This window comes from secondary endosymbiont of Ctenarytaina eucalypti, assembly GCF_000287335.1.
GTDB lineage: Bacteria > Pseudomonadota > Gammaproteobacteria > Enterobacterales > Enterobacteriaceae.
In genome coordinates this window covers 1,095,761-1,326,446 of the sequence record NC_018419.1, presented here as the reverse complement: position 1 = coordinate 1,326,446, position 230,686 = coordinate 1,095,761, and the positions used below count along the sequence as shown (strand labels likewise).

121 protein-coding genes, 5 tRNA genes and 3 pseudogenes (1 of these 129 only partly in view) are annotated in these 230,686 nt (G+C 43.4%); 66 read left to right on the top strand and 63 right to left on the bottom strand.

Going from position 1 to position 230,686, the window contains the following annotated elements:
- Positions 1-1,581: 1,581 nt before the first annotated feature.
- The 6 genes from rapZ to kdsD form a co-directional block, all read right to left on the bottom strand.
- Complete coding sequence (gene rapZ / locus A359_RS03800) at positions 1,582-2,436, bottom strand: RNase adapter RapZ (protein WP_014888557.1); 855 nt, start codon at positions 2,434-2,436, stop codon at positions 1,582-1,584.
- 96 nt (positions 2,437-2,532) lie between these two features.
- Positions 2,533-3,012, bottom strand: a complete 480-nt coding sequence (ptsN, locus tag A359_RS03795; RefSeq protein ID WP_014888556.1) for a PTS IIA-like nitrogen regulatory protein PtsN — start codon at positions 3,010-3,012, stop codon at positions 2,533-2,535.
- 1,821 nt (positions 3,013-4,833) lie between these two features.
- A complete protein-coding gene (gene lptB / locus A359_RS03790; RefSeq protein WP_014888554.1) occupies positions 4,834-5,559 on the bottom strand; it encodes an LPS export ABC transporter ATP-binding protein in 726 nt (241 codons plus the stop codon).
- A gap of 17 nt (positions 5,560-5,576) precedes the next feature.
- Positions 5,577-6,119: a lipopolysaccharide ABC transporter substrate-binding protein LptA gene (gene lptA / locus A359_RS03785; RefSeq protein ID WP_014888553.1), complete on the bottom strand. Its 543-nt coding sequence runs from the start codon at positions 6,117-6,119 to the stop codon at positions 5,577-5,579.
- On the bottom strand, positions 6,088-6,666 hold the full coding sequence (lptC, locus tag A359_RS03780; protein WP_044104618.1) for an LPS export ABC transporter periplasmic protein LptC: 579 nt from the start codon (positions 6,664-6,666) through the stop codon (positions 6,088-6,090). The genes lptA and lptC overlap by 32 nt, the downstream gene beginning before the upstream one ends.
- Positions 6,667-8,105: 1,439 nt before the next feature.
- On the bottom strand, positions 8,106-9,092 hold the full coding sequence (gene kdsD / locus A359_RS03770) for an arabinose-5-phosphate isomerase KdsD (RefSeq protein WP_014888551.1): 987 nt from the start codon (positions 9,090-9,092) through the stop codon (positions 8,106-8,108).
- A gap of 2,278 nt (positions 9,093-11,370) precedes the next feature.
- Between kdsD and ibaG the strand changes: the two genes are divergently transcribed.
- The 10 genes from ibaG (at position 11,371) to hemE (ending at position 23,293) form a co-directional block, all read left to right on the top strand.
- Positions 11,371-11,625 carry a BolA family iron metabolism protein IbaG gene (ibaG, locus tag A359_RS03765; protein WP_014888549.1) on the top strand — a complete coding sequence of 85 codons (255 nt, stop codon included), beginning with the start codon at positions 11,371-11,373 and terminating at the stop codon, positions 11,623-11,625.
- Positions 11,626-11,677: 52 nt separating this feature from the next.
- Positions 11,678-12,937, top strand: coding sequence for a UDP-N-acetylglucosamine 1-carboxyvinyltransferase (gene murA / locus A359_RS03760; protein ID WP_014888548.1), 1,260 nt, complete (start codon positions 11,678-11,680; stop codon positions 12,935-12,937).
- 299 nt (positions 12,938-13,236) lie between these two features.
- Complete coding sequence (locus A359_RS04450; protein WP_160142736.1) at positions 13,237-13,386, top strand: hypothetical protein; 150 nt, start codon at positions 13,237-13,239, stop codon at positions 13,384-13,386.
- Between the two features lie 1,490 nt (positions 13,387-14,876).
- A complete protein-coding gene (gene ffh, locus A359_RS03755; RefSeq protein ID WP_014888546.1) occupies positions 14,877-16,238 on the top strand; it encodes a signal recognition particle protein in 1,362 nt (453 codons plus the stop codon).
- Positions 16,239-16,350: 112 nt separating this feature from the next.
- Positions 16,351-16,620 (top strand): 30S ribosomal protein S16, encoded by a 270-nt coding sequence (gene rpsP, locus A359_RS03750; protein WP_014888545.1) that lies wholly within the window; start codon positions 16,351-16,353, stop codon positions 16,618-16,620.
- A complete protein-coding gene (rimM, locus tag A359_RS03745; protein ID WP_044104769.1) occupies positions 16,617-17,165 on the top strand; it encodes a ribosome maturation factor RimM in 549 nt (182 codons plus the stop codon). Before rpsP ends, rimM begins: the two co-directional genes overlap by 4 nt.
- Before the next feature lie 38 nt (positions 17,166-17,203).
- Positions 17,204-17,947 carry a tRNA (guanosine(37)-N1)-methyltransferase TrmD gene (gene trmD, locus A359_RS03740; protein ID WP_044104767.1) on the top strand — a complete coding sequence of 248 codons (744 nt, stop codon included), beginning with the start codon at positions 17,204-17,206 and terminating at the stop codon, positions 17,945-17,947.
- 75 nt (positions 17,948-18,022) lie between these two features.
- Positions 18,023-18,370, top strand: a complete 348-nt coding sequence (gene rplS / locus A359_RS03735; RefSeq protein WP_014888542.1) for a 50S ribosomal protein L19 — start codon at positions 18,023-18,025, stop codon at positions 18,368-18,370.
- 1,694 nt (positions 18,371-20,064) lie between these two features.
- Positions 20,065-20,796 carry a phosphohydrolase gene (locus A359_RS03730; RefSeq protein WP_014888541.1) on the top strand — a complete coding sequence of 244 codons (732 nt, stop codon included), beginning with the start codon at positions 20,065-20,067 and terminating at the stop codon, positions 20,794-20,796.
- A 1,432-nt stretch (positions 20,797-22,228) separates the two neighbouring features.
- A complete protein-coding gene (gene hemE, locus A359_RS03725; RefSeq protein ID WP_014888540.1) occupies positions 22,229-23,293 on the top strand; it encodes a uroporphyrinogen decarboxylase in 1,065 nt (354 codons plus the stop codon).
- Positions 23,294-27,434: 4,141 nt separating this feature from the next.
- Here the strand turns inward: hemE and pepQ are convergent.
- Together pepQ and ubiD are read right to left on the bottom strand one after the other, a co-directional pair.
- On the bottom strand, positions 27,435-28,766 hold the full coding sequence (gene pepQ / locus A359_RS03715; RefSeq protein WP_014888538.1) for a Xaa-Pro dipeptidase: 1,332 nt from the start codon (positions 28,764-28,766) through the stop codon (positions 27,435-27,437).
- Positions 28,767-29,688: 922 nt separating this feature from the next.
- Complete coding sequence (ubiD, locus tag A359_RS03710; protein WP_014888536.1) at positions 29,689-31,176, bottom strand: 4-hydroxy-3-polyprenylbenzoate decarboxylase; 1,488 nt, start codon at positions 31,174-31,176, stop codon at positions 29,689-29,691.
- A gap of 1,635 nt (positions 31,177-32,811) precedes the next feature.
- Between ubiD and rmuC the strand changes: the two genes are divergently transcribed.
- From rmuC to ubiB, 4 genes are all read left to right on the top strand, one after another.
- Positions 32,812-34,380 (top strand): DNA recombination protein RmuC, encoded by a 1,569-nt coding sequence (gene rmuC / locus A359_RS03705; protein WP_014888534.1) that lies wholly within the window; start codon positions 32,812-32,814, stop codon positions 34,378-34,380.
- 71 nt (positions 34,381-34,451) lie between these two features.
- Positions 34,452-35,210, top strand: a complete 759-nt coding sequence (gene ubiE, locus A359_RS03700) for a bifunctional demethylmenaquinone methyltransferase/2-methoxy-6-polyprenyl-1,4-benzoquinol methylase UbiE (protein ID WP_014888533.1) — start codon at positions 34,452-34,454, stop codon at positions 35,208-35,210.
- 21 nt (positions 35,211-35,231) lie between these two features.
- On the top strand, positions 35,232-35,831 hold the full coding sequence (locus A359_RS03695; protein WP_230197409.1) for a ubiquinone biosynthesis accessory factor UbiJ: 600 nt from the start codon (positions 35,232-35,234) through the stop codon (positions 35,829-35,831).
- A complete protein-coding gene (gene ubiB / locus A359_RS03690; protein ID WP_014888531.1) occupies positions 35,828-37,462 on the top strand; it encodes a ubiquinone biosynthesis regulatory protein kinase UbiB in 1,635 nt (544 codons plus the stop codon). The genes A359_RS03695 and ubiB overlap by 4 nt, the downstream gene beginning before the upstream one ends.
- A gap of 1,179 nt (positions 37,463-38,641) precedes the next feature.
- Here the strand turns inward: ubiB and fabB are convergent.
- From fabB to prlC, 3 genes are all read right to left on the bottom strand, one after another.
- Complete coding sequence (fabB, locus tag A359_RS03685) at positions 38,642-39,853, bottom strand: beta-ketoacyl-ACP synthase I (protein WP_014888530.1); 1,212 nt, start codon at positions 39,851-39,853, stop codon at positions 38,642-38,644.
- A 3,707-nt stretch (positions 39,854-43,560) separates the two neighbouring features.
- Positions 43,561-44,313, bottom strand: coding sequence for a class I SAM-dependent methyltransferase (locus A359_RS03680; RefSeq protein ID WP_014888527.1), 753 nt, complete (start codon positions 44,311-44,313; stop codon positions 43,561-43,563).
- Entirely contained in the window at positions 44,310-46,361 is a 2,052-nt protein-coding gene (gene prlC / locus A359_RS03675; RefSeq protein WP_014888526.1) for an oligopeptidase A, read from the bottom strand. The genes A359_RS03680 and prlC overlap by 4 nt, the downstream gene beginning before the upstream one ends.
- Positions 46,362-48,210: 1,849 nt before the next feature.
- Here prlC and erpA point away from each other — a divergent pair.
- Positions 48,211-48,555, top strand: coding sequence for an iron-sulfur cluster insertion protein ErpA (gene erpA / locus A359_RS03670; RefSeq protein WP_014888525.1), 345 nt, complete (start codon positions 48,211-48,213; stop codon positions 48,553-48,555).
- Positions 48,556-50,616: 2,061 nt separating this feature from the next.
- A complete protein-coding gene (gene bamE / locus A359_RS03665) occupies positions 50,617-50,970 on the top strand; it encodes an outer membrane protein assembly factor BamE (RefSeq protein WP_044104762.1) in 354 nt (117 codons plus the stop codon).
- Between the two features lie 367 nt (positions 50,971-51,337).
- Here the strand turns inward: bamE and A359_RS03660 are convergent, their stop codons facing one another.
- Positions 51,338-51,796, bottom strand: coding sequence for a ubiquinone-binding protein (locus A359_RS03660; protein ID WP_014888522.1), 459 nt, complete (start codon positions 51,794-51,796; stop codon positions 51,338-51,340).
- 2,116 nt (positions 51,797-53,912) lie between these two features.
- Between A359_RS03660 and mutY the strand changes: the two genes are divergently transcribed.
- From mutY to der, 12 genes and pseudogenes are all read left to right on the top strand, one after another.
- Positions 53,913-55,001: an A/G-specific adenine glycosylase gene (gene mutY / locus A359_RS03655; protein ID WP_014888520.1), complete on the top strand. Its 1,089-nt coding sequence runs from the start codon at positions 53,913-53,915 to the stop codon at positions 54,999-55,001.
- A 2-nt stretch (positions 55,002-55,003) separates the two neighbouring features.
- Positions 55,004-55,252, top strand: a complete 249-nt coding sequence (locus A359_RS03650) for an oxidative damage protection protein (protein ID WP_044104761.1) — start codon at positions 55,004-55,006, stop codon at positions 55,250-55,252.
- Between the two features lie 1,032 nt (positions 55,253-56,284).
- Complete coding sequence (locus A359_RS03645; RefSeq protein ID WP_014888518.1) at positions 56,285-56,845, top strand: YggT family protein; 561 nt, start codon at positions 56,285-56,287, stop codon at positions 56,843-56,845.
- Positions 56,846-57,199: 354 nt separating this feature from the next.
- Complete coding sequence (rdgB, locus tag A359_RS03640; RefSeq protein WP_014888517.1) at positions 57,200-57,793, top strand: RdgB/HAM1 family non-canonical purine NTP pyrophosphatase; 594 nt, start codon at positions 57,200-57,202, stop codon at positions 57,791-57,793.
- Positions 57,786-58,916: a radical SAM family heme chaperone HemW gene (gene hemW, locus A359_RS03635; RefSeq protein WP_014888516.1), complete on the top strand. Its 1,131-nt coding sequence runs from the start codon at positions 57,786-57,788 to the stop codon at positions 58,914-58,916. The genes rdgB and hemW overlap by 8 nt, the downstream gene beginning before the upstream one ends.
- 3,790 nt (positions 58,917-62,706) lie before the next feature.
- Complete coding sequence (locus tag A359_RS04445) at positions 62,707-62,886, top strand: hypothetical protein (protein WP_160142735.1); 180 nt, start codon at positions 62,707-62,709, stop codon at positions 62,884-62,886.
- A 553-nt stretch (positions 62,887-63,439) separates the two neighbouring features.
- Positions 63,440-63,892 (top strand): annotated as a pseudogene (rodZ, locus tag A359_RS03620) (cytoskeleton protein RodZ); the annotation flags it as partial.
- Between the two features lie 83 nt (positions 63,893-63,975).
- Positions 63,976-64,122 (top strand): hypothetical protein, encoded by a 147-nt coding sequence (locus A359_RS04440; RefSeq protein ID WP_160142734.1) that lies wholly within the window; start codon positions 63,976-63,978, stop codon positions 64,120-64,122.
- 195 nt (positions 64,123-64,317) lie between these two features.
- Positions 64,318-65,439, top strand: coding sequence for a flavodoxin-dependent (E)-4-hydroxy-3-methylbut-2-enyl-diphosphate synthase (gene ispG / locus A359_RS03615; protein WP_014888512.1), 1,122 nt, complete (start codon positions 64,318-64,320; stop codon positions 65,437-65,439).
- Between the two features lie 18 nt (positions 65,440-65,457).
- A complete protein-coding gene (hisS, locus tag A359_RS03610) occupies positions 65,458-66,735 on the top strand; it encodes a histidine--tRNA ligase (protein WP_014888511.1) in 1,278 nt (425 codons plus the stop codon).
- A 628-nt stretch (positions 66,736-67,363) separates the two neighbouring features.
- On the top strand, positions 67,364-68,545 hold the full coding sequence (gene bamB, locus A359_RS03605; RefSeq protein ID WP_014888510.1) for an outer membrane protein assembly factor BamB: 1,182 nt from the start codon (positions 67,364-67,366) through the stop codon (positions 68,543-68,545).
- Between the two features lie 161 nt (positions 68,546-68,706).
- Positions 68,707-70,185 carry a ribosome biogenesis GTPase Der gene (gene der / locus A359_RS03600; RefSeq protein ID WP_014888509.1) on the top strand — a complete coding sequence of 493 codons (1,479 nt, stop codon included), beginning with the start codon at positions 68,707-68,709 and terminating at the stop codon, positions 70,183-70,185.
- A gap of 571 nt (positions 70,186-70,756) precedes the next feature.
- Here der and cysQ read toward each other — a convergent pair.
- Positions 70,757-71,503: a 3'(2'),5'-bisphosphate nucleotidase CysQ gene (gene cysQ / locus A359_RS03595; protein ID WP_014888508.1), complete on the bottom strand. Its 747-nt coding sequence runs from the start codon at positions 71,501-71,503 to the stop codon at positions 70,757-70,759.
- A gap of 2,540 nt (positions 71,504-74,043) precedes the next feature.
- Positions 74,044-75,243, bottom strand: a complete 1,200-nt coding sequence (locus A359_RS03590; RefSeq protein ID WP_014888507.1) for an IscS subfamily cysteine desulfurase — start codon at positions 75,241-75,243, stop codon at positions 74,044-74,046.
- 1,522 nt (positions 75,244-76,765) lie between these two features.
- Between A359_RS03590 and suhB the strand changes: the two genes are divergently transcribed.
- On the top strand, positions 76,766-77,563 hold the full coding sequence (gene suhB, locus A359_RS03580; protein WP_014888505.1) for an inositol-1-monophosphatase: 798 nt from the start codon (positions 76,766-76,768) through the stop codon (positions 77,561-77,563).
- Positions 77,564-78,914: 1,351 nt separating this feature from the next.
- Here the strand turns inward: suhB and rluC are convergent.
- Positions 78,915-79,871, bottom strand: coding sequence for a 23S rRNA pseudouridine(955/2504/2580) synthase RluC (rluC, locus tag A359_RS03575; protein ID WP_014888501.1), 957 nt, complete (start codon positions 79,869-79,871; stop codon positions 78,915-78,917).
- A 1,418-nt stretch (positions 79,872-81,289) separates the two neighbouring features.
- Here rluC and ppa point away from each other — a divergent pair.
- Entirely contained in the window at positions 81,290-81,820 is a 531-nt protein-coding gene (ppa, locus tag A359_RS03570; RefSeq protein ID WP_014888500.1) for an inorganic diphosphatase, read from the top strand.
- Positions 81,821-82,224: 404 nt separating this feature from the next.
- Here ppa and tamB read toward each other — a convergent pair whose 3' ends face one another.
- From tamB to A359_RS04525, 4 genes are all read right to left on the bottom strand, one after another.
- The gene (tamB, locus tag A359_RS03565; protein WP_014888499.1) at positions 82,225-86,034 is read right to left on the bottom strand and encodes an autotransporter assembly complex protein TamB; all 3,810 of its coding nucleotides are present in this window, start codon (positions 86,032-86,034) and stop codon (positions 82,225-82,227) included.
- Positions 86,031-87,728, bottom strand: a complete 1,698-nt coding sequence (gene tamA, locus A359_RS03560; protein ID WP_052306314.1) for an autotransporter assembly complex protein TamA — start codon at positions 87,726-87,728, stop codon at positions 86,031-86,033. Before tamA ends, tamB begins: the two co-directional genes overlap by 4 nt.
- A 1,239-nt stretch (positions 87,729-88,967) precedes the next feature.
- Positions 88,968-89,141, bottom strand: coding sequence for a hypothetical protein (locus tag A359_RS04510; protein ID WP_230197408.1), 174 nt, complete (start codon positions 89,139-89,141; stop codon positions 88,968-88,970).
- A 1,223-nt stretch (positions 89,142-90,364) separates the two neighbouring features.
- A complete protein-coding gene (locus A359_RS04525) occupies positions 90,365-90,490 on the bottom strand; it encodes a hypothetical protein (RefSeq protein WP_268257758.1) in 126 nt (41 codons plus the stop codon).
- 2,111 nt (positions 90,491-92,601) lie between these two features.
- Between A359_RS04525 and rpmF the strand changes: the two genes are divergently transcribed.
- The 5 genes from rpmF (at position 92,602) to acpP (ending at position 96,848) form a co-directional block, all read left to right on the top strand.
- Entirely contained in the window at positions 92,602-92,772 is a 171-nt protein-coding gene (rpmF, locus tag A359_RS03555; protein WP_014888495.1) for a 50S ribosomal protein L32, read from the top strand.
- A gap of 1,029 nt (positions 92,773-93,801) precedes the next feature.
- Positions 93,802-94,755, top strand: coding sequence for a beta-ketoacyl-ACP synthase III (locus A359_RS03550; RefSeq protein WP_014888494.1), 954 nt, complete (start codon positions 93,802-93,804; stop codon positions 94,753-94,755).
- Between the two features lie 18 nt (positions 94,756-94,773).
- Positions 94,774-95,703, top strand: coding sequence for an ACP S-malonyltransferase (gene fabD / locus A359_RS03545; RefSeq protein ID WP_014888493.1), 930 nt, complete (start codon positions 94,774-94,776; stop codon positions 95,701-95,703).
- A 14-nt stretch (positions 95,704-95,717) separates the two neighbouring features.
- Positions 95,718-96,452 (top strand): 3-oxoacyl-ACP reductase FabG, encoded by a 735-nt coding sequence (fabG, locus tag A359_RS03540; protein WP_014888492.1) that lies wholly within the window; start codon positions 95,718-95,720, stop codon positions 96,450-96,452.
- Positions 96,453-96,605: 153 nt separating this feature from the next.
- Positions 96,606-96,848: an acyl carrier protein gene (gene acpP / locus A359_RS03535; RefSeq protein ID WP_014888491.1), complete on the top strand. Its 243-nt coding sequence runs from the start codon at positions 96,606-96,608 to the stop codon at positions 96,846-96,848.
- A 2,195-nt stretch (positions 96,849-99,043) separates the two neighbouring features.
- On the opposite strand, the gene A359_RS03525 is transcribed toward acpP, so the two are convergent.
- Entirely contained in the window at positions 99,044-99,355 is a 312-nt protein-coding gene (locus A359_RS03525; protein WP_160142733.1) for a hypothetical protein, read from the bottom strand.
- A gap of 444 nt (positions 99,356-99,799) precedes the next feature.
- Between A359_RS03525 and tmk the strand changes: the two genes are divergently transcribed.
- From tmk to A359_RS03495, 6 genes are all read left to right on the top strand, one after another.
- Complete coding sequence (gene tmk / locus A359_RS03520) at positions 99,800-100,441, top strand: dTMP kinase (RefSeq protein ID WP_014888488.1); 642 nt, start codon at positions 99,800-99,802, stop codon at positions 100,439-100,441.
- Positions 100,438-101,445, top strand: coding sequence for a DNA polymerase III subunit delta' C-terminal domain-containing protein (locus tag A359_RS03515; protein ID WP_014888487.1), 1,008 nt, complete (start codon positions 100,438-100,440; stop codon positions 101,443-101,445). The genes tmk and A359_RS03515 overlap by 4 nt, the downstream gene beginning before the upstream one ends.
- A gap of 3 nt (positions 101,446-101,448) precedes the next feature.
- Entirely contained in the window at positions 101,449-102,246 is a 798-nt protein-coding gene (locus A359_RS03510; protein WP_014888486.1) for a metal-dependent hydrolase, read from the top strand.
- A gap of 2,548 nt (positions 102,247-104,794) precedes the next feature.
- The gene (locus A359_RS03505; protein WP_014888484.1) at positions 104,795-105,142 is read left to right on the top strand and encodes an HIT domain-containing protein; all 348 of its coding nucleotides are present in this window, start codon (positions 104,795-104,797) and stop codon (positions 105,140-105,142) included.
- A 416-nt stretch (positions 105,143-105,558) separates the two neighbouring features.
- Positions 105,559-106,119 (top strand): penicillin-binding protein activator LpoB, encoded by a 561-nt coding sequence (gene lpoB, locus A359_RS03500; protein WP_014888482.1) that lies wholly within the window; start codon positions 105,559-105,561, stop codon positions 106,117-106,119.
- On the top strand, positions 106,100-106,963 hold the full coding sequence (locus A359_RS03495) for a phosphotransferase (RefSeq protein ID WP_014888481.1): 864 nt from the start codon (positions 106,100-106,102) through the stop codon (positions 106,961-106,963). The genes lpoB and A359_RS03495 overlap by 20 nt, the downstream gene beginning before the upstream one ends.
- A 1,653-nt stretch (positions 106,964-108,616) precedes the next feature.
- Here the strand turns inward: A359_RS03495 and A359_RS03490 are convergent.
- Positions 108,617-109,057: a phage GP46 family protein gene (locus tag A359_RS03490; RefSeq protein ID WP_014888479.1), complete on the bottom strand. Its 441-nt coding sequence runs from the start codon at positions 109,055-109,057 to the stop codon at positions 108,617-108,619.
- Positions 109,058-111,086: 2,029 nt separating this feature from the next.
- Between A359_RS03490 and queF the strand changes: the two genes are divergently transcribed.
- A complete protein-coding gene (gene queF / locus A359_RS03485) occupies positions 111,087-111,938 on the top strand; it encodes an NADPH-dependent 7-cyano-7-deazaguanine reductase QueF (protein WP_044104755.1) in 852 nt (283 codons plus the stop codon).
- Between the two features lie 1,177 nt (positions 111,939-113,115).
- Here queF and rpsI read toward each other — a convergent pair.
- The 5 genes from rpsI to A359_RS03455 all read right to left on the bottom strand — a co-directional run bounded on the left by rpsI (position 113,116) and on the right by A359_RS03455 (position 118,057).
- Positions 113,116-113,508 (bottom strand): 30S ribosomal protein S9, encoded by a 393-nt coding sequence (gene rpsI / locus A359_RS03475; RefSeq protein WP_014888476.1) that lies wholly within the window; start codon positions 113,506-113,508, stop codon positions 113,116-113,118.
- Positions 113,509-113,523: 15 nt separating this feature from the next.
- A complete protein-coding gene (gene rplM, locus A359_RS03470) occupies positions 113,524-113,952 on the bottom strand; it encodes a 50S ribosomal protein L13 (protein WP_014888475.1) in 429 nt (142 codons plus the stop codon).
- Between the two features lie 1,636 nt (positions 113,953-115,588).
- A complete protein-coding gene (locus tag A359_RS03465; protein WP_014888473.1) occupies positions 115,589-116,467 on the bottom strand; it encodes a metal ABC transporter solute-binding protein, Zn/Mn family in 879 nt (292 codons plus the stop codon).
- Positions 116,464-117,351, bottom strand: a complete 888-nt coding sequence (locus A359_RS03460) for a metal ABC transporter permease (RefSeq protein WP_044104602.1) — start codon at positions 117,349-117,351, stop codon at positions 116,464-116,466. The genes A359_RS03465 and A359_RS03460 overlap by 4 nt, the downstream gene beginning before the upstream one ends.
- On the bottom strand, positions 117,326-118,057 hold the full coding sequence (locus A359_RS03455; RefSeq protein WP_014888471.1) for a metal ABC transporter ATP-binding protein: 732 nt from the start codon (positions 118,055-118,057) through the stop codon (positions 117,326-117,328). The genes A359_RS03460 and A359_RS03455 overlap by 26 nt, the downstream gene beginning before the upstream one ends.
- A 2,525-nt stretch (positions 118,058-120,582) precedes the next feature.
- On the opposite strand from A359_RS03455, the gene A359_RS03450 reads away from it, so the two are divergent.
- Entirely contained in the window at positions 120,583-121,737 is a 1,155-nt protein-coding gene (locus A359_RS03450; protein ID WP_195909930.1) for a bifunctional tRNA (adenosine(37)-C2)-methyltransferase TrmG/ribosomal RNA large subunit methyltransferase RlmN, read from the top strand.
- An 869-nt stretch (positions 121,738-122,606) separates the two neighbouring features.
- Here the strand turns inward: A359_RS03450 and A359_RS03445 are convergent.
- Together A359_RS03445 and A359_RS03440 are read right to left on the bottom strand one after the other, a co-directional pair.
- Positions 122,607-122,682 (bottom strand) — tRNA-Lys (locus A359_RS03445).
- Between the two features lie 19 nt (positions 122,683-122,701).
- Positions 122,702-122,777 (bottom strand) — tRNA-Val (locus tag A359_RS03440).
- A 1,812-nt stretch (positions 122,778-124,589) separates the two neighbouring features.
- Between A359_RS03440 and gltX the strand changes: the two genes are divergently transcribed.
- Together gltX and A359_RS03430 are read left to right on the top strand one after the other, a co-directional pair.
- Positions 124,590-126,026 (top strand): glutamate--tRNA ligase, encoded by a 1,437-nt coding sequence (gene gltX, locus A359_RS03435; RefSeq protein WP_044104753.1) that lies wholly within the window; start codon positions 124,590-124,592, stop codon positions 126,024-126,026.
- 108 nt (positions 126,027-126,134) lie between these two features.
- Positions 126,135-126,207, top strand: a tRNA-Ala gene (locus tag A359_RS03430).
- Positions 126,208-126,363: 156 nt separating this feature from the next.
- Here the strand turns inward: A359_RS03430 and A359_RS03425 are convergent.
- A complete protein-coding gene (locus A359_RS03425) occupies positions 126,364-127,548 on the bottom strand; it encodes a NupC/NupG family nucleoside CNT transporter (protein WP_014888466.1) in 1,185 nt (394 codons plus the stop codon).
- Between the two features lie 376 nt (positions 127,549-127,924).
- On the opposite strand from A359_RS03425, the gene A359_RS03420 reads away from it, so the two are divergent.
- A complete protein-coding gene (locus A359_RS03420; RefSeq protein ID WP_014888465.1) occupies positions 127,925-129,163 on the top strand; it encodes an Nramp family divalent metal transporter in 1,239 nt (412 codons plus the stop codon).
- An 838-nt stretch (positions 129,164-130,001) separates the two neighbouring features.
- Here A359_RS03420 and guaA read toward each other — a convergent pair.
- The 3 genes from guaA to rpmE all read right to left on the bottom strand — a co-directional run bounded on the left by guaA (position 130,002) and on the right by rpmE (position 135,004).
- Positions 130,002-131,576 (bottom strand): glutamine-hydrolyzing GMP synthase, encoded by a 1,575-nt coding sequence (gene guaA / locus A359_RS03415; RefSeq protein ID WP_014888464.1) that lies wholly within the window; start codon positions 131,574-131,576, stop codon positions 130,002-130,004.
- Between the two features lie 107 nt (positions 131,577-131,683).
- Positions 131,684-133,147: an IMP dehydrogenase gene (guaB, locus tag A359_RS03410; RefSeq protein WP_014888462.1), complete on the bottom strand. Its 1,464-nt coding sequence runs from the start codon at positions 133,145-133,147 to the stop codon at positions 131,684-131,686.
- Positions 133,148-134,788: 1,641 nt separating this feature from the next.
- Positions 134,789-135,004, bottom strand: coding sequence for a 50S ribosomal protein L31 (rpmE, locus tag A359_RS03400; RefSeq protein ID WP_014888461.1), 216 nt, complete (start codon positions 135,002-135,004; stop codon positions 134,789-134,791).
- Positions 135,005-135,209: 205 nt separating this feature from the next.
- On the opposite strand from rpmE, the gene priA reads away from it, so the two are divergent.
- Positions 135,210-137,405, top strand: a complete 2,196-nt coding sequence (gene priA / locus A359_RS03395; RefSeq protein ID WP_014888460.1) for a primosomal protein N' — start codon at positions 135,210-135,212, stop codon at positions 137,403-137,405.
- Positions 137,406-138,130: 725 nt separating this feature from the next.
- Here priA and gpt read toward each other — a convergent pair.
- Positions 138,131-138,589: a xanthine phosphoribosyltransferase gene (gene gpt / locus A359_RS03390; protein WP_014888458.1), complete on the bottom strand. Its 459-nt coding sequence runs from the start codon at positions 138,587-138,589 to the stop codon at positions 138,131-138,133.
- A gap of 1,692 nt (positions 138,590-140,281) precedes the next feature.
- Positions 140,282-140,903: pseudogene (gene nudE, locus A359_RS04270) on the bottom strand (ADP compounds hydrolase NudE).
- Positions 140,904-143,956: 3,053 nt separating this feature from the next.
- Between nudE and rne the strand changes: the two are divergent.
- A complete protein-coding gene (rne, locus tag A359_RS03380; protein WP_014888455.1) occupies positions 143,957-147,070 on the top strand; it encodes a ribonuclease E in 3,114 nt (1,037 codons plus the stop codon).
- Between the two features lie 598 nt (positions 147,071-147,668).
- On the top strand, positions 147,669-148,724 hold the full coding sequence (gene pyrC / locus A359_RS03375) for a dihydroorotase (RefSeq protein ID WP_014888454.1): 1,056 nt from the start codon (positions 147,669-147,671) through the stop codon (positions 148,722-148,724).
- A 1,948-nt stretch (positions 148,725-150,672) separates the two neighbouring features.
- Here pyrC and zwf read toward each other — a convergent pair.
- On the bottom strand, positions 150,673-152,148 hold the full coding sequence (gene zwf, locus A359_RS03370) for a glucose-6-phosphate dehydrogenase (RefSeq protein WP_014888452.1): 1,476 nt from the start codon (positions 152,146-152,148) through the stop codon (positions 150,673-150,675).
- A 1,444-nt stretch (positions 152,149-153,592) separates the two neighbouring features.
- On the opposite strand from zwf, the gene pyk reads away from it, so the two are divergent.
- The 3 genes from pyk (at position 153,593) to ppx (ending at position 161,103) form a co-directional block, all read left to right on the top strand.
- Entirely contained in the window at positions 153,593-155,041 is a 1,449-nt protein-coding gene (pyk, locus tag A359_RS03365) for a pyruvate kinase (RefSeq protein WP_014888451.1), read from the top strand.
- Between the two features lie 2,438 nt (positions 155,042-157,479).
- Positions 157,480-159,549, top strand: coding sequence for a polyphosphate kinase 1 (ppk1, locus tag A359_RS03360; RefSeq protein ID WP_014888450.1), 2,070 nt, complete (start codon positions 157,480-157,482; stop codon positions 159,547-159,549).
- 3 nt (positions 159,550-159,552) lie between these two features.
- Positions 159,553-161,103 (top strand): exopolyphosphatase, encoded by a 1,551-nt coding sequence (ppx, locus tag A359_RS03355; protein WP_014888449.1) that lies wholly within the window; start codon positions 159,553-159,555, stop codon positions 161,101-161,103.
- 93 nt (positions 161,104-161,196) lie between these two features.
- Here the strand turns inward: ppx and A359_RS03350 are convergent, their stop codons facing one another.
- Positions 161,197-161,382 (bottom strand): hypothetical protein, encoded by a 186-nt coding sequence (locus A359_RS03350; protein ID WP_044104597.1) that lies wholly within the window; start codon positions 161,380-161,382, stop codon positions 161,197-161,199.
- 1,333 nt (positions 161,383-162,715) lie between these two features.
- On the opposite strand from A359_RS03350, the gene zapG reads away from it, so the two are divergent.
- Both zapG and degQ read left to right on the top strand, forming a co-directional pair.
- The gene (gene zapG, locus A359_RS03340; RefSeq protein WP_014888448.1) at positions 162,716-163,120 is read left to right on the top strand and encodes a Z-ring associated protein ZapG; all 405 of its coding nucleotides are present in this window, start codon (positions 162,716-162,718) and stop codon (positions 163,118-163,120) included.
- A 153-nt stretch (positions 163,121-163,273) separates the two neighbouring features.
- On the top strand, positions 163,274-164,644 hold the full coding sequence (degQ, locus tag A359_RS03335; protein WP_014888447.1) for a serine endoprotease DegQ: 1,371 nt from the start codon (positions 163,274-163,276) through the stop codon (positions 164,642-164,644).
- Between the two features lie 1,154 nt (positions 164,645-165,798).
- Here the strand turns inward: degQ and acpS are convergent.
- The 12 genes from acpS to aroK all read right to left on the bottom strand — a co-directional run bounded on the left by acpS (position 165,799) and on the right by aroK (position 185,135).
- Complete coding sequence (gene acpS / locus A359_RS03325) at positions 165,799-166,179, bottom strand: holo-ACP synthase (protein WP_014888445.1); 381 nt, start codon at positions 166,177-166,179, stop codon at positions 165,799-165,801.
- A complete protein-coding gene (pdxJ, locus tag A359_RS03320) occupies positions 166,179-166,910 on the bottom strand; it encodes a pyridoxine 5'-phosphate synthase (RefSeq protein ID WP_014888444.1) in 732 nt (243 codons plus the stop codon). Before pdxJ ends, acpS begins: the two co-directional genes overlap by 1 nt.
- A gap of 672 nt (positions 166,911-167,582) precedes the next feature.
- Positions 167,583-168,482, bottom strand: coding sequence for a GTPase Era (era, locus tag A359_RS03315; RefSeq protein WP_014888443.1), 900 nt, complete (start codon positions 168,480-168,482; stop codon positions 167,583-167,585).
- Positions 168,479-169,159, bottom strand: a complete 681-nt coding sequence (gene rnc / locus A359_RS03310) for a ribonuclease III (protein ID WP_014888442.1) — start codon at positions 169,157-169,159, stop codon at positions 168,479-168,481. The genes era and rnc overlap by 4 nt, the downstream gene beginning before the upstream one ends.
- 182 nt (positions 169,160-169,341) lie before the next feature.
- Positions 169,342-170,316: a signal peptidase I gene (gene lepB, locus A359_RS03305; RefSeq protein WP_014888441.1), complete on the bottom strand. Its 975-nt coding sequence runs from the start codon at positions 170,314-170,316 to the stop codon at positions 169,342-169,344.
- Positions 170,317-170,331: 15 nt separating this feature from the next.
- Entirely contained in the window at positions 170,332-172,131 is a 1,800-nt protein-coding gene (lepA, locus tag A359_RS03300; protein ID WP_014888440.1) for a translation elongation factor 4, read from the bottom strand.
- 1,156 nt (positions 172,132-173,287) lie between these two features.
- On the bottom strand, positions 173,288-174,145 hold the full coding sequence (gene rpoH / locus A359_RS03295; RefSeq protein WP_014888439.1) for an RNA polymerase sigma factor RpoH: 858 nt from the start codon (positions 174,143-174,145) through the stop codon (positions 173,288-173,290).
- A gap of 1,409 nt (positions 174,146-175,554) precedes the next feature.
- On the bottom strand, positions 175,555-176,964 hold the full coding sequence (gene ftsY, locus A359_RS03290; RefSeq protein WP_014888438.1) for a signal recognition particle-docking protein FtsY: 1,410 nt from the start codon (positions 176,962-176,964) through the stop codon (positions 175,555-175,557).
- 2,080 nt (positions 176,965-179,044) lie between these two features.
- Complete coding sequence (gene trpS, locus A359_RS03285; RefSeq protein WP_014888437.1) at positions 179,045-180,097, bottom strand: tryptophan--tRNA ligase; 1,053 nt, start codon at positions 180,095-180,097, stop codon at positions 179,045-179,047.
- Positions 180,098-180,782: 685 nt separating this feature from the next.
- Positions 180,783-181,463, bottom strand: a complete 681-nt coding sequence (gene rpe / locus A359_RS03280) for a ribulose-phosphate 3-epimerase (protein ID WP_014888436.1) — start codon at positions 181,461-181,463, stop codon at positions 180,783-180,785.
- Positions 181,464-181,514: 51 nt separating this feature from the next.
- The gene (dam, locus tag A359_RS03275) at positions 181,515-182,327 is read right to left on the bottom strand and encodes an adenine-specific DNA-methyltransferase (protein WP_014888435.1); all 813 of its coding nucleotides are present in this window, start codon (positions 182,325-182,327) and stop codon (positions 181,515-181,517) included.
- A 2,286-nt stretch (positions 182,328-184,613) separates the two neighbouring features.
- Positions 184,614-185,135, bottom strand: a complete 522-nt coding sequence (gene aroK / locus A359_RS03265; RefSeq protein ID WP_014888434.1) for a shikimate kinase AroK — start codon at positions 185,133-185,135, stop codon at positions 184,614-184,616.
- Positions 185,136-189,179: 4,044 nt separating this feature from the next.
- Here aroK and cpdA point away from each other — a divergent pair.
- The 4 genes and pseudogenes from cpdA to A359_RS03240 all read left to right on the top strand — a co-directional run.
- Positions 189,180-189,972 (top strand): annotated as a pseudogene (gene cpdA / locus A359_RS04265) (3',5'-cyclic-AMP phosphodiesterase); the annotation flags it as partial.
- A 48-nt stretch (positions 189,973-190,020) separates the two neighbouring features.
- A complete protein-coding gene (locus A359_RS04475; RefSeq protein ID WP_195909931.1) occupies positions 190,021-190,203 on the top strand; it encodes a hypothetical protein in 183 nt (60 codons plus the stop codon).
- A 359-nt stretch (positions 190,204-190,562) separates the two neighbouring features.
- Entirely contained in the window at positions 190,563-192,458 is a 1,896-nt protein-coding gene (gene parE, locus A359_RS03250) for a DNA topoisomerase IV subunit B (RefSeq protein ID WP_044104586.1), read from the top strand.
- A 412-nt stretch (positions 192,459-192,870) separates the two neighbouring features.
- Positions 192,871-192,943, top strand: a tRNA-Ile gene (locus A359_RS03240).
- Between the two features lie 532 nt (positions 192,944-193,475).
- Here the strand turns inward: A359_RS03240 and A359_RS03235 are convergent.
- The 13 genes from A359_RS03235 to arnB all read right to left on the bottom strand — a co-directional run bounded on the left by A359_RS03235 (position 193,476) and on the right by arnB (position 210,349).
- A complete protein-coding gene (locus A359_RS03235; protein ID WP_014888427.1) occupies positions 193,476-193,934 on the bottom strand; it encodes a single-stranded DNA-binding protein in 459 nt (152 codons plus the stop codon).
- 1,704 nt (positions 193,935-195,638) lie between these two features.
- Positions 195,639-196,445, bottom strand: coding sequence for a tryptophan synthase subunit alpha (gene trpA / locus A359_RS03230; protein WP_014888426.1), 807 nt, complete (start codon positions 196,443-196,445; stop codon positions 195,639-195,641).
- A gap of 1 nt (position 196,446) precedes the next feature.
- Positions 196,447-197,637: a tryptophan synthase subunit beta gene (trpB, locus tag A359_RS03225; protein ID WP_014888425.1), complete on the bottom strand. Its 1,191-nt coding sequence runs from the start codon at positions 197,635-197,637 to the stop codon at positions 196,447-196,449.
- Positions 197,638-197,670: 33 nt separating this feature from the next.
- A complete protein-coding gene (gene trpCF, locus A359_RS03220; RefSeq protein WP_014888424.1) occupies positions 197,671-199,029 on the bottom strand; it encodes a bifunctional indole-3-glycerol-phosphate synthase TrpC/phosphoribosylanthranilate isomerase TrpF in 1,359 nt (452 codons plus the stop codon).
- 6 nt (positions 199,030-199,035) lie between these two features.
- Positions 199,036-200,034 carry an anthranilate phosphoribosyltransferase gene (trpD, locus tag A359_RS03215; protein WP_014888423.1) on the bottom strand — a complete coding sequence of 333 codons (999 nt, stop codon included), beginning with the start codon at positions 200,032-200,034 and terminating at the stop codon, positions 199,036-199,038.
- An 886-nt stretch (positions 200,035-200,920) separates the two neighbouring features.
- On the bottom strand, positions 200,921-201,160 hold the full coding sequence (locus tag A359_RS03200) for a hypothetical protein (RefSeq protein WP_014888420.1): 240 nt from the start codon (positions 201,158-201,160) through the stop codon (positions 200,921-200,923).
- 1,825 nt (positions 201,161-202,985) lie between these two features.
- A complete protein-coding gene (arnF, locus tag A359_RS03190) occupies positions 202,986-203,366 on the bottom strand; it encodes a 4-amino-4-deoxy-L-arabinose-phosphoundecaprenol flippase subunit ArnF (RefSeq protein ID WP_014888419.1) in 381 nt (126 codons plus the stop codon).
- Positions 203,366-203,701, bottom strand: a complete 336-nt coding sequence (locus A359_RS03185; RefSeq protein ID WP_014888418.1) for a DMT family transporter — start codon at positions 203,699-203,701, stop codon at positions 203,366-203,368. The genes arnF and A359_RS03185 overlap by 1 nt, the downstream gene beginning before the upstream one ends.
- Positions 203,698-205,350, bottom strand: coding sequence for a lipid IV(A) 4-amino-4-deoxy-L-arabinosyltransferase (arnT, locus tag A359_RS03180; RefSeq protein ID WP_014888417.1), 1,653 nt, complete (start codon positions 205,348-205,350; stop codon positions 203,698-203,700). Before arnT ends, A359_RS03185 begins: the two co-directional genes overlap by 4 nt.
- Before the next feature lie 7 nt (positions 205,351-205,357).
- Positions 205,358-206,251 (bottom strand): 4-deoxy-4-formamido-L-arabinose-phosphoundecaprenol deformylase, encoded by an 894-nt coding sequence (gene arnD / locus A359_RS03175; protein ID WP_044104749.1) that lies wholly within the window; start codon positions 206,249-206,251, stop codon positions 205,358-205,360.
- Positions 206,248-208,230 carry a bifunctional UDP-4-amino-4-deoxy-L-arabinose formyltransferase/UDP-glucuronic acid oxidase ArnA gene (arnA, locus tag A359_RS03170; protein ID WP_014888415.1) on the bottom strand — a complete coding sequence of 661 codons (1,983 nt, stop codon included), beginning with the start codon at positions 208,228-208,230 and terminating at the stop codon, positions 206,248-206,250. The genes arnD and arnA overlap by 4 nt, the downstream gene beginning before the upstream one ends.
- Positions 208,227-209,207, bottom strand: a complete 981-nt coding sequence (gene arnC, locus A359_RS03165) for an undecaprenyl-phosphate 4-deoxy-4-formamido-L-arabinose transferase (RefSeq protein ID WP_014888414.1) — start codon at positions 209,205-209,207, stop codon at positions 208,227-208,229. Before arnC ends, arnA begins: the two co-directional genes overlap by 4 nt.
- On the bottom strand, positions 209,204-210,349 hold the full coding sequence (gene arnB / locus A359_RS03160) for a UDP-4-amino-4-deoxy-L-arabinose aminotransferase (RefSeq protein ID WP_014888413.1): 1,146 nt from the start codon (positions 210,347-210,349) through the stop codon (positions 209,204-209,206). The genes arnC and arnB overlap by 4 nt, the downstream gene beginning before the upstream one ends.
- A gap of 2,209 nt (positions 210,350-212,558) precedes the next feature.
- Between arnB and A359_RS03155 the strand changes: the two genes are divergently transcribed.
- From A359_RS03155 to rfaC, 4 genes are all read left to right on the top strand, one after another.
- Positions 212,559-212,635: transfer RNA gene (locus A359_RS03155), tRNA-Met, on the top strand.
- 754 nt (positions 212,636-213,389) lie between these two features.
- Positions 213,390-214,322: an ADP-glyceromanno-heptose 6-epimerase gene (rfaD, locus tag A359_RS03150; RefSeq protein WP_044104747.1), complete on the top strand. Its 933-nt coding sequence runs from the start codon at positions 213,390-213,392 to the stop codon at positions 214,320-214,322.
- Between the two features lie 31 nt (positions 214,323-214,353).
- Positions 214,354-215,388 carry a lipopolysaccharide heptosyltransferase II gene (gene waaF, locus A359_RS03145; protein ID WP_014888410.1) on the top strand — a complete coding sequence of 345 codons (1,035 nt, stop codon included), beginning with the start codon at positions 214,354-214,356 and terminating at the stop codon, positions 215,386-215,388.
- A 10-nt stretch (positions 215,389-215,398) separates the two neighbouring features.
- On the top strand, positions 215,399-216,373 hold the full coding sequence (rfaC, locus tag A359_RS03140; protein WP_014888409.1) for a lipopolysaccharide heptosyltransferase RfaC: 975 nt from the start codon (positions 215,399-215,401) through the stop codon (positions 216,371-216,373).
- Positions 216,374-218,447: 2,074 nt separating this feature from the next.
- On the opposite strand, the gene A359_RS03135 is transcribed toward rfaC, so the two are convergent.
- Together A359_RS03135 and A359_RS03130 are read right to left on the bottom strand one after the other, a co-directional pair.
- Positions 218,448-221,306, bottom strand: a complete 2,859-nt coding sequence (locus tag A359_RS03135) for a valine--tRNA ligase (RefSeq protein WP_014888407.1) — start codon at positions 221,304-221,306, stop codon at positions 218,448-218,450.
- On the bottom strand, positions 221,299-221,769 hold the full coding sequence (locus A359_RS03130) for a DNA polymerase III subunit chi (protein WP_014888406.1): 471 nt from the start codon (positions 221,767-221,769) through the stop codon (positions 221,299-221,301). Before A359_RS03130 ends, A359_RS03135 begins: the two co-directional genes overlap by 8 nt.
- A 1,850-nt stretch (positions 221,770-223,619) precedes the next feature.
- Between A359_RS03130 and argF the strand changes: the two genes are divergently transcribed.
- The 4 genes from argF to deoD form a co-directional block, all read left to right on the top strand.
- A complete protein-coding gene (gene argF / locus A359_RS03115) occupies positions 223,620-224,621 on the top strand; it encodes an ornithine carbamoyltransferase (RefSeq protein WP_014888404.1) in 1,002 nt (333 codons plus the stop codon).
- Between the two features lie 1,878 nt (positions 224,622-226,499).
- Positions 226,500-227,183 (top strand): MarC family NAAT transporter, encoded by a 684-nt coding sequence (locus A359_RS03110; protein WP_014888403.1) that lies wholly within the window; start codon positions 226,500-226,502, stop codon positions 227,181-227,183.
- A gap of 1,550 nt (positions 227,184-228,733) precedes the next feature.
- Positions 228,734-229,957: a phosphopentomutase gene (locus A359_RS03105; RefSeq protein ID WP_014888402.1), complete on the top strand. Its 1,224-nt coding sequence runs from the start codon at positions 228,734-228,736 to the stop codon at positions 229,955-229,957.
- Positions 229,958-230,038: 81 nt separating this feature from the next.
- Positions 230,039-230,686, top strand: the 5' portion of a protein-coding gene (gene deoD / locus A359_RS03100) for a purine-nucleoside phosphorylase (protein WP_014888401.1). It continues 72 nt past the right edge of the window; the window shows 648 of its 720 coding nt (coding positions 1-648); the start codon lies at positions 230,039-230,041; the stop codon falls past the right edge of the window.

Genomic DNA, 230,686 nt, shown 5'->3' with positions numbered 1-230,686 from the left:
AGTGTCATTTTAGAAGCTTTACCTACTGTTCCGTCTGTTATAGCATTTTATGAATCTCAGGTTTTCGGGCACACCGTGCTCAAATGCGTTTAGCCTCATCTTAAGAGATAGTGCACCGAACTCGAGGAGGGGTGACTATTGGGCCTATTTCTTGAAGAGCGTTTTCAAAACTTCAGGAGTTTCAGATTTTTTTAACATGATGCGTGCCCTATCGGTCGGTAATGAAAATACGGGTGGTGAATGACGTTATAGCTCAGAGTGCTTTGAGAAGCAAATGAGGTCATCCCTGATATTTATCAATTATAGTCCATGACCATAGAAATAAATTATAGCGTAGATTAACGTGATTATTGGTTGTGTTAAAATTACTAGAGTTTTCGGGCATTGACTACTTAAGCATGTATTATCACGCGATACGGACAGTGTTAAGTCTTGCCAAATGAATTATTTATTTGAGCGCTAATACCAAAGCACTGGTGTCTCCTATCTCTGCGTATCATAGTTATACAAACTTACACGAGTAATTAGAGGCGTGTTGAACCGTAATATGCGCGTTGTTCTGCTAATCACCCTATCGGAATGACCGCCCATTTTCTTTTGTCAGCTATCATCACTACAACTAAGACGCTTATCTTAGACGATATCATTAAGTGCATCACATCAGATTACGTAATATTATGCACCTTGGCTTCGGGGTGAAATCAGCTGCTGTATTTTTCCTAAAAAAAGCAGAGCATTCTGCCAGAAACGCATGTCACCATTGCTGTCGGTTGACATTTTAATCATTCGTCGGCACGACACTACTGGATTTTTTATGCCCCTGCATGAATACATTAAAGTATTTTGTATCATTCACGAAATGAATAATTTTACCGCATGTTGACATTTTATGATGATATGCACTCTATTTTCTTTCTCGCTAAGTACGGAACAGTCCGGGAATCTAAACGGAATTCTACAAGTTTTTATATTGAGCGCATGAAAATCTTTACCACTACTATTAACCCAAGTTACATCAGCACGGTTCAAAAATAGCATTATACTAATATAAACAGCCCCTGAGTAGGGAGAAAGTAATACCTCATCCCCGATAAGATGCCTACTCTTGTTTTCATGCAGTAATTACTAATTTATTTACAAAATCAAAAAGTGATAATACTTTCAGGTTGTGTTAACAGTAGATTAGATAGTAACTTAAAAATATTTTTACAATATAGACTGTTTTGATCATACATGTAGTGAGCTGTGCACAACGGCATAAAATTCATTTATTCAATAAAAATGCTTCTAAGGAGCGGGAGGAAAAGCACAGAGATCAGCAATCAAGCATCATCAGCTCATCGATGACACAAGAACCGATCATGGTAACTAAACTCTCGTTATCCAGCCAGTCTCGACCGTTATCATCGGCTTTTAGGACTGCCTAAGTAGACGCAATAAATGACACCGATTCCTTTAGCTTCACACCGCTATGGTTATAGAGCGATCAACATGCATCAACACACTCTACATATTCAAACAGCCGCATTACCGTCGGGGAATACATCAACAGACGTTTTTATCTCTATCATTTTTTAATTTTCATAATATTTGTTTTTCCAAAGAGCGGTGGCGGGACTGAATATTCTTACCACGAGAGCGAAAATAGTCCGCTAGGTGTTCGGCGATATAAACCGATCGGTGCTTCCCCCCGCTACAACCTATCGCGACCGTTAGATAACTACGGTTGTTGGTTTCGAGCATTGGTAGCCAGAGTTCCAGATAGTTCCGAGTCTGATAGATGAAATTATGCACTTCGGTATATCGACCTAAAAATATCGCTACCGGGCGATCCAAGCCAGTCATGGGTCTAAGCTTGAGATCCCAGTGAGGGTTGGGCAAAAAACGCACGTCGAACACGTAATCGGCATCAATAGGAATACCATGCTTATAGCCAAAAGACTCAAAGACTATCCTCAGTTCCCTCTCGCGCTTACCTAACAGCCGGGTGCGAAGCATCGCAGCCAACTCGTGTACTGACATCTCGGTAGTGTCAATCACCAAATCTGCGCGTAAGCGCAGCGGCTCAAGCAGCGCATCCTCTTCATCGAGAGCGCCTTCCAACGATAAATTACGGGAAGAGAGGGGGTGCAGCCGGCGAGTGTCACTATAGCGACGGATGAGAGTATTCCGATCGGCATCTAGAAATAGCAACTGCGTGGAAAAAATCTGCGGTAGATTATTCATGGCCTGTTCAAAAATTTCTGGCGAATCAGGCATATTACGAATATCGATACTCACGGCGGCGGGTATCTTGCTCGCTGCTAGCGTACTAACAAGCTTTCGTAAAAGGATCACCGGCAGATTATCGACGCAATAAAAGCCCATGTCCTCTAGTGCACGGAGTGCAACAGATTTACCTGAGCCAGATCGACCACTGACTATCATCAGCACCATGGCGCTAAACACCTCTCTGCCTTACTTATTTCATTCCTTGGTGATGCGGCCATGATTTTCTTCATGCCATTCCAAATGCAGGAGGGCGCGGCGGCATCAGTCGTTATCTTCCCTCTGAGTCATAATCTGATATAGCTCTTCGTCGCTTTGTGCAGCTCGTAAACGGCGGCAAATGGTTTTATCCGCCAGTCGCTTAGCCACTAGCGAGAGGGTGTGTAGATGGACTTTGCACTGCTCTGTCGGCACTAGCAGCGCAAAGAGCAAATCCACAGGCTGATTATCGATGGCATCAAAAGCGATAGGTTGTTCAAGACGGATTAATACACCTAGCGCGCATAGCGTGTCCTCTTCCAACTTGCCGTGCGGCATCGCAATGCCATTGCCGATACCGGTGCTGCCCATGCGTTCGCGCGTCAAGACGGCGTCGAACACAATTTTTGGCGATAGATTTAGCGACTTCGCCGCTAGTTCACTGATAATTTCTAACGCTCTTTTCTTGCTTTGGCAGTGAATGTCACTGCGAGTACATTCAATATTCAACACTGAATCAATTTGGATGGCCGTATTGTTAGTCATTGCGGATCACTTAAACACTGGTTAACCTTTAAGACTCTTCGGCCGGATTCCCTAGAGATCACGCGCCAATGCAAGGTTTAGGTAGCGTTGCTGGCTACGGGTTAAATTAATGCTGTTTCAGCATATATAATATGCTTATACAACTGCTGGTTGAGTGCATCCCTCAACAGCACTATCGCGACGTACCTATTATAAAATGCCGTAATGCATTCAGATCACTAGCCTTAAGATACCTAGTCGCTTTGAAAATTTCCTATGTTCTCTCTACTAGTAAGACAATATCGACCTGATTGATACGCTTGAAATGCTGATCTTTCTTTAAGTATTGTGTTGTTATAGCTTTCAGTAAGGCACATGTTGATCCCAACATACTGCTCGGTAATGTTCCGCTGCATACTATCTTCCTTCTCTCTAGAGAGTACATGAATTCTTTGCGCTGTTTCAATGACGGGCTGGATTAAAACGCTCGGCGCTTTGCTACTGTGCGCTGCAAAACTATGATACGCCGCTTATAACGCTGCCAGGTGAGGGCACTTACCGCTTAGCAGCTTCCCCGTATTTTTTCGGTGATGATTTTCTTCACTAAAGTGCCAATAGTCGCTTAGGATACTGAACATCCTCCGACGGTCTTGACGTAGCTAAAGGAAAACAGTATCATTCAAAGATACTACTTGAGCTATAAAAATATCGTTAAGCGGTGAAGAGCAATATTTTAAAATATAACTTATCACCACACAGATCATGCGCATTGGTATGCAATTTAGCCTCATAAATTCGTCTTTTTATTAGCGTTGCTGAATAAAAAGATTTTTACTATCGGCTCAGTGAGCCGATTAGCACCTTCCAGGTAACTGCAGGAAGTTAAAGCTTGTGAGGTAATGGTATACCTCATATAATAAGCATTATCTACTAAAACTATGCATCAGCACAGCACAACCCTCTATTAATTCATCAACCCTTGTTCAAACAATACTTTCTACTGCTTGATAATATAAACTGCCCCTTCGCCAGTATTTGATTGCAGCGTTTTAAGTTTTTAATCAGCTGCCGATCTTCTTAAAAGGTGCACTAATACCAGGAACCGTTTCTGCGCAGCCTGCTATCCTTGGTTGCGTTGTTCTGCGGCTTTATACGCAGAACCGGGATATACTCGCCAGTAACTGCCAGTTAAAACTATTTTGAGTTTGCATGCCAAAACACTTAAAATGAGTTGAAGCGCTAATCATTCCTAACCGCTTTTCTCTTTTTTTCTTGTGGCTTATACGAACACATGCAGAGTGCGAAAAGTATGGCTATACAGTTAAATATTAACATAATTACTGACGATCAGGAGTAGATATCTTACGATAGGAAAATCAACTCAACAAGAAGGGCGGCCTCTCGAATTCAGGCCGCTCCGGGGCGGCACGCCAACAAGATTAAGATCTCGCCTGCGTTTTAGTCGCCAACGCTATTGCGTATATCCTCCGGTAGACTTTTACCCTGCACGGTATAGTCCACACTGTCAGCTATCGCGGTGGTGATAGCATTTTTCGATACAGGGAGACAGACGTGAGCGCCACTTTCTACATGAGCATATCCTATACGATCTTGGTACTATCTGAGCCTCCCATATGTTATATACATTCGCTTATTTAAAAATAGTGATTTTCTAGCACGATCTGAACTTTCAGCTATCAGGCAAGAATAGACCATTACAACAAAAAATTAATTTTTTCAACGCCGTAGTGAAAGCCAATTGCTAACTCATGCTGAGTTGTAAATCTTTCTGCATATTAAGGCGTTAGTGTCATCAAAAATAAAATCAGTCGTATTACATTATCAGAGGCGGAACTCTTCGCCTAAATAAACCCGTTTGACCTGTTCGTCGCTCAGAATATCGGCAGGTGAACCGTAAGCGATAAGCTCACCCTGGCTAACAATATAGGCCCGTTCACATACATCGAGTGTCTCACGGACGTTGTGGTCGGTAATCAACACGCCAAGACCACTATTGCGCAAATGCTTAATAATTTTTTTGATGTCAATGACTGAAATCGGATCAACGCCAGCAAAAGGTTCGTCAAGTAGGATAAATTTAGGATTAGCAGCCAGGGCTCGCGCGATCTCCACGCGGCGCCTTTCGCCACCAGATAGCGACTGGCCGAGGTTGTCCCGAAGATGGTTGATATGAAACTCTTCCATCAATTCTTGCGCGCGGTAGTTGCGCTGTTCTCTAGTAAGATCCCGGCGGATTTGCAGTACCGCCATCAGATTTTCGAACACGCTCAGACGTCGAAAAATCGAAGCTTCCTGTGGAAGATAACCTATACCTCGGCGAGCACGGGTATGCAGCGGCAGTAGACTTATATCGTCTTCGTCGATCATAATACGACCGGTATCGCGGGGAATAATACCTACTACCATATAAAACATGGTAGTCTTACCTGCCCCGTTTGGTCCCAGCAATCCAACAATTTCACTAGAGTTTATCTTAAGACTGACATTTTTTACTACACAGCGACCTTTATAGGCTTTAACCAAATTTTCTGCGATTAATGTTGCCATAGAGATCCTATACCCAATTATTTTACAGGTGCTTTAGCTCTGTTTTTATCCCGCAATTGAGCTGGAACAAGCACAGTATTGACCCGTTTCCCTTTATCACTGAACGCCTCCATTTTTTGTTTCTTGAGGAGATAGGTAATACAATCTCCCGCGACGTTGCTGTCTAACTGATCCAGATAGGCGTTACCCATCAGAATCACTACATCATTAGCGCCTTCATAACGCACTTTCTGCGCATGACCACGCACCGGCTTACCATCATCTTGCAGATGATAAAAGGTCACGGGATTTCCGTAGCCTTCTATGATTTCGTTGCCGTTTTTGCCCGTAGAACGGCTGATCACCATCCTGTTGGCCCGAATATTAATAGAGCCACGCTTAACCACTACATAACCGGTCAGAGTCACAGTGTTGGTCGTCATATCTACCGACTGCTGCGTAGAGTAGATATGAATCGGCTGCTGATTGTCACTCGCAAGCGCCTGTACCTGCGCGCTAACGAGGATTAAAGATCCGCCAAGCAGCAGGCTAAGAGGTACGTTCTGCATTCTCAATTGCATAAGAGGTCTTAACCTTTTCAAGTAACTCAGCCGTCTTATTACGCAGATTACCGCGCATCTTCATACCGGTGGAGTTAAAATTGGCACCATATACGATAACCTCATCATCCGAGGAGATCTCCTGTGTGAAAAGGTCAATCAGTGCGTTAGCTGTTGTAATATGCTTCAGCTTCGAGGCCTCAGTCAGGCTATCCGCTTGCACATGACCATACAAGTAAAGCATTCTATCTTGAATCAACTTGGCCCTATCAGCCTTCACGGTCCAGGTTGGAACTTTGTCATCATCGATGATGGTGGCAACCGGCCGAGTCAACCAGGTTATTTTCCCCTCAGAGAAATACTGAACATGATCGGCCGAGAGCGTATAGTGAAGGCTACCTGCTGAGTTATAGGCCAAAGTAGTAATATATTCACTCTGATACGTTGGCTCACCAGATTTTACTGGCTCCTGCACTTGAATCGAGTCGGTGGCCATCATATTCCAGATGATCAGCGCCAGAATTAATAATCCCAGCAGCGCCGTAATCCAATGCATTATCTTGCTCATACTAAGTGTATTTTTCTAATCTCCAGCTTTTTAGTTTTAGTAGGTCAAAAACTGCTAGAAAATCAGTGTTTTGTGATCCTTATCTGCACGCATAACGTCATCGTGGCGCTAGCGGGGAGGACACATCCATCACCTTTACATTCATGAATTTATTTCACCCGTGATTAGGAGATGCATCAGGTAATTTACCTAACATACAATCTATTTCATCCTGCATGTCAGTGAATTCGGAAGTGCTTTAAAGAGTCGGTCATATCCCAAAAAGCATCATTCCTACCTAGAAAAGAGCGCTTCCAATCGCCCAATTGAACCGATTATGTAATGATACAAACATCACTTCCTTGATGTCAGCACGCAGTAAATGCTATCTCGGATATTAGGTCGTGAATTATAGGTGGTGATAGTGGTAGAAAGTCATATATCATTCAAGACTTTTGAAATCCAGTCTGTTGCATGTTGAAAATATTTTTTAAAAAATAACACTTCATACTGTGCGCTATGAAGTCTTAGTAGGAGATGCTGTTCATCTTCGCGGTACTCTGCACACAGGAGATCGAATTGTATGATGTTTTTACAGAGAGCAATCAACTCACAGAGCCTGAAGCACAACATATATTGATATGCTTTTGTTCTTTTCTCTAGGTTCTTTTAAAAGCACAGAGCGTGATAAATAAATCTGAATCAAAACTTATCAAAGAATATTACTAGACTGACACAAATAAAGTACATTACCTAACACTAACTAAGAGCCCTCTTCATTAAAAGCTGTTTTTCAAGCGGCATTGTTTCATTTTTTCTTTAGGCGAGATGCATATGCACCAGGCTCTTAGATTTAAGACCAAGTATTATACGTGCATCTCACGATTTTTAATGCACTCTCCCACCACAAACCCAAGGAGAAAACTATCTGCCTTAGCAGGACGCTATTTGCGTCCTGCGATAAATTCCACTTCCCTGCTCAGCTATTTATCAAGGCGCAGGAGATAACGAATTCTGGGTTATTCATTTACTGTACTGCTGGCATAAGTAATACGCTGCTCTGGAAAGGATACGCTTCCTGATACCCTGGCTCGTTGCCCCCGGGATTGTCTATCAGAAACACCATGAGCGATGCTATTTATTAGAGAAGGGGACTTGCACTTCAGGTCAGAAAATGCACTGAGATCTATCTAAAAATATTATCGTAGAGATGCAGAAAATAGTACTTTTTTCGACAGACTCAATTTGCGAGTTACTTCTCCCACAGGCAGGGAATCTCAGATATGCAGAATAATGTCAGTGACATAAACTACATCGCTTTAAAATTTATCGAAGACCCGTGATGAGTTTTGAATATTTGATTAACTTTTTTCACTCACTTTCGAAAAAGTCTTGTGGAGTCTTTTCATCCCATCCCCATGTTTTTTTAAAAGAAAGATTATCATTGAGCCATGTAAAATTCATATCACCCCGGCACGAAGCATATCATGCATATGCACAACGCCGATTAAGTAGTCGCCTTGCGCTATCAACAGTGACGTGATATTGCGCGCCTGCATCAGATTCAGGGCTTCTACCGCTAACATGTCCGGAGCCACACGCACGCCCCCGGGGGTCATAACATCAGCTATGCGAGCCCGGTTAAAGTCAATCCCCATATCAAAAACCCGCCTAAGATCACCGTCCGTAAAAATACCGGCAATGACGTTTTGCGCATCGCAAATCACGGTCATGCCCAGATTTTTACGAGTAATTTCCAGCAGCGCCTCGCGCAGCGAAGCGCTGCGCGAGGTGAGCGGAATATCTTTTCCATTGTGCATAATATCGCTCACGCGCAACAGAAGTTTACGTCCTAACTCCCCTCCTGGATGGGATAGGGCGAAATCTGCAACCGTGAACCCGCGCGCCCGTAGAAGGGCTACGGCTAAAGCATCCCCCATAACCAGCGCAGCAGTCGTGCTAGCGGTTGGCGCTAGGCCGAGGGGGCAAGCCTCTTCCGGGACATGCACGCAAAGATGGATTTCCGCTGCTTTCCCCATAGTGCTATCCGGTTTTCCGGTCATAAAAATAAACGGGATGCGTAGACGTTTAAGCACCGGAATCAGTGCCAGCACCTCTCGAGATTCCCCGGAATTCGATAGCGCGATAACGATATCTTGTGACGACACCATACCTAGATCGCCATGACTCGCCTCACCAGGATGAACAAAAAACGCTGGAGTGCCAGTGCTAGCAAAAGTGGCGGCCAGCTTTCGGCCAATATGGCCGGATTTTCCCATGCCCATTACTACTACTTTTCCATTGCAGTGAAATAGCGCCTCGCAAGAGCGGTGAAAATCGTCGTTGATATATTGGTCTAGCTGCGCGAGACCCTCTCGCTCAATAGCGAGAACCTGTTTACCGACGGCAATAAAATCAAAGGAAGTTGATAATTTATTCTGCGACATAAAACGTACCCTGATGGTTTGCGGTTCAGAAGACGAGATCCAATCGCTTACGCAAGCATAGTCGATGAACGAACAAACTAGTACATCCCCCCCTAAACTCTTGATTTAGGGCTTTTTCCTAAGTAACCGGGAGAGTTTTAACTCTCGTTGTTACTACACCACAATAAAGCGTGAATAGCTCTGGCGGGATTATACGGATCAGTATAGGGAGCGCTGTGAAGTGATCAACACAATAACATTATTTGATATAGTGGAGCTAATGAGATTTTATAAACATTATTAATTATCTTTACTATATCCTTTATTAGCGAGAAGAGTATCAGTCGATTAATACTATAATAATTCTCCCTCGGATTTAGGTAGATTATTACATAATCAGGGTACGCAACATAGGTTAATTAAGAATACTGTAAGCGTTCAAAAAATAAAACATGGCATCTACCTATATTGTTGCACAAATTAGCATTTGTGACAACAGTAGTGATATTAAACAGCTAGGGTAGGTGACTGGTTAGCTACGAGTAAATATATTATTATTCGATTCGAACGGCGCGTGTTATAATTAACAACGTAATCACGTTAAGTGATTGAATTACGATCATGGTTTCCGCCTACCCATGCCTAATAATCATGCAGCGTCGGAAAATCCCCCAGAAATATTTTCAGCCGACATCAAACCTTGTCAGCTAGGAGAGGTGACTGTAATAACCTACCGCTCCCAGAGATCATGATTTCCCCTCAGACGCTGCTTTCAACCGATTAGTTAAGTTAATTCAAAAATTATAGCCAATGCCAACTCGCTAAAAATCCCGGTACGATTATTGTCTTAATTGACAGAGCATCATGCCGGTAACGTCTATGGTCAAATGAGTCACTCTCAGCTACCGTGGGAATCCCAAGATAGGTCGGCGTTATTAGATTCCATCGACCCTCTATGAGATGGTTTGTGAAATAAAAAAACCTTATGGTAAGCATTAGCTTAGCCAACGACCCTCATTATCAAGTAATGCGATCTATAGCAAAAAATTTTGAAATGAGCAACTAACTCACCCAAAAGAAGACTTTTCAGGCAACGTGATGCTATGACAGCGTAGATCGCTGCGTCATCCACTCCTGTATAGGCAGTGACAACTGCTCTCTGGACCCATTGATTAATCACTGTTGCACTTAGATGCAGCGATTCAATACGAGTCTGAAACGAAATGTTTTTTCGCCGAAGGTTGTAGATGGTTTGTATTGACTTAAGCGTTAAACTTATAGAGCTTTTGGCAAAATGCGTGCGCTCTTCATATACTTCAGTAAGTACTTATATCCAGTACATATTAGAATACAAACATCAACAAGCGATCAAAACATTTTTTGGTCATGCAATCGCATCAGTCTTAAAGTGTATCGTGAGTCAATCATAAAATATTCGGCAGTATATTGCCTAAATATACAGAGTTATGGCCTATCACCCCTAATACGGAGTATATAATTACCCATAAATTCATTTATCTGTAGCGCTGTATCTTATCAGTAGCGCTGATCCTTCAGAGAGTCTGCCAAATTTAATAAAGCCAGCCTACAGGCAATCTTCGCAGCACCGGTTAATGACGATTGTGATAAATTACTATCATGCTCATTTTGAGAGAGAACATTACACCGATAATCCGTGGACGCAGGATAGGAGATCCTAGCTGATAGCGTAATAAGAAAGTTAAGAGGTAATTTTTAATCAGCTCCTTAACAAAAGCCAAGGTGCTTGGGAGGGGCTTCAGATTCTCTCCATCATCAATCAAAGTGATCCCAGCGGTCACCAACCTCACCGATAAACCGAACAAGCTTACACCTGAATTATAGCAGACACAGGCGGCTTCCTGCCTTAATGCTCGTCCGAAAGTTTTTCACCTATCATCCCGGAAACGTTTTTTTATACTACCGAAGCATCAGCCGCATAACCAATTTGTTGCAAAACCCTTCAATAATACTCGTCTATTATTGAAGTTGTAGTTTACAATATTCGTAATCTCAAGGGCGCCGTTTTCTAATGCAGGAACATCATCATGCTTTCAGCTTGCAGACTGTCTATCAGATTACTTAATCAAGAAAGTAAAAGATATTGTTTCCAAAAATGCATGAGGCCTGGTATAGATCCGCCTATCAATTTGATAAACCGGCGATTTTCTTCTGACCTAGCAATTAACAAAATCATGGTTAATCTTTTCCCTTCTTTTCGATCATGATCGTTTCCTCTAAAATGGGTATTTAATTCTACAACTTTAAAGTAAGACTTAATATGGAAACAAGCGAAATTAAATCAATCCTCATGAAAACGTTAGTGCTGGATGAAGTCTACGTAAGCGGTGATGGTAGCTATTTTCAGGTTATTGCGATTGGTGCGCAGTTTGCCGGGATGAGCAGGGTAAAAAAACAGCAGACGATTTATGCTCCGCTGATGAAATATATTTCAGACAACCGCATACATGCCTTATTGATCAAAACCTATACCCCAGAAGAGTGGCAATGCGATCGCAAGCTAAGCGGTGCTTAAATGTTAATTTTATCTGGATACAGTTTTTTGTTAAATATAGAGAAGTGTTGTAATGGATAAATTTCGTATCCATGGTCCTACCCGGTTAAGCGGCCAGGTCACCATTTCTGGTGCCAAAAATGCTGCTTTACCGATTTTATTTGCTGCGTTACTGGCGGAAGAGCCAGTAGAGATCCAAAATGTTCCTAGACTGCAAGATATCGACACCACCATTAAATTGTTAGACCAACTGGGCGCTTGCGTTAAACGAAATGGTTCAGTGCATGTAGACTCCAGCGGGGTTAACGTTTATTGTGCACCCTATGATCTAGTGAAAACTATGCGGGCGTCTATTTGGGCTCTCTGGCCGCTGGTAACGCGTTTCGGCCGGGGTCAAGTATCACTACCGGGTGGTTGCGATATCGGAGCGCGGCCCGTAGATCTGCATATCAGCGGACTGGAGCAACTTGGCGCCACCATTACTCTGGAAGCAGGCTACATCAAGGCAGCCGTGAATGGGCGTCTGCGAGGTACGCGTATTGTCATGAATAAAGTTAGTGTTGGCGCCACGGTAACGATTATGAGTGCTGCGACTTTGGCGATCGGTCGCACCATTATTGAAAATGCTGCCCGCGAGCCAGAGATTGTCGATACTGCTAATTTCTTTATCACGTTGGGCGCGAAAATCAGGGGTGCCGGTACTGATCAAATTACTGTAGAAGGAGTTGATCGCCTCGGCGGCGGTGTCTATCGTATACTGCCAGATCGCATTGAAACTGGCACTTTCCTGGTAGCCGCAGCCATCTCCCGAGGTCGTGTAATATGTCACGCAACCCGTCCAGATACGCTGGATGCTGTACTGGAAAAGTTGCGTGAAGCAGGTGCAGATATTGTCGTAGGCAATGACTGGATTAGTTTGGATATGCATGGAAAACGCCCGAAAGCAGTTACGGTGCGGACTGCCCCATATCCTGGTTTCCCCACTGATATGCAGGCACAATTCAGTCTGCTAAATTTAGTGGCTGAAGGCACGGGCATTATTACTGAAAGCATTTTTGAAAACCGGTTCATGCACATACCGGAACTGATTCGGATGGGGGCGCAGGCGGAAATCGAAAGCAGCAGCGTGATCTGCCACGGAGTGGAGACGCTCTCCGGCGCACAGGTCATGGCAACAGATTTGCGCGCTTCAGCCAGTCTGGTACTAGCCGGCTGCATCGCGGAGGGCGTGACGGTAGTGGATCGTATTGATCATATCGATCGTGGGTATGACTGTATCGAGGATAAACTACGGCACATGGGCGCGCATATTCAACGACTCAGCGGTAAATAAATTCATGCAAACTATATTGTTTGCTAACTGACCGCATTTCATTAGAAATCTTGCGCGTTTACATATCTTTATCTGCGCTTCTATCTCTCTGGTGAACATAACAAAGCCGCCTATCCTTCATGAGATAATGTCTTTATGACTCTTTTCTGATGCTACGATTGCGTCATAACAAAGAAAGCACAAACATGACAACTGTATAGTTAGAGGCTGGATATGCTGACCTTAATAATAATCTCTACATATATGAATCGCCATAGCTAATGTTTTACCCGTGAGATAGACCTCTTCTGGAATAGCCAATGAAGGCAGAATCTCTTCTAGCTGAGCCCGTCTTTCAGTCATCAAGAAATTATGTTGAATTACTAAAATTTACACTAACGACGCGCAACATCCGTAAGAGCGTCATCTGGGTCAAGGCTTCGATCATTGACGCCCGCTGCTATCTATAACATTATCGCTATGCAGACCCCGAAAACCAACAAGAAGTATAGTCAACTAACAAATAGTCATTAGAAATAGTGAACGCTGCTAATACACAAACCCCTCATAAAAAGAGCATTACTATGACTCAAATGCATATTTGCAGCTATAAGGTTAGTGCTGTTCATAATGTCTCCGGGCACTTAACATTAGCCATCCCGCCACGGGTGGATTAGGGCTTCTCTGATCCTCATAAACTGAGAATCATGGTAGTAACCGGTATCCTCAAAGACATCAGCCAACGCTTACTAAATTTTTCGGTGAGTGTACGGGATTAAAATCGGATGAGTCGATACGGCGGTAATCACTGCCGTAAATAACTTAGCAGAAATGAATGTCATGTCTCACATAGGTCGCTACTAGATGACGCGTACGCTAAGCTCTAAATTTATTAATACTTTTCAGCCGGACATTGTCTCATTCTTCTTGACTAAATATCTTCAGATCGGTACTGGCAATCAGTGCAGCATTACTGTAAAGGGTTTCTTGACATTTTAATCCTCATATGACATGTCTTTCCTCGCGCGCTGCATACAGAATAGTAAAAGCATCTTCTCCTTAGAATCATAACTTTAAAACTCAAATAAACGCATTCCTGTACAGCCCTCAGAAAAATGCTACGAACTCATTTTATAATCAGCACTCTCTCGCTAACACTATAAATAGAAAAACACTCGGCCATAATATCGTAGTGCGCTCTATCCATGCAGAAAATATAGATGACACAGGTAGTTATGGCGCTAGAAACCTTCTCTTCCTAAGAGCCTTAGTTGTACGTGATCCAGTTGATAACTGTAAACTCTTGCTTTACTATATAAACCATAAATAACATGAGGCTACTGCAATGTGCCAGTGATCTCCTGAAGGCTAGACAGATTCAGGAAAATTAATAATACATATTACTACAGCTATCAAGGGTTGTCTGGTCTGCATAAAAAAGGTTTTTCTACTGAATGATAAATAACATTTGCAGAGATAGACGATACGCTATTTACAATCTGCGTGGCACCATTTTTTAAATTCATCTGAAATAGTATTCAAGGTGACAGTGAATACTCAAGATCCATGCAATATCCTGCATATGAGAAGACTTTATTATACTATCAAGGATAGTTGCATGTACCTGTAGCTACAGGCCTCGATAACGCACATAGAGGGGGAACTCTTTCACATATAGATTATCGTCGTGGCTTGAAGAGCATAGATCTCAAATACCTGCTCTAGCAAAATCGCGCCACTCACTACAGCGAGTAAAAGATACTATAAATGTCGTTCATGACATATGCTTACGATTGCGATTTTTCAGGCCTCCATGCCGCTCAGTCAGTAGAAGTATCCAGCTAAAATATGCGCGCTCTCGGGTGGTTCTCTAAATTGAGACGGCAATATGGTCCTGCTTCGTGTTATACTTTCAAACAGTATTATGAAAGCGGCAAAACGCCAGGTTGAGTAAAAAACAATGTTTGACAATTTATCTGATAAATTATCGCGAACCTTTCGCAACATCAGTGGAAGAGGCCGCCTGACTGAGAGCAATATACAAGATACCCTGCGTGAAGTACGCAGGGCGCTACTGGAAGCTGATGTGGCCCTCTCAGTAGTGCGAGATTTTATCAGCGGGGTCAAAGAATGCGCACTTGGGATGGAAGTCAATAAAAATCTGACGCCGGGACAAACATTTATCAAGATCGTTCGGGCCGAGCTAGTTCGCGTGATGGGTGACGAAAAAAGCGCCTTAAATCTATCAGATGAGCCCCCAGCAGTGCTGTTAATAGCGGGCGCTCAAGGTACTGGAAAAACCACAAGCACCGGAAAGCTGGGAAAATATCTGCGTGAAAAACAGAAGAAAAAAGTACTACTGGTGTCTGCCGACATTTATCGCCCAGCGGCGATCAAGCAGCTTGCAATATTAGCGGATACGGTAGGTGTTGATTTTTACCCATCTGACGTTACGCAAACGCCGATAAATATCGTCACTCGAGCTCTGAATCATGCTAAAATTAATTTTTATGATGCGCTACTAGTGGACACCGCGGGCTGCCTGCATGTAGATGAAAAAATGATGGCAGAAATAATTGCTATCCACACTGCAATCCGCCCGGCAGAAACGCTATTTGTGGTGGATGCTATGACCGGACAAGACGCTGCCCATACCGCTAAGTCTTTTGACCAAGCACTACCGCTAACTGGGGTGATACTAACAAAAGTCGATGGTGATGCACGTGGCGGCGCGGCGCTTTCTATGCGTCATCTCACCGGAAAACCTATTAAATTTATAGGGACCGGAGAAAACACCGATGCGCTGGAGGAGTTTTATCCAGCGCGTCTAGCTCGGCGCATACTCGGCATGAGTGATGTATTATCCTTTATCGAGGATATCGAACGCAAAGTCGGTGTCATCACGCCAAAAAAATTAAGCAGCACTTTTAACACAGACGACGTTTTCGATTTAAACGACTTTCTTTCTCAAATCAAGCAGATGCGAAAGATGGGTGGCATATCAAGCATGATAAGCAAACTACCTGGGGGCAGCCGCTTACCAGATAACGTCAAATCGCAGATGAACGATCAAGCCCTAGTAAACATGGAATCTATCATCAACTCCATGACAGCTAAAGAGCGCGCTGCGCCTAATATCATAAAAGCCTCACGTAAACGCCGTATTGCCGGCGGCTCCGGCATGCAGGTTCAGGACGTCAATCGCTTGCTGACACAGTTCAACGACATGCAGCGCATGATTAATAAACTGAAAAAGGGAGGTGTGGCGAAAATGATACGCACTATGAAGGGCATCATACCGCCCGGCTTTTCTAGTCATTAACTAGAGGATTGATTTTTACCTTGAAATGAGTAAAATTTTGTAGTTTTTCTCACAGCAACCAAGCCCCGCCCACTAAAAGGTTCGGTTGTTTTATTGACTCAATGAGGATGTTATGGTAACAATTCGTCTAGCACGTGGCGGTGCTAAAAAACGTCCATTCTATCACATCGTCGTAGCCGACAGCCGTAATGCACGCGACGGGCGCTTTATTGAACGTATTGGTTTTTTCAATCCGATCGCGGCTGGAAAGGCTGAAACTCTGCGTTTAGATCTTGAGCGTATTCAATATTGGTCTAACAAAGGCGCAACCGTTTCTAAACGTCTTTCCGCGCTAATTAAAAATGCGAAACAAACAGCGTCATGCCTTCTGATCGGAAAATAAGTAAAAAACTCTCTATCAGAGGACCCTGTGACCCAATGGTCGTTGGTTTAGTGGGTTCCTCGTATGGTATTCATGGCTGGCTCAGAATCTTTTCTTTCACTGAAAAAGCTAGTAATATTTTTTCTTACCATCCCTGGTTCATTAAAAGATCAGGAAAGTGGGTGCCTATTAGAGTAGAGAATTGGAAGCAACACCATCATAACCTGCTCATCAAGGTCAGGGGCATAGAAAATCCGCAAACAGCGACGCTTTTAACCAATTGCGAAATTGTTGTCGATGCGACGCAATTTCCGGACCCAGGAAAAGACGTATACTATTGGAAAGATCTGCTTGGCAGCCAGGTCATCACAATTAGCAGTTATCAAATGGGCGAAGTCGTTGATTTATTCGCCACAGGATCGAACGATATTCTGGTAGTAAAAGCTAACCTGAAAGATGTTTTTGGCATTCAAGAGCGATTGATTCCTTTCCTCGAGGGAAAGGTAATTCAGACGGTCGATCTTAAAGCTCATATCATTGCCGTTGACTGGGACCCAAACTTTTGACGCCTCATTTGCAAGATTGTGCTCCCAGCTGTGTTGGCATATGGATTGGTATAATTAGCCTGTTTCCAGAGATGTTCAAGGCTATTACCGATTATGGAGTGACCGGTCGAGCAGTGAAGCAGGGCCTACTAAGAATACAAGGCTGGAGCCCGCGTGAATTTACTCACGACCAGAATCGTACAATAGATGCGCCTCCTTACGGGGGAGGTCCGGGCATGCTCATGATGTTTCAGCCTTTGCAAGATGCTATTCATGCCGCAAAAAATAAGGCAGGAAAAGAGACTAAGGTTATTTATCTCTCTCCTCAGGGCCGTAAGCTCGATCAGAAAGGCGTAAGTGAACTAGCTAGCAACCTAAAGATGATTTTAGTATGTGGCCGTTATGAAGGGATTGATGAGCGCTTAATTTCTACTGAGATTGATGAAGAATGGTCAATAGGTGATTATGTTCTCACTGGGGGGGAGTTAGCAGCGATGGCATTAATTGACTCGGTTTCCCGGTTGATCCCGGGCGTACTAGGGCATCATGCTTCTGCTGCGGGGGACTCCTTCGCAGACGGGCTGCTGGATTGGCCGCATTATACCCGTCCTCAGGCGCTGGACGGCATGAACGTTCCGCCAGTGCTGCTATCCGGCAATCATACCGCGATTCGTCGCTGGCGTCTGCAACAATCTTTAGGTCGTACCTGGCTGAGAAGACCTTCGCTTCTTAAACGCCTTACCCTCACTGACGAGCAAACATTGTTGCTAACTGAATTCCAGCGGAACCATCAGGCGATGTAAAAAGAATAATCACAGGTATCAATTTACAGTCCTATGAGCCTGAAATGTTAGTTCACCGAGTGAAAGAGAGTCATGATGAGCAAAACCATAGAAGATATTGAAAAAAAACAGATGAAGCAAGACCTACCATCCTTCCGCCCAGGCGACTCGGTAGAAGTTAAGGTATGGGTTGTTGAAGGCAGCAAAAAACGTCTGCAGACTTTTGAGGGCGTGGTTATTGCTATTCGTAACCGAGGTTTGCATTCTGCATTCACTGTTCGAAAAACCGCCAAAGGCGAAGGCCTTGAGCGTGTGTTCCAGATGCATTCTCCAATTATCGACAGTATGTCTGTAAAACGCCGGGGCGCTGTTCGAAAAGCTAAGCTTTATTACCTACGTTCACGCACCGGTAAAGCAGCGCGCATTAAAGAGCGGCTGCACTAAGTGTCACTTCCCTATGATCGAGCATCTTGAAGATATACTTCCTTACCGCGACGCATAGAAGAATATACTACTACGTTCTCCGTAATGATTGACTATGTCACCCAACACACCTAAGAGCACATACCTTAAAAGTAAAGTTTTCTCTCATGATGCGAGAATTTTCGTACTCTTCAGACTCACATGAGTCTGCACGTTATGAGATGCTAAACACTCAGAAGATGGGGCGTACCGGATTAACGAGCCGAGAGAGAAGCGCCATCATTATCGCCGTAAAAATGATATGCTTCAAGCAGCTTCAGCGTGTTTTTTCAGGCGATATTCATTTGATTAAATAAATAGATTTTCTTATCAGTCCATGAACTAGGTAACTCTGTTAAATATAAGATTAAATTTGTTGAATGCATGATATTATGTAGTGCTCTTACCACGAGGTGACCGTAGTAGCAGGACGAGTCTTTTTCTTAATAAGCACGTTGCTTCTTCTAGCAACGTGTATCATCAGCGCCGTAAGCCGACGCTGTCCTGATTATTTTTCGTGCAGTTGCTGTATGACATCCGGTAGAGCCGATATGTTTCTGGGGTTGCTATCTATGCACAGTAACTCTGCAAAGATAGCTGTATGTATTCCGCTCTTTGCTCCTAGATGACCCCTACTCAACTCTCTTCACGTATTGATACTATCCCTTCTCCGAAAGAGTCTCCCTACCCTTTTTGCTTAATACTGTTATCCCAGCACTCTCAATGAAGCAATCAGTCATTGTCAGGTTTTTAAAGAAAGGCTTAATACTTTTGTTATGCTCAGCTCGTGGTGATGACGCTATATAAATAAAAACGCACTCAATTAGGCACCTAATCCGCTCATCCTCCCAAGAGGAATATTCTCTTTTTATGCGCTCATCAATGACTCATGCGTTTATCTTATCAGAAAACCACGCCGCCTATAGGAACATGTTATGAGTCAGTTAGGTGGTGATATGAACCATTCATCGTGCTATAGAAACTGTCTATTTCCACTGCAGGCAGTGCGCTCAACCGATAATAAACTAAACTTATCTTTTTTAATCAATTTATTAAAATCATTATAGTGATAAAGCATAATCAATAGTTAGACACTCACTGCCAAGCATTGTCCGCTCTTCCGTCATAGCAAAACAGTACAGCTCTATCGTTATGCCAATTAGTCGTTCTCAGGAAGACAATAACGCCTCTTATCCCGAAGAAGAATGTGAAAGATTGGTTATCCTAATGCCATGAGAGGTGCAACCTCAAAGTTAAACATCAGGCTCTTTGGATTCGTCATAATCCATGGCAAAAGAAAGAAAATTATCTTTACGGTCACAGGGTGAAATAAATTATTTTCGGGCTTAAAAACACTTTAGCATGCTCCCCGGGGTCATGACTTTGATGATCAAAAACAGGCAAGGCGAGACTAATGGTTAAAGTCTTAAAGCAGTTGATGCTACGAGAAGTGCTCAATACGATCAGGATCGCGTAACGGTAGCGCTACCGACGTACAACGCCTCATAAATTATACTTAGCTAATAAAGCCGGTATGAGCTGCAATATTTTTATTCGTTTGGTTAACAAATAATTACTCTTTCCCTCTAACATCGACGGCGATGCCATCGATTTTCTGTAATATCTAATAACATTCATAATGCGACCACAATTCATAGCACGTAGAGGTTGGGAGTATGACTTTAGAAAAATGGGAGATTATGTTTCAGAAATATTTAGAGCGGTATTTTCCTCAAAATGACAAAGCGCATGATATTTCTCATTTTAGTCGGGTGTGGAAAACTGCCCGTCGAATCATGCAGTTTACCGACGCAGACGGCATGATCATATTAGCTGCTTCCTATTTCCATGACGTGGTGAATTTACCAAAAAATCACTCCCAACGTCATCTAGCATCACAGCAGGCTGCTCTACGTACACAAGAAATTCTCGCTCACCACTTTCCGACATTCCCAGCCCCGCTCTACAGCGGAGTAGCGCATGCAATAGAGGCTCATAGCTTCAGCGCCGGTATCACACCAGAAACATTAGAAGCAAAAATTGTACAGGATGCCGATCGGCTAGAATCTTTAGGAGCCATAGGAATAGCAAGGGTGTTCCATGTGGCTGGGCAATTAGGTCGGGGGTTATTTCATGCGTCTGACCCGCTTGCCTTATACCGGCAGCTGGATGATGTCAATTATACTTTTGATCACTTTCAAACCAAATTACTGACCTTAGCTGACAGCATGCAAACCGACCTGGGGAAAAAAATGGCTCGATATAATATCGAATACCTAGTGACCTTTATGAGTAAATTATGTGCAGAACTAAAAGGAGAACATTACCAACTAGATCAAGAAACATTAGAGCGTTTTAATATAAACCATAAAGTGATGGAAAGTTTAGAAAAAAAGCACGGGCATTGAAGGATCTTTTATTTTTACTAAAAATACATGCAGTTTATAACATATCACCTGCTATCCTAAGTTTTTACCCCACCCAACAAACATTCTACACTCCGTGTATGACTGATGCTCTATTAATACAAAAAGAAAAATCATATATGAATGTTTGTCCATAAAACTGAGATATGGTTCTTTTTTTCAAAAAAATTCAATATTAAAAAATTGCTCTTAATTATATGTAGATTAACTTTTTTAATACAGCACATGTATAGAGGAAATTATTACGTTAGTTCACTAAATTCATTTTAATCAATACCCTTTATTGCCATCCTAAATCTCATAATAACTAATGCTTTACTTACAAATACAGACTTCAAGATAGCGCAGTGATCTGAAAATATGGATGAACGACTTGGCCCTTGCTTCATAAATAGAGAAACGTTCTATTGAAGAATGTACACAACGACTCGTCTACTTAGAACCTAAGATCACTGAGGTACTGATTATGAAATAGGCGTTTTTCTTTCGCTGAGGGAAAAAGATGAGCTGTATTGAGTTACTTTTAATACCGCTTAATCTTCTGCTAAAGCGTTTAAACGGTTCTTACGCTCCGCACTAGAGAGCCACCAGCGGGGGTTAGTCAGTATAAAAACGTCAACACGTGATAAAAGTACCTATTTAGTGATTGATCGGACGGGACTAAATTTTTTTGGTGAATGACAGTCACCAATAGCCCGGAATTATCGCATGAGAATACTCAAAGTACAGCTCACTCAGGCCTATCGCAGTCGACAACTCGAGATGTACAATGATCGGTGCCGATTGATCGCATAGCAGTAGTAGTATTGCTGCACTAGCTCTATTTTATTTGATAAAAGCAAAAAATATAGTAATATTCAATTGGCTTCATCTAAAAACCTTTTTCATACACCCAACCATCATAGCGACAGAGTGAGGCAAAGAAAATAACACCTCTCATCCTGCCTACAGTGTGGCATGTCATATGTCATCCTACCTTATCAGTGTGAGTTTTATAAACCCCTCTGTTAAAATAAGCGCTTGAGCAGCACAGCTAGTTGACCTAGAGAAAATAGAAAAACAACATTATCACACTAGTGCTTTTTGACTAAAATATCCCCATTCAAGAGCACGGGAATGTACTCATCAATGATCTAGTCTACCTAACTATATAGATTTACCATTAATCGAGAGGATCAAAGCAGTCAACATTTTGTACAGGATTACGATGTTAGTAATGTGCAAAGCACACTATTCGCGTAAAGCATCAATAGCACTGATAGCGGTAAGCCCCCTTTACAATATTTAGTGCATTTAACACGTCTGTTGATACCTGCGGCTCTCCAATGACTTAAAAAAAGATGCTCGTTACTGCTTGCATCGGTAAAACTTGCTGCTCATGATAGAATTCACTTATCACACCAAGGATACCTTCATGAGCACATTGAAAAACGATCGCTACCTTCGCGCCCTACTTCGGCAACCGGTCGACGTAACGCCAGTCTGGATGATGCGCCAAGCCGGCCGTTATTTACCGGAATACAAAATAACACGAGCAAAGGCTGGCAATTTTATGTCACTTTGTCGAAACACCGATCTATCCTCTGAAGTCACTCTACAGCCACTACGTCGCTATCCACTAGATGCTGCGATTTTATTTTCTGACATTCTCACTATCCCAGACGCCATGGGACTAGGATTATGGTTTGAGTATGGAGAAGGCCCTCGTTTTTTACACCCTATAAAAAGCCGACGTGACGTAGAAAAACTTCCGATCCCCGATCCTGAGCAGGATCTTGGCTATGTAATGAACACGGTACGTGCTATTCGCGGACACCTTCGGGGGTCCGTACCATTAATCGGATTCTCCGGAAGCCCCTGGACACTCGCCACGTACATGGTAGAAGGAAGCAGCAGCAAGGTCTTCAGTAAAATTAAACAATTGCTATATACCGAACCAGAAACATTACATTTGCTACTGGACAAATTAGCAGACAGCGTGGTCTTGTATCTTAACGGCCAAATCAGCGCAGGTGCTCAGTCGGTTATGCTATTTGACACTTGGGGAGGCGTGCTAACCGGCGCTGATTATCGAGAATTTTCTCTATACTATATGCATAAAATTGTTGATGGTCTCTTACGTGAACACGACAGTCGCCGGGTTCCAGTGACGCTATTTACCAAAGGAGGAGGCCAATGGCTCGAATCGATAGCCGCCACCGGCTGCGATGCGCTAGGCCTTGACTGGAGCACCGACATTGCCGACGCCCGGCGTCGGGTTGGTCAAAAAGTAGCATTGCAGGGCAATATGGACCCCTCGGTGCTCTACGGCTCACCAAAGCGCATCGAGCGTGAAGTAATGTCTATTCTAGACGGTTTTGGCCCGGGCGCAGGGCATATCTTCAACCTCGGGCACGGAATGCATCAAAATGTGCCCCCGGCACATGCGGGGCATTTCGTTGAGGCAGTACATCGGCTATCAAAACCCTATCATTATTAGCATATAAGAGCGTTATAAGGATCTACAGGACTACGTGATAAACAATTCTCTTAAAAAATTTCATATATTCACTCTATTTCATGATACAGCTTCATATTATCAAAATAGATACTTATCTAAGTATCTAAACGCATCAATAAATATACAGCACTACTAAGGTCACGCATGTTAAAGGACAGCTTCAAGATCTAGCGTTAATCGCCTAAATGAACATGATTATTAAATCTAATCTTATTAGCCGCACTATAATGCATAGAGAGCATGTCACTCTTTTCCATAATGCATTCTAAAAATCAGAGAGCGTTCCTTACCAATAAAGCTATACCGCGAGACAAAAAGATGCCAATGGCAATCATGCCTCATCTTAGGGACGATAATTACCCCCTGGCTTTCTCGAATTTGAGCACGGCATGAGGTCAAGATAGCGGCCATGATTTTACTTAACTTTTCCCAGTAGAAGAAAATTTCCAGCATGTACATTGATGAGCATCATCGTTAAAATGTCTTATATGTCTAACTGTTTCGTTTTCCCAATATTTAAAGGCATAAAATCTTAGATGTATATTAAAAAACATAGATTAGTCGACGCGTTAATCGCTAGCATCGCTGTTCTTACGAAAAAGAATGGCATTAAAGCCTTCCTACGAACAGCGTAGGTTATTTTACGGATTTGATGATTCCCATCATATCCCCTGCGGTGCATCGTTTTTATTTAGACTTGCATCAGAAAATAGCATGATGGATTGAAAAAGAACAGAACTGTTCTAGTCGTTATCTTTCGGTGATAACTCATATTCTTTTTTAGACCCTCTAACTACAGTCAAGCTCCTGATTGCTCAATACTCGGTGTCACACTCATAATATACACTTCTCAATCTTGATTCTTCTTCTAGTACCAGAGCAAAAGGCTTGTGTTTTTTCTATATTCCACAGCAAATAGCAGTAAGGTGCATGCTAAGCTCCGTCACCTAAGGCAGGCGTGATGTGCAAGTGGATATGTTTTATGCAATCCTTCAGCATCGTTGCATCAGAAATATTGCTGTGTGATTATTTGCAATAAATCAATGAATATTTTAGCCGCATACTACTAGATAGCGCATATACCGTACTCTGCTTGTTTTAAGGACTCCACTATCAGACGCTCTACTCTACTTCATCAACATCTTGAAGGCTGGAGATACAAAACAGACATGAATGTAATCAATACGCCTTGATGTGTTTATATTCATAACCACTTTTTTTATTAACCACCTAAGTGCATCATAGGCCTGACGCCTTCGTAGGGGGTGCCCGTATCATCGATTAAGTTACAACAGCACGTCAACGCAGCTAGTTAATCGCTCAGCATAAAGCGAAATAGCCGTTTCAGTATCGTGATTGATAGCGGGATTAAAGTAGGATCAGTACTCAGCCCTTCCCTTCAAGATAAGTGTTCTCTGTAAAATCCTCACAGTAACTGACTGATATATTTACGTTATCATCGAATTGGGCTGATTAATTCCATGGTTTTAAGTCAGCTAGTTGCTTCTCGGTTTCTGTACGTGCACAGCCATTTCAGAACCATTTCAATATCCTGCTTATCAACTTAACTAGCTGGCCCGTCTTTGCTCAATACTTTCTGCCAATAAAGAACAGCGATCGCCTGACTTGATTGTGGCTCAGCAACCAGTACTAAAAACACTGTTTATTCTCACCAGGAATTTCCGTGGGACTCCTGTCAAAAGATGCAACTTTGCATACGTAAAGTACAGATTACCAGGGCAGGATTGCTAAACTAATATGCTTGGTATCGCACTTCATAACTATTTGGTCCTTGAGAAAACAGAGGCATAAATCACACTCCTCCCCCCGCCGAAATGTGGCCTAAAACGCACTTTTTCTTAATTTAGCATTAAGATAAAACAATGCGAAACAAGATGTTACGTGGTTTGATATATGCTCAGCGAGCATACTAAAAAAATTACTTTTATGCCGGCTCTCTAAAACGCATTTATCTTAACGACTAACTACTTTTTCTGAACACTACTATTAGCGATACAATACTTTTGTAGCGCACCCTGAATCTCGTCTGCAAGACCGAGCATCTTAAAAGATGCTAAAGTGAGTGTAAGATTTCAGATTTACAGGCCTGAAGCAGCGATTGTATTAGCTAATAATGCTCATTATTACGGCCTTTATCCTGCACTAGATGCCTATGTCGCCTTTAAATACACCCCCTACTTCTTGCGTGATCAGACAGTGCGTCTGTACATGCTGTCAGCATAATGCATTGCTGGTTATTTCGCAGCAAGAGAAAATGCAATAGGATGTTAACTATGTCTTGGCTGACAGAAAAGCACGCGAGATAGAGTTAATAAAAACACTGAGTACCACGCTCTTTTTAGTTAGAAGTAGCAATGTTTCTATAAGTTTTAGCAATAAAATAGACAGCCTTAATTAAACACCCGTTGTGCTTATGCATCAAAACTGCATAGAAACACTTTATCTAATCTACAGGTGGTGGGTGAACCATTCCTATCAGGGGGTCTGTATGTAGGAACGTCCTGTCAATCTGCATCTCCCTTGAACTCGATGCTGACGTAGCGAAAAACTAATTGTCAGGCTAACATATAAATAAGACGAAACTAATTGATGTAATTTCTAATAAAGTTCATCTTTTCTAAAGCACATGCGAAGTGCGTTCTGTAATCTACTGTGGCAGAAATTAGCAAATCCCTTAAAAAGAGGATATAGTAAAATTAGTTGGTTGTGGCGCTTTTAAAAATTCACGATCGCAGCACATACACTGGGAAAGTTCTAAAAACCGACAAAGAAAGAACAATCGCAGCTATCAATTTTCCTGATTGCGTTTTTGGTCGATCTTTAAAAGATAAACTTAAATAAAAAAGCGTTTGGATTCAAAAAAGCAACCAGAGGGGAAGCATGCCTTCTTTCGTCTATATAACTTTTGGTTGGATAGAGGTTCATTGCGCGTATACTGAAGGAATGTCAAGGTTTTAAATTGAGCCCTTTTACCTCAATACGCTGATATCTATAGTTGATGAATTTAAACTTGCACCTTTATCGTCTAGAAAAGGTCATCTATCCTGCACGATAGAGGCCTCGTTTATTTTCGCTCATATAGCGCGAAAGAAGGTATTTATTGGCTCTAAAAACACTTTTCATGAACAGAAGAAGCGGCAGTTTTTTATATCTGTTGATATATTTGATGCATTATTTTCTATAATTGTTTTATCAGGCTCATCTTTAAGGTGTGTGTTGGTAGATAATGCAATGAACTACACATCAAAAATTTAGCTATTTTATCACGATATCTACTCGTTTTCTATACTGAAAGAAGACGATATTATCCCTTGATTAGCTCAACTTACGATATTCATTGCAGCAGATAATCTCTATAGTAAAATTTAAAATTTGACACTAATCTACTGGCTAAAAGGCCCTAAAGCCCCCTCGACTAATCTGACGGTATATATAGAGCTTATCTCAATAAACAAGACTGAGTTATGAGCGGAAGACTAAGCAGGGCGAGTAGTTGAATAATGTGGAGGTCTACAGAATTTTTAATAGAGCAATCTGCTGATTTAGTGCCTGACCCATCAGCATTGCCGGGTCTTCTCTTTCTGCTCACTCAAAGGCTATCTACCAGATTGAAACATTATTAAGTAATCACACTGAGTCTGTATAACGATTACACAACGATACGAAAGATACTAAAAGTAACGAAAGTGATGGAATGCGTGCCAGGACGTGCCTACTATTATTGAAGTTGCTAAGCACTTCTGCCGTAGGTTTTAACCAAACTTCTGTCCCGCAAGAGAAAACCTCTATATTATCATTATGGGCATTTTTTCCAAGACAGATTCTATCTACTCTGGATCGGAAAAACATTCGGTTACCGGCGATTCCTGAGCGCTCATGATCATTGGAGCTTTTGCTAGACCAGTGCTTAAAAATGGGTTTAGCAATACTCCCCCAACCGACCATGCATGGTCGCAGGATGTAGCGTGGCCGTTAACATTATAGAATCCAGACTTTAACCCACATCGGTTTCCCGAATTAGGAAAAGCGCTGTGATCAAAAAGTTTTTTATTTCTACCGTTACCGTTACTTATAGCTGACAGAGCGACTCATGATCGTATCAAGATAACTTTAATACACGCGTCATGTTTTCGATGTGGTTAGCGTGAATAATGATATTATCCTCAATACGGATACCGCCATAAGGCTTAAATCTCTCAATGCGAGACCAGTTGAAATACCGGCTGAAAGGGGTAGTGCGCCAGGGCGCTAAGAGCGTTTCAATAAAATAAAGACCGGGCTTAATCGTCAATACCATCCGAGGTTGCACCAGACGAGTACAGAGTAAATGAGGATAGCGTAACGGTGGAGGCGGACTAGAGGTACCGCGATCGTCTTGCATAAAGCCGGCAACATCGTATACCTGCAAACCTAACTGGTGACCGAGGCCATGCGGCAGGAACGAAACGGTAATGCCCTCATCTACCATGGCGTCTTCGCTCAAATCTCTGATAATCTCAAACTGCCGTAACAATTTAGCAATTCTACCATGCATTTGAACATGATAATCAATGTAATTGATGCCAGTTTCGATAGTCGAGGTCAGCGCTAGCTGCTCCTGATTCATGGCCGTAATTAGCGCAGAAAAGTCGCTGTCTTTTTGAACTGCGTATGTGCGACTCAGTTTGGCTGAATAACCGTTGTATTCAGTGCCTGCATCGATCAAAAAACTTTGAACGTGGTCCGGCGTTTGATGATCAAGGTGGGTATACTGTAATACTGCTGCATGCTCATTCAGAGCGACAATGTTGTCATAAGGGACATCAGTATCACGGTGGCCGCAGGCGCTAAGATAGGCGATATTAATATCGAATTCAGACATATCGGACAAAAAAGCTTCTTTTGCCGCACGATGCCCATTTACCGCTGATTTTTGCGCCTCACGCATGCAAGCAAGCTCATAGTCGGTTTTATATGCACGGTGAAAATGTAAATAATCAAGAACCGGCTGCGGGTTGATATATTCATTCTCAATCCCAAGCCGGCTGGCCCGCTGCAGTGCTGATCCCAGGTAGGCGCAAGTACCAAGTGGTGGTAATAACGTGGTGATTTCATCCGGCTCTGCAAACGGCACAATGTTTACATGTGGGGTCCAAAAACTATCCGGCACAGGCTCCACCAGATGCCAATAGTCCAGCGGTAGATAATACCAAAGTGTCGGCTTATTTACCCCGTCCACCCATAGCCAGCAGTGCGGCACACGAGTCACCGGTAGCCAAGCTTTGAATTGGGGATTAACTTTAAAGGGGTAGTCATGATTATCAAGAAAGCGGTTTATCGGCTCTCCGGAATGAATCAGCAGCCCATTCAGCCGATGGCGCTGTAATACCTCTTGAGTGCGCTGTTGGAGTATGGCTAGATGATCCTTGTATAATGAAAAAAGTGATTCCATGTTGGGCTCTCAAACGTAACAGTTTGACGTTAGACTTCATGAGACAATTATCATCTGCGTGATGATAAGCACTTTCTATTAAACTATCATAGCGGAATAGAATGCTTTCTCATCATTCAACAACACTAGGATAAAAATGAAATTGCTCTGGCTCAGATGACACCGCATTAATCAAGGGGGAGTCCTCATCAAAAAGATGATTACCCTCTGCACTACATGTAGAGTAAAAACGTTCGCGAGTGATTTGTGCTATTTCAAATCGCCTGGCGATATAGCTCTCATGGGGTCCAGAGAGCTATAGTTTTTCATGACTTTTATCAAAAACGTACGAGAATAACCATTTCATGCGTCGTTTTTCCGTTCGACTATCAACTAGATACCTCACAGACAATGTCGGACATTGTAAGGTCAATGACGCCCGATTCTCGAAGTCATATAAATGATCTCGCTCATGACGCCTGAATATAACACCATTTATTTCTTTCACAGATTCGCCAAAACCAGTCGATAAATTTAAGATTACGTAGCAGCAGTACCGATAGCAAGAAGCATGACGCACCCGTCGGTATCAGTATGGCAGTTACGCTGCACGCTATGAGACTTAGACGGTAATTTCTTTCCTGTGCAAAAGGGAAGCACGTGAAGACTCTCCTAATCCTACATAGTTGGGACGTACTGATATCCAGACAGGGATAATTCACCATGGAACAAACCTTAATGCTAAGGATAAATATTTTTTATCATGTGCACTTATCAGCATCCTTAGACACTGCCCAGCTCGATAATTGAATAACACTTCGGATGACAACGTAGTATGCGATACAAGGTATCAGCAATAGCTTGCACCAAAGAGACCTAAGAAGCCACTCTTGACGCGCGGTCGCTCTATCGGATGATTAAGTGATTTACCACGCAGGATGTGTTAATTAAGACAGCTGGCTATTTTCAAAATAGCCAGCTGGTCCCAAATAGCGTCAATATGCCTGCACACGTCTGGATCCATTACAATTGGGACACCCCATGTTCGCTGTGTTTCTCCCGGCCATTTGTTGGTTGCATCCATGCCCATTTTTGATCCTAGGCCGGAAACTGGCGAAGCGAAATCAAGATAATCTATCGGTGTATTGTCCATCAAGAGAGTATCTCTCACAGGATCCATACGCGTTGTCAGCGCCCATATCACATCTTTCCAATTGCGCGCATTGATATCATCATCGCATACGATGATAAATTTCGTATACATGAATTGACGCAGAAAAGACCAAACACCCATCATGACGCGCTTGGGATGACCAGCGTATTGCTTTTTGATCGTCACTACCGCTATGCGGTAGGAGCATCCCTCTGGCGGTAAGTAAAAATCTATGATTTCCGGAAACTGTTTTTGCAATATAGGAACAAAGACTTCATTCAGAGCTTGACCTAATACTGCAGGTTCATCAGGTGGGCGTCCGGTATAAGTTGAGAGGTACAGTGCATCATGCCGCTTAGTGATATGGGTTATAGTAAAAACTGGAAAAGTAGCTGTTTCATTATAATATCCAGTATGATCGCCATGCGGCCCCTCAGTTGCCATTTCCCCTACCTTCAGGTACCCTTCCAAAACAATCTCCGCGCTAGCTGGTACCTCTAAATCACAAGAAACACACTTTACTACTTCGGTTTTGTGCCCGCGGAGCAAGCCCGCGAAAGCGTATTCAGATAGCACATCAGGCACCGGTATCACCGCGGCTAGGATTGTCGCCGGATCAGCACCGAGGGCGACTGCGATGGGAAAACGTTTACCAGGCGTGTGTTTCGTCCATTCCTGAAAGTCGATCGCGCCGCCACGATGAGAGAGCCAGCGCATAATTACCTTATTCCTATCCACCACCTGCTGACGGTAAATACCTAGGTTTTGCCGTTCTTTGTGCGGCCCGCGCGTAACGGTCAGACCCCAGGTGATAAGTGGCGCGGCGTCGCCTGGCCAGCAGTGCATGATAGGAATACGGCCAAGATCCACATCCTCCCCTTGCCAGATCTCCTCTTGGCACGATGCATGACTTACCCGTTTAATGGACATATGTAGCATTTGACGGAAATGGGGGGCTTTCGCTACTAGATCTCGAAAACCTTTTGGCAGCTCAGGTTCTTTCAAAAAAGCTAGAAATTTACCTACATCGCGTAGTGCACTGACGCTCTCTCTTCCCATACCAAGCGCTACGCGCTCTTGGGTCCCAAATAGATTGCACAGCACCGGCATCGTATACCCTTTTGGGTTTTCAAACAGCAGAGCAGGACCGTCTGCACGCAACGTGCGGTCAGCGATTATTGTCATTTCCAAATAGGGATCGATGGGTAAGCTAATGCGCTTCAATTCCCCCCTCCGCTCTAATAGAGCCAGGAAGGCTCGCAAGTCACGGTATTTCATAGCATCATCCCGTGGATATTTAGCCTATATTATAAGATCTCTTTATTAGTTTTGCTGGTATTTTATTCAAAAAAGATAAAATAAACCGTCCGAACATATACCGTAGCAGCTACGTTTTCTCCTATATACCTACATTAGTCCTGAGAGAGGAGCGGCAATGTTATAAACATATAGGTTTCTAATGAAACCCAAAAACATTACGCTTCCGATCCCCGTGATGAGGATGTTATATCTAGTACTGGGCGCTCAGCATTGAAGATAGATGAAAGTATATTTATTGATAAAAATAGATTTTTTTGCTGTTGGTTCAGTGCCTCAATTAATCTCAAGAAGTTAAAATCATGACGTTCAACCTTATGAAAATACGACATACCCATGATGCACATCAGTTCTAGTAAAGATTGACAGTAGACTAGCATGCTGCTTTGCATATTCACCTAAGAGGATGCGTAGTGTAAAATGACAGTATGTAATAAGATTACGTGGCATCCGAACAGGTCGTGATCAGGCTAACTTAGCCGGGAAGTGAAGTGCCCTTACGGCAACAGCAACAGCTTTCAATAGCATGGTTAAATCAATGAGCTTTTCATGGTAATTCGCTGCTAGTAGAGTTACTTCCACACGATACGGGTGCGCTCTGTCATGTCTAAGATGGATAATTTAGTTACGCATTTTGCCTATTATGTGCGCATTTCTGCGCTTCATGATTATGAAGATACAGCAAAACACCTAGAAGTGTTGTAGACTGAAAATCATTACTTTAGCTGCTAAAAGCCGATAGGCTGGTTGCTTTTCCAAAGCTTCTTACTACTGATATTCAGTGCTTATTTTTAAACGCCTAGATACATATATAATATGGCGCAGCTAGCTAAGAGCTTTCGCACTTAGACCTCGGAGAGATACAAACGAGCGTTATTTTCTTCCTCAACAGAGTTTAATAACAGTATTAGATATTTTTAGCAGCGGCAACTAGCCCTACCAGATGTTCCGGTAGAGCAGTTATCAATCCCGGCAGAGCCGGTGAACTAGTAAGACCTTCTGACGATAAAGTATAGATTTTTTGATGTATTGTGCTCTCTATTGTCAGATGACGGTTACGTCATTCTCTGAATTTAGTGACATTATTGTGTCAGACTGTAAATTCTATTTTAGACTCTTTGTTCTGCTGCACCCCTAACTATAATATCTTTTCCTGTTGATGACCGCATCAATCATGATACTAAGTGTTAACAGGTGAATGTTGATCAACATTGTCTGTTCTCGCTGTCTAAGTAAAGAGATAATCTGCTTATCTTAATGAGAGTTTCATCAGTTTATAAATCTAGTAAAAATCACGCGGCATGCCTGTAGCGCTACCCCGCATTAGGGCGCTTGTCGGCCTGCTGTATCCGGCCATGTTAGGCTCACTGTGAGTGGATTGTCCTACTACTGCAACCTGAGGGGCTTCTATGAAGTATCATCGCCTCAGGTTGCAGTTAGTAAATCTTGTATCTGAAGCGCTAGTAGCATTTAGCAGGCATGCTCCCGGTATTTGAATTGCATTAGATTAGGCGTTTTAGCTATTACTCAAAGGATATGGGCATATACAAGGTTCCCTTTTAACGTCATTATTAGACGTGGTTTTTCGGAGAAAAGATGGATTACGGCCTATTGTATAGTGGTATAGGCGGCGCTCTGATTGGCGCCTTGCTAGGTTGGCTGATCGACGCGCTCCGCCTGCATCCACAGCATTTAGCACAGGAAGCCGAACGAATAAGTCTCGAGCAAAAGCTTCTGGCAGCACAGAAAGCCTTACTCTATGAGCAAAATGCCCGGCAGCAAGGCGAGGCCTCACTGCGCGCTGGTGAGCAAAGGCAGCGCGAACAATATGGCAGGCTAGTAGCTGCCGAGGAACGGTTGAGCTCCCTTTCGCACGTTCGCCTGGAGTGCGAACAGCTCAATCAAGAACTGCGGGGGCAACTAGAACTAAATAGACGCCAGGAGGCAGACCTGCGAGAGGTCGCTATACGTTTAGAAGAAACACGGCTCGCGACGGAAGAAAAACAGCGTTTGTTAATCGACAGTGAGCGGCGTTTGTCAGCGCAGTTTGAAAATCTAGCGAACCGCATCTTTGAACATAGTGGACGGAAGGTAGACGAACAAAATCGTCAAAGTCTGAATCAGATGCTGATGCCCCTGCGCGAGCAATTAGACGGCTTTCGCCAGCAGGCGCAAGAAAGCTTTAATCAAGAAGCGCGTGAGCGTCATACGCTCCGTCATGAAATTCAGAACTTGCAGAAACTTAATGTTCAGATGGCTCAAGAGGCCGTCAATCTTACTCGCGCGCTCAAAGGCGACAAAAAAGCACAGGGCACTTGGGGTGAAGTGGTGCTCAGCAAGATACTTGAAGCATCTGGATTGCGCGCAGGTAATGAATTTGAAACTCAGATCAGTATTCAGAAAGGAGATGGTCGTCGTGTACAGCCTGATGTCGTGGTTCGCCTACCACAGGGAAAAGATGTAATTATCGATGCAAAAATTTCGCTGGTAGCCTATGAACGTTATTTCAATAGCGACAATGATGTTGAGCGGCAACAGGCGCTAAGCGAATATGTAAATGCGCTGCGTGCTCACATAAAATTACTAAGCAATAAAGATTATGAAAAAATACCAAGCTTACGCTCGCTCGATTACGTCTTGATGTTTGTCCCGATTGAGCCAGCCTTTATAGTGGCAATCGACCGACAGCCGGAGCTGATAAATGAAGCGATGGCGCATAATATTATACTGGTGAGCCCTAGCACGCTTCTAGTTGCGCTACGCACCATACATAATCTTTGGAGCTACGAGCATCAAAGCCGTAACGCGCAACATATCGCTGATCGTGCTGCACGCCTCTATGATAAATTACGATTATTTGTTAGTGATATGGACGCGATTGGTCAAAGCCTTGAGAAAGCGCAAGCCAGTTATCGGCTAGCGCAAAATAAATTGCGCTATGGGCGTGGTAATATTATCAGTCAGGCTGAAGAATTCCGAGCCCTCGGTGTGGACATGAAGCGACCCATCCCCCCTACTTCAAGCATAAATAGCCCCATTACGGATAGATCTGGTGAGGATGCTCCGGTATCAGAAGAATGCTTATGCGATGAGACTTACGAACCGAAAGTAAATAGGATAAAGGATGTGACTAACCTGCCACCACGTAAGCGATACAAGAAGTAACGTGGTGCCGTAGGGGTTTCAGCTTTCATCTGTTACACTGGCCTAAACATTGATCGATCAGGAAAACAAGTATGACAGATGAAGACAGGAGTGCAACCACCCATTTTGGTTTCCTGACGGTTTCGAAGGCGCAGAAAGCATTAATGGTAGCCGATGTCTTTCACTCTATTGCTGAAAAATACGATCTCATGAATGATCTAATGTCATTCGGCATTCACCGTCTTTGGAAACGGTTCGCTATCCAGTGCAGTGGCGTACGCCGCGGGCAAAAAGTCCTAGATCTGGCGGGAGGCACCGGCGATTTAACCGCTACCTTTTCCCGGATTGTAGGTGAAAAAGGGGACGTAGTGCTAGCAGATATTAACGAATCTATGCTGAAGATGGGTCGGGAGAAGTTGCGCAACCGCGGTATTCTAGGCAATGTCAGCTATGTCCAGGCTAACGCAGAAGCGCTACCGTTTTCACATAATATCTTTGATTGCATTATTATGTCTTTTGGACTGCGTAATGTGACCGAAAAAGATCAGGCGCTGAAGTCGATGTATCTAGCACTGAAACCCGGAGGTAGACTGTTGATTCTTGAGTTTTCCACCCCTCGATGCAAACTACTGAAGAAAGCGTATGATCTATATTCCTTCCACGTACTGCCGTGTATTGGTAATATAGTAGCCCAAGACGCCCGAAGTTATCGGTATCTTGCGGAATCCATCCGCATGCATCCGGATCAAGAAATGCTAAAATCGATGATACTGGCAGCCGGATTCAACAAGGCTGAATATTTTAATATGAGCGGCGGCATCGTCGCCCTGCACCGTAGTTATAAATTCTGATTGGAATATGACATGTTGCTCATGCCATTGATAAGCGCAATATTAGAAGTTGTACTTCAACATCTCTTTTATCAAGATCGTGCCATGTCTTCTGCCCGTGAGCGTCTAAAAGGTCAAGTGTTCCGATTTGAATTAGATGCATGTACGCTCCCCGTCATTCTAGTATTCAGCGATCGCCGGCTTGATGTGCTTAACGCTTGGGATAATACCGCAGATTGCACGGTGCGCACCAGTATCACGCAACTTCTGTTACTGCTAAGCGGTCAGAATCTGAAGCAGCTTATCAAGCAGGATTCTTTTGATGTGGAAGGAGAGCTACAGTACTTACAACAATTCGTGACTCTGCTAGATATGGCTGAATTTGATGTAGCAGAGCTATTCTCGCCGTGGATCGGCGATATTGCTGCTGAAAGTGTCGTACAAACGGGAGGTCAGCAGCTGAATGCCGTAAGGAGTTTTTTTCGCACCAGCCAGGAGTGGATGGCGAGGGCGATTACGGACGAATGGCAAGTAGCGATTGGGGCCTTGGAACTTGAGTGGTTCTCCCGTGCAGTACAAGATATAACCCAGGCGGGTCACAATCTATCGATCCGCCTGAATAAACTAGAGGGAAGAAGATGATATTCAGCGAGATCAGGCGCTTTTATCTGATTATTCGAGTAATCCTTAACTACGGATTAGATGAGTGCATCCCAAAAACGCAGCGAACACTACCGATCAGGCTGGGCCGCACTTTGCTTTTCTGGATACCGAATAACCATGGAGACCGCATATTAGGAGAACGTTTACGCCTGGCGTTGCAGGATTTAGGGCCAGTATGGATTAAGTTGGGCCAAATGCTCTCGACACGCCGCGATCTTTTCTCGAAAACCATTTCCGATCAATTGGTTATGCTTCAGGATAAGGTACAACCCTTTGATGGCTCCCTCGCGCGCATACATATCGAACGCTCGATGGAGCAGCCGCTAGAAAGCTGGTTCGACGATTTTCAGCAGAACCCGCTAGCTTCAGCCTCCATTGCGCAAGTACATGCTGCTCGACTCAAAAACGGCAAAGAAGTGGTAATTAAAGTAATCCGACCGGATGTTTTGCCGATGATTCAAGCTGATATGCGACTCATGTACCTGTTAGCACGCTGGATCCCGCGTTTGTTACCGGCCTGCCGCCGTTTGCGACCAGTAACAGTTTTGCTGGAATATAAAAAAACGTTGCTCAATGAGCTTAATTTGCTGCGCGAAGCGGCAAATGCCATTCAGCTGAGACGTAATTTTGTAAATAGCCCCATGCTGTATATTCCAGAGATCTATACGGATTATTGCAGCGAAACCATGATGGTAATGGAGCGTATCTATGGCGTGCCGGTCAGCGATGTGGCTGCTCTTGAGCAGCAGGGCACCAATATGCAGCTGCTAGCAGAGCGGGGTGTGCAAGTCTTTTTTACCCAGATTTTTCGTGATGGCTTTTTCCATGGCGATATGCATCCCGGCAATATTTTCGTCAGTTTTGAACACCCAGACAATCCCTATTATATAGGGATTGACTATGGTATTGTGGGCTCGCTAAATAAAGAAGATCAGCGCTATCTAGCAGAAAATTTACTCGCCTTCCTGAACCGCAATTATCGTAAAGTAGCCGAGCTACACGTGGACTCGGGCTGGGTACCAATGGATACTGACGTTGCAGATTTTGAGTTCGCTATTCGCACTGTCTGCGAACCGATTTTTGAAAAGCCACTCGCACAGATTTCATTTGGTCACCTGCTGTTAAATCTCTTTAACACTGCGCGGCGCTTTAATATGGAAGTACAACCTCAGCTGGTTTTACTGCAAAAAACACTATTGTATATTGAAGGTGTCGGACGACAGCTGTATCCTCAGCTGGATTTATGGACAACAGCTAAACCTTTTCTGGAGCACTGGCTTAGAGAGCAGGTAAGCCTACCAGCCATCCTACGCAGGCTGAAAGAGAAAACGCCTTACTGGGCGGAGAAATTACCTGAATTACCAGAACTTGTCTATGATAGTTTTAAGCAGCATCGTCTATTGCGGCAAAGCATAGATCACATGTCAGAGGATATGCGGATTCATTATGTGCGGCAAAGCCAATCACGTTTTTTGTTTGGTGTTGGTACTACACTGCTGCTCAGTGGCACTTTCTTAACATCACAAAGCACTCATGGGGGATCTCTAGCGACCTGGCTGATGACCGCTGGCATCATAAGCTGGATGATCGGTTTGAGACGAACCGCGTAGCTATCTTTCAACCTATGAATGAATGTCATCAGTAATTATTAATTATTGCAGCTATCTTGGATCTATTCTTATGTACGCAATATTTTAACGACCTGAGATCAGCGTTAGCTGGGATACGTTAAACACAATAGCATTGTTAAAGAATTAGACTTAGTAAAGATACTATCTTGCAATGCGATAGGTGTCTAGCACACCATGATACTAATCTGACCCTCCATGTCTACAATAGACATGGAGGGTCAGATTAGTATCATGGTGGTATTTTACACGAAAATTGCGTCAAGTTTAGCATGGATAACCTATTGCAATCCGGATTTTCAACCGCACACTTTCTCTGTTAGTTATAGAGAACCCCAGAGGTAAGAGTAGAAAAACGTTATGCAGAAAAAACCCACGATGCAGACGTGGTAGTGCAGCTCACGGGGTCCAGGGCCGGAGACTAGCTAGGTTCCTCGGCGACTACCTTGCTGCCCTAACCGCAAGGTAGTCTCGTAAATTGCAGGCAGAAAGCAGTGCCACTATAATTGTATGCTGCCTGGTGGGGGACTGCTGATAACTGCATCGAGGTTATCAGAAAGCATAGAGATAACATACATTATTTTCAACATGTATTGGCTTATGAAAGGAATTATAGTTTTAATAAAATTATGGTACTGCCTGCAATGCTGCTGAGGTGTATTATGACATATTTGTTGAAACAAGCTTAATCCTTTTCCTGGCGGGTCAGTGTCATTTAAAAACAAATCATGACTTAAGTAGTTTTAATACATCACATATCGGATCGCCGATTATAGCAACGCTGCCGAGATATTTTTAATAAATAGAGCATCATGCTTTTACTGTACCGGTTTAGTAGGGAATGCATCTCTTTCTAAGAGATGCTATCTTCCGCATCGTCTCTCACGTCATCAGCTGACATCGCAGAATGCACTTCCATTCATTTTGGAGCCGACATCAAAAAGGAGGTAGGGCCTTATGTACTTGGTTGAGTATACAAATTGCAGCTTAATACCGACAGTCGTGATGCAGAAGGCGCATAAGCACTACTTTTCTCTATCGGGACTCTTATGATCTAGATGAAAATGTTTTTAAGCATACGATGCTTGCCTTTTCTTACTATAAAGCGGCAGTGAATACCTCCGTTATTCTACCGGAGCGAGACTGCATCTAATAACGCGATCAGGAATATTTCCGCATGACAAGCGTTGCGTTGGTGCCGCCAAAACCAAAGCTGTTGCTCATGACGGTAGTCAGTCTACACTGGGTCGGCTCGGTTATAAGATTCATCCCCTTTGCCTCTGGATCAAGTGTTTCAATATTAATGTTTGGAGCGATGAAACCATGCTCAAGCATCAGAAGGGAAAAAATCGTTTCATGTACCCCCGCCGCTCCCAGCGAGTGGCCTGTCATCGCTTTGGTAGAGGAGAATAGCGGATGCTGGTCGCCAAAAGTTTTACGAATCGCCCATAACTCTTTCACGTCCCCGATGGGCGTCGAGGTACCGTGAACGTTCAGATAATCTACTTTTCCATCAACATCTTTTAGTGCCATCTTCATACAGCGGATGGCTCCTTCTCCAGACGGCACAACCATATCCGAGCCGTCGGAGGTCGCTCCATAGCCAATGATTTCAGCATAGATATGAGCACCACGAGCTAGGGCATGCTCCAGCCCTTCTAAGACAACAATCCCGCCGCCACCGGCGATAACAAATCCATCTCGATTAACATCATAAGTACGCGATGCTTTCTCCGGAGTTTTGTTGTAGCGGGTGGACAACGCCCCCATAGCATCAAATTCACAAGCCATTTCCCAACATAACTCTTCACCGCCGCCAGCAAAGATGACGTCTTGTTTCCCGAGCTCTATTATTTCTAACGCATTACCGATACAATGTGCAGAGGTCGCACAAGCAGAACTGATAGAATAATTAATACCGCGAATTTTAAAAGAGGTTGCTAGGCATGCTGAGACGCCTGAGGCCATCGCTTTAGTGACCATATAGGGGCCGACACCGCGTAGACCTCGGGCCCTCATGCGGTCGGATCCAGCAACCTGATTGCGGGGTGAGCCCCCACCGGAACCTACGATGAGGCCAGTCCGATCATTGGATACTAAGGCCGGTGTTAATCCGGAATCTGCAATCGCCTGCTCCATAGACAGAAAGGCATAGACAGAAGCATTACTCATAAAACGCGCTATTTTGCGATCAATTAGCCCGTTAGTATCAAGTTTCACATTGCCCCATACATGGCTGCGCATCCCAGAATCTTTAAATTCCTGAGAAAAGCTAATCCCGGAGCTGCCTTGTTGCAACGAGACCAAAACTTCTTTTTGGTCGTTACCGATACTTGATAAAATACCCAGGCCGGTAATCACAGCACGTTTCATTTAATACCTCTTGTAATAATCTTTTAGTTTCAGCGGTTCACTTTAGCTTACAGATGTAAGCTGAACAAGTCTGTTCAAACGATGTTAACAAAATTGGCAATAAAAAACCCGACTGCTGAAAATCGCGAGGGAAACATAACACGTCATAGTCTAATTCTAAAGAAATTTTCTCTTTTATAATCAGAGCGCTCCATCCTCTTGCTCTAGGTTACTACAGATGCCGAATAAATCCCGAATTGATTAAAACGTCATGTTAGCAACACTGCATTGATGTTCTGTTACGAATTAAAAAGCATAATAGTTTTTATTATTACTCTCAGTAAGGGGATGTAATCTCGCAATTTCAGTAGTCTTTTTTTCTTATGTCATTTATCTTATTATAGATTGATAAACTGGATTGCTATTCGTTTTTGTCCTCGTGATCCTTAGATCACCTGCATGTTTTTAAAACTTATTGACGTTCTCTGAGCATTGTTGAATGAATACAGTTAATCACCAACATAAAACCGATAAGCTATTACTACACTTTATGAGTTCTGCAGTAAGTACATACTATGCCTCGCGGATAAAGCAGCATAAGTTGAATGTAATGGCATTAGTCAAAATCAACATTTAGGTCACTATTCGCTCATCTCACGATATGCATCCTAATAGATGGCTCCCTATAATAAGAGAAAAGCACAAAATTAAATGCGAGGTTGCTTGCAATCATCCGTGCAAGCGTCGTAGTTTTCTAATGGCATCAATAAGTGAGTCAATGTTTCCTTGTATAGGGAAACAACACTTTTTTTGAATAGAATCAGACCTCACTAGTTGATGTATCAGAAAGACAGCTAGAAAGAAAAGGTTTGCAATAACATGCATGTTGAGCATTTTGATAACTACTAGAGAGGAATGCGTTAAATACTTTTTGAATCACGTCGCTTTAATGCGACGATGTGAGAACGCGTCTTTTCCTAGAACACGCGCCTGAAATTTTTTAGTAAAAGAAAATAAATATTTTAGAAACATGGTGTTGATACGCTTATCAGATAGCCTAAGCGTTATCCGGCGGTATATTTCTCGACACATAATAGCATCAGCCATTTATTACAAAGCAGTGCTAGTGTGCTGCACGATCGATATCCTATTTCTCAAAATTTAGCACCAGAAACGATTATGTTATATCAGACAAGATCTCTTAGAAGATATATTACTGCTATCATTCTCTGCTTTTGAGGAAAAAGAAGCCGTATACGCTCTTGCGGTACTGAGAGCGTTATTATCTACTCATACTCTAAGAGTAACCATGCGATCATACATTAATCTCATGAGAAGTACTGATGATGCTTGGAAAAACAGACAGTCAGCGATCTCCTCTCCAGATGCAACAAGCGGGCACCTCTCAACAATAGATTACAGCACAACAGTAAGCATTCTTCTTAGTTCCCATCATCTTTTATATTAATACGGATGATATCAAGACCATCCTAACGAGCGTCCTTATTAGTATTGCGAAAGGAAAAAATTCAACCGAAAGATTTTTGTTAATAAAAACGCTCACGCTTACTGGTATTCAGTATGCGTACAGAACACTCTACTTACGATAACTATATTCACTAGTGCGTGATGACTGTAAAATAGCAAAATATGCATCTATCACACCTGTTAATTTTCTGCATATTTCTCCAGTGAGAATACCTAGTGAGCGAGAAGTCAGGATAAAATCATGCTCAGCTGAAAAGAGCATAGTACGTGCAACATGCACATCACAACACATACTGTCTTGAATCTTCCTAAGATTCGGTTCTTACCCTATCCTTTTAGCCCGAGAAACGCACTTATAGTTATCGTAATCGGTATTGCAAAGTGCCGCCGAATGTTGCTATAAAAAAATATTTTTTAGATTGCATATTACACCCGCGGTAAATCTTAGGATTATAGACGTGACAAGCGCGAGCCATCTCAAAAAATTTAATAAATATATGACTTCCTCTAAATACGAAACGTAGAATAAACGAAATGAGAATGTATCTTCACGATGAGATTATGTTAGGCATAGCACTGCTGAACTGCGTCATTAACAACCGCCCTCTAACAGCAAAGTGAGCGGTTAATGAATCCATTGTAACATATTATACAGGATACTTTACCTCCCCAGTTTCAATCAAAAATATGGCCGTCGATCGACGATAAAAACTAATAATCATGCCCTAATAACCATTGAGGTTAGAAAAGTGCTTTTTCCTCAGGAGAGGGCTACACGTAGCACTTACTCAGACTCAATAATAGTCATAAATAATCATAGAGACTCTAATGATCTTCTCCTTCATCGTTTCTAATGGCATAAAATCACTTTATAAGAAAAAAATTTGATGCGAGCACGACCTTACTGAAGACTAAAACATCATCCTGTTCTATTATCAAATAATAGTAAACTATGTTGATCATCTCAGGTCGGTCTTTTTCTAATGAAGTCTAAATAATTCTTGCGCTAACTTTATGTAATAGAAGCAGAGTTTCTGACAAGCGCACTGCTAACAGGGTGCTTATTAACCCAAGGGAAGGGTGTCCGGAATGATTAAAATAGAGTATAGCCTCTGGTGTAGATCTTTCAACATAGCCCATCGCCTTCCCATCTATTTTCCTTATCATTACATAGACTCAGATGAAAAAAGAGCAGTATTTTAAACGGAAACATAACCATTTCAGATAGCGAAACTCTATCATAGCACGCTCTGTTTCCAGTGATCCGTGCTTTCGCTTAGATGCCGATGTGAAGCTTTATAGCTTTATGCATTAGTCAAGACCTGGTTACATATTGTGCACTAAACCAAGAATGGATAAGGACCTATCTTTACTGACTCATTGCCACAACGTCATGTTCTTATTATGAGTCCTATTGAATAAAAATTTTTTTTGATCTCAGTCAGTAAATCGCTGAATCTCTCGAACGCAAAAAAATAGATAGAGACTTGTTAAGATATCACTGCACCCGATATGAAAAAATTTTCGACTAACACTTTACAACAAAACGGCATCCATCTCTATCATGCAACAAATCCATGTCGGAGGAGATCAAGTAAAACCTCTGCTTCCTTAGCAACAGAGTGTAAAATGTTCGTAATCAATCAGTTAAAATCAGTCCCTAAACAACACTAATAATACCTAACAAAAACTTAGAGCTTGACACCACGGAGGGCTGCAGACTGAAACAGTCATGTTCGGTTCAAGACACCCCTAAATGATTCCCTAAGTCTGCGTAACCTTTGATAGCGGCGCATGAGAAAAGGAAGAAGATAATAGTAGTTATCACATAACTTCATTAAATACAAAATTTTAGAAAGATTGAATGCCATCCGTGGCACGTAACAATATTCGGATATCGTGAAACTCGTCAGACACTCTATATTATTTAAACCTTAAGTTAATCACTAAAAGTTTATGACATCGAAGATGCGTACATTAATACTCAACATCAAAAACAAGAAACATATTCTCGGTTTCTACCCAGCTACCGTTTAGTCTCACTCGTTATGTTATGTTTCATACAACAATAATAGCCCAAAACATACTTTTAGGTATATTTATCGGGTCAAGTAATCGAGCGAGAAGAGGTATAACTAGTTGTGTTGACATAAGTGATCAGTATACTTTAACGGGCTAGCCAATATAACCTGCAGTGCAGTGTCAAGCATTTTTCCGTGTCAACTTTTTACTTAGGGAGCTCATGCTAGCGGAGGGTATAGGTCAAAACGATGCTTCTTAGTAGCAATAAATGCAGGAGCCGCTTTTCCTGAAAGCGATGGCGCATTATTAGGGCGCTTTACAACCACACGCCGCACTGCTAGCGCCCGGGCGGGCGCTAGCAGTGCGGCGGCATCTTCATCAGAACCTACCAGGAGTTGAAGGATCTGCATCTCTTTTTTTACTAAAGCAGTTTTCTTCCGGTACGGAAACATCGGATCGATATAGACTACATCCGGCGCAGGAGAATCGTGCGCCAATGCGTTAAAACTTGATCCATGATAAAGCTTTAAACGCTCCACCAACCAAGGGCCTACATTCGGATCGGCATATGCGCGGCGCAGACCGTCGTCCAATAGCGCCGCTACCACCGGATGACGCTCAAACATTTTTACATGGCAGCCCAGACAGGCAAGCACAAAGGCATCGCGCCCCAGGCCAGCAGTAGCGTCAAGTACACTCGGTCGCCATTTCCCTTTAACTCCGACCGCCTTGGCTACAGCTTCGAGGCGTTTATTACCGTATCGGTGCCGATATGCCATAGTACCGGATAGGAAATCAACGCTAATCGCGCCTAGTTTTGGCTCATCTCGTTTACGTAATTCTAGTCTTTTAGCTGTCATTACCAGCGACATAACAGCTCGATCATCACTGATGAATCCCCAGCGCGTGGCGAGCGCCCGAAAAAAAACAGAATCAATGTCCGCTTCATGCTGCAAAAGAATAGCGTTCAAGTTCCCGACACCTGGATCCCGTAATGCTGTAGCATTGCGTCCAGTTGCGGTTCCCGGCCACGAAAACGAGTGAAAAGAACCATTGGATCTTCAGAGCCACCGCGTGATAGTATCGTATCAAGGAATAATTGACCAGTCTCCTGGTTGAAGATGCCCTCTTCTTCAAACCGCGACCAAATATCCGCCGAGAGGACTTCCGCCCACAGATAACTATAATACCCCGCCGCATAGCCGCCGGAAAAGATATGGCTGAAAGTATGGGGGAATCGACCCCAGACTAGCGCCGGAAGCACCGACACCTGTTTTTTTACCTCTGTTAGAATCTCTAGAATACGTGCTCCATGCTCTGGTTTATATTCATAATGAATGCGAAAATCAAAGAGCCCAAACTCCAACTGCTTCAGAATCAACAGCGCTGCCTGATAGTGTTTTGCCGCAATAAGCTTGTTTAATATTTCGGTGGAAAGGGGTTTTCCGGTTTCATAATGGCCCGAGATCAGGGCTAGTGCTTCAGACTGCCAGCAGTAATTTTCCATAAACTGGCTCGGTAACTCCACCGCATCCCAGGGTACGCCACTAATCCCTGCCACTCCGGGAACATCGATACAAGTCAGTATATGGTGCAGACCGTGACCTAATTCATGGAATAGCGTTATGACCTCATTATGAGTAAAAAGCGCTGGCTTTCCGCTTATAGGGCAGTTGAAGTTGCAGGTGAGATACGCTACAGGTTTTTGAAGCGTGCCGTCAGCTTTTCGCATCATGCTTACACAATTGTCCATCCAGGCACCGCTTCTTTTATTTTCTCGGACATACAAATCAAGATAAAAACTACCACACAGTTCATCATTTTTGTCAAACAACCCAAAGAAACGGACATCAGGATGCCAGGTTTCTACATTTTCAAGCTCTTTCACGGTGATGTCATAAATACGCTTTACCACCTTGAACAAACCTTTTAGCACCCGAGACTCCGGAAAATAGGGGCGCAACATCTGGTCGTTAATGGAAAATAAGTGCTGTTTTTGTTTTTCGCTATAATAGGCGATATCCCACGGATTGATCTTATCACAGCCAAAGTGGAGGTGCGCAAAGTCGCATAGCTGCATTAATTCTTGTTCGCCCCGATTTCTCCCTCTCTCGGCGAGATCAGTAAGGAAATTTAGTACCCTCTGAGGGTTTTTCGCCATTTTGGTGGCTAGCGATTGATCAGCATAACTCTCAAATCCCAGTAATATCGCCTGCTCATGTCGCAGCTCTAGAATTTCACTCATGAGGGGTCCATTATCCCATTTCCCGGCATCCGGCCCCTGATCAGAGGCGCGGGTGTTATAGGCACGATAAATCTCCTCTCGCAGTATAGCGCTATTGCAATAGGTCAGCACTAGAAGATAGCTGGGGGTATCTAGAGTTAGAAGCCAGCCTGTTTTCCCACGAGCCTTTGCCTTCTCGTAAGCAGCTGCAATGGCGCTGTCGGGCATGCTGGTTAAAAGCCCTGCATCAGTTATCAACTTACTCCAGCCCATGGTTGCATCCATCACGTTATTGCTGTAGGCGGAACCCAGCTTTGCAAGACAAGCGAGGATGTCTCCGAAACGCTTCTGTTTTTCCTCTGATAATCCGATCCCGGACAATTCAAAATCACGTAACGTATTGTCCACTACTTTTTTCTTTGCTAAAGTCAGCTGCGCATAATACTTTCCAGCGCGCAGCTTCCTATAGGCTTGATACAAACCGGCATGTTGTCCTACCCAGGTGCTGTATGCAGAGAGCAGCGTCAGGCTTTGGTCATAGGCTATGCGAAGCTCTTCACTATTTTTTACCGCGTTTAAATGACTGACCGGCGACCAAATACGGCTCAAACGGTCATCTGCATCTGCTATAGGATAGCAGAGATTTTCCCAAGTGAACGGCTCGGACTGCGCCACAACCTCCTCAACAGTGTGTCGGCATTGCTCAATCGCAGCCTTCACCGCCGGCACGATGCACTCAGGACAAATAGTGGTAAAAGGGGGCAATAAAAATGAAGTTAGTAATGGATTTGTCATGAGGTAGTCCTGTATTTTGATGCAAAAAGCACTTGAGATTCATAAAGGTCTTGATATAGCGAAAAGTATAATAGTAACGGTATGCTGCGAATGACCACCTTGCTTTTACCAAACACCAGCCTCATTGTGATCAAGCCTTGGTTCAACAACCCTATTCAAAATACTCAATACATTACGTAATCCAGAAAAAGTAAACACTCAGACTTAAGGTATGCTATACTCTTAAGTAACATTATATATGTTTATAAAACAGCATTTTTAAATATTATTCAACTGCATGCCATTCTTTTTTCAAGTGAGTAATTTCTATAGATAAAAAATTTTAAAATTACTCACTGGTGTATTTCAGCGGCGCTTTTAAACCGAACGGCTCTCCGAGAGCTATAGATAGGTTCCTCACGCATGTTTTGCCATTGGGGTTTAATTTAATGAAGATATGTTAACTTCCCGTGTGTTCAATAAACCTCGGGATGGCTAAAAAAATTGACAAACTCAATCATCATATGTGGCATGTGAGTCGCTGGCCCCTCTATTTTTATGTAATACGCTTAGTTTTTTATTTTCATACCGCGTCATATGATGCATTAATTTAATGCTTTCCATCGCCTTTTCTTTTCATGCGCATCATATTCACGCAGAATTAAGCTGCCACCCGACAGTGTTTTAAGCTGGGGCACACTACGTCATGCATAGCAAGAATCACTCTACACGATTGCCTCGAAGAGGCATCATCACAGCTGCTTAGAATCTGCATACCTAACATATGTTATGCTCAGAATATAACCGTTTAAGATTTCACACCGCTGGTGTGTCCAAAGAAACAGCTGTCTTTTGTCCTCAAGAAATTTTGCAGTAACCTAATCTCATACGCACCCCTTATTTGAGTCCTCACTGCTTTTACAGTGACTTCACTTAATTACATTCGACGAAGCCCGTGCATTAGTAATATTGCTATTTTATGCAATCAAAAATAGATGAAGTACACATCTTTCACTTTCTACTGAAAAAGGCTGTTGATGCTATACTTACCCAGTGCATCATTGAGTAGTAATGGCCGTATAAAGTGTTTGATGCGGGAAAATAACACGTCTAGCAGCAAGGTGTCGATAAACACAAAGGATCACGAGGGTGCGGCAGGCGCTATTTATCAGTAATAGCTCGTAACACATGCAATGATCTTTTCGAATTTTGCTCACTATAATATTATTGATACCCCGAATCTACTATATTTTATAAAGTAACTTCTACCCTAAAAGTAGAGTAGAGTCGGCTAACGGTGCTGCCAATAGACGTTACTATTACGCTGCGTTATTGAGGAAAAAATAAAACGCACTTTCTAGTTTTCGAGGAGTCGCTCATATTATCCGATAATACCATGAGCCTAACGACGTAGTTGAAAAAGCAGTCTCTAAACAACAGTAATAATATTTAGTAAATATAGTAAGTTATCAGACAGGTGCTAGATTAGCTATAACAGCCAGTTATTTCCTTCTTTACAATACTATCGCTTATTTATCTAAATCTGCCTGACCATAATGCGCAGGAAAAAAGAAGGAGATTGGCAGGTAGTCCCTCAAGGGGTGCGTAATAAGAGCAAGCAGATAGGAATGCCGAACAATGTCTGGATTGCATAATTGTAGGTTGTCTATAACACATTTCTTCATTTTAAGCAATTCTAACTGACGCAACATGGATTAGGGAACAGTGACATCATGAACTCTACTCATGTAAGTGAAAAATCTGATCTCTTCGATGCTTGATGCTTGAACGTAAATGATACGTCACAGATAATAGCTGCAACGATCGACTTGATATAACTTGAGTTCGACGATGGCTCGGGAGTAGAATTATGAGTGAGATGGCAGTATTGCCATTAAAGTTTACTGATGCAGCGGCCATCAAGGTCAAAAGCCTGATAGCTAACGAAGCTAATCCTAATCTAAAACTACGCGTCTATATCACGGGCGGCGGCTGTAGCGGATTCCAGTATCATTTTACCTTTGACGACCAGGTGAACGAAGACGACTGCACGATAGAAAAAAGGGGGGTGTTATTGGTTGTGGACCACATGAGCCTTCAATACCTTCTTGGCGGAGCAGTGGATTATACTGAAGGGCTAGAAGGGTCGCGTTTCATCGTCATTAATCCTAATGCCAAAAGTACTTGTGGTTGCGGGTCTTCATTTAGCATTTAGTGGGCAGCGCGTGAAATCTGTGTTAAATAGAACACGAAGAGGCTGTCGGCAGCGGTTTTTTGTCCTGAAAAAACGGTTTATGGCCTTTCTTCCAGGGAAAGGTCCCCTCTAGTATCCTGATGTAGATTCGCTGTACTAATAACCATTGTTGACGAGCCCATCTTAATAAAGTGGTTGCGAAGCGATAAGGATCATGTTTTTATCTCTGATACTATCAATTCGGTTAATTACTTCGAGTACATTTCCAGCGTCTCCGCTCCTAAAGCATCATGGTCTCTCATGCTCAAATAATAATATTAGAGATTTTTGAAGGAGAATATCGATTGTTCACTACTCAATAGCTTTGCTGAACACAGCAAAATTTAGGTGCTCATGGGCTACGCTAACAAGCCATATTGCACGAAACGCTCTCTAATAGAACAGAAAAATTTATTATTATGCAATGATACATTTTTTACAAACCATTCTTTACAGCATCAGAGCTATTTTTTAAGAAAAAATAGATGGATCAGACATTACTAGATGGCTGAAGGGAAACGCTTCTGGCTTTGATGGTGCGCCCAACCTCGTATCTACCTAGAGTCACATTATTAGTATCGTACTTATGGTGCAGTGTGTGTCTAACCTCTCACTAAGGGGTTGACAAAGATTCATGCAATCGCCTCTAAAGGCATAGAACTGCCGCTACAATATGTAAACTAGCATTGCCTCAGAAAAAGAAAAAAGATCATTAATGTCAGCATAAAACCTCAACAAGAAGGTGACATCACCCATTTAGCCATTTCTCTCTTCCTGGCCTGCAAGTACGTAGAGAAGGAGCATTGAAAGCACTATGCTATGATGGTCACAAACACTAGAGTTTTTAGTCAGCGCGTATTAATGTTCTATACTTATATCAATTATTTTTTGCTCACTAGATCAGAGAAGGATACTGCAAAAATCTTAGCATCATTATTTTACATTTCAACAATGAGCAAACACACCCCCAATCGTTCTCAGAAAAAACCAACGACCTACTTCATCATCAGCACCGAAGTAGATTGCTTGAGCTGAACAGAAAAAGCGTTGGGGAGAGAGATGCTAACTAAAACAATTTTTCGCTGTTTATAAAAGAATAATTGATACATCTATCCATGCCGTTAGAGTAGCGTGGTTCTTAAGGGCCTTTTAATAAGCGAATAAGTTGCTAAATTTAATCTTTCCTGTATTTATGAAAATCTTTTTTGAAATGAATTTATTGAGACCGTGGCAATCTACACCTACAAATTTTATTTGTTAAAACCGTTAATGAACGCGATAAAGATAAACCTACTCAATAAACCAAGCGCATAAAATCTATTAATGAAATAGCAATGATCCCCCATGCATCATAAGACACTTAAGCAGTACCCTGTACTATCATTCAGAAAAACTATGCTCATAATCAAACACACGCTTTCATTGCCCATGAAAGAGTCCCGGTAATATACTCACTTCCTTTTATGGTGTATAGCACTACTGCTAAAATGTATGGACTCGCCTTTGCTTCATAAGACAAAAGCCTTTCATGTTAGTGAAAAACATCTACCCTGGATCAGGTAGAAGCGTTTTTCTTATTGAGTCAGGACCGGGGTAAAGTGAGTGGCAATAAGAGTATATAGCCCGGAAGTAGGGTGTCTCGAAAAACGCAGCGCACGGCAGCCTACTCACGCTGTCAGTAGACAGCGCAACAGATGAACTGATCTGTGCCGATTTTTTGCAATAGTACCCAAGTGATAAGGTGGCTATTTTCGCGATCTCGCAAGACAACTCTAGCGTGAACAATAAGCGTTAGCTGATCGTGATGACGATATAGATTACTGTCATGATGATGCTCTATTAAAGATGCACACACAGCTACTGACTTGGCACCACGACCCACAAAATGTTCGAAAGTAAACTATTGTCAATCGATGAGCTTAGCTTCTTAGTTTCAGCCCTACCTTCTAATAGGTCGTTAATAGCACCCGAGAAAAGAAAGGAGTGAATTAAAAAAACGGCCTATACTCATGAGCGTTCTATGCTTAAAAGGATGTGATTATGATGCGCTGTAAGACGTTAACTACGACCGCTATCTTAATAATGATGCTTACAACAGGGGGGTGCTCCTTGCTCGAGAGGCTAGTGTATCGTCCCGATATTAATCAAGGTAATTATTTGACCTTGGCTGATGTCAAAAAAATTTACATTGGTATGACTAAACAGCAGGTAGCATACGCCCTGAGCACCGCAATGATGAAAGATCCGTTTGGCTCAAATACCTGGTATTACATTTTCCGCCGAGAACCGAGCCATGCATCCCTGATGCAGCAAACACTGATACTGACATTTAACAATAGCGATATCCTGACACATATCGAAAACACACCGGCACTGATCGCTCCCAGCGCCAGATAAAAATAATGCGTTCTTCACCGCCCATAGCGTGATTCAATTTATGAGGTTTAGGGCGTGAGAAATTGCCGAATATTGGCTAAGGGGGGGCATAGCGGCTACTCAATGATAGCTTCCTTAAGACTCTTGCGCTTAAGATGCAGCTTATGGGTGTTGATGAGCAAAAATAGTAGATTAAAACCTTAGCCCCGCTATTTAATTTTATCTTATAGTGTAAACTTGAAAAACTAAAGTTACTAACTTTATTAGCGTTGATATAGATGTCTTAAAGCAGTGCTAAAACACTGAAGGCAAGAATCGTTTGCTCTCAAAGGTCCTGCAAACTCCCGGCATCCCTGCCATCTCAGTAGGTTGATGTTCTATGAGCGCATCAAGTACCTCGAGAGAGGTATGCAGCATCCTGGTACACCTCTTTTGCCCGGCGAGTAAACGCTATGACTATATTGTTCGCTATTTCCTTGAAAAAAGATTTAAAGGTCACTGTAATCAGTGTGTTATTAAATTCACAATCAAGATTGAACTCAATCTTGCTGGCTTCGTCGCCAAATGGAATGAAATGCCAATATCCGGAAAAAGAACTGAAGGGGCCGTCAACCAAGCGCATCACAATACTTTGATTTTCAGTTATAATATTACAAGTAGTAAATGATTTACTGATGCCCGCCTTAGAAATATTCATTTCAGCGGTCAGCTCGCTGCCGTTCTGCGCAAGCACTCGACTGCCGGTACATCCAGGAATAAAAGTCGGATAAGCGCTAATATTATTAACTAAGGCGAACATTTTCGCTGCGCTATAAGGCACGAGAGCATAACCCGTAATATGAGGCATCAGTTCCCCTCTCTTTAATCGATTGAGATGAAAAGTATCATCTTCTTCTAAAAAACTGTATTAAATAAAAGTATATCATTGTATCATCTCTGTCAGTTGATAGAACTCTACAACGTAGAGTTATTAACTTAGAGCCTATAAAAAAGTACACACGAGCTGTAAAGAGTTTACTATCATAGCCTTTTCTTTATAGCAGAATAGCATGATTTTGTATTATTTAAGATAATCGATTTGAAAAAATAACAAGGTATTTTTAACGCAGCGATTTTTAGGTAATCATAGCCCAGCGAATAAACTGTATTGTAACCAATGCTCTTAAGAGCAGATCAAATTTTGAAATTACCTACCAGCCTACTTCTAACGAGAATTTCAATTAAGTCAGCGATCTGACCGTATACATAGATGAAAGCATGTATTGCCGCATGCATGAAAAATACAGTTCTTGCAGAGAGCGGTTGAATAATTTTAAATCAGACAAGAACAATTACCCTAGTACTCATGATGAAGCGGGCTTGTTGCGGTGCGCTGAAAGCGTTATAGTAGATTCCTTGACTCGTCATTAAGCATATAAAGTTATCATCGTACAAGGGACTGGCCTGGCCTGTACTCACAGGGCGAGTGTCAGGAGTTATTAGATTTAGACTAAAAACCTTTAGTTGAGGTTAGCATAACCTATGCGATTATCGAGTTCATAGGTCATTAAGTATTTTGTATAAGACATGGAACGTCTGAAAGCAAAGTATTGAGAAACGAAAAGAAACGCATTCGCTCCATCTAGCACTGGAGAGCCCGGCACATGAAAGAATTTACAATGACTAATTCTATATCACCATTACTAGTTTACCGACTCAACCAAGTGTCATAAAATAGAAATCCAAGAAAATCTGGTCAGCTATTGGCTGCAGGAACTGACCGCACATATTTAGTATCATGATATTTTCTCAAGTAAAAAACTGCAGCTCTTTATCCCAATTTAAAATCCACAATATGATACGGTTGCATATCTTTTTGCTAGTGTCCCTATGAAGTTAACCGGTCGATTGAACATTAAACCGTTCAGCAGGAGTAATGATGCTTAGGAAGAGCAAGGAAAGGTCATATCACCTAGTTCTCATGAAGGAAAACTGCGATATAGTGCGGTTCAAAACCCTATTATGCACTCATCTTAGCCTTCATGATGCTCATCTATCAGTAAAAAATGCGATATTAAGAATCCAAGCACTTACCTAAATTAAGGCTCTTAGAAACACTTAATAAGATCCCTGTGTTCTCACCATATCCCTGCTTATGACTTACGTGTTATAAATTCTCGTATATTTGAAAAGCAATGTTTAATAGAATATAAAACCGTCTTAGGTGTTTTATGTTGCATGAAGTTTGACCTTAATAAAGTAACGTTATCGCGATCACTATTTTTACTTTTATCATCGAATAAAAAAACAAACCTTGTCTGACGTGTTTATTCTGAGACACGCACAAACTTTACTAAACAGTGTCATTTTTATTTATAAAAATAATATATATTATATATGATGCATGTATAATATATATAAGTTTTGATGTCAGTTCTTTAACTAATCTAGAAAATAATAATACAACGAGCAGATAGAGCTGCAGTACTTGAATCTATACAATGAAGTTATTTTTTAAATAAATACAGCGCGTATTATCAGTGCAGTAAATTTATTGCGTTCTCCGATGGAATGGCATAAAGTTAGACATTATTAGCACATGACACTTCAGAGATTATAAGTTGTCTAACAAAAACTTATAAATGCATAGTAGCATAATGTATTAATAAACACAGGTGATAGTATATAATAGGGATTGCTTATAAAGTGTTAATTTTTAATATCGGAAACAATAATGACAAAAGTATAAGATAGATATCTCACTCTTTATACACTCGCAGCATATCTGTATCACGCACTAATATTTTGATATTTACATTGTATGTAAAAATAAAAATTTACATGTTCATGCAGTAGAATACATGTTGTAACATTCCCTCTTACATTAAGAAAGTATGAGTCATGACAATTTCATATGTCATGGTATATCTTCTGTGATATGAGGATAATGACGCTGATCTGTACTCACAGGTACTAATTTACCAATGACGCAAGCATTACTTTTCACGCAACTCGTGCTGGCATGGTACCAGCGGTTTGGACGAAAAACGTTGCCTTGGCAGTTAGAAAAAACGTTATACAAAGTATGGTTATCGGAAATCATGTTACAACAAACGCAGGTGATGACTGTAATCCCCTATTTTTATCGTTTTATAACTAAATTTCCCACCGTCAACCAACTCGCAGCGGCGCCACTAGATGAGGTATTGTATTTATGGACCGGCTTGGGCTATTATGCGCGCGCAAGAAATCTACATAAGGCCGCACAGCTTATTAGCAAGCAGTACCACGGCAAGTTTCCAGAAGACTTTGAGGTTATTTACGCTCTACCCGGCATTGGTCTTTCCACTGCCGGTGCCATATTATCGCTAGCGCTGAACAAGCATTATCCTATCCTTGACGGCAATGTGAAGCGAGTACTAGCCCGCTATTACGCCATTGCGGGCTGGCCAGGGAAAAAAGATGTAGAGCAGCGTCTTTGGAAGCACAGTGCACAGGTGACACCGCAGAAGGGTGTTGCACAATTCAACCAAGGCATGATGGATTTAGGTGCGCTGATCTGCACGAGATCACGGCCGAAATGTGAGATTTGTCCTCTGCAGCAGGGTTGCCAGGCATATGCCTCCCATACCTGGTCCAGGTACCCCGGTAAAAAAACGAAAAAAATCCTGCAGGAAAGAACTGCTTGGTTTCTGCTACTGCAGCACGAAAACCACGTTTGGCTAGAGAAACGCCCCGAGGCGGGGGTGTGGGGCGGTCTTTTTTGCTTTCCACAATTTACTTATCCACAAGCTTTATCAGTCTGGCTAACCCAGCGTGGTGTTCGGGCTAACCAGTACGAAAAACTGACTGTATTTCGTCACACCTTTAGCCATTTCGCTTTGAAAATCATACCCATATGGCAAAAAGTGGATACCATTCAACACTGCCTAGATGCACGTCGCGGACTCTGGTATAACTTAGCACGGCCGCCGGCTGTAGGATTGGCGACGCCAGTTAAGCGTTTGCTATTGCAATTGCGTCAACCTCGAAAGGTGACTGTCTATCCCTCGATTTCTAACAACGAGACATAATGATGAGCAGGACAATTTACTGTAATTTTCTTAAACGTGAAGCCGAAGGTCAGGATTATCAAACATATTCCGGTGCGTTAGGTAAGCGAATTTATGATACCATTTCTAAAGAAGCCTTGTCAAAGTGGCAAGGTCAGCAAACGATACTAATTAACGAAAAAAAACTCTGCATGCTGAACCTAGAAGATCGTAAAATATTAGAGAAGGAAATGGTTCTGTTCTTGTTTAGTGAAGATGCGGTGCATAATTGAGAATTATGCTGTTCTGATGTTCGGTTTTCGTAGAAAACGCTTCTGATTTCCAGAGAACCCGTTATGGTATGCCGTTCAACTGCATGATGCCATGCTTTAAAGATCAATTATTTCCCAGAACTAGCAGCATAAATCATTTTTAGGCAACATGCCTCATGACGTCTTAACTGTTATCGTGTTGTCAAAAACTGGTGTAGATGATGATACAACCGTTTACTTCTGGTAGTGTTATTTAATTCCATATGATCTCATGAAAGCATAAAAATTATTAACCAGCATCCGCAGCACTTTTAGAAAAGCCTCTGTATGAACGGCATAACATTACCGTTGTCATTTTAATCCGATTGCCTTGCGTGCCCTCAGCACAAGTAACCCTGTAACGGTAAAGAAATCCGATGCTGAAGCCGAGCGGAAAGATTTCGGAGAAATGATGTATAAAATAAAGTAAAAACAATACTCCGGGTCCAGATGCAGTCTCAGGGTTCAGGTCTTATGTAGCACTTTATCAGTCAATTGTAGTCCAATAAAAACCGGTTAGTAGAAAAATATTTCGATTGGCGCCATGCCATTGACCGACTACAACTGGCTCAGCGAGCAGTACGGGGTCTTCAGTGTTTACTTATAAAACTACGTGCGTCAGAGAAACTGTACTGTCTGGAACCGAACATGACATGAATAGCCTTCTTGTCGCCGCTGCTAGAGGACTGGCTTATTCTTCCTTTTTATAGAAACCATGCAGCTGGAAACGCAAGTGTTAGCTTTTGAGAAAAATACACGCCATACTCTGATACTGCAAACCACTGCAGCATGTCTTACATCTTTTGTCACTCTTTGGAAAAATGTGACCTCTCGGGGGCATTACCGAGGTGCCTGGGGGTCGTCACAGCTCTGTGAGTAGCAGGAGTCCTCCATCCTGTCGTGCGAGCGATCTACAGGTGATCATCCTATGCGCCGATAGTAGATGGGGAAGTGATTCTAATGATTGCCGCTGACGCGGTCGCTTGTTAACCAGATAAAGGAAATGGACCTCTTATGCTGACGCTGACCCTGACGTTTTTAGTCAAAACACTCATTGATCTTTATATGATGGTGCTACTGCTGTGCATTTGGATGCAGCTGGCACATAGCGATTTTTATAATCCATTTACGCAATTTATCGTCACAATCACCGACCCAGTTATCGGACCATTGCGCCGAATTATGCCAACCCTCGGAACGCTAGATAGCGCCTCACTACTGCTAGGATGTATGTTGGCGATCATCAAATTCCCACTGCTGATAATGATTGAAATGCGCTGCCTTATCCTTGAGCCCATTTACTTACTCGTCGGACTGTTAGCACTACTGAAAACAGCAGGCGAATTGGTGTTCTGGGTACTGATTATTCGTTCATTGCTCAGCTGGATCACCCAAGGCCACAGCCCTATAGATGTCGTGCTGTATCAATTAAGCGAACCGCTGATGTATCCAATTCGCCGCGTTCTTCCAGCCATTGGTGGTATCGATTTTTCAGCGATGGTCTTAATCCTTATCCTTTATACCCTGAATTATCTTGGTATGGATCTATTCCCGGGAATTTGGTACCGCCTCTGATCTGTGTGTAGCAGCAAGTAGCTGCGCTAGTGCTGTGGCCCCATATCCACCATCGCACGGGGAATAGGCACTATCATATCGCTATCGCCCAACAGCACACTGCAATCACAGTACCTATCATAGCGAAGCTGTTAAAAAGGTACGTGGTGACTTTGTTTATTTTTTCTCGCAAGAGAAAAAGCGTGGCAAACAGCTAGATCATTTTTGAAAAAACCTAACTACTACAGATACATCAGGATCAACGGACTTTCAGAGACCCCTCATCCTATTGCTTATTTCTTGGACGCTAACTCAGCACCCCTGGGAAAATACCTATAGTTCATGCATAGGCAAATGATAATCAAGGATAAACTTATGCAAAAAGTAGTTTTGGCTACCAACAACGCTGACAAAGTGCACGAGCTTTCGCAAGTTCTGAAAGATGTCGGTATTGAGATAGTCGCGCAGAGCGCGCTGTGCGTAGTAAGCGCAGAGGAAAGCGGCCTAACATTTATTGAAAATGCACTTCTTAAGGCTCGACACGCCGCCCAGATCACCGGTCTACCGGCTATTGCTGACGATTCAGGCTTAGTGGTAGATGCGCTTGACGGTGCGCCTGGTATTTATTCGGCACGTTATGCTGGCGCGGCGGCTAGCGACCGGCAGAATATAGACAAATTGCTTGCAGAGATGGCATCGGTGTCGGACGAACGGAGGGGTGCAAAATTTTACTGCGCACTCGTTTATCTTCGTCATGCTAACGATCCAGTGCCGCTGGTATGTCATGGAATGTGGGCCGGCAAGATCGGGCGCCATCCAGCCGGAAATAATGGTTTCGGCTACGATGCTGTCTTTTTTTTGAATGCAACAGGTTGTACGGCAGCGGAGATTAGTATAAAAGAAAAGCAGAAGCTCTCCCACCGTAGCCAGGCTTTATTTTCTCTGTTAGACGCACTTAAGCATGCCTAAGTTACCGCAACTGAGCTTATATCTGCATATTCCCTGGTGCGTGAAAAAATGTCCTTATTGCGATTTTAATGCGCACGCGCTGAAAATTGAGTTACCGCATAAAGAATACGTCGCTCACCTTCTGGCAGACTTAGACCATGACATCCCTCTGACTCATAACAGGACCATCAATACTCTGTTCATAGGAGGAGGCACGCCCAGCCTTCTTTCGTCTAGCGCCATGCAGTTGCTTCTTGATGGCGTTCGCCAGCGTCTACCGATAGCGTCAGACGCTGAAATTACCATAGAAGCTAATCCGGGCACTGCCGAAATAAACCGCTTTTTGGCTTATCGAGAAGCAGGCATTAATCGCATGTCTATTGGCGTACAAAGCTTCGAGCCGGAGCAACTTTCTCGTCTCTGCCGTACCCATAGTGCAAAAGAGGCCAGTCATGCCGCGCGGTTGGCTGCCTTGCTCAGCATCCCCAGTGTTAATCTTGATCTAATGTACGGCTTGCCGAATCAGTCGGTTAAAAGTGCGCTGAATGATTTAACCAAGGCTATTGCCCTAGCCCCTCAGCATATATCATGGTATCAATTAACTATCGAGCCACATACGTTATTTGGATCACATCCACCACCACTCCCGGATGATGACACGCTTTGCGACATTTACGAACGCGGAGAGATCCTGCTGAATGCGGCAGGATACTGCCAATATGAAATATCATCTTATGCCCGGGCACGCTTCCAGTGCCGCCACAATCTTAATTATTGGCGTTTCGGTGATTATCTCGGCATTGGCTGCGGCGCCCATGGCAAGCTGACCCGGCCGGACGGCACCGTAGTGCGTACGTTGAAAACTCGCCACCCTCGCGGCTATATGCAAAGTAATTATCTGGCTAAACACTATCTGATTACTCCGTCTGAGTTACCGTTTGAATATTTCATGAATCGCTTTCGACTACTAGAAGCCGCCCCGCGTGTGGAATTTACCATCTTGACCGGATTGTCGGAAAGCACTATTCGCCCTGCCCTAGATCAGGCACTAGCAGCCGGATATATAAGCGAAAGCGATAGCCACTGGCAAGTCACAGACAAGGGAAAGCGGTTTCTTAACTCTCTTCTTGAGCTATTTATATAAATCGGCAACACAGTGTTGCATGCCTTGCAGCGTTCTTTCACACTCTGATATCGTGCAAACTCAGCCGCCAGAAAATTTTTGACTTTTTGGCAGTTCCTTATTTACTTATCCTGCTTCGCAGCAGCGCCTAAACCCATATATTACTGCAGTAAGGTAAACATGTGGCCCTGTCAAATCCTAGCAAGGTTTAATCGATCAAGCTGAATACTGTAATGCGTTAACCTCTGCCAGGGCTATTACACAACAAGAGATAGGTGGCGTGTGGAAAGGGAGACCTAACAGGCGTTGTTATGCGCATCACTCTCTCTCCTGTTATTAAATCACGTTATTTTTATATAAAATTAATCAAATCTTGATTACATTTAGCATATTGCCCAAGAGCAGTACTTTTATTGCAGAATATAGCGCTATACCATGTATGTTATGACGTTTTAGTAGCAACCGTTTTTCCTATCAGATGTGCTGTTGTCTTAAATATTCTAACTGCATTATTTAAGGCTGAGAAGGATACAGCAATGCCCTCATCCGAGCATATAACATTGATTCATTCAACAAAAATTAAAAGATGTTAAAAACAGAGGTAACAAATTTCTTAAATCATTGATTAATAGCATTAACCTGCGATTGTTGTATCGCTAATATAGAAGGTCCGGTCTTATCGGATCTATAAATTCTGGGTCCAGAACACAGCACCTAACAGTAGATGGCGAGACACATATAAAAGCGTGTGTAATAATTAAGAGCCTATTAACACGATTTCGGCAAAGCACCTGCCGGATTTTAAAAGGCAAACGCAACGGAAAATGCTGGCAACGTCGGCTGTCACTGCTGACTGTATACATGACGCTTATGACGCTTGTTTAGGTAGAAAAAATCGACTCTCTACAACCTCTCCGGTAGTAGGACGAAAAATATTAGCGAGCTTTATTTTATAAAGCATAACATGGGGATTAAAACTAATCTCTAAGCAGCGAAACTGATGCCAAGAAAAGCAAGTGGGGGGCATGATCTATGCATACTAAATAAAACAAATATATTAAAGATGCAAATACTTGTAGATAATTTTTTGAGGCTACATGATTATGGTGGTATTGGATGTGACTACCACTACACTCAAATAGCAATGAACCCGATGACGCTGCTAGGAATACATAACACTTTCTATGTAGCATCAAAACAACCTTAATCACGATTCAGTGATTAAAAAGTCAAGTGGTTTTAATAAATCACTATATCATTAAAAACTGTTGCTGCATCAAACATATATTAGGTTAATACATTTCTTCCTTAGCTAACATTACTACCCGACCCGCTATTTTTCAGCATCAGTTTTGATTCATCAGGTGATGAAGGTAACGGCGTAGCTATAGTCACCTGTGCTAGATTGTAAGTATACCATCATTGAATTAAAGCTATGAGCGATAACCATCAAGTAACACGTATCATGCGCGATCGTGACAATCACGCGCAACTTTGTCTAATAATGATTTATAAAAATTGATCCCATCTCTTTTTTGAGATGAATATGCATGCTCAGGCAATCAAGATTATTCATAATAGAATAATCTTCTTGACTAAGCGAGCGCACCAGGATCTCTGTTGCAATGAAAAAAGAGTTCTGAAACAGGGACGAGTCCGTCAAAAAAGCGCCCTCAAAAAATTTAGTGCAGCCTCTTGCTGGGGATCACAAACCAAAGACTCACACAGAAAAGGGGACTGCCTGGCTATTAAAAATTGAATTCGCTTGTCTGAAAAATTCATAAACCTTTCTTTTTGATACTGGCCACGAGTGCAAGGCCATAATAAGAAGATAGCTCTTAACTCTTATTCACCTCGACAAGCGTAACACCAGATCATTCCCACGCGTAGCTCATGGGTAAGCAATAGGCAACAGAAAAGGTCGCCTAAGCTATTCTAGCGCTTCATTTTCTTTTGGGATGTGAAGCACTACTCCATGACTATGAAAGATGGTCTAGTATGCGTACACACGCTAAAGGGTCTCAAAAAACAATTTGACGCTCTAAATGCTAGGGTTGTTGATAGCCCCCTGCCACCCTACGGTTGATGATGCTAGACGCACTGCTATTTTCAGGTTTTAGTAGCTCGATAGTAAAATTAACGCTTTGTGAGACAGTTGGCTTGAACATACATGTTTAAGTGTTATCTCGTATTTAAATTGCAACTCATGCTGTTATTCGATTAATATCAACTTCCTTCCTGCTGCTGACAGCGCCCTCCAGTCCAGACCTGACGCCTGAGGTGACATGCCTTACCTGATTTCGCAACGCGCGGTATTTTAAACATTTTTCGGCGCTACTTTCGCCACTTTTATCCCCGTGTCAAAGTCTATTTTTCCCCACATCTTCGATCGAAGACGTACTATATCGCCTATACTCTGTCGCTAACTAAATGCTATCAGATCTGTTTGACGTAGGCTTTGGCGTATTGACTTAGTAAGGGAATGTCTTAGTATTATCTCCCTTAACTCTCCCGGATAGAATTCTTTTTCAAAAAAAAGTGTATATATGTGTTCTTTGACATCAAACAGATCTTTTAGTCTATTTCTACGTTTTCTTGATAGACTGCAAATACGGAGTCCTAAAGACTAAAATTACTAGCGCTACATATCATGTAGACGATATTCATATCCTACATTGCACTTCCCCGATATCTTTTTCGCATTTTAATCTGTTACATGAATAACACCTTGAATCATCCACACGTCACGCTCCGTATCTGAGGAGGACGTTTCATCTTACTTTATGTAATATGCATGGTCATAATCAGCGCGTTGCATAAATCTACATTTGTAGTCAGCATTGATTTTCTGACTGTATTTATTTTCATATTTCATCATAGAAAAGAAAAAGTTGCAAACTTACAAAATAGCCCTAACGCTAGTCATTTCTTGAAAAATAGAGATCGATGCGTGAACCATGCCTACGGTGGATAATGTAACTTCTCTACAATACGGTGCTAACGATGACACTTATGTTTTCGCTTGCACTGCAGTCGTTAGATGGGCGCATTAAAGCTCTATTTAAACTATCCAACCTACTGCTAAGATTAATTAGACATTTTCCTAACTCAGAAGACAAGAAAAAAATAGTTTATATCAGCATAAAAACGTCAATACGGGGTGACAGACCCCATTGAGCACTAGCATGCTAGCAGGCTTAAATTATTTGGTAACAGACTTATAAACAGTCCAGCAGCAAAGCGTTGAAACAACATCGAGCATGAAAACTTCTGCTCTATCTAACAGGGATCGCAGTACACCTTGACAGTATCTCTGTAGAAATTTATCGCACAGAAAAAACCACTTTTACAAAGGGCTCTGCGGGTTTTGATGCAGACAAAATCACCGGAAAATCTGTGAAGGACGAGATAATGCGATTGCGATTAATACTTCTTTTATTATGCGCTGTTTAGGAAAAGAAATCGCTATTGCTACTTCGGTGATGGTTTAATATTAAGAAAAAGCTATAGTATTAGGATAACCACTCGGTCAAAATTAGCATCTAAGTAATAGTAATTACTCCTAAAACAGACAGCAGGTATCAACCTCTCTTCCACTAAATTCAGTGGCTATATTCCGATGCAAGATACAACTAGATGATCATCGTAGTCTACAGGAGTGTTATGTGGAAGAATTAAGTAGGACAGACGATGACAATGATTAGTAAGCGGCATTGAATGACGCTGTTAAGGCCACATATTATTTGCATCAGGTAACGATATCCCTGATAGCAGCTAGCTAGTCGAAAACTATTATGTATCCAATAAATACATGGCTCATAAGTATTCTGCTTATCCCGGTCTTCGATTGCGACAGCGATCGGCAAGAATGACTGAGAAAAAACCTACCAGCGAGACCGCCTCATCCCCTAATCGGCCTGCGGTTGAGGCATTCGTTTATCTAGCTGAAGGAATAGACGTCTTCCGGACTAACATACAAATGGCGCTCTAAACTGAGACCGTTAATAACCTCTTCTATCAGTTAGCGATGGCATAGTATGAACAGCGGGTCCTGGAGAAGCAACACATCATAGAATCGCTATGAGCGCGCCCTACAAATGCCCAGAATAATCGCGAAGTTCCGAATAATTCCAGTGCGTTTTTATTTGGTTTAAGGCAGTATATATATATGCCAAAGACGTGTGCTTCTGAGGCGAGATCCACAGATAATATTGAGGTTGCCGATCGTCTAGAAAGCTCATCTATTTCGTGAGAGGGCATGAGTTCTTCCAGACCTATCGTTGAGTATCGTACCTAAAGTCTATTTCCTAAAAAGACGTTTTGCTGCAGTCTAAGGCGCATCGGAAATTAATGCTGATGCCATCTGTAAAATTCCGCAAAATCATTGGATGTTTATTGATATGTGATACAGATCAGCAACGAAAGTTTATGCTTACAGATTCGTTTCACCGCGTTAGCTAATTAGTCCAGTGGCATCCAACATTATGGCGCCCGGCTTGCGTGAAATCTTCCAGAATCAGAACAGTACCAGTAATGCTTAGCTAATGAATAGTGAATCTCTCCAAGATCACGCACTAACTACTACGGGAGGACGCTTACGTCAAGCCCGAGAATATATCGGATTAAGCCAGCAGGCTGTTGCCGAGCGCCTCTGCCTAAAAGTATCTACGGTGCGCAATATCGAAGAGGATTACCTTGATCCTAATCTTTCCTCTACATTTATGCGCGGTTATATCCGCTCCTATGCACGCCTGGTGCAGATCTCTGACGAAGAGCTGATGCCAATGATGGCCAAACAGGTGCCGATAAAGACCGCTCAGATTAACTCGATACAAAGCTGCTCAGTTGGGAGGCCTCGCAAGAAACGTGATAGCTGGTTGATGGGGTTCACATGGCTTATTGTTTTTATAGTGATCGGGCTGACGGGCGCTTGGTGGTGGCAGAATTATCAGGCTGAGCAGCAAGACATCGCTCACATGGCTGATCCGTCCTTCGCCCTGCGCATCCCAGAGCAGTGATGCGAGATCTCGTTCATGCTTGGCAACAGCACTGACCGCCTTAGCCAGACGATCGGCTAAGTATGGGCACGACCTGTCCCAAACCCATGGCGATCGATCGGCGCTTCAGCGCTGATAAAGCTGGGCAATCTCTGGTGATGAGTTTTGTTGTTGATTGTTGTCTTTCGGCGTTTTACTCCGGCGATAAGAAACTATTGAACGCTATGTAGCATAGCAGCACTCGGCTACATCTTACTTTCCACACATCGTAAATGCGCTCTCCCAACAGTACTAAAGGTTCCGTAGCAGGAAAAGCCAGTATCTCTGAACCGTTGCATTTTATCACATCATGTGGCGCGGATAACGCTAGCCGCTATAATAAGTCAAGACCAAAGCCAGTCATCAGCAAGGTTGGAGACAGCTCAATGCATCATTCAGCACCTATAACGCGTCGAAAATCGAAACGCATTTATGTCGGCAATGTTCCGGTAGGTGGCCTCGCCCCTATCGCAGTACAGTCAATGACTAACACGCAGACTACCGATGTCTCGGCCACGGTACGGCAGATTAAAGAGCTGGAGCGTGTCGGCGTTGATATTGTGCGCGTCTCGGTTCCCACTATGGAAGCAGCTGAAGCGTTCAAGCTGATTAAGCAGCAGCTTACGCTACCTCTGGTAGCGGACATTCATTTTGACTATCGTATAGCGTTAAAAGTCGCAGAATACGGCGTCGACTGCTTGCGCATTAATCCTGGCAATATCGGTAACAAAAGGCGCATTCGTTCAGTGGTAGATTGCGCTCGCGATAAAAATATTCCGATCCGCATCGGCGTTAACGCCGGTTCCCTTGAGAGAAAACTTCTGGAAAAATATGGCGCCCCCACCCCAGAGGCGCTCCTAGAGTCCGCCATGAGACATGTGGATATCCTCGACCAGCTCAACTTCGACGCGTTTAAAGTTAGCGTGAAAGCCTCAGATGTTTTTCTCGCAATACAATCCTATCGTCTGCTGGCATCCCGCATTGATCAGCCACTGCATCTCGGCATCACTGAAGCGGGTGGAGTCCGAAGCGGAGCGGTCAAATCGGCTATTGGCCTGGGGATCCTGCTCAGTGAAGGCATCGGCGATACTCTGCGTATTTCACTAGCGGCAGATCCGGTCGAGGAAGTCAAAGTCGGATTCGACATTTTAAAATCACTGCGAATTCGCGAACGTGGTATAAATTTTATCGCCTGCCCGACTTGTGCACGCCAGGAGTTTGACGTTATCAGCACAGTTAACATGCTAGAACAGCGATTAGAAGATGTCGTCACGCCCATGAATGTCTCTATTATAGGCTGTGTGGTGAACGGTCCGGGTGAAGCGCTTATTGCCACTATAGGAGTGACCGGCGGTTATAAAAAAAGCGGTTTTTACGAAGACGGTGTTCGCCGGCGTGAACGTTTCGATAACGAGCGAATGATCGACCAACTAGAGGCCAAAATTCGTGCTAAATCGGCAATGTTGGAATCACATAATCGCATCGCCATTAATCTGATAGACAAATAACATAGGTAGAGATTTAGCATGGAAAGGAAAATCCAGTCCATTCGCGGTATGAAAGACTATTTGCCAGCAGAAACAGCATTTTGGCAGCCCCTTGAGGGAACTCTGACAGGCATTTTATCCAACTACGGCTACCGTGAAATCCGTCTACCGATAGTCGAGCAGACGCAGCTCTTTGAGCGGGCTATAGGTGACGTCACCGATGTTGTCGAAAAAGAAATGTATAGCTTCTCTAATCGCAGCGGCGAAAGACTAACCCTACGACCAGAAGGTACCGCCGGCTGTGTGCGCGCGAGCATTCAACATGGCTTACTGTACAAACAGGAACAGCGTTTGTGGTATTTAGGTCCCATGTTCCGTTATGAGCGTCCGCAGAAAGGCCGTTACCGCCAGTTTTATCAAATGGGCGTCGAGGTATTTGGTCATCAAGGACCCGATGTTGACGCCGAGCTTATTTTGCTTACCGCCCGCTGCTGGCGAGCATTAGGTGTAAGCAAGCACCTTTCGCTAGAGCTAAATTCGATAGGATCGCTAGAGGCAAAAGCGCGATATGGCGAGGCGCTGGTCGCGTTTCTTTCTCAGCATGCAGATCGCCTAGATGAGGATTGCCGAAATCGCATGCATACCAACCCCATGCGGGCGCTGGACACAAAAAACCCTGAAATGCAGGATCTGATGCGCACTGCGCCGATTATGATCGACTATCTCGACGACGATGCTCGCGTACACTTTTCAAGTCTATGTAAACTTTTAGACTTGGCCGGCATTCTATATACAATTAATCCGCGTTTAGTGCGAGGTCTAGATTACTATAATCAGACGGTTTTCGAGTGGGTGACTACTCGCTTGGGTTCGCAGGGAACCATTTGCGGAGGTGGCCGTTACGATGGTCTGGTGGAGCAATTAGGAGGTCGCCCCACCCCTGCTGTAGGCTGTGCGATGGGTCTGGAGAGGCTAGCGCTGTTGTTGCAGGAGGTTAACCCGGGTTTCGCATCTACACCGCATATCGATGCCTATCTAGTGGTAGGGGGAGGAGCAGGTGTGCAAAGTGAGGCCCTGCGGCTAGCGGAGCAACTGCGTGATGCCCTTCCTTCTCTAGGGCTCATGATTAATTACGGTGGTGGCGGATTCAAAAAGCAGTTGAGGCGCGCTGATAAGCACGGTGCCCTCATCGCTCTCTTACTGGGAGACGGCGAGGCCGCGGAGGCGAAGGTTGTGGTAAAAAATTTGGCGACGGGTAGCCAGGAAACACTGCCCCAAAGCGATGTCGCCGCAAGACTGACTGCAATTTTACGTTGAAAGAGCAGAATACCATGTTATTCTACCATACCGATCATACCCGGTGCCAGTACTGGCGTCGCTTCTTTTTTTAATAACAAACCAGCAATGAAGATAGACGTCATGTAAGGGATTAATGCTGTCGTGATATAGAGTTACTGGCATTATAATTACAATCGCACATTGATGCTGCTGGCATCAAACCCATTGCAGCCTATATGACCCAAGTCAGGAAAATCGGCTACCGCTCGATGCCTCCCAGGATTTTACAGACGTCAAAGATAATAATGTCGTATTTACTTTTTTTGGGCTAGCACGGCAATGCTCGAAGCGGAGCGGTTTTTCTGCAGCCACGCCCCTTCCTGAAAAACCTCGTGGCGAAACACAAGAAGCTTATCTTGCATGCATCATGCATCCTAGGTTTGGCGCAAGAGCAGCTGCAGTAAAAAATATCGCTTATACATTACAAAATCTTGAGAACGTGAAGGAGAATCGATACACAGTGTTGCCATAAGATATCCTAGAATATGCATTTATAATTAAAGGCACTTATTAAGCCGCCGGCACCGTTGAAAAACGCTGCGGTGCAAACCTGCCTCTGGCGCTGATAAGCATAAAATGAATTCTCTAGCTAGCTGAGAGTGGCGAGATGCGATTACGTAAGACGATATTTGTAGCACTATTATCGCTTAGCCTGCTAAGTGGGTGTGTGTGGCTCAAGAAGGAAGAGGATATCGTAACCATGTCGCCGCTACCCCAAGTTAATAATCATTTTCGGCCGACTACGGTATGGCGTCATGCGGTCGGTAAAGGTACCGGGGCTTTTTATTCCCACCTACACCCTGCCTGCTATAAGGCCCACGTGTTTGCAGCCGATCGTCACGGTTCCGTAAAAGCTCTAGATGCGGAGACAGGTAAAAAAATTTGGTCAACAGATCTTGCTATCCAGAAAGGATTTTTTTCATGCAAGCGCGCAGCGCGGCTCTCTGGCGGCCTAACGGCGGCGGGAGATCGAGTGTACTTGGGCAGCGAACTGGCTAAAGTCTATGCACTTGATGCAAGAAATGGCAGACGAGTTTGGGAGACTAGGGTTAGCGGTGAAGTCCTGTCTACGCCAGTAGTGAGTGACGGCGTAGTTCTAGTGCATACCGGAAATGGTATGCTGCAGGCGCTACATGAAACCGATGGCACCGTGAAATGGAGCGTCAACCTAGATCTTCCTCCGCTAAAGCTCCGCGGTGACTCCGCTCCGACGACAGCGTTTGGAACCGTTATTGTGGGGGGCAATAACGGCCTGGTCCGTGCAGTCCTAATTAACCAGGGGCAACTAATTTGGCAGAAGCGAATCGCAAAGCCGAGGGGCATAACGGAAATTGCCCGTATCAACGATGTGAAAAGTACACCCCTATTAGTCAACGGTGTCGTTTATGCCCTAGCCTATCAGGGATACCTGGCAGCGCTAGATCTCATATCTGGTCAAGTGATATGGTCACGGGACATCGGCTCTGTAACCAATCTTCTAGGTGACAGCGGTCGAATCTACTTGGTAGACCAGAATGATCATGTTATTGCGGTTAATAGCCAAGATGGACGATCTCTGTGGCAACAGAGCGAACTGATGCACCGAAATTTAACCTCTCCTGTACTGCATAAAGGTTATATCGTTACTGGTGACTCAGAAGGCTATTTGCACTGGATCAACACCGATGATGGCCGGTTTGTCGCACAGAAAAAAGTGGACAGATCTGGATTTCTGTCTGACCCTATCGTTGCCGGTGATAAGCTTATCGTGCAGGCGAAAAATGGACAAATATATGCCATTTCCCGCTAAAGCAGTGTGATCATCCGGCGAAAAGTAGTGTTAAGTAGCTCTCCCCATGACAGATGCTTTCAGAAACGGCTCCTGAACATGTCGATGTTAGGAGCCGTTTTTTCTCATACACTCAGTTCTGTAACTGTATTCCCTGTTTTTACCTGATGAGGTTATTAATAATGCTACCTGTCATTGCACTAGTCGGGCGCCAGAATGTAGGAAAATCTACTCTATTCAACCGACTCACCCGAACCCATGATGCACTAGTAGCGGACTTTCCCGGACTGACGCGTGATCGTAATTATGGTCATGCTAAATGGGCGGGAAATGAATTTATCGTTATCGATACCGGTGGTATAGATGGAAAGGAAGAAGGCGTTGAGATCCATGTAGCGGGACAATCACTTTCAGCTATTGAAGAGGCTGACATCGTACTCTTTATGGTCGACGGACGCGCAGGCATGATGGCGGGGGATCAAGTTATCGCAAAGCATCTTCGCCGACGACAGAAAACTACTCTCCTTGTAGTTAATAAAACTGACGGGATTCATATCGATAGCATCGTAGGCGATTTTTATTCTCTAGGGCTGGCCCATATCGTGCCTATTGCCGCCTCACAAGGGCAAGGTATCTCTAGCTTGCTGGAGCAAGTCATTCTACCGTTTCAGAAAAATAACCTCCTAGCCGACGAGGCAGGAGAGGACGCACATTCCCCCTGGCCGGAAGATGCGGCTGAAGCACTACCAAAGGAAAAGGAGCAGACGCAGCACTTTAACCCACGAATGCTGCCGATAAAATTGGCGATTGTTGGCAGGCCCAACGTTGGAAAATCGACGCTGATCAACCGGATTCTCGGCGAACAACGCGTAGTGGTTTACGATATGCCGGGAACAACCCGGGATAGCCTTTATATTCCCATGGTTCATAAAACGCAAAAATATATCTTAATCGACACTGCTGGGGTTCGAAAGCGCGGTCAGGTCACCGAAACGGTGGATAAATTTTCTATTATTAAAACCCTGAAAGCCATCGGAGATGCCAATGTGGTCTTGCTGCTTATTGACGCCTTAGTAGGTATTGCTGATCAAGATTTATCGCTCTTGAGCTTTATTCTTAATAGAGGACGCTCTCTTGTGATCGCAGTCAATAAATGGGATGACTTATCTAACAACACTCGCAATAATATAAAAAAAGTGCTGGATCAGCGTCTGGGCTTTATAGATTTTGCCAGAGTTCATTATATTTCAGCCCTACACGGAAGCGGTGTAGAATATTTACTTGAGTCAGTTAATGCAGCGTACCAATGTGCTACTACGCGCGTGAGCGCAGCGTTACTGACACGCATTATGTGTATGGCAGTAGGCGAACATCAACCACCACTGGTACGCGGTCGGCGAATTAAGCCTAAGTATGCACATCCTGGTGGTTATAACCCACCTCTCATAGTGATCCACGGATCGCAGGTTAACGATCTACCTCATAGCTATAAGAAGTATCTCATTAACTATTTTCGTCGTTCTCTGAAGATTATAGGAGCACCGATCCGCATTCAGTTCAAGGAGACTATTAATCCCTTTTCCGGAAATCGCAACATCCTGACATTAAGGCAGCTACATAAACGAAACCGGTTAATGCGCTACGTCAAGAACGATAAATAAGCGGAGAACAGTAACAAGGCGCGTATCTTAATCAGCCTCGATACATTATTATCCGCATATGCTTTTAAAATAGCCTTCTTGCTCTTTTAACAAGAGCTACAACTTTTCGCTGCTTTAGAAGTCCACAACTCAACAGTTAGACTCATGCTGTACATACATTTCATTTAGAGTGAAAAAGTAATTTAGTCTATTTTACCAACAATTGGCAACAGTCTAGATGTAACCACATAGGGCAATACTAATCATTATAAACATACCTTCAATTTTACAGCAGTACTGTAAGTACATAGCACTTCAAAAGACAATCGCTACAGCATCATTTAACAGCAGGCTGTATTATCGGAAACATGATACTTTTTCAAGGTCGTCACGATAGCGATTAGGATCGTAGAAATACGTTTCAATCAGCATGCACGATCAGAGTCATTACACCCAGAAAGCCATCTAGTAACATAAACCGAAAAAGAGAAAAACCAGCACGAGAAAGAGATTTTCTGATAAAATAGTGCCATATATCATGCAGCAGGATATATGCATCTATTCTTCGCCTGACTAACGTAGATGCACAGCTTTAGAACAGCGATACCCTAAAAGCAGGATTCAGGAATGATTCACGTGGCGTATAATCCAGTGTCCGTCCCTCCCAATCATTGACTTGAGCACCAGCCGCAGAAGCCACTGCGTGTCCTGCGGCTGTGTCCCAGATGTTGGTCGGTCCAAATCGAGGATACAGCTGTGCGGCACCCTCCGCCACTAGACAAAATTTTAACGATGAGCCGATCATCAGAGTCTGATGTTCGCCTAGTTGAACTAGATAATTCCGCAACTCCGCATTGTTGCCGTGCGAACGACTCAAAACCACCAGTGGTGGATGCGCCGCTTTTACTTTAATAGGCTTGGGCTTACGATGCTCTTTGATGCTCCATGCATTCCCGTCTACTGCCGCATATAGCCTATTAGTGATCGGTGCATAGACGACGCCCATCAGAGGCTTGCCATCTTCGATTAATGCGATATTAACCGTAAATTCACCGGTTCGGCGCAGAAATTCCTTAGTGCCATCTAAAGGATCTACCAACCAAAAATGGCGCCAATGCTGACGAACAGACCAGTCAGGGGGATCCTCTTCGGAAAGAAGAGGGATGTCAGGCGACAGCATCTGTAAACCAGCCGCGATGACCTTATGTGCAGCCAGATCCGCGGCAGTCACAGGCGAGTTATCTTCCTTCTGACTCGACTCTAGCGATCGTTGACTGTTGTAGACCTGCATGATAGCTGCCCCAGCGTCACGGGAAAGAGTGATAATTTTTTCAATCATGAAACACCTTCAGAATGAGCGTGAAGGTAGTTTTTAATAAATTATTTTTTATTCTATCGAGTTGGTTAATTGCTTTATGAATGTAGTCTATAGTCATTATATTAGATCTTATGAAAAAAGCGGTAGATAGAAGATTAGAGACATTATCTACTAAAACCTGATCGCAGAACAGTATAATTATCTATCATTCAATCATCCTACCTTTGCTGAAATAAGAATGTCAAAAATTGCCTTTTATTCCATACAGCTTGTTTGAGTAGTTCTACGAATCGCTAGAAAAGAAAGTACTTCCTCATCGGACACTCGATGACTGAAACATACGCATTGAAGATCAAAAAACTACTGGGTGTCATCGCTCTATTACATTTGAATGAATATAATATATATGGTATTAGATAAGCCTATTAGGCTAGTCAAGGTGTTGCGGTAAATTATACCGTTCAACATGTTACACGCCGGTACTAAATGCACTATAGGCCAAGTCACGAGAAACATACAAACGTCCTACGCGATGTCGCTCGACATTAATAGCACTGCTATCATTTAACAGATAAGTGCTTTGTTAAGAAGGCGGTCTATCAACTTCTTCTGCGAAGAAGGCTATGTTTATTTCGTGGCTTTGATCTTTTAAAAACGTCAAAAACCAGTCATAACCACGAAACTGGTCAAGATTTAATCTTGAGTAAAAACAGCATGATAACCTATTGAACGTTGGCGTCAAAGTACAAAAAAATATAGGGCTGCATCAGCAACTTTTTATACTGCATCAGGTTGCGACAATAATCTCACAAGAGCGCTCATACTCAGAACTTTGTTAAACTAATCGCAAATTGCAAACTGCATTGGCAATGCTTACTGTATTCATTTCAACATATGGTAGCTATAGAAAAAATTTCACATTACTTAGTCTCTGACTTAAAAAAGCCTCAAAATACAGTTCTCTAACAAAAATAAATGAAGAATATATTAAGTATAACTACATCTACCAACTATGTGTCTCACGTCTAATCACAAAGATGTTCAGCACGGTACTGATGATGAAAAAGATATTTAATCTTGCGCTCAGGGATCGAGAGAAATGCATTAACTTTTAATTTTTAAAACTAATAGAACTTTCCTACACCACGCTGATTAGTCTTTCTGTAGCAACCAAGAAAACATGGCTTTGATCAGCATACACAGATTAAGATGTAATCAAATCACTGATGCAGTCATTGACAGAACCGGCTTGATAAATGTTAGTGAAGCAGCTTGGTGCGTGCGGTGGCATAGCCTCACAAAAAACATATAAATCATAGCTACTCACCTACATTGGCAGTAGGCGGTACGACACAAGTTACTGTCATTATAGCGCTCTTGAGGAATACAATAAAGTGTCTCATCTTCGATAGAGAACATTGCTCTTATAATGACATAACTTCTAAAATATGCAATATTTTAGCTTAAACGATGCCATTTTAGTATACGCTTAAAAAGCAGAAGCTAATCATCGGCAATATTATCTGGCAATAATACAGCAGCTGATCTGCAGCGCTCACCAGACAAAAATTCATAATGCCTTAATAAATTTCTATTTTTTAGCTGCATCTGCGTGACGATGAGGTATCGGTATGCAAAATTATGCTAATAAATAATTACATCACTAAACTAGATGAGACTGTTAGAGATGCTAAATGTCATCCTCGTAACAGAGTTATAGAAATGCTCATGAAACATGCGTTTAAAACTGTAGTTTTTCAAAACATCCGCCTATTTTAGCATCGCTAAAAAATATATTGCATAAAAATATTTTATTTTTTACGTTCCCTGAATGCATAGATCTATACAACGCAAAATATGAAGTTAGAGCCCCACACCAAAAAAGCATACGCAAGATGAAATGTTTTTCTACTAAACCGATATACTAGCATAGCATCATTTACCATCATGCAAAAACGTCATCAGTCCGAAAGACTCCTAAAAGCATAAAATTCAATATCAATTGAGTAATAATAAAAAAGTATTTTCCGAAAATCTAGAAAATCTAGCTAACCCTAAGGCTAGCTAGGGGAATGGTTGGATTAATTATTAAGTATGTTAAACTCTTTTACTTGAGTTATCCTAAAGTAATGCAATAAAAATTAATTCAGTATTCCGCCTAAATATCGCTACATTCGCTATATCATCGCACCTCCCTTTCACCAGTTTTTAATAACACTCCCCCGATCCTGGTGTTCACCGACAGCAGTGTTCCTTCCGGTGCTAGCCATTGCCCTGACAAGGCAACATGGGATGCTTTCCGCTCTAATTGATGGTAGAAAAATGAAAATACACGCCTCAATGTCTTGAAAACACCGTGCTACAGTAGGGTTATGATGCGCGTCGTGAAAACGTTATCAATGGCTGAAGTAAAACATAAGCACAGTAAGCCAAAAATCCTCGTATCTGGAAAACCCTGAGCGCATCTTTGTACCGCAAACGACATAGCTCAAGAAAAATCACTCTGAGGCGAGATAGCACCAAATACTATATGTGCAGCAACAAACCTAAGACAAGTCTGCTTAACGCAGCATTCCACTCATGCTGTTGCCGGCAGTGCGCCTGGGTGGGATCTCTTGCAGTCGAGCAATGGCTGTCCGGGTCTGATTGATGGCATACTCTACTTCTTTCCGGGTACTAAACCTCCCTAAAGAGAAACGAATAGAGCTACGTGCGAGCGCAGTATCTAGCCCCATTGCACGTAATACATAAGAAGGCTCAAGGTTTCCAGAAGTACAAGCGGAGCCGGTCGAGATTGCCAGATTCTGCAACTCCATCATAAGAGACTCAGCTGCAATATCGTGAAAACTGACGTTCAGTACCGTCGACACGATCTGTTGAAGATCACCATTAACAGACACGCTGCCTATCTTCTGCAGTCCCTTCCACAAGCGGTCTCGAAGCGCGCGCAGGCGTGACATTTCGCTCGCCAGCACTTGATCGGCAAGGTGGTATGCTTCTCCCATTCCCACAATTTGATGCACTGGCAATGTCCCAGAGCGCATGCAGCGCTCATGACCGCCGCCGTGTATTTGGGCCTCGATTCGCACCCACGGTTTCTGACGTACAAATAAAGCGCCAATGCCTTTCGGGCCATAGACTTTATGGGCGCTAAACGACATCAGATCTACCGGCAACATCGAAAGATCGATGGGTAATTTTCCGACGCTTTGCGCGGCATCTACATGAAAAAGTGCCCCACAAGCACGGCGGCAAAGTGCACCCAAGGCAGCAATATCTTGAATCACGCCCGTTTCGTTATTGACGTGCATCAAAGATACCAGAATCGTCTCATCACGTAGCGCATTACTTAACTGCTGGGGGGTAACGATGCCGTTCACTTCCGGGACAAGCCAGGTAACGATAAAGCCTTCTTTCTCCAGTTTTTTGCATGTATCGACGACTGCTTTATGCTCGGTTACGGCTGTAATGATATGCCGGCCTTTAGCAGCGTTAGCATAAGCAGCCCCTTTCAGAGCCAAATTATCTGACTCGGTAGCACCAGAAGTAAAAATGATTTCACGGGGATCTGCCCCGACCAAGGTTGCGACGTGATTTCGGGCAATGTCGACAGCTTCTGCCGCCTGCCAGCCGTATTGGTGAGAGAGAGAAGCAGGATTACCAAAAATTCCACTCATTGTAAGATGATGCATCATCTGCTTGGCCACCCGTGGATCAACCGGTGTCGTGGCAGAGTAATCAAAATAAATCGGTAATTTCATAAAGATTTTACTCCGAGCATCAATAAAACAGGATACCCTGATTTTATTCAAGCGTGCAGATGAGCGTTAATTTTTTCCTGTAATCCCTATGGTCAGCAAATGCTGCGTATCGTTGTCTTAAGGATCGTCAACCTGAAGGATAAGCAGATTACTTAAGAGGAGAGTAGTCAGGATCATATGATTAAAACATGGTCTTGTCTGTACCCTAAGAGCGTTCCAGATAGTTTTAGTCAAACAGAGGACCCGCACCCCTAGCAACTTTCTTTACTCTGAAAACGAGAGGGGTTATTTATTCATCGAGGTTTTTGTTAATTGCGCTGATGGCAATCTAATAAAAGTCTGCGCCTAGACAATGCCCTACGTCTTCCTTTTATACCCTGATCGCCCTTATAGCATTTTTGCATCGTCGGGGGAATAGCTGTTAAAATAATCAAAATCAATAACTTAGAGTTCAATACTGCCAGTAAATAGCTTCGGTCGCCTTTCCGAAGTAAATCGCTATATCAAGCACATCAGTCAGTATATCATGATCTATCGATGTTAGATTCATGTTCACAAGACCAACGAACATAACGTAGTAACACTTCTTACTTCTAAATACAATCGCTAACTATTTAACCAAGTCACGCACTCAAGCAGCGCTGCCCTTTTATCGGTATTGTGTGCAATTGCTGAAAGTGTACGTCCATCTGAGACTGAAAACCGATGAAGGTATTTAAAGAACATGGAGCTAGCGTTTATGGATTCATCCTAAAGATCAAGATTCCACGCAGAATATACGGTAACAGCTTTTCCCGCCTCGGAAGACTTGAAAGGCAACGTGGTTTTTCATCCTTCATTCTGGGTAAGCGCGCTAGGGGCAGCCAGTTATACTCAGAATATGCTCTGGCTGCTGATAAAAACCCCGGCTTTTCTATCAAAGACAAAACTGAGGCTTCATGTACTATGACGTCCTTCTGCTTGCCTGTCGAGTCAAGAAACCCGAGATCTCAAGATAAAAAACTTTCTTCTAATGCAGCACTAGTGGGAGGGACTTCGCTCACAACTAACCAAAACACTATCTTGCCTGAGCGATATTTGCTATGATTCTCACTATTCCCTCTAACTAGGCCAGCATGCGCCACAGGCAGCAGTCTAGAAAGGTGCTGGCAGCTACCGCTCCTTCTATCAGGCTTGGGGGGCGAGGACAACTCTCCATCGGTTGTCAAAACAGATAGAGTTACCTATAACATCATTGCCTCTAATGCATCCAGTCATCTCTCTTGTCTCCCTATTATTAAAGAAAGATTGAGCAGAAAAATTGTTTTTCAGCTTGTACTTTCATCACAGAAACCGCAGGGGGTTGATGTTGCCCGTCATAAAATGCTGTAATAAGAAAAAATACGTATACTTCACCTCACGGTCTTAACAGACAGAACGAATGTAGGCGATATAGTAAGCATAGCTGTAGGTTTTTTCTGACAATCTGCTATATGACTCACTGTTTCGTTCCTTTCTATCTTACTTATAGTGGACGATATCTATGCATCCGATGCTCAACATCGCTATTCGCGCTGTGCGAAAGGCCGGTAATGTAATTACTAAATATTATGAACTACCTGATGCCGTCGAGACCCACCAAAAAGGAGAAAATGATTTTGTCACAAACGTAGCCCGCGAAGCGGAACGTTTAATTATTGAAGTAATCCGCAGGTGCTTCCCACATCATTCTATTATCGGCGAAGAACTTGGTGAGCTAGTCGGTACAGACACAGATGTGCGATGGATAATCGATCCATTAGATGGTACTACCAACTTTATCAAGCGCTTCCCCCACTTTTCAGTGTCTCTTGCCGTCTGCATTAAAGACCGTACTGAAGTTGCTGTGGTCTACGATCCAATGCGAAATGAAATGTTTACCGCATCCCGTGGCCAAGGCGCTCAATTGAACGGATACCGCCTACGTAGCAGTGCCGCACGTAATTTGGATGGCATTATTTTGGCTACGGGGTTTCCTTTTAAGCAAAAAAAATATGCAAATAACTACATGTCTCTAGTTAGTCAACTATTTGTAAAATGCGCAGATTTCCGACGCACCGGTTCTGCAGCGCTAGATCTTGCTTATGTAGCTGCCGGACGGGTAGACGGTTTTTTTGAAATCGGCCTGCATCCCTGGGACTTCGCTGGGGGGGAGCTTCTCGTGCGTGAGGCGGGTGGCTTAGTTACCGATTTTATGGGTAACCATAATTACCTGCTGTCAGGTAATCTCGTGGCAGGTAATCCTAGCGTCGTAAAAGCTATGCTTGCTACCATGCGCAAGTCACTGACTGTTGCTCAGTAAAAGATTTAATACCTGTAGTTAATATAGACAAAATGCAATAGACAAAATATAGAGCATGTAATGCAGTGACTTTGCATAAGGCTATTCTGACGCGATGCTAACGCTGTTGGCTATTGCTAACAGCGTTATTGAGTGACGTATTTTTACCATTGGCATGAGTCTCGCCCTCTGCAACATCTGATCTTAGCTCGGTAGGCTAAGATGGTTGTCCAAACGTCTTATCAATAGAAACGGAGGTAACCAGTCATTGAGCGTGGCGCTAATAACCTCTCTTTTTTCTGAGTATTCTCATGCTGGAGGAGTAGGCTACTTTTAACAAAATTAGTTAGTGTGATATAAATAATGTTAATTAATATTACGTAGTCTACCGAAGCACGATCAGCAGCCCCTCTATCTTCTTTTTCAAAACACCCGACACAAAAAAGTACAGTATTATCGCTGTTCACTAACCGCTTCCAAATTTTATAAAGAGTACTTTCATGTAAGATAACAGAGTCTGTGCATGGGCTATTTTAATAATCTTAGCCGATGTTGCGTAAGTGTAAACATTCAGTCAACGAATATTTATCAGGTTCTCAGGGATAACCAAAACCAGGTGCATCATGATCGCCGTAGTAATGACTCTTGATGATCGTATCTAAAAAAGAGCAGCGCTCAAACACGTCTTCTAAAAACATGTTTCTCTCTATGTAGAAAGAGAGATAGCTGATCTATTTATGTTATTACAGCGCCATCTTTATTAATTGCTATATTGTACGTAAGTGAGTGAATACTTGAACGCTGTTACTTTGCTATAAAAATTCTTAATTGAAATGAATACATAAGATTAACTAAAACTTATTTCAAACTCTTTTTTATTCAAGAACGCAAGACTAACTGTAACCTATGAGTTTCTTGTGCCCGATGTCCCTGACATTGTACTGGATAGTTCAACAGTGAAGGGCCATGGTCCGGCGTCTGACCAGACCGAAAAGTGTAAGCGCTGTTTTTTGATATGCTCAATAGCTGATTCATTAGTTCTGCCCAGAGAGCTTGATGTTAGATGACTAGGTTATGCCTAAAAGCACGCTAATAGCGAAAAAGTCGATAGGAGGAAGATTTCGGCGCCTTATATACTTACATCATCAGACTCTAACATTCTACGCCCTGATCTGGAGCCGATGAACCCTCTAACAAGTATCGGCAAAGGAGATGCGAAGTCTTTTGGGGTTTATTTGTGAACTTTCGAGGACAAGGCCACCATGCCTTAATAGAACTGCTGGCTACCTCTGATAGCATCAATGATTGCACCAGAAATAAATTCGCCCCACTATCGAAAAACAATATTAAGCAACAATATGGGTTTCTTTGACTATTGATGGTGGGCTCGCAAATATAGTAGGCACCGATGTAGCGGTGCATCTAACGGTGCCTCTATCAGCAGTGTTGCGCCGCTGACGGGATGGTGAAAACTAAGTGCAGCCGCGTGCAAAAACAGACGATTCAGGCCACACCCCTTTAATTGTTGGTCGAATATGCTGTCCCCGTAGAGATCATCAAATGCAATAGGATGGCCGGCATATTGGGAATGAACTCGAATCTGATGAGTCCGCCCAGTTACTGGGCGGACTCTAACCAGAGTGGCCAGCCTAAATCTCTCTTCCACTTTAAAACAAGTTTGCGATGGTTTTCCCTCACGGTTAACTTGAACACTGTACGCGCCGCTGACGAGTCTATTCTTTAGCAGCGGTGCTACTACTTTTGTGACACGGGACTGCCAGTAACCTCCTACCAGAGCCACATAATCTTTTTGCATCCTCTGAGCGCGCAATTGCTCATGCAGGGCGTGCAGCGAAGAACGCTTCTTGGCCAACAACAGCGCCCCGGAGGTATGTCTATCTAGTCGATGAACTAATTCCAGAAAACGCCCAGACGGGCGTAGGGCGCGTAGGCCTTCAATTACGCCAAAACTTAGACCACTGCCACCATGAACAGCCGTTCCGGCAGGCTTATTTAAGATAAGCAAATAATCATCCTCATAGAGGATGGAATCATTTAAAACAGCAACTTTATTCAGCCCAATGGGAATGGATGCATTTTCACCATCTGAGCAACGCACCGGTGGTATACGCACTTGATCATAATTTTGCAATTTATATTCCGGTTTGACTCTTTTTTTATTGATGCGCACTTCACCTTTACGCAAAATACGGTAGATCATGCTTTTCGGCACGCCTTTGAGGCGTGTACGCAAAAAATTATCGATTCGTTGACCAACGGCATCTGCCGAAATAGTAATAAAATATACGCCAGGAGCGTTCTTATTCATGCAATAAAATTCTCAATCCTCAAGTATATGTTATACTAGAGTCTAGTGTTAATGACTATTAACGCGCTTTCATAATAAAGAGTCATTTCCTCTCTATTATGGAATATATATAACATTCATTTTCTTAACATCTTGTTTAATGCATTTCAGCATCGTATAGCATCTATTTAATAATAATTGATGCGGCCAGCTTAGCAAACCGATTTTCTTCCTCATGTGTCTGATTTTGAATAAAGAAAAGGTGATGACAAGTGAACCCCTGAAAGCGATACACACGGTGTGAATCCTATTAACAACAGTGCAAGCTAGTTAAACAAACCTTCAAAACCGTTGTTATTATCCCTCTCCCCACTGGGTGCATGATGCCCCTAGGCTGCGATGATCACCTGGAAGTATGTATAAAGAAGAATAGGCGCGTTTCAGCCGGTGAGCGCTGATCGATAATACACGTGCATTTTCAAGATATCATAACTACTACTCAGAAAACTACTTTTTTAACTGCATGGTTTCTCTTATAATAACCAACTATGCTGCATTTTCACAGCGCCCGCTAAGGTGTCGGTGACATGATTGCCTTCTATCACCAAACATCCTGGTGAAACGTGTCTCTATTAGTGTCTCAAAAAAAATTTTTATACATAACTGTTGAAGTTATTTTACTTTATCTAGCCTTCTCTCTAAGAGCCACCAATCTTTGAGCAGGAGGTGGGGAGAGTTTTATGTATCGCGCTACCACTTCCAGAGCAGGCTTACATCATACGCCACATCTCGTGACAACATGCCTAATGTCAATAACTCCATAGATAATTTCATGTTATCTTGATGCTAATATACTAATATTCAAAGTATTTTCTCACTATCTGAGCAAGCGAGTGCTCTTAAAATCTTAGCGGTGCTGTTATAATTGTACAAATCAAGTCAACACAGCGCTGTCAAGCAGGCAGCTAAAGGCTAAGAACGCATTGCATAATCGACTAGCGTGGTACTGTGATAACGCCATCTGATTATAAAGTAGTGCTCTTCTTCGTCTAATCAACATGTGCTTTTCATACACGAATACCTAACTGCTTCATTTATACTATTAGAGAATTTGGGCTGTATACGGGTCTTTTTATCTGTAGACCAGTTGATGCCGTTAAACATTTTTTGTGCCATAAAAACTATATTTTAAAAAAAAGCGTAATTGCAGCTAATAATTACTAAAAGTTACAATTTTTTAAAAAACTTTAAGATGCTTGGACTATATATAACTATTAATCTACTATCATAATCCTCTGAGTTATAGAATAGGAATTCTACGCCCGACACCGCACTTAAGCGGTGTCACTAAACCTTCCTCAGGCCCTTTGCCTGTCTCCAGCGGAGAGTAGTTATACTAAGCCTATTTAGCAGCTATTAAAAATCTTAAGGGGCAAAAGATGAGTTTAAGTCACATACCGGCAGGAATAGATCTCCCGGAAAACATTTATGTCATTATTGAAATTTCGGCTAACTCCCCGCCGATTAAATATGAAGTTGATAAAAAAAGCGGCGTCCTCTTTGTCGATCGCTTCATGCCTACTAGCATGCTCTATCCTTGTAACTACGGATATATCAACCATACCCTTTCCTTGGATGGCGATCCCGTAGACGTACTAGTTCCTACACCCTATCCGATACAACCTCGCGCTGTCGTGTTCTGCCGCCCGGTCGGTGTGTTGAAGATGACCGATGAATCCGGTGAAGATGCTAAACTGATAGCTGTGCCGCATACCAAGCTATCAAAAGAATATGATACAATTAGAGACGTAGACGATTTACCACAGTTTCTTCGCTCGAAAATCAATCATTTTTTCCAGCATTACAAGGATCTTGATGCCGGAAAATGGGTGCGAATCGACGGATGGGATAGTGCTGAAGCAGCTAAAAATGAAATTTTAGCATCATTTGGGCGCGATAAAAAGCAATAAATATACTAAAAAACCGAGTATTAAGCTATTTTGACTATCCCGGGAAGACACTTAATTCTGGGATAGCCACCCTCCTCCAAGCATATACAGTATGCTTGATTAACCGACATCTCACGAAGATACATTCAGGTGCTACTATAGGACCGACTGATAAGAATCTGCTTGTGTTCATAATTTTTAGTGTGTAGGGGAATCATACTACCACAGTAAGTAGAATGAATGCGTGATAGCTCACCATATACCACCGCTTTTTATTGACCGCCATGGCCCGCCGCATCATGGCTATACGCATACAACTTCAAGCTAGACGTGGATTGCTACTATAGCACTTCTACACGTTTCATTCAGTGATATATTTCTCCATGATTACTACTAGACAATCTTTTAAATCATACTTTGCATAACTAAAATTCAAACCGATAGAGCATGTCTAGCGTCTGGTTCAGGCCCGAGACGGCTTCCAGATAAAGTTTCGGCATTAAACGATAACGCAACGTTAACGTGGCTAGTGAGTCAAAAATTCCAACACCATACTTTACCTGAAGATAAGGCGCCATGTAACCGCTGAGCACGACCTGTGAACTTTCGCCAACCCCCTTAGTTTCCAATGATAAATCACTAACCCGGAATGCTTTTCCAATTTTACCCACAACGTGCCCACTTTGTGCAACCCCCATCCCGATTAACATAGATGTCATCATGTTGCTGTCGACGCCAGAACCATCGAGACCATGCCCGCGCAGCAAATAAGACAGCGCCTCTTGTTGTGATTTTACCGGCTCAGAAAATACATTCACTGTCGGGCGGTCAGCTAACCCGCTTACACGCACCCCCGCTGTAACCTCATCCTCTGTGCAGTCCGGATTCCGAATGGCTTCCATATTTAGGTAAGGCTGATCAACTGGTCCGGAAAAAAGTAACTGCCCTTTGTTGACGATTAAATCCTGTCCATAGGCGTGGAATCGTCCGGAGGCAATATCGATTTGCCCGTTCAGACCTAGGGCTTGCTTATCCTGTGCTACTTTTAAATGCCCCTCTAGTCTAGCTTTTAGGCCAAAAGCATCTAGGTGAACATCCTCGCCGACATGCACCAGAAGATTTGATATTATGGGCATGCCGAGGACACTATCGCTATCGGTTATCGGCTGAAAATCATTGTCCAGAAGCACCTCATCCTTGCAGATGCCGACCACGCTCTGCTGCATATCCTTCACTTTAATACGCGCCCAAGGAATGTCGACCTTGCCATTGAGGGAAAATAGGGTCGGCGTAGCCTCAAACACTATATCTGGCGAAATATCTAACCTCGCCAGCGGCGGCATAATAATGCGCACTTGATTTCCTTTTGCACTGATACGCGCTTTCCAATCTGACCCCCGGCCCCAGGAGGCAGTACCTATAAGGTTGATCTGGCCGCGGGTTGTGCAGAGCGCCCCTTCTAGGGTAGAGCGGGTCTCGGAAAAAGCAACAGCTAAGCGACTTTCAGTCATAAAAAAAGGCATAAAATTACCTTTGATCACCAGACCATCCATCGCTAGCTGGCCACGCAGCATTGGGCGACGCACATCACCGCCGAGACGTAACGCAGCATTGAGCAGGCCATCAACGCTTTCACCTGGCGATACTAAGGGTTGTAACAGCGACAACGAGAGATGATTGACGTTAATCTCACCAGACAACAATCGCCGATTATGGGATTCTATGACCCGCATATCACCCTTGAGCCGTCCATGCTCGGCGATGTTCATCAACCACTTGATCCGCACCACACCCTTATCTAGTGCGGCATTAAGCCTCAGCGTCTCAAAAACTACCGGCAGGGTCTTATTACCCTGAACTATGCGACGAACCTTTACGCCTCTTCCCACAAGAGTTACCTTGCCTTGAGGTGGGGCGCTACCCGACTTCCAACGCACATCGATCGTGCCAGTAAATACACCACTAGCATGCATCTTCACCGGCAGCATGGGCTTTAGTATCGCTAAATCAAAGCGAGTTAGCAGTAAACGAGCCTTTCCGGATGTCCCAATCTCACTATGTTTTGGCGCACAGATCTGAGCATGAATGTTTTTCCAGCAATGTGGCCCGATGATGAGATGTGCTGTGCTAGCCTGGTACTCTAGCGTCATCGTGCGCATTAAGCGCCATTCCCCAAGAGGCGTATCGAAATACGTTTGGCATAGAGCGCCCTGCCAAGCTTGCCGTTGCCGGTCGAAACTTCCGCGTAACTTCATCTGGCCCGCAATAGGCGCCCCCTTCATTATTAACATTATCTGATGATGCTTTTCATCTCCAGTGACACCTATCGTTAGTTGTGTCATGGATAACGACCCCTGTACCAACCTCTCTAGCTGCAATTCTAAGTTGCCTCGCACAATATTACTGGAAAATATATCACCCTTCAGCGCGATGTTCCCCAAGGTTAACCGTCCCCAGCGTAGCGCTTTTGCGTTCAGATCTATTAGTAGCTGCGGCGCATGTAGATTTCCTCGAAGTTTAATATTGCCAGCCGCCCAACCACCCAGCCCTGGCAGCGCTGGCGCATTAAGCACTGCGTCTAGCGCGAACTCATCGGTCAATTCACCCTTTACAGTTAACTGATTAGGCCCTAGCGCCAACAGAAATTGCGGTACCTGCCATTGCCCTGCGGTGTTAGCGCTGAGCGATCCCTTAGCGGTTAGCTTGTTTTGCCGGACATGGCCATGAAGCTCTAGTTCTGGCACCTGTAGTTGCCAGGTTCCGCGATACAGACTGCCGCAGAAAATGAGACGCCCATCAATCCGTGCAGGCCATTTAGGCCATTGATGAGCGGTATTGATACCGCTCAGTAAAAGTTCGCTGCGCCAGCTGATGTTGCGCTGCCAGTCCACGACGGCGCTTAGATCAGTATTGCCCTGTAGCGCTGCCAGTCGTAGACTCGACAGCATAAAGCCTTCAGGATTGCTATTAGCATCCAAGGTTACGTCCATTGGCGGTAGGCCTTCGCCGGTCATCGCAGCCTTCAACGTCAGATGATAATCCTGAGCCTCGCCGTTTACCCGAAGGGATAGTCTACGTACCTGATATTTCGATACACCAATTAACGGCCACTGTATGGCCGGGCTAGAAAGCGCTAACTTCAGTGGAAGGCCTGGCTGAGACAGGCGCGCTTTCACTGATAATTTCGCGGTGAGGGGACCGGAAAAGTGGAAATCAGCAAAGAGTTCATCACGTAAACATCCTTGCAATGCAAGTGCAATCTTCTCACCTTTGAGTCTCAAGCTATGAATGGTGGCGTTGATTATCATCGACACAGGCCAACGCCCGCTTAACTGTGCAGTTCCAGATGCGTTGATCAGCCCCTGGGGCGAGTCGATATCTAGCAGCGTTAATTCAGCGCGCTGATCACGGGTCGCCGCTTGCAAGCGTAAGCGGCTAATCTTCAGACCGGCTTCACCTGTCAGGCGCAAATTCTTGCCTTCAATATCCTCAAGTGTTACATTCAGCGGAAAGGTCAACGACGACAAAGGTGGTAAGATTGGCGTGGAAAACAATGTACGCAGTTTTTCAGCTAGCCGCGTGTATGGGTGAATGAACTCGCCTCTTGCTTCAGCAATAATGTTTTTTTTCTTTAACATACGGATGTCAGATTTCATCGCCAGCGCTACCGTCTCCGCTATTACTTTCGCCGACGCAATAGGTGGTGACACTAACAAACCAGCAATGAGAGTTGGCGTGACAGTCAGTTGATTCCCATGAAAACGAAGACCCGTGCTGAGTTCGTCAATAACAATATAAGTGTCTTCCACTTTAACCCGAACATTATTTAGCGTCAGGCGGCGCAAATTCAGCGGATAAGGTGCTAATAGCGCACAGCTCTCTACTAACACCTTCGCGGCTGGCCCGACTTCGGCGATGCTCACGTCGACATGCACATTGCTTAGGGAAAGAGAATTCAAGCATACCTGAGGCTCACGAAGACATCTAAAGCTCCACATAAGATGGAATTCGCCAATACCTACCGCAACACCAGGCATTTGATAACGTAAATTCTTCACCGTTAAATCCTGCCAGCTACCGCTGACAGAATGTATTTCCAGTCCTGGGATCCAGCGAGCCGTGCCGTGCAGAACCAGATGTGCTCCGCTAGTAGTGCTAACTACAAACACCAACGCAACCACCAAAAACGTCAAAAGTACTGCGACGCCCAAGTAGATTTTCTTAAGCAACCTCATAATTCCGGCCCTAATCCAATATAAAACTGCACGCCATGCTCATGCTCATCCGAAACCGGGATGGCCATATCTAGCTTGATAGGGCCGAATGGTGAATACCAGCGTACGCCGACGCCAGCGCCGGTCTTAAAAGTGCTTTTTTTGATATCATTAACCGCTTCACCGCTATCTAAAAATACCGCGTACCACCATTTGCCACTCAATTTATATTGATATTCCAGCGATCCAGTGACCAACCTGGAGGCGCCAGTCAGAAGCCCATTATTTTCTTTCGGTGATAGAGATTTGTATTTATACCCCCGTATACTGCGATCCCCCCCAGCAAAAAAGCGAAGTGAAGGTGGAACGCGTTCAAAATTTTTAGTTGCAATCCAGAACATATTTCCGCGACCCAAGAATCGTTGTTTCTCGGTCATAGTACGAATCCAGATGTTCTGTGCCTGATAAATAATAAAATCAATATTCGATCCCCAGAGGGTATTAGAGATATCCAGTGAATAGCGCTGACTGATTCCCCAGGCAGGCATCAGGAGTAGTTTGCTGCTCTGGCGGATACGATTAATACTGAGGCCGGGATAGATTAGCATCGTAGTGTCAGTGACATTGGCTTGGATAAAATGATCAAGGCTCCAGCGTACATTGACAGCTTTCTGCCAGCCACTAGACAGATCCCAATAGCGCTCTGCATGCAGCATAGTAGAATCTGCCTGCGTATTATTGAGATGTTCACGCTTACAGCCACCTTTCAGTAAATAATAGTGCGCAAGGGGATCTCTGAGCAGAGGAATTTTATAGCTGACATCTACTGATTGCTCCGGAACTGATAGGGTAAGACTGGTCTGTAAACTATGACCGCGCGAGTTAAGCCAAGATTTTATCCAGGTCGTTTTAAGACGTGGTCCTAGAGCTGTGGCGTACCCGACCCCAGTTTCGAAACTATTACGAATATGCGGCGTCAGGAATACGTCTAATGATAGAGTTTTTCTCTGTTTCTCGGTGGAGCAGTGGGGGGAGATTACCACGGAATTAAACCAGTTTGTCGCTGCTAACCGGTGGTTAAGCTCGACCAGTAATGCAGCACTGTAAGGTGCGCCTTCTTGTACGTTAGCGAGGCTTTGTAGATATTCTTCACCGATCTGCGTACCGTAGAAGCGCGCCCTACCGAAGTGATAGCGCTGTCCGCTATCAAAATCGATATCCCAATAAACCTGATAACACGATGGAGAAACTCGCAACTGACTCTTGCAAAACTGGGCGTCGAAATAGCCCTTACGCAAGGCTAGGCTGGACAAACCAGTTTTAAATCTCTCATAAGCATCGTGGCTCAGTACAGCACCAATCGCAGGCTTGCTGTTTGAGACCCATTGACTATAATCACTATCATGCTGCGCTTCACCTCGCAGCATAATAGTGACTCCAGCGATTTTCACTGGCTTACCTGGCGTGACATGTACAATGAGAACGTCGAGGCTGCCGTCTGCCGCCGACTTAAAGCCGAAATTAATAGTAGGTGAATAATAGCCGAGCGCTCGCAGTCCTTCGCGCACAACCTGATCCACCCGGCTTTGGAAAAGCATGGACGCGGTCACCTGTTCGCTGTCAATAGTATACAATCGTGCGCATACATTACGTTGCAGGTCTCCGCTGATCCCCTCCACCTGCAGGGTGGGGGTGGCGCTATAAGCCTGCGGCATCAGCAACAGTGCATAGAGAAAGAGGAATGTTCGGCCGTGTCGTGCTTTCACGCTGATGCCCTCTAGGTCTTTTCTTCCTATCCTGTGTTGAATAAAACGATCTCTGCTATTGGCTTAGAGAAGCAATTCATCCCGTAAGATATAATCACAAAGATAGACCTCATAAGAAAACAGCACACCTGAGACAACAACTATTGTCTACTAAAGCTTTATAGTAGAACAGCATGATGCTCTATCATTGAACTTAGCTTCTTTCTGAGTAAACCCTCTATATTCACCACAAAGCAGCATTAATAACATTATGACACTTAATATAATTGATCACAGACATGAGAATTTATCATCACAAAACCGGACCAACCGGTTTTTAGATTATGCAGATATTATTAGGCATATTGAGAAGTATCATTTAGCTCAGCGTCTCAATCGTTGCGATCTTCACCACGATCGCATTGGAACCCAGCGGCTTAAATAATTACTAGTTTTGTTACATCAGCGGATGAAATACTGTTAATTACTTGAATAAATTTCGTATTCTAACGTAACCTCATGCACCGAAATCTTATAAAAAAATAGCATGCCCTTATAAAATACGTATTTTTTACTAACAATTTAGTACAGAAAAGTATAACCCCCGTGGGAGCCGTTCTCTTAAAAGCATGGGGTGGATGATTTCGCTTTCAGGTTTATAGCAGCAACTATAACACCCTTCTATTACATACCCGTCTATGAAGAAGAGATAAAGCTGATACAGGTCGGAGCTACGGCATCGTAAACCTGTACATCATAACCTAAACGAGAAGACTATCTTTATTCAGGGGGATCTATTATTCACCTAACGTGCATCCGCCGGAGGCGAGTCAGTATTGACAACCTAATACTACTCCACTCTCACTTTCTCCTAAGAGCGATTCGCGATAAGCCCCATACATGCAAGCAGCACTGACTTAGCAAAAGCACGTGGCGCCGCTAGCGATACCAGAGAAGCTTGAGTGAACTTAACTTATGGCTGCATGTTATAATGAAAAAAAAGATCAGTGAAGAAAATAGATTGAGCCTTATCGGTTCAATGCATAAAAAACACATAATGCATTTATTCAAAAAATATTTTTACTTCACAAAATCATCCCCAGGATCAGTGTCAACAATGTTTTCATAAACATTCCTATGGCTATTTCAAATAGCCTTTGGACATAGGCGCTCCCCGTCAACGCTAAACTACGTACTTGTAGGAAATTCCTAATGAACGACACGATGCATCCTGCTGAAGCAGGAACATGCGATAATCGCAAGCGTATTGAAGTCATAACCATAGGTCGCATCCTCTACCATGAGTGCGCGTAGAGTGTTATTTTCTACTTGGCACAACACTAGCGGAGAGCGGAAAGTATGAAAGAGACAAGTTCCTTTCATCTCTTATGCTCAATACCTGCTCTATGCGGCTATCATCGACCAAAACAGTTATCGGCTATGTCAAATCTCAAACGGATCTATTGCACTGCGTCCTGGCACTATAAACCTATCGCTCAATAGCGGTGCACGCCGACACCAGGCTCAGCGATGACTGCTGGGGCTGCGCCACGTCCATGTTCAAAGATGGGTTTGCTTTAAAATCGTAGGTGAGTATTCTTTTTTCACTTTAAACGAGCATCTGCTTCTTATCACAAGGGCACTCGCGATCAACTAATATTATGGTCACTCTCTTGAAGCATTGAGTCACCAAAGAGAACAGCAGGAGAAGCTCGTCGCCCATCATGACAACGGTTGGCTGATTTAAAAAGGCGGTCTGCTAATTAATGACATTATCTAGGTGATGCAGCTTGCTAATTCTGCAAAAATCCGGCAACTATGTACATCTCGGTGCTGTTAATAATATCGATGTGATGCAAGACATCCCATGCGTAGCGATTTCTCACGCTACCCTCGCGATTAGTGTGAGCTAAGAGATGCCGATGCCTATAAAACAGCTCTGTTGGTACTCAGGCGAATCGTAAATCAAGCTGCATTGTTATTTTTCCAGCGTCTGAAAGCTATCTCTATATAGCCTGCAATAAGAACCGTAAAAATGAAAACTTTCTCTTTAATTCAGGTAGAAGATGAGAGATTGTAGTTTTAGGTTTTTTATAAAAAGGCTTTTTTGAAAAAGGAGAAATCCTGTCCGCTGGATTTGTTAAAAATCGGCAATTTTTTAGAAAGAAAAGGCCGGCAACATGCCGACTATGACGCAATGGGGAAGGCATCTTACAGTACTAGGAGCTTTATCAGATTCATTACTACGATGACTCCATCATTTATTATACCGCAGGTGAAGGTTTGAATCCTGGTCTTTTCTTTCTTTGGAGATTGCTGCGAAAAGTATCGAAAAAGCATTAGCACGGTAGATTGATAAATCTAACAACTTAGTAAACGTATTCTTGTAATACTCTTAGCGAAATATTAAATATGCTTTGCACCACTTCGATCGTGGCGATAGCCGCATCTTACTATAAGTACTTACTGAAGGCCCTTCTTCATGCTTTGCAGGGAATAAAAAACTACTATATACAGTGCAAAACTGGAAGTATAAAAAACTTTATAAACAATTCACTATTTTCAGTATTCGGCTGTTTCCCCTGCACACAGGACAGGAGCGGGCCTTATAAAGGCATAGATTTCTTCTGCGCCACATCAGCACAGACCTTTATGCTAACTTGCGGCGTTTTTTTCTTTTGACGAGTTACTTCCGTGACCAATGCAGCCGTACGGCCAGTGCTGGCAGACATTAAAGTAATATATCCCCCGGGATTTATAGTGTGCCTGGATGTGCATATTAATGATAGGCATATATTAAAATGTTCTGATGGTACGGATAGGCCAGCTGTTCGGCTAGGCCGACGGCCTGATGTCCTTCTCAGGGCCTGATATCATTTAGTCCTTTAACTATATCGATTTCATTACCCCCTGTCGCATTTAAAGTAGTTATACTGAAATGACTACTCAGTTCCGCTTGAAGCCGGGACATGATAGTTTCATAAAGCGCATACCCGTCGATGACCTCCTATTTTTAGGAGGCGTAATTACTTAGGATAAGATTTTAATGGTTTATTAAATAACTTTGCCCGCCGCGGCAGGGTAAGAGATTAATTATCTTCTTGAAGAAAACATTACCAAATCAACCTATATCGTCAGTACGGTCATGCCGATAACGCTCTGCTAATTTTTCGTAGATCTACTTGAAAAGCCGGACCAACGAGAACAAAAGCGATGCTGCTCTTAAATAAATCAGACTATATTATGCATACCCTCTCGCTCTCTACTCTTGGATACACTTTATGCTATATTCTATGTTTTTTCGACATTATACTATAGGATTCTCGATGAGCCTTCACCAAAAACCTCAAGGTCGTTGCTAGAAAATAAATCAATAGATTATAAGACGGCATACATCACGTTTATATAAAATTTTTTAAAAATATTTTTTAAAACTACAGTTATGATTAAACAAGTATTTTGCTTTTTGCTAAGAGGTGTTATAGAGAATTGTTGATGCAGTTTTTGAAGTATTGAAGCTTACTCGAAGCTTCTTAGGCTCTTTCTTGAAGGCGCGACAAGAGCAAGAAGATATGGTAGAATAAGTAAATCAGTATGCAATGACATGCCCTGTCAAATTATCGATAGATGGTGGTAGCCGGCTTTGTTAAGAAACAAGGTTGCATTATTTCACTTTAGTAAAACAAGAGCACTCTTTAGAGAGTAGAATCATGCCATATCCAGCAACAACCCTGCACTAACCTTAAGATTTTGCATAACAAGCGATGAGAAATTCGGACAGCGTTATCGGCTGCCTGAGCTGATAATGTAGGTGTCCTCTCGTGGTGCTCTGTTCCAGAAAAATAAAGAAGCTTCCTTCATCTAGCGATGAACTTCGCAATACTTAGTGAACTATCCCACACATATGAATATATTCAGCGGTTACAACCTTAATATAGGGCCAGTGTGTATAGGGAAAGTAATGCTACCTAATAACAACGGCAAGTAATTACTAATTGAAACAGCTATGTCCAAGTTAACAATACTTCTGAATGCACACCTAAGTATACATCACTCATCTGAGAAAAGTAGGCAAGGTAATAACCATCGTTATAATGCTTAAGTAAGTGCAGCTCTTAGAGGATGCGCGCTATCTATATCACGCAAGAATAGCCCTACTGCTTCCTAACTTGGCATACACGACGCTAATTGCCTTAAAGCAAGTCTAGCACATTATTAGGCTGTTTAGTTTTCATGATATGAACATGTAAAAAGGAATAGCGATGCCAAATGCCTTTTTCTTTGACTTCTACCCATTACCAAGTTAGCATGTATATGCTATAAAAATATTCTTTGAAGATTAAGGTAGTATCCTCCTAATCTAAAAAAACTGAGAGTAAAATACTGCCTATACGCTTAGCCAAGCATAGCGTGTTACTAGGTCTATGAAGAGTGGTGTCTTGATAATATTATATTTCACAATTGATAACTGGTGCCTAGCGACGATTAATTATTAAGCAACCGTAGGAGTCATGCTGCGCTAACAGGATTAATATTAGTTATTCCTTAATGCAGGTGCATACAACATTCAGCTTCAGTTTATACGTTAGTGAAAATATACAGCAACGCTCATGGAAGTGCTCGAGGCAATCTAAATGAAATGAGCTTAAGGAGGTAGATTTTCCGGAACTAATAGAAGATACATGATTCTTTTTCTTCCGATCACGCGCAGGTGCGTAGTCCTGAACACTGTATAATATTTAAAACGACACAAGCACTCGGCATTCTACCCGAAAGAATAGAAAAACGTACTCTCTTGTCTATCTGAGTTTGTTTAAACTACATCCACTTAAGGAGTAATTTCATGGCCGTACAACAAAATAAACCTACACGCTCAAAACGTGGTATGAGGCGTTCTCACGACGCGCTGATTGCTGCCCATGTGTCAGTAGATAAAGCTTCCGGTGAAACTCATCTACGTCACCACATCACCGCTGACGGCTTCTACTGCGGATGTAAAGTTATCGCTAAATAAATATATGTCTAAAGCGACACATTCAGGCTTAGCGCCCGGATTTTAAATGCATAATGAACAGTCGCACCGCTCATGCCATGACTTTGCCAAAACTATTTCAGGCACCAGTCACACGCCTGCAACTAGAACTGCTACTCATCAGTAATTCAGCCACACTTCATCTTTTATTAAAGATAACTAATTCTATTTTTCTTAAGCGCTTAATAATTATTTCCACTGCATCGCATATTATCAGTGGCACCAAAACGTGTCAGGTCATACGACACTCAAGACGCGCAACATGCTTCCGCTAGCTCTGCGTCAAGAAGGAGGCCCCAAAGCGCCCACGCCTAATTGTCTGCCTCAGCGCTGGAAACATGCACACGATACCGTGCGTTAGTTTAAGACCATAACATTAGAGAAAAAAAGTCGTGCTAACTTTAAGCGCTAACATCAACTGCAATAGTGTGCTGCTGCAAACTCTTCAGCATCATGAAAGCGATCATAGCAACGCAGGCTGTAAAGATATATGGTTACGTGAAGCACTTTCAAACCTCATGGGAAGATGAAAAACAGGGGAAACCCGTATTCAGTAAGCGGAGATGCTGTTAAGCAATCCTTTCTTAAGCATATTATAGTGACTATTTTAAAGACAATGCATCATAGATGAACAAATCTGATGTAAGTAGTCTTTACAGTTTTAGAAAACAACATCAGATTCAGAACAATAGTATGAGAGTGATAGTAAGTGTTTGCCATTGCTGTCAGAGTTTAGGGAACAGGGTGCTAGGCAGGATTACGTGAGGAGATGAAGTAATCACTGGATGAAACATCGCCTGATTTATCAATTCAGGTAACTGAATAGAAAATAATATAATGGTGCGTTCCTGAGAGGTTTGCAAAGCACCGTAATGAAAATCCACGGCGCAGACAATCAGCGTGCGTTTACCGCCGCTATTTAATAAGGTAATTGCAAGCGGTTGTGTGGCAGTCCTAGGGAGGACTGCCGTACGCCTGGATGCGGTACTACCCAAGAGTGATTAAGCGTACATGTTTACTAAGATTCTCGGCACTGGGAGCTATCTTCCCGCGCATATACGGTCCAACGCTGACCTAGAAAAAATGGTTGACACTTCGGATCAGTGGATTGTCTCCCGAACCGGCATCCGCGAACGCCGCATCGCTCGGGCTGATGAAACCGTCTCCAGCATGGGGCGTTATGCTACTGAACAAGCTCTGAATATGGCTGGAATCAAGGCGAATACAGTTGGCATGCTCATTGTCGCTACAACCTCCTCTAGCCATGCTTTTCCTAGTTCAGCCTGCCAAATTCAGCGAGAGCTGGGGATTAATGACTGCATCGCTTTCGATATAGCCGCGGCCTGCGCCGGTTTTGCCTATGCCCTCAGCGTGGCAGATGCCTATATCAAAAACAGTGCTGTCAAATATGCGCTAGTGGTAGGTTCCGATACGTTAAGCCATACCTTAGATCCGGATGATCGTGGTACGTTGATTTTATTCGGTGACGGCGCGGGTGCAGTAGTGCTCGGATGTTCAGCGACACTCGGTATCATCTCCACGCATCTTCACGCTGACGGCCGCTATGGCGATCTGCTAAAGCTTCCATATCATAACCGTCTAGATCCCGCGGCGTCTGCTTACTTGACAATGTCAGGCAATGAAGTGTTTAAGGTGGCTGTCACTGAATTAACGCATATCGTCGACGAAACGCTCAGCGCCAATGCAATCGATCGCAGCGAGATGGACTGGCTGGTACCACATCAGGCCAACATCCGGATTATTACTGCTACCGCTAAACGCCTGGGAATGAGCATGGAAAAAGTAGTAGTCACACTTGATCGGCACGGTAATACCTCCGCCGCTTCGGTGCCGATGGCACTCGATGTAGCAGTGCGCGATGGTCGTATTCAGCCAGGACAGCTAGTGCTGCTGGAAGCTTTTGGTGGAGGTTTTACCTGGGGTTCGGTGCTGTTACGCTTTTAATTTAGAGGACGCATAATCATGACTATTTTTGCGATGGTATTTCCAGGACAAGGCTCCCAAACGGTAGGAATGCTGGCGGAGTTATCGTCAGAGTACACGATAGTCAAAGCGACTTTTTCCGAAGCTTCCGCCGTACTAGGCTATGATTTATGGCAGCGGGTACAGGAAGGCCCGGCAGAAGAGCTAAATAAAACCTGGCAGACCCAGCCGGCGCTATTGGCCTCATCTGTTGCAATATGGCGCGTCTGGCAGCAGCGAGGCGGACGGACACCGGCATTTCTAGCAGGTCACAGTCTTGGAGAGTATTCTGCGCTAGTCTGCGCCAGCAGTCTAGTCTTCACCGACGCCATCGAGCTGGTAGCGCTACGCGGTACACTGATGCAGGAAGCGGCTCCAGAAGGCAGAGGTGCAATGACAGCTATTATTGGACTGGATCATGCGGCCATCACTACCGCCTGTCAACAGGCGGCTCAGGGGCAGGTAGTATCGCTGTTGGATTTCAATGCACCTGGTCAAGTGGTGATTTCCGGGCACAAGGAAGCAGTAGAGCGGGCCGGCTTGTTCTGTAAAGAAACAGGGGCTAAGCGCGTGTTGCCCTTACCCATTAGCGTGCCAGCCCACTGTATCCTTATGAGACCCGCAGCGGAAAAACTCGCTCAGGCGTTATCCCAGGTCACCTTTATCACACCGCGGATACCAGTAATTAATAATGTTGATGCCCGCGTGGAGCAGGATCCATCCGCTATCCGTCAAGCCTTGGTACGCCAACTTTATAGCCCAGTACGATGGACTCAAACCGTCGAATACCTTGCGACCCAAGGCGTTGAGACATTATTAGAAATTGGCCCTGGTAAGGTCCTGACCGGACTAACAAAACGTATTCTTGCCACCATGTCCGGCATAGCCGTGAACGATCTCACTTCGCTTGCGGCAACGATTAAATACTAACATTGGGGTGACAGATGAGCTTTGAAGGTAAAATTGCGCTGGTGACTGGCGCTAGAAAAGGTATTGGCCGCGCAATAGCGGAAATGCTTTCGGCACGTTGCGCAACTGTGATTGGTACCGCTACTAGCAAAACAGGCGCAGAAGATATCAGCGCTTATCTTGGGGAAAGTGGTACAGGTATGGAATTAGATGTTTCCAGTAAATGTTCCATAGAAGCGTTTTTAGAGAAGATGCGAAGCCAATTTGGCTACGCCGATATATTAGTGAATAATGCGGGCATTACTCGCGATAATCTACTGATACGCTTGAAAGAAGATGAATGGCAGTCTATGATAAATATTAATTTAACCTCTGTATTCCGCATGTCGAAAGCGGTGATGCCGGCCATGATGAAACATCGATACGGGAAAATTATTACAATCGGTTCTGTTATTGGTTCAATGGGGAATGCTGGGCAAACTAATTATGCCGCTGCAAAAGCAGGTTTAATTGGTTTTAGTAAATCTCTAGCACGTGAAGTGGCCTCACGCGGCATTACGGTCAACGTAGTAGCTCCAGGCTTTATCGCAACGGATATGACCCAATCCATAACAAATGAGCACCGTGCGAAGATTTTATCGCATATTCCGGTCAACCGTCTTGGTTATCCAAAGGAAATAGCCAGCGCGGTAGCATTTTTAGCCTCTGAAGAGGCGGCATACATTACTGGCGAAACAATCCATGTCAATGGCGGCATGTATATGCCGTAAAAAGCATTAAAATCATTTGCGTTATTTGTAGTAAAAAGCAAAAAATAGTATAAAATCTTTGTTCGACAAGCCGGGATTGAGGTGCATCTTTTTAAGATTTTATACACTACGAAAACCATCGCGTAAGCGATTTTTGATAGGAAATTTAACAGCATGAACACTATCGAAGAAAGCGTTAAGGCAATCATCGCTGAGCAACTAGGCGTTAAGAAAGAAGAAGTTGTAAATCATGCTTCTTTCGTTGACGACCTCGGTGCTGACTCTCTTGACACCGTTGAGCTGGTCATGGCCCTCGAAGAAGAGTTCGATACCGAAATTCCGGATGAAGAAGCTGAAAAAATCACTACTGTTCAAGCAGCAATTGATTTTATTCAGGCACATCAGCAAAGCAAGTAAATATTTCTAGGTGGTCATTTGACCGCCTACGTTTGAGCCTTATACGAATCCATCCCTCCTCTTTTGAACCGCGCTTTATCTTGCTATCTCCTCTCAGAAAGACCATAGAATCTAGTTAAAGCACCTCCTTTTCGGACGGATTAGAATTAGTCCGATCAATTATTTTGGCACTACTGCCTATGGCACCCGTTTTTCTAGCTTAGTGAAACATTTTCATCCTAAAGATAAGTTATTGTATAAGGCAGCAGCAAGATACATGCTTGCATGCAGTATGGCATTGCCGCTAGCCTAGTCGTTACCGAAGCAACTGTAGATCTTCTCGGTAAGCCACTTAGGTTGGGTATCGCTAGGATGTAATTGATGGAAGATAACGAGAGAACACTGAGAAATGACGGATCACGAAAAATGATTCCGCTCTTCGTACCCGACACTAGCATCAATATGCCAATAGGCCCGTAAAAAACAGAATATTACTCAATGTCGGCATTTTTTGAAAAGACGCAAGCGCTGTCACTCTGCAAAGATCACCCCCAGCCGCACACAGCTTACCCTTGGGATCGCGACCGTGAGAGTTCCGTTTTTTCGATGACTCAGGCATGATCCACATTAAATGTGCATAAACGTGTAAAATAGCACGGTGCAGAAACATAAGCCGAAGTCGTGATATACAGAACATAAGTAAAAATCATTGCCGCATGACCTAGACGACGCATACCAGAATCGAGGCGCGCTCGATAGTCAATGACTTATGCAGCGCGATCCAGGCAGGCCTTCAGAACAACTAGCCTACATCAATTCACAAGGTCTCCCTCGCGTGGGGAGTCTTATGCAGCAATAAGGCCACGCCCGGCGGTAAAGGCTATATTTGCAGAGTCTGCTAAAAAATTGATAGCGCGCTCTACTCAAGCGCTGGGCAGTCATCGAGTTGGGGCCGATAGTATACTATACGATGCCATAGAAACGATCCTTAAGCGTAGTAATATGATCGGGTTATGTCTCCGAGAAAAAATCTAGCTCACCCCGACGAAGGTTACGATCTCGATCATATCTCTAAAAACGCGGCGGGTAAAAAAAGAGATGACGTGTTGCGCAATTTCTTTTAACCGTTAGTAGAACCGCCATCTGACTGATATTTAAACAATGTCAATCTATTATCTTGCCTCATGGGTTCTCATCATACCATGGTTTAGTCTTTCGCGAGCGTGACACAAAAGACGCACTGGACTTAGAAGAATAGTGCCCTGAAAGACATAGCAATTACTTACTAAAAGTTTTTCAGAAAATTATTTTTCTGTTCATTTATTGACACCATTACTTGTTTCAATGTCACGGCATGAAGTGAAACAACATGAGAAAAGTACAAAAAATAAGAAAATATGCTCTTCTAAGCCTTCATGCTAGAAAAGCATTATTCTTTTGCATTTAATAATCAGCTCACTACTTATAGAGCATATTTCGACAATCTTTTCTGCACCTCCTTCAGGTACTTAACGAAGACCCTAGGCTTATTGCCGCCCTGGCATTACGAATGGATGATGCTCGGTGAGGAAGTGCTGGTTACTCTTTAGCGTATTAGGAGGTTCGAGGTATGCGATTGCAATGCTCTTTAGTCAATCATTTTGTGAGCTCGTACAGAAACATATCATTCCCACTAGACCAAAATCGCTCGCCTTCGCTAAAACGAGTTGTACAATTTTCCCTCATGCGAGGTAGAGTAATCGTCCCTTAATATCTAATATTTAGTATGAGCAGATGCAAGTTGGAACCGATCTGGCCCGCGAAAGTCAGGACGTACATTGTTGTGTGCTGGATAGCAAGAGTGTAATGAGCTACATTACAGAAGATTAATAGCATAACACAGGCGCGCAATCATTCTTTTATTTTTGGCTTTCGGATCTCCAGATCTGTTGGATTGTAACAGGCATATTTTTATCAATAGCAAAGAAAAAGATTTTATACTTTCGTCTCTGCTACTGATCGCGCTGCTGGTCGGTATCTTTTTTGTGATTCACATGCTCTAAAACCGAGGCATTGGTCACCAAGAAGAAAATGCTGCTTACTTTTTCGAACAGACACGATCGCGCGGGTCTGCAATACTAGCTGCGTCAGCAATATGGTATGCGATATCTCAATTCGCTACCATGTCTCATAGAGCGTTAGATCTCGTTTTTAATGCTTCTAAAAATTAGGACAAGTTAATTAATAAGGAGAGAAATAAGGATGCGCGGCTTGATGCTACAGAGCGTCAGCGGAAAAGCGATGCGTATATCACAAGCTGGTTTTATAAACAGATCGAGAGTGCAATTATCACGGTCCATGCTCGGACGAGTTTCACATATAACACGGGCTCTGCAGGACGCCACGCCCCATACCTTCCGCAAGACGTCAAAGGTGTCCTCAGCGATAGCATGCTCGATAAACCATTTTATATGCTCAATACCGACATCTGGATATAGACAACACCCTTGAAAGTAGGCCCTCACCCAGTGCACATACATACCCCGCACTATCTCTATAATCTGACAGCGACTGTATGATACAGTGCTCTAAAAAAACTAAAAGCAATGTTAGCTATGGGCCTATCATTGATAAAATCAGGATAAAAGCAGAACGAGCTCATTTTACATCAAATTTTATTAACTAACTCACTGTCGGTATTAAACTGAAATGTGACTCGATAGTTATCGAATACCTTGAAAAGTCATCAAGGAAGTATTACGCGGAAGGACATAATGATGCTAATGCGGTACAATACATCCCGATGACGCTCATACGCATTATGAGTCCCCTGCTGGACCTCACTTTGAGCCTCTAGGTATCCAGAAAAAGCGCCTAACACTGTCTCTCCAGCGCTGCAAGCCACGATGGCCTTATATTGTTTAACAGAAAAATGGTGGGCTATCTTCGGGCGGAAACACAACATTGTTAACGGATAAGCACACAGGCAAAGCATGAACAGTAAATTCATCGTGATCGAGGGGCTGGAAGGCGCCGGTAAATCTAGCGCGATTGGAGCAGTGGTAGACGTCCTACGTCAGCAGGGTATTCGCGATGTAGTATTGACCCGCGAACCGGGCAGTACGCCGGTGGCGGAGGTCCTGCGAACGCTTATCAAAGACGGAGCAGGCAATGAGTCCGTAACTAATCTTGCCGAATTACTAATGCTTTACGCCGCGCGTGTGCAGCTAGTAGAGCAGGTGATTAAGCCGGCGCTAGCACGGGGGAATTGGGTAGTGGGAGACCGCCACGATCTCTCCACCCATGCTTATCAGGGTGCGGGGCGAGGCATCAATGCCCGTTTCTTGCAAGCTCTTCGTGAGGCAGTGTTAGGAAATTTTTACCCTGACCTGACTCTATACTTGGACATTCTGCCAGAAGATGGTCTGGCCAGAGTGCGCTCCCGCGCTCAGCCGGATCGAATCGAAGTTCAGCCGCTTGCATTTTTCGAGCGTGCACGATCGGGTTATCAATCGCGCGCAGCAGTAGACGAGCGTATTGTTACCATTGACGCCAGCCCACCACTTGACGTCGTGACGACCGTAGTCCGCGCACGACTAATGGAATGGCTACGTGCACAGACAGAAACGCCATGAAGTGGTACCCATGGCTCAATGACCCCTACCGAAAAATCCTGGCGCATTATCGAAAAGCGCATTCGGATTGTGCCTTGCTACTACATAGCCGGCCCGGTAATGGCGAAGCATCACTATGCTATGCTCTTAGCCGTTGGCTCATATGCCAGAATCGAGAAGGCACCAAAAGCTGCAGATTCTGCCGTAGCTGCCGGCTAATGATTGCTGGAAATCATCCTGACTTTTATCAACCAAAGCCAGAACATGGCCGAGAGAGTTTGGGGGTGGAAAGTATCCGCGCTATGATCCATGAAATTTATGGCAGAACCCCGCAGGGTGGTGTAAAAGTAGTCTGTTTGCCTCATGTCGAGCAACTCACTGAGCAGGCGGCAGCCGCACTTTTGAAAACACTAGAAGAGCCACCGAAGGGTACCTACTTTCTCATAGGATGCCAAACACCAGCACGCCTGTTGCCGACCTTAAGAAGCAGGTGTCTTTATTGGCCCTTGCCAACTCCCAGTGATACTCTAGGGCTGAACTGGTTACGGAAAGCAGGTTATTCTGACCCCATTTCAGCCCACACTGCACTACGCCTATCCTCAAACGCGCCGCTAGCGGCGGCGAACTTGCTACAGCCATCACGCTGGCAGGCACGGCTTGCACTTTGCTCAGCTTTAAAGGATGCTCTTGCTAGTAACGATTTTTTGGTACTCTTGCCAACACTAAATCAGGATCAAGACGATGCGCCGGTTCATTGGCTGCTTAGCCTTCTGACCGACGCGCTCAGATGGCAGCAGGGCGCGGATAGATTTCTTATCAATACTGATAGGACGTCGCTAGTAATAGCGCTAGGAGGGCGATGCTCATCTAGCGTACTTCACGTACAATGGCAAGGGTGGCTACAGTATTTTCGCCAGTGCCAGGAGATCCGCGGCGTCAATCGCGAACTATTACTAACCCATTACTTGTTGAGTTGGGAGAAAAACATGAACAATTACTCTACCTCTCTATTAGGAATAAGTTGAACTATGTTTTTAGTTGATTCCCATTGCCATCTTGATAGCTTAGATTACCAAGTGCTACACCGAGATATCTCGGATGTTGCTACCAAAGCGCGGGCCCGAGATGTGAAGCTGATGCTAGCAGTGTGTACTACTTTGCCTGGATTTCATGCCATGACCTCAATGATTGGTTGTCGTGATGATGTGTTATTTTCCTGCGGTATTCATCCCCTACATATCGATACACCTGAAGATTTTAATAAGCTTCAGAGCTTAGCCGAAAAGACGGGCGTGGTGGCACTTGGCGAAACCGGCCTAGACTACCATTACCAGGAGTATAATAAGGTACAGCAGCAGGCAATGTTCAGGGAACATATTCGCGTGGGGCTCTCCCTGAATAAACCCGTTATCGTGCATTCTCGCAGCGCTTTTGAGGACACCTTGGTAATATTGCGTGAGGAGAAAGCTAGGGACTGTGGCGGTGTGCTGCACTGCTTTACCGAAGATCGAACCGCCTCCAAAGCCTTGCTAGATATGGGTTTTTATATATCTTTCTCCGGCATTATCACCTTCCGTACTGCAGAAGAGCTGCGCCAAACAGCGCGCTATGTCCCTCTTGATCGGCTATTAGTAGAGACTGACTCCCCCTATTTAGCACCTCTTCCTTATCGCGGAAAAGAAAACCAGCCGGCTTATTTGCGCGATATCGCAGAGTGTATCGCGACATTAAAGGGGGTTTCTCTAACACAATTAGCTGACGCCACTACCGATAATTTCGGCCGTCTATTTCACGTGGAGATGCAACACTACCTTGACACCCGCTAAAGTCAGTTAATAAATAACCATTCCAGACAGATTACTTTATAGAGGACAGGGGTATACAGACTGGACTCGTTTCTTGTTCTCTTTATAAGCCCCTGGGTCAGAATATTGCGTTAGCAGGAAAGCGGCACCACTAAAAATAGTAACCCCTTTATTCAAGGCGATCAAGATATGCAAAAACGCTTCACTACTCTTACTCGAAGAGTGGTTTTGGAGGGAACGAGAGGTAGGCTTTATGAAGCCATACCCGTGGCTTGGATGTCCATAAGCATCATAAAAAGATCATGCGCTATGACATAATGTTTTGGCGTCTCTTGTTTAAGAATGCGTTACATAAAAAACCTCGCCCTTCTGCCCAGGGCAGGTAATTCGTCTATGGCCTGTAGTAGCATCAAGCGAGACGTCATGAGACTTAGCTCACCCAAGATAATTAAGTTTTGCACTCATCCTAAAACAGTAGCACTTTCTGTTCGTCAAGAAATCTCAGTCTGTATTACTATAATGCAAAAGAAGGAAAAACAATAGCAATTATTAAAGCGTTGAACCGAATGAAACTTCTACTCTTCTTGTAGGCCATCCCTCTCACATCATAAGAGCTCTAATAACACCTAATATCTTACACGTTTTTTCTTTGATTCAACAAAATTTTTCTTATTATAGAGCTTTGTTGATTCAACAGGTTCTCTGTTCATAGAGAACTCAAGATTTATTATATAGCAATCCTGCTATATTCCCGCTATCTACCTACTTTTATGAAACAATCTCATATTGTATAAGATTAAAATAATTTTTCCGCGGACAACAGCGTGCCTTCGTAATGCCTACATTCTCAAATTTTATAGGTTCTGTAACTATTTTCCCTCAACAGTTGCTCTATATGCTAGATTACGGTCACCATCGTGACTAATGTTCTGTAGATATCTGGCCACTTAACTCTTCTGCATACTGTAACTCATGCCCTCACTTTTTTGACACTTGTTTTTCGCATCCACCGCAGTAATAAGGTAGGCACTGAGTTACTGATTTCTTAGAAAGATCGCCGCATGTTGCACTCTAAAGAAGGGCAGCAATCTGTATTTATAAGGCTCAAGGATAAGAAGTAACATTGATGCTTATGATATAACATTAATCTTATTCGCTGTAGAACATTGTTAGCTTAATGTAATATTTTAAAAAATATTTTCCACATATACTTCCGAATATTTTTTAGAACAGTTTACCAAAAGACGCTAAATCTAGATCAATATTAACAGCTGCAGGCTTGGTGAGGTTTTAACTCAAATTAATTGATCACTATGCTCTACAATTTTAAAAGTCAATGATAGAAATACTTGATATTATTTCTCTTTCTTGTACTATTGTTAACTAATAGAGATTCATGCTTTTCCCTCAGTTTGTTAAAAAACCGTTTCGATCATGATCCAATCAGCTTACTGCATAAAATTTGAATAAATAATCTCTATAGTAAAGAATAAATTTCTAAGAACTAACAGGTCAGTGATAAAAAACCCTTCAAGCGGCGCAAATCCCGGAAAGAATCAATACATAAGTCAGGAATTGCTCTGTAGAAGAGAAATAACTGTTCTTAAGAGGTTTGACCAAATGCTTTATTACTCAGGAAAAAGTATTACACGACAGCGCTGATCATAACAAAGGTGTTAGATCTTTTTTTAGTATTCTACATAAATGTATGGGCTCGATTTTTTAAATAACTCCGTTACCGCTAAGATGACCGCACTATTTTATACGCAGTCAGCCATTGATAATACAAGTCAGAATCAGGTATTAATCTGAGAAAAATTATCAATCGAGTATCATTAAAAACATCGATCGTAAAATTGGTGATGCAAGAGACTGCCAGTCTGTCTGTATATCAGCATAAAACACCGAGCATGTAGTAAGTGCTATGTGCTAGTGAAAGACGCGCCACACAAAATGACTTTTTACGATCTCTCGTGCAGCAGTACCACTGATTAATAGGAGCTACCGCATTTAATACAGCAACCGCAAAAACAATCATGACAGCCTTACCTAATAGCGCTAATCATATCTTCTACTAAGATCATGCTTTATTAAACATAAAACGTCATCAGGCTCTCCCACGGCGGAGAGAAATACTGACCATCTACATCCTATGGTAAATAACTATAAGTTTGAAAAGTCGCATCTAAAGGATAGTAGTAATCTCTAGAGAGGTAGTATATTATTAAAATTTCTTATTATTTAACGTCTTCTTTCTGAATTCATAAGGCTTTTAGATGGCCTTACGATACGCAAAAATCTGGGCTAGAAGATAGCAAGAATAATTCTGACGTTTAATAAAATTAGACATACAGAAATCCTCAAAAGTCTCCACGTCTCCTAACAACCCGCTTGTCAGGAGACAGAGGGCTTTCATAAGGTCTCATTTATTCAACTAAAGTAATAATATATACGTCCACGACGTTATTATACGTCCCGAGATTCTATTTTAATAGCGATGGCAATTGAAAGCAGCGTCTTATTCACGCATATTACTTGCCCCCAGCCAGCTAGGAAAAAGAACACCATCATGGCCAAAGAGACCATTTTTAGTAAAATTATTAATGGAGACGTTCCTGCCGATATTGTCTATCAGGATGATTTAGTTACTGCTTTTCGTGATATTAACCCTAAGGCGCCTAGCCATATTCTGATCGTAACTCATCTTCTTCTCCCCAGTGTCAACGACGCTACCGCTGAGCATGAGTTAGCGCTTGGACGGTTGTTTACCGTCGCGGCAAAAATCGCTCAACAAGAAGGGATTGATCAGAACGGATACCGGTTAATAGTGAATTGCAACTATCACGGCGGGCAGGAAGTGTCTCACTTTCACATGCATCTGCTTGGCGGCAGGCCTCTTGGCCCGATGGTAATCTAATTCTTTGGAGGAAAAGAGTGTGCATTGGCCATTCGCTAGCCTAAACCGGCCACAACGGAACGGTAAAGATAATTGCAGTTTTGCATTGAACATTGATCCTCATGAATCATTGATGATAGACCCTTAGTTCTTAGCGATGTTCATTAAGGTTATGCTAGTAACCCTGATTAATGCTGTATGTCGGTCATTGACCCACTGCATCCTTCGCTGATCAGCGTTTAGTATAAGTACACCCTTGCTATTTGTATAATCTGCAAGGACGACACATGTCATACCGTTCGCTGTATGACTCCACGCATACTGATCGCTCAACCTAACTAGGCAGTACGGCTAGAGGTGCTGCACGGTCATATGGAAACATCAGATGTATCTCTATACATTATTTTTGACACCACAGTACCAACATCGAGTGCACAATGAAAAAAATTACCTTAATCATTTTTGTAACGATGGTTCTAGCTAGCTGCACGTCCCGACCTCCAGATCCACCCCTACAGGCTTCTATAAAGTCGGTACCACAGCAGACCACCGCCGTACCGATACCCATGCCGCCAAAAATAAAGACTGTTAACTGGAAAGCTCACTGGTCCCCTTTTGTGCAAAAAATGTTGAAGATCGAAAGCATCAGAGATGGTAGTTTACTGATGGTCAACACCCTAAAAAACAGCACTAACGGTAGCGTGCAGACCGGTAAAGCCACTGCAGCTCTTAGTCAACTCATTGATGAGGACGCTAGAAAATTCCAGTTAATTAGCGCTGATCAGCTGAACTCGGCGCGCAAGATGCTAGGGCTTTCTTCAGACGACAGCCTGGAGTCGCGCAGTAAAGCAGCAGGGTTAGCACGTTACGTAAACGCTAAGTATCTTCTCTACGGCACTATCTATGGTGATGTGAAGCAGCCAAACGTAGATCTTCAATTGATGCTAGTACAGACTGGTGAGATTATATGGTCCGGTAATGCCCGTCTGCAGGATTGATGCAGAACTACGTTCGGTGCTAGCGCAGTTTCTACCTCAAGCACTACAAGAAAGCGTGGCTCTCCTACCAGTCAGTGGTCTTAGCGGTATTAGGTGGCGCTTACAGGGGGTAGGTTTTGATTTATTAGCCCGCGAAGCCAGTGCGAAAAAAATACAGATCGGCGTTGGCCGGCGTCAAGAATTTCGCCTTTTACGCATGCTAAACGACAGCAGTCTAGCTCCTAGACCCCTGGGTTTCTCTGCCCGCTGGCTACTAATTGAGTGGGTGCCCGGCGCGCCTATGAATTCGCAGGGCTGGGAAAAGGTGCTAAAAACAGGCGCTTTAGCAGGAATGCTAGCCAGATTGCACCAGCGTCAGCGCAGCGGGTATCCACTGAACCTACAAGCGTTGTATGAGCATTACTGGGTAAGCAGCGATCCGGATAGGCGTTCACCTTCCTGGCTGAGACTGCATAAGTGGTTTTTACGCCAGCACCTACCGGTATCTATACGCCAGGCGCTGTTACATATGGATGTCCATCCAGGAAATTTGCTTTATCAGCAGAACGGAGGGCTTGTGCTGATAGACTGGGAATATGCTGGAGATGGAGATGTTGCGCTAGAGTTGGCGCTGTTGTTCTTCGGCAATCGCCTGACAGTCGAGGAACGTGAATGTTTTCTAGGCGATTATGTTCTGCGCATGCCTGGCCTAGATAGAAATCATTTACGCTGGAAGGTTGATGCCTGGCTTCCTTGGGTCTACTATTTGATGCTATTATGGTATGAGAGTCGATGGCAGCAAACCGGTAACCAGGACTTTATCGCCTTGGGCGCACCATTACACCGATACTTCTCTCTAATATGACAGCATCTTCTTTGAGTAACACTAGACGGAAACCTAGTGTGCATTCACTGCCCATAGAGTACGGGGTTGGTATGCCTGTTCGATTAACGCACTCTTCCTTTCCCCCTAACACCCCGCACAGATCTATTGACGACCGACTGTATACCCAACCTGCATTAGAACAGAAATCGGAGTCCATCACGCATGCGTACTACAATACTATCAATAGAAATCGCTCGCCCTTAGGCATCACCGGAAGCGACATACTAACGACGTTAAGCACATCCCGGCTTAGAGCAGTAACAGCAGAAAACGAAAAACGAGTAACGGCATATAACTATACAAAACCTCTGCAATTAATAACGCAAAGAGCATGGGAAGTATTTCAGAAGGCGCATACAGCCTATAAATGCTTCTTAATGTTATTGCTTCATGCCAAAAAGAGAGTATATAGTATTTTCTGGGTCAATTCGCCATACGACTACTTTTTCAAAGCATGTAAAGAGGATTGGCTTTCTCATGAAAGAAAAATTCAATCATAGCGGCTGTTTTCGTTCGCCGTGCATATCAATACAAGGGATCAACATGCGATCGTGAATAACAATTCAAAAAGTTACAGCTTAGGCATCTTTTCTTTTAAGACCAAGAATCAAGAAAATCATCAAAATACACCCGTTGTCGACTATCAAAGCACCCGGGATCTACGTTGACATTCCTCTTTCTTTGCATCATTTATGCACACGACATGCCAAAATAAAAGAGTGAAAACGCATTTTAGATAGGCTCCGCTTACGGAAAAACCTTAATAACTACGTGCATGCAGATGATTTTACTAGTTCATTCTCACCTATCAAGACTAGTTTCTCCTCCTAAAGAAAAATATATCAACATTGTTAGGAAGTGAATATACTCATTTGGTCATTTAATGTCTTTTTTTTGGTAAAAAGCATTCTCTATCTAAAAAATGTGCCGAAAAAATTTGATTACATAGGACCGCCTCGCCTAGCTATTAGGCTATAATATAACCCATATGAAATAACATGTATAAAGATTAATGCAATATCAATACCACTGACATATAGAATCTTCCATATTTTATAAATCAAACCAACCAGAAAGTCTCGGACATGTCGAAAGTATCAGCTAATCGCGTTTATTATACAAATTATTCTCATGATGCGCTGTCTAGTAACACACCATTGAGGGAACAAATAAAGCGTCTTTCCTACTGCAACTCAGTGAGTATATTGCTCATTCTTATACGATGAGCATAGCTAAGTCTTTACCCTCCCCCTCAGCGTCTGAGGGGGAGGGTAAAGAGACCTAGAAAAGAAAACCCGGGGTATGTATTATTTGATTAGTTATGACTACAGCGGTTATAGACCGGTTTAAAACGCCAATCAGTGATTATCATACATCTATTTACCTATCATGCGTAGGTATAGTAATGCGATCTTTAACTTTTTTAATGCCAAAGAATATTCTTTCTGCATGAAAAATGCTCTGATAACCTTTAACTGATCAAAGATTCCGCCTTTATTCAATCAGGATTTCGTTCAAGATGTAAGTCACAAAAAGCTATAACACTATAATATGTACTTCGGTATTGAGGCGGATTGAATACAGCTGTCTTAATGACATTGTGGCGGGTAATGCATCATTCTTTGAATGATCTTAATCAGTCCTGGTAAAGACGGTCGACTCGTTTTTTTCATTGATATCACTCCATATGTTATTAAATTTAATAGTTTGAATTGAATAGTTATTTAACATAAGAATCACTTTTGCCGTTAATGCGTCGATAGCACTGCGAGTCACCTCAACATTAATACGTTGCACTATACCGTTTGCGGTCATCCAAGATAGCGCTTGAATGATGTGTTCTTTTGCTTGCCGTGCCGTCTCATTAGTTAATGTGTGTTGTCTGAGTAAATAAAGACGTGAGCCGATAGAATCATTCCGTATCGTAGGCCACGCCTCATCCCACCACTGCATTGGGGCATTAGTTTCGTTGTTAAGCTCAGCGCACCTCCAAGTAAACAATGACATCATCACTGCACGTCTTAGTCGCTTTTGCTCAGAAGACTGAGTCTTAGTTTCGTTATTAATGATCATACTATTGCATCTGTTGATTGGCCTAGCCTGTTATACGGCTTTATTAAATACATCAATATCATTCTGTCGGTTCAGTGAATTAATTGATCTCTGCAACGTAGCATCCGCTTTCTTGAAAAAGAAAGGTTGTAAGAAGTTACCCCTTTTTGTAAGGGGGTAACGCGATATAGACGATGTTGGGCATTTCTAGATGTCTAATTCTATTATACTTTTCCTTTATTTTTAGCATCTTGCCTTCCGAGGTATCACCCTCCCATTAAACTTAGCTGACCACCGAGCAATATTTTGCAACAAACTAATGTTTATTATTAATGAGTCAGGTCAGGTGGTACCCTACTATCTTTTTGACACCCGTATCTAATCGGGCATAGTTAAAGCCATACTTGGCTCTGGTCAACTTTTCTGAACCCCTTGCAGAAAGATAAAACGCGTGCTATTTGCTTCACGAGATCATGATGGCAGGCCTATATATATATCATAAGTGCCGTTAGCCGCTAGCGCTACGGGCTGTTTGAGGGATGTAGATTCTTAAATCTAGTAGTTCCTTGGTGTCGCTGGTGCTGATATTCCACATCTAAGAAGATCATTACGCGCTCTATCAGTTTCATAATCGAATCACTCCCTTTCTTTACCTCCTTTGCATGACAAAAAAAGCTTGCACAGGGTTCGCGCCCTCCTCTGATAGTTATCTCTGAGCAATAACGTAGAGAAGGAGAACACTCAAGAGATGTATTCTCTTTCCATAAAACAACAGGTGACTTACTGTTCATGCATAGTATTAGAACACCGTACTCTTTAAGTAGACTTACTTGAAGTTCGTTAGTTATTAACTATAAACTTTACTTTACCATAAAAAATATTTTTAAATAAATCCAAGTCGCTAAGTCAGCTTTTATCTAACAATTTTAAACAATTCAATAGATCGATGAAAAGTATTAAGTGCAATACTCTATAAAAAAAGAAACGTCTCGGAAATCATAAGGTTGATCTACTGAAATCAACACGAAACCAGCAATATAAAATATTTTTAAAAATAGTTCTCAAGAAAAAGTCATAAACATGACTGGAATTGGTGTATGATCGAGTATTATTAGATATGAGCGTTTTTTTATAAAAAAGAATATCACATATTCATTTCCTACGTAACGCAGTTTAACGTTTATTTTTATATTATTGATTGCGTTAAGGATTTTTTGTGCGGTGATCGCTAATAAGGCTATACGCTGCGCACTCCAAGCACGATTCGATAAGTCTCATAATCTCATCCGAGGTTCATCAAGATGATGATACCTATCACGTCGCTTACCTTGATTCATCATAGTCATTAAAGCTCAGATGATTAACCAACCATGCTTTCAACCGTACTACTAGTCGCAAGTAATTATGTACTGTCTTGTCGTGGTATCAGGACTTCTGTGTTAATACTGGCGTCAACTACGTGGTGACGCTCATCATATAAGACTGGAGAATATTTAGAATCTTACAGCCGCGCAATCAGCGGCTGTAAGATTTCTTTTTCTTAACCAGAGCATTATAATGACACGCTGTTTTTTATCGTCTATTGAGTCTAGTATTATGAGAAAAGCGTCATAAAGTGACAAAAAACTTATTGAGTTATTAAAGATCATTGAGTTTAACATCTGCATTATTAGACAATGTAATGAGTTGAACGCCTGATTGTAAGTAAAATAAGCTCATAACGGTATACTTTTTGACTATAGAGAACATCTATTGAAACGAAGTTAGCAATCTGGAATGTTAAAAATAACTACCCCCGAATATATGCAATAAATATTTTATAGACTACAAGAATATATACACAGCACCATCGCATGGTTTATGACGCTCTGCTCCAGCTATTACATTAATAGTCACACGGGCACTCTAGATGATTAGTTGATACCTCAAAAGCAATGCGGTGTGCTTTTGGTTAACTGCTGCCTATGTTTTTATGCATCATGTACTTTTCATGCATGTCATTTTTGAGATCTTGCCAAACTCATGTCTCAGCAACCCCCAGGTAAACCCCATGACATATAATTACCAACATCATACTTTTCTAGCATCACTAATGCTAGGGAAACCAACTCTGTACAATGACCACCGTTATGATCCCGCGCTCTTGAAAGGGATACCGCGTTCCCTCAACCGCAGTTCGCTCGGGCTGCAGGCAAAGAGACTCCCATTTCATGGTGCTGATATCTGGACCCTTTATGAACTTTCTTGGCTGAACGATGCAGGATTGCCGCAGGTGGCAATTGGCGAAATAACTCTTAACGCCACTAGCGAAAATCTTATCGAATCCAAAAGTTTTAAATTATATCTAAACAGTTTTAATCAGACCCGCCTACCATCCAGCGACGCGGTACGCATCTGTCTCATCAAAGACCTCTCCCGCTGTGCTGTAGGAGAGGTAAAGATCACGCTACGCAAGCTAGAGGAGTTTACCGGAAGCCCGGTATTAAATTTTGAGGGCGAATGCATTGATGATCAATCTATCAGTATCAAGGACTATACTTTTCACAACTGTTGGCTTAAGGGTTCGACCGGAAGCGCTATGGTGAGCGAAACGCTGGTAAGCCATCTTCTAAAGTCAAATTGTCTTATAACTCATCAGCCGGACTGGGGATCAGTACAAATCCGCTATGTGGGCGCGCGCATTGACCGGGAAGCACTGCTGCGCTATCTCGTATCTTTCCGAAAACACAATGAGTTCCATGAACAGTGCGTGGAGCGCATCTTCTGCGATCTGATGACTTTTTGCCACCCCCATACTCTGTCAGTATACGCGCGCTATACCCGCCGAGGTGGCTTAGACATTAATCCCTGGCGAAGTAATACACATTTTTCTCCAGTAATCGGTCGGCTTGCACGACAATAATACGCTATAATGCGCATCAATAAGGTGTCTTCTTTAAAAAAATAAAATATATCGCGTACGTCCTTACTCCTAAAAAGAGTGGATAGAGAGCCTCTCTCCATTGAAAGATCATAAAAATATGGAACCAACTAGATAAATTATGGGATTTACTTTTAAAAAAGTACTTTTCTACTATAGATTTATGTAGAAAATGCTTTTTTGAGAAAAATTTTCTCTTTTACATCTCACTAATGTAATGCATGTCGTTTATGAAATTTAGTCGGGCTACTGAACCGATAATATAAAACATATTTGTATCAAAACAACATATGACAAAGAAGAATGTTTCTTGCCTTTATTCTGTAAAAAAATAGAGCGTGTGGCACGATCAGCTTTCCATAAAAATGGAATGTAGCAGAATACGATCAGATCTATATAAATCAAATATTGCCCGTATATTTGAGGCGCTAGATTTCCAACGCAACTAATATAAAAATATTTCAGCGGTTTATCTTGAATAGATAACACTTTTGAATCATCAGTAGATTGCGTTACTATCGCCCTCCCAACATTCGGATCGATCTGCACAATAAAATAAAACATTTGGTTATCATTAGCGGAGCTAAGTCTATTCATTAGAGAGATAAAGTTTAAAAGCAAAAAAATGGCTAACCTGACAAGCCAACTCTAAAATAGTATACTGTTATCACAGTATAGATCAGGGTGCCATGCAACACATCTTTTGCGTGGTCGTCATAATACTTAGAAAGCCAAGACTTTATTCATAATCGTTTACTAGATGCGCTTTCGAAGCTTTCTTCCAGCACAACACTTATGGTACATTATGGTCTTCATGACTATAATCGTTTAGATGTACTAGCGATGATAGTTGCAGACCTGAAGCCACCGGACACCTCCGGACACCTCCGGACACCTCCGGACACCTCCGATGGGTGTCAGCGACTTCCGGCTGCATCACGCAGGCATGGCTCTGCTAGTTGTCATGTATTAAAAGCTCTAGTGCATTCAAAGAAGCTTTTCAGAGATCACGCCATGCACTACATTAACTAATAATATTTATTGATGTAGTAAAGCTTATGTTACTCACGGCTTTCAATGTTTTCAGTAGTTCAAAGAATCGTTAATAAAAAGCCGACCGATACCGGGCTTTTTATTGCTAAAGAAAATTCTCAAGACATTAACGCTTCGAGAACTGTGGACGGCTGCGCGCTTTACGTAGCCCGACTTTCTTACGCTCAACCTGACGAGAGTCACGGGTAACAAAACCAGCCTTTCGTAAATTAAAGCGCAGCGCTGCGTCATATTCTATTAGTGCACGGGTAATGCCGTGACGAATAGCGCCTGCCTGACCGGAAATACCTCCACCTTTAACAGTGATATAAAGATCGAGTGTACCAGCCATATCAACCAACTCCAGCGGTTGACGCACTACCATTCGGGCGGTTTGCCGTCCGAAGTACTCTTCCAAGCTACGCTGATTAATAACTATATTACCGCGTCCGGCCTTAACGAAGACGCGAGCGGACGAGCTTTTTCGGCGACCAGTGCCATAAAATTGATTTTCAACCATTGCTTATGATCCCAATTAAATATCCAGAACTTGTGGTTTTTGTGCCACGTGGCTATGCTCATTACTGGCATAAACTTTTAGTTTACGGAACATAGCACGACCCAGTGGGCCTTTTGGCAACATGCCTTTAACCGCGATTTCAATGACGCGCTCAGGGCGGCGGATAATCATCTCTTCAAAGGTTGCTTTTTTGATACCACCTACGTGACCCGTATAGTGATAGTAAATTTTATCATGACGCTTGTTGCCGGTAACGACTACTTTTGCAGCGTTCAAAACAATAAAATAATCGCCAGTATCAACATGTGGAGTATATTCCGCTTTATGCTTGCCGCGTAGACGACGAGCCAGTTCGGTCGCAAGACGACCAAGGATTTTCCCTGCGGCGTCGACAACATACCAATCACGTTGAACTGTTGCTGGCTTTGCTGTGAAAGTTTTCATTAAAAGCGTATCCCATGTAAGTTACATGTTTGTTCAACATCTAAACGCTCCAATAAATGATTACGGGGCGCACGTGGCTTTCATTCCAGGCAACCTACCCCTGTGAGCATTTTTTGGGAAAATTAATTTTTTGAGAAAATTAATACAATATGGTCTGGCTATTATAAAGAATTCATCCGCATAGATCGACTATTTTTAAGTCGTAACTGAGATTTAATAAAAATTAATACTAAGTATACCATCTAATAAACTTGATCATGATTAATATATAATTTTGAAAATTGGGTTTAGAAAAAATACTTAATGATAAGTGCCTTAATTCCCTTTATGCCACTCAATTTCGGGGGTATTTGGTTAACTAACCGAATGACCGCCTAAGGCTAAACCAGCCCTTATAAAGCACGCATACATCAGTCACCTAAAAGGTGACATTAGATTTTCTTAACAATTTTTAGCCTTTCAGTAGAGTCCGTACTCTCTTCAGAGATAATAGATGTGTTGAAAAGCAAGAACCATGTTGTGATATGATACGGTTTTGGTGAATAATGTGTATATTATCTTATGGGAATACAAGGTTATTATGTATTGTAATTTTAGATTGTTTAGATTCATTGTGCAAGATGAGTCTATCTTTAGCCTCAATAATGCGTTAGCTTGATTTTTTTTAAATTCATCAGCGTGTAATCTTGCGCTCATGTGAATACCTGTATGATATCCTTGCATATAGAATACTTTATTTTATAATTAAAAATAGTTCAGTTTTATATTTTTGAGGGACACGATAGGGAAAATGAAGTAAAAAGTTTTCAAACGCAATCTACGATCATAGCACTAAATATCTGATATTAAAGAATCATGAAGGACTTGAAAGAGATAGCGTTCACAAGATCTTTAAACTTATAGCTCTACCCCTAAAACACCCCCTCATCTCCACTGAATAAGAGATGCACCCCGATTTCTCATATCATACAGTCCTCAAGAAACGCGCAGAATTTTAGTTCAGTCATGTATAGAAAAGGGCTTTCCGGTTGTTAGTCCGGAAGCGTAAGCGGGGGTGCAAAATAAGACTTGAAAAATACAGAATATGCTTTAAATTCTTACCGGACAGTTAACACTCTGATACATGAAATATTATGCATCCCTTAATTGTTATAAAAGCATCTCAGATACGCCGCCTCTGCTGGGTTTATAAAGTCAACTCCCTGAGTCAAAATATTACCAATATAGGCTAGCGGCGCTCATGATATCTGTTTTGTCATTCTTTTTTTCATAAGACAGAAAGATAGCAGTTGAGCAGCAATAATGCTGCCTAAAAAAGCAAGCCATGACCGACTTCTCAATGACTTACAATAGACACGTGTTGCATCTAATACCACCCGGTACTCATCTGAGTCCGTGTCATTATCATGAATAGGTGATAAAAAGGTCAGTATTTTAACATACTTAATTATATTGCAAAATCAAAAAAAGATAACCCCAGCCACATCGCGTAAAAATAGCTCTACTAGTCATAGCGGCGTTACAAACGCTAATGTGTTTAACAAGGCCTCTTGGTTTTTCTGATTCATTGTTTATAAAATGCCTTACACCGTGCCGGCGTAGTGCGTCAGGTCCTAGCCATCTGATTAAGCTATTTTTATCTCATACTACGAGCCAGTGTTGTGACATTATGACGAAATGCCGCCTCATAGGTCGAGGCAGGGCCGTCTTTATTCGACAATGCTTCCGGATACAACGCGCCATCAGGCTCTACGCCGCTGGCGTAAGCGATTTGTTTCAGCAATCGAGCATCAGTTTGGTTCTCGATAAAAGTAGCAAGGTGTTCCCGCTTCAGGTGATCAACTAACTCTGCTACGCTACTAGCGCTTGCCTCAGCGTCAGTAGAGAGACTGACCGGGGAAAAAAACTGTACGCCATATTCCAAGCCAAAATAACCGAATGCATTATGTCCAGTCAGCACTTTACGCTTTCCCTGCGGTATATCGGCAAATTCCGCCTTAGCCCAGGCATCGAGCTTCTCTAATGTCCTAATGTAAGCTTCGCCACTCTTACGGAAATAATCAGCATCCGCAGGGTCGGAAGCTATCAGAGCGTTCATAACGTTACGCGCGTACAGGGCCCCATTGCGCGCACTATTCCACGCGTGGGGGTCGGTAATACTTTTACCACCAGCTGCTTCTATTTTTCGTGGACTAATACCAGCGGAAGCGGTAACAACCTTACCCCGATAGCCGGAAGCAGTAACCAGTCGTTCAATCCAACCTTCAAGACCCAGCCCACTAACAAACACTACTTCCGCTTGTGCTAATGCCTGACTGTCCTTCGGAGTTGGTTCAAACGCATGGGGATCACCGCCCGGACCAACTAATTCAGTCACCTTAACATGCTCACCGCCAACTAGCCTGACAATATCAGCTAGTACCGAAAAACTAGCCACCACATCTATAGTGTGCGACATCGCCACCGGACACACCACGATTAAAACCATGGCAAGTGATAGCGTAACACGTCTCATGTCTTCTCCTTCTTAACTACCCCGCTACACCTGCGCAACCGCATTACAATAACGCCGCGTGGACCTAAAAATACCGAGAGGAAAAACACTAAAGTAGCTGATAAAACAACGGTGGGACCAGCAGGTAAAGAGGCGTAGAATGACCAGAGCAACCCACCCCATGAGCACAACACACCAATTGCGGTCGACAACGCCAACATCTGCGGCAAGCTGGTAGTCCAGCAGCGAGCCGCTACCGGTGGCAGCATCATCAACCCAACTGACATCAAGGTACCAAGTATTTGAAATCCAGCCACGAGGCTCAACACAACTAGCGCTAAAAAAAATACTTGGATTAAGCGTGAAAAGCTTGTGGAGTTAACTCGCAAAAACGCTGCATCAAAAGCTTCAATCACCAGAGCGCGATACATTAGTGCTAAGCTTAAAAAAGTGACGCTAGCAATGGTTCCGACAAAACGTATAGAGCTGCTATCGACCGCCAGGATTGATCCAAAAAGTAAATGCAGTAAATCAATCCCAGAACCGCGCAGTGATACTAGCGTCACCCCGAGTGCCAGTGAACCTAGATAACAGCCAGCGAAACTTGCATCCTCTTTTAACTGCGTCATTGAGCTAACCCATCCAGAGAGGATAGCTATTACTAAGCCGGCGATAAAACCGCCTATGCCCATAGCAATCAGCGACATACCGGACAGAAGATAACCAATGGCTACGCCAGGTAATATTGCATGAGATAATGCATCGCCGACTAAGCTCATGCGGCGTAGTAAAAGAAAACCGCCCAAGGGCGTAGTACTAAGGGACAGAGCACAACAGGCAACCAATGCCCGCCGCATAAACCCGTAATGGACAAAAGGATCAAACAAGAGCTGGAACATGATCACACACGCTAAAGGCTACAGGATCTAAAGAGGTGGGGTAATTCTCTGGCCATGACGCCAATACCTTTTCGGAGGGCCCCCAAGTGGCGCTCTGTGGCGTTAGCCATAGAGTTTGCGGAAAGTAACGAGCGACTAGTTGATTGTCGTGCACGACCACGATAATCGTACGCCCTTGACGGTTAAGTTGCGCTATGACTGTCATCAACAGGCCGAAGGTGGGCATGTCAATTCCACTGAAAGGCTCATCTAGCAAAATAAGCGGGGCTTCTTGGACAAGCAGTCGGGCAAACAACATGCGCTGAAATTGCCCGCTAGAAAGTGTACTGATAGCGCGATAGGACAACGTCTCTAGACCGACACGCGTCAGCGCCTGGCGGATCGCAACCTGTTGTTTAAGATTGATGCGGCGCAGCAGACCACGGATGGGCCAGCATCCCATCGCTACAACATCATATACTTTTATAGGAAACTGACGATCTATATCCACCTGCTGTGGTAAATAGCCTATACGAGGGCGACCAGGGTTGCAAAACGATAATGACCCTCTTATCGGCGATAATAATCCAGCAAGAGTTTTCAGTAAAGTTGATTTGCCTGAACCGTTGAGGCCAACAATAGCGGTCATGCTACCACTAGCAAAACGGCCATCTAGCGGAACGCCGATACCTTGGCCTTGATACCCCATAATAAGATTGTGTAATATTATCATAAAAGCTGGGTTGACCACTGGACAGCACCGCTGAGTAGCGTGACTATAACCAAGGCCATCAGCATCCGCGTCAACCCTGAAGAGAGAAGTAGCTTTCTGCCTAGGCGAAAGCGCAGGCAAGGTAATAATAATTTAGAAGACATGCAGTGACCTAAAATTATAAATGTTATGATATAACATATCATATAGGGCAATTGACCGGCAATGCTTAATGCGTGCCTTAAAGTTTTTTATTTCTATCACTATAAGCATTAATGACACTTGATCTTTCATCAACCATATTAATAGCATTAAAAATATTTAACGTAAGTCCTTAAAAATCGCTCATCAATGACATAATTTTATGTGATGACTATGTAGATGCAATGAAATGTTAGGGCATAATATTTTATGCTGATAGTTAAAAAAGACAACGATTGCATGCCAAGAACTTATTCATAAACACACTAGACGCCCTCAATATCAGTAACTTGCTACATAATAAGAAGCATATTTTTAAAAATCACGGACATCATAATTATGATACTCAAAAATGCACCTATAAATTCGTCATATATTTACGATGGCTATGTTGAATGCACTAAATTCTGTTAAGATAATCACTCTTTTCAGGTTGTCATTACAGGAAAATAGTGATCTGCAAGTCACTTAAACATTCCTCATGCACGCCTGAATCTTTAACCATAGCTAGTGCCTGAGAAGCATAGTGATATGGCCTGAGATGATCACCTAGTGAAGCTTTAACATAACTGCGGCTCAGATGCTAATTGTTCACTAAGTGGCGTATGCTCATATTACTATGCTCATACGATAGATCTAGAGAATATTGCGCAGCCACCTCGGTGGGGTAAAGCAACATTTTTTTCTTTCTGCATCACGCGTCATGATCGTGACGTGTATCGGTATACACCGTCACCCTGCGATTGTCTTTATTTAAGCAGTGTAATTTGATATCATTCTTACCCTTTCTCACTGTCGTTATTGCAGGCAATTATCGCCGGGATACTATTGGCCTACGCAATCTAACGTGCATTGTGCAATCTTTTTACTAAATTAACAGCATGAAAGCTACTGCCTGAATGAGGTCATGCTTTAGGAAAATATAATACCGATTATTCTCAAGTAATAAGATGCAATATTACTTTGACCAGGCTATGCTCGTTACTGCTCAGCTGAAAATTAATATTCTATAAACACAATATGATAGGTCGGAATTAATCTATCAGACAGTGGCTAACTGATTGAATCGATTATCTCCCTGTAAAGCGCTTCTCACTAGTTATCTAAGACTTCACCACTACGATCACCGCGCAGTCGCGATGATCGTAGTAATGAGAGACTGTAAGTGCAGGTTGCGGTATAAAATAATCAGAAAACGTTTCCCGTTCTATCACCAGCGTTCTGCTAGCAGGAATCGCATCACGGGCGTCTTCTTGGCGTATGCTCTTCTACACCCTACCATAATCCACATAGTCGGGCCATTTTCAGCTTGATTTACCGTTAGCTTTAGAGCATGGGGCGCAACCTTCACTTCACATCATGCACCCTGTTTACGCGTTTACGCGCGCCCAGGAACAGAAAACTAGCTGATCTATAAAAACACCTCGTGTTTTCACAAAATCCAGTTCCCTTCGAATTCATTTATGTCTGTGTGTCGGAGTACAGCTTTTAAGGTGAAACGTCATGGTATACAGCGTAACATATTACAATATATCGTAAAATTTTAACTACTCCCTTTCAAGTCAGTGCTTATCTGTTCGCATGATTTTTATTTTGCTGAAAGATATTAGGGGTTCTTGTAGATATCGAATGCACTTTGTCATCATTCAGAAAAGTACTTTTCCTAAAAGCATCATCCGTTCCAATCTTTAGGACTGAAAACACGAACGGCCTTACCGTTCAGTACCAGAGCTACTTTTCTAGCTCACCCAGCAGCAAGATCCGTGTTTGCACGCCGCACATAAAAATAAAGTCTATCTTCGACAGACCAGCTAATTGTATGATGACCGGATAAATTCTGGTACGAGTAATTTACGGGGGAAGAGTCTGCACTGCAAGTGTGCAATCATAGGCAAAAACATCGCCTCGGCTAATACGCTAGCTGAAACCGCATGCCCCTTCATTATACTGACAGCTGTATCAAAAACAAAATTCAAGGTTCGGGTTTAGAAGAATGTGCAGAGCTTTCAATTGCTTATTTTCTTCTGCGACCGAAAATTTATCCATTGATTTTCTCATGATCGTTATGCAATAGAAAAACTAAAACTATTACGTTTTTCAATGCAGAGAGTGCTACATTGAAAGGCGCCCAGAAATCCTTGCCTGAATCAGGTTATAATCTATATTTCGTTCTGTGATTTTTGTTACATTACAAGGCTGCATTCTATGCAGTTTATGGCATCGATTCATCCCTGAAATAGGTTGTTAAATGAAAAATTTTCATGCATTTTGCGCTAGCACCTATAACAAAAGGCTTTCAAATGAAACCTAAACGCTTAGTGTTGTCGGCACCACCCCCTGCTTTGATGCCTCCGTTCCAGAAAAAATTAAACTTGCTTGACATGAACCGTCAAAAAATGCGCGATTTTTTCTTGTCTCTGGGGGAACCACTCTTTCGCGCCGATCAAGTAATGAGATGGATCTATCACTATTACTGTGATGATTTTGATAAGATGACAAATATTAAAAAATATTTGCGTACAAAGCTCAAGGTTCTCGCCGAAATCCGGGCGCCAGCTATCGTGCACGAGCAACGGTCCTCCGACGGCACTATAAAATGGGCCATCAGGGTTGGTGAACAGAAAGTAGAGATGGTCTACATTCCCGAAGAAAATCGTGGTACGCTATGTCTCTCCTCCCAGGTGGGCTGCTCTCTGCAGTGTACATTTTGCTCGACCGCGCAGCGTGGCTTTAACCGTAACCTGCAGGTTTCAGAAATCATTGGGCAGGTCTGGCGCGCGGCCAATATCATCGGTAAAAGCAAGGTCACCGGTCGGTGTTCTATTACCAACATCGTCATGATGGGCATGGGCGAGCCGCTACTGAACCTCTCCAACGTCGTGCCAGCAATGGAGATCATGCTAGACGATTGCGGATTCGGGCTGTCTAAGCGCCACGTCACGCTGTCGACCGCAGGCGTAGTACCTGCGCTAGATAAGCTTGGAGATATGATAGACGTAGGGCTGGCCATTTCGCTTCATGCACCGAACGATACGATACGCGATAAGCTTGTTCCGATTAACCGAAAGTATAACATCGACACCTTATTATCCGCAGTGCGCCGTTATCTACATAAAACACGGGCTAATCATGGGCGCGTGACGGTGGAGTATGTGATGCTTCACTATATCAATGATGATACTGAACACGCACATCAACTGGCAGCCTGTTTGAAAGAAACGCCGTGCAAGATTAACCTGATTCCCTGGAATCCTTTCCCTGATGCACCCTATAAACGTAGCTCCAACAGCCGGGTAAATCGTTTTGCTCAGGTGATGATAGGATACGGGTTCACCACTATCGTGCGTAAAATTCGTGGTGACGATATTAACGCTGCCTGTGGACAACTGACAGGAGAGGTGATCGACCGTACTAAGCGGACGACACGTAACTGCATTCAGGGCGTACCGAGCCGAAATGCGGCTGGAATGATTTTCTCGGGTTTTAGCGGTGATCTTTAAGCTGTCAGTGCATGGACAGCTGTGACGATCATTATATCGGAACTGGTATGGAGCCAAGTAGAAGAAAAGCAAAAGAAATTTCTTGAAATAAGCAACATTTTTCTATGCATTAAAACCAATGGCTTCTAGTACACTGCCGCAGTGTAACCATGCTACTAACTCACCTATAATCCGCTCCTTCAGGTTCTATTTTTCTGACAGAATCATAGAGACCCTATGGCAAATACATCCTATACGCTGAGGATTAGCCTATGCCATGTTACAATTATAAGCTTGTATGAGTAGCTAGATGCCGCTAGGAAAAACTATTATTTTACCCGATCTATCTGGGCTTCAGCATGTAACTTAGATGCGCATTTTAAGTCACAGAAAACAAGATTGGTCACCAGTACTGTTTTTAACGAGCATCGCCCCTGATCTCCTCGTCAGGAGCAGGAACAATCTACTGACTTTTTTCTAGGTCTTAATACTTCGGCTCAGCTGCTGTTCTTTAGCGACGTCACTACACGCATACTATGCGTGTAAATACTATTTTTGACATTGCTGTTGCGGTATCAGGCGGCTTTGCATTCTTCTGAATGCAATATCATGACCATAATATGCGTTCGATCCCCGGCAAGCTAAGATTTACCTATGTGTCGGTGATTTTTCTTTTGTGAAAGGCAAGCTCGTTATTCAATACAAAGTTGATGCTGTCGGTGCAGCGCATTGATTGATGTCTATAATCTAAAATTATGAAGATTATGTTGCTATCAGAAAACAGTGCTCTCGAGTGAGAAAGAGTATTCTGTATCGCACATTGCATTAAAAAACAGCATTTTTTTGCTCTGAAAAGCACTATTGTACATTACTTGTGATAACGTAATGATTGGTGGGTCGTGCAGGATTCGAACCTGCGACCAATTGATTAAAAGTCAACTGCTCTACCAACTGAGCTAACGACCCACTTAAAATATACCAGAATTGGTGGGTGATGACGGGATCGAACCGCCGACCCCCTCCTTGTAAGGGAGGTGCTCTCCCGGCTGAGCTAATCACCCATGGTGCATGAAATCACATTATAGGGAATCAATAGTCTGAGTCAATGATTTTTTATGCACTGAATTGTTATGTCCGTATTAAATTAAGACATTCTAAGCCCTATTGCGCTTAAATAAGTAACTCATCCCTCCGAATGGGGATCTATCTTTATAGTTGAATGAATAAAAAATTTATTAGTATCTTCTAAGGATCTCTGCGTTCATTTCCACACATGTTCTCTATACCCCATTTGTAGTCTAAATGGACTAACTGATTAAATGAGGACATTGTCCTTAATCTTCTCGTTTCTCTGAAGACATGTATCGCTCAGTCAGAGACTTTTCTGCATGGACAGAGAAAAGTGTTCCTAGATGGTCTAGGCCCATCTACTTTCTCTTTAGATAAACAGATTTTTACTTTGATAAAAATGCACACGTGTTTGGCTGTTCTTTAAGAACATTAAAGTAAAGTTTAGAGTTCGCCCTAAGACATCCGACTTATTGATGTTCTTGATCAAAGAGAGAAGACCGTGAATGGCTATATGACAACCTCAACACTCAGTGCAAAAAACTATTAATAAAATGATAGCACTAACCATAAAATTTCCGGATAGTTTTGCCGAATATAGAGCATAAAGTCACCTATATCTCATCGTGGAAAGTTCGGTAAGGACGTATTGAATAATACTAGCATTTTTAGTGCATTAGTCGCTAGACAAGTTCTGATTATGCGACGCTGTCGGTCTACGACCGTGCCTAGCCCTGTAAGCGATTCAAGGCCATATTAGCATCTACCTCACATTGACGCTTCCTGGACTAACTGCGCATGATAGTCGGGTAAAGTCCAGGAAGCTATCAGCATTAGACGTGCACCAAAAGATCCCCTATCCAGTAATGAGATTCAATAATAAACGACTATTTTGCATCATGAGTGCCGCTCAGATTCTGATTTAAAATCTTGCACTTAGTCACATAGTCTAAAGTGTTAATATTAGGTAAATAGACTATGCGGAGCAGTGAGCAGCGACTGAACCTACTGTTTTAATAAAAAACATTATGACAGTCATGTGTTGCATAATTCCGTCAGAAAAAGACAAACAATTCCTTACACCATGCACACCATAAAGATAGAAAACCATTACAAGCGAGCAGCAAACAGCCATGGTGTCTAAGACGCCCTTACCCTATCTATGCGGAGATGAGGATAACTCATGCATTTATACTATCAGAGAAGCAGAACTGCCCGCAGGTCGCATTATTAAGTGGCTCAGCATTAATAACTTTAAACGCTGCCTTAACAATACAGAGCATATGTTGCACTCAATGTAGTAAGCTTCCCCAATGATTGCAGCAATGCTCTATGTGTTGCACAAATTTAAGAGGTATCTTTAATGCTATGTGCTGATTGATTGCAAAAAAAACATTACCGCTACATCGGCTGGATCTCGTGTGTCAAGCAAACCTACTGAACAATTTAAAAACTGGATGATGAGGGTACTTATGAGACACGTTACTTTCATAAAGCTCTATTAAGGAAGAACATAAAGCAGCTTAGACCCCCCCGCCGCCAGCGTCTAATATTTAACCAGTAGAATACTATGTATTGTACTGTAATGATGCAAGGACTGAACCCCACATTACCATATTGCCCAGCACCTTGCATTACATCAAGATTGCACAATAATAGCCCCGCTAGCAACTAACAAGTAAAGCCTCTACTTTTCAAAAAATGCTTAGGAAGTACTACTTGGTGATAGAATCACGGCTACTTTTATTATATAATAAGATTATCTTCTTGCACTTACAGCAAGCGTAATAAAGGCACTTTAATTGATAAAAATCAAAACTCGTTTTGCCCCCAGCCCATCGGGTCATTTGCATCTGGGAGGCGCACGCACCGCACTCTTTTCGTGGCTTTTCGCCCGCTCGCTCGGCGGAGCGTTCGTGCTACGGATTGAGGATACCGATCTTGAGCGCTCAACGCAGCCAGCAATTGAGGCGATTATAAACAGCATGAACTGGCTCAACCTTGATTGGGATGAAGGCCCTTATTTTCAACTTAGACGTTTTGACTGTTATAATGCAGTTATTGACACCATGTTGTCTAATGGCACTGCTTATAAATGCTATTGCTCCAAAAAAAAGCTGGATCAGTTACGTGCATCGCAGATGTCTCGCGGTGAGAAACCCCGTTACATCGGATATTGTAGAGACAACCGTCATGACTATCATGCCGATAATGAGTCCTACGTTGTCCGTTTTAGTAACCCGAAAGCCGGTGAAGTGGTCTTTAACGATCTGATTCGCGGGCCTATCGCATTTCGCAACCAGGAACTAGATGACCTAATAATCCGCCGCACCGACGGGTCTCCTACCTATAATTTCTGCGTGGTAGTAGACGATTATAAAATGGGCATCACCCATGTTATCCGTGGTGAGGACCATATCAATAACACTCCGCGACAGATCAATATTTTAAAGGCTCTAGGCGCGCCAGTGCCGCATTATGCTCATCTCTCAATGATCCTTGGCGACGACGGGAAAAAGCTATCAAAACGTTATGGCTCGGTGGGGGTGATGCAATATCGAGAGGATGGCTTCCTCCCGGAAGCGATGCTGAACTACCTGATACGTCTAGGCTGGTCCTGCGGCGATCAAGAAATTTTTAGTGTCGATGAAATGAAGCGCTTATTTAGCCTTGATGCCGTAAGTAAGTCATCTAGTTCGTTCAACATCAAAAAACTGCTATGGCTGAATCATCACTATATTAATCACCTTTCTCCCGAATACATTGCCACACATCTTGTTTGGCATCTAGAGCAGCAGGGAATCGATACCCGTACCGGGCCCTCATTGAAGGACCTGGTGATGCTATTGGGTAATCGCTGCAAAACATTGAAAGAAATCGCCGAAAGTTGTCGTTATTTCTACGAGGATTTCAGCGGATTTAATGTCCATGCAGCCAAGAGGTATTTGAAACCGATGGCAATCCCGTCACTACAGGCAGTACGTGCCAAGCTATTGGCACTTGAGGAATGGACGCCAGCCTCCGTGCGCGAGGCCATTGAAAAAACGGCAGAGGAACTGCAGATAGGCATGGGAAAAGTAGGTATGCAGCTGCGCGTCGCGGTAACGGGCGCCGGCCACTCCCCTCCTCTTGATGTTACCGTGCATGCGATAGGTCAGGCGCGATCTCTTTCACGCATCAATGTAGCGCTAAAATTTATTGCACAACAGGCACAATCAACAAGCTCAGTCCATGAGGACTAATTTGATAGCCTTGCAACATTAAAAATATTAAGCATATTTGGCTATTGACAGAATTTTTTGTCCGCCTATCATTAAACTTTAGTCAACCATAGATGGTATCCTACATATGGGGCCATAGCTCAGCTGGAAGAGCGCTTGCATGGCATGCAAGAGGTCAGCGGTTCGATCCCGCTTGGCTCCATTAATAAAAACTCCAATCAAGACCGGATTTTTACATCTCGAAAAATATTAGAACAGGAAGAAGCGCTCCGGCCACCGGGGCTAAGCCATCGTACCGACGCTTAGCAAGCAAAGATGAAGATCATTCGTACCCCCGCGGCAGGCCGGGGGGGGGTGGTTAAATAACTAGACCGGTGATAGCGCCCGAAAGAAAACTAACGAGTGTAGAGCCATAAACCAGTTTTAAACCGTAACGAGAGACTACCTTTCCCTGATCCTCGTTCAGGCCTTTGATTGCGCCGGCAACGATGCCTATTGAAGAAAAGTTGGCGAATGATACCAAAAACACCGATAGAATACCCATCGATCGCGGCGATAATTCACTAGCTACTTTCTGCAAATCAATCATCGCCACGAATTCATTCGAGACTAATTTAGTTGCCATTATGCTCCCAACCTTCAGCGCTTCATGCAAGGGTACCCCCATCATCCAGGCAAATGGGAAAAAAATATAACCGAGAAGACCCTGGAAGCTTATGCCGAAACAAAGGCTAAACAGCGCGTTAACGGCAGAGATAAGCGCGATAAACCCAATAAGCATCGCCGAAACGATAATTACAACTTTAAAACCGGCTAGGATATACTCTCCTAGCATTTCAAAAAAACCTTGCCTTTCATCCTCCGCCTGAAGCATCTGTAAATCTTCTTCATCTACCCGGTAGGGATTAAGCATGGAAAGCACAATAAAAGTGCTAAACATATTGAGCACTATTGCTAATAAAACATACTTTGGTGCCAGCATCGTCATATAAGCGCCGACGATAGACATGGACACGGTCGACATTGCTGTAGCGGCCATAGTGTACATCCGCCGTTCTGATAGTTTTCCAAGAATGTCCTTATATGCGATGAAGTTTTCCGACTGGCCAAGAATGAGTGCGCTAACAGCGTTAAACGATTCAAGTTTACCCATACCGTTAATTTTCGACAGCACAGTTCCGATAATACGAATCACAAAAGGCAAAACACGAATATGCTTTAAAATGCCAATCAGAGCTGAGATAAACACTATCGGGCAAAGCACGTTTAAGAAGAAAAATGCGAGCCCCTGTTGATTCATATTACCAAACACAAAATCGGTACCCGCAGCGGCAAAACCTAGCAATTTATCAAAAAGGGCTGAGAACCCCTGAACTAAGCCCAGTCCCATTTGAGAATTGAGGAAACCATAAGCTAATACGATTTCTATAGCTAACATCTGGATAATAAAACGCACACGAATACTTTTACGATCACGGCCGACCAGCATTACGAACATCACTAAGATAGCAAGTGTCATGAGAAAGTGTAAAATACGGGACATGGTTGCTCCAAAAATGAGGCAGGGAGAATTTGCAGCTCATTTTATGTAACAGAGCGGGTAAAAACGAGTTATAAGTTGCAAATATAGAAAAATCCTGTTCTATTTCCGTTCGGATGTATGTTCACAGCCAAAAATTTTAGCATTTTTGTTTATTCTTAGGATCAGGATGATAAAATCTATGGCAAACCATGATGTGGTTTTGATTGTGCTTTTCTATCAACGTTAAATAACATTTCGCATGGGCCCTTCCGAGCTCACGATATACTTTGAGTAAATCGCTGCTATCGCAGATATAAAAATTGCTATAAATACAATTGGTAATTATTATTATTTTTATAATACTTTATAGTTACGTTGGTTGATAAGGATCATTTCTATGATAGACAGCCGTGCTGCTTCTAACAATAAGCGCGCAGCGAGAAAAGTGAATCTTTCTCTACTAGGACCAGCTTTTATAGCCGCGATTGGTTATATCGATCCCGGTAATTTCGCCACTAACATCCAAGCCGGCGCAAGTTTTGGCTACCGTCTAATGTGGGTGGTGGTATGGGCTAATATCATGGCGATGCTTATTCAGCTGTTGTCTGCTAAATTAGGTATTGCTACCGGTAAGAATTTAGCTGAACATATCCGCGATCGCTTCCCGCGCCCCGCAGTTTGGGCTTATTGGATACAGGCGGAAATTATCGCGATAGCGACCGATTTAGCGGAATTTATCGGTGCTGCTATTGGTTTTAAAATGCTCTTGAGTGTATCGCTTCTACAGGGTGCGATAATGACCGGCATTGTTACCTTTGCAATCCTGATGCTGCAAAATCACGGACAAAAACCATTGGAGGTCGTGATAGGCAGCATGTTGATATTTGTCGCCATCGCTTATATCACCGAGTTGTTTTATTCTCGTCCGGTCATCAGCGAATTATGTCTCGGTATGCTATGGCCGACGCTACCTAACGGCGAAGCCGTATTTTTAACTGCCGGTGTATTAGGCGCCACAATCATGCCACATGTTATTTATTTGCACTCTTCCTTAACCCAGAATACTCGGGGGGAAAGCCGTGCCGAACGTTATTCAGCTACAAAATTAGACGTGTCCATCGCCATGACTATCGCCGGATTCATTAATCTGGCAATGATGGCGACCGCGGCAGCAGCGTTTCATTTCAGTGGTCATACTGGTATCGCAGATTTAGATGAAGCATACTTGACCTTGTCACCACTCCTCAACCATACTGCTGCTACAGTATTCGGTTTGAGTCTAGTTGCAGCCGGGCTGTCCTCTACAGTTGTAGGAACAATTGCCGGCCAGGTGGTTATGCAGGGGTTTGTTCATTTCCCTATCCCATTACTGCTGCGGCGTATAATCACCATGCTGCCGTCATTCGTGGTGATTTTGCTAGGGCTAGATCCAACACGCATCCTGGTAATGAGTCAAGTATTGCTCAGCTTCGGTATTGCGCTGGCGCTTGTGCCGCTCCTAATCTTTACCGGCAACCGCCAACTAATGCACGAATTAGTGAATACGCCCATAATTAACAAGCTAGGCTGGCTGATTGCAGGGGTGGTTGTCACATTAAATATTTATCTGCTAATCGCCACCGCCACTTCGGCATAGATCGGAAGAGTATCGGTCTCTCACTACCTACATTACCAAATATAGAAAATGTTACGGCGGGATCCGTAATGTTTAAATTTTTACTAAGACCGGCTTACAACTGATATGACTGTATGCTTTTTGTAACATTACCGTTATTGTCAAAAAATTACTTTCTAATAAAAATTACGCTTCTTAAATGCCATTAAATAGCACGCCCGGTACCATGCTATCAAATAGCCTTTCCTAGGATCCCGGAAGATCCAGCGTATGCATCGTGTTTTGAGAAGAATGTCTTAAAAGCGGCACCTAACTAATAATAGCAAATATTCACATTTAATATTGAACTGAGCAAGGTTAATACTTATATCGTAGCTATGACGAATCATACGCCATCTTCTCTGAAGTAATATTGCATTTCTAAAACTACACACTCATTATACAGACGCCCTAGCGACACCACTGTTAGTTTCAGCCGAAATTTGTAATAATCGCGATATTCTATCAGCCATATCTTATATTTTTATCATTGCCATTTACATAATAGTAACGATACGCTCGAAAAACAGTACGTCATTAACGATATACAGTCGCTAAAACAGCTGCGTTTACCTTTAAAAAAATTAATGAAGAGTGCCTTCATCACCCAACCTATAGACTATCAAGCATGCAGTCGCAACAATTACAATATATTCAATAAATTAAGCATTGTGCTTTTGACTGCTATCATCAACTCTAAGTCAAGAACTAACATGACATATCTCACCCGATAGCGTGAGATAGTAAAAAGCTCTCTTCTTTTCAGTTAAGTCTAACAGCCCTCGCCAATAAACGAGACATATTTTTACAATCTTATTCCTCACTCCCACTCAATCGTCGCTGGTGGTTTACCAGAGATATCATATACTACTCGAGACACTCCCTGGATCTCATTGATAATGCGGTTAGAAACACGCCCCAAGAATTGATATGGAAGATGGGCCCAATGGGCCGTCATAAAGTCGATTGTTTTCACTGCGCGTAGCGAAACTACCCACTCATACTTTCGGTTATCGCCCATCACGCTGACAGAGCGAACGGGCAAAAAAACTACGAAGGCCTGGCTGACTTCGTTATAAAGATCTGCCTTATGCAGCTCTTCGATAAAGATCGCATCAGCGCAGCGCAGCAGCTCGCAATATTCTTTTTTTACCTCTCCTAACACACGCACTCCTAGACCAGGGCCAGGAAAGGGGTGCCGATAAAGCATATCGTACGGCAGACCAAGCTCTAAACCTATCTTACGCACTTCGTCCTTAAACAATTTTTTTAGGGGCTCTAATAGGTTCATGTTCATTTTTTTCGGAAGTCCACCTACATTATGATGCGACTTGATGACGCGAGCAGCACCAGTAGCACTGGCAGACTCGATTACATCGGTGTAAATAGTCCCCTGTGCTAGCCATTTTATCCCAGAGAGGCGAAAAGCCTCTTCCTCAAACACCTCCACAAATAGCCGACCGATAGTTTTCCGTTTGGTTTCCGGATCTTCAATACCAGAAAGCGCGGCGAGGAATCTTTCTTCTGCCTTTACATGGATAACATTCAGGCCGTAATAATTACCGAACATATCCATCACCTCACGCGCTTCATTAAGTCGAAGCAGCCCATTATCGATGAAAACGCAGGTTAATCTCTCCCCAATGGCCTGATGCAGCAGCATTGCGGTTACCGATGAGTCCACACCCCCGGATATCCCAAGGATCACCCGATCCTTGCCGACCTGTGTTCGAATGCACAAAACTGCATCCTCGATAATCTTATCCGGCATCCAGACCCGGTCGCAGCCGCAAATATCGAGCAAAAAGCGTTCTAATATGCGCTGTCCCTGGCGAGTATGAGTAACTTCGGGGTGAAACTGCACACCGTAAAACCGTTTTTCCTCATTAGCGATAATAGCAAACTGGCACGTTTTGGTACTAGCCACAGTGATAAAATCTTCCGGAAGAGCAGTGATGTTGTCTTGATGGCTCATCCAGACATCTAGTAGTTGTGTACCGTCGGCACCTATCTCATCCTGGATACCACGTAAGAGAAAACTATCTGTCAAGACCTCTAACTGGGCATAGCCAAACTCACCTCTGGAAGAGCTGTGAACTTTACCGCCGAGCTGCGTCGCCATGGTTTGCATACCGTAGCAGACCCCCAACACCGGCACACCCGCTTGAAACACATACTCTGTCGCGTGCGGGCTCTTCAACTCTGTAGTGCTATGCGGGCCACCGGACAGAATGATTCCATTTGGATTGAATGCGCGTATTTGCGCTTCAGTTACATCCCATGCCCTCAGTTCGCAATAGACACCAGGTTCGCGTACTCGACGAGCTAGAAGCTGAGTATATTGCGACCCGAAGTCTAAAATGAGAATGCGGTGTTGATGTATCTTATCTATCATTGATCACGTATTCCGAGAACTTATAGAAACAATTCCGTCCCTGACAGGAAAAAGCGTCAAGACTGACGGCAGGCGTCTTAATCATATAGATTGCTAAAAGGGTATGGTTAACCCATTCGGTAGTTAGGGGATTCCTTGGTGATTGTAACGTCATGAACGTGACTTTCCTTAATACCAGCACCGCTGATACGGACAAACTCCGCTTTAGTACGCAAATCATCGACAGTAGCGCAACCTGTCAGACCCATACAGGAACGCAGCCCACCCATTTGTTGATGGACAATCTCCTTCAGGCGTCCTTTATACGCCACTCGACCTTCAATGCCTTCCGGCACTAATTTATCAGAGGCACTATCTTTCTGAAAATAGCGATCTGACGACCCCCGGGACATCGCTCCCAGCGACCCCATGCCGCGATAGGATTTAAAAGAACGACCTTGGAATAGTTCAATCTCGCCAGGGGATTCTTCGGTTCCCGCTAAGAGTGATCCCACCATGACACAAGCAGCACCGGCGGCGATAGCTTTGGCGATATCGCCGGAAAAACGAATACCGCCATCTGCAATCACCGGGATACCAGTGCCTTCTAAAGCCTCTACGGCATCAGAGATCGCTGTGAGCTGGGGTACACCGACGCCAGTGACAATGCGGGTCGTACAAATAGAGCCTGGACCAATGCCGACTTTCACTGCACTAACGCCTGCCTCGACTAGCGCCAACGCGCCGGAACTAGTGGCAACGTTGCCGCCAATAATTTGCAGATCTGGATATCTGGCACGCGTTTCGCGGATACGCTGCAGTACACCTTCAGAATGGCCATGAGAAGAGTCAATAAGTAGAGCGTCAACCCCGGCATTCACTAGGGCAGCGATACGCTCTTCATTACCAGCGGCGGCTCCTACCGCCGCGCCGACGCGCAAACGGCCGTATTCATCTTTACAAGCATTAGGTTTTCGTTCTGCCTTTTGAAAATCTTTTACGGTAATGATGCCTATCAGATGAAATCGATCATCAACTACCAAAGCTTTCTCAACACGCCTTGCGTGCATTTTAGCCAGTACAACTGCGCGGCCTTCGTTTGCTTTTACGGTCACCAAACGTTCTTTCGGCGTCATCACAGCAGAAGCCGGCTGGCTCAGATCGGTTACAAAGCGCACATCGCGGCCAGTGATGATTCCCACTAATTCATTATCTTCAGTTACCACTGGGTAGCCAGCAAACCCATTAAGGGCAGTGAGCTCTTGCACCTTAGATAGTATAGTACTGGGAGTAATGCACTGTGGATTTGTTACGACGCCGCTCTCATAGCGTTTCACACGGCTTACTTCCTCTGCTTGGCGTTCGATAGACATATTTTTATGTATGAAGCCGATACCACCTTCCTGAGCCAGCGTGATAGCCAGAATAGATTCAGTCACTGTATCCATTGCCGCAGAGAGCATGGGGATGTTCAGGCGTATCTTCTGAGTCAATCGGGTACCGAGATCAGCCGTATTAGGCAGCACCATGGAATGAGAGGGAAGGAGCAAGACGTCGTCGAATGTCAGAGCTTCTTTAGCAATACGTAACATAGCAATATATCACCAAGGTAAATTTGCAACAGATAAAATATTGCCGTAGCAATATACAGAACGTAACCCGTTGCCTCCAGCATTTTTTAAACAATTTCCACTGCTCGCTTGAGCATTAATACTTTGAACAAAGTAATAATTTGCACTAAACTTTGATCATGATAACGCATTTATCGCAACTGCTACTTAGAGTTTTCTATCATCGTCCTAAAGAAAAAGATGCATGCGTAAGGTGTTAGGAAGTGAAAGAGAGGCGGTTGACTTATCACGGGCAAAATCACTGATATTGCCTATCTTTTCTGAGATTACCCGCACTGCACGCTCTCAGCGCATACGCGCCAAGCAAGCATGCTACAATGCAACGCTGCATCGAGCAACCTGCATCTCCTGCAAGACTAGATTTTTGGGCGTCAATAGTGAATATCTATTAATGCGCGCATCTTCCTTGATCTCTGCATATACGCCGACCCCTTCTTATCACCGCTATCATGCGGTAGAAAGTCACGGATCCTTACAATAAGCAAGCCGAAAAGCTTAAAAAGGATACGGTAATGAGCAGAAGATTGGTCAGGAGCTTTAGCAAGCATAACCTCAGACGTGCTATCTAGAAGTTACGCGTACCTTTTATTCGCTACAGTAATTCACATGATCTTCTGCAAGTATTTTACAACACATAAATCTGTAGCTGACGGTGATAAGATTCTCTAGCGCGGTGCAGTGTATTGCGCTTGATGGTCTCAAAAATTGTACATAGTAGGCTCTCGATAACCGTCATGATGCAGGGGTGATTGGAGGTATTCGGATCGAATAAAGAGACCAGAATTAATGTATTTATTGAATAAATAGATTGACGCTGTCAGGTTAGTCAAACTCATTGATCTCTGTAACGTAAAATAAGCTATATTGAACACGTGCACAATTTAGATCATGATTGGCCTAGCGAATCCGATGCCGTTCAAAACATGGCTCCGATGGAAAATAAAATATTTAAAACCAATAATCTGGGAACTTACAACGATATCAGCTAAGTTGTACAGTTCGCTAACAGTTTAGATCAATTCGTCTTCTCTCTAATAGCGACCCTGAAAACCGCTTGTGCACATCTTATGCGTCTATCGTTTTAATCAGCGAGTTCCATGCATGGAACTAATGATCAAATAGGTTGTTAGCGGTTTTCTGAGGACTACAAAAGAAGTCGTTAACTGGATATTGAAACTATGAACCCGCGACTAAAATGTTTCTCCGAACTTCCTGATTGAGTGGGTCATGATCAAGATCCTTAATTGATTTATTGGTTACACGCGCTTTCAGGAAGAAGCTTTTTCCGTCTATCTAACGAAGCATCACTTGCAGATCGATACTATCGAAGAACAACTCTTCTTAAAAATATATTTACAACTATGTTACTGAGCGCTTGTGAAATTTTTTATCATTAGCGATGATATCATGACATAACTATGATTATATAGGATAGAAATAATAATCTTAGATTATTTCAAGAAACACATTACCTGAAAGAGATTAAATCAATAGAGATAGTCTATTTTTATCCCAGAACAGGGATCATGTTAAGTAAAGATTCAACCTAAAGGGGGCATTACGCCCATTCAAGCTGAAACGCTATGCTAGGCACATAAGGAGTTATTTTTTTTCAACCAGCATGCTGAAACGCTTGTTGAAGCGATTAACACGACCCCCGGTATCAACAACGCGTTGCTTCCCAGTATAAAACGGATGGCAGGCCCCACATACATCCAGGTTCACATTGTGACCCAAAGTAGAGTGGGTTTTGATGATATTACCGCAAGAGCAAGTTGCAACCATGTCTAGGTATTGCGGGTGAATATCTTTTTTCATGGAACACCTCTTCGTCAAGCTGTGTCGCTATCTAATCTACTTGAGCTAGACTCGACGTGAATTAAGTTTATCGCTTTGGTGCCAAATAATCTTTAAGGAAGCACGTTTATATGCTTATTCAGGTGATTGTTTGAAAGCACAAGCTATACATAAAAAGCATACTGTATACTATATAGCACTCGTTTGACACACGGATTATAAATACATGCTAGTTATAAACGTCGCATTACCGCTACCCGTAGCTCAAACTTTTGATTACTTATTGCCTGCTAGCGCCGTGACAGCGGTGGGGGGCAGGGTGCGAGTACCGTTTGGTCAACGCCAAATCATTGGCATTGTCACTTCTATCCGTCAGCACAGCGACGTAGCTCTGGACAAGTTAAGGCCTATCAGCGAGATCATCGACAGGCGCTCACTATTCCCTAGCAGTCTCTGGCGCATCCTTAAGTGGTCTATTGGATACTACCACTATCCTGTCGGCGCGATACTTTTCCACGCTTTGCCAATTCTTCTCCGTCAGGGGCACCCCGCTGATATGGCGGTGCTATGGGAGTGGTTCATCACGGCCAAGGGACGCACTACGTTGCCTAATAGCCTCAAGAGAGCACCTAAACAACAACAAGCGCTCACGGCTCTTCTTCGTGGGCCAGTTTATCGTCATCAAATCGGGAGACTAATGCTGACCCACCAGGCGATGCACGCACTGCGTGCTAAAGGTCTCTGTGACCTGCGATCACAGACGGTAACAAAAAGCGACTGGCGACCGCGGTTCGCGGTTTGCAGCCAACCAATGCCGCTTAACGCCGCACAGTCTATTGCGGTAAAAGCTATTAGCGCTGAGGGCGATCGGTTCACGGCCTGGCTACTTGCGGGTGTGACTGGGTCTGGCAAGACTGAGGTTTATTTAACCGTACTGGAACATGTACTAATCAAGGGGAAACAAGCGCTTGTATTAGTGCCGGAAATCGGCCTGACCCCGCAAACAATCACTCGCTTTCGGGCTCGCTTTAACGCACCGATAGAAGTCTTGCATTCGGGACTAAACGACAAAGAACGGCTGTCTGTATGGCTTAAAACGCGATGCGGAGAATGTGCTATTGTCATTGGTACCCGATCAGCGCTATTCACCCCGTTCGCCTGTCTGGGAATCATTGTACTTGATGAGGAGCATGATTCTTCTTATAAACAGTCGGAAGCCTGGCGCTATCACGCACGCGACCTAGCCGTTCTGCGCGCACGTGAAGAAAATATACCGATCATTCTTGGCACCGCCACCCCATCCCTTGAAACCCTTTATAATGTACAGCAGAAAAAATACCGCCAACTTACATTAGCGAACCGGGCGGGTAGCGCGCAGCTTGCTGTGCAGCAGTTGCTAGACATGAGGGGTCTGCGTCTGATCCATGGCCTCTCCACCCAGCTGTTGAATAAAATTCGCGAACATCTACGGGCCGGAAATCAAGTCTTGTTGTTTCTTAACCGACGCGGCTTTGCGCCGGCACTGCTATGCCATGAGTGTGGATGGTTAGCTGAATGCCAGCGATGCGATCGCTATTACACGCTGCATCAGAAGCGGCAACAATTGCGATGTCATCACTGTGGTAGCCAGCAACCTCTGCCGAATCAATGCCGAAAGTGTGGCTCTGCTCAGTTAGTTGCGGTGGGATTAGGCACTGAACAGCTCGAAGAGCTGCTACGTGCGCTATTTCCAGACATGCCGGTGACGCGCATTGATCGAGATACTACCGTACGTAAAGGTTCCCTTGAGAATCATTTGGCTAAGGTGAAGAGCGGCGGCGCGCGTATTCTAATTGGCACCCAAATGCTAGCTAAAGGACACCATTTCCCGAATGTCACGCTGGTATCGCTGCTAAACGTGGATGGCGCGCTATTTTCTAAGGATTTTCGCGCTGCTGAACACTTTGCTCAGCTTTATACTCAAGTTGCCGGCCGCGCCGGCCGCGCAGATAAACCAGGGGAGGTGTTATTGCAAACACATTATCCGGATCATCCCCTACTACAAAGATTGCTGCATCACGGTTATATGGATGTTGCTCATGAAATGCTGGAGGAACGCCGAAAAGCAGGACTCCCCCCCTTTACCTGTCATATTATGTTTCGCGCAGAGGATCCAGATAGCCAACAAGCGGAAGGATTTCTTGAGCAAGCACAAAAGCTTCTAGATAAAAGCACACTGCGTGATAACGCCTTATGGTTCATGGGGCCTATCCCTGCGCTCGCGCCCAAGCGCGCAGGACGTTTTCGCTGGAAGTTACTCTTGTCACACCCGTCGCGTACGCAACTTCAACGCCTTCTAGCCGCCAGCTTACCGTTGATAAGCGCACTCCCCCAAGCACGTAAGGTCCAATGGTCGCTGGATGTAGATCCTCGCGACAGCTGACGCTATTGGTTTTTGATTCTTTGTAGATCATGGGTCGAGTATCAAAAAACATACGCGTACCATTGACTTTTTCTAGCTCGTATTAGGATCTGATAGACGAACATGGCCGGGGCTCGAATCCAATATGCCACTAGGCAGCTGAAAGACTATTGAAACGTTATGAAGATTATTGTCATCGCGGTTTTTTATGCGCATCCCCATCATGCAGACCTTCAATACTCACTAGGAGTATTTTCATCAGAAAATAGCTGTTATCAGCAATGAGAGACGACATATGATACTACCTGTTCGCAGGTATCAAAATTACAGACTAGAAAAAGCGGATAGCGAAATACCTTGCGAAAATTAGGTGGTATAATTGAACACTTCTATCCAACAGAGAGGGATAGAAGCTTGATTCTATTTCTCTTCTTCTTCAACAGCAGATCATGATATTTACGTATATCGTCAACGCATATAGTGGTTAACAGCCCGGATATGTAAGTAACTTACCGTTATCAAATCCAGAAGAGCCTTTTAAATCCTTGGGAATGCTCTGCAGTTACTTATCGGATGTCATTGTCTGTTCCGTTCGTTAATTCCAGTGCTAGCATATAGATTATGCCATGCTCTATTTTAGAATGCTAAACCACTTCACTTTCTATACGCCTTCAGAAGAAATATATCTGAGTCGAAAATATTCTGTAAAAAGCGACATATTCCCGTCTTAAATAACCGTAAATGAGCTATTTCCCGCCAAGTGGGGGAACAAACACCATGCCCATATCCCACGGCTGCTCAATCCAGGTATGCTGCGGAATATCAATAATGTAATCATCTACGAGCGGCCGGCCAGCGCCTTTAGCAAAAATAGTCACAAAATGCGCCTTAGGGTACATCTTACGAATAGCTTTAGCAGTACCGCCAGTATCCACGAGATCGTCAACTACGATAAATCTTTCGCCTGCTCCTTCGGCGCGTTTTAATACACTTAAATTGTGCTGATTGTCGTGATCATAGCTAGCTATGCATACGGTATCTACATGACGGATACCGAGCTCCCGGGAAAGCAATGCGGCTGGTACTAAACCGCCGCGGCTAACTGCGATAATCCCTTTCCATTGTTCAGCAGGAAGTAAGCGTGTAGCCATAGTGCGTGTATGGATTTGCAACATATCCCAGCTAACGATGTATTTTTCTCTCATAAATTCAGACCCGACCGACTTGAATCGGCTGCAAAAGTTTCTCGGGGAAAAGGTTGTCCGGGTATTATAGAGGCGGGGTTACCTAAAGACCACTTCTCCTCCCCTTTAAACCTTAGTTTGAGCATAGGAGTACGCAATGTTGATTGAATCAATATTCATAATACGGTAATGATTAATTCAGACGGACTTCATGCGTTTCAAAAAATATCATCTCTATGGCCAATCATTTTTCAGTTACTAACGGACTAATAGTAAAAAATTCGAAAAAGCAACGCAGTTCTCTGATAGAATACATGAAGGCCCTATCCTTTGCTTCATGGGTAGAAATAACTTCTCTTTGATATCTTCTCTGAAGACTGGTGCGATTAGATTAATATTTCTACAAAAATACTGATAATAACACTAGTTTTAAGCCTTGCTCTGACGGCTTAACGGTCCTGCATCGACTCAATTTTACATATTATCTCACCATCCTGAAGATGCCAGGTCAATTCTTGACGCATACGTTGCATAAAGAAATTGCTTTTAAAAAGACATGATGCAACATCCTGCCGTCTACTTAGGCATGTCTAAAACATCACATCATGCGGTGAGACTTTAAAGCCAGAAAAGAAAGCTAATGTCGGGATCAAAACTGCAGTATACGCTCAAATCACTCATTGAGTGGTTTATGAGACCGGTCTTAAATTTTTTGATGAAAAAGAATGAACAATACGATCATAGCCTGTCAAACATGCAGCGTATAGCGTAACCGTAATCTAGTACTGAATAGCACGAAACTTTAGAGTCTCTTGAACAACTGTATCATAGAAAAGTGGTGCGGATGCAATGACATCTGTTTTAACTGATCTAGGTCACCCTTAGATAATAAATATGCCACGACTCAGGGTGCTGACCATGAACAATAATGTCGTGATGCGCTATCTCTGGTCGAGAATCAGCATAACACCCCTTCACCCCCTCGTAGCTAGAGTGCGGCACTGTTGACTGACCACACCTTGCAAGTCACTCAGAGCTTTATAATTCGTATCTAGGGTACATCGATGGGATCTGAAAAAACACAAGTGAGAAGAAAAACTAACTATCTAAACCGGTTATATCGTTGATTAACAAAACCCCTTGCCAGTCATCGCAGTCTGGAGAGCCATGTATAAAAAAGTCCGGACAGCGATACGCTAGATTAGGATGTAATGCATGCCTGATATTTTTCGCATAGCATATACAATAACCCGGGTTGGCAACACGTTTTTTATAACAGTGAATGTGTGTAAAAAAATCTCGGTGGTTATTTCAAGCTAGTTCAATCTCCAGGATGCACTTGATGATGCGGATGATCAAAACATTGCACTTATCGGTAATGGCAGGAAAGCATATAAGTGCTCACTTGTGTCTAGTGGCTAGCAGTTTTTTTAAAAGCGCAATTTTCGAAAACTGTTTGAAACAAACATGCTATTTTTAAAAGGTTTTGCTAGGTCATGTCTCTCGTATGGATCTCGTTTTTACCTAAGGTTTCACTGTATCACGTCACCTTGTAAAGCCTTGTAAATTTCAGAAATAGAGGGTTTACAACCCATGCGCTCAACCAAAAAAGCCTCCGAAATTTTTTATTGATTTTATTCAGCTGAGAGAGGAGGTTTTACTATCTAAATAGTAGAATATTAATTCTAAATGAAGATAACAGAACAATTAGGTTTAAGCAATCTCTTCAGAAGGATAGCACATTTTTACAGGCTTGGGCACAGGACTGGGCATTTTCTGCGGTGCATAATTGAGCCAAGCATGAGCAAGAAACAGGGCGCTCACATTACGTGCCTCACAACCCCAATCAGGTTCATCGAGCAATGCTCGCACATGGCTTATAGGGCGCCGCATAAGAGGCATCAGATCTGACTCATCTCCCTGTAGATGCTGGGAATACAAATCTTTTGCCACCACGATACTTATTTTACTTGAGTAATAGGACGGCGCCATACTCAGGTGGCGCAAAAAAGTAAAGATACGCCCTTCAAACACCTTTCCCTACATCAGTTCTCGATTTGCCGCCTCTATCATTTCTTCACTATTTTCGATTATCCCTCTTGGGAAATGAAAATCATAATCTTCAATCCCAGCACCGTAGTCGCGAATTAGTACAAATGGTCGTCTAGTACGGGAGCGATCATAACCGATTCTTGCTTAGAAGGCTTCATGCACTCATACACGCACCGCGCGTTATTGCTGGACTTCAGATCGACTGATTCAACATATTAAACAGGCGTGATTTCGCAATAGTAGCCACACGATGTATTTTGGGTTTTTGTAGGTTCTTATCCATATCCTTCCCGAAAATGACGCATAAGATGGCTAGAGACTCGCCAATCAGTCTGCTCCATATCGTGTGCATTCATAAGAGCGCAAGATGACATGTGTCTAATTTCGGCCCTCTTTTTTACACTGTTACAATAGCCAAATGTTGACATAGCACAAGCTCACGGGAGCGGGCTTATGCTGCTTCTATCAGGATCAGCAAACGTCCTTGCAATACCAATTCATTATGTTAAGGCATCCATGCATGAGGCAAGCCTGCAGGAAAGTGTCTCTGTGTCTCTTACGCTCTTACCTTTACAGTAGATTTTTCTTTCGGTATGTACGATTATCGCTTTTGTTCATACGAACGGTCCCTGTTGAGCATCTCTCGTTTATTTAGCTCTTTTTACACGCCATCTGACGCTGGGAGCAGGAAGTTCTATCAAGCATTATATGTCTATTACTTTCACAAGCAGCTACTAATCCCGCGCTGCGATAATGTCTACTCAGATTCCTACGCCATAAAATTATTATAACCTAGTAAACACTTGAGAACGTAAATAGCGTTACAATCTTACAGAAGATTGCAATTCATGCTTTGGCATAAAGGGAAAAATTCATCTCCTACAACACTTATCTTGAGCTTATTGGGGATGACAGTATATTTTTGTCATGACGGGTCGCAACTAAGATTGCATGATCATAGTGAATGGTTATAGAGAATTTAATGATCTTGTCATGTATCGTATCTGATATCACATGTTTGTTGAATGAATTTTGAGGTCGTGAGCGTGAGCGAGCTAGTCGGGCTGATGCTTGCGCCATGCGGCATATTGTTCGATTCTGCTAACCATATTATTAGGTTAAAAGCGCCGTTCATTGTCCTGGGCTCTCATTACACCTGTTAATCACTGAGAACCAGACTGCGCTCACTCTTCAGAGGTATTTTATTAACATGTAGCTATTGCAATTAGTGAGCACCTGGATGTTGGCGTTAATAATATATTTTCTGCAAGCAGGTCACGTAAGTCGATTAAACTATGCGAGGCAAGATCATAAAAACAGGCATCATAAGAAGTTTATGAGCTTTTATATTATATTTATTTCTACTTTGATTTTGATCAAAAAAAGTATTTTTTATATGATTGAAAAACCTGAACGGTAATAACTTCTTTTTTAGGTCTTATGAATGACGCCTTAATTGTATTGACTTTTCATTATTTATTTTCTTATATACGTGCAAGATCTGATCTTGAAAAATATTTCGCTCTTCGCTAGAAGCGCGTTAGTAGCTGTCTGTACGTTTTCAATAAAATATTATATCCGTTAAGTGTATCGTTAGCGCTCTAATACGACTTTGACTAAATATTGCCGATGGCTTTGCTTTATCAGACTCCCTAGGAGTCTTTAGATTAGCGTCACCGGTTAGGTCATACACTGAACACCGATAAGTCTACTCATCTCTCTATCTACTAACAGATGGTAATTAAACAATACTTTGCATTGTATGAGAGCGTATTGCTGGACTTACAATGCTCCTAATATCAGAAGAGTGAAGGTTGGTTCTATGCATGAGATAATCAGTAATTTCATCATGTTTTGAAGTTATTTTTCTGATACAAAATGTTTTGATCCCTGCTTAAGATGAGAAGCGCATCTGATGGTGTTAAGGGGGGAGGCCTATTAAGGCTAAAGGTTACCTGAATAAGGTATTATTACCTCTCAGAAAAAAAATTAAGACCAGTATGCATTATTGATAATGATGCTGGCGCTCACTATATAAAAGAGTGTTCGGCCAACGTGGCAAAAAAATTTTTATGCCTATGCATCTATGCCTGATATATCTCTCCATACTGTCATAAAATTGCGTTAATTAAGAGAATGATTATACATTGCTGCTTCATGATTTTAGGTTTTAGTTCTATCATAAATGTTATTCAGTCAGAGAAATGCAGTTAGTGAAGCTAATAATTTCCTAGTATTTTATATAATTAACAAAGACATAATAAATTATCCAAATACTTGCCAGATTAGAGTTCTAGATACACTCAACAGTATCAGGATCGCCTGATAATCAGCAGTACCAGCGTGCTTTCAGCACACGAATTAGGTTTTAGCGTAGGTCCTTAAGGTGTTATATAAAAAAGATGCTCAATTAATAGGGCATTGCGTTGCATACAACAACAATTTTGCTATGATTTTATTAAAAAAAGTGAATATTTTTGTTATCTTGGGGCGTATTAGTGCGCCATACAGAACAGATGCATAATTTTAGATTACAAAACTTCAGGAAAGCATGTAATTTACAGCATCAATGCTATTTATTCAACATACCAAAGGTAGGGCTCATCTGTATCCTGACTACCGATGCAGTCATTAATTGAAATACTTCATCAGTAGCATTCAGAAAACAGCGTTGTATTGCTAACATTATTCTCTAATAACATTAGAGATGCTTCATTTAGCACTCTGTTAAGATTAACGATCATTTTGTATTGCAATTAATACACATCATATTATGTTCTTGTCTAAATATACAGACACCATGGCGCCTCTTCTTTTTATGTGATTAACTGTACTAATATATAATCGATAAAGAATCTTTCTAGTCCGGTCGTCAGCTTGTGTGACGCCTACGAAAAACCGCCAAGATAAACCTAAAACTTATTATTAATGGTTACAGAGTCGTCTTGCTATATGCGCATCAGAAGTGAAATAATACATTGACTTTCCAGGCTTTCACTTCTAGACGGGTCATTAAGACATGTTAAGTTTGTTTGGTTTAGCTTAAACGCAGAAAAAACATAAGACGTGATGGCTACATCGAACAGCAAGCGAATTAGGGATTTTGGCTGCATTGGGAAAGGCCCCTGTTCTAGCGAAAATTAGATACTTTATGCCCTATATAAAGTGTTTTTCCCTATATAGGCAATAGGTAACCGAAATAATGCGGGCCTTAATCAAGCCGTCAACCGTAAACTTAAGGGCTGAATCCGAGGTTGCCGTATTGTCGGGGATGCCGTTCAAACATGCGGTTTCCCCCGCATCTCTGCTGAAAATGTATAAAATGAGTAAGTTAAGATGAAAAGAATGTTAATTAACGCCACTCAACAGGAGGAGTTGCGTATCGCGCTGGTAGATGGCCAGAAGCTTTATGACTTGGATATTGAGAGCCCCGGGCATGAGCAGAAAAAAGCTAATATTTACAAAGGAAAACTCACTCGTATTGAACCTAGTTTGGAGGCAGCATTTGTAGATTATGGCGCCGAACGGCAGGGTTTTCTACCCATGAAAGAAATTGCCCGTGAGTACTTTCCTCCTCAATATACCGCCCATAGCCGACTCAATATAAAAGATGTGCTAGGTGAAGGTCAGGAAGTAATCGTGCAGGTAGATAAAGAGGAGCGAGGAAATAAGGGCGCGGCGCTGACAACCTTTATAAGCTTGGCTGGCAGCTATCTCGTCCTAATGCCGAATAATCCGCGTGCCGGTGGCATTTCGCGCCGCATCGAAGGGGAAGACCGAACCCAGCTCAAAGAAGCGCTGTCCTCCCTCACGCTTCCTGAAGGCATGGGTCTTATCGTCCGCACCGCTGGTGTTGGGAAATCGGCTGATGCGTTGCAATGGGATCTTACCTTTCGCCTCAAGCATTGGCAAGCCATTCAAAAGGCAGCGGAAGGACGCCCGGCGCCGTTTTTGATTCACCAAGAAAGTACTGTGATCGTACGTGCTTTCCGAGATTATTTACGACCTGATATTGGCGAGATTCTAATCGATAACCCGAAAGTACTACACCTAGCAAAAGAGCATATTACCTCGCTCGGGCGACCTGATTTTACCAGTAAAATTAAGCTCTACAGCGGTGAAACGCCTCTGTTTAGCCACTACCAGATCGAATCACAGATTGAATCAGCATTTCAGCGTGAAGTACGATTGCCATCAGGAGGTTCGATAGTCATCGACACCAGCGAAGCCCTTACAGCCATTGATATCAATTCCGCGCGTTCAACCCGCGGAGGCGATATTGAAGAAACTGCTTTCAATACCAATCTTGAGGCAGCAAATGAAATCGCCCGTCAGCTACGCCTGCGCGACCTAGGTGGTCTGATCGTTATTGACTTCATAGACATGACCCCGGCGCGGCATCAGCGCGAAGTAGAAAATTGCTTACGCCAGGCAGTCCGACAGGACCGTGCGCGTATTCAAATAGGCCGCATCTCCCGCTTCGGCTTACTAGAACTTTCCCGTCAGCGTCTCAGCCCGTCACTGGGCGAATCTCGCCATCACGTTTGCCCCCGCTGCAGTGGAACCGGCGCCATCCGTGATAACAAATCTCTTTCCCTAGCTATACTACGGCTCATTGAAGAAGAAGCGCTGAAAGAGAAGACCCACGAAGTTCATGCCATCGTTCCGGTTCCTATAGCGTCCTATTTACTCAACGAGAAGCGTGAAGCCATCAATGCAATTGAGCATCGTCAAGGCGGAGTCCGGGCAATTATCGTGCCACACGATCAAATGCATACTCCGCACTATGCCGTTTTGCGTGTGCGCAAAGGCGAAGAGGCGCCCACCCTAAGCTACCTTCTGCCAAAATTACATGAAGCGGAAATGCTTCAACGGCCTGAGGGGGTTATTATTACAGAGCCCAAGCGCTCAGAGCAGCCTGCTCTGACAAATGTTGCTATGCCAGATATGCACCAGCAGGAACCTAGAAAGACACAACGCTCTGCTATAGAGACAGCGAGAGCCTCCTCTAGGGTCTTCAGCCGCCTGATCGCAAGCGTCAAATCTGCTATCTGCACGCTGACGCCATGGCCGGCAACGAAGAGTGGCGAAACCATTGCAATCAAGACACAGTCTAAGGCTAACCCTCCACGCAGTCAGAAACCTCACAATCATCGTGGGCAACGTCGATCACGGGGTGACCAGAGAGAGCTCAGCAATGCAGTAACTCGTTCCGGTCAGGACAGTCTTTATCTGCATGAACGCTGTGAATGTCCTGACGGGATGCGCCACAAGCTTCCCCATTCCACCTCCGAGACTCAGCCTCAGGAAGGTATTGTAATCGAGCAGCTGCAGCCAGATCGAACGAAACAACTAAGTTCACAACATGTAGATCGTCAGCGTCGATGTCAGCAAGAGCTAAAAGCGACAGTCGTTAAGGGGGAGCTGCATACACTTCTGTCGGAGGCGGCGCCAACTGCAAATAACACTGCTAGTGAAGAAGATCAACCTATTCGGGACAGGCCACGCCGCTGCCGGCGTGGCCTTAACCGTAAAATCTATGGCGTCGATCACGGCGAGCACTCCCGCTCCCCCGCCACCGTAGCGCCATCAGAAGCGACGGAAAGCGCCACTGCCGCATTTAATGCCGCTGTAGAAATCCAAGATGACGATATTAGAAATATTCAAAGAGTCAATCATGCTGCGCTTGCAATCGGTAATGCCAGCAACAGGGTTAACGTCCCAGAGGAGAGTTTACCACGCCGTTCTCGTCGTTCACCTCGTCATCTACGCGTTAGCGGTCAGAGGCGTCGTCGTTACTACCGTAACGACCGTTATCTACTTTCATCACCAGTACCTCTTACTAGCGCCGTAGTGTCGCCAGAGATAGCCTTGGGTAAAGTGTGGATATGCTATCCTATTAGCCCCATTAAAAAACCTAACGATGACGCTAATACTTCTGGGAATACACATCCCGAAGCATCATCTGTTACCTCTGCCACAGTGAGGCAAGAGCAGGTCACATCTGCATTTTCCTCGACGAGTGAAATGCTGACCTCAACAGTCAGTGGGGTCCTGAACAGTCAACAGCTTCCAAGATCAACGTGGGTCACGCCGTTGCCAGAGCAAAAGGCGACTAGTGACAGCGTCGAGCCCTTACTGTATCCAAGCGAATATAGGGAAGGGAAACAACCATGGCAGTACGAGATACCGGGGCTGCATTTCAACAGCTCAGTCACACTACAAGTGCAGCATGTCGACGACCTAAAAAAAGCACTGGCACAGCTTAATGAGGCTCCTTCTAGTTCTGGCGATGATGCGGAAGTTACAGTCCTCCCGATCACTGCAGCCGTTCCGCTGTCTTTGAAACTAAGCAATGAAGAACGACGTTCTGCGTATGCACTTCTAGCATTTCCTGTAGTCTTCTGCCATGACGATGCGCCTCCTTCAATCCAGAATCCTCAGAAATAAGCTCACCTCAAACGAGCACTCTTTCGCGCCCTAAACATCAAATTATGGTTCATGTAGCGCCTGATTCCTGCATAGTCTCCGAACCCCTTCCGTGCTGCTAGACGCTTCCCAGCAACGCCTGTCGCTAGCAGCAAGTATTTTGTGACTAGCCACTTTAGGCCATCTACTGATGCTAAAAGCGCCGATCGTAGACTGTATAACCGCCCATTACCTCAATGCTGATAGAGACAGAAAACTGATTCTCGGTAGTAACAAACCGCTTCGTACGCCCCATCAGATTTCATGTCAATATTGTCGATGACCACAAGACATCAGTTCGTCTGGCAAAGGCCACATGATCCCTTTAGCCGCCGTAGTATCTCTATCAGTCATGCGGCAGATAAAAAACTAAGACAAATAGAACAATCAACTAGACACACCTAATCCACTATAATGTCTCATCGCCCACTGATCTAAAATCAGTGCCGTGCTCTGTACAAATCTGACATTTACATAAAAAAAGACATTCATGCAATGATGGGGGTTTAGGTTTATTCTTTAGTCCTGTCTTATCTTGAGATTACTTTGACTGCACCCTTCTTAATCGGAGCTATTCCTTATGACCATACAGCCCACAATGCTAAAAATTCGCCGTCCGGACGACTTACATGTTCATGTGCGAGATGATGATATGTTACGTACAGTGTTACCTTACACCAGCCGTTATTTTGGCCGGGCCATAATCATGCCCAACCTAACACCTCCAATTACAACTTTGTCCCGGGCGATTTCTTACCGAGAACGTATTTTAGCTGCACTACCGCCGGGTCATTGCTTTCAGCCGTTGATGACCTGTTATTTGACGGATTCTCTGGATCGGCAAACACTTATTCATGGGCACCACCAAGGGATTTTTACAGCCGCTAAACTCTATCAAGCCAACGCTACCACCAACTCCGAGAGGGGAGTCACAAATATTACCGACATTTACCCCCTGTTAGAAACGATGGAAACGCTTGGCATGCCACTTCTCATCCACGGAGAAGTGACGGCGTCGGATATTGATATCTTCGATCGAGAAGCGTATTTTATTGAACAGGTCATGGAACCAATGCGTTGTCAATTTCCGACTCTAAAGATCATTTTAGAACATATCACAACCAAAGAAGCTGTTGACTATGTGCTGGCGGGCGATGCTTATTTAGGTGCCACTATTACCCCGCAACACCTTATGTTTAACCGTAATCATATGCTCGTGGGAGGAGCACGGCCGCATCTTTACTGCCTGCCGATTCTTAAGAGTCATGTGCATCAACAGGCATTGCGGGCCGCGGTGGCAGGCGGCTGCAGCCGCCTGTTTCTTGGTACTGATTCCGCCCCACATATCAGAACGCATAAAGAGTCGGATTGTTGCTGCGCCGGAATTTTCAATTCTCCCACAGCCCTACCAGCGTATGCTACAGTATTCGAGGAGATCGGTGCGCTGGTACATTTGGAAAAGTTTTGCTCGCTTAATGGCGCGCATTTTTATGGTTTACCACTTAATGAGGGTTTTATTACTCTACGCCGTGAGACACACCTCCAACCTGCGACAATCCCGCTATCGCTTAGGGATAGCGGGACTCTAGTGCCCTTCCTTGCGGGCCAGATTCTTCATTGGACAATGGAAGAGTAGTTGACTCTATAAAAACCTAAAATACTAGACCTACAAACCCTGAAAGCTCAGCCAAAAGCTGAGTACCATATTATTTTTTAAAAAAATTTTTGATGTTCAGTTAGAAAAGTTAGCCGGCTCTCAAGCCTACACGCATGGCAGTAAGTCCGACAAGAGAATAATAGGATGCAGAAGAAAGAAAGTCTATACTAGAATATCATCACCCCATTGCATGATGCTTTATCATAAAATAATCTTTCGCTTCATTTAAAAACGAATAGAAGACAAAGTGTATAAACATATGACAATATCAACACAGGTATCAGCGCATGAAATGCACTGAACAATAACAGATGCAGTGCACGCCATATTCTACGTTTTTCGACACCATGTCGACTGATAATTCCGTTCTACTACAGAAGAACATTTCAATCCAGTGCTCTCAATGACTGCATAAGTAATAAATATCGACCTAGCACTAAGAATGTCGTCATGACTCGTAACATGATAATTGTTATAAATAGTCCACTACTTTTCCGTCAGATTGTTTAAATAACTGCGCTAATTTTTTAAGAGATGTGTGGTAATTCATTCAATCTCATGCTATCGTGACGCCTATATTCCGATATTGATCATCTTTGCTAGATTTTGTTTGCAACGCATCGTCGAAACATCTTAGCCAATTCTCCGTAGTTTTTAAAATAGTCTCAATCAAGTTCTATAACATCTCTTACGAGATAGCTAACGACTTTTAGCTGATCAAAATACTCTTCATTATTGCTTGATCTCAGTAAATCTGTCATGAGCCTCTCTTTTAAGAGTACGTTTTCTGACTCTATAACATTTTTTGATGATATTGCATGCATGCTGTGCTAATATAAAGCATGCGTAGTAAATGTTTTTACATTTTTAGTATAGTATTTGAACATAATATAAAATTTCATACTATTACGTTGCGGGACTCAATAGACTAACTAAACCGACAGCAAAAAATATCTTTTGATCCAAAACACCCATGTTGAGTCAATCAACATTCCCTTCCGAGCCGACTCTTTACCATCATCATAATCTAGAAACGCGTTAAGGCGGTTAAATGCGTAAATGCGATGTTATGCTGTGGCTTCGGTAGCCATTTTTTGTATCAATTGATAGATATACGCATCGTTATCCCTCTTACACATTATTATTAAGCATTAGCTAGGATTTACGTTTATGCGCAAGCAGGCTCTTCGACCTAAGATGATCAAGGAAGTTAGCCGGATGAATCCAGCCAATCGAGAAGATACGTATGTTCAATAAAAAATTGATAATCACCTGTCGCGATTTAAAACCACTCTTGCTTTTTCCTGAAAAACATTTCAATTCTCTTGAAGAGAGTACATGATCCAGGAAAGGTACCAGCCAAGATAGGATATCGAGCCTTTTCATGAGCAGATTCTCTCCAGTCTTCCTATGCTTCAACGGTGGTCATGTCAAGAATAATTTTCACGTGGCGTCAGATGTTCTGGCATGAAAAGTAATCATTGTCCGCTCTTTCTTGAGTAGAGCCCCAAGAATCAAAATAAAAAAGAGTGGCAGGGCTATAGACTAGTATTTCTTGAAGATTTTTCACGCTGACCGGCAACCCCAACCACGTGCTTGTGCTAGAGAACGCGTTACGCTGCAGCTACCGTATAAAAATCAAAGTCAGAGGAGTGGCTTGGAGGTTAAAATACATACATACTACGTTGGTCTTTTAGAACGGAATCTATTGTACTGAACAATGCATCATTCTGATCTCTCTCTGCTGTAAAGAGGTCAAGCGATTTACCAAGTTAAAACCTAACAGTCTTTTTTGTTCAACAATTTTTACTATTTATGTTTTTTTTATTACCTTGATTTTTTACAAGCCTGCCCCAGCTCCTGCAATTCTCCCGGCGTGCAAACACTGAAAAATAATGTTTCTTAAGTGTTAAAAAATCTCTTAACGTTACTCGAATTTATTCCATGACCTCCTGTCGCGTGTCATCATCGCAATGGACGAGAGAGGCCCCCACGTGCCAGCTTGATAAGGTTTCGGAGAGTCATTGCCAGCCTTCCATGCTTCCATAATGGAATCGATCCATTTCCAAGCTTCTTCTACTTCATCACGGCGAACAAACAAAGCCTGGATTCCGCGCATACTTTCTAATAAGAGCCGCTCATAAGCGTCGGCTAAATGTTCTTGATGAAAAGTTTTATTAAAGCTTAGATCCAATTTAGTCGTCTGAAGACGGTGTTTATGATCTAAACCCGGCACCTTGTTTAGTATCTGTATATCCATCCCTTCTCGAGGCTGAAGACGAATCGTTAATTTGTTTTGCGGTAACTGCTGATATGAATCGAGGAAAAGATTGAGCACTGGATTTTTAAAATATACCACCACTTCGGAACATTTAGTTGGCAAACGCTTCCCGGTACGCAGATAAAATGGTACTCCTGCCCAGCGCCAGTTGTCGATATCAACGCGAACGGAAACAAAAGTTTCGGTTCGGCTATTTTTATTTGCGCCCTCCTCTTCCAGATATCCGGGTACTTTTTTACCCTGAACGAATCCACCAGTGTACTGTCCTCTGACTGTAGTATCACGCACATTAGTGAAATCGATAAGACGTAGCGAGCGTAGCACCTTGACTTTTTCATCACGGATACGATCAGTGCTCAGATCCGAGGGTGGAGACATCGCCATCATGGTCAGTATCTGCAAAAGATGGCTTTGGATCATGTCACGCATTTGTCCAGCTTTATCAAAATAGCCCCAGCGGCCTTCAATACCAACTTCCTCAGCGACAGTAATCTGTACATGATCGATAGTGCGGTTATCCCAATTTGAGACAAAAATCGAATTAGCAAAACGCAGCGCTAGCAAATTCAGCACTGTCTCTTTACCTAGGTAATGATCAATACGGTAAACCTGGCTTTCATTAAAATATTTCGCGACTTGATTATTTATCTCCCGAGAAGAGGACAGATCGGTACCGAGTGGTTTTTCCATAACGATGCGGTTTGGTTCACTGTTTAAACCTGTCTTCCCAAGACCCCTGCAAATTGCCTCGAAGGTATTGGGAGGCATGGCGAAGTAGTTGACTGTCACCCGCGCTTGCTGATCTAGTTTTTCACCTAAACGACTAAAATGCGTCATTTCATTAACATCGAGATTGCAAAAATCTAACCGTGCGCTCAGGCTCCGCCATGATTTATCATCAATACCCTCTTTCATAAAAGTTTCCAAGGCTTCACGCACTACCTGGGTATAAGTTTTTACGTCCCAGTTTGCACGCCCAACGCCAATAATACGCGTTTTTGGATGTAGTGAACCTGCCTTTTCCAGACGATACAACGAGGGCAACAACTTACGCCGCGCCAGATCGCCTTTCGCGCCAAAAATAACCAGATCACAAGCTTGGGCTATGGATGTTAGCGCCATGTTCTTCTCCTCAGTGAGGGATTTGTGATTTTATAACATCGTTACGGTATTTTTTGATATCGACCTCTAAAACATTAAAAATAAAAAATTGGCATTATTTTTTCAATTATACCTCGTTTTGTATTCAACATAGATATCTTCAAACTTTGAAAATTAGATAAAAATCTAACATCTAACGCAAGACACGTAAGATCATTTTTTCTCTCAATCTATGACTAAAAACGTATAGCATGCTTCATGAGATTGGTAAGCATATCTGCTTAATATATAATCCGCGCAATATGTGAGGCAATAAATTATGAAGATGCTAAAAAAGCAATACTCAGATAAGGTTACTAAGAGTAACCGCCTCTAAGGTTGTCAAAACCACCCCCTCCTTCCCCCTGTAATCCTCATCTATTTCAGTATCATTATACTTGCCCGCATGGAACCCATTAGCATACTAACTCTAATACATGAGCCCTTCCGTTTAAGAAGAAAAGATATCCTGATTGGATGTGATAGCTTGTTTCTTCTCTGTCAAAGCAGACGCTGCATGTAATCTGTAAGATGCAATCTTAATGATAGCGTGAATGAGTGTCCTTATACAATCTTCAACGGCGCTCTAGGGATAGGTTGATTAAAAATAATCTATACATCCTTACAATTCTGCGTGTAGTGTGCGCGATAACTAAAGCTAAGATAATTTCTTTTTTATAGTCACCGCTAGGTGCTGGTAAGGAATAAAGAGAGAAACAAGTTTTTCGTATCCCGTTGGTATAAGCTACGAATATCGCATTACAGGCTATACGGGCATTCTTGAGTAAACATGCTGATTCCTGTCGATACAGTGAACTAATTGCGCTTTTTAACATAGCACCTTATTTGTTGAAAAACACATCATGCCGTTTTAAGATCTCTTTTATGAGAAAACATTTTTTATCACCGGCACTTCCTTGTCTCATCAGGGCTCTTTTTATGATTGCACGTTACAGAGATGAATCATATCAATGAACTTATATTCTGAGATCCCTTGATTCAGCATAATCTTCTTGGCGCTATCGTAGAAGAATGATGTTACATTTTATCGCTATCATCTCAGTGATGTAGATGAACGCGCAGGAAGATACTATAGATATATTAATACCAATAACCTACATTCCCTACAGTTAACCTTGGTTAATGTTCTAGCAAACAGCGTTACGCTAGGCCGAGGAACAATGCCGACATAACTTGCATGAGGTACAGGGCACTTTTAAAAAACCGCTACTTGGTAGAAGAGCTTAAGATTTTAACGAATGCGCTAGTCGAATGCTTACCCCCCGCTCCGATTCCTAATCCATCGCAAAAAAAAGCTTTACAATAGGGATTGTCTATCGAAAGGCCTGAAAAACGTCTTGGGACCAACCAGAGCAATCTTGTCGTTACAACTACTAACATTTTGCCCAAATCAAGGGGATTATTTATGCCTAGAAGGCTTAGAAGAACTAAAATTGTCACCACTCTCGGCCCTGCTACTGATCGTGAGAACAATCTTGAAAAAGTGATCGCGGCAGGCGCTAACGTCGTTCGACTCAACTTTTCCCACGGCAGCAAGGAAGATCATCTACTACGCGCACAGCAAGTACATGAGATCTCGGCACGTCTCGGCCGGCACGTGGCTATACTCGGTGATTTGCAGGGGCCTAAGATCCGCGTTTCTACGTTTAGGGAAGGAAAAATTTTCCTGAACGTCGGTGACCAATTCGTGCTTGATGCATCATTAGGCCTTGGCGAAGGTGACCAAAAGCAAGTAGGTATTGACTATAAAGGCTTACCAAGAGATGTAGTCTCCGGTGATACCCTGCTACTCGATGATGGGCGCATACAACTCAAGGTCCTGGGTACTCGGGGTGTCCGAGTGTTTACCGAAGTGACAGTAGGCGGTACGCTGTCCAACAACAAAGGCATCAACAAGCGCGGCGGCGGTTTGTCTGCGGCAGCACTGACTGAAAAGGATAAAGCCGACATCATTACCGCCGCCACACTAGGCGTCGATTATCTAGCTGTTTCCTTCCCCCGCACCGGAAAAGATATGCACTATGCTCGCCGTCTAGTCCGTGACGCCGGAAGCTATGCTAAAATCGTATCAAAAGTCGAGCGCGCCGAAGCCGTAGCCAACGAAGAATCGATGGATGATATCATACTCGCATCAGATGTGGTGATGGTAGCCCGTGGCGACTTGGGTGTTGAAATCGGCGACCCTGAACTAGTTGGTATTCAAAAGAAACTTATTCGCCGTGCTCGTACCCTTAATCGCGCCGTAATTACTGCGACGCAGATGATGGAATCAATGATAACCAATCCGATGCCTACGCGTGCCGAAGTCATGGATGTCGCCAACGCAGTGCTAGACGGCACTGATGCGGTTATGCTGTCGGCTGAAACTGCCTCAGGGCAGTATCCTGCCGAAACTGTTTCTGCCATGGCGAGCGTTTGCCTTGGGGCAGAAAAAATCCCCAGCATTAATATCTCCAAGCATCGGTTGGATATGCAATTTAAGACAATCGAAGAAGCCATCGCAATGTCGGCTATGTACGCCGCTAATCACCTCCATGGTATCACGGCTATTATCTCGATGACAGAATCTGGAAGCACTGCGCTCATGATGTCTCGGATCAGTTCAGGTCTGCCGATTTTTGCCCTCTCTCGCCATGCGCATACCTTAAATTTGACCTCGCTCTATCGTGGTGTGACTCCAGTGTACTTTGACCGTGATTTTGCGTGTGATGGTGTGGCAGCAGCGACCCGCGCCACCCTTGTGCTACGCGACAAGGGTTTTCTGGTCTCCGGGGATCTGGTAATTTTTACCCAGGGTGACGTAATGGACATGGTCGGCACTACTAATACTACGCGAATCCTGCGCGTGGCTTAATAAAAGAATAATGCTTCACGGCCCCCCTGACAAGGGCTGTGAAGCAACTTTTGGTGGACCTGAATAAGCGCCAACTCAGCGATGAGCAATGCCATTTTTGAGCATCTATGCTCTATCGTGAAAAAATTTTTACATCTGGATGCCTAAAAAATTAACACACTACGGTCATTTTACTACATATTGCTATTCTTCTTTTTAAAAACCCATTCAATACGCGATAAACGGCATAAGCATCTCAAGTAATTAATGATAAGATGCTTTTAAAATCAATATCAAATCATAACGATGCCCCGAGCGGGTCGGAGGTTGGTCAATGCAGATTACATTCAGCATTCCTGGAAGTCTATCCGAAAATTTTTCGCGATCGCAAATCATGCTACACTTTTATCACAGTGTAGAAAAATATACCTATAGTCGTATGTAACTGTGCTCATAAAGGCTAACGTCATAGTGTTAGGTAACAGGCATTCATTGACTTACTAAGCTAACAACTGAAAATATTTGTCTTTAATTACGCTTTGCGTACTATTAACTAGCGTGCGTCTTAAAAACAAGGGATAAAAGATTATCAAAAATAATACGAATTAGCATTTCGAAGATTTATAGCCTTCCTAAAAGCACTAAGAGCAGCCTATGCCTGCTTAGCACTCTGCAATCAAGATGCCAGAGTGCAATGCGTCCCCTCCTCGGGCTGTCCTTGCTTTAACCGCAGGCAAGGTCAGTAATTTATCAACGAAAAGACTAGAGTCAGCGCTAGATTGATGTAGCTAAATTCGCTATCTAAACCTGACGTCTGGTCCAGACGCAACAAGAAAACCTGATCAGCCAACACTGACGTGCAGTGTTAAGAATGTTCATTCGATCCCCCGCGCATTACTTTATTCCAGTGTAACACGCGTCAACAATTCATCAGAATAGTTCAGATACTTTAAAAGACCCCATGCACCTATACATCCGATCAAGAAAGAAGATGAAATTGCCAGTGTCATCAGACACTGGCTAAAAGATTGCACGCTAAGATACCGACGTCTCCTATAAAACAACTTGGCATGCGCCTCGGTTAATCCTGAAAGAAAGCATTTTATGAACATCTCTAGGAAAACAGCATACCCTCTCATCCACCATTCTTGTAGAACGTTTTCCTAGCTTGCTGATTAAGCCTTTGTCGTATTTTGGCTAGTCTACCTATGACAATGAGTCCGTGCATTACAATACATATTTGTTTAATGTCTTGTCTTTTTATTGACTTTCTTGTCCTGGTCACGACAGGGTTCGATTATAATCTCAAAATTTCAGTAGGTGAAATAGACTTGACGGCACCTAATGTCAGCTCCATAACGATAGTAACCTTATGTCTATGATATAAAAACTTTTTGTAAGGTTACTGACAAAAACATATTGAATTAAAGGCAATCTTTAAAGATGAGGTTATGCCAAGTATGTTAAGTAATTACTGAAATTAGTAAAAATTTTATATACGTCATGTGCTAGTAACTTTTTTGCTTGCATGAAGCACTTCCCTTCTATGCATCTGAGCATCTCTCTTATGAGTGCATTGTAAAAAAAGAATGTTTGAAGATAGGGGATAACGCAACATGCTCTAGTTAGGCGATACGAAGGAAGGGAGATCAGGCTTCCTAACAGCATCATCTGATTCAGCGCTTGAAAAGAGCTGCATTTTCATTGCCTAGAAATGCTCTGCGGTGTTACAAGTCATGAAAACCTAGGGGCTTCCTTAGGAGTTTTTGAAAAAACATAATTATGTTACACATAATCTCCAAAAAAGATAACCTTTTTGTTTTTCAGTTATAATTATTATAGCTCAGATGATATTTTTTAATCGCGTACTAATACGCATAGCATGAAGCTAGCAAAACAGTTCGGCGCTGTCGAAGCAGAAGCAGCGGTGTCCTTTCCCTCTTAAATAGCGCGTCATGATAGTGCCTTCTATCGCACAGTCTGTCAGACAACGCTGCCTAATGTTGCTTTAGGTTGTCTTTATTATATTAGCTAGAGCATATGCATTACCGCTACCCTTTTATGCTACATGGCCCCAAAATCATGGTATTTCGCGCTCTGCGCAACGCCAGATCTTAGTTATGCCATACTCTTTGTTTTTCGAAAACATACCGTCGGACTGTAGATGCCCTTCGAAAAAAAATTTTTAGTGAAATAGCATGATCAGCTATTATTTTACCATATCCCCTTCATCGCTTTATACCTATTATACGCTCATTATTGTTGACATTGTGAGCCATGCGATGACCCAGAAACTAAAAGAAAAGTCAAATAATACGGGAGCATGCTATGCACCTTGTAATCACATAAGGTAACAATTTAAGTGGTTGCTGAAGGGTGCTCTGTTAGACTGTGCGGTGTGGGATCAGATCATCGCTTGTCGTAGGATTACGCCTTCCTAAAAGATCAACGGAGTAGGCATGAGTCAGAAAAAGCCCTATATAGATAAAGAATTAAGCTGGTTATCATTTAATGAACGGGTTTTGCAGGAAGCTGGCGATAAAAGAAATTCATTGATAGAACGTATGCGATTTCTCGGCATTTATTCTAATAATCTCGATGAGTTTTACAAAGTTCGTTTTGCTGAGCTGAAACGACGCATTCTAATCAGCGAAGAACAGGGCACACGAGGCGCATCACGCCATTTACTTAATCAGATCAAAGAAAATGTTCTGCATGCCGAGCGGAAATTTGATAATCTTTACAATGACCTTCTACTAGAAATGGCGCGTAATCAGATCTTCCTTATCAACGAACTTCAATTATCCACTCGCCAGCAGGTGTGGTTGCGGCAATACTTTAAACAACAACTACGCCAGCACATCACTCCCATTCTCATCCAGAATGGCACTAAGCTGGTTAGCTTTCTAAAAGATGATTATACTTATTTAGCTGTAGAGATTATCCAAGGACAAACGCTGCGCTACGCTCTATTAGAAATCCCTTCCGATAAGGTGCCGCGTTTTATTAATCTTCCGGCCGAACCTCCTCGACAGCGTCGATCGATGATCCTGTTAGATAATATTCTACGGTATTGCTTAGATGATATTTTCAGCGGTTTCTTCGATTATGAGATACTTAATACCTATTCAATGAAAATGACGCGCGATGCGGAATACGATTTAGTCACCGAGATGGAATCAAGTCTAATAGAATTGATGTCTTCTAGTCTTAAACAGCGCCTAACGGCGGAGCCGGTCCGTTTTGTCTATCAGCGGGATATGCCCAATCCAATGGTGGCGCTGCTTAAGTCTAAACTTGGCATATCCTCGTACGACTCGGTCATCCCGGGTGGACGTTATCACAATTTCAAGGACTTTATTAGCTTTCCTAACGTTGGGAAAACAAATCTCATCAACCGTCCGCTACCGCGTTTCCGACACGCTTGGTTCGATAAATTTCGCAATGTGTTCGACGCCATTCGTCACCACGACATCCTGCTTTATTTCCCATATCACACTTTCGGCCATGTACTAGAACTGCTACGTCAAGCGTCTTTTGATCCCAATGTTTTATCGGTAAAAATCAATATTTACCGGGTCGCTAAGGACTCACATATTATCGATGCGATGATCTACGCCGCTCATAATGGTAAAAAAGTAACCGTTGTTGTAGAACTACAAGCCCGCTTCGACGAAGAGGCGAATATTCACTGGGCCAAGCGCCTGACTGAGGCTGGGGTGTGTGTTATTTTCTCTGCGCCGGGACTGAAAATACACGCTAAGCTGTTTCTTATTTCCCGCCGTGAGGGAACTGATATAGTGCGCTACGCCCATATCGGAACCGGTAATTTTAATGAAAAAACCGCTCGCTTATATACTGACTATTCCTTACTGACCTCTGATGCGCGCATCACCAATGAAGTGCGGCGAGTCTTTAACTTTATAGAGAACCCTTATCGTCCAGTTAAATTTGATTATTTGATAGTATCACCGCAAAATTCACGCCATATGCTATATCAAATGATCGATCAGGAGATTGCGAATGCGCGGGTGGGAGAAGCGGCGGGAATTACCCTTAAGTTGAATAATTTAGTAGATGAAGGGCTAATCGATCGTCTCTATACCGCTTCCAGCGTAGGGGTATGCATCCGGATTCTAGTGCGAGGAATGTGTTCTCTAATTCCGAATTTACCAAATATTAGCACCAATATTCAGGTGATTAGTATCGTGGACCGCTTTCTAGAGCACGATCGAGTCTATGTGTTCGAGAATGCAGGTGATAAGAAAGTATTTCTCTCATCCGCCGATTGGATGACCCGAAATATTGATTACCGCATTGAAGTAGGAGTGCCACTATTGGATCGTCGATTAAAAAAGCAGGTACTCGATATTTTAACGCTATTGTTTAGCGATACCGTTAAAGCCCGATATATCGATGCCAACTTAAATAACCATTATGTTCCAAGCGGGAACCGCCGAAAAGTACGCGCGCAAATGGAAATTTATGAGTATATTAAAAAACTGGAAAACGCCGGAGAGCAAAACTAATATATGGCTCTAGAATCGACAAACACCTCTAGGCCAGCGGAATTCGCCGCCATAGATCTTGGCTCTAATAGTTTTCATCTGGTGGTGGCACGTGTGGTCAACGGCGCCATGCAGGTACTTGGTCGGCTCAAGCAGCGGGTTTATCTCGCTGAAGGTCTTGATAAGAATCATTACCTAAGCGAGGAGGCTATTGAACGCGCACTCAGTTGTCTTGCGTTATTCGCCGAACGCCTACAGGGGTTTTCGCCGCTACAAGTGATGATCGTAGGCACACATGCCTTGCGTGAGGCAACGAATGCACAGATCTTTCTTGATCGGGCAGCGGCTGTAATCCCTTACCCGATTGAGATTATTTCCGGTTACGAAGAAGCAAGGCTGATTTTTATGGGAGTCGAGCATACACAGGCAGAAAGAGGTCGAAAGCTAGTGATTGATATCGGTGGTGGCTCCACGGAATTGGTAATCGGAGAAAATTTTGAACCACTGCTCATTGAAAGCCGGAGAATGGGCTGTATCAGCTTTAGCCACTTATTTTTCCCCCGAGGCGAGATCAACGCAGCTAATTTCTGCCGAGCGCGGCTAGCGGCGGCGCAAAAGCTTGAGACAATAGCCTGGCAATACCGCATTATGGGTTGGCAAGTGGCGCTCGGCGCCTCTGGCACCTTTAAAGCAGCTTGTGAGGTTTTAACTGAGATGCGAGCTAAAGACGCGATCATCACGCCTCAGCGACTAAAAATACTCTGCGATCAGGTACTGCAGTTCACACACTTTTCCGCGCTTAGCCTGCCTGGTTTATCAGAAGAACGCAGAGCCATTTTTATCCCAGGACTGGCTATTCTGTGCGGTATTATGGATGCCCTGGAGATCAAAGAGCTTAAACTATCTGACTGCGCACTTCGCGAAGGTGTACTGTACGAAATGGAAGGGAGATTCCGTCATCAGGATATTCGCATGCGCACTGCAAAAAGCCTGGCAGAGCACTACAATGTAGACATCGATCAGGCCAGGAGGGTATGGGAGACTACCGCATGCCTTTATCAGCAATGGAGGGCACAAAACACCACTCTTGAAAATCAGCAGATCACAGCACTGCTGAAATGGGCCGCACAACTACATGAGGTAGGTCTTGGGATCAACCACAGTGGCATGCAGCGCCATTCGGCCTATATTTTACAGCAAACTAATATGCCCGGCTTTAATCAAGAACACCAACTGTTACTCGCAACGCTTGTGCGACATCATCGTAAAGCGATAAAAATAGATGATTTTCCCCGATTCCACTTCTGTAGAAGAAAACATGTATTACCTTGTCTACAGCTGCTTCGTCTTGGCGTGCTGCTGAACAACCAGCGCCAGGCGACCTCACCAGTAAGGGTGAGCCTTACCACCCAGGATTATAACTGGATACTACTATTTCCTGCCGGCTTCTTCGCCCAAAATAACTTAGTGCAGCTGGATCTAGAGCGTGAGCGGGATTATTGGTCGGATGTCCCCGGATGGTCTTTGAGATTTGGAGAAATGGAAGCACGCGATCATTTGCTAACGTCCGCGTGAGTAGAAATAGATTGATTGTAGGATAAATACTCTAACTTTGCTTTTTGATACAATGTCACTAGCGCAGATTATTCCTATCAGTGTGGCGTTTTCTCATACGCTGTCTGCATACAAGTGCGCGTTGCCGCGATTAATCACTTGACTGCACCGGATAGCATCATAATCCGTGAACTCAACAAAACCTGGGCGAGCCTCTTGGCAACCCTTGAGATAGAGATTTTTACCGGATAGTGATGTGGTGTTTATGCTAGCTAAAGCTCCTTCTAATTGTTGCATCATACTATCGAGATCATTCGTACAGCTTAAAGGCAAGCCCAAGCGCGCCAATAAAGTATAATCGTCTTATGAAAACACACACTTGATTACTTTATGCGCTCAAACCTTAACACAATGTATTATGTCAGCCATTTTAGATGGCATTACCCTATAACATGATTATGTGTATGTGAGAAGGCTTTGTTGAAAACAAATAAATAAGTCATTTAGTCGGCTCCAATAAGGCTATTTTACGCAATGAGGCAACTGTTAGGCTAGTTCGACTAGCTAATCCTATGCAGCACGATTTTACTATTTTCATGAATTCAAGTACCCAGGAATCGTGCTCACTCAAGTTCAAATCATTAACCGAAAGTGTTTTAAAAAAGAACCAGGTTATTTCAGCTAGTGCCTGCTGGATCATTCTTCAGTATCTTATAATGCGTGTAGCATAATAAAGTCTAGCTAATATTTAGCAGGCCTTCGCTAGATCAGCGCCTTTGTTGCCCCCCAAACAGAGGATCATGATCCTAGCATGTATCGTAATCGCTGTTAGCTGAAAGTGAACCGGATTTTCTAATGGAGTCTTTTATCTAACCCAGAATAGCCTCTGCATCAGTAGAGCTTCTGTGCAATCAATTAGCGCAGATAATGTTAGAGTGTTCGATATGTGTAATGCTAGCTAGGGATGAATGTTACCCTGCGTTTTTGACGCCATACAAATCAACATTCGATACTTCTACATCACATGCCTTCAGACCTATCATGTCAATGAATAAAAGAGTACGTGCATACTACCTGCTGATATTGTTATTCTGATGTTTTCTATCTTTTCTCACAAACTAAGCAAGGCCTAGTCAGCGCCTATTAGGTACAGCTTCATCAGTTTTAAAGGTGACTTTATGTAGTTATGGCATGCGTCATCAATGCAAAATACAACACCTTTGCAATCATTCGTAACGTACTAGATATGCTATCGAAATAAAAAGTTATGGCCTAATGTGTTCAGGAGGTGTCTTATTTTCTTATGCAACCTGCTAATGAATGGTATACGAATGCAAACTACCAAAAAACAGCTTTAGTTGAAAAAGTTGTCATAAATTCAGGACTAATTAAGGGATGAGTTGCTGAAAAAATGTAGTGACCTGAATTAATAATGACCTATAATCTTGATATATTCAAAAAAAAACATAAAGATAATCAGAGTACATTCTCGCATACGCTAGATAGGCCGGTCTAGTTAGACCCTCATAATCATACGCTCTGATTCCACTGATGGCTCGTTACCGGTTATAGTTAGGCTCTAACCATGTATCATACACTACAGAACAACGCAGTCAAAATCATAGGAGTCATTATGACCTGGCAATATATGCTACTTGGAGTTCTAATGGGAATTTTTATCGGTACAGTCGCCATGCGGTTTGGCAACCGTAAAGTGCGTCAGCAGAAAACGCTGCAGCACGAGCTGGACAAAAGCAAAGCTGAACTGAACAAGTATCGCGAAGAGCTGACTACCCATTTCGCCCGTAGCGCAGAATTATTAGATAACATAGCCGACGATTGCCGCCAGCTTTATAAGCATATTAGTCAAAGCTCGAATAGCCTTTTGCCAAACCGGTGCCAGGAAGAAAATCCATTTCGTTATCGTCTGACGGAAGCGGAAGCGGACAACGATCAAATCCCCCCAGAAATGCAGCCCCCTGACTGCCCGGAAAACAAGAGCAGCTCGCGTCGTTCACTGCGCGGCTTACGAAAATAGGACCGGACAGTCTGTGTTACGCTGGCCTCAGCGGCGGACCCTTGCTGACCTTTTCCGTACCCGGTAGAGCTAATCATCCCGGTGTCGATGTCGCCGTCATCGGGCGCCTCAACCAAAGGTATCTGATACGCAAACGAGCGAGTTAACGTTACAATGAAAACAATACCTCTATGCAGCGCGTTGGCGCTCAGCATCGGGCTGAGCTTACTCCCTGTTACAGCATCTCGGGCAGCGCTACCCGGTGAGGTCGTTTGGCAGTCAATGCCCAGCCTAGCACCGATGCTGACCAAAGTTCTTCCAGCGGTGGTAACCGTTTATGTCGAGGGGTCTCATCCTGTCCGGAGACCTACGCTTCCTAAGGAATTCAAGTACTTCTTCGGACCCGATGCTCCTGGCGACACTGGCGAGACGGGCCGGTTTGAAGGTCTGGGTTCAGGAGTGATTATCAATGCCGCTCAGGGTTATGTCATCACTAACAATCATGTAGTCAACAGTGCCGATAAGATTAAAGTACAGCTCAATGACAGTCGCGAATTCGACGCGAAGCTAATAGGTCACGATGAGCAAACTGATTTGGCGCTGTTGCAATTATTGTTCCCGAAAAACCTTAGAGAAGTAACCATGGCTGACTCTGACACCCTCCAGGTCGGCGACTTCGCGGTTGCGGTGGGTAACCCATTCGGCCTCGGGCAGACTACAACATCTGGCATTGTCTCCGCCTTGGGACGTAGCGGATTGAATTTGAAGGGCCTGGAGAATTTCATTCAGACTGATGCGTCTATTAACCGCGGGAATTCGGGTGGTGCACTGGTGAACCTCAGGGGCGAGCTTATTGGCATCAATACTGCCATTCTTGCCCCAGGTGGTGGTAATATTGGAATTGGTTTTGCCATTCCCAGCAACATTGTGAAAAACTTGAGTCAGCAACTGATTGAATATGGAGAAGTAAAACGCGGCCAGTTAGGTATTAAAGGTACCGAGCTAACGGCTGATATTGCTAAAGCATTTAATATTGATGCCCAACGCGGGGCCTTCGTAAGCGAAGTGTTGCCGAATTCCGCTGCAGCTAAGGCTGGCATCAAAGCTGGCGATATTATTATTTCATTAGAAAACAAACCAATACAGAGCTTTGCTGAACTTCGGGTTAAAGTTGGCACGACCGCTCCCGGTAAAACCGTTAAACTCAGCCTGCTGCGAAGCGGTAAGATAAAAACGGTATCAGTAGTTCTAGATGACAGTGCGGCCGCAACCACTAGTGAAGAAATTCTTACGCCTTCTCTGCAAGGCGCTGCTCTTAGCAACAGTCAGTTGAAAGATGGCACCAAGGGCGTGAAGGTAGAAGATCTTGTGAAAGATTCCCCTGCCGCTACGATCGGCTTGCAAAAAGGAGATATGATCGTCGGCCTAAACCTGGACAGAGTGCAGAACCTAGCGCAACTACGAAAAGTCTTGGAGGCCAAACCGCCAGTTATGGCGTTAAATATCATACGCCGCGACGTGCGTATTTTTCTCTTGCTACGCTAACAAATAAAAAAACGGACGCCGGCACGCGCCTGTGTCCGTTTGATATATGTTGTTAGCCCACTAGCATTATTCTCAGCCTTCACTCAGAAACATAGTCACATACCTGTTTCATGAATGAAATCAAGCATGCTTGCTCACTTTTTAAAAAAGTGATGCTTAAAAATAGCAGTCTGCATCTCAAATGCAGCCCTATAGGCGTTGTAACTTTTTCTAGTATCCCTAAAGATATAATTTGATTAACCAATATTTTAAGTCTGTTTGTCACTGCATGTAGCTTCCTGCGCATTCATAGTAATACAAGCTTAGATAACCACCCTGCACTAGGTGTTGTAAGTTAAAATTAAACGCGTTGCAGACACTGTTCCGCCGGTATAACCTAATTCATTTTCTTCGTAACAACCATTACAGCTTTGCTCAAGTGATAGTGCTTGAGGAAGCCCTTAAAGCAAGATAAGGGCCATATCGATAACTAACATCCGCACCTTAAATAGCCTGTGACTGATAAGTGGCCTAATAATTTTTTCAAAAATAAGAATCATGCAAGCATGCCTGATCCTCAGGTAATGAGGTGCTAATGTAAAAAGTGTTATTGAAAAATAGATGTTATGTTTTCCTTAGTGAAATAAATGATCTCTAAAGTCTAATATCATATGGTTAGACCACCTGAGCAAAAGTACACCCGAATTTTAAAATTTTTACCTTTTCACGGATGATGAGGATAGCTTACTCGTGCCTCATGTTGGCGTGCCGTATTGCAATATTTTTTAATCTATTGTTCGTTTATGGCAATGCCACGGGTGCGTATATTACTCATCCGCATAATATATACGTAAGAATGCAGTTTAAAATTAGTCTCATAAGCAGAAAAGTTCTGATGCTTAAAAAAAACAAAGCGGATCATCTACAGTGGGCTCTCTATTTGAGGCGAGCCCTTATTGCGGCTGAGTAGCCCTCTGGGTGGTGATATGAGTCTATACTATAGAACCATTATGACTCCTTCTTTCAGGAAAGAGTCGGCAGAAAAAACTACATCAGATGATAATGTTAGGGGAGTAACGCAGATTCTTTATATCATTTACTAACTGAATCTTTATCATCCCTACTGCACGGAATGCAGTAGACCTTTAGGAAACAATCACAAATACCGGAGAGCGTTATTTTTCAAAAATAACAGTTGCACACGCGTAATGTCGCTCATCAGCTAGCGTGACGTACATGCCTGTGACACCTAATCGACTGGCCAGTACTGCCGCTTGGGAAAATAACCGCAAAGATGGTTTACCCATCGCATAATTTCGGACCTCAAATTGCGAAAAAGTCGTCCCATCTCGCATGCCAGTACCTAGCGCTTTAGATGCCGCTTCTTTTACCGCAAACCGTTTAGCCAGGAAGCATGTCGGCTGACTATGCTGTTGATATTGCAACCATTCATAGGAGCTTAGGATCCGGCGTGCAAGTCGATCCCCGCTGTAGGCAACGACAGCCTCAATGCGGCGAATGTCGACAATATCGTTACCGATGCCGACAATCGCCATTAGCAGCGCACTTCAGAGATCAGATGTTTCATTTCTCTTACCGCAGATGTCAGGCCGACAATCACGGCACGACTAATGATTGCATGGCCAATATTTAGCTCTTGTATTGGCGATAGAAAAGCCACAGGTTTCACATTATGATAATCAAGACCATGGCCGGCATTAACCTTAAGACCTAAAGTCACTCCGTACTCTGCGGCCTGACTTATGCGAGCGCACTCTGCAGTGCGCGAGTTTTCGTCGAGCGCCTCAGCATAAGCACCGGTATGAATTTCAATGCAGGACACCCCTACCTCGGCCGCTGCTGCAATCTGCCGCTTATCAGCATCGATAAATATAGAGACCTGAATGCCGGCATCACTCAAACGGGCCACTGCCTGACGCAGTTTATCAGGCTGACCTGAAACATCTAGCCCTCTTTCGGTGGTGACTTCCTGACGATTTTCTGGCACCAAGCAACATAAGTGCGGCGACAAAGCGCATGCAATCTCGACCATCTCTGCCGTCACTGCCATCTCTAAATTCATTCGAGTCTGAATCTGTTCTCTAAGAAGATGAACATCATGATCAGTAATATGCCGGCGATCTTCTCGCAGATGCACGGTAATACTATCCGCCCCAGCTTGCTCGGCAATCAATGCTGCTTGAATCGGATCAGGGCAAGCCGTTCTACGCGCATTGCGTAATGTTGCAATATGATCGATATTCACGCCCAAAAGTACTTTAGACATTTTCTTCCTCTGAAGTGTATTGACATAGCATCCCTATATGTGCATCAGCGAGCTCCTTCAGACCCGCATCACCTAATCTAGCCTGTACCGGTCTCTTTTTGAACCGCTATGTCATAAACTAGCGAGCTCGCTCATCGTCTGTAGTCATTTAGCACCTACATAGCGCGGCCCGGATTTATAAAAGTCACTTAAGGCACTAAATGCATTCTAGATTTCTGTATTAGGAGATAACGCCCTTTCTAGGGGATGCCAGAGAGAGACTGCTAAATTTCCGAACTATCGATGCATTCCCCCCTTGCGATAAAGCGCTTAACTATCCCCACCCCGAAGCTGGGTTATGTCATCATCGACTGACAAAGCAAACTCAAGGCGATGCAAGCAAGCACCGCCTTAACCTAGATGCATCAATAAGAGCATCTCTGTCGTTATACGATTGAGGTGCAGGATATTTTAGCATACCTTTGCTATCAAACATCTCTTTTAGGCTCGATGCTATGGTGTGCGAATGCAGTCTACTAACATCGTTGTGTGACTTTGCAGAGATTAAGTGGCAGCCTGAGCAGGACGGAATAAAATATTGATTACAAAATATAGGCAGTAGTTATATGTGCTATAAACACTCTGCAGACTTATAACTGATTTAAATCTTTCCTGCTACATCTTTTTGACCTCTCAAGACATCAGATTTGATAAAGCGCTTTCATTATCAGGCCCGTCTTTTTTGACTTTTACCCACAGGTGAAGATGAACAACTATCTCGAACATAGCTTCCATATCCTGACGAGCGGCGATACTGATCATCTTAATTTTAAAACCTTTATTGCCGATGACTATTTTTTTCTGCCCAGGTCGCGCTACTAAAATCAGCCCATGTATATCATAAAATCCGCAATTATTAGAAGAAAAGCGTTCAATTTCTACCCTAACGGAATAGGGCAGCTCATCACCAAGAAACCTCATCAACTTTTCACGAATGATTTCTGATGCCATAAAACACTGTGAGCGATCCGTAATATAGGCCTCAGGAAAATAATGCTCACCTTCCGGTAATGTATTAAGTACGATACCACCGAGCATATCGACATGCATGCCGTTTTCAGCGCAGATAGGCAAAATATGATGGAAAGACATCTTCTGACTAAGACATTGCATGTGTGGTAGTAACTTCTTCTTGTCGGGAACGTTGTCTACTTTATTGATCGCCAGCACGACTGGACAACTAATATTGCGTAGTTTATTTACTAGGATCTGATCGTCTTCCCTCCAGTGAAGGCCTTCCACCACGAAGACGACTAATTCTACGTCGAAAATGGCACTACTGGCGGTACGATTCATTAATCGGTTGACCCGCCTCCCTCTTATCTCTTCAAGATGCAGCCCTGGAGTATCTACGTAGATAGTTTGGTAATTCCTATCAGTACGAATTCCGATAATGCGGTGACGAGTGGTGTTCGGTTTAGACGAGGTAATTGAGACCTTATGTCCTAACAGCTGATTCAGTAATGTAGATTTCCCGACGTTTGGACGACCTACAATTGCCACGGCACCAAAATAGGTGGTCTGTTCACTCATTCAAATTGTAGCAATTTTAGTGCTTGTGCCGCCGCCGCCTGCTCGGCTTTGCGACGGCTTAAGCCATTTCCGACCACCGGCTGCGCCAGGCCACTGACCTGACAGTGTATTGTAAATTCCTGATCATGTGCCTCTCCGCGCACATTGGCGACAAGATAAGTAGGTAAAAGCAAATGCCGTCCCTGGAGGTATTCCTGTAGCCGGGTTTTGGGATCTTTTTGCTTATCGCCAGGGCTGATTGCATCCAGACGTATACGGTACCAGGAAAGAATCAGGTGTTCGGCGGTATGAATTTCGCTATCCAAGAAAACAGCCCCAATTAATGCTTCCACTGTATCAGCTAAAATAGATTCACGGCGGAAACCGCCGCTTTTCAGCTCTCCCGGCCCTAGACGCAAACATACGCCTAGCTCAAACTCTCTTGCCACCTCTGCAAGCGTATTACCACGCACTAGTGTAGCACGCATCCGGCTCATGTCCCCCTCATCCACGCGAGGGAAGCGCTGATACAAAGCATTAGCGATGACATAGCTTAATATAGAATCGCCTAAAAATTCTAGCCGCTCATTGTGTTTGCTGCTAGCACTGCGGTGCGTTAACGCCTGCAACAAAAGTTCAGACTGCTGGAAAGCATAACCTAGTTTCTTCTGGAGCCTATTGATTAGGATGGGATTCATGCGTTACCAATAACTTAACTATGCGTAAAAACTGCGGTAGGGGGAACAGGCCTGGGGGTAATATGCTCCCGCTTAAAATTACTTCTTCGTTGATAGAGGATTCAATACGGAGGACATATTACACTCTCATCTAATCGTTATTCTACATCAGTCAGCAAAATAATGCTTCGCTAAAAAAGAAATTAATAAATCCTACCAATGCGGCTGCAGCGTATGCCAGTCGGCCATTGTCCTTCTTGCTTATCGAAACTCATCCAAATGATCGTCGCTTTACCCAACAAATTTCTTTCCGGTACGAATCCCCAATAACGACTATCAGAACTATTATCACGGTTATCTCCCATCATAAAATACTCTCCTTTCGGCACGATCCACTCCCCCAGCGCACTACCTGGCTGCTGATAATACATCCCTACTGGATCCTTCTGTCCTAGCACTGTCAGTACATTGTGCGAAGTTCCGCCAAACGACTCTTTTCGTTTCGCTAGAAAAATGACGTCGTCCGGCAAATTATTGGGCGTTGCCTTTAGGAAATTACTGCTGGCTTCAGGGATGCTGGTAGCGTTGCTGGGTTGCGAAACAACATCACGCAGGGTACATTCACTATAGGTAATGGGTAATGCTGGGGCGCTACCAGGACAGACCGTCACGCGTTTATGCGTGGGATCGTAATTAATCCGGTCGCCCGGCAATCCAACGACCCGTTTTATATAGTTTAGTCTAGAGTTGAGTGGGTATTTAAAAACAACCACGTCACCACGTTGTGGATGACCGGTTTCAATAAGCATCATCTGGGTGATCGGGTCTTTAATGCCATAAGAAAACTTTTTCACTAGAACAAAATCACCGACCAACAAAGTTGGCATCATAGAGCCTGAGGGAATTTGAAACGGCTCAAAAAAAAATGAACGTACTATAAAGACGAATAACAGTACTGGGAAAATAGATGCAGAAGTCTTGAGCCACCCAGGATTAGCGCTAAGATGAATAGCGACTTCATGCCCCGCCTTCACCTCAGCGGCTTTAGTGGTATGTTTCTTACCCCATATCCGCACCTGACGGCGGCGCGCAGACGCTAGATTAAAACGCTCTACGCACCAAAGAACCCCAGTAATAAGTGTCGTAAGTGTTAAAATTAGGGTAAACATTTTCGCCATACCATCTCCTAAAGCTTATCTGCTTTCTTTCCCCACGTGCAAAATTGCCAGGAATGCTTCCTGTGGAAGCTGAACGTTACCAACCTGTTTCATTCGTTTTTTACCTTTTTTCTGCTTTTGCAGCAGCTTTTTTTTACGGCTAACATCGCCACCATAGCACTTCGCTAGAACGTTCTTACGCAACTGCTTAACAGTAGAGCGGGCGATAATATGATTTCCAATAGACGCCTGAATAGCAATATCAAACTGCTGCCGCGGGATCAGTTCCTGCAGTTTATCGACAAAAGCACGGCTGCGATATGGTGCGTTCTCACGATGCGTAATCAATGCTAGTGCATCAACCCGCTCGTTATTAATCAACACATCAACCTTTACCATATCAGCATTCTGAAAACGGATGAATTTATAATCTAGTGAGGCATAACCGCGCGAAATAGATTGCAGCCGATCAAAGAAATCCAGCACCACTTCTGACATGGGAATGTCATAGGTTAACGCCACCTGCTGGTCATGATAAACCATATTTTTTTGAACACCGCGTTTTTCGATACACAGGCTGATAACATGACCCACATGCGCCTGTGGCAGCAGTATGTCACACTTAGCTACAGGCTCGCGTAGTGCGGTAATTTTATTCATCGGGGGCAACTTAGACGGGCTATCTACGTAAACCGTCTTGTGATCAGTAGTCAATACCTCATAAATGACTGTTGGGGCGGTAGTGATAAGATTGAGATTATATTCACGTTCTAGCCGCTCCTGAACGATCTCCATATGCAGCAGGCCAAGAAAGCCACAGCGGAACCCAAAACCTAACGCAGTAGAGCTTTCCGGCTCATAGAATAATGAGGCATCGTTCAGGCTAAGCTTGCTCAGAGCATCGCGAAATGCCTCATAATCGTCAGAGCTTACAGGGAAAAAACCAGCATATACCTGTGGCTTCACTTTTTTAAACCCCGGCAACACTTTCTCCGCCGGCTGGCGAGCTAGCGTAATAGTATCGCCTACCGGCGCGCCGTGAATATCTTTAATTGTGCAGACTAGCCAACCGACCTCAACACAGTTGAGAACTTCGCGGTCGATGCGTTTAGGGGTGAAAATACCTAGCCGGGCTACGTTATACATTTGGTTAGTGCTCATTACCTTGATTTTATCACCTTTGCGCAGCATACCATTCTTAATACGCACCAGAGATACTACGCCTAAATAGTTATCAAACCAGGAGTCGATAATCAACGCCTGCAGCGGTGCAGTCGGGTCTCCCTCAGGCGGAGGGATGTCGCGTACTAACCGTTCGAGCACATCACATATACCTACACCTGTTTTCGCGGAACAGCGCACTGCGTCGCTAGCGTCAAGGCCAATAATATCTTCGATTTCCTGTGCTACGCGATCAGGATTGGCGGCGGGCAAGTCGATTTTATTCAGCACCGGGATTACTGTTAAATTCATTGACAGTGCGGTATAGCAGTTAGCTAAGGTTTGAGCTTCTACCCCTTGTCCAGCATCTACAACCAGGAGTGCTCCTTCGCAAGCAGCTAGTGAACGAGAGACTTCATACGAAAAATCTACATGTCCTGGGGTATCGATGAAATTCAGCTGATAAATTTTTCCGTCAAGCGCTCGATAGTGCAAAGTAACGCTTTGCGCCTTGATAGTGATGCCGCGCTCACGCTCTAGATCCATAGAGTCCAGCACCTGGGACGCCATTTCACGCTCGCTCAGACCACCGCAGATCTGTATTAGGCGATCGGATAGCGTTGATTTTCCGTGGTCAATGTGGGCAATAATAGAGAAGTTACGTATGTTCTTCATTTTAAGAAAGCTTTATATTAAAATAGCTCTTTATCAGTACTGGAGTCACTCTGATGAAAACGAGGCTGCAGTCTATAAAATATACTAAATATCCTACACTGTTTCAGGAAAGTAAAAAAGAACTGTCAGGTTCTTCCCGAGATCCAGGCCTTGCATTTATATTTTTTTTATAACAGTGATTTGTTACTTACCGCTAACTCCGCACTAATTTTTTCTTGAAGAATGCTCTTAAATAAACTATTTTACTCAATTTTTTTATTAAAATCCTGCCATGAAGCTATGCTTCTGTTCAATCAAGGAGGCACGCGCCCGTCATATGATTCGTTATTTACCAGCTCCAATTACCCACCTCACCGAAGTGTAATAAGTAGCTTTCCTTGCTTTTTTCACACAGTTTTATGCTAGCAATCCACCTTAATGGTAGGTGGCAATTTTTAGTAATGATTAGCTCAACTTACTGTGTTCAATTTTGAAAATGTACCCCATATTCACACAAAATTTCACAAGCGCACAGGAACTTCCTGGTAAAAAAATAAAATAATAGATTTAAATTTAATGAGTGAGCCTAAAGAGATAAGGCTATTGTTATATGTCTACAGTCTATAACACCAGCGTACCAGCTCTCCTAAAATCCATTTCCCCGTCGTGTAGTGTCAGCGTTAGCAGCTGGGGTCTAATCAGGGTTAAAACACACTTGTTTAGGTACGCGCTCGATAGATTAGAGGCGCTCTCTGTCCTTTAACAACCTACATACTGATCTTCTTAGAATATTAATCAACAAATACCAGTAACTACCATACCAACAGAATTATGTCTCATCTACTATGTTGTTTACTAATATCTAGACGGTTATAGCATCGGCGCTAACCGCTCGAGACGTCGAGGTTATAGTTCACTGTCATCTTCATGTACATGACTGTAACATTCTTCTGTCAGCTAGCCTTATTTTTAAGGTCACCACTTGTTTAGAGAAGTTGATCTGACTTGGCAATGCTTTATGTGACGTAGCAGAGTGACGTGCCGTAATGCTATACCACTACTTTAATTCCCTTGGATCTACGCTCAATAAAAAAGCCGGTGAAAATTTTACCGGCTTTGAGCTTCACTGCTGACCACAGGTCGTGCATATTGCTTCAGAACAACTAGTGTACAGTTTTCAAGCTTCAATTGCCAGACGCATTTTCTTCATGGCGTTTTTTTCAAGCTGGCGCACACGCTCCGCGGAGACCCCGTACCGATTAGCTAACTCCTGCAGGGTGATTTTGTTGTCATCGTCTAGCCAACGCGAACGGATGATTTCCTCGCTGCGCTTATCGAGACCGTCTAACGCTAGGCTCAACTTTTCGGCAGCGTGATAGTCCCAGTTATCTTCTTCGATACTGTTGGCGAAATCAGATGCTTTATCCTGCAGGTACAGCATCGGCGGCATCGGATGTCCTTCCTGGATATTATCTTCCGGCACGGGATCGAAGGTCATATCCTGCGCAGCCATACGAGACTCCATTTCACGAACATCCTTACTAGTCACTCCCAGCTCTTTAGCTACCATATCTACTTCGTCCTGGTTGAACCATCCCAATCGCTTCTTTGTTTTACGTAGGTTGAAGAAAAGCTTACGCTGCACCTTAGTGGTCGCTACTTTAACAATACGCCAGTTGCGCAGAACGTATTCATGAATTTCTGCTTTGATCCAATGGACCGCAAACGAGACAAGCCGGACACCTACTGCTGGGTTAAACCGGCGGACGGCTTTCATCAGGCCGATATTGCCTTCCTGAATCAGATCAGCCTGAGACAGGCCGTAACCGGAATAGTTACGCGCAACATGCACAACAAATCGCAGGTGGGAAAGAATTAATTGCTTGGCAGCCTCCAAATCGCCCTTGTAATGTAATCTTTCAGCCAGACCCCTCTCTTCTTCTGCTGTTAGCATTGGATAGGCATAGACAGACCTGACATAGGCTTCTAGACTGCCCTGAGGTGCATAGGCTAAAACTTGCATATCTTTGATCATGTATAACCTCTTACTAGATACTTTGGCAACGTTCTTCAGAAGCTTCGCACTGGGACGAGACACTCCATCATTGAACAGCCGATAAGAAACTTTTTATCCTCTCACTAAGTGAAGAAATCAACAAACTTAATCTTAGTTGTATTGTATCAATAAAATGATGTTCAGATGTTAACCGGCGTAAATAAGATATCCTGTATAAGCACATATGCTTATGTGAGTTTAGTAAAAAGATAATCTCCTTCACCATTAGGTGATTAAGTTAAATCTCATGCTCAATCTCATTTAGAGATAAGTAACGGTTTGTACTAAAACTTAATCAACAGAACCGTCAAGATAACGCATTATTATACACCGCTGCGTAAATATTCTAGCGTCAATAACCTCGCCGCACACCAGCCCAGAATGAACGAAATTCGCACACACAAGATCGTTTCGTTCCAGCTAAAGCAGCAAAACTCAAACATGGTGCTAAACATCACTGCCACATGCGCTAGGACCGATGCGAGCTACTAGACTAGCTTGCCGGACAAAACTAAGGAAAGCGCTGTACCACCCAGAACAAGTAAACCCCTCCGTTTAGCAACGGATTGAGGATCAATCTATTAGTAGCGCAGATTCATTGCATAACTTTAATGGCATAACACCGACTGAAAAACACTTAACGAATATTCTTGGCGATAATCATGAATATAATACAAACTAAGCAAGGTTAATCAAATGGTAACGACTTTGGCTTTTAAAAAAGCTCCTAGCAGCCAACGTCTCATATACTCTTCTGTACTTAACCAGGTATAGAGCCACTTCTGCTCTCACTCCAGGTGAGAGGAACCTACATTGCGCTGATTTTTCTGTCTGCCTGCGCTATGTTCTCTAGCGCTCATAAGTTAATCAACTTGACTCTTTATAGACCTTTGAGAATAATCCACTCTTATTGAGCATAAATGTACAAAAACTCTTTTGTGTTATCAGCCTAGGATTATAGACCGATATCTAGGCTGTCGCGCCTACACTGTTAAAGTCCTCCAAGAAAATCAGCATGCTCTGCAATATGGCGTGATTTCGTTTTCCTCTTTGGCTAGTCCGACAGCAACATCACAGGAACCTAGGCCTCGGAAAAGGTAATGCCTATACGCTGTAGTTCCCCGACTGAGGCCTGTATCAGTACATGACGCGATGTTGCTTCTTGAAAATAAATAACATCGTGACTGCTAATTCAAATACGGCTCGTGCTCTTGGTCAATCAATCCTGCATATTACTTTTAGTAGGGCGCTTGTTCTTATGCCAGAAGCACTAGGAAGAAGCTACATATCAGCCGGACAGCAGTAAAGGCATGCCCTCTGTGTCGCTCCTGTCTTCCTACAAGACAGGATTGGCTAACTTGCTTAAAGCGCATTATGCGTGTTTAGTACTACCGAAAAAGCGCCTCAATAAAATCGCTGGCTTTAAAAGGCTGCAAATCCTCGTGCTCTCCGATACTAATATAACGAATCGGGATACCGAAACGCTCTGCCACAGAAAAAATGACTCCGCCTTTAGCAGTGCCATCTAATTTAGTAAGCGCGATGCCGGTCAGGCCCAGCGCATCATTAAATAAGTGAGTCTGGCTGATAGCATTCTGTCCAGTGCTAGCGTCAAGGATCAGCATCACTTCATGTGGCGCCTCAACATCTAGCTTTTTTATGACACGAACGATTTTCTTCAGTTCGTCCATCAGGTGTGTTTTATTTTGCAGCCGTCCTGCAGTGTCCGCTATCAGTACATCAATCTCGCGTGCTTTAGCTGACTGTAGAGCGTCAAAGATAACAGATGCAGAGTCGGCGCCGGTCTTTTTTGCCACCACCGGGATTTCGTTACGCTCTCCCCATGCCTGTAGTTGCTCTACCGCCGCAGCGCGGAATGTATCCCCCGCTGCTAGCATGACCCGTTTCCCGTCAGTCTGATATTGCCGAGCAAGTTTTCCGATGGTAGTGGTTTTCCCCACGCCGTTAACTCCGACCATTAGGATCACGAAAGGAGCTTTTCGAGTCAACTTGAGTCCCTCCTCGACATTAGCGAGAATAGCCGCCATATCTTTGCGTAATTGACTGTACAGAACTTCTGCATCCTTAAGATGACCGCGTCCGGCATGAGCAATTAAACCATCAATTATTTTTCGCGTGGTCTGGATGCCCACGTCAGCGACAAGCAATTGCTCTTCTAATGCCTCAAACAAATTATTATCAATTTTCTTTCCGAGAAATAATTTAATCAATCCAGATCCCAGAGTTTTTCTTGTCTGTGCCAGGCTGTTTTTCAGCCTGGAAAAAAATTTTCCGCGACCGACACCAGGGGGTAGACCGTCTATCACTGACCTCGATATGGCATTCTTATCTACGATAAGATCCGCTGATAACGTTAGCGCTACGCTGGCGTCATTATGATTTTCCAGTGCAGGGGCATCGGTACTCCCAAACAGTAAAGCAACGCCATCCTCTTCGCGTGGCTTTACGACAAAGTCATTTTTTATGGTGGAAGTGGTGCTGTTTAGAAGTGTTTTATAGCTAACGACGGCATCGCTGCGCCGTGATGACACCTGTGTTGTCATGAGGCGCGTATCATCATTTTTATGATGATAGTTTTTCGGATCCGATAATCCCTCTTTTTCAGCGTTATCTCCTGCATCTCGCACATTAGTTAGAGGAACTCGCATATTGTCGGTTTGCTCCTCAATGCCCGTTAAGTTAATCTCCCGTTCAGATGCTGGTTCACTGCCGACATCATCTTTCTGACGATTCCAGCCTACCCAAGAAAAGAAACTGCGTTTATTCTCTTTTTCCATTGCTGAATACTACCCCTCGACTACGCTTTGATCAAAAAAACGAGCGCGAATTAGATTGCGCCTCTAACAATACTTAAAGTTTAGCACTTTATCTGCACCATATTTTTGTTGAAAAATAAATTTCGCTATCGCCTCCAAGCGCCGATAGCGCTCTGAAACAGCTTTCTCAAACGATGGGGGGCAGATCTTGTTCTTCTATGATGCTTCTTAAAGGGAGGCTGGTCATCACGACCATGATGTATGTTCGTGCGGTCTAACTGTGTAATTTTATGTTTTTGAGAACCATCAGTTCGGTGAAAAGATAGTATATACAATCTATTGCATGCATAAATCCTATTTATGTACACATGTTTACTACATATAGGCTATTCTTTAATAGACTTCTGATGCTGTGAAAATTCGCACTGACTGCACTAAAAGTTCATCAACAACTAACTTATGAGGGATGATTTTATAATCAGCATGTAACTATTCCGTGGCGTATTTGAATACGGGAGTTTTTTGATGAGCGCGAGTCGCGAAGAACTACTATTACGCAATGAAGACACTATGCAGTATTCTTAATAAATTAATTCAATTAAGAGCTATGAGCATTGTGCTGGTTTCGTCTACGCTAAGATCATGGGCACGTAGATACAGATGGGCCCGACAAAATTGCATGCAGCTCGTACATAGTAGCCTGGTCAGCAAGTTGACCCACCGATTTGATAACCTTCCGTATTATTTTACGATCACTGAAGTTAGGCTTCTTAATTTCAGCCGCTTAGTGATGTGCCTCTCGGGGAGGTGGTCTCTAAGCTTGAGTAGTACTCTGCAGCGAGCGTAACGGCTTAATTTTTTCTCAACAGAGAATCATGCGAGTAAAATGTATCAGATTTATTGAATAAAAATATATTTTTCTCACTCTTGTCTGATTTTAATGTATTTATTATAATACATGTTCTCTATAAAAAAACCAGAATGTACCACTACTAACTTCCTGACACACCAAAGAATAAAAGCAGCATGTCTCTCTAGCAAAGTAGCTAAAGTAGTCAAAGTAGTCAAAATTTGCTGCCCAGAAAAGATACACTGAGTTTGGTCACAGCCTGTTCAGCTACTTTTTACTCCGCTTTAGACAGCATGATATTACTGCTAATAATAAAATAAGGCGCGTTGCTTTTTATTAAGCTCTAAGAGCACTGTCTGCCCTATGTCTCAACTAACCATAAATGCTCTTAAGACACAAAAACGATTTGTATCTCAACAAGTGAGAAAACAGCATCATAAATTCAACATAAAAATATTAATATGCTATCAAGCATAGATTCATTCATTGATAGAAGCAAGCTTTAATTTTTTGCTAAAAGCATTAGGAATAGGTTATCCGCATAGTCTTTAACAAAAAGCGAGTTTGTCGCATCCATCATCTTTTCTGTAGATAAGAGAAATAAAATAATCTTTGGCTTATTTTTCGCAAAACAGTCCCACTGTTTCACGAGCTCTACGCCTCCTTTTTAGATGAAAGAGCCATCCTAAACACTCATAGAAGCATCGGATTATGGCGATTACAAAACATCTTTACTACCGCGCTACTCTGTTAAGGAAGAAAAGCAAGCTATCTATGTGCCACTAGGCAAAAATGTGCAATATTTCGCTGCCTCCAGACGATGGGTAGAGTGACGCAATAAAATCTTAGCACCTAAAGATGCAATAAGTGTGGGGAGACAAGAAAGTCGATTATCTCTATCGATCACCGCCTTCACGCCGACACCATGCCTTTTTACAACACTTCTAAACTATCATTCGATCTTGTGTGCATCTAATGCAAGGTATTAATAAAAAATAAGGCATCAGAAGTTATACTAATGCTTAACTGATGCCCTCATTAGACATTCCGAACACGGTGCACATCGTATGAAGTAGACCCGATAGAAAAAACGAGCCAAACCGCTAAATGATCTTGCTAATATATATAGCATCTACCGTTCAGATCGTGTCTATAAATTTATCAGGTCTTTATTCTTATGCTCCCCACCTGAATGAAAGGCACATAGAGCATTTAATAGCAGAGTGATTAGTGTGCGGCTTCTAATCTAGACTATTTCGTGACTAGGATAGGATAATGGGGATTTAAGGGATGATTGGCTAAAGGGCTAGCAACAAAGCCAACGGCTTCATAGGCCTTGGCTAATGTTATGCTAGCCCGCGCGCGGGATTGCTCTGCGCCATTGCACAAAACTTGATTCAGATATGTCTCGTCTTCGCGTAGGAGATAATAGCGATTCTGTAACGAGATTAGCATCGCCGACACGGCATCTGCAACGGTATTTTTTAGATGGCTGTACATTTTTCCGGAAAATGCTTTCTCTAACTCCACTACCGGCGTATTAGTCACACCTGAGAGAATATCTAGTAAATTAGAAACGCCGGGTTTAGTCATAAGATCGTAACGCACTACCGGCGGCTCGTCAGAATCGGTTACCGCGCGCTTAAGCTTCTTAGCCACAGATCTAGGATCATCCAGTAAGCTGATCACGTTATTACGGTTATCATCTGTTTTTGACATCTTTTTCGTTGGATCGAGCAATGACATTACCCGTGAGCCAGATGTGGGAATACACGGCTCCGGAATGGTAAATATATTGCCATATAATGCATTGAACCTCTTGGCAAGATTTCGGCTGAGCTCTACATGCTGTTTCTGATCTGCCCCGATCGGTACCTGATTGGTTTGATAGAGTAGAATATCTGCAACCATCAGCACCGGATAATCAAATAGCCCGGCGTTAATGTTTTCGGCATAACTAACTGCTTTTTCTTTGAACTGGGTCATCCGGCTCAGTTCGCCAAAAGAGGTATAACAGTTCAAAAGCCAGCTCAGCTGGCTATGCTCTGGCACGTGCGACTGAATAAAAACCGTACTTCTAGTCGGATCGATACCGCAGGCCAAATACATCGCCAGAACGTCCAAAGTAGCCTTTCGAAGCTGATGTGCGTTCTGACGGATTGTAATAGCATGCAAGTCAACGATACAATAAATACATTCATAATCATCCTGCATCTTAACCCATTGACGCAACGCGCCCATATAGTTACCGATAGTCAGTTCTCCTGACGGCTGAGTCCCGCTAAATACAATGGGCTTGTTCATTTTAAACGTCCTAATTAACGCAAGATGCAAGTCTTAGTGCAAGCATGAGATCAGCACAAAAATTGAGTGTGTCATATAAATAACGCGGGGTGATCGCTGCATTCTTTTTACCTCCAAAGGTAATGCTAGCACTTAGGCACTTGAATGCTTCTACGTGGGGAATATCATTATCTTCATTTTATTATGAATAACAGCATAAGAGCAACTGTTCTCACATAACAGCGCCGTAGATGATGCATCCAAGATGTCTCGTGTGGCTTTGTATGCTTTGTTCTGGGTCAAGAATGATCACCGCCAATAATAAATTTGCAGGAGTACTCGAAATGCAGCAAGGCAGGTATCAGCTCCCAAAAAAAACTGATCTTATTTTTCACTTCCGCTATCCTCAGCCCCTGAAAAGCTAATGTTTACCACAACAGCCTCAGCGCTCTCTTTCAGTCGAAAAACGCGCGCTTCGCACTCTTCAGCGAAGAATGTGGTTACAAGTCGTCTTAGCTGAGCCAGCATGGAGAGAATTTCATTAAAATATAGGCGCCTTTCTGATACTACGAGTAATGCTTTCTTGGATTATCTAGGAAAATGTTTTACGCTGATAGTGTCCTATAGAAAGTGCTAGATCATCCGGTAAAGCTATTCGGTAAACTTTTAGTAAGCTCAAAAAGTAATGTAGATAATCAATTATTCTTTATGTACTACCTACTGCTCTTGCTAACTCGTAACGCATAGCACTGATGACGGCACTGTAATCTGGCTGGCTGAATATAGAGGAACCGGCTACGAACATATCAGCGCCCGCAGCGGCGATAGCGCCACAGTTCTTTACTGTGACACCGCCATCGACCTCTAGCCGGATATCCCTGCCGCTGAGATCAATGAGTCTCCGTGCCTGGCGTAGTTTATCTAGAGTTGAAGGCAAGAAACACTGACCACTGAAGCCGGGGTTTACTGACATCAGCAGGATGACATCAAGGTTATAAAGAGTATAATCCAGGTAGCTCAGTGATGTGGTGGGATTGAATACCAGCCCGGCCTTGCATCCATGTTTTTTGATGAGCTGCAGCGATCGATCGATATGCTCAGATGCTTCGGGATGAAAGGTAATATAACTAGCGCCAGCAGCCGCAAAGTCTGGAATCACCCGATCGACAGGTTTCACCATCAAATGCACATCAAGAGGGGCGGTAATACCATAGCTACGGAGCGCTTTAAGCATCATTGGCCCCATGCTGAGATTAGGAACGTAATGATTATCCATTACATCAAAATGCACGACGTCCGCTCCAGCGGATATCACCCGAGCGGTATCGTCGCCAAGGCGTGCAAAGTCTGCTGACAAGATAGAAGGCGCGATTAAAAAATTTTTCATCTATGTTTCTCTCATGAGTTAAGCCGTATTCTGCGGCAAGGCCCATGTCACTTAAAGATATAAAGCCAATAGTTCATTGACTCTTTTGCGCCCAAAGATGTTGCTGCTAATAGTCCGTCGAGCTGTAACATAGTACAGCACCGCATCGTTATACCATTGACGAGTCAGAGCGGTATCGTGATTAGAAATTAGTACCGGTATTTTACTTTCACCTGCTAATTGGCTGGCAAGGCGAGCCAGATTCTGCTGTTCAATGAGATTGAATCTATGGTTATAATACGCCGTAAAATTAGCGGTAGTAGAGAGCGGCACATAAGGTGGATCGCAATACACCACTGAACCTGGTACGGCGCGAGAGAGCGTTTTGTCATAGTGCTCACAAAAAAACACTGCCCGGCGTGCTTTCTCAGCGAACTGGTACAGTTCCCACTCCGGGAAATAAGGCTTTTTATAGCGACCAAAGGGAACGTTGAACTCACCGCTCAGGTTGTATCGGCACAGGCCGTTATAGCAATGTCGGTTGAGATAAAGAAACAGTACAGCACGTTCATGAGCGTCTGTACAAAGATTAAAGGCGCTACGTAGCGGGTAGTAAACCTCAGAGAGATTTGCGTCAGCAGCAAACAATGCGCGCGCGTCACGGATAAAGTCGTTTGGGCGCTCTTTAACTATATTGAAGATATTGATAAGATCACTGTTTATATCAGCGAGAATATAATAATCATACTCCGTATTAAGGAACACCGATCCGGCGCCGACAAAAGGTTCAATCAGGCAACCGCCTGCAGGCAGGTGACGGCGGATAGTCTCAATCAGCGGATACTTACCACCCGCCCACTTCAAAAACGCTCGATTTTTCTTCATACCTTCCTTACTTAATGCATACTCTTTAAAATCGCGCAGCTTACTTTAACTACCATAGCACTACAGTACTATGTTCAGGAACGCCTAATAATTTTTGATTTTTTTAAGATAACCCATGTTCGTTACTTAGAATTTCTTGGCATGCACATCAGCGGGCAATTTTTCTGTTGTGTTTTTAGCCTGTTCCTGCCAAGGATTAACCCCCGATTACAAAGCACCATACAATACTCGAGGCTTTCATACGCCCCTCATGGGATCATCGGCTTTTGCTGTGCATGACTACTTTTTATTATAGGCCAGAATTGAGAAGCAGTGCTGTACTGTATATAGCTAATGATTAACTATTAGCGAGTCTGTGTGGGGGGGTTATATCCTTATTGAAGCGCTACGCGCGCTGTAACGAACGATATACAAGTACTCTAGCGCTCAAGGTTGTTTTCTGCGGGCGCCTGGTCTGGCGACTCGGGAGATTACAATGTGCTTAGAGTGATAGCTCGTGACAGTAGCGTTCTACATAGCTGTGTTAGAAGATGATGTTTGCTCTTAGTCATTTAATCCATGCCAGTTATCATTTCCACCGAAGCAGGGGGAGGAGGGTCACGCGTTTCCTTCACCGATAATTTTCACGGGGGAATCGTAAACAAAATTTTTTATTTTAAAAAGTTAACTTATATTACTCTTTAATTCAATGTATTGCTGAATTTTTTGGGATGCTCCTGTTGTCTTTAAAACGAGATCGAGCACCTCCTACACTACTGTGTCTCGAAGGCGCTCGGTGGAGGCAAGACTGGTTCAAAACGGTAGGGGGGGTGAATGTTATACGATGGTCTTTATTGTGGAGTGTCGTGACTTGAATCAGCGTGAGCTATAAATGCACGCACTGATATAATGCTTTTCACTAGAAACAGTAGAAAAAATAAGGATAGAATATTGATCTCTATTCATCATTCATCACACATACTCTCTGCAGTGTGGTTCTGTCGAGACGGGAGAAATAGGCCGCTGAGGAGAGTACGTGGAGATCACCGCTATCGGAGGGTCAGTGTTTCTATTAGAATCTCACTGCTAAATATCACTCTACGACTGAGAGAAGAGGCGGTAATTTCAGGGTGAAGAAAAATTCTATTTGGCGGCTTAAAAAACTTTTTCTATAATCGTTTATATGCAGGAGCCCTGACCCAAGTGCAAACCTCACAATCCTGCATATGCCGCATAACCATATAGTCAACTACTTTGCCTTTGCAAAATTTTGCATTGCTGACACTTAATGGGTATATCAGATGCACCTGGCTACTCTACAACTGTTTTGTTTGTCTTGCACAAACAAGAAAATTTAGAAGCTATCTCTGCATGAGAAGCAGGTCATTATATAGCAAAAGCGCTTTGCGTACAACTTCTATCATCATAGTACTGTGGTCATCCTATGGCCTTACCTCGGAGCTAGTAGCTATAAACTATTCTGTTGTTTTGAGAAGCCGTTCATAGGTCTAGATGCAATTCATGAAAGCGAGGGATGCGCCTTTGGTCGAGTAGCTTTTCCGATGCTACTATATACGCTATTCGTGCATGATGTCAGCAAACGAGCAATATCGTCCCCTTGGGTCGGGAACTCACAGGCTGATATAGAGTGTTATGCTGCTCTTTTTTCACGTAACACCGTATTAAGAATGATAGTCGTACTTAATCTTTTCCAAGGAAAGTCAAGGAGATCACTTTATCCGAAAGGAGATGTACGTAGGCTTCTACTTGCTGCTTTAAGAGCGACACTGATAGAAAATTTGATTATCTGATTATTACCGAGATGAGCATTGATCCGGTTTTACTCCCTGCCGATTAGTTAGCTTGAGAAAATGGCGTGATCTGAGTCTAAATAAAAAGTATAAAGTTGATAGCTATCAGTGGCCAGATCGGCAAAAGCATTGCTGATGCTGCGATACTGATCGGGTATGATATTATGCTCTCTAAGATGGTTTTTGTAACTAGCGAAATAATCGTTGCTCTAGCAGTGTGAGCAATTTGCTCTCCTCGCAGACAGATAATACCACTAAATTGATCTTGACCGCCTGCCTAGTAGAACAGCAATACTGCTCTGGGGCTGCTCAGATTAAGGACTAATAGTGATTAGTCGCCAGCATGGCGTTATTGTCCCTCTTTAGCAATGCGACTAATGCTTACTTTTGTAATCAAAAAACAGACATGGTAAGTTGGCAACTGCTTTTTTCTAAAATAACAACATTTAGTTCCAGGATATTATCAATAATCTTTTCGGAAGCTCGTTACGCCAGATTATCTACTTTCTATTATATTGATAATTTGGTTAGCAACAACTTTAGGGCTTTGTTCGTCGGTGCGGATTGTGATGTCCGCTATTTCTTCATAAAGCGGTTTACCTTCGCGAGCCAACACTACTAAAATGTCACGAGGGGGCTCTGCTGCTTGCAAGAGCGGGCGTTTCTTATCACGCTGCGTACGGGCTAGCTGTTTTTCAATGGTAGTTTCAAGATACACAACCACTCCTCGAGCGGAAAGGCGATTGCGTGTGTCGCGCGATTTAACGGAGCCACCGCCTGTAGCTAGCACAATACCCTGCTTTTCAGTCAGTTCGTTGATAATTTTTTCTTCTCGATCGCGGAAACCCTCTTCACCTTCTACGTCAAATACCCAACCTACGTCAGCTCCAGTTCGTCGCTCAATTTCTTGATCAGAATCGAAAAACTCCATATTCAGTTGTTGAGCTAACTGACGCCCGATGGTGCTTTTTCCAGCACCCATAGGCCCAACTAGAAAGATATTGCGTTTCTCTGCCATGTTTTTCGGTATTAGTAAGATTAATTGTTAATGAAAACCCGCCCCGCTAATAAAATTAGCGACGGGATCTAAACTGAAACCTCATGAGCGTTAGTGATAGAATCAGGCAAAATTATCCCAGCACTCTGGGTAGTTTGGCAACTAATTAAATTGATGCCTACACCAAAAGCAAGATGCCCGGCATAACATTTAACGAGAGACCATCGATGCTTCATATAGGTTACCCTTTTTAAGTGAAATCCCCAACAGCGTCATATTGATAACAGAACAGTATGCGTTGCTGCTAGATAGCTGGATTCGGACATTTAAAACGACGGTAGTTGGTCGTGAGTCCGATATACTGATTATACTATACGATTGTAAGAATACACTATGGTAAAACTGCTGTTATCGTCCTTACTTATCATAAGACCGCGATGTATTACGATAATATATCATTATATATCATATGCTTAAAAATAAAATCCTCGCCTTTGCTTAAAAGCGTCCCATCTCCTTTTATACTGCTACATATCTTTACAAGATATGTAGAAAAATATTATTGATATGGCAGTAAATACCTCTGTATGCAAAGATGTTATGGAGGCATTGAACATTAGCACAAATTTTGTTATGACGTCTTTTGTATTTTACATGCATAACGAGGCAAGATTCTGTAGCAGCAGTAACGCCTGACGCTGGAATCGTTATCTTTTTATAAATCATACAAAAATGATCGCATCTATAGCAAAAGATAACTTGTATAACACGTTATTGACAAAGCTTTCATGCTCTCAATTCCATAAGACGATTATTATCTAACGTGTACTATTATAAAGTAAAAGATAAAATAATGGGCGCTCCTGAAAGCAGGAGTCTTTTCACTTCAAATTTCCAGAAAAACGACATCATGCGATGTTTTTTCAAAAAAAATATATTCTCTGATTATTATATGCTCCTGCTCATCTTTTAAGATGAGCCATGCAAGATCCTTTGATAATGATTAGTATTTTTTAGTACATTCAAGATAGTTTTTCCATAAAAAATACAGAACCTATTAATCAGTCTCTTTTTGCCTTCTAGTAATCACATCATCAGTGTTAATAAGTAAAAAAATACCCAGAAGATAACGTAAAACAACCTGAAAATATGCGCTATATTTTTCATAGTCAACAAGACTGTTCTTGAATTTCTTACTCTCATGAAATGAACAAGAGCACACATGCTTCAAAAGAGAAGATAGGAACATAAATAAATCTTCACCGGGCACTGCAGATACCATCTGCTTATTAGCAGATATAGTGCATTATCTTTTAGGTGCTTAATAATAAGCTAGAAGCTATTCCACACATCATAAATTATTCACGAAACCGAAGCCTCAATTCATCTCGAAAACCACCTCAATAGTGAGAAAGTGTTGACTGATAAACCCTATGTTTTTCAGTAAAAAACCGCTGCACTTGATATGTTCATGAGCAATCACTGGTTTCTATGCCTACTTAAGCCTCATAATATCCTAACCTTGAACGAAATTGAGATTACGGTCATATAGAGGCATACATCAGCATTAATAGTCTCAAGATGACGGGGATTTTATCGGCATCTAAGATAATGTCCCGATCAGCAGGCGTCTTGATGAACTTAAAGTTCAGCTACTCTCTGACGAATCGCATTATCTTTATTTCAGTAAATAATCTCCATAGAAAAGCAAACGTTTAACATTACTTATCGACTGATTTATAACACGGCCTTAAAACTTAAAAAGCCTGCTAGTGGGATGCTTAAAGTCTTGTTTTTTGTAATACGTACGGCAAGATAATCAATCTCAGCATACATATGTTAATACTTCAAGAAAGTGCTCATTGCGCGCATGATTATATCAGCCTGAGTGTTTTGATAAAAACCATAGGGCAAGCAGAAAGAAATGCTCAAAAGCACAAAGAGCAGGGCATTGGCACCAGTGGTATGATTCCTCATCTTATCTATCTCTATCAAATATCCGACTGCCATCTTTTAGCAGTCATTACAATACATTTTACTATGATGCCCCGTTAAAGAAAAAAATACACCAACACTGTCAATTCCTATAGAATTACAATATTAACTGTTTAATACTATATTTATAAAAATCCTAATTAAATATCTACATTTGCGCAGACCTCATGCGATCTAGCAAAAGACGGAAGGTCTTCATACTTCGCTAAATAGCTGAAATGGTTATATTTTAATGTAAATTAATCCTAGGTAATTATCTAATCCCACATGAAGATGATTCAAGTGATTGAAGTGAGTAGTAAGAATTATTAATACGCTTATGCAGATTACGCCGTAAGAAACAATATACTGCATCCAGATCAGGTAAAAATAGCTTTGATTTGAGGAGAACCTCAAAACCCTACTACTTTCTTCCATGACACCACGTATCTCATAATCGCTGTCAGGTGACACTGCGCAGATTTTCCTGCATCAAACACTTCAAAGCAAAAAGCATTAATGACTCAATCGAGACACTTCCCTGGATATTAAAGTGTTTATCTAAATAGAATCTATTTTCTCACAACCGTTAAGAACACAACAGTCTTGACATCTTTTCCGCAAGCCTATAAGTGTAAAAATGATTCCAAGCATCTCTATCAAACCCTTACCGAAAAGCCAGATGCCTTCGTCATCGTCAGAAACGTGTCGAGAGAATCCATGTGAGCAGAAAATGGACCGAGATCATCGTTTACAGGCAAAGCGCTCTCTTGACGCGCAGTAATATCTAAATCATCTATTTATAACCTTATAGACCCACAAGCATTGGAGGTTTATGTTCTCACTAGGCGAGGCTCCGAAAATACATGACATCATTTAGATGCTAAAAAATATTTAGCAAATTAATTGCGCAAAAAGAACTAGCGTTTCTAAATTTCTTTAATCATGGTCTCATTTTGCTACATATATTTCAAAAAATGTTTTTACAGCACCGCACTTGCTTAAATCTAGCAACTGATTTGCTTACAATCATTTCTTCATGTATCGCAGCTCTATGACAGAATGAATAGATGATTCAGCTATTTCTCCATAGGCAAAGAAATTGCATCTAATGTAATGCAGATCACCACTCTAGGTACTAAAATAGAACTATCACTACGGGAATGATCATGAATGTTGAATAAATAGATTGTATATTATCTCAGCCAATCCAGTTGATAGATCGCTGAAAAATCAAATGATCCTGCGCAACCTCATAAACACCCGCACACCTGAGATCAGCAATATTTTCTACTAATTTTTTAATAGAAAAAATGATTCTATATTTTTAAAAAATTTTCTTGAGCGCATCACATTACATGAAAGTCAGAGCGAACTTTACTGGGCTTCCTATCCCTAAGTTTGATAACATCAATCTTGGTCATGATTTGTTCTTAAAGTCATAGGTTATAATGAATTACTTGATCTGATTGATAAATAAAAAAAATACTGACACTTTTGTCTATGCGGTGCCTTACGAGTTTTGGTATTGAGAGATCTTGCAAGAAGGCAATCGAGAACAACGCCTCTATTATGGGCCTACAATAACTAGTATTAACTCATATTTTTTAAGATGTGAAGCAGTATAGCTAGTGAATTCTAAAGCACTACTTATAAAACTTTCCTGTCATGACGGTATTGTACTAAACCAATTAACCCGTTACATCCATGCATACTGTAGATACTTCGGCTGAAGTAAACCCATTGACCATCTTCTTCCTCGCACCAACCACTAACTAGTCATGCAAGAGTCTGTCTACAGATACAAAGTTTCGGAAACTATTAGCCAGCTTATTCCTGTCCACCACCACTAAAGTCTGCCCTCGATGAAACTCAGGCTATCTCACGGCGACGTGTTTACGGAAGTGTGTTCTAATCAGCAGATCTCTCACTGTAAAACGCGTTATAATTATCTAAATATAAAGTTATATTAATGTGATGAGCAATATCACATAAGCTAGCCACTCGTAAACTAGCTGGGTTATTATTCGGCTCATAGCGCCATGATAATTCCTTGCTGTTAATAGGATTTTAATAACCAAGGACAATCCTTTGGACGGCTGGTTAAAACTTCCTGGTGCGCGCGGGGACAAGATTAGGATTTTACAAATCATCAATACTCATCTATTTTTAGATGAGAACGAGATCCTTCTTGAAGTAAAAACCTTCTTGATCTACATTTCTGTGTTGAAAGCGGTACAGGCTGAAAATCAGCATTTTGGTTTAGTAGTTATTACAGGTGGCCTAGCGCAGGATAACTAGACCCAAGCCTATCGTCATTTTGCCAGTGGAATCACGCAGCTTCCCGCGCCCTCCTTATGGCTGCCTAGAAACCATGATTTCCCAGCTAGCGATGATTAATGCACCAACAGGATTCGGTATCTCCTGTGCTAAACAGGTGTTGATTAGTGCTGACTGGCATTTGTGCTGTTGCTAGACAGGCAAGTCCATAGTATGCACCGCGGTGCTTTGAGCTGGAATCAACTAAAGTGGCTGGCTCAAGAGCTCTTTCGACACCAAGAGCGCCATACTTTACTCTTACTACATCATCATCTCTTCCATTCAGGATGCATCTAGCTTGATCAGCACATCCTGCGCAAAGCTCACACGCTAGCTAACGTACTGCGGCCATATCAACAGATACAAACTCTGCTCTTCGGACATATTCGTCAGGCACTAGATGTTGACTGGCTTGACTGGCTCGTATTAGCGACGCCCTTCACCTGCGTGCAATTTAAGCCCTATACTGCACCAATTTTACTATTGACACCCTACCTAGTCCCCCGGCTGGCGCTATCTCGACCTACTTCCTGTCGGCAGGGTGTATACTGAAGTGCCTCGACTGCATGGGCATAACAATCTAAGCAGCATTAGAGTATGCTGGATGCTAATAGTGATACTTGTCTATCTCCGCGGTTTCGAAAAGTTTTTTCTATTCCCCCAAGAAGCGACTGGGCTTTCGTACTTAGCTAACGCATCCATGTTACAGATTGTAGCTTGCTGGCGCCGCATTGCCGGGATCCACTCAATGCCGAAAAAGAATAAAATGACAGCTGATCAAGCGAGCCGGGAATAATCTAAACCCAATACCTGCAAAAAATATATTTTCACTGCAGCGTTACTATGATTATAAAGTTATGCAAGTCAATATGCTGGAAAAAACGGATCTGATTATTTGGCGGTTCATGAACAGCAGCGACGAGATCCTAGCTGCTTATCAGGAAATAAACTGTTCTAATTACTGTCGCCAAATAGTTTAGCAAATCAGCAAGTGTACTATCTTCGGTATTGACTATGCTTGTTACTCCCATCATGTATTGTTTGGGATAAAAGTCAGATAAGATTACGATCGACATCGTAAAGAATGTCTTCTTTTCAAAGTTCATTTTTTACGATAAAATGGGTAAGATTATATTCCTAAACATGATCCACGTTATGACGCAGTCAAGCTATAATGCTCACGCCATTGAGGTGCTAATCGGACTAGAACCGGTCCGCCGCCGGCCGGGGATGTACACTGATACCTCGCGGCCAAATCATCTTGGACAAGAAGTGATTGATAACAGCCTCGATGAGGCACTGGAAGGTCATGCTCGTCATGTTAATGTAACTTTGCATTCAGATCAATCTCTTGAGGTCACTGACGATGGACGCGGGATACCAGTGGATATCCATCCAGAAGAGGGCGTACCGGCGGTAGAATTAATCCTCTGCCGACTCTACGCAGGCGGAAAGTTTTCTAATAAAAACTATAAATTTTCCGGGGGTCTGCACGGGGTGGGCATTTCAGTGGTCAATGCACTCTCTGCCCGGATTGAGGTAATAGTCCGCCGTAACGGCACTATTTACCGCATCGCATTTGAGCAAGGCGATAAAATCGAAGACCTCAAAGTGTTAGGGAGTTGTCCAAAGTATAATACTGGCACTAGCGTTCATTTCTGGCCGGACGCGCGCTTTTTCGACAATCCTGGCTTCTCAATACCCTGCCTCACCCATTTACTAAAGGCGAAGGCGGTTCTTTGTCCTGGTGTTGAAATCGTTTTCAAAGATCACATCAATAACACAGAGCAGTCCTGGTGCTACCAGGCAGGTTTAAGCGATTACCTTAACGAGGAAATCAAGGGGATTATTACTCTTCCTGAAGCGCCCTTTATAGGTATGGTCAGCAGCAGTTCTGCATCGGTAGAGTGGGCCCTTCTCTGGCTTCCGGAAGGGGAAGAACTGCTAACTGAAAGCTATGTTAATTTGATCCCCACACCCCAAGGTGGCACTCATGTTAATGGTCTGCGTCAGGGGCTGCTCGACGCAATGCGTGAGTTTTGCGAATACCATAATATGTTACCTCGCGGCATCAAGTTGTCATCTGACGACATTTGGGATCGATGCGCCTATGTTTTATCTATAAAAATGCAGGATCCGCAGTTCTCCGGGCAGACCAAACAGCGGCTGACATCTCGAAAAAGTGCCGCCTTCGTGTCCGGCGTTGTTAAAGATAACTTTATACTATGGTTGAACCAGAATATACAGGTAGCCGAGAAAGTAGCAGCATTAGCTATTGATAATGCACGACGTCGATTACGTGAAACAAAGAAGGTGGTGCGTAAAAAAATGATCAGCGGGCCTGAGTTGCCTGGCAAGCTCGCTGATTGCACCGCGCAGGATCTAGCACGTACAGAACTTTTTCTGGTGGAAGGTGATTCAGCGGGGGGATCTGCTAAACAGGCTCGGGCCCGTGAATATCAAGCGATCTTACCGCTAAAGGGGAAGATCCTTAATACTTGGGAGGTACCCTCCGATCAGGTTCTAGCATCACAGGAGGTACATGATATTTCCGTGGCGCTAGGCATTGATCCCGATAGCAACGATCTTAGCCAGCTACGCTATGGTAAAATTTGTATACTATCGGATGCAGACTCTGATGGCCTGCATATCGCTACGCTGCTGTGCGCCTTGTTTATGCAACATTTCCGTGCGCTAGTGGAACAGGGGCATGTTTACGTCGCAATGCCGCCCCTTTATCGCATTGACTTGGGTAAAGAGATTTATTACGCTCTGGATGAGAAAGAAAAGCTAGGAGTGCTAAAGCGGCTGAAAAAAAACAAAGCACAGCCCAATGTGCAGCGTTTTAAAGGTCTTGGGGAAATGAATCCATTACAGTTGCGAGAAGCTACACTTGATCCCAATACACGTCGGTTGGTGCAGCTAACAGTAGGAGAGTCTGATATGGAACAAACCCTGGAAATAATGGATATGCTTCTGGCGAAAAAACGCGCTAAAGACCGTCGACGCTGGCTACATGGAAAAGGTCACGCAGCGAAAATAGAGGCATGAACCTCTAGGCAACTTGAAATATGACTCAGTAACAAGTGAAAGCATGTATTAAGGATGCGGTTAAATCAGTGTTTATTAAAAATAAGAATCAGAAATGTTTTACTATGACAGTTTTGTGAATAATACGTCTAAGAGAGCAATATAGTTTGCTCATAAACGCTCGCCGCATAGCAAACACAAACACAAACACAGGTGACTCAAGAGTGAGTGATGCTATCAGATCATCCCCTTTTATGAAGGTGTTTTTCCTATAGAGATTATTATTTAACATAAGCGTCGTAACCTGAGCCCAGAATGACCTCATTTTGCAGATTTCAATATAGCTAAAAGCTAAAAAAATATACTTTTCCGTGTCTATAGCGAAAGTGGCTATAGACCCTCTTAGCGCCATGATGTATGATAAAAGATGCCCGGCCCCTTAGCTCAGTGGTTAGAGCAGGCGACTCATAATCGCTTTGTCGCTGGTTCAAGTCCGGCAGGGGCCATAATTTATTTGACGTAAAATAATATACTTCAAGAACTTCTCACGTGATGTTATTGTAATTTTCTTTAACATGTATTGAATAGATTCATAATCCATCTTTATTATAGTAAAAATCAAATTATCATGTTAAATGTCACTAAAAACACAATGCCCGAAACGACCAACGCCCTCTACTAAAATCTAATACTAAAAAGATCATGAATATTTCATATAGTTAGTCTCAACCACATGTTTCTCAGCATCTTTAAACTCGATGCCGTTCTTTTCTATAGCCAATTTTGCGGGACAGTGCCCTAAATTTAGGCAGATAGTACCTACTCCAGCAATAGAGTAGATATATTTTTATGGCTAAGAAATGAGAAACATTTTATCGCTCTTATTTAGGCGCCTATATCTTTCTCTTTATAATATGGCATTTCAGTCATCTGATATAAAACGCCTTGAACTTCAGTACTAACACAACAGTCTTCTTGCTAAGCATTCTTGCGGTCGATGTTCAGTGAAAAATTCTTCGAGTCCAGCCTAAAAGGGCTTCAGAATGGAATATCATCATCAAAGTTTATCGGTAGATCGTTGCTTTGTGCAGGCGATGCGTTCTGTGCGGGCCGCAATACTAATTCATTGTTGCTCGCTGCGGCGCCCTGTCGACTCCCTAGCATTTTCATGGTGCCGTTTATATTAACCACCACCTCAGTAGTGTATCGATCTTGTCCACTCTGATCTTGCCATTTTCGGGTCTGCAGTGAGCCCTCAATATAAACCTGCGACCCCTTACGCAGATATTCACCCGCCACGTCTGCTAGCTTACCGAATAATACCACACGATGCCATTCCGTTTTCTCTTTTGTTTCGCCAGTCTGCTTATCTCGCCAGCTTTCGGAGGTGGCGAGGGTAATATTGGCTACGACACCGCCATTAGGCATATGGCGGACTTCGGGATCCTGGCCTAAGTTTCCGACTAGAATCACTTTATTGACGCCTCTGCTAGCCATGAAACTCTCCTGGTAAGATAAAATACTAATGTTAATCGCTGATGAATTATACTCTATAATGTATCATTATACACTATATAACAGCTTGATCTTATATAGCCTCGTTTATATTTCAGCCGACGCTTTTTAAGTTAATGGGCATGGCATATGAAGCGCTGAAAGCTACAGTTATCAGATATACACTTGATAAGATTACACGCCCATGTGCTCTATCACGTACCTGCCCTTGCTATAGGGAAAACGATTGCTTCTCTATTAATAACACATACTGCTCGATAACATCGATCCTGCATCTTTATTAAATTGTTTCCGAAAGACTATGAAATATATATTTAAAAAGCATGTCACACTAGGGCATGGATAGCACGGCGATTAATGCTACAGTCGTTTCGTTATTTATTACGCATCACTTTGTTAAATCATGAAGCATCCTACGGCTATTATTGATAGTAGACAACAGAAAGTACTTATCATTTCGGGCCTGCGTTTTTTACGAAATAAAATTAGATGATCTTCTGTTAAAAATCTTTAGGTTTAATTAACAGATAGCAGTAAATATATTTACCCCAAAATGCAATTTTTGGCACGAAAACAATGCTCTTACAGCTAGAACAACGATAACCCTATAACGCTACATGAATTGTAATATGCGCCAGATACAGTAAGCTCTTAACATCAGGCACTCAAGACACTGACAGCAAGTTATTCAGGCAGCGGGCTTCTCTAAAAGAGAAGATAGGCGAGTTATCTATTATTGCTAGATAGATCAAAACGCTTTTAAAAAGGAAATCTGACTCACGTACTGGTAATACATAGCCAGGACTATTGCTCAGATAACAACATCAGTCTCTTCTTTTCCCCTTAGGGTCTTGCAAATCATCGTTGACTCAATTTTTAAAATTATGAAGTAACCTGTAAAAAATACTACAAGTATTCCTGGCTGAGCAAGAAACAAAAAAGTGAGGCTCAGAATAACAAGATCAAGGCTTGATAAAATCACTGATCTCCTAAAAGTTTTTCGTGAAATAGCATATAAAACCCGGAAAAGAAGTTGTCTGCATAAACGGGGCGCAGAGTAACCTGTATCTAGTAGACAATACCGTGATCCATGCAGTGATCTATGTTAATTTATGGAAAAACATTGCCATTAATACTCCAGCTTTCAGATTTATAGAAAACTGTCTATTGCAGGAGCTGATGGGAATCGGTTTAGAGAGCATTATAATATACCTGATTATCATAATTTTCTATTGAGGAAGACAAGAAAAAAAAGGACCCCGATGGGGGTAACGTGCTTCATTCACTAGCACACTATCGTTAGTATCGTACAGTCGTAATTAATATCAAAAAAAACAGTAATGATGCCTTCAATAATCCTTGATTATGTCAAGAACTTTTATATGACCGCAACAGATACGCTGCAGAATTACAACACTTGTCATTGCTTATCTGACTCTCAGTGATCATTATGTTGAGATAAGTGAGAGACGATAGCTATGTGCTATGTTCCAAACTAGATTACGTTATTAGAACCACCAACATACACCTAAGCTTAATCAAAAGAGGCGTACTTGATATAGGCTTCACTGTTTGAATCAACCATCTGATTCTTAATAAGAGATGTAGTTATTATTGACTATTGTACTATTAGCCTCTTTTGCTCGCTCTCAGTAAATGTTGGCATGATAACAGATATTGCTACCCTCAAGGTAGAGTAGCAATCTTCATCTCCCGTACGAAATGCGCTAATTTTTCTAGCATTACCTCCAAATTATCTACATGGTTTTCGATAAGACGTACGATAGCGGAGCCGGAGATAGCGCCAGCAACCCCGGCGCGGCAAGCATTGCGCACCTGGTTGGGCTCAGAAATGCCAAATCCCTGTAGCGTCGGGGCTGCTTGGTGCTCCTTCAAAGCATTGATTAAGTGCACTACTGGTGTCTTCGCTCGTTTTTCGCTTCCTGTAACACCGGAACGCGCTAGCAGATAGGTATAGCCTTTGCTATACAAAGAGATCTTGCGCACTAAAGCATCGTCAGCGTTGGGAGGACAGATAAAAATAGGCGCTACACCATGTTGCAAAGCTGCATGACGAAACGGCAGGCTTTCTTGTAGTGGCACATCCGCTACCAACACAGAGTCGACACCGACGCCAGAGCAGCGAGCGTAAAAAGCATTAATACCATTGCTGTATACTAAATTAGCATAGATCAGTAAGCCAATGGGGATCTCGGGGTATTTCAAGCGAATTGATGCCAGCATCTCAAAACAGTGCGCCCGGGTAACTCCAGAGGCAAACGCACGCAGGTTAGCATTTTGAATGATAGCTCCATCCGCCAGTGGATCTGAGAAAGGAACACCCAGCTCTAGTGCATCAGCACCAGCATCGATGAGTGTATCAATGATTTTTAGCGAGTACGCGGGGTTAGGATCTCCAAGTGTTACAAATGCTACGAACGCACCTTCATTACGGGCCGCTAATCGGCTAAATAATTTCTGATAGCGTTCCATATTAGATTTCTCCTCTTGCCGATAAAATCTTATGTACGGTGAAAATATCTTTATCGCCTCGGCCAGAAAGATTCACCACCAGGATCTGCTCCTTCTCCGGGTCTGCTTTCATCATCCGTAGCGCATGGGCAATGGCATGTGAGGATTCCAGGGCAGGGATAATTCCCTCCTGGCGAGCGAGGTGTCGGAAAGCATGTAGGGCTTCTTCGTCGGTGACCGACACATACTCGGCACGACCGATGCTATCAAGATAAGCATGCTGGGGACCTACCGAAGGGAAGTCTAGGCCGGCAGAAATGGAGTAGGACTCTTCAATTTGCCCTTCAGAAGACTGCATGATCGGAGATTTCATGCCAAAATAGATACCAGTACGTCCATACTGCAGCGATGCGCCATGCCGACCTGTTGCAATGCCTAGTCCGCCTGGCTCTACACCTATCAGGCGAACACCTGGTTTATCAATAAAATCCGCGAACATACCGATAGCGTTAGAGCCACCGCCAATGCAAGCAATTACCACATCTGGCAGGCACTTCTCTTGCTCTTGTATCTGCATGCGCGTCTCCTCGCCGATCATCCGTTGAAATTCGCGCACGATAGTTGGAAAAGGATGCGGGCCAGCAGCAGTGCCAAGCATATAGTGTGCGCGTTCATAGCTATCGGACCAGTCGCGCAATGCCTCATTACACGCGTCTTTCAGGGTGGAGGAGCCGCTGTATACTGGAATGACCTCAGCACCCATTAGCCGCATACGAAAAACGTTAGGTGATTGGCGTTCAATATCTTTAGCCCCCATATAAATACGGCATTTCAACTCCAGAAGAGCGGAGGATAAAGCAGCTGCCACGCCATGTTGGCCCGCGCCCGTTTCGGCAATGACTTCAGCTTTACCCATTCGTTTAGTCAATAACGCTTGTCCCAGTACCTGATTAGTTTTATGGGCGCCGCCGTGCAATAAATCTTCTCGTTTCAGATATATCTTAGTCTGAGTACCTGTCGTCAGATTTCGGCACAGTGTTAGCGGCGTCGGCCGGCCGGCATACTGAGTGAGTAGATCGCCAAATTCTCTCTGAAACGCCGGGTCACTTTGAGCATCGACAAATGCATCTTCCAGTTGCATCAGAGCAGGCATCAGGATTTGCGGTACGTACATGCCGCCAAATTCACCAAAATAAGGATTAATTCGTGTCATACTGTTTTGTCTCTCACGCCGTGAGGCTGATAGTTAATAGGCACGTAGAATCTGAAATACCGTAGCCAATTTCTGATAATCTTTGATACCTGGGGTGCTTTCTACGCCAGAATTAAAATCCAGCCCTACGCAACCAAGACTAGCCGCAGCAGCGCAATTATCTGCGTCAAGACCACCCGCCAGCATCACGTTATCTAATATCATTCCATTTAACAATGACCAATCAAACGGTTTTCCATGACCTCCACCGTTGTCAAGAACATAGCGATCTACCTGTGTCAAATCACGGGCCGGAAGGGGATGGCGCATATCCAGCGCTTTCCAAATATGGCACTTAGGTGGCAAGACCTGACGTAGGGCGTCAATGTAAGGCTGATCTTCATCGCCGTGCAACTGAACTGCCGACAGCGACAACAAATTTGCCCTTGCAGCAACATCGCTCACCGGAGCATCGCGAAAAACTCCGACATAGCGGAGTGTAGCGCCGGCAATGACCGCACGAGCCATGTCTGCCTCCAGGTAGCGCGGGGAGCCGGGGACGAAGATCAGCCCGCCATAGAGCGCGCCAACCGCCCTGGCAGCTTGGGCATCGGCAGCACGCGTCAAACCGCAAACTTTGTTATCACCTAGCAGAATCCGGTCTAAGGCTAGCGTTAATTCAGGCTCTCTCATGAGAGCACTCCCGATCAAGAAGCCATTAGCGTAGTGACTGAGTTCGCGTACCTGACAATAATTATTGATGCCGGACTCGCTGATAACTGTGACACCAGCCGGCAGCTTCGGCCCCAATGTGCGAGTGCGGTTCAAATCGATAGACAGGTCCCGTAAATCTCGATTATTAATCCCCACTACTTTCGCTTTTAGGCTAATAGCGCGCTGCCGCTCTTTTTCGCTAATAACTTCCGTGAGCACTCCCATCTGAAGTCTGTGAGACACTTCAGCTAGTTTACGGTAGGTATCGTCGTCAAGAACGGACAACATCAGCAAAATCGCATCCGCCTGGTATAGGCGTGCTAGGTAAATTTGCCATGGATCGATAATAAAATCTTTACATAACACCGGCTGGCTTACCGTACGACTCACCTGGTGCAAAAAATCGAAACTTCCCTGAAAATGCTTCTCGTCGGTCAATACCGAAATCGCGGACGCGTAAGGCCGGTAAACGCCCGCTATAGCAACCGGATCGAAATTAGCGCGGATAAGGCCGTTAGATGGTGACGCTTTTTTACATTCCAATATAAATACTTTTTTAGCGCCGGAAAGTGCGTGATAAAAACTACGCGTGCTAGGCATAACCTGATGAAGAAAACTCGCCAATGGTTTTAGCCGTTTATGCTTAGATACCCATTCATATTTATCTGCGACAATTTTCGCAAGTACTGTGTCTTGCATGTCTTTTTATCCTCTTTCTGCAAGCGCCATAACGCGCGTATAGGGGGCGCCGCTGTTGATTTCATCCAGCGCCCGTTCGGTATTGTCACGAAGATTTTCATATCCGAACATTTTAAGCAAAAGGGCAACGTTGACAGCGACAGAAGCCACATGAGCACGCTTACCTTTACCTTGTAGCAAATCCGCTACAAGGGCACGATTTTCCTCTGGAGACCCCCCGCACAGGGCATCCGCGCTCTGCGCGGATAGGCCAAAATCTACTGCGTTCAAAGTGTAATTTTCAATGATGCCTTCATGTAATTCTGCCACGTACGTCGGAGCGTGAAGCGCGACCTCGTCCATGCCGCCACCGTGTACCACTGCAGCGCGATGATAACCTAGTACGTGCAGCGTCTGGGCGATAGGCAATACCAAATCCTGGCTGTAAACACCAATCAATGCCAGTGGCGGCCTGGCAGGATTTATCAAAGGACCTAGGACATTAAATAATGTACGTGTTTTCAATATTTTACGCACTTTCATGGCATGAAAGAAACCAGGATGATATTGCGGCGCGAACAAAAAGCACATCCCGAGGTCATCTAACGCTTTTCGTGAAAGAGCTGCCGGCATGTCTAGGAGGATGCCAAACGCTGCTAGTAGGTCAAAAGAGCCTGATTTACTGGATAGACTCCGGTTTCCGTGCTTCGCTACCCGAGCGCCACAGCCGGCGGCAACGATGGCGCTGGCTGTGGAGATGTTGATGCTATTGCTACGGTCACCACCGGTACCGACAATATCAGCAAATAAATAATCAGGACGTGGAAACGGGCTGGCGTTGTCCAGCAGTGCGCTGGCCGCACCAGCGATTTCCTCGGGATGTTCGCCGCGCACTTTCATGCTGATAAGAGCCGCGGATAACTGTTCCGGTGCCAATTCACATTTAATGATTGCCTCGAATAACTTTTGGCTTTGTTCACGGCTGATGCGTTCGCCCTGGTAAAGATGTTCCAGTATCCTTTGCATTAACAAGGTCCTCTTAGCTACGCCAACCCCAAAGCGGGCGTTTTTATTGAACAAACATACATTTTGGGTGGGTAAAATAAATTCAGGGTGATCTTAGAGGCGGAAGATGCACTCGGTATCATTCATTCTGCACCGAAAGTAGCATCTCATGATAGTAAGTGTTGATCTTTAGCAAAGGACATGCCTGCGAACGACTAGTACATAGTATTTCATTTCCACTCGAGAATTCGCTAGACCAGCTAACATGCCATAGCTTTTGTCGGTAATAAGGTGAGGCTTGACTATGTCGCATCTTACACTTCTGGCCTGCGTAGACACCATAGGCTACTACTCTCCTCTCAGGTTTCAGGTAGTTACCGATGCTTGGTGGCTGGATTAGTAGTTCCGACATGAATCTGAGGAAATCAACATATAACATACCCTCTGCGCAGTACAAGTAAGGTCGGATACGAGCACTGCGGTAAAATACAACCTTGCTGAGCATAAAAGCGTATTTCACGAAACCGCTCAAGGATGCGTCAAGCGCAGTGAGAAAATGATCACCCATAAGTAATATATAAGAAGTAAAAATACTTTTCTTAAACATATCACAGTCAGCGGGCACTGACGTACGTAGGAGGCAGGGGTGCCTCAACGGTACTATCTGGACTCTTTCTCTTCCACCGATATTATCCTGTATACTACGCAAAGTTTGACCGTACCCTTTCTTTTTTCTGGCTGAAAAACAGTGTAATGGTGGTAATAATCTGATGCCAGATCGGGTGTACGACCTCACTCAGATGATGCGCTTCCGGCTCTAAACCTTGCTCTACGCACAGTTTGTTTGCCGATTTAGGGCAGAATAATAGACTGTTGTATAGTTCCAACATCTGTTGCTGACTCTGAATTAGCAACAGATAACGCAAAAATAGCAAACCGAATACCCGTACTCCCAGGCATATTTAGCCTCGGCCTGTTCGATTGTTGGTAAGGTTAACTTGTATCCGTAGGCATGCGGAGTGTCTTTCACCTTCCCCGAGAACGCGGGGTTTATCAGACGTAACAGGATGGCGTCTTGGATGATAATCACCTGAAACTTGACGGTTTGATCGAGCGAAGAAGTATCCTGAGAGCTATTTATAGTCATAATACTTTTATGATCATCTTGCTTATTAATCTCTCCTAATTGCAGCAGCAGTGTTGCGGCACCAGGGAGGAAACATCACTGAGTAAATATAGCTCTGGTGTCCGGATGATAAGGGGCCTGAACTCGCAGAAATTCTACTCGGCCGTCCTGAGTATCGCTCATTACAAAGCCAGATTAGACAATAAGTTGATTAAGGATCATGCGCTGTTATTTTGCATGATATCGATGCATCATCACCAGACCCGAAATCAAAGAACATTTTCTAACAAAGCAGGCACGACCTTAATAGAGGTCGTTTTTTATCGTCTCTATGGCTTCTCTGCAGCAAGGAGGATCGCTGCACCACTACTATGAGGTGCAGTGAAATGATGTTTAGCTCAGGTGTGACGTTATCTTCTGATCCTTGCTTGCATAATGCTACGTTGTAGAGATCATGCGTTTATTCTGAGGTATCAGAACAAATTGTTTTAAAAAGTTTTCTCTTTTATTTTTTATTGCACTAAAAGTAGTAATTACTAGTTAACTATTTCAAAGATAAAAAGTCAACCTTAATAATGATCATGATAAAAATCAATACGCTAGTGTCTCGCAACGTCAAATTATGATGCCAATAGATAAAAGTAAATTATTTGAATCAATAGATGTATACTTCTAACTTAGTAAATTAATAATTGTCTCCAATATAAAAGCTTACCGTTACGGCGGCGAATTCCGACAAGAACTCTGATGACGGCGCAATATTTTTCTTGATTGTTCAACACAGATGCACTAGTTAAAAACTTTTTCAGCGCACTAATACAAGCCGGTTAGGTTCCTGTGGTATCAAAAAGCAGCACATGCATCCGTCACGATATTACATCAGAAAACCACTCGATAGATGAAGTCCCTTTGCTTGATTGATCGCACAGCTGCACCACTGCTGCGCAGGCTACATCTAAATTTTTAGACAACATATCGATAAAACACACGTGACCCGACGACGGTAAAAATTACCATCATGCTACGCTCTTGCATACAACCCAAAAAGCGACTTTTCTATCACTTGGGTGATGCGCAAGGCGGGTGATCCGCATGATGGTCTAGGAGTATCGTATAAGTATTATTATACGGTTGTAATATAAGACTTCAAAGACAGTTTTCATGCCAAGAAAAGACGCTGCAAATCGTAAAAATCCTAGACAGATTAATCGGTTAAATATGCCGAACATCGGGCATCATTAGATAACCATCACCATTCTAGAAGTCAGCTCGTTATGTATTCTATTAAATTCAACTAGTCCGTTGTAGAGCCATAGCCTTTGAGTGATCCAAAAAGTTTTATTCGATCAGCCTTCTTAACGGCAACAAGTTCTAAGAAGCGTTAACAAACATACCGCCTATCCGTCACATGTTGCCCGATGGGCACACGAACTCATTAGAGACTTAGTGTGACATTATTCAGCGTATTACATAAATAAATCGCGGGCCTCGGTCCCTAAAATGTGCGATACAAAAATCTTAACGTGCACTTGATATACTTTTTTTTGAGACTGGAACCTTTAGGCAAACAATTGCTATCTAAAAAGCAACCGGGTACTTCAAGAAAATTTTTCTTATGTTTTATTGGCTTACTACTTGTCGATGTCATGTTATTTTTCACGTTTTGATAAAAATAATTGCAAGATATAAGAGAATCTCACTCATCGCGTGACCTCGTTTTAATACTCGGCATCACGCAAACCTCCAGGATAAAAGTCTTAGCGGCAGACTGCTTTCCGCAGCAGTTTAAAATGCTATCTTACCTGGAAGGCAGGGATCAAGAATCAGGTCGTGTGTCAAGACATCGTCACTTGTTATTCCTGCCTGAGGGGTGATAAATCAACCACACCCCGCTGCAAATTAATGCCACACCCATCAGTCTTGATAAAGTATAGGTCTCATGAAAGGCAGGAATCATTAGCGAAAATATTGCTACCAAGACATAACTCAGGCTGAGCAGTGGATAAGCTAAATTCAGCGGCAAACGTCGAAGCGCCATAAACCAGCACCCCGTAGATAAGAAATAAGCTATTATACCGCCTGCTAGCACCCTAAGAGGGGTTGTATGTCCTGAGTCTACCCAAAGTAGAGGGGAACAGATCGGGGGCAAATGCATCATCGCCCATTTGATCAACAGCTGCGCAACGCTGACCAAGAGCACGCTACAGTATGCCCACCTATAGCCCATTAAAGACTGGCTCCCATAATGACAATCCCTGAAACCATCAAAAGCAGCCCGATGCCATGGCGTAATGATATGCACTCTAACCAGAGCAATCGGGTCGCCAGGGTCACCAGCAAAAAATTGATACTCAAGATCGGGTAAACGATGCCTATTGGTGCCCTCTGCAATACCCATAACCACGCTACAAAAGCGCCTGCCAGCAGCAGAAAACTCGTCGCTATCCAACGCAGTCGAGCCCCTAGAGTGCCGGCGCCGGGCATCATGTTGGCGGCGTATTTTTGGCAAAGCTGGCCTGCACAGCTTAATAGCACAACAACAAAAATCAATAAATAAATCATGACCGGCTTTTATCGTAGGCCAAAAGCATCAATCGTCCACGTCGGTAAGCTATATCCGCACGCGGTAGGTGGTCGAGCTGTGCATTGCGGTCGGGAAGCAGCAACACCAACGCCACTGCGCCGTCCTTACAGTGCTCATGCAGCCAGTTAGAAAACCCCTCTTTGCTAACAAAACGCCCCGAAGAGTCAGGATAACTCAGGCCATAAGCTAGCTCTCCCGGGCATGAAAATAGCAAAATATCGCTTCGTTCCAGTTCCCAGGCAAGACCGGCCGCAACGCCCACGCTATCAGTGAGAATAAAACGGCTATTTTCTAGCTGTGGGCGAACCATCTCTATGAATGCCTGCGGCTGTTTAGCATCGATCACCTCTTGCGGTATAGCGTACCCAAAAAGCAATGCAATCCCTGCTGGACACAGTGAGGCCCAACACCAACGTGCTGCCGGCGCCCACAGAGTGAGGCCACCAACGGCTGCCCAAATCAGAAACCCGAGCACCGCCAGTACGATTTTTCTGACTTCATCACGCCCGAATAGTGCATGCTGTACAGGCCCCCAAGGAGCTAAAATTCCGGCTATCGCGACGACGCACAGTAGCCCGAAAAGCACATTAATCACACCATTCACTTTTAGCGCTCGCCCTCCCCATACCGTCGCATAGCGCGCCATTAGTAACGCCAATGGAGCAAAACAAGGCAGGATATACGTCAGTAGTTTGCCGTTCGAAAGGCTGAAAAACAGCAAGGGCATGACAGCCCACCCAAGAAGATAGGACGCACTGCTCTGCGCCTGACGTTCACGCCAGGCGCAGAGCAGTGCTCCTGGTAACAGGGCCAGCCAAGGCAGCGATCCTAACAGTAGCACTGGCAGGTAATACCAAAAAACAGCTTTATGTTGGGCGCCATCTTCTGCAAAGCGCCGTATATGCTCGACCCAGATAAAATAATGCCAAAAATCTGGCTCTCGACACGCGATAGCGATAACCCAGGGCAAACTTATCATGAGAGAACCAAGCAACAGTAACGTCCCGTAAGATAAGACTTCCTTCCAGCGTTTTGTCACGATGATCCAGGGCATGACGCTGAGTAGTGGCACTACCAGGGCAAGGAAGCCTTTAGTCATGAAGCCCAGTCCGCAGGCAACACCTACTACCAGATACCACAAGCCTTTACGCCACCCTTGGGGCACCTGTACCGCCTTCCAGAAGCTACACATGGTGGCCGCTAGACATAGCGCAACCATAGGATCGAGCACGGCATAAGTCCCGATACTATAAACAAGAAGACAGGAGCTAAAAATTGCCACTGCCGTCATCCCAAGCCGATGATCCTGCCATAAACGCCATGCCATCCAGTACACCATAAGCGCCGTCAGGATAATGGAAAACGTGGAACCGAAATGCACAGCAAAATTCGTCTTGCCAAATACCCACTGACCGAGATTGTTAATCCAATAGCCAATCGCTGGCTTCTCAAAATAACGCAGACCTAGAAAATGAGGGACTATCCAATCGCCGCTAACGAGCATCTCACGACTTATTTCAGCGTAGCGCGTTTCATCTGGCTGCCATAGGGCGCGAGACATCAGGGGGAAAACATAATACAGAACAATAACGAGCAACAGCCCAATACTGGCTTTTCTGGTCTTCATGCTCGACTCACTTTAACAGTCTCTGACATCCAACCCATCCCTCTCGTCCTGGAATAACACCTCGCACTATATGCCCGACCGGCAGAACTGTGGCATCTTGAGGGATAAGCTCCCCTAACGGACAAAAGCGGATCCCTTCGGCCCTCGCCATCCATAACAATTCCTGAAACATACCACTCAGCGCAATACCCTCTACCTCGGCATGAATGGTGTACACGGGCGTTCCATGATCAGCTTTTATGCTATCAAGAATGAACCGATTGTACCCTGCAAGACTCACGGTATGGCCGATAATCTCGTCAAAAGTAGGTTGTGTGACCGGAATTTGTACCGTGCCCCAATCTCCATTCGGAAGTAGAGGTCTAAATAGACTCGTACCACGACAATCGCTATTGTAAAAAAAACCAAAAGGCTGTTTAGCCTGAAGAACACGATTATCTGCACGCCAGCCTGCTGCAGCCGAACAGGTTACTGGCTGTTCGATAATATTAGTCAACGCATCTTTTGCTAGACGAATCTGCTTTGTTAATTCAGCATTATCCCACGTCCCAGCCCAGGTTTGCCAGGCAAAATGATCCCAGGCGTGCATCCCGACTTCATGATCAGCGGCGGCAGCGCGTATTTGTGCAGCGAGACCCTGACCTATCTTTCTGCCAGGCCAGGCAGTGCCGGCTAATAAAATCTTCCAACTATAGAGAGAGACTACGCGAGAGCGTAGCATCTTCATCAAGAATTGTGGTTTCGTTAGTCGCCAAAAATGGCGACCCATATTATCAGGTCCAACGCTGAAAAAAAATGTCGACTTGATCTTCTGCGCGGCTAGTATATCCAATAGGCAAGGCACACCCGCGCGAGTCCCGCGCCACGTATCGACATCAATACGGAGGCCGACGTTTTTCAGCATTTCGCGTCCGAAAAGTCAACGGTTTTTAAGAAAAAATCTAAAGTTTCATCTATAGTTTGCGCCATCGGCACTTTAGGGTTCCAGTCTAGTAAATGTTTGGCATTACGGATACTAGGCTTTCGGTGCTCCACGTCCTGATATCCTTTTCCGTAATAACTGCTACTTTCTACATTGCGAAAACCGGCGAATGGCGGAAAATGCTGGCGCAGCGGATGCCGATTGAAACTTGCTAGTAACAACTCTGCCAACTGACGGATACTGGCTTCGTTTCCTGGATTGCCGATATTGATTATTTGACCGTCGCAATTATGGTTTTTGTTCTCTATGATGCGGAATAGCGCCTCAATACCATCGCTGATATCGGTAAAACACCTTTTCTGTGCGCCCCCGTCCACTAATTTGATCGGAGATCCCTCTACTAGATTAAGAATCAGCTGCGTAATAGCGCGTGAGCTACCGATACGTGCTGCGTTTAGCGTGTCTAACCGAGGTCCCATCCAGTTAAAGGGTCGAAATAGCGTAAAACGTAGACATTCTTGTTCACCATAAGCCCACAAGACGCGATCTAGTAACTGTTTCGATACTGAGTAAATCCAGCGTTGTTTCTTGATAGGTCCTACAATCAAGCTGGACTCGTCTTCGTCAAACACTCGATCGGTACACATACCGTAAACTTCAGAGGTCGATGGGAAAATAATACGCTTTTGATATTTGACGCAATAACGGATAATTTTTAAATTTTCCTCAAAATCGAGTTCAAACACTCGCAGCGGATTACGCGTATATTCGATAGGAGTGGCAATCGCCACCAGCGGCAAAACAACATCGCATTTTTTAATATGATATTCAATCCACTCCGAATGTATATTAATGTCCCCCTCGATGAAATGAAAAAACGGATTCACTAGAAAACGCCTGATAGCATCAGTGCTGATATCTAAACCGTAAATTTCATACCTTCCGTCATGCAGGAGGCGTTCTGTCAAATGATTGCCGATGAAGCCGTTCACCCCTAAGATAAGAACATGGGTACGGCGCTGATGCCTTACTGAGGGATACGCATTCAGCAATGCACCGTCGACTAGCCCCAGATCATAAGCTAATTGGCAGCCGCGCATGTATACTCCTTGTTGGCGCTGACCGGCTTGAATCTCTAGCGCATCGCTACCGGCAGCAATGACTAACGGATCGATGCATAATACAGTGCCAGGTTGTACGGAATCGCTGTTCGGACGTACCCTCGCCTTCCAGACTATAAATTTTTCGCCGCGGGCATAACTGAAGGCGCCAGGCCATGGATCAGTGACCGCTCGTACTAGATTCACAAGGGTTGTGGCCGGCTGTTCCCAATTCAGCCGTCCGTCTTCCGCTGTTCGAGCGGTCATATAGCTATCGGGGTAATCCTTCTGAGGCGTTTCGCTAAAATTTTTCTGGTGAATGGCGGGTAAAATACTTTCTAGCATAGTAGCAGCCGCCTCACACAATTTACGGTGGAGCGACAGCGCATCATCCTCCGGAGTAATCGCCACGCTACGCTGCATTAAGATATTCCCCGCATCGGCCTGCGACGTCATTCTGTGCAAAGTCACGCCAGTGTGCGTTTCACCGTTGACTAGCACCCAATTTAGCGGCGATCGGCCTCGATATCGAGGCAGTAGCGAGCCGTGCAGATTGAATGAACCCACCGTCGGCAAACTGAGAATCTCTTGACACAGCAGCTGGCGATAGTAAAACGAAAACATTACGTCTGGTGCTAGTACTTTAAGTCGCTCTATCCACAGAGGATGGTTGACGTCAGGCATTGCAAATACCGGAATACAGTGTTCTGCAGCCATACGTGCTACTGAACCAAAGAAGTTTTTTTCAGAAGGGCTATCAAGGTGAGTGATGATGGCCTCAATAGTAAACCCTGCTTTAATCAAAGCAGTGATCCCTACGCAACCCATGTCATGATAAGCAAAAATAACAGCCTTCATTGTCTTTCCTGTTGAGACGAGAGTCTATTTTGACTAACCACACGCTGAATGAAATAACGGGGACGTGCGCGCACATCGGTATAAATACGGCCAATGTATTCTCCCAGCAGCCCCATCCCGATGAATTGTGCGCCAATAAAAATGAACAGTACCGCGAACAGCATAAATACGCCTTCAGCTGCCCAATGCGAGCCGAAAAAAAGGCGGAGCATAATAAGAATTAGAGAACATGCAAAGCCGAGGAGAGCGATAATGCTGCCAATAACGCTCAGCATGCGCAGCGGCATCGTCGTTAGACATGTAATCAGATTATACATCAAATTAACAAGCTTCATCAGACTATATTTAGAATCACCGAATTCCCGCTCCGCATGCATTACCGGTATTTCAATAGTTTTTCGGGCAAATGTATTGGCTAAAATAGGAATGAAAGTGCTACGCTCATGGCAGTGCAGCATAGCATCAATAATATGGCGTCTATAGGCCCGCAGCATACAGCCGTAATCGCTTATTGCTTTACCAGTCGTGCGTTGAATCAGGGAGTTAATCATGGACGAAGCTCGCCTTCGGAACCAGCTGTCCTGCCGGTTCTGGCGCACCGTGCCCACTACGTCGTAGCCTTGCGCCGCAACCTCAACAAGCCGCGTTATCTCTTCCGGCGGATTCTGTAAATCCGCATCGAGGGTTACCACTAAATCTCCAGTTACATGACTAAACCCCGCCATGATAGCAGAGTGCTGACCATAATTACGATTCAGTAACAGCGCAACAATATGACTATCTAACGCTTCAGCTGCGGCAGTTAGCATAGCGGCTGAGTCGTCACTACTGCCGTCATCTATGAGTAAAATCTCATAAGCGACACTCAGCTTCTTACAGGCTGCCTCCGTGCGCCTAATCAACTCAGGAAGGCTTTCTTGTTCGTTATAGACTGGAATTACGATCGAAACCTTATTGATTTTCATGTGTGTTGTCATTTCAACACCTTTACAATAGTGCGTAGTGCAATGATCACCCGATCAACATCGTTATCGTTCATGGAGGGAAAGAGAGGCAGTGAACATATTCGTGCGGAGTTCCACTCGGTCTCCGGCAAGACCAAATTGGGAAAACGCTCACGGTAATAACGTTGCGTATGAACGGCGCGAAAATGTAGACCTGTGCCGATGCCCTCATGTTTCAGCGCCCGCATGAGTCCATCACGATCAATCCCGCAACGCGGCTCATCAACACGTATGATAAATAAATGCCAGGCGTGGTGATGTGGCCAGGCGGGTAGTGCTAGCGGAGACACTGGTATATTAGCCAACCCATCTAAATAGCGCTGGGCTAGGGCCGCGCGGCGCGCGTTATGCTGCTCTAGCTTCTCAAACTGAACCAGCGCAATGGCGGCGTTGATATCAGGCAAGTTATATTTGTAGCCCGGAGTCATCACCTCAGCAGAGGGAGGGCGGCCCTGCATGTTGAGATCGAATGCATCCGATGAAAGGCCGTGAAACTTCAGGCAGCGGATACGATCCGCTAGTGCGGCATCATTTGTTACCACCATCCCGCCCTCTGCAGAGGTAATATTCTTGATAGCGTGAAAAGAAAAAATCGCGGTTCCGACGCGGCCCACGTGGCGATTTTTGTAGCCGGTCCCCGCTGCATGTGCCGCATCCTCAATCACCGGAATGCCATAACGTGCACCCAGAGCACGAATGGCGTCGATATCTACCGGAGCCCCGGCGTAATGGACAGGCACGATGGCGCAGGTTCGCGGAGTGATTGCAGCCTCAATAAGTTCTGGAGTCACCATTAGCGTCTCACGGTCAACATCGATCATGACTGGTTCGGCGCCAAGCAAGCAGATCATGTTTAGTGTAGACACCCACGTCTGCGAGGGCGTAATCACCTCATCACCTGGCTGAAGCCCCAGCGCCATGAGCGTAACGTGCATACCACCTGTCGCTGAGCTTACGGCTATAGCATGACGATTACCGGTTAGTTGACAAAACGCCTGTTCTAGTTGCGCGCATTTTGGCCCTGTAGTGATCCAGCCGGAGCGAAGCACATCACCTACGGCAGCGAGCTCGGCATCTCCCAGCGATGGAAGGGAGAACGGCAAAAATTCAGACATTGTTCGATTTCCCTTAAAAATGGCGAGTCATTATTGAGCGGACGCAAGCAACATGTTTGGCGCGAACTCTTGTCGTGAAACGATAAAGTTCTTTAATAATAGATGTCGGTGTTACAAAATAGGAAGAATCTTAACTGAATTTCTTTAAATGAAAATTAAGAGCGGCAATGAATAAAGCGATTTTTAAATGTTCGTTTAAGTTTCGTTTACACTCCTTAATATGTAAAGATTGTTTTACGATGCTGTCTAAGGTATTTCTTATCGCTCTATCACCTGGATAAGCCCCCAAACATAAAACATGGTAGACTAGTAATCATTAGCGGCCACCCGGAGTATTGATTTGTTATAATTTATTTTTAGGGTTTGACTATATCAAAGATATATATCACTTTTGGTGTTATAATGATTCAGAATCAGAGTACAATCTAAATACTCGTGATAGTCCAGCATGACAGCGCTATATCGTCTAACCCTGTAATGGTGTAGCTCAGCTCTTTAACACATCGCAGACTTATGGTTGCGATGAAAATACTTAAGAAAATCTACATTACATAATCAGTGACATAGTCTGCATCTATTTATAGATAAGGCAACAATACGAGAAGTATTGTGCATGCACATGCATGATGTGCTAATTTATTGCAGAAAATGATGCTATAGTTGATTATAGCAAAAACATCAAATATTAATACAATTTTTATATATTCTAAAGTAGAGCGCAGAGATCTTCAGTACAGCAGTAGTATTTTTTAGACAGGTATCAACCTATTTTTTAGGCGGTACGCGAACTCCACCGAAAGCTATGACCTCCTAAAAAAACCCCCTCATCAAACATCATGCGGAAGAGGCTTCCCTGTGTCAAAAACTACTACTATATGTACAAGAGCGGAATTAGTAGCAATGCAGCTGACATGCGCATCCAGCATAATTTATCACCTATCCATGCCATCATAAAAATCTGATCCCGAAGATTTTACGCGCCTACAACTACAAAAACGGATTGCAAGCATTATAAAAAACATTCGCCAGAGGCGACGATATACAAACATCAAAGTCTCATGATACACGTTACAGCACCTGATGAAGACACCAAGCCCTAGTCGACTTTCTTGGTAGAAAGCGGGGGGGGGTGGCACTAAACGCGCCACAATAATGATCTGATTACACCAGTTCACCTGAGGAGCCGAGTCTCATAGAAACTCGGCTACATCAGCGCTGGGTAGCGCTGACTTTTCATGCCTCAGCAGAGCGCCTAAGGCTTTTTTGATTTGGCTCACCTCCTCGAGGATATGTCTCCATGCTATCGTCGATTAGCGGCATCTCAAAGTCGATGGAGAGATCCTGGTTATGACTATTCTGGAGCAATAATGTATCTGCATCTTTCGGGGAAAGATGATCTATCGCATACCGATGATTACGATATTTGTCATGAGCAAATTTCAGGCACCGTCAGGATACTACAACACGAATATTATAGTCAACATAACCTACTAACTCTTATGAAATATAGCAATAAAGCACTCATGCATTATATAAAAAAGTAATCGTTTATATGCAGGAGCCAGAACAACCAGATGAGAGTGGCAACACTTAAACGTGAATAAGCAATATTATGCAGCAAGATAAGACAGCTTGCATCCCTAGATTAACTCTCTCCTAAAAAAATAAAATAATACACTATTACATTATGGAATGCGCTTTAGATTCAATAATCTAGGTTTTCAAAAAGTATGCCATAATGAACGTGATCTGAATCATTCATGCTTAAATCTAGATTTAATGGTCTGGGATGGTAACGGCGAAAACATAGCTGTATCAATGCCGATAATGATATTTTTACAGTATCCCTTAATCATATTCTCACGCGCTTTATGCTAAAAAAAACAGAAGCGTCAGTCTGTTACGTGCGCGTTTTATGATACATACAACGTAAAATAAACCTTTTTGATAAAGCACCGCCCTGTTTTACTATGCAGTAGTAGAGAAACATGTGTCATCTCGAACATTTTATTTTTATGAGCTACACTACATTATGTTCTAATATAGAGGTAAATTGCTTCAATGAAGGAATCACATTAAATATTTTTAATACAGACAATAACTTAATAGTTTTTATAAAAAAATAAAATGATAGATAAAAATATAAGCTTTATTTAAAAAATATGTATTGCACTAAAACCGCTAAAGAGATAAGATCTTTATCAACAAACGCGGGGTGGAGCAGCCTGGTAGCTCGTCGGGCTCATAACCCGAAGGTCGTCGGTTCAAATCCGACCCCCGCAACCAATATCCTTCCTTTATTTAATAAGATGTTATAGTTTCTTGTATGTGTCCTGTAACCAAAATCCACGCAACTTTTTCTACTGCTTATTGCATTGATCGTCAGGGAAAGCAATCTGGCTTACTGCAGTAAGAGAAATTTAAGCCCCACGTAAGCCAATGGTCGTGTTATCGATCTCACTTCCAGTGAGATACTGCTTCAATGAATTGAATGTTCTTTCACCGATCACGAGTTACAATAATCGAAGCGCCTATTTTCTACTGCTCAACTCGACTTCACCTCAGTCAAGAACCTCATCAGCAACGCCCTTCCAAAAAATACCCTCTCTGTCTATCTTAGAAACTGCTCATCCTCCCCACCTGTTCCGTCATATCACCTCTCAGTTTCAGAAGCTTTTTAGCCTATGAGGCAGCAATCTATAATTAGCCTTGCTATAGCAATCATGGTTGAAATACATCTCACAAGCTAACCCAAATATTGCGCGAAATTTGTTAGTTATTCAACAAATCCGATTTATAAGTTGCAATAGAGAGTACAAACTTGCGGAGCGCATAGAATAGCTTTTCATGATCCACCTAACATCATGCAAACGCAAGCAACAACAGGCGGCTCTACACTAACAAGTATGTTTAGATGCTTCTGACTCATTTAATACACATACGGGGAAATATAAAGTCTGGAGAATACATGCTATGATAGGCACTATTCTCAGGAGTTGACGTTATGCCCGGTCCTGAAGGTTACGAAAAGGGGTGCACCGTGATAGTGGTCACAGGGGGAGCAGGTTTTATCGGAAGCAATATTGTCAAACTATTAAATCAGATCGGCTGCAACGATATTTTAATCGTTGACAACCTAAAAGATGGCACCAAATATGTTAATCTAGTGGATCTCAATATCGCTGATTACATAGATAAAGAAGATTTCATCGCTAGCATCGTTGCCAGCGATGATTTCGGTAATATTGATGCAGTTTTCCATGAAGGAGCCTGCTCCTCCACCACGGAGTACGACGGCCAGTACATGATGCAAAATAATTATCAATACACGAAAAAGCTCTTGCGCTACTGCATCGAACGCACTATTCCGTTTCTGTATGCTTCTTCCGCGGCAACTTACGGCAGCCAGACAACAAGATTTATTGAAGAGCGACAGTATGAACAGCCGTTAAATGTTTACGGCTATTCAAAATTTCTTCTTGATCAGTACGTGCGAACGCTCTTGCTGCGCACCGAATCGCAAATTTGCGGATTCCGTTATTTCAATGTTTATGGCCCGAGAGAAGAACACAAAGGCAGCATGGCTAGTATACCTTTTCGTTTGAACAAGCAAATCAACGCTGGTAAAAATCCAACAATATTCGCCGGAAGCGAAGGCTTCAAGCGAGATTTCGTCCATGTTAGCGACGTGGCAGCGGTAAATATTTGGTTCTGGCAAAATAACATCTCGGGGATTTTTAATTGCGGCACCGGCCGAGCCGAATCCTTCCAAACCGTCGCAACCATCGTATTAGATTACCATCAAAAAGAGCATTTTGAATACATTCCATTCCCTAAAAAACTCAAAGGACGATACCAAGTTTACACTCAAGCAGATTTAACGCAGCTGCGCGCTGCTGGATACCTGAAACCGTTTAAAACCATCACAGAAGGCGTCCCGGAATATTTACGATGGCTGAACCATAACGACTGATATCGTTTAGGGAATGTAAAGAGACAAAGCCATGAAAATACTGGTAATCGGAGCATCTTGGGTGGGTGATGCTATGATGTCCCAAAGCCTCTATCGTCTCCTCATGCAACGCCATCCTAATGCGAAGATTGATGTCATGGCTCCAGCCTGGTGCCATTCTTTGCTTAAACTAATGCCGGAGGTTAATCTGCCTCTGGTGATGCCAATAGGCCACGGCGTCCTCTCGCTAAGAGAGCGCTACCAACTTGGAAGAGCACTGAAGAAAAACCGCTATTTACAGTCGATAGTTCTGCCTAACTCATTTAAATCAGCGCTAGTCCCTTTTTTTTCTAGCATCTCGCAGCGCACTGGCTGGCGTGGCGAGATGCGATATGGTGTTCTCAACGACATCCGAACGTTAGATAAACAAGCTTTTCCACTAATGATACAGCGCTACGCAGCCTTGGCCTTTGATCGCGATAGAATACACCACGCAGCTGATTTACCTAGTCCGCTTCCTTGGCCACACCTCACGGTCAGCGCATCAGATATCGATCAAGTCCTCCAAACATTTATGCCGAACTGCATTCTCCCGCTTATTGGTTTTTGTCCCGGGACAGCATCTGGCCTGGCTAAACGTTGGCCGCATTATCATTATGCCACCCTGGCCGAGGCACTTATCCGCCGTGGCCATCAAATAGTGCTGTTTGGGTCCGTGCAAGAGCAAGCTTCTGGAGAAGCTATAAAAGCTTCCTTGCCTCCAGACTGTCGCCGTCATTGCCGAAACCTAGTCGGAAAAACTTCACTGGAGCAGGCGGTAAAACTTATCGCCGCCTGCCGAGGCATTGTCAGTAACGATGCCGGGCTGATGCATGTTGCTAGCGCACTTCAGCGTCCGCTAGTAGCGCTGTACGGGCCCACTAGTCCGGATTTTACCCCCCCGCTTTACCACCAGAGCAGATCGATTCGCTTGATCAGCGGTGGCTGTAAAATACGCAAATATGAAGAAAACACAGGATATCACCCTGCCCTCATTGCCATTCAGCCCACCCAGGTACTTAACGCACTGCAGAGCTTATTACTCTAAAAGAGAGAAAATGCAGGTTCTAATCGTTAAAACATCTTCAATGGGTGATTTATTGCATACCCTGCCTTCGCTAACTGATGCGAAGCGTGCATTCCCGGAGATTTTTTTCGATTGGGTAGTGGAAGAAAATTTTGTCCAAATCCCGACCCTTCATCCAGCAGTGCGACGGGTGCTGCCAGTTGCGATTCGCCGCTGGCGCAAGAACTGGTTCACTACTGCCACGCTGAAGGAACGCGATGACTTTAAACGACAGCTTCAGAAAGAGCGCTATGATGCAGTTATAGATGCGCAAGGCCTAATAAAAAGCTCAATACTTGTGACGCGCTATGCGTGTGGCGAAAAACACGGTCTTGACTATAAAAGTGCGCGCGAACCCTTCGCCAGCTGGTTTTATGACCAGCGTCATTATGTGGACAATCAACAGCACGCCATAGAGCGCATTCGGCAGCTGTTCGCTGCCAGTCTAGGTTACCGTCGGCCCATGACGTTCGGAGAGTATTCCATTTCCCCTTGCTGCATGCCCGTGACTCATCGAAAACCTTATCTAGTCTTTCTGCATGCCACAACACGTCCCGAGAAACAGTGGCCGGAAACCCACTGGCGTGCCCTAATACAGTTTTCTGCTAACCACGATTATAGCATTGAGTTACCTTGGGGGACGCATGAAGAAAAGCTACGCGCGCAACGATTGGCTAACGGATTCAGCGCTGCAAAAGTACTGATGCCATCCTCTCTAGCACAGCTAGCAACCGTGATAAGCGGTGCGAGTGCACTGGTTTCGGTGGACACCGGCCTCAGTCATTTAGCTGCAGCCCTTAACCGCCCCAACCTAACTTTATATGGCCCTACCAATCCATCGCTTATTGGTGCTTACGGGCGGCATCAGCAGGCACTGTGTGCAACCAACGGAAACATGACGAGTCTGACGGCAGAGTATGTCTGGAAGACTTTTAAACCAATGCTATCATTAAGGGAAGAGGAATAAAACTATAATACATACTCTAATCCTCTAACTTTTTAGGGCTAAAGAAGCGATTTTGAACACTCGATCCATCTTCCTAGCAAAAAAGCTAATGATCTCGATGCTTGAAAGTCAAGGCTTTAATCGTAACTGAGATGTGATGATGATAAAAAATAGTCATGCACGATTTAATAATTTTTATATAGAACGTCTGTTTTTACCATAGCACGTTACGAAATAATCTTTGCATATAAATACACAGATTTAAGTGAAATCACTTTGTTCACTCAATCGCCTTCGTTCGAGAGGAGCTTATAGATAGCTCCACCTTTTCCGTTATGCTAATATGCGTGTTGAATGTGTTTAAAAAACCCAATCATTCACGTCAGGTTTTTGTGTGCCTTGAACAAAAAAACCAGCCAAACCAAATGGTGATTTGATGACAATTTTAGAAACAGTAATCGGACAGTGTGGTTTTTTAGATGCAACTAATAATATCGGGAGGGGTGAAGATGAAGCATGATCTAGAAAATGCTTTGAAAATTACTCTCTCCTCACCTAAAAGTACATTATAATTACGCATAAGTTGCAATATATCAATCGATACTATAGGCGATGATCAGATCAGGTGAGTAAAGTTACGTATGCATATCGATCTATATGATCAAACCATAGCTTGAAATTACTCACTCCCTGCATGATAACAACCTTATTCACTAGCACGGTTCTCTGAAATCATCAATAGAGAGGTTAGGTATTGTGTGCTTTTGTATCTATACTAAGCAACGCCCCACTTGCTCTGAACCAGAGATAGCATGCCTACTATTTACTTTCAGAACAGTGATGTGATCAAATACATCCTTTTGCTTATGATCAAGATTGCATAGGTCTGCGTTGACTGTATTTTATATTTATTGTCTTTCTGTTATTAACGTTTGAGACTATTTTTTACTCTAAAAACTCGCAAACATTAACATCAGCATACGCTTTTCAAGATGCAGTAAAGTTAACCCATATACTCATTGAATGCAGAGCCTGCATAAGTGAGCATTGTAATCTGCACTACATCTCTCGGGCGCTAGCAGCGCCCGAGCAATCAATATGCCCCGTTTTCTTACAGCCTGCCTGCTTAGATATAGTGCATCAATGATCGTGCGTAACGAGTTGGTGGCTAGTAGGCATGTTGTGATACTTGCGCTCTTTTTTCAATTCAGCATTCCTGACAGCGCATAATCTCGAAGGGCATCTCTTTGATGGTGGTCTTCGTCTCTCCTGTCGTTTTATGTCTTTTAGATCGGAAAATAGCCTTTCTAGCTAGACAGATCTCTATAATGACCTACTGTATTTTAGATATCATGCGTCTCTCTCATAGAGTTTTTGTAAATTTTGTTGTTATATGCATAGCATATAAACTAGACAATATTTTACAGCTTTCCTCGCTAGCATTAGAAAATTAATTGTTTTTAGGTGATTGTAATACAAGGCAAATATATTTTTTCGCAAACTCCTCCACCGCTTCTTGTCGGTTGCGTTAATTTTTTAACAATATCAGGAAACCATATGTATCAGTGCGGCTAATATGGGCAAGAGAAATAGATAAGCTGTAGCTGTCGCGCTGTTTATTGATATATCACAGCGTATGCTATAAGGTGCTTTTTGACGCCATACGAAAACATTGTCTATTATTTTTTACTAACATATCAACTTGATAGTATCAACACCTTCATAGATGCCTTCATGCTATTAAAGACTCTCGTCTCTTCATTTCTAACTGTAAGTATATCAATTAATCACTTCTAAAAAATTTAGACGCCCTCAAAATAATAATGCGGCACATGCCATGATCTGTGTTAATTTCTTAAATTGCAGCACCATGACTGCATAGCATCAACAAGTTTTCATCAATCAAAACTACCAAAATATCTGGCTTACAGCGTTTACGATGCAGATGCAGATAGTCATGATTAAAACAATTTAGGAGTACTAAAACGACATCCATCGTATTAGACTGGTCTTTCTAAGACTTACCTCATCACGGAGTCTCGCGTGATCAATAAAACAATCATATATTTAATTTTACCAACTGACGACAATGTGATCAAAAATTGCTGATGATCGCTTGCTGTTCAAGTAATTTTAATCTAGCTTTCTGATAGTGGTTCAGCTTCTCGCGCTCTTTCGCCACCACTGTCTGCGGTGCACGGCTGATAAAACGCTTATTACTAAGCTTATCAACGATACGGCTAATTTCGCCTTCAATACGCACCCTCTCTTTTGCTAGGCGATTACTCTCGACATTTTGATTCATGAGACCTGCCATCGGGATCAAAAGTTCAGCACCGTCGATAAGTTGAGTAAAAGACACTGGACCTATATCATCTGATGGTAACAGGGAGATAGTTTCAAGCCGCGCCAGAGTAAGTATAAAACTTAAGTGTTCTTTAACCCTACGCATCACCACCGGTGATGCCTTCCTTAGCAATACCGAAAGTAGCTTAGATGGAGGAATATGCATTTCGGCGCGCAGCGTACGTATAGCGCTGATAACATGCTTAATCCATTCCAAATCTATGCTGGCATCAGCATCCACAAACGCTGGATCATGAACTGGAAAAGGCTGTAGCATAATGGTTTCAGCTGGTTTTTTAGTAAGGGGTTTTATTCGCTTCCAAATGGCTTCGGTAATAAACGGAATAATAGGATGCGCCAGACGCAACAAGGCTTCTAGCATGTTAACCATCGTATGGCGCGTACCGCGAAGCTCGGCGTCACAACCAACCCTGATCACAGACTTGGTCAGCTCTAGATACCAATCGCAGAACTGATTCCACGTGAATTCATACAAAATCCCGGCTGCTAAATCAAAACGGTAATCATCTAGCGCCTCACGAAACGCCTTCACCGTCTGATTAAATTCTACCAAGATCCATCGGTCTGACAACGATAAAAATTTTTCGCCTTCTTCAAAACCACAGTCCTGATCTTCGGTATGTATCAGTACAAAACGACTAGCGTTCCATAATTTATTGCAAAAATTACGATACCCTTCTAAGCGATGCATATCCCAGTTAATATAACGGCTGTTAGAGGCCAGCGCAGTTAGTGTAAAACGCAGAGCATCGGTGCCATGCGGCTTAATTCCGTTCGGAAACTGTTTTTTAGTTTGTTGGCGGATCTTGTCTGCCAATTGCGGCTGCATCATATCATGAGTGCGCTTTTCGAGCAAATCATGCAGTGAAATGCCGTCTACCATGTCCAAAGGATCAATAACGTTTCCTTTTGACTTTGACATCTTCTTCCCTGTTTCATCGCGGATCAGACCGGTCATATAAACTGTGTTAAAAGGCACTTGCGGCTTCCCGTTGTGATCCTTGAGGAAATGCATACTCAACATGACCATACGTGCTATCCAGAAAAAGATGATGTCAAAACCGCTCACAACTACGCTAGTCGGGTGGAACGTACGCAGCGCGTCTGTATTTTCCGGCCACCCGAGGGACGCAAAAGTCCATAGGCCAGAGGAGAACCAGGTATCCAGGACGTCGTCGTCTTGGCGTAGTGAGATATAATCCGATAACTGATATTGCTGGCGAACTTCGCTTTCGCTGTGGCCTACATAGACTCGACCCTCGTTGTCGTACCATGCTGGAATGCGGTGACCCCACCAGAGCTGTCGCGAAATACACCAATCCTGAATCTCCTGCATCCAGCTACAATACATGTTTTTATACTGCTCTGGTATGAACTGGATCTTACCCTGTTGCACCGCCTCCAGCGCTACCTTCGCCAGCGGCGCAGTGCGAAGGGACCATTGATCAGTCAACATTGGCTCAATAACTACACCTCCACGATCACCATATGGAACTGTAAGAGCGTGGGCCTTAACCTCGAATAGCAGGCCAAGGCGATTACATTCAGCCACAATCGCCTTACGGGCGGCAAAACGCTCCAAGGACCAAAAAGCTTCTGGAATCTCGCCAGAAAGCACATTACTTGGTTGACCGTTAGTATCGAATACTTCAGCTGCTTGACGAATATCTCCTTCAAATGTAAGGATATTAATCATCGGCAGGGAATGGCGTTGGCCAAGGGCATAGTCGTTAAAATCATGCGCTGGCGTGATTTTAACGCAACCAGTACCTTTGGTCATGTCCACATACTTGTCATCACCGATTATAGGGATACGGCGATTAATAATTGGTATTATCGCGTACTTCCCGATCAAACTACAATAACGCGGATCGTTCGGATTGACCGCCACTCCAGTGTCGCCAAGCATGGTTTCCGGGCGCGTGGTGGCAACTACCAGATAATCTAGACCATCGCTCGTGTGTACGCCGTCAGCTAGACGGTAACGAAAATACCACATTGATCCCTTCGATTCACGATGTTCCACTTCTAGATCTGAAATCGCAGTCCGTAATTTCGGGTCCCAGTTTACTAGTCTTTTCCCGCGGTAAATCAAATCCTGCCGATACAAATTTACGAACACTTCCCGCACAGCATTAGACAGACCATCGTCTGCCGTAAATCGCTCTTTTGTCCAATCTATTGAAGCGCCTAGCCGACGCATTTGATGGGTAATGATGCCAGTAGATTGCACTTTCCATTTCCAAACCTTATCAATGAAGGCGGCGCGGCCGTAATCTTGTCGGGTTTTGCCTTCTTCGTACGCGATTTTTCGCTCTACGACCATCTGTGTCGCAATACCGGCATGATCGGTACCCGCCTGCCACAAGGTGTTTTTACCCTGCATACGCTGATAACGAATCAAGGTGTCTATAATGGTTTGCTGAAAAGCATGCCCCATATGCAGGCTGCCTGTAATATTTGGCGGCGGAAGCATGATACAGTAGCTATCTTTGCCGATATTATTATTTGGCTTGAAATAGCCTCGATGCTCCCACTGCTCATACAGTGGCTGCTCAATATCTTTAGGATTATATGTTTTATTCATGATTCTGCATGCATAACTGCGTTGGCGATTCGGCCGTAGTCAATAAAAATCCGCTGCGGCGGTAGGCTTTATAACGATCACGGGCCAGCTCTTTCAAAGCATCTTGATTCGGAACAAAGTCTATCACCTCCTGAAAAGAGAAAGCAAAATCCGCGCAGGTCGGTAGCAGGCTTATCAGCAGCTCTCTTGGGACATTTCCGCGACACTGAGGCCAGCAAATTTCTACCGGCGCACCATAGCTAGGACCTTCTCCCGACAGATTATGAGGCACAAACGCATTGGGAGTAGTTGCCCACAAAGCTTCATCCAGCTTGGTAGCTTGCACATCGTTCTCACAGGCAATTAGTGACCATTTCCCCTCCTGCCAATTTTTAGCCGCCAAATAGCACGCAAGGCGCTCTACGGCAGTTAGGCCAGTGATACTGGTATATTGTGCAATCAAATAAAAAGTTGCGTTTTTCATGAGCCATGTTGTGAACTAAAGATAAAGAGAAAAATAATGGGATAGTCAATAGCATTAGTCAACTAACTATACCTGTTGTGATATTACTAGCCACTATCGAGTCCGCAGCAGCGCAGGGAGACGTATACTTTGATCTAATATTGAAAAAATATCATCTCTTACTTACGCAGAAAGCAAAAATAAGCATCATCTTTAGTTTAAAGATATGAAACGGCCCGCTGTGATACTATGCGGGTTTAGTATAAAATGAGGTGCATCTCTTGAGCTGTTTTCTCATCATAAGTGTTAATATCATACTTTAACGGCATAAAAATGCTTTTTTTGAAACAAAAGCATGATTTGATATCTATGCCGTCATTTGATGCTTATACCCTTACAAAGGTGTTATCACCCGATGAAGACCTTGTTTGACACTCCCTACAAGCCCATCTTCTGCAGTGCAGTGACTATTGTTAGACCAACGCATCATAGTTGCAAGCGCCTCAGCCGACGAGCAGGAATTATTTAAAACCAAAATATCGCAGGATTATATTAGTCAGTCAGCACGACTGCTCGGCAACCTTTTATACAATCATGCTGACTGCAATCTCAGATGCTGATATTTAATCCTGTGCGTATACTGATCGTCACTCATATGATATCTAGGTCAATAGTGCCCCACATTAGGATAAATCGCTTTATTTGATTTCCTTAAAGCACAGCCAGACAGTGGCGTGTATTTTGAGCCTTGGTAGCGGCTGCTTACCGGAGGTTTCGGCGGGATTTTTTTATAACGATAGCAAAGGCTTTTCATCAGGGCGCCGCTCTGCGATAAATCGAGAATGATGATTCCATATGCAGAGTTGTTCCCTTCTAAGATCATAGATAGATACGTACTCTTTAATGTGTACCTATGATAAACCTGGAATGTCTAATCTCTTATAGTAAAGACTTTAAGAAAAACTCGTTCTCACTTACTAAGTCAATTACTTTACTAGCCTACTTATTAAGTTTTGATGCATATCAAGCTAGCTTTTCTTGCTTTTTTTAGAAAACACGGTCAAGGCCCCTGAGATAGCGTTGTATAATTTTAAAAATTTAGTCGATATAAAACTTTATAATGCTTTCGGGGCATTACTACATACACGCTTAATCATTAGCACTTCCTGCTAACGCTCTCTATAGCAGACAAGTGACCGGCACACTTTTCAATATACGATTGCTCTATCCATATGCCGAAATAATTAACGCGTTGCCTCATGGTTTTTTTTGAGCAGTACGATGTATAACCGCTTTTTATAAGTAAATCATGGCTGGCAGGAAATTTCTTCATTTACTATATAGATAATGTTTTCCATAAATTTGATAATCGAAATCAATAATTTCCTGACAATATTCAATTTTTTTAGGACAGAAGCTCGATGCATTTAATATTAGGCCCGTGAGAAAAAGTACGCTCAAGATAACCGCCTTCCCACTAAAGCTAAATAGCAGAAGCATCATGATACCAGATGGATTTAAAAACGGTAGTCTATCGATCATTATGGTTGTTTCTTGAGTACTGTTTGAAGAAATTCATACTTTATTTTCTATTATTTAATGTTGACAACATATATTCCAAAATATTTTATCATATAAACAAGCAAAACTCTATAGTAATGTAAAGAAACGTTCTTACAGTACTTGCGTTTTAATACGCATGCATATAAAGTATATAATTTACTATCTTAATGATAAAAAAAGCAAATCAATCTAGACATAGATTATAAATGAAAAATTCATAATAAATTTTTTATGAAAGTAACAAATTTATTTTTAGACTTGTGCGGATGCCTCCACTGATTTACAGCGAATTTATAGAGAAACCCATAATGAATCAGTTATTTCAACGCAGCTTTCTGAGGTTAATGGATTTTACCTCTACTGACATTCATTACTTACTAGAGCTAGCCGGCGACCTGAAGCGCCAGAAGCTCAGCGGTCGTGAGATGCCGCGTTTGTCCGGTAAAAATATTGCACTTATATTTGAAAAACATTCGACCCGTACCCGATGCTCTTTCGAGGTGTCCGCTTTTGATCAGGGCGCCCATGTAACGTACTTAGAGCCTGGCGGTAGCCAAATAGGACATAAGGAGTCTATAAAAGACACTGCACGGGTGCTAGGCCGTATGTATGATGGCATTCAATACCGTGGCTATGGCCAAGAAAGAGTCGAAATTCTTGCGCGTTACGCTGGTGTGCCAGTCTGGAATGGGCTTACAACTGAGTTCCACCCGACTCAAGTGCTGGCTGATCTGTTAACTATGCAGGAATTTTTACCTAAAAAACCCTTTACTCAAATGTCGCTAGCGTATGTAGGTGATGCACGCAATAACATGGGTAATACTCTGCTGGAAGCAGCGGCGCTCACGGGTATTGATTTGCGACTAGTAGCGCCGAAAGTCTTCTGGCCGGACCAAGAGCTGGTGATAGCCTGTCGTCGAAGAGCGAAGAAAACTGACGGTAATATTACCCTTACCGAAGATATCGCCGCTGGCGTAAAAGCAGCAGATTTTATCTATAACGATGTGTGGGTGTCAATGGGCGAAAACAGCGGTGTATGGGAAGAGCGCATCGCCTTACTGCGTGCTTATCAGGTCAATATGACCATGATACGTCAGACAGGCAATCCCCATGTGAAGTTTTTACACTGTTTGCCCGCATGCCATGATGATCAGACTGCCCTAGGAAGACAAATCGCCCAGCAATACGGGTTAGCTGGCGGTGTAGAGGTGACTGATGAGGTATTTGAATCGCCTCATAGCGTAGTGTTCGAGCAAGCGGAAAATCGCCTGCATACAATCAAAGCAGTAATGGTGGCGACGCTAATCTAGCTATCTGCCTTTGTTGCTATTAGCAGTATATGATTTTTAATAACATATAGATATCTTCTGTTATGAGGATATGCTTTCGCTCGTTTTAGGGATTCGCTATGCGCTAAGGCGGCTGTAGATCAAAAGATCACGAGATATGATACGCGCATGAGCCGACAACATTATCGGCGCTGGACTTGCAAAAAAATACTCCAATATTTAGTAACCGACGTGATTATTGTTCATGCTTTTCTGACAGCAAAAAAGCTGGTACTGATTTCTTCAGCCGAATGAATCTCCGATATAACCCGTTAATAACACCCTACCGAATTGAGCCACCGTCATTGCCACTTAGAGGACTATTCACAAATATGAGGTTTTTAGCATCGATAATAAAATCTTTTTTATTCTTTCAAGATTGCAGATTGAAACGGGCGCACAGACTCCGATAGCGCCTAAACTGTTCACTAGGGGTTGCCGGTCATACCGATTAGCACCTGCGAAATGCATTCCGACAGCTGTCCAGCAAACTTAAAAACGATACCTAAATTAGACTTAGGTGGCTCCGGAAATTCACGCCAGAGTGCGCCGAAACATCGGCAGACACAACCATCATGATAGCGCCCCCAATAAATTCCGATGAGAGGTATCTAAACCGAAAAAAACAACCCCTCTTCTCCCTAACAAGAGAATCCGTATGAGCGCTATAACAAGGCTTCCCGATAGTAGCTCGAGGTTATACGAAAAAAGCGTCTATCATAGAATCAGTGGGCTGTCAGAAATAAAAGCAACTCCTAACCTCCACCATCACGGTCTGCAGAGTAGGAACGTGTGGGTTTTATTTGAATCTTTTTCTGATATTTGTGCAGATATAGAATCTATAACACTCTTCTGATAATCAGATGTGTTGAAAAAAGAAACACTTTTTGGAAAGCATTTATTCTACGCACTATATCTATTGCAAAAATATGCTCTCTGCTAAAAAGTGCAGCATTACCAATTAGCTTAATAACTTGCAGTGTGCTCCTAAATCAGAACGATTTTCTGAAAACATGCATAAAGTGGTCAACTATTGTGTCATAAAAAGCACATGCGGCTCTTAGGAGGAAACGCACCACTCCACTCAGATCAGTGCTTTCCCTCCCTGATGCTGATGATGACACGGGCGTTTATCTTGCTATGAAGATGTTATGGGCATTAGTTAAAACAATTTTCACACTTATGAAACTGCTCCCCTTCAAGGGCTGCATCAGGCCCGCTTCAGCAAGCAAGTCGGCACAGTGAATATCAGCATCAAAATATCAATTGTGATGAAGTTATCTCTTGAGTCATAGATAGAAAACCTAAAAGTTTTTCGTGAAGAAGCATAGACAGTCCGGGCAACCGCGGCTAATAGCGCGTACGATACACGTTATTTTCATGCATACTCTGTTAAAGACAGAAAATATAACCTCTTACCCCCGCGAGGTAAAGAAAATTGTTAAATAACTATTATTTTAAACGTCACCACGCTGTGGTGTATTATCGTCCTACGCACCAGTAACAATGCCTGGAAAATTTAATTAATGCTTATTAACGTGTAATGAGCAACATTGCCATACTTCAAAAATTTCTTAAGGAGTAGAGCTTTATATGGTTCTACTAAAAGTTTTTTTTAAAAAAGACTTATCATTTTAGATGTACGATTTTCTTATGAGGGCTCACTCTGTGATTTTAACGTACCGAGGTTAATAAGCTCACTCAACCGACAGTTAAAATCTATTTATTCAAAAAACTATTAACTATCACCATTGAACAGTGTGATCTTATAGACAAAATAATGTAAATTAATAAGTTATTGCGATCTATTTGTCGGGTTTTCGCCTAGGCAGTTCGTAAAAAAGTCTGGAGACAGCGTGTATGTTTGAACTCTTCAAAGCAATCGGCCTTAGCCTGATGGTGCTACTCCCCTTAGTGAACCCGCTCACTACCGTAGCACTATTCCTTAGCTTAAGTAAAAATATGACCGTAAAGGAGCGTAATCAGCAGGCGCGGCTCGCATCGGTCTATGTTTTTGCCATTATGATGATCGCCTTTTATGCTGGCGCTCTGGTGATGAATACTTTCGGGATTTCTATTCCTGGGCTAAGAATTGCAGGTGGACTGATCGTCGCATGTATCGGTTTTCGCATGTTATTTCCCCCGCAGGCCGACAATCCTCCAGGGGTCATCGACAGAAAAATGAACAACATACATAAACATAAAACAACTAATATCGCCTTTGTCCCGCTGGCGATGCCGAGCACGGCAGGGCCGGGAACTATCGCCATGATTATCAGCAGAGTATCTTCTGTTAATGAAGAGGTTTACTTTTCCCCGTGGATCACCGCACTAACGCCCGTGCTAGTTTTTTTGACTATCAGCGTGATTGTATGGATCGCCTTGCGCAGTTCGGGGGCTATTATGCATCTAGTCGGCTCCAGTGGTATCGAAGCAATTTCGCGACTCATGGGTTTTTTACTGGTATGTATGGGGGTTCAGTTTGTCATTAACGGCGGACTAGAAATCATTGCTGATTATCATGGCTTATCGATTTACCGGTAAAATCCAAAAAGCACCCGGCAACTTATTCACATAAAACAGGGGATGGATAAAATGTCCAAAATTACATACTTTCGTTTTAGCCAGCTGATTAACCTCTATCATGTAACAATGCTACGCTATTCTTTATGAATTGAGCAGGAGAAAGATATCTTATAGAAGCATAAAAACAAAAAGATGGCATGACATGACCGATGTAGTCATTAATAGCATCTTCCTTAAAATTTTTTTAGTCGCAGAATCAACAGTCTGGACAAATGCGTAACAAGCCTAGAGTATCGCGTCAACGGTTATCTGAAAGCTGATAGCTAAGGGTAAATGCAATAATCTCTTCCCATTTACCCTAGATAAGTAGCACTTATACATATGCTTTACTGACTTTTAAAAAAAGCATACCTACCAGGGCATATCAGATAAACAGGGAAAAGAGACAATTAAGTCATTTAGTTCTGCCACAGCAGAATATGTAATATTAGCTACACTAATGCACGAACATCATCATACAGTTACATATCAGTATCTACACGGCAGTTATAGTGACTAGGAAAAGCAAGGCGGTAATTACCAGTTCTTATGACTGTAAACTAAAAATCAAGTCTCGAAATACCTCCAAATGCACACCTAAAGCTACGGTATCATGCAGCGCAACATAGGCTAGGCTGCACCCATCGTTCACATGCTGAACTAAATGATAATATTAGGTATATTACGCTCTGTCCATGTCGCATAAAAATAGACTTGTTATCGAAGAGCCAGTCACAAGCATTAAATTATTTAATAAAAAGATAATTTTTTTAAAATCGTTACCTAGAGCATATTGCCACGCTCTATACTGAGACGCGGTGGAATCATGTCAGAATCCACTCTCGGAGAGGTGCGTCAAAAGAATCGGATTAAAGCTCCCAATAAATGTCTTGAATTTTGAAAGACTGCAGTCTATTGGCCTCAACCCGATGGCATGATCGGTCAAGTTTGATCGACTCTCCGTTTTTTGCTATTCCTAATTCCTTCATTCTATTCAGTTAGTTATTCATAGACCGGGCACAATCAGCTAATTATTCTAAAAAAAGATTCCCTCAGTGTCAGAGGACACTAGCCCGGCATACTTTATGCAGTCTTATAAGCGGGTTATTTTAACCTAGATACTGCTGCATTAGCCGAGTTTTTTCTCTACTAACATAGTAAACATATCGCCACCCTCAGGATGTTTCCGTAGTAGTGTGCAGCGCTGTCTATCAAAAAATCTCAGTCGCGCTATCTATTATAGTGTCAGTTTTCACGCAAAATGTTATGGTTGGGAACATCCATCAAGAGCATCACTGCAGATGGCAGTCAGTTATTGTTCACGAACGCAGGCCAGAGAGGCTTTGTATCCTGCTCGCCGTTAGAGCGACGAAAGAATGATTGATAGTATGCTCCGGAATAAGGGCGGAAACCTGGCGGCCCCCACTTTTATTACAGGTTATTACAAGAACGTCGCGCGCCGTTCTCGTCGAACGTAGCGAAAAAGGTAATCTCTCAGCTAGAATGCCGCTGCAAGCAGGAGAATAATAATGCAACGTGTATTTATCATGGTGCTAGATTCATTTGGTATCGGGTCCGCTGGCGATGCGGATAAATACGGTGATCACGGATCAGACACCCTAGGACATATTGCTGAACGCTGCGAGCGAGGCGATGCTAATCACGGACGTCAAGGACCGCTTAAACTTCCACATCTAACGCGTCTCGGGCTGGCCAAAGCGGCTGAAAAATCTACCGGTCATTTCCCGTCTGGTTTAGATAAGCAGGCGAAGATCATTGGTAGATATGCCTATGCTAGTGAAATTTCTTCTGGGAAAGACACTCCATCAGGACACTGGGAGATGGCGGGCGTGCCTGTGCTGTGCGATTGGGGGTATTTTCCGAAAAAAGAAAATAGCTTTCCTCCTGCCTTGCTAAAAGCTCTAGTCGCCCGCGCAGACTTACCAGGTTTCCTGGGAAATTGCCACGCCTCTGGGACAATGATCCTCAACAGGCTAGGGGAAGAGCATATGCGAAGCGGGAAGCCGCTTCTTTATACGTCGACAGATTCAGTATTTCAGATTGCCTGCCATGAAGAAACTTTTGGCCTTCAGCGTTTATATGATGTTTCTAAAATAGCTCGCGCAATGCTTACCGATGGTGGCTATAATATCAATCGTGTAATAGTTCGACCCTTCGTCGGTACGAAAGCCGGAAAATTTGAGCGTACCGGCAACCGACAAGATTTATCAGTACCACCCCCCTCTGATACTATTTTACAAAAGCTATTACAAGAAAAAGGCGGCACAGTGGTATCAGTCGGGAAGATTGCTGATATCTATGCACACATTGGAATCAGTAAAACAGTGCAGGCTAACGGCCTTAATGCATTATTAGACGCAACTGTCCAGGAAATGGATGCTGCGGGGGATAACACCCTGGTTTTCACCAATTTCGTTGACTTTGATTCTGCTTATGGGCACCGCCGGGATGTAGCAGGTTATGCAGCGGCCCTAGAGCTATTTGATAGGCGACTACCTGAATTAATGGCGCGCGTAAAAGATCATGATATCTTGATTCTTTCCGCCGATCACGGCTGTGACCCAACCTGGCATGGCACGGATCATACCCGTGAGCATGTTCCCGTTCTAATTTACGGTCCAAAAATTAATCCAGGATTTTACGGCCATCGCACAACGTTCGCCGATATTGGGCAAACGGTAGCTTATTACTTTGGTCTCTCGCCGATGAGCTATGGCATTCCGATCATTTAAGCTGTGTGGGACGCAGACTATTGATAGGATAGTCGGCAACCCGTTGTTTTTATTATCCTCAATAAAAAAAGAGACGTGAGTATGGTAACGGTGCACATTAATGCAAGCATGGGAGATTTTGATGAGGTCGTGCTGATGCCTGGCGATCCCTTGCGAGCACAGTATATTGCCCAGTACTTCCTTTCCAATGCCCGTGAAATTAACCAAGTGCGCGGTATGCTGGGTTATACCGGTCAATATAAAGGAAGGTGTATCTCGGTCATGGGGCATGGTATCGGCATTCCGTCCTCTTCTCTTTATACTAAAGAGCTGATTACCGATTTTGGGGTTAAAAAGATTATTCGCGTAGGCACCTGTGGTGCAATTCAAAGCGACGTAAATGTGCGGGATATCGTTATCGGTATAGGGGCCTGTACTGATTCTAAAGTGAACCGTATACGCTTTAAGGATCACGATTTCGCTGCCATCGCGGATTTTAATCTTGTGCGCAATGCGGTAGATGCGGCTCACGCCGCCGGGATTAAGGTGCGAGTGGGGAATCTTTTCTCCACTGATTTATTTTATACCCCCGATTCGGATATGTTAGCTATACTAGAAAAATACGGTATTTTAGGCGTGGAAATGGAAGCTGCTGGGATCTATAGTGTGGCGGCTGAATTTGGTGCAAGAGCGGTGGCAATTTGCACAGTCTCAGATCATATCCTCAGAGGTGAGTCCTTAAGCTCTGCT

Bases quoted from the DNA above. Each gene is read 5' to 3' on its own strand.
- der (WP_014888509.1), top strand. From the start codon at position 68,707: ATGCTACCTGTCATTGCACTAGTCGGGCGCCAGAATGTAGGAAAATCT.
- acpS (WP_014888445.1), bottom strand. From the start codon at position 166,179: ATGGCGATTGTCGGCATCGGTAACGATATTGTCGACATTCGCCGCATT.
- A359_RS03110 (WP_014888403.1), top strand. From the start codon at position 226,500: ATGTTTGAACTCTTCAAAGCAATCGGCCTTAGCCTGATGGTGCTACTC.
- rfaC (WP_014888409.1), top strand. From the start codon at position 215,399: ATGCAGGTTCTAATCGTTAAAACATCTTCAATGGGTGATTTATTGCAT.
- gpt (WP_014888458.1), bottom strand. From the start codon at position 138,589: ATGAGAGAAAAATACATCGTTAGCTGGGATATGTTGCAAATCCATACA.
- A359_RS03590 (WP_014888507.1), bottom strand. From the start codon at position 75,243: ATGAAATTACCGATTTATTTTGATTACTCTGCCACGACACCGGTTGAT.
- trpCF (WP_014888424.1), bottom strand. From the start codon at position 199,029: ATGCAAGACACAGTACTTGCGAAAATTGTCGCAGATAAATATGAATGG.
- acpP (WP_014888491.1), top strand. From the start codon at position 96,606: ATGAACACTATCGAAGAAAGCGTTAAGGCAATCATCGCTGAGCAACTA.
- ptsN (WP_014888556.1), bottom strand. From the start codon at position 3,012: ATGACTAACAATACGGCCATCCAAATTGATTCAGTGTTGAATATTGAA.
- rplM (WP_014888475.1), bottom strand. From the start codon at position 113,952: ATGAAAACTTTCACAGCAAAGCCAGCAACAGTTCAACGTGATTGGTAT.
- ibaG (WP_014888549.1), top strand. From the start codon at position 11,371: ATGGAAACAAGCGAAATTAAATCAATCCTCATGAAAACGTTAGTGCTG.
- queF (WP_044104755.1), top strand. From the start codon at position 111,087: ATGACATATAATTACCAACATCATACTTTTCTAGCATCACTAATGCTA.
- ffh (WP_014888546.1), top strand. From the start codon at position 14,877: ATGTTTGACAATTTATCTGATAAATTATCGCGAACCTTTCGCAACATC.
- lptC (WP_044104618.1), bottom strand. From the start codon at position 6,666: ATGAGCAAGATAATGCATTGGATTACGGCGCTGCTGGGATTATTAATT.
- trpB (WP_014888425.1), bottom strand. From the start codon at position 197,637: ATGACACGAATTAATCCTTATTTTGGTGAATTTGGCGGCATGTACGTA.
- degQ (WP_014888447.1), top strand. From the start codon at position 163,274: ATGAAAACAATACCTCTATGCAGCGCGTTGGCGCTCAGCATCGGGCTG.
- trpD (WP_014888423.1), bottom strand. From the start codon at position 200,034: ATGCAAAGGATACTGGAACATCTTTACCAGGGCGAACGCATCAGCCGT.
- A359_RS03185 (WP_014888418.1), bottom strand. From the start codon at position 203,701: ATGATTTATTTATTGATTTTTGTTGTTGTGCTATTAAGCTGTGCAGGC.
- rpsI (WP_014888476.1), bottom strand. From the start codon at position 113,508: ATGGTTGAAAATCAATTTTATGGCACTGGTCGCCGAAAAAGCTCGTCC.
- era (WP_014888443.1), bottom strand. From the start codon at position 168,482: ATGAGTGAACAGACCACCTATTTTGGTGCCGTGGCAATTGTAGGTCGT.
- A359_RS03425 (WP_014888466.1), bottom strand. From the start codon at position 127,548: ATGTCCCGTATTTTACACTTTCTCATGACACTTGCTATCTTAGTGATG.
- ppx (WP_014888449.1), top strand. From the start codon at position 159,553: ATGGCTCTAGAATCGACAAACACCTCTAGGCCAGCGGAATTCGCCGCC.
- erpA (WP_014888525.1), top strand. From the start codon at position 48,211: ATGAGTGAGATGGCAGTATTGCCATTAAAGTTTACTGATGCAGCGGCC.
- lepB (WP_014888441.1), bottom strand. From the start codon at position 170,316: ATGGCGAAAATGTTTACCCTAATTTTAACACTTACGACACTTATTACT.
- A359_RS04510 (WP_230197408.1), bottom strand. From the start codon at position 89,141: ATGAAAGGAACTTGTCTCTTTCATACTTTCCGCTCTCCGCTAGTGTTG.
- tmk (WP_014888488.1), top strand. From the start codon at position 99,800: ATGAACAGTAAATTCATCGTGATCGAGGGGCTGGAAGGCGCCGGTAAA.
- arnB (WP_014888413.1), bottom strand. From the start codon at position 210,349: ATGTCTGAATTTTTGCCGTTCTCCCTTCCATCGCTGGGAGATGCCGAG.
- trpA (WP_014888426.1), bottom strand. From the start codon at position 196,445: ATGGAACGCTATCAGAAATTATTTAGCCGATTAGCGGCCCGTAATGAA.
- A359_RS03135 (WP_014888407.1), bottom strand. From the start codon at position 221,306: ATGAATAAAACATATAATCCTAAAGATATTGAGCAGCCACTGTATGAG.
- ftsY (WP_014888438.1), bottom strand. From the start codon at position 176,964: ATGGAAAAAGAGAATAAACGCAGTTTCTTTTCTTGGGTAGGCTGGAAT.
- arnF (WP_014888419.1), bottom strand. From the start codon at position 203,366: ATGGGCTATAGGTGGGCATACTGTAGCGTGCTCTTGGTCAGCGTTGCG.
- lptB (WP_014888554.1), bottom strand. From the start codon at position 5,559: ATGGCAACATTAATCGCAGAAAATTTGGTTAAAGCCTATAAAGGTCGC.
- ispG (WP_014888512.1), top strand. From the start codon at position 64,318: ATGCATCATTCAGCACCTATAACGCGTCGAAAATCGAAACGCATTTAT.
- pyrC (WP_014888454.1), top strand. From the start codon at position 147,669: ATGACCATACAGCCCACAATGCTAAAAATTCGCCGTCCGGACGACTTA.
- pyk (WP_014888451.1), top strand. From the start codon at position 153,593: ATGCCTAGAAGGCTTAGAAGAACTAAAATTGTCACCACTCTCGGCCCT.
- rpmF (WP_014888495.1), top strand. From the start codon at position 92,602: ATGGCCGTACAACAAAATAAACCTACACGCTCAAAACGTGGTATGAGG.
- A359_RS03730 (WP_014888541.1), top strand. From the start codon at position 20,065: ATGACTTTAGAAAAATGGGAGATTATGTTTCAGAAATATTTAGAGCGG.
- A359_RS03465 (WP_014888473.1), bottom strand. From the start codon at position 116,467: ATGAGACGTGTTACGCTATCACTTGCCATGGTTTTAATCGTGGTGTGT.
- fabD (WP_014888493.1), top strand. From the start codon at position 94,774: ATGACTATTTTTGCGATGGTATTTCCAGGACAAGGCTCCCAAACGGTA.
- rpoH (WP_014888439.1), bottom strand. From the start codon at position 174,145: ATGATCAAAGATATGCAAGTTTTAGCCTATGCACCTCAGGGCAGTCTA.
- kdsD (WP_014888551.1), bottom strand. From the start codon at position 9,092: ATGTCGCAGAATAAATTATCAACTTCCTTTGATTTTATTGCCGTCGGT.
- arnT (WP_014888417.1), bottom strand. From the start codon at position 205,350: ATGAAGACCAGAAAAGCCAGTATTGGGCTGTTGCTCGTTATTGTTCTG.
- tamB (WP_014888499.1), bottom strand. From the start codon at position 86,034: ATGAGGTTGCTTAAGAAAATCTACTTGGGCGTCGCAGTACTTTTGACG.
- priA (WP_014888460.1), top strand. From the start codon at position 135,210: ATGCTAGTTATAAACGTCGCATTACCGCTACCCGTAGCTCAAACTTTT.
- prlC (WP_014888526.1), bottom strand. From the start codon at position 46,361: ATGACAAATCCATTACTAACTTCATTTTTATTGCCCCCTTTTACCACT.
- rnc (WP_014888442.1), bottom strand. From the start codon at position 169,159: ATGAATCCCATCCTAATCAATAGGCTCCAGAAGAAACTAGGTTATGCT.
- dam (WP_014888435.1), bottom strand. From the start codon at position 182,327: ATGAAGAAAAATCGAGCGTTTTTGAAGTGGGCGGGTGGTAAGTATCCG.
- A359_RS03695 (WP_230197409.1), top strand. From the start codon at position 35,232: ATGCCATTGATAAGCGCAATATTAGAAGTTGTACTTCAACATCTCTTT.
- trpS (WP_014888437.1), bottom strand. From the start codon at position 180,097: ATGAACAAGCCCATTGTATTTAGCGGGACTCAGCCGTCAGGAGAACTG.
- lptA (WP_014888553.1), bottom strand. From the start codon at position 6,119: ATGCAATTGAGAATGCAGAACGTACCTCTTAGCCTGCTGCTTGGCGGA.
- ppk1 (WP_014888450.1), top strand. From the start codon at position 157,480: ATGAGTCAGAAAAAGCCCTATATAGATAAAGAATTAAGCTGGTTATCA.
- rpsP (WP_014888545.1), top strand. From the start codon at position 16,351: ATGGTAACAATTCGTCTAGCACGTGGCGGTGCTAAAAAACGTCCATTC.
- fabG (WP_014888492.1), top strand. From the start codon at position 95,718: ATGAGCTTTGAAGGTAAAATTGCGCTGGTGACTGGCGCTAGAAAAGGT.
- pepQ (WP_014888538.1), bottom strand. From the start codon at position 28,766: ATGGAATCACTTTTTTCATTATACAAGGATCATCTAGCCATACTCCAA.
- parE (WP_044104586.1), top strand. From the start codon at position 190,563: ATGACGCAGTCAAGCTATAATGCTCACGCCATTGAGGTGCTAATCGGA.
- zwf (WP_014888452.1), bottom strand. From the start codon at position 152,148: ATGGCGCTAACATCCATAGCCCAAGCTTGTGATCTGGTTATTTTTGGC.
- A359_RS03660 (WP_014888522.1), bottom strand. From the start codon at position 51,796: ATGCCTCATATTACGGGTTATGCTCTCGTGCCTTATAGCGCAGCGAAA.
- A359_RS03105 (WP_014888402.1), top strand. From the start codon at position 228,734: ATGCAACGTGTATTTATCATGGTGCTAGATTCATTTGGTATCGGGTCC.
- A359_RS03350 (WP_044104597.1), bottom strand. From the start codon at position 161,382: ATGATGCAACAATTAGAAGGAGCTTTAGCTAGCATAAACACCACATCA.
- A359_RS03650 (WP_044104761.1), top strand. From the start codon at position 55,004: ATGAGCAGGACAATTTACTGTAATTTTCTTAAACGTGAAGCCGAAGGT.
- A359_RS03130 (WP_014888406.1), bottom strand. From the start codon at position 221,769: ATGAAAAACGCAACTTTTTATTTGATTGCACAATATACCAGTATCACT.
- ubiE (WP_014888533.1), top strand. From the start codon at position 34,452: ATGACAGATGAAGACAGGAGTGCAACCACCCATTTTGGTTTCCTGACG.
- guaB (WP_014888462.1), bottom strand. From the start codon at position 133,147: ATGTTACGTATTGCTAAAGAAGCTCTGACATTCGACGACGTCTTGCTC.
- murA (WP_014888548.1), top strand. From the start codon at position 11,678: ATGGATAAATTTCGTATCCATGGTCCTACCCGGTTAAGCGGCCAGGTC.
- tamA (WP_052306314.1), bottom strand. From the start codon at position 87,728: ATGCCGCAGGCTTATAGCGCCACCCCCACCCTGCAGGTGGAGGGGATC.
- ubiB (WP_014888531.1), top strand. From the start codon at position 35,828: ATGATATTCAGCGAGATCAGGCGCTTTTATCTGATTATTCGAGTAATC.
- fabB (WP_014888530.1), bottom strand. From the start codon at position 39,853: ATGAAACGTGCTGTGATTACCGGCCTGGGTATTTTATCAAGTATCGGT.
- zapG (WP_014888448.1), top strand. From the start codon at position 162,716: ATGACCTGGCAATATATGCTACTTGGAGTTCTAATGGGAATTTTTATC.
- A359_RS03550 (WP_014888494.1), top strand. From the start codon at position 93,802: ATGTTTACTAAGATTCTCGGCACTGGGAGCTATCTTCCCGCGCATATA.
- rne (WP_014888455.1), top strand. From the start codon at position 143,957: ATGAAAAGAATGTTAATTAACGCCACTCAACAGGAGGAGTTGCGTATC.
- rpmE (WP_014888461.1), bottom strand. From the start codon at position 135,004: ATGAAAAAAGATATTCACCCGCAATACCTAGACATGGTTGCAACTTGC.
- ppa (WP_014888500.1), top strand. From the start codon at position 81,290: ATGAGTTTAAGTCACATACCGGCAGGAATAGATCTCCCGGAAAACATT.
- A359_RS03235 (WP_014888427.1), bottom strand. From the start codon at position 193,934: ATGGCTAGCAGAGGCGTCAATAAAGTGATTCTAGTCGGAAACTTAGGC.
- waaF (WP_014888410.1), top strand. From the start codon at position 214,354: ATGAAAATACTGGTAATCGGAGCATCTTGGGTGGGTGATGCTATGATG.
- aroK (WP_014888434.1), bottom strand. From the start codon at position 185,135: ATGGCAGAGAAACGCAATATCTTTCTAGTTGGGCCTATGGGTGCTGGA.
- A359_RS03200 (WP_014888420.1), bottom strand. From the start codon at position 201,160: ATGACTATAAATAGCTCTCAGGATACTTCTTCGCTCGATCAAACCGTC.
- A359_RS03490 (WP_014888479.1), bottom strand. From the start codon at position 109,057: ATGATCATTAATAACGAAACTAAGACTCAGTCTTCTGAGCAAAAGCGA.
- guaA (WP_014888464.1), bottom strand. From the start codon at position 131,576: ATGATAGATAAGATACATCAACACCGCATTCTCATTTTAGACTTCGGG.
- rluC (WP_014888501.1), bottom strand. From the start codon at position 79,871: ATGAATAAGAACGCTCCTGGCGTATATTTTATTACTATTTCGGCAGAT.
- ubiD (WP_014888536.1), bottom strand. From the start codon at position 31,176: ATGAAATACCGTGACTTGCGAGCCTTCCTGGCTCTATTAGAGCGGAGG.
- lepA (WP_014888440.1), bottom strand. From the start codon at position 172,131: ATGAAGAACATACGTAACTTCTCTATTATTGCCCACATTGACCACGGA.
- rpe (WP_014888436.1), bottom strand. From the start codon at position 181,463: ATGAAAAATTTTTTAATCGCGCCTTCTATCTTGTCAGCAGACTTTGCA.
- hemE (WP_014888540.1), top strand. From the start codon at position 22,229: ATGAGCACATTGAAAAACGATCGCTACCTTCGCGCCCTACTTCGGCAA.
- lpoB (WP_014888482.1), top strand. From the start codon at position 105,559: ATGAAAAAAATTACCTTAATCATTTTTGTAACGATGGTTCTAGCTAGC.
- mutY (WP_014888520.1), top strand. From the start codon at position 53,913: ATGACGCAAGCATTACTTTTCACGCAACTCGTGCTGGCATGGTACCAG.
- A359_RS03455 (WP_014888471.1), bottom strand. From the start codon at position 118,057: ATGATAATATTACACAATCTTATTATGGGGTATCAAGGCCAAGGTATC.
- argF (WP_014888404.1), top strand. From the start codon at position 223,620: ATGAATCAGTTATTTCAACGCAGCTTTCTGAGGTTAATGGATTTTACC.
- A359_RS04525 (WP_268257758.1), bottom strand. From the start codon at position 90,490: ATGTCTGCCAGCACTGGCCGTACGGCTGCATTGGTCACGGAAGTAACT.
- A359_RS03450 (WP_195909930.1), top strand. From the start codon at position 120,583: ATGCCTCCGTTCCAGAAAAAATTAAACTTGCTTGACATGAACCGTCAA.
- rmuC (WP_014888534.1), top strand. From the start codon at position 32,812: ATGGATTACGGCCTATTGTATAGTGGTATAGGCGGCGCTCTGATTGGC.
- A359_RS03495 (WP_014888481.1), top strand. From the start codon at position 106,100: ATGCCCGTCTGCAGGATTGATGCAGAACTACGTTCGGTGCTAGCGCAG.
- arnC (WP_014888414.1), bottom strand. From the start codon at position 209,207: ATGACAACACACATGAAAATCAATAAGGTTTCGATCGTAATTCCAGTC.
- A359_RS04450 (WP_160142736.1), top strand. From the start codon at position 13,237: ATGAAGGCAGAATCTCTTCTAGCTGAGCCCGTCTTTCAGTCATCAAGA.
- bamB (WP_014888510.1), top strand. From the start codon at position 67,364: ATGCGATTACGTAAGACGATATTTGTAGCACTATTATCGCTTAGCCTG.
- rdgB (WP_014888517.1), top strand. From the start codon at position 57,200: ATGCAAAAAGTAGTTTTGGCTACCAACAACGCTGACAAAGTGCACGAG.
- A359_RS03645 (WP_014888518.1), top strand. From the start codon at position 56,285: ATGCTGACGCTGACCCTGACGTTTTTAGTCAAAACACTCATTGATCTT.
- A359_RS03515 (WP_014888487.1), top strand. From the start codon at position 100,438: ATGAAGTGGTACCCATGGCTCAATGACCCCTACCGAAAAATCCTGGCG.
- hemW (WP_014888516.1), top strand. From the start codon at position 57,786: ATGCCTAAGTTACCGCAACTGAGCTTATATCTGCATATTCCCTGGTGC.
- A359_RS04440 (WP_160142734.1), top strand. From the start codon at position 63,976: ATGGGCACGACCTGTCCCAAACCCATGGCGATCGATCGGCGCTTCAGC.
- suhB (WP_014888505.1), top strand. From the start codon at position 76,766: ATGCATCCGATGCTCAACATCGCTATTCGCGCTGTGCGAAAGGCCGGT.
- A359_RS04445 (WP_160142735.1), top strand. From the start codon at position 62,707: ATGGCTCATAAGTATTCTGCTTATCCCGGTCTTCGATTGCGACAGCGA.
- A359_RS03505 (WP_014888484.1), top strand. From the start codon at position 104,795: ATGGCCAAAGAGACCATTTTTAGTAAAATTATTAATGGAGACGTTCCT.
- arnA (WP_014888415.1), bottom strand. From the start codon at position 208,230: ATGAAGGCTGTTATTTTTGCTTATCATGACATGGGTTGCGTAGGGATC.
- A359_RS03510 (WP_014888486.1), top strand. From the start codon at position 101,449: ATGTTTTTAGTTGATTCCCATTGCCATCTTGATAGCTTAGATTACCAA.
- hisS (WP_014888511.1), top strand. From the start codon at position 65,458: ATGGAAAGGAAAATCCAGTCCATTCGCGGTATGAAAGACTATTTGCCA.
- bamE (WP_044104762.1), top strand. From the start codon at position 50,617: ATGCGCTGTAAGACGTTAACTACGACCGCTATCTTAATAATGATGCTT.
- cysQ (WP_014888508.1), bottom strand. From the start codon at position 71,503: ATGATTGAAAAAATTATCACTCTTTCCCGTGACGCTGGGGCAGCTATC.
- A359_RS03420 (WP_014888465.1), top strand. From the start codon at position 127,925: ATGATAGACAGCCGTGCTGCTTCTAACAATAAGCGCGCAGCGAGAAAA.
- rplS (WP_014888542.1), top strand. From the start codon at position 18,023: ATGAGCAAAACCATAGAAGATATTGAAAAAAAACAGATGAAGCAAGAC.
- rapZ (WP_014888557.1), bottom strand. From the start codon at position 2,436: ATGGTGCTGATGATAGTCAGTGGTCGATCTGGCTCAGGTAAATCTGTT.
- pdxJ (WP_014888444.1), bottom strand. From the start codon at position 166,910: ATGTCTAAAGTACTTTTGGGCGTGAATATCGATCATATTGCAACATTA.